A 229846-nucleotide genomic window follows, 5' to 3' on the forward strand; every position below is an offset into this window, starting at 1 on the left:
AGAGCAGTTCTTGTTCCTCGTTTGCGCCGATCGACCCGATGAAGAGCACAACGGCCTCGTTCGTGGCGCAGCCGTCTGCGTAATCGCGTGTCGCGGCGCCGTTCCCGAAGGTGTTCTCGCCAGGGACCGGGTCATGTTCCGAATGGTCGGGGGCTGCTGCTCCGTGCGCCAGCAGTGCTTTGATCGCGGATGCTCGTTGTCGTGTGCTGATGGACACCCCGGTGGTGATGTCGGAGACCACGTCGTGGAGACGCGCTGCTCTTCTGGCGACGAGTGCCGCAGCCGGGCTCGTGCCCGCGATGTGTGTCTCTCGGAACTGACTCGGGGTTGCGACGCGGATGCCTGGTCCAAGTGCCGAGAGACCAGCGAACGAGATCGTGTCCTGGGCGGTGATGCCGTCTCGAAAGAACACGCGGCCGCCGTTGGCTGCGAGGTCAGGTTTGACGCTTCGACGGTATCCGCTGCCGGTTGGGGATATGGGGCTGATGGCGGGAAGCCCATCGGTGGGATCGACGGCGTATCCCAGCGGATCGACTCTCGACGCGTCGCCGTGAATCGCGCCGACGCTGATCGCGTTCACCGATTCGGCGGGGGCAAGGAGTCGGCGCTTGTTCTGCTGACGGGCAATCGCGTCGAGGATCGCGCGTCGTCGGTCATCGCCTTGAAGGCCGGCGATCTCAGTGGAGGATGCCGGGCTGAGTACGAGATTCTGGTGATTGCCTGCTGAGACGATGATGAGCACGCCGTACTGGTAGCTGAGCCAGTCGATGATGCGTGCCCACGACGACAGAATGGTTTCGAATGGTGCGGCCGGGTCACCCACCGAGATGTTGACGATCGCGATCGTCTCGCCCGCTGCTGGCCGCGAGTCTGTCCCATCGAACAGTTCCCGGAACGCCCGCCACATCAGATCCGGCACGAGCTCCTCGGCAGGAAGCTCCTCGATCCTGTTCTCGGTATCGTCGGCAGGGGTCAGGATCGGGCGCACGAGTACCGGTCGCACCGCGGGGGCCTCGCCGAGGCCGCGGTCTCCCCAGACCGCCACCGACGACATCCACGTGCCGTGTCGCAGTTCATCGACGGTCGCCTTTTCGAGCAGGTCGTCGGGATCGTAAACTTCCACGCGGCCACGCAGCAGCGGGTGGTTCGCCGCAGGCGCTCCATCAAGTAGGCAGAGAACCGGATCACCCGTGGGCAGGTCGCCATCGATCTGTCCCTGTGCTTCGGTGGGCGGGCCGACGACAGGCAAGGCTTGCCCCGAAACGCGCAGATACATGACGTTCGCGGAACGGACGACACGAACCGCATCGTGGTTCCCAGACGCCAAATCGCGCAATACCTGATTCGGCACGGCGCACTTGAGCCCGTGATAGCCGATCTGGTCAATGATCGCGGATGCAGTGACTTGACCGCCGGCCTGTTCGACCAGGGCGGTCACCTCCTGCTGACTCTGTCGCCGCTTCTGATCACTCCGGCGATACCACAGCTCGATCTCGATACTCTGTGGGCGGTCATCAATGTGCCCGGCGAAGTACTCGTCCCAGTCGATGGCCCGCAGTCGATCTTGCGGCCCCCACGGTCGGAGGTCTTTCAAGTGGGCGAAGAGTTCCCGAAGCTTCGAATAGCCGTAAGGAAGACCATCCGTAGCTCTCCACATACGCCAGAGCGAAAGCAGATTGTCGAACGCCGTCTGGTTAGCGCACACCGCATGCAGGCATGAACCGATGTATGGGTTTCGTGGTTCATCGCTGACGAGTTCGAACTCATCGGTGGGCGTGATCGCGCTTTCAGCCTCGATGAGGATTTCGATGCCAAGGCTGGCGGCCACAGCAGATAAATCGATCTGCTCATCGAGCGCTTCGAACACGAGCACGAGTTGAGGGTCGGCAGCATGGATCGAATCCGAAATCTGGACCTGATCGCCGATCGCAGCTATCGCCTCATCAAAACGTGCGTCGATCCGCCGCGAGCGCTCCTCCGGATCGGTGAACCGCGCTCGCCCACCGCCGCCACGCCGCCCTGGAATCGTGCGCGGTGAGGTAACCCGTCCCAGAATGACTGGTCGCTCGGTTGAGGCCTGATTCTCCGGAGGCATTACTCCTCGCTAACGTGGGCGCGACTGGACCACTGCTTGAGCAGTTGCTGCACGACCGTCGTCGAGTCGGGCTCCGGCCCGGAGAGGATGGATCGCCGCTGCACGTCTAGGGCAAACTCTTCGAGTTCAGCGAAGCTGACCCGGCCGAGACGGTCGGCAATCGTCCGCGGAGAGAGCCCCAGGCTCACCCCGCTCCGCGCCGACCATGCTTGCAGCCACTCGACCTTTCCGGCCCGTGTGGGGTTCGGCAGGTCGAGTCGAAGTTGCATGCGCCGCCAGACTGCGCGATCCAGAAGCTCGGCATGATTGGTGGCGGCGATGACGATGACGTGACTCGGAAGCCGGTCTACTTGCAGCAGCAATGAACTCACGACCCGCTTGATCTCGCCGGTCTCGTGAGTGTCGCCACGTTCTTTGGCGACAACATCGAACTCATCGAAGAAGAGCACGCACGGCCTGACCCTCACCGCGTCGAACAACGTCTCCATACGGGACGCGGTCTCACCGAGGAAACTGCCGATGAGGCCTTCGTAGCGAACGCTCAACAATGGGACAGCCAACTCGGTCGCGACCGCCTCAGCCAGTGAGGTCTTACCGCCGCCGGGTGGCCCGACGAACAGGAGGCGATGACGTGGCTCGACACCGTGACTGCGCAGAAGATCACGGCGGTGATGCTCTTCGATGAGCTGACTGACTGCTTGGCGAGCCTCGACGGGAAGAACCAACTCCGACAGTCGCCGCTCGGGTTCCTGCTCGTAGAACAGCCCGCGAGCAGCGTCATTCGGCGCGAGTGAGGTGACGTTGGCGGCCGGGGTGGACCGCCGTGTGCGCAGTGCGTCAGTCAGCTGCGAGGCAAGCACATTGTGCTTCTTGTTCTCTTCCTCGGCGATGAGAGCCTCGGCCGCACGTCGGAAGGCGAGGTCGTCGCCTCCGGCACCGGACTGAACGAGAGCCAAGAGCAGGTCTCCACGTGCCATGCCTCACTCTCCTCCGCGTTCGTTCAGTCGACATTCTTGATCTATCGTACCGAGCACCCATGGGTGACCGTCCGTGTGCCGCGCCGTCGGACGGGTCGGTCGTCATCATCAAAACCGTGTGCCCTGCCGGAGTGTCACTACGCCGAGGCGTTGGGTCACGTCCGGTAACGATAACGGAGGCATCCGACGCTCGAAGCCAACGTCCGTGATGACGTCGCCCAAACCGTCAAACGCTGATGACGCGGAGCCCGCGAGGGCGGATCGTCCCGCCGCACGCGACTAACGCGGCACGTACCGCCTCGTGGCTGATAGAGATCCGTTCAGGGATCTGCGCCAAGGTCATCCCGTCCCTGTACAGACAGGCCGTTTTCTGGCGTGTCTGTTTGGACAGGGCCGGTGTGCGGGTATCCAGTCTTGCCCTGCGCGCCATCTCCCACGTCGTCCCGCGATGTACCCCGAACCTCACCGTCAGCTCCTTCACAGGCACTCCAGCGGCGTAGGCAGTGAGCAAGTCACGGCGATTCGAGGCACTCAGACGGGTTTTGGACTGACGCGTTTCCTCTACGACCGGACCACGCTGATCCGCCCGCTGAACCCGCCCGAGACACCGCCCACGCGGTCGCGAGCCCCGGAGAACACGGGAAATCAGCGTTCCGAGTGACTTGCTCCGGTGCCAGCGGCCATTAAGAATTGCCCACGGGCGGCCAATGGGTTGCCCGGTGATGGCCACCGCGATTGCCCGTGAGCGGCCACCAATACTGCGGTGGGCCGGCCGTCTGTGGGCAGGCTACCCTCGAGCCAGAGGCCACGCTTTCCCATTCGGACCGAGAAGCCGGCGTCTGGTTATCCAAGCCCTGACCCATTGCCGGTATGCGGCCTGAGCGTCCTGCCGAAATGAGTACACGACCGTGAAAACGGGGACAACGAGGCTGATATGGGCCATTGGAGTGCTCGCACTTCCCAGTTCGAGCCTTCGGTTGCGAACGTTGGACGGCGGTAGCTGGACCGAGTGGTCTTGACGGTTTTCGGCCCTCACGCGAGCGCGTTTTGGCTGGCCGCCGGGGGGCACTTTTCCTGGCCGTGACCGCGCACATCTCGTGGCCGACCTGGGGCACCGGGCCGGCCGCCTGTGAGCAATTTCCAATGGCCGCTGACACCCGAATCCCGCATCGAGAGGCCAGCTGTTCCTCGAGGCCCTGCAAATGGCATCCGCGTGTTGTTCACCACGTGCAACGCGCTTGCATGGCACGCGGCGATTGCTTTGCTGCAGATCGCTGGTGCTGCGGAATGCGGGAACAACGCGGATGCTCGCGCTGCCCAAGGCGTGGCCAGCCTCAGACTTCTCAGACGCTGCCGGGCGCCCATTGCCGTTGGCGCGGCAATGAACCCCATGGCCGCTTGCGCTTGGAAGCGCTCACGGAATCCGCGTGATGTTCACCGGCGGAGGCGGCGGTGCTCCCAGCCGGAAATGCGGATTGGGCACGAGGTGCGGGTTGCGCTGAACCACGGCGTTGGCCGCGGACAAGATGATGGTCTGCATGTTCGTCAACCGCTGCACCTGCGTCGTCGGATTCTGGAACGGCAGGTTCGTGGGCGGCCGCCAGTGGAGCGGCCGGTGGATGGGCGCCGCCGGCGGGGACGGCGGGTTGAAGAGCGATGACCGGCCCGTGGGCAACCCGGGAATCGAGCGGTTCGGGAGCGGACCCGGCAACGGGATCCGCGGCGTGGCCGGCGGCGGTTGGTACACGCGGGACGACTGGCGGAACGGCTGCGGGACGGCCGGCGGAGGATTCCGGTGCTGGGGACGCGGCGCCGGGTACGTGACGCTGAAGAGCCCCTCCTTCGGGGGCTTGCCGGCCACGCCGATCCCGAACGGACCCAGGGTGGTGATGTTCTTCGGCTCGGGGTAGCCCGGGAACTCGTAGCGGAGCCCCGACGGCGGCTTCGGCTGCCACTGCCCGGCGCCGCTCATGGCTCCTCCCCGGGTCCCTCGGCACCGCCGGCGCCCGGCGCGCCGCCGCCCTCGGCGTTCTGCTCCTCGACCTCGGCCCGCAGGACGTCGTCGACCAGCGCGATGTTCAGGTCCACCGCGTCCGCGGCCCCCTCAAGCTGCTCCACGCCGATCCCGCGCGCGTCGAGGAACGCGCGCACCGGCGCGTCCACGAGCGAGATGGGCAGATCGGCCGCGTTCTGCAGCCAGTGCGCGAACGCCTGCCGCAGCGGTTCCTCCAGCCCCCGCGGATCGGCGACCATGCCCAGCAACTCTTGCCGCATCTGCTCCGCGTGGGCGCGCAGCATGCGCTGGACCAGCCCGCCGTGGCGCTCCTGGACGGCCCCGGCCACCTGGGCGAGGACCGCCGCCGCGGCACCGGCGGCGCCGGGATCGAAGCCGTGCCGGCGCAGGACGTGGCGTACGACGACGGAGCGTTCGTCCGCGTCGTCGCCCGCCCGGGCGAGGTCCTCCGGGGAGAGCACGCCGGCGCCGTCGAGCGCGGCGACGGCCGCGCGGGAGGTGGGCGCGTCGCCGGAGATGGCCTGAACATGGGAGCGCGGGGCCGCGTCCGGCGTCGTCCCCCCCACCGCGACCGGAGCCGACCGCGCACTACCGCCGCTCAGGCGACGCCCTCATGCCACGTGCGCCGCGTCTCGAGGAACCAGAAGGTCGTGAACACGCCGATCTCGATCCACTCCACCACGAACACGGCCTGCTTCAGGCCCAACGCCGTCAGGATGAGCACCGCCGGGATGCCGAGGACCATGATCGTCAGCAGCACGGCATAGCTGCGCCGCCGGCCGCCGCTCGTGTCCACGGCGCTCAGCGGGCCGGGCCCCAAGTGGCTCGCGATGGCCACCCCCATGCTGGCGATGAGCAGCAGGGTCGCCGCCAAGTGCACGCCGGCGAACTCGTTGCCCTCCACCGTCCGCCAGAGAAGCAGCACCACGAATCCCGCCAGGAACACGAAGCTGGCGATCGTCAGGATCCGCGTCCACGGATCCCTCAGGAGACGTGCCGGCGCCCAGCCCGTGGTCCGGAAATCGAGCCAGGCGAAGACCGCGGCGACCACGAGTACAGCCACGACGGCGACCTGGATGGAGCGGATCAGTTCCAAGCGCTCGTCCGGCTCGAGCCCGCCGAGCGTCTCGCCGAGCCGCGTGGGGACGAAGGCCACGAACATGGCGTAGAAGCCGGCGAAGTTCAGGGCGTAGTCCTCCAGCGGCGAAGACCCCTTGTAGACCACGAGCAGGACGCCCGTGGCCACGAGCATCGCCACGAACAGGTCCCGGGCGGGGCCCAGGTAGTAGGAGCTGATGGACTCCTCGATGGTCCCCGTCCACCAGGCGTAGACGGCGATCGCGACGAGCAGCAGGAGCGGGACCACGAGGAGCATGAGGCGCAGGTACCGCAGGGTGTCCCGGGCCTGATGCGTCTCTGAAGAGGTTGCCATGCTCGATTGTCCGCCCGAAACCCCGGGCTGACCAGAGACGCAGCCGAGGCGGGCGGGACCGCGGAGCCGGGCTCCGCCGTCGTCCTCGCCCAGAGGGGCCCTGCCGGTACCCGGGACGGCAGGGACTCCCGCGGGGACCGCGGCCGGCGTTGACTGGAGGCAGCCGCCGGCCCGGTCCGGCGAACCGACGGAAGGAACCACCATGCACACCAGGACGCTTGGACAAGGACTGCGGGTCTCCGCGATCGGCCTCGGGGCCATGGGCATGTCGATGTCCTACGGCCCCAACCCCGGGGACCGGCAGGACATGATCGGCGTGCTCCGCCACGCCGTGGAGCAGGGCGTGACGTTCATCGACACCGCCGAGGTCTACGGGCCCTACGTCAACGAGGAGCTCGTGGGCGAGGCGATCGCCCCGCTCCGCGAGCAGGTCGTGGTCGCCACCAAGTTCGGTTGGGACATCGTCGACGGGCAGATGCGCGGCACCGACTCCCGGCCCGAGCAGATCCGCCGCGTCGCCGAGGGCTCCCTGCAGCGGCTCGGCGTCGAGGCGATCGACCTCTTCTACCAGCACCGCGTGGACCCGGACGTGCCCATCGAGGACGTCGCCGGGGCCGTGGGCGAGCTCGTGGCCGAGGGCAAGGTCAAGCACTTCGGGCTCTCCGAGGCCGGGCCCGCGACCATCCGCCGCGCCCACGCCGTCTTCCCCGTGACCGCGGTCCAAAGCGAGTACTCGCTCTGGACGCGGGACCCGGAGCGCGGCGTGCTGCAGGCGTGCGGGGAGCTCGGGATCGGTTTCGTGCCCTTCAGCCCGCTCGGCAAGGGCTTCTTCACCGGGACCGTCGCCGCCGACGCCGTGTTCGGGGCCGGCGAGATCCGCGGACGCGTGCCCCGCTTCGAGGCGGAGAACCTCGCCGCCAACCAGGCGCTCATCGACCACGTCCGCGCGCTCGCCGACGGGCTCGGCGCGCAGCCCGCGCAAGTGGCCCTCGCGTGGTTGCTCGCCCAGCGCCCCTTCATCGTCCCCATCCCGGGCACGCGCCGGCGCTCCCGGATCGACGAGAACGCCGGCGCCGCGTCGCTGCGCCTCTCCGCGGACGACGTCGCCTCGCTCGACGCGCTCGTCGACACCGTCGGCGTCGCGGGGGAGCGCTACGACGCCTCCGGGATGAGGATGGTGGGCCTGTAGGGAACCGCGGGACGGAGGACGACGGCGGGGCCCGGGCCGCGCGGTCACCCCCGGCACGTGCCGGGAAGGGGCGCCGTGCGCGAGGCGCGTCAGCGGCGGACGGCGGCCCCGGCGTCGTCCTCGTAGTCCGTGGCACCGGCGAGGTCCCGCCCCGCGACGTAGCCGAAGGCGAGCGCCGGGCCCAGGTTGATGCCGCCGGCGGGGTAGTGCCCGCCCATGACGGAGGCCTGGTCGTTGCCCGCGGCGTAGAGGCCGCGGATCGGCCGGCCCTGCGCGTCGAGCACGCGGGCCCGGGCGTCGACGTCGATCCCGGCGAAGGTGCCGAAGCTGCCGGGGACCACCTTCACCGCGTAGAACGGGCCCTTCTCGATCGGGGCGAGCGAGGGGTTCGGGCCGTTCCCCGGGTCCCCGCCGTAGCGGTTGAACTCCGTCTCCCCGCGCCCGAAGTCCGGGTCCTCGCCCCGCCGGGCGTTGGCGTTGAACCGCTCCACGGTGCCGCGCAGCCCGGCCGGATCGATGCCGCACGCCGCGGCCAGCTCCTCGAGCGTCCGGCCGGTCTTGAGGTAGCCCGAGCGCACGTACGGCCACAGCGGCACGGGGCGCGGCTTGGCCATCCCCAGCGGATACTTGCGGACGAACCGGGCGTCGGCGATCTGCCACGACTCCGCCGGCTCGCCGTCCGGGGTGGCCTTCAGCAGCGCGTCCACGTAGTCGTGGTAGCCGTTGGCCTCGTTCACGAAGCGCTTCCCGTCCCGGCGCACGCCGAGGGAGCCGGGCTTCGCACGGTCCATGATGTGCGGGAAGGTCCCTTGGCGGCCGTTGGCATGCGGCACCAGGGAGACCGGGCACCACGCGGCCGGCGAGGCCACGTCCGTCTTGAAGCGGCCCCCTGCCGCCAGAGCCAGGTCCAGGCCGTCGCCGCTGGCCTCCCGCGGGGCGAGCGTCCAGTGTTCCCGCCCGGTGGGCGTGTGGGGGAACAGCTCGCGGCGGCGTTCGGCGTCCTGGGGGAACCCGCCCGTGGCCAGCACCACGCCGCGCGCCGCGTTGATCCGGGACCGCCCGGAGGGCCCCTCGACCTCGGCCCCGACGACGCGGCCGTCCGCGTCCGTGAGGAGCCGGAGCGCCGGGGTGGAGACGCGGATCTCCACCCCGAGATCGTCGGCGGACTTCATGAGGCGCCCGGTCAGCGCGGTCCCGTTGACGAGCTGCATGTTGCGCCGGTGCACGGCCAGGTCGAACAGGTGCGGCAGGAAGCGCTTGGCCGCGTGGATCAGGCCCGGGATGCTGCCGCGGGAGGCGGAGAGGAACTTCGTCAGGTCCGGCCCCGCCATGATCCCCATGCCCAGGAACGAGGTCTCGTAGAGCTGGTGGCGCATCCTGGCGCGCAGCTCCGGGCGGATGGAGCGGGCGTTGAACGGGGCGGGGCCCACGGAGCGGTGGCCGGTGCCGGCGCCCGGGGTGTTGCCGTAGATGTCCCGGATCTTCGCGCCCGGCGTGAACTGCAGCGAGGTCTTGCCGTGGAAGAAGCCGACCATGTGCGGGACGGCCTCGAGGAACGCGTCGACGCGCTCGGCGTCGTACTCCTTGCCCAGCCGGTGGCGCAGGTAGGTGCGGAACTCCTCGCGGTCCTCGTCGACGCCGTCGGCCTTCGCCAGCGGGTTGCCGGGGGTCCACGCCCAGCCGCCGGACCAGGAGGTGGCGCCGCCGCAGACCTCGGCCTTCTCCACCACGAGCACCTTCAGCCCGTGGTAGGCGGCGGTGACGGCGGCGGACAGCCCTCCGGCCCCGGAACCGACCACCAGGACGTCGACGTCCTGGCCCTCGGGACGGGTGACGGGACCGGTGTCGGAACCGACGTCGGGGCCGGCGTCGGAGGTCGAGCCGGAACCGGCGTCGGGGGTCGGCGAGGCGGGGACATCGCTCATCGGGTGGGCTCCGTGGTGTGGTGGTCGGGTGTGGAGGCGCGCAGCGCGTCCGCTGCCTCGAGGACCCGTTCGGCCGCGTCCCGGAGCGTCCGGACCCACGCGGCCTCGCCGACGCGCGCCACGGTCGCATCCGACGGCGTCTCGACGCTCACCGGCACGCCCGCGGGCAGCGCCGCGACGATCTCCTCGATCCGGAAGCCGCCCAGCCCCGGGACCCCGCGCTCGGAGCGGGATTCCGTCACGAGCCCGTCGCGGTCGGCGGGGCGCACGGCGGGACCGTCGCAGATCTGGAGCAGGGGGACCAGATCCGCATGCTCGCGCAGTTCGTCGAGCGTGCCGCCGAAGCGCCGGAAATGCAGCGTGTCCACGACGATCCGGCATCCGGCCGCGCGGGCCAGCTCCGCGGCGTCGGGGATCGAGTGCACCGCCTGGTAGGAGATCGGCTCGAGCATGGGCGTGATCCCGTGGTCGCGTCCGTCCGCGGCCATCCGGGCCAGGTTCTCGGCGAGGCGGGAGCGGTCCGGATCGCTCGCGGCGACCGTGAGCCCGGTGGCACCGAGGGCCGCGCCGGCCTCCATCATCCGCAGCCACGCCTCCCGCTGCTCGCTGCCGTCCAGGAGCAGGAACTCGATGTCGCGGACCGTGACCCCGGTGTCCCGCATCCGGGCCAGCGTCTCGGCGAACAGCGGGGATCCGGGCTGCATCTCGTAGGCCCGCTCGGCGGCGGTGACGGGACGGACGCGGGCGCCGATGAAGTCGAATCCGGCGTCGGCCGCGAGCCGGACGAGGTCCGGCGGCGCGGTGCCGCCGAGCGAGAGCTGGGCGAGCCCCAGCGCGGGCCGGGAGCCGCCGGCGGGGAACGGGATCACGGAGTTCCCCCGGAGTGGACGACGGCGGTCGGCGGCGCGGGGGCCGCCGTGCCGGGCGTCGGGGCCGGGTCTTCGCCGCCCTCGGCGACGTTCGCGGCCGCGACGGTGGCGACATGAGCGGTGACCTGGGTCGGGGCGACCGGCCCGTCCGACGGGAACGGGGCGAAGCGGACCGGCGCCCCGGTACGCGCGGACTCGTAGACGGCCAGCAGGATGCGCAGGGCGTTGACGGCGTCGCGACCGGTGACGGCGGGGTCGTCGCCGCGCGAGACGGCGTCCACGAACTCGCGGATCTGGGCGGCATGGTACGGAGCCAGCCCGGCATGGATCGCGGACAGCCCGGCGTTCGGCTCGGCTCCGGCCGGATGCGCGGGGGAGGAACCGACCACGCCGTCGGCGGCGTGGAGGGTGACGCGCCCCGCGCTGCCTTCCGGGAACTCGGTGAGCTCGACCGTCGCCCCAGTCGAACCGGTGATCCGGACCTGCGCCCCGAGCGCCGGCGAGGCGGCGGTCGAGGCCGAGAGCGTGGCCAGGGCGCCGGAGGTGAACGTGATGACGGCGCTGGCCGAGTCCTCCACCTCGATGTCCGCCCCGTGCTTGAAGGTGTTGACGGCGCCGTGGACCTCGGCGACGTCGCCCAGGTACCACTGGAGGAGGTCGATGTAGTGCACGGCCTGCGTCATGAGGACCCCTCCACCGTCCGTGGCCCAGGTGCCGCGCCACGCGTCCGTCGAGTAGTACTCCGGGTCCCGGTGCAGCAGCACGGACGCGTGCCCGAGCACGGGTGTGCCCAGGGTGCCGTCGTCGATCGCGGCGCGCACGCGCTGGGACGCTGGCCAGAACCGGCGCTGGAACAGGACGCCGAGCCGGACGCCGGCGGCGTCGCAGGCCCGGACCATGCGCTCGGCGGAGGCCAGGTCGACGGCGATCGGCTTCTCGCACAACACGTGCGTTCCCGCGGCCGCCGCCGCGAGGACGGCTTCCTCGTGGGCCGGGTGCGGCGTGCAGACGGAGACGAGGTCGAGCCCGAGGCCGAGCAGCTCGTCGAGGGAGCGGACGGCCGCGGGTACGCCCCACTCCGCGGCGGTGGACTCGGCCCGGCCGAGGTCGATGTCGCAGACCCCGACGACCTCCACGGAGTCGAGTTCGGCGAAGGCCTGGAGGTGGTTGCGGCTGATCTTGCCGCAGCCGGCGATGCCGACGCGGAGCGCGCGGCCGGGGTGCTGCTGGTTCACGGGTTGCCTCTCGGGAGCCGGGTGGTGTGGCTTCCACGGTAGGAGCCCCCGGCTCGGGCTTGGACAGGCGTTCCATTGAACGGAAGAGGTGATCTCCGCGAGGTTCAGGGGGCGGGGCGGAGCCAGGGCCTCGGCCCCTCGCCCCGGCGCGAGGATCCCATGGACCGGGACAGCGAGCGCGCGCCGGCGATCAGGACGGGCAGGACCAGCTGCGGGTTGTCCTCGGCCAGGGGGACGACGACGGTGATCGCCCCGATCACCTCGTTCCCGGGACCGAACACCGGAGCCGCGTATCCCGCGTTCTCCTCGACCAGGACCCCGGGGAGCCGGACGACGCCGCGTTCCCGGATCTGTGCCAGATGCGCCCGGATCCGCGCGGGATCGGTCTCCGTCGCCGGCGTCGTCCGCTCCAGCTCCCCGGCCAGGAACCGCTCCTGGACCTCCCAGGGGGCGTGGGCCAGCATGGCGAGCCCGGCGGAGGTCGTGTGCATGCCGAGCCGGCCGGCGACCTCGGCCACGTCCACGGCGCTGCCGTGCCGGTCCAGCCGCTCGAGGTAGAGGACCGTGAAGTCCTCGAAGCGCGGCACGGAGAGCCAGACGTGTTGCCGCACGGCGGCGTGGACGCCCTCGAGGACGGGGCGGCCCGTGCGGCGGAACCGCTCGGCGGAGGTCGAGCGGGCGGCGAGCTCCCACAGCCGGATGCCGATCCCGAAGCGTCCCTCCGGGTCCCTCTCCAGGTATCCGGCCGCCTGCAGTTCGCCGGCCAGCCGGTGCGTCGTGCTGACGGGCAGTCCGGCCACGCGGGAGAGCTCGCCGAGGGTCAGCAGGGGGGAGCCGTCCTCGAAGGCCCCGAGGATCCTGGTGATGCGGTCGAGGACGGATTCCCCGGACGACGAATTCGCCATGCTTCCGGTCCTCCCCTCGGCTGTCGCGCGGTCCGCCGTCGTCCTCCTGGGTCCTCCTACGCCTGGGCGGTGGCCCGCTCGCCGCGGACGCCCGCGAAGAACGCGCCGAGCTCGCCGGTCGCGGTCAGCGGCAGGACGGTGGCCACGTACTGGTCCGGGCGGACCACCACCACGACGCCGGCGCGGTCCAGCTGCCGCTCGTCGAAGATGTCCGCGGCGGGGTCCACGCCGTAGACCTTGTTCAGGTCCGTCAGCCGGAACGGGCCGACCTCCGGCTTGAAGGCCCGCGGGACCGCGTTGATGTCGATCTCGGTGTGCGGGTGCTGGTAGATCACGCGCGCGTCGAACCAGGCGTCGTCGTCCCCGCCGGCGGGCTGCGCCGCGAGCGGCGACTCCGGGGAAGAGGCCAGCCACTCGCCGAGGGCGTCCGTGGGGGAGCCCGTGCCCGGCAGTGCGGGATCGGCGAAGACGTAGATGCGCCAGCGCCCGTCCGCCTTGGCCTGGTGGCCCAGGTGCAGCGGGTTGGTGTCGCTCACCCGCACGGCGCGGGCGGACTTGAAGCGCTTGCCCACCGGGAAGCCCGCGGCCAGCTCCTGCTGCTCCGCGCCGCCGACGATCATCGACGGCGTGTACTCCGTCATGAACCCGGCCGGGAACTCCGCCGTCCGGACGTAGAAGTCCTCCAGCTCCGAGGGGCTGGAGAACTCCTCCGGCTTCTTGGCCATCATCGTGGACCACGTCTTGTCGAAGTCGATCAGGTTCTTCGCGACCACTTGGCGCTCGGCCGAATAGGTGGACAGCAGCGAGGCGGGGCTGCGCCCCTCCAGCACGTGGCCGAGCTTCCAGGCGATGTTGAAGCCGTCCTGCATGGACACGTTCATGCCCTGGCCGGCCTTCGCCGAGTGGGTGTGGCACGCGTCGCCCGTGATGAACACGCGCGGCGTGCGGTCGCCGAGCTCCTCCGGCAGGACGTCGTCGAAGCGGTCCGTGAGGCGGTGGCCCACCTCGTAGACGCTGTGCCACGCGACGTTGCGGACGTCGAGGGTGTAGGGGGACAGGATGGCGTTGGCCTGCGCGATGATCTGCTCGATCGTGGTCTTGCGGACGTTGCCGGCGTCGTCCGCCGGGACCTCGCCGAGGTCCACGTACATGCGGAACAGGTGCCCGCCCTCGCGCGGGATCAGCAGGATGGAGCCGCCGTCGTGGGACTGGATGGCGCACTTGAGGCGGATGTCCGGGAAATCGGTGGACGCGACGACGTCCATGACGCCCCACGCGTGGTTGGCGGCGTCGCCCGCCAGGGTGCAGCCGATCGAGGAGCGGACCCGGCTGCGGGCGCCGTCCGCGCCGATCACGTACTTCGCGTGCACCGTGCGCTCCGCGCCCTCCTGGGCGCCGGCGGTGTGCTTGAGCGTGACGGCCACGGGGAACTCGCCGTCGCCGACCGTCAGGCCGACGAATTCGTAGCCGTAGTCGGGCGTGATGCGGGCGGGCGAGTTGGCGGCGAACTCCGCGAAGTAGTCCAGGACCCGCGCCTGGTTCACGATCAGGTGCGGGAATTCGCTGATGCCGTGGGGATCGTCCTGGGCGCGGGCGGAGCGGACGATCCGCGACGGGTCCCGCGGGTCCGGCTTCCAGAAGGCCATCTCCGTGATCTGGTACGCCTCCGCGGTGATGCGCTCGGCGAAGCCGAACGCCTGGAACGTCTCGACGCTGCGGGCCTGGATGCCGTCCGCCTGGCCGATCGCGAGCCGGCCCGGGCGGCGCTCGACGAGCCGCGTGGTGACGGAGGGGAACTGGGCGAGCTGGGCCGCGGCCAGCATTCCGGCGGGGCCGGAGCCCACGATCAGGACGTCGATCTGCTCCGGGAGCTCGGCGGGGCGGTCGACGCCGGTGCCGGCCGCCGGCTCGATGCGCGGATCGCCGGAAACGTAACCGTGGTGGTGGAACTGCACGGGCTGTCCTCACTTCATTGTGCTGCCGCTGCGGGCTAGTGGTGTTCGATAATAGAACTTGAGATTCGATAATCGAACAAACTGTTATCGACGACTGTACGGCAGGTATGACGCGCGTTACAAGGGGCGCCCGCGCATAAATGTGGTGCGGCCGACGGCGGGCACTCGCCGCCGCGGAAACGCTTCAGCGAGTTCACGTCGTCTCGGCGAGGCCACGGGGTAGACCCCGCGCAGTCGCCAACAGCCCGCGGTTTCGCCGAGACGACGTGAACTGGGCGGGCCCCGCGGTTGGTTCGTTGCCGCCCTTCCCGGCGCCCGTGCCGCCACGTACCGTTGGACCATGGCCGCCATACTCGTCGCCTTCGATGGCTCGGACAGCGGGAACGCGGCGTTCCGCTGGGCCGTCGACGAGGCCGCGCTCCGCGGCTGGGGGCTCTGCCTCGTCGCCGTCGCCGAACCCGTCCCCGTCACGAATGCGCGCGTCGACGCCCAGTATCAGCGCCGGATGTCCGAACAGGCAGGGGCCCGGCTCGCCGAGGCGGCTGCCCGCGCCGAGGGGCGCGGCGTCCCGACCGAGGTCCACGTCCTCAGCGGCCACGTCGCCGACGCCCTGCGCGACCTCTCGCGGACCTTCCACCTCGCCGCGGTCGGCCGCACGGGCGCCTCCGGGCTCGGCCAGCGGGTCTTCGGCAGCCTCTCCCAGGCCCTGTCCACGCACGCCCACTGCTCGACCGTCGTCGTACCGGCCGACTGGGCCGGGCCCGGACCGGGGGCCGGTGGCCGCGTCGTCGCCGCCGTGCGGGCATCCGGCGACGGCCACGTCGCGGAGGCCGCCGCCGAGGCCGCCTCGGCGCGCGCCCGCCCCCTGCTCCTGCTCACCGCGGAGCGCAGGCCCGCCGCACAGTCCGGAGAGGACGACGGCGGGGCCGCGCCTTCCGGGGCCGCCCCCGCACAGGGCGCGGGGAGCGACGGGCCGTCGTTGGCCCGCGCGTTGCGGGAGCGCTACCCGGGGCTCGAGCTCTCGGTCGAATCGGCCGCCGGCCCGGCGGCCCGGGCCGTGGCGGGCGCGGTCGGGGCGGGCGACCTGCTCGTCGTCGGATCCCGCGGGCACGTGGGGCTCGCCGGGCTCGTGCTCGGCTCCGTCAGCCAGCCGCTGGTGCGGGACGCGCCATGCCCGGTGATGGTGGTCTCCGGGGCGTTGCGGATTTCATGACCCGGCTGGAACAATGGGCTCAGCCCGCCGCCTTTCGCGGCGGGCGGTCGTCTGCCGATTTTCTTGAGAGGAACCATGTCTACCCCTGGTGACAGACCGGGGCACAGTCCGTGCCCCCCGCCGCAGCGCATCCATGTGAACGAGCGCCATGGTGGGGGGTGTAGCAATTGGAACTGATCTCCATCCTGATCGGCCTGCTCCTCATCATGGCGTGCGGCCTCTTCGTGGCCGCTGAGTTCTCCCTCATCACGGTCAACCGGAACACGGTGCGCGAGGCCGCCGAATCCGGGGACAAACGCGCGGCCGGCGTCCTCAAGGGCATGAACACGCTCTCCACGCAGCTCTCGGGCGCCCAGCTGGGCATCACGCTGACCAACCTCGGCATCGGCTTCCTCGCCGAACCGGCGATCGCCGCCCTCGTCGTCGGCCCGCTCGAGGACGCCGGCCTTCCCGCGGCGGCCGCCCGGACGGTGTCCATCACGATCGCCCTGGTCCTCGCGACCCTGCTCACCATGGTCTTCGGGGAACTGGTCCCGAAGAACCTCGCCATCGCCCGCCCGCTCGCCACGGCCCGCGCCGTCGTCGGCTTCCAGCGGGGCTTCAGCACGGCCACCGGCCCCCTGCTACGGTTCTTCAACGGCACGGCCAACAAGCTGGTCCGCGCCCTCGGCGTCGAGCCCCAGGAGGAGCTCGCCTCGGCGCGATCGGCCGAGGAGCTGGCCGTCCTCGTCCAGCATTCGGCCCGCCAGGGCGTGCTCCCCGAGCAGACCGCCGATCTGGTCCAGCGCTCCTTCGCGTTCGGGACCCGGCGGGGCCACGACGCCATGACGCCCAGGACGCGCATCGTGTCCCTCGCCCCCGGCGACTCGGTGCGGGACCTCCTGGCCACCGCCGCGCGGACCGGGCACTCGCGGTTCCCCGTCATCGAGCCCGGATCCCACGAAGTCGCCGGGACGGTGCACGTCCGGCATGGCCTGGCCGTGCCCTTCCCCGATCGGGGCGGCCGGACCGTCGCCGACGTCATGGACGCGCCGATCCTGATGCCCGACACGGTGGAGCTCGACGACCTCATGGACTCGCTGCGGTCCGGCGGGCTGCAGATGGCCGTACTGATCGACGAGACCGGCGACGTCGCAGGGCTGATCACCCTCGAGGACCTCGTGGAGGAACTCGTGGGCGAGGTCGTCGACGAACACGATCCCGACGACGGCACGAGCCGGCGCCTGCCGGACGGTGCCTGGAGCCTGGAGGGCGCCCTGCGCCCGGACGAGGCCTCGGAAGTCATCGGGCACGCCGTTCCCGAGAGCCCCGAGTACGACACGCTGGCGGGGCTGGTGACGATGCTGCTGGGCCGCCTCGCGGAGCCCGGTGACACGGTGGGGCTGACCACGGAGGGGGACCACCGGTATCCGGCGGCCCGCCTGGAGCTCGAGGTCGAAACCATGGAAGGAGCCAGGATCTCGCGGGTCCGGGCCACGGCTTCCAGCCTCGAAGAAGCCAACGACGTCGGAGGGGAGCTCTAGATGGACGTCATGGGAATCGTGCTCACGGTGGTCCTCCTGGCCGCCAACTTCTTCTTCGTCGGAGCCGAGTTCGCGCTCATCGCGGCCCGGCGCAGCCTCATCGAGCCCAAGGCACGCGAGGGCGGTCGGGCCGCCAGGATGACCCTGTGGGCCATCGAGAACGTCTCGCTGATGATGGCCGGCGCCCAGCTGGGCATCACCGTCTGCTCCCTGGCCCTGGGATACGTCACCAAGCCCATGGTCGTGTACGCGCTCAAGGGGCCCTTTGACAGCTGGGGAATCCCCGAGGGGTGGATCGATCCGATCGCCTACGCGATCGCCCTGAGCCTGGTCACCTACCTGCACGTGGTGCTCGGAGAAATGGTGCCCAAGAACATCGCGCTCGCCGGTCCGGAACGCATGGCACTGGTCCTCGGCCCGGCCCTCGTGGTCGTCGTGAAGGTCCTGCAGCCCGTCCTCTGGTCCATGAACGGGATCGGCAACGCCATCCTGCGCCTGTTCAAGGTCGAGCCCAAGAACGAGGTCTCCAGCACGTTCACGCGCGACGAGGTCGCCGGCCTCGTGCAGGAATCCCGGCAGGGCGGCCTCCTGGACCAGCAGGACGAGAGGCTCCTGCTCGGCGCCCTCACCTTCGAGGAACGGTCCGTCGAGGGGATCATCATCCCGCTGGACCGGGTCGTCACGGTACCCGACGACGCGACGCCCGCGCAGATCGAGGAGCTCGCGGCCCGCAGCTTCTCCCGCTTTCCCTTGCGGGGCGCCGACGGTGCGCTGGCTGGCTACGTGCACATCAAGGACCTCCTGGGGCTGGATCCGGACAGCAGGGACGCCCCGGTTCCGCCCGGGGTCGTCCGGCCGCTGCCGCGCGTGGGACGCGAGGACGCCCTGCGGGGTTCGCTGCAGCGGATGCAGGAGGGCGGAGCCCACCTGGCGCTCGTCGTGGATGCGTCCGGGACCCCCTGCGGCGTGGTGACGCTGGAGGACATGCTGGAAGAGCTCGTGGGCCAGATCCGCGACGACAGCCGGAGCATCCACCAGGCGTAGCCATGGCGGCCGGCCGGTTCATCCCGGCCGGCCGTCTCACCGCCGTTCCGACAACCTCGCCCCCGCCACCGAGCCGGCTGTGAAGAGCACCGCGAGCGCGAACACCAGCAGGAGCGGGGCGGTCCAGCCGTGCGTCGCCGCGTTGAGCCAGCCGGCCACGGGCGGGGCGGCCGTCGCGGCGAGATAGCCTCCGGCCTGGATGCGTGCCGAGGCCGCGGCGGCCTCCGCGTCGCTGCGTGCGATCCGCGGGACGATCGAGAAGATCGCCGTGAATCCGCCGCCCTGCGCGACGCCGCCGAGGAGCGACCACACGACGAACGCCTCCGGAGCCACGAGCAGGCCGATCGGCAGCGCCATCCACAGCGCCCCGACCAGCACCACGGGGATCCACGCCCGCGTCCGTGCCGCCACGAGCGGGACGCCGAGCGCGCCGACGATCGCCGCGATCTGGAACAGGGACGCCGAGGCCCCGGACGCGGCGGGAGCGAGGCCGCGCGTGTCGGCGAGGAGCGTGGGCAGCCACGCCGTCGTCGCGTAGTAGGCGCCCGACTGCCCGCAGAATCCGAGGAGCAGGAGCGCGGTGATCCGCTTCATCCGGCGCCCCGCGGCGTCGTCCGCCGCCGGGCCGGCCGCGGCGTGCGGCGCGCCCGGACCGCCGGGCAGCGAGGGGACGGGGTCCGCGGGTGCGGGGCGTGGGGAGGGAGGCATCGGCGTCGTGCCCCGGGCCAGGCGCAGCCGGCGGGCCTTGACGAGCCAGAAGGCCAGGGCGGCCGCCGTGACGACGCCCCAGGACGCGATCGCCCACCGCCAGCCGAACTGCGCGGCGAGCGGCGGCGTGCCCAGGAGGGTGGCCATCGAGCCGACGTTCATGACGGCCGAGTACGCCCCCGTCGCCGCGCCGACGCGGTTCCACGGGACGTCGCGCCGGATCAGCACGGGGACGACGATGTTGCCCAGCGTCATCGCGGCGCCGATCAGGACCGTGCCCGCCATGATGACGGGGGTCGGGCCCAGCGAGCGGATCACGGTCCCCGCGAGCACGCCGGCGAGGCACAGCACGACCGTGGTCTCCGGGCCGAAGCGGCGGATGGTGCGCGTCGCGAGCGGGGTGGCGAGCGCGAAGAGGAGCACCGGCAGGCCCGTCAGCATCCCGACGCCGGCCGCGCCCAATCCCGTGTCCGCCCGGATGTCCGGGACGACGGCCGTGGGCGCGATGATCGGGGCGCGCAGGTTCAACGCCAGAACGATGATGCCGACGAGCACCCACGGCAGCGCCGGGCGGATCGATGAGGCCGGGGGAGCCATGCCGCTCAGCGTCCGGCCGGCTCGGTGGCGGCGGGCGTGTGCATGGCGGGCCTTCCTGCGTGCGGGGTCGCGGGAGGTGCCCGCACGCCCATCCTAGGAGCGCCACCGGCGAACGCGCCCTCCGGGCCCGCGGTATGACGTAGCAATGGAGCGGGCCGTGACACAAGGCACTACCGTGAAGCCCGTGGACCCCCGCAGCGCCCCCGTCTGGAACCCGAAGCTCGCCCTGCTGGTGGCCTGCACCATGTTCATGGAGCACCTCGACGGCACGATCCTGGTCACGGCCGCACCGCAGATCGCGCGGGACTTCGGCGTCTCCAGCGCGCAAGTGGGGCTCGCGATCACGGCCTATCTCGTCACGGTCGCGACGTTCATCCCCGTCGGCGGCTGGCTGACCTCCCGCTACGGGGCGAGGCGGGTGTTCTGCGCGTCGATCGTGCTGTTCACCGTGGCCTCGATCCTGTGCGCCGCGAGCCCGAACCTCGGCGTGCTCGTGGCCGGGCGGATCCTGCAGGGCCTGGGCGGGGCGATGATGGTGCCCGTCGGGCGGCTCGTGATCCTGCGCTCCACCGAGAAGCGCGACCTGCTGCGCGCCATCGCCTACATCACCTGGCCCGCGCTGCTCGCGCCCGTCCTGGCGCCGGTCGTGGGCGGAGTGATCACCACCTACGCCGGCTGGCACTGGATCTTCCTGCTCAACGTGCCCCTCGGGGCCCTCGCGCTGGTCGTGGCCTTGCGGCTCGTCACCGACCGGAGCACCGAGGCCCGCCCGCTCGACCGCGTCGGGCTGCTGTGGTGCACGGTCGCCGTGTTCGGGCTCATGGCCGGGATGGAGCTCGCGACCGCCTCCACCCACGTGGTGGTGGCGCTCGCCGTGCTGGCCGCCGCGTTCACGGCGCTCGTGCTGGCCGTGCGCTGGCTGCTGCGGGTCCGGACCCCGCTGCTCGACGTGCGCGTGTACCGGATCGCGAGCTACCGCGTGGCCAACTCCGGCGGCTTCGTGTACCGGCTGTTGATCAGCGCCGTGCCGTTCCTGCTGCCGCTCATGTTCCAGGACGGATTCGGGTGGACTCCCGTCGAATCCGGGCTGCTGGTCATGGCCGTGTTCATCGGCAACGTCGGGATCAAGCCGGCCACCACCCCGTTGCTGCGGCGTTTCGGCTTTCGGGCCGTCATCCTGACCGCGGTCGCCGGGGGCGGGGCGCTCATCGCCGGGTTCGCGTTCCTGACGCCGGAGGTGCCGGTTGCCGTGATCGCCGCGCTCCTCGTGGCCAGCGGGGCGCTGCGCTCGATCGGCTTCACCGCGTACAACTCGCTGCAGTTCTCCGACGTCGGGCCGGCCCAGATGCCCGCCGCCAACACGCTGTCGTCGACGACGGACCAGCTGGCCTCCGGGCTCGGCGTGGCGCTGGGCTCCCTGGTGCTGCAGGCCGCGGCGGCGCCAGGACCCGACGCGGTCGGCGTCCTGGCCGGCCCGCTCGTCCCGTACCAGGCGGCCTTCCTGGTCATGGCCGCGTTCACGCTGCTGCCGCTCGTCAGCGGCTGGAGACTGGATCCCGACGCGGCGAGCGAGGTCACGGCCCGGCCGGGCCGGTAGGCGCGGAACCGCCCTATGCCGCGGCGTACAGGAACAACGCGCCGAGCCAGGTCCAGCCGACGACGATCGTGGCGCGCTGGACGAGGCCCGTCCGCGGATGGTCCTCCTCCCACGCGTACCCGAAGGCGACGAGTCCGGCCAAGGCGGCGGCCGCCGTCGTACCGGAATAGAGCTTCCACGCGAGCTCCGGCAGGACGAACGCCGCGATGGCCGCCGCGGCGGGGAGGGCCGTGAAGACGACGGTGCCGGCCTGGTCGTGCCGCACGTGGCGGCGGGAGGTGTGCGGCGGATCGCCCTCCGGGGTTCCGGGCGGGTATCCGCGCATCGGGTCCATGGGGAAGGCGCCGGAAGCGATGACGGACAGACCGAAGACGACGACGGCCGCGCCGAGGAGCAGATGGCCCGTGCCCGCCTCGAGGAACGCCCCGAGGACGGTTGCGGGACCCCCGGACGCGGCCGCTTCGCCCGTGACCCAGCCGATGGTCGGCACGGGGCGGGGCGAAGCCAGGCCCAGGGGCAGGACCGCCGCGGCCGCCGTGATGGCGAGCCCGCAGGCGAGGAAGTTGGCGGTCTGGATCCAGCCGCGGGGACCCGTGGCGAGGGCGCTGACCGCATGGCGGGCGGGGGAGTAGCCGGGACGCGTCCAGCCGTCGATGAGGAAGACGGCGATGAACAGCCACGCGCCGGCCGCACCGGCCCAGAGGAGCGCCGTCATGGGAGGGATCCTGCGGGATCGCCGGCGGGTCTCATGCCTCCAGTCTAGGAGCGCAGGCCTGTCCACCGCCGCGGCGCCGGGGCTACAATCCGGACAGGACCCGGTCCGTTCTCCGGGTGCCGTGGCCGCCGTTCCCGCGGCGGGATGCCCACGGCGAGGCGGCGGCAGCCACCGCGTGGCACGTGGCATCGCCGCTCCGCGACGGGCGGGAGCGTGCCGGCTCCCTGACACCGGCGCGCGGCGGGCGTCCCCGGACGCCCGCGACATCGACAACCCAGTCGCCATGCCGCGGGGGTCGTGGCCCGGCCGCTTCCGAGGTGCCCCGTGGCTTCCCCCTCCACCGCACGCGAGTTCTCCCTTCCCCGTCACAGCGAGCGCGCCACCCGCCAGCTCGTCGCCCTCCTCGTCCTGGCTGCCGTGGCCCTGTGGGCCGTGACGGTCTACCTGTCCACGGCCGTCGACGTCTCCGCCGCCGCCCGCACGGTGGCGCTCGCACTGCACGTCCTGGCGCTCGTCGCGTCCTTCGGCTCCGTCCTCATGGTGGACTGGCACGGCATGCTCTGGCTCCTGGGCCGCCGGGAGCTGTTCGAGACGATCCGCCTGGACTCCGCCGCGAGCCCGCTGATCTGGGGCGGTGTCGGGGTCATGATGGTCACGGGCGTCTTCCTCGAGCCCGACCTCGCCTCCGCCCTGACGCTGACGAAGCTCGCGGCCGTCCTCGTACTGACCGTGAACGGCATCATGCTCATCCCGCTCATGCGCCGTCTCGTCAAGATGCCGGCCCGCACCTCCTTCTCCTCGCTGCCGATCGGCCAGCGCATCCACATGGTGGTGTGCGCGGGGATCTCGCAGGCCGCGTGGTGGACGGCGATCGTCGTCGGATTCGTGAACGTCGCCGACTGATCGGCCCGCGGGCCGGGAACTTTCTTGGTGATGGGCCTCACATTCTTGGCGGAAGTGCGCTACTCTTGCGTGGTCAGACCATAGTGGTCGGACCACTTAGCCCACCGCACCCCCTGCGAAGGAACCACCATGGAGACGTTCACTCCCGCCACAGACCCCTTGGCAGGAAGCGTCGCGCTCTCGGCCATCGTCTCGCTCGTGCCGCTGCTGACGTTCTTCGTCCTGCTCGCCGTCGTGAAGACCAGGGCCCACGTCGCCGGGCTCGCGTCGCTCGTCGTCGCACTGGTCATCGCCGTGTTCGTCTTCCGCATGCCGGCGGGCATGGCGCTGATGTCCGGAGGCCTCGGCGCCGTGTTCGGCGCGTTCCCCGTGCTGTGGATCGTGGTCATGGCCGTCTGGCTCTACCAGGTCACGGTCATCAGCGGCCGCTTCGAGGACCTGCGCCGCGTCTTCGACGTCATCGGGCGCGGCGACGTGCGGATCCAGTCGATCCTCATCGCCTTCTGCTTCGGCGGGCTCCTCGAGGCCCTCGCGGGCTTCGGCGCCCCGGTGGCCATCACCGCGACGATGCTCCTGGCCCTCGGCATGCCGCCGCTGCGCGCCGCCGCCACCGTGCTCGTCGCCAACACGGCCCCGGTCGCCTTCGGTGCCGTCGCCATCCCGATCACGACGGCGGCGGGCCTCACCGGGCTCGACGCCGACCACATCGGGGCGCTCGTCGGGCGGCAGGCCCCGCTACTGGCCATCTTCGTCCCGCTCGTCCTGCTCCTGATCCTCGACGGCCGCCGGGGGCTCAAGGACTGCTGGCCGGCCGCCCTCGTCATCGGCCTCGCGTTCGGCATCGCCCAGTTCCTCTGCTCCAACTACTTCTCCTACGAGCTCACCGACGTCGTCGCGGCGCTCGCCGGCATGGGCGCGGCCGTCGCCTTCCTCAAGTTCTGGGAGCCGCGCGGCCGCGAGGCGGCCCGAGAGCGGATCTGCCTCGACGTCCCCGTCGGCGCCCCCGCCGCGAAGGAAGCCGCCGCCTCGGGCACCGGCAAGCGCTCGGCCGCCCGCCCCGCCGCCGGCGACGGCTCCGGTCCCGGGGCCGCGGGCGCCCACGCCGAGGGGCTGACCCCGGTCCGGACCTGGCTCGCGCTCTTCCCGTACTTCCTGGTCATCGCCGTCTTCGGCGTCGCGAAGCTGTGGACGATCGGCTTCGACGTGCCGCGCTGGCTCGCCTCCACGGACATCGCCGTCCAGTGGCCGCTGCTCTACGGCGGGGTCCTCGACGTCGAGGGCCATCCCGTCTCCTCCACGGTCTACAAGTTCACCTGGCTCTCCAATCCGGGCACGCTGCTGCTCATCGCCGGCCTGATCGTCGCGTTCGTCTACTCCCGCTTCGACGCCGACGGCCGCTACGCGCTCAAGGTCCCCGACGCGGTGGCCGAGATCGGCCGGACCGTGTACCGGATGCGCTGGGCGGGCGTGACCATCCTGACCGTGCTCGCCCTGGCCTACGTCATGAACCTCTCCGGGCAGACCGTCAGCATCGGCACGTGGCTCGCCGGCACGGGCGCGTTCTTCGCCTTCCTGTCCCCGATCCTCGGCTGGATCGGCACGGCCGTCACGGGATCGGACACCTCCTCCAACGCCCTCTTCGCCAAGCTGCAGCAGACGGCCGGCCTCAACGCCGGGATCGACCCGAACCTGCTGGTCGCGGCAAACACCTCCGGCGGCGTCGTCGGCAAACTCATCAGCCCGCAGAACCTGGCGATCGCGGCCACGGCCGTGCGGATGGACGGGCAGGAGTCGCTCATCCTGCGCAAGGTCGTCGGCTGGAGCGTGGGCATGCTGCTCTTCCTCTGCGTCGTCGTGTACCTGCAGTCCACGCCGGTGCTCGGGTGGATGCTCCCCTAGCGCGGCGACGGGCGGCGGGGCGTCGGGGACGGCGCCCCGCCGCCGCATGGGAAAATGGCCCCATGGCCACCGACTCCCCGAAAGCCCCCGCCCCCCGCGCCTACGAGGCCGTCCTGAACAGCATCGAGGAGGAGCTGCGTTCGGGGGAGATCAAGCTCGGCGACCAGTTGCCGGGGGAGCGGGCGCTCGCGGAGCGGCACGGTCTCTCGCGGGCCTCGGTCCGGGACGCGATCCGGATCCTGGACGTCCTCGGCGTCGTCCGGACCTCGACCGGCTCCGGCCCCAACGCGGGCGCCGTCGTGATCTCCCGGCCGGCCGCCGGGATCGCCGCGGCGCTGCGCCTGCACGTGGCCACGCGGCAGCTGTCCGTCGCCGAGATCGTGCAGACGCGCATCATGCTCGAGACGGGCGCGGCCGAGGCCGCGGTGATCGATCCGGACGACGACGCGGCCCGGGAGGTCCTCGGCGAGGCGGCGGAGCTGCTGGCGCGGATGGACGATCCGGCGCTGAACCGGCTCGAGTTCCACGCCCTCGACGCCCGCTTCCACGTCCTGCTGTCCTCGCTCGCCGGCAACGCGGTCGTCGAGGCGATGATGGAGTCCCTCCGCCTGGCGATCAGCGACTACGTGGCGGGCTCGGTCCGCAGCGACGAGGCGTGGGAGCCGCTCGCGAGGGTCCTGCGCGGGCACCACCACGCGATCCTGGACGCGGTCGCGGCCGGCGAGGGCGCCAGGGCCTCGCGGTTGCTGGGCGAGCACATCGAGTGGTTCTACGCCGAGACGAGCGCTTCCGGGGCGGAGTAGGGGTACGACGCCGGGGCCGCACCCGCGGGCGGCCGGCGCCGGAGTGCGGGGCGGCTCGGGCGGCGGCGGGATCCGGCACCGGGCGGGCGGCCGGATCTCGGCCGCCCGGGGGAGCCGGTCAGGAGAAGCGGCGCTGGCGGTGCATCGGGAAGAGCCGGCGGGTGCTCGCGATGCGGCGGAGGTCCGCGTCGGCGAGGGCCAGTCCCGCCGCCGGCCCGAGGCCCGCGAGACCGGTGCCCATCGGATCCACGAGGGCGCTGTGGCCGACCGAGTGCGGGACGGCCTGGCAGGCGCCGGCCACGAACATCCCGTTCTCGATCGCGCGGGCCGCGAGGAGCGCCTGCCACTGGGCCAGCTTGCCCCGGCCCGGCACCCACGACGCGGCCACGAGCAGGACCTGGGCACCGGCGTCGGACAGTGCCCGGGCGTGTTCCGGGAAGCGCAGGTCGTAGCAGATCATGAGCCCGCAGCGGACCCCGGCGAGCTCGACGACGACGGCCTCGGGCTCCGGCGCGGCGTCGATGAAGTCGGACTCGGCATAGCCCTGCGCGTCGAAGAGGTGGGCCTTGCGGTACGAGGCGAGCAGCCCGCCGTCGGGGCCGAACGCCACGAGCGTGTTGTAGGCGCCGGCGGGTCCGTCACCGGCCTCGAGGACGCCCGCGACGAGGAACAAGCCGTGGCGCCGGGCCGTCGCGGCCAGGCGCGTGGCCACCGGCCCGTCGAGGGGCTCCGCGACGCGCGCGCAGTCCGCGTCGAGCTCGGCCTTCTCGAACGTCGCGTACTCCGGCAGCAGGAGCAGCTCCGCGCCGTCGGCCGCGGCCGAGCCGGCCGCGTCGTCGATGGCGCGCAGGTTGGCCTCGACGTCGTCCGTCGAGGCCAGCTGTCCCAACGCGATCCGCAGCGCGCGGCGTCCGGTCTCCTTCACGCCCACCACGCTACGCGCCCGGCGAGCGGAGGAGCCAGTCTCCGGCCCCTCCGCGCGGCGGCCGCGCCGGCTCCTACGCGGTGACGGCGGCGCGCAGGAAGCGGGCGAAGAACGCCGACAGCTCGGCGTGCGCGTCCAAGGGCAGCACGTGCGCGACGTACTGGTCCGGCCGGACGACGACGACGGCGCCGCGCTCCCGGTCGATCCCCCGCGCCTCGAAGACGTCCGGGCCGTCCACGCGGCCGGCGGTGAACGCCTTCTCGTAGTCGACGAGCCCGAACGGCGCCTTCCGCGGCAGCAGCAGCCCGGGCAGTTCCCCGGTCTCGAGCTCCCGGCGCCCCTGCTGGAACACGGCGCGGACGTCGAACACCGCGTCCAGGTCCGCGCCCGCCGGCGTGTGCGCGAGCACGGGGGAGGCCTGGTCCTCGGCGAGGAAGCGGCAGAACGCCGCGAGCCGTGAACCGGATGCGGTGGGATGGGCGGCGTCCGCGAACGCGTAGATCCTCCAGCGGCCGTCCGCGAGCGCCTGGTGCCCCAGCTCCACCGGCTTGGCGTCCGCGAGGCGCACCACGGGGGCGGAGTGGAAGCGCTCGCCCACGGGGAAGCCCGCGGCGAGGTGCTCGTGCTCGTCGGCGCCCGTGATGAGGTTCTCCTCCGCGCTCGTGGGCGCCATGCTGCTGCTCCTGTGCGACCTCCTGGCCCAGCACGCCCACCCGGAGATCCAGCTCCCGGTCGGGATCGTCACGGTGACGATCGGCGGCGGCTACCTGATGTGGCTGCTGTTCCGCGAGGCGAAGAAGAGCTGACCCGCCCCTCCTCCGCCCCTTGCTCTGCATCACGATCCACTCCCGCGCCGTTCTCAGCGCTGTCAACGACGCATGAGTGGATCGTGTTGCGTGACGGGGGCGTGGGAAGCGGCGGCCTCGAGCTCGGCGAGGACGCGTGCCGGTTCTTCCGCGAGCGGTTGGGTCGGGGCGTCGCGGACGGCGTCGACGGAACCCTCCGGGTCGGGGTCGAGCGCCGCCTCGGAGCCGAGGGCGTCGACGAGCACGCGGGCGATCAGCGTACGGGAGGCCACGCCGTCGGCCGGCGTCCCGCTGCCCCGGGTGTCGCCCTGGAGCATCACGGGCAGCTGCTCGGCGGGCGTGTGGTAGTCGAACCATCCCGGCCGGACGATCGTGTACGGCTGCCCGCTGGCCCGCACGAGCCGCTCGGCACGCCGCTTCCAATCGTGCGCGTGGGAGACCCGGTTGTAGGCCGTGTCGCGGTGGGTGAAGCCGATGGCCGTCATGAGCACGATCCGGACCGGACGCCCGCCGAGCGCCGCGAGGACGTTGCGCACGCCCCCGTAGTCCACTGCCTCGGCCCCGGCCCGCCCGGTCCCGTCGGAGCCGAGGACCAGTACGACGGCGTCGACCCCCTCGACGGCGGAGGCGAGCGATTCCGGGACGGTCACGTCGCCCGGGACGACCTCGGCGCCCGCCGGCAGGAGCCGCGCGCGGGAGTCCCCGCCCATCCGGGTACCGGCAGGGCCTGTCACGGGTCCCGCCCAGGGCCTACCGTTGACGGCATGGACCACCGCACCGAGATCCGCGACTTCCTCATCAGCCGCCGGGCCAGGATCACCCCGCAGGACGCCGGCCTCCCCGCCTACGGCGGCAACCGGCGCGTTCCGGGCCTCCGCCGCGAGGAGGTCGCGATGCTGGCGGGGGTGAGCATCGACTACTACGTGCGGCTCGAGCGGGGGAACCTCGGCGGCGTGTCGGAGGGGGTGCTCGACGCGCTCGCCGCCGCGCTGCGGCTCGACGAGGCCGAGCGGCTGCACCTGTTCGACCTGGCGCGCGCCGCGGCTCCGTCCACCAGGCCGCGCCGGCCCGTGCAGGCCAAGGTGCGGCCCGGGATCCAGCGCGTCCTCGATGCGCTCACGACCCCCGCCTACGTCCGCAACGGCCGGCTCGACGTCCTGGCCACGAACGCCGCCGGCCGGGCCCTCTACGCCGAGATCCTCGACTCGCCGGTCCAGCCCTCGAACACCGCCCGGTTCCTCTTCCTGGATCCCCGCGGGCAGCGCTTCTTCCGCGACTGGGAGCGGGTCGCCGGGGACGCCGTCGGCATCCTCCGCGCCGAGGCCGGCCGGCGTCCGGGGGACAAGGCGCTGAGCAACCTCATCGGCGAGCTGTCCACGCGCAGCGAGGTGTTCGGCCGGCTGTGGGCCGCCCACGACGTGCGCCTGCACCGCAGCGGCACGAAGCGCTTCCACCACCCGGTCGTCGGGGACCTGGACCTGGAGTACGAGGGCATGGACCTGCCCGGCGACGAGGGGCTGCGGCTGAACGTCTACACGGCGGAGTCGGGCTCGCCGAGCGCCGACGCCCTGGGGTTGTTGGCCAGCTGGGCGGCGACCGAGGCGGTGCCCGGGGACAAGGTCCCGCCGAGCTCCCTCAAGTAGGCGGCGAATCCCTGCGCGGCCCGTCCAACGAGCCGACCGGAGGTCAGCGCGCGAAGGTCTCCGCTGGAGAGGACCTGGCGTCCCGCTGCCCGGAGGGCCGCGACCAGAAGGACGTCCTCGTTGTACTCCACCGGTGCGAATCCGCCGACCAGGCGGTAGGCGGACGCGCGGATCCCGAGGTTGGCGCCATGGACATGGGGGTGTCCGTCCGCCAGATCGTGCTGCGCGTGCCACGCGGCCAGCAGGCGTTGCTCCGTGTCGGCAGGATCCGGTTCCACGGTGCCGAGCACCGCGTCCGCCCCGGCGTCCGCCAGCGCCGCCTGCCGGAGGACCCAGTCCACCGGAACCAAGGTGTCGGCGTCCGTGCAGGCGATCCAGATCCGTTCCGGGACGACGGCGCCGATCCTCCCCAGGGCGCGTTCGACTCCGGCGGCGCGCGCCGGACCGACTCCGCCGAACGCGCCGGCCAGGAAACCGATCCGCCGGTCGCGGCGGGATGCCTGCGCGGCGATGGCCCGGGACGCGTCGGTGCAGCTGTCGAGCGCCAGCACCAGAGTCGATCCGCGGCCGTCGCCGGTCGCGTCGAAGCGGTCCATCGCGGCGGCCAGCCGGCGTAGGCAGGCGGGGAGCAGCTCCGCCTCGTCCTTGACGGGTACGACGACGGCGACGTGCCTGATCCCCGGCGGGCCCGGGGCCGCCGCACCGCCGCCGGGGTCAACTCGCGCCGCGTCCGGCCGTCGGCCGCTCATGCGGAGGATCCCGGCGCTTCGAACACCTCGAGCAGGAACTCCCGCTCCCGGTGCGCCACCACGGGGCCGGATGCGGTCCGGCGGCGGGCGGCCGCGTGGACGGCCTCGCCGTCGAGCGCCCATCCTTCGATGGGGCCGAGCCAGTGGCAGAGCACCAGGTGCCCGCCCGGGAGCAGGGATTCCCACGCGGCGTCCAGCAGCCCGTCCAGTTCGCGCGGCGCCAGGAAGTAGCCGATCTCCGAGACCACCACGAGGTCCACTGAAGCCGCCGGCGCCGTCCACCCCGCGGGGAGTTCGGCCCGGCGCAGCCGGACGTGGGGCCGGTCGGCGAGCCGGTCCGCGGCGAGTCCCAGGGCCACGGCGCTCGCGTCCACGGCCTCGAGTCGGTCGCAACGCGCGGCCAGCTCGGCGGTCAGGACGCCGATCGAGCACCCGGCCTCGACGGCGTTCGCGTAGCGGGCGCGGGGCAGGGCGGCGAGCGTGGCGGTGCGCTTGCGCCTCTCGTACCAGGAGGAAAGGTAGGCCCACGGGTCCGGGTCGCGCCGATAGAGGGCGTCGAAGTCCTCAGCGGCCGTTCCCGCGCCCCGGGGCGGCCCCGCGACGTCGCCCGAGGAACGCGTTCCCGCCCCGGGGCCCGGGGCCGGCGTCCACGCGAACACCTCGACGCCACGATCGAAGTGCCCGCGGAATCCGGCGGGAAGCAGGGCCTCGTCGCCCGGGGCGGGGGAGAGATCGGCCACTTGCGTGCGGTGGACGCCGAGCATCTCGCGCTTCCGGCCGGTCTCGCGCGGGGACAGGCGCAGCGTCCGCCACCGCCGCCAGGACCCCTCCTCGGGCTGCGCCCAGTGCCAGTACCACACGGGGAATTCCACCAGGCCGGCCTCCGCCTCCCGGGCGGCGTCGGCGGCCGCCCGTCCCGCCGCCTCGTGGTCAGGGTGCCCATCCGAGCGGTAGGGCGCGGCCACGACCCCGCCCCGGATGCCGTCGGCCGACCCCGAGCGCAGCGCCCGGACGATCTCCTCGCGTAGGGGCCCCGTGTGCCCGGAGATCCCGCCGTCGGGGAGGTCGAGGAAGCGCCAGGCGATGGCGGATGTGGTCGAGGCGATGCCCATGGACGCGGCGAACTCCGCGAGCCGGAGCCGGGCCAGCCGGTCGGGGGTGTGGGTGGGGGAACCGGGGTGCGAGGCCTCGCCGGCGGTGCAGAGAAGCACCGTGACGCTGGCCCCCGCGGCGGCGGCGCGCAGGATGAATCCCGCCGCGCCGAGCGCCTCGTCGTCCGGGTGCGGCACCACGACGACGGCGGTTCCTCCTGCGCCGGGCAGCGCCGCGGGCGGCAGTTCCGGCAGGGCATCGACGCCCGCGTCCCGCCACCGTTGCCCCGGGGTGCCCGCCTCCCGGTGGCTGAAGGTCACCACGCCCGCTCGCGCTCCAGCACGAGCCGGCCCAGCTCGGCGTCGTCCCGCGAACCGTGGTGCTGGCGGATGTACAGCGTCAGGTCGGCCACGCGGCGGGCGTGCGCGGCGTCGAAGGCCAAGGGGGAAGGCCCCATGGCCTGCCCGCAGATTTCCAGGACGCGCGTGCAGGCGGCCGCGACGTGGCCCCGCACGCGGTGGGCGTCGGTCCAGCCGGCCGCACCGGAATCGACGAGGGGCGCCGCGGTGCCCAGGAGGGCCGCGGCGGCGGCGAGCAGCCGGTCGGCCTCGCCGATCCAGGCCAGGGCCAGTTGGTCCGGGGTGCGACGGTGGGCGGAGTCCAGCAAGGTCCTGAAGAGCCCCACCGCGCCGCCGAACCAGCAGGCGGCCACGCCGATGCCTCCGCCGGCGAACCCCGGCCGGGTCAGGTACCAGCCGGTGGCGCCGACCGGGCTGGCAGGGACCTGGCGGAAGCGGACCGGCCCGCTCGGGATGGACGGGAGGCCGTGCCCGGCCCACCCGGAGTGATCGGGAGCAACGCCGGGGTGCGCAAGGTCCACGGCGAAGGCCCGGCGGCCGCCGTCGACGTGCGCCGTGACGACGGCGCGGTCGATCACGCCCGCGAGGGAGCACCAAGGCTTGGTGCCCTCGAGGATCCAGTCGCCGTCCGGCGTCGTCCACGACCCGGGGACCGCCGCCGCGGTGGTGGCCTGCGAGGCGTTCGATCCCGGAGCGGACGTGGCTGTGAGTCTCCCGGAGGCGGATTCGGCGGCATAGACGCCCCATGCCGCACCGGGTTCGGCCGACAGGCCCGCTTGGCGGAGGATGTCGAGGGCATCCAGGTGGGGTTCCAGCGTGCGGGCTGCGGCCAGGTCCACGGCGGCCACGGAGGCCAGGAGCTCGAAGCGTGCGTGCGAGCCGTGCGTGACGAGCTCTCCCCCGGTGCTCCGCAGGTGCTCGACGACGGGTCCGGGGTGGCCGTTGCAAGCGGCGGCGGCGCGGACGAGCGCGGCTTCCTCCTCGCCGGGCGGCCCGCTTCCGCCGCCTCCGGGAAGGCCGATCCACCGCTCGTCCACGTGCACCTCCTGTTGGTCTACACCATAGGCCACGCCCCGTTCGCCCGCGCTCCCGGTCCAGTGCCCCTGACCGGAGCCTAGCTGCAACCGACCGTGGGAATGCCCAGGAACGTGCCCATCTCGAGCGAGAACGTCCTGGGCGCGGCCTGCAGGCCGTTCGCTGTAGCCGTGATGGTCGCGGTGTACTCCTGGGAGTCGAACAAGGTGGCCCGGTTGATCCGCAGGGTCGCGCTGCTCGTCGTCGACGTGGTGGAAATGGTGACGGACGCCGATCCCTTGCGGACGGCCGTCACGGTGTAGGACACGGCGTCGGTCGCGGTCCACCGGACGGTGATGTCGGCGTAGCGGTCGGTGATCGGGCCCCCATCCTGCCGCGTGCACGTCACCGTCCCCGTGACGGGATTCGGAGCCCACGCGCCCGCCGTCACGCCGGCGGAGACGGCGCTGTTGAAGGACCACAGGGCCTGGGCGCCGGCCGCTCCGAATCCTGCGGTCACGATCACGAGGTAGAGGGCCAGGGCCGCGCGCATCCCGGGCAGCCGCCGCCCCGGTCCGGCAGCAGCGGGGCTCACGGGAGGCCCCCGACGGCCGGTTGAAGCCGGGTCCACGCTCCGCGGCCGAACACCACGGCGCCGTAGCCGATCAGTCCGAAGGCCAGCAGCCGCCCGGCGAGCGTCCGGTCCTGGTGGCCGAGCCAGTTGGCGGCGAAACCGGCGTAGGGGACGGCGTAGAGCAGCGTGCCGCGGACCTGGACCTCGGCGACCGGGGCCGGATCGGGGGCGTCGTTGTTGTCCCCCTGCGTGATGAGCAGGCGTTCACCGTCCTGGGCGCTCGTGACGGAGACGATCCGGTGCGTCACGACCTCCGGCCGGCCGGATTCGAGCTGATACGTGACGACGTCGCCCGTGCCAAGCGATGCGAAGTCCGCCGGGCCGACCACGAGCAGGGTTCCCGGTGCATAGTGCGGCGCCATGGAACCGGTCAGCACGGAGTAGCTCTGGGATCCCGTGGCCAGCGGCACGATGACCAGCACGAGGGCAGCGAGGGCGGCGAGGACCAGCGCCAGGAAGCTCGCGGCCGTCGCGGCGGCACGGAGGGGCGACGGGAGTGCCGGCGTCGGTGCTGTGGTGGGCATGGCTTCCTCGTGTCCGGGCGCCGGCGGCGCGGTGTCGGGGCTCACGGGAGCTGCTCCGCCGTGAGCGGGATGATGACGGAGGCCCCCGCGCCCCCCAAGGACGCGGGAGTCTCCGCCGCCAACGTGGTCGTGACGCAAAGGACGCCGGAGGCGCCCTGCGCCAGATCGATCCCCGGTCCCGGCCGGAAGGCCGAACAGCCGGCATCGGTGCCCGGCCGGACCGTGACCGTGAGCCGGCTTTGGAGCTGGCCCTGCACTTGCGGGGTCCCGGCCGTGACGCGGGCACGGAAGGCCCCGCTGCCGGCGTCCGTCGCATTCACGAGCGTGACCGCCGTCGTCCGGCTACCGCCCTTGACCAGCCCGGTGACGGGCGGCAACGTCACCGGGCTGGTCCCGGCCCCCAGGGCCGACGTCGCGCCGTCGGCGGTCCGGACGAGGACGGTGAAGTCGGCCGTCCGCACGGCCTGCGCTCCCGAGGAAGCTGTCGCGCTCCACAGGGCGAGCGTGCCCTGGACGGTGAGCAGGCCCAGCACCGTCGCCGCGCCGAGCAGGGCGGCGACCCGCAGCGTCGTCTTCATCGAAGGTCCTCGTGGTTCCCCGGAGCCGGCTGGCTACGGTGCGGCCGTCGGGGCGATCTGTTCGAGGGTGAACGTCAGCCGGCCCAGGTCCGCGTTCAGGTTCGTGCCCACGCGGCCGCTCGTGGCGGCCGGGAGCTCGACCGTCACGGACGCGGTGTAGTCGCCGGAGTCCGCAGGCAGCAGCTCGGTCTTGGCGGGCGTGTTGTCCTTGGCCAGCGTGGTGGCGCCGACGATGAGCGGCGAGCCGGACGCCAGATCGGTCGTGGTCAGCTCCGCGCGCATCTTGTCGCCGACGAGCTTGACCGTGAGCGGCTGGGTGAAGGTGAGCCGGTCGCCCGGAACCACCTTGTAGGTGCCCAGCGAGACGGGTTTGCCCGCGGCATCGGTCCAGGTTCCCTGTCCGGCCGTCAGCTCGAGGTCGCCCGCTGCGACCGTCCCGGCTGGGGCCTCGACCGCCTGGTTCCACACGGCGAGCGTTCCGCCGCCGCCGATCAGCAGCGCCACGCCGAGTCCGGTGGCCAGCGCGCCCTTGGTCATCTTGTTCATGGTGTTCTCCCCCTGAGAGTCCCGCCGGACCACTGCGGCCGGCTATATGACCACTGTCTCCGCCACGGCTCAAGGTTCGGTGCGGAGCGGACGCAAGGTTGTCCAAGGGTTCGCGCAAGATCCCCGGGGGTGTCTTGAGCGGATCTTGAACAAGTCGCCTGGTGCGGAGGGCGGCCGGCGGGCCTTTCGGGGGGCAGACACCGCGTGGATTGCGTCGTAAGACTCCGAGGCGGCGGGAGACCTCGCCGGAGGCTTCGGCCACCGGTCCTGGAGGTGTGCATCATGGACGAGCCCCGCGGCGGGTCCGGGGTCTCGGACTAGGGTGTGTCTCCTCATGGTTCCTTGGGCGTCTTGGCATGATTGAGCGTTGAATCCGCGCTATTCCGTTCTTTCCGATGCCCAGTGGGAGTTGATCGCCCCGCTGATGCCTTCGTCCGTGGCAAGGCGGGTCGTCCGTTCAACGACCACCGCTTGACGGTCGAGGGCATCATCTACCGCTACCGGGCCGGGATCCCGTGGCGGGACCTACCCGAGCACTTCGGATCGTGGAAGAGCGTGTGGAAGCGCCACCGCCGCTACGCCGGAGACGGCACCTGGGACGCCGTCCTGGGCGCCTTGCTGACCCGCGCGGATTCCGAAGGCCTGGTCAATTGGGAGGTGTCGGTGGACTCCACGATCAACCGTGCCCACCAGCACGGCACCAACCTCCCGCGCCACACAGGGGGACCTGTCGAATCACAAGAATCTGTTTGAGGAGCCCGCCGACCATGCCATTGGCCGCTCCCGCGGAGGGCTGAGCACCAAGATCCACACCCTGGTCGACGGGAACAAGCGCCCCTTGGTGATCCTGCTCGGCCCCGGCCAGGGCGGGGACTCGCCGATGTTCGAGAACCTGCTGGAGGCCCTGAAAGTCGCCCGTCCCGGCCCGGGACGGGCACGCACCCGCCCGGACCGGGCCATGGCGGACAAGGCCTACTCCTCCCGTGCCATCCGCTACGACAAACTCGCCCTGACCTACCGCGCGGCCGCCGTCCTGCAGGCCACCGTCATCTGGAGTCAGGCGATCACGGCATGAGGAGACACGCCCTAGTCGGCCTGGGCGGCCTTCCGGGCGGCGCCGGTCTCGGTGCGCGCGCCCTGATCGGAGAGGGTTCCCTCGCTGTTCTCCAGGTGGGCGCGGAGGAACCACTGGAAGAGCTCGAGCTCGGCCGTCTGGCCGATCAAGAGGTCCTCGGTCACGGGATCAAGCTCGCCGACGGCTTCGATGGACGCGCGGTGACTGCCCACGACGCCGTTGTAGACCTGGTCCAAGGCGGCCAGGTGCTCCGTGGTGCCGGCCCGGTCGATCGAGTAGTCGTCCCAGTCGCGGGCCGCGACGAGCGCGCCGGGGAGCCCGTTCGGGGACACGCCCAGGGTGGCCATGCGTTCGGCCAGGGCGTCGACCATCGCCCGGACCTTCTCGATCTGCGGGTCCAGCATCTCGTGGACGCCGATGAAGTCCCGGCCCACCACGTTCCAATGGGCGTGCTTGAGGGTCAGCTGCAGGTCGTTGAGCGCGTGCAGCCGCAGCTGCAACGCCTCTCCGACCTGATGCCCGTCCTTCAGGCTCAGGCCCGGGACGGTGAAACCGGCGATTCGTGCGTTCTTCGAGGCCATGACTTCTCCTTCGCTGGGGTGTTGTGCGTGGTCCGTGCCGCCTGGCGACGTCGCTTTTCCGGGCTCAACCGCTCAATTCGTCGCGGATCGCCTCGACGAACGGGTCCAGGTCGCCGGGATTACGGGAGGTGATGAGCGTCCAGCCCTCGGCGGTGCAACGCGAGGCCTCGTCGTCCTCCCAGAGCCCGCCCGCATTGACGATGTCCGCGCGGATGGACGTGTAGGAGGTGAGCGTCTTGCCCCGCACCAGCCCGGTCTCCACCAGGAGCCACGGGCCGTGGCAGATCGAGGCCACGGGCCTTCCGGATGCGGCGAACGCCCGGGCGATGCGCTGGGCGTCCGCATCGATCCGCACGGCGTCGGCATTCAGCGTGCCGCCGGGCAGCAGGAGCAGATCGAATCCGCCCGGGTCCACCTCCTCGAGCACGGCGTCCACCGCGAAGCGCTCTCCGCGGTCCCAATCGCCGACGAGGCTCTCGACCTCGCCCGCCTCGGGCGCCGCGACGACGACGTCCGCGCCGGCCGCCCGAAGGCGCTCCAGCGGGACCTTTAGTTCATCCTGCTCCACGCCGCGGTTCGCGACCACCGCGAGGATATTCCGACCGGCCAGATCCGCCATGTGCGTGCTCCTTGTCCTGGGGATGGGTGCAACAGGGCCCACCTTGCCACCGCTGGCCGCGGCCCGCAACCGTCCGGGCGCGTCCGTGCGGGGAAACGAAGGGAGGACGACGACGGGGCCCGGCCAGCACGGCCGCGCCCCGTTCGCTTTCCTCGGCTCAGGTGTAGAGCGTGATCGGCTGGACCTCGCCTAGCAGGTAGTTCGCGCCGACCTCGATCTTCTTGTAGTCCACCGGATCGTGCAGCGAATGGGTGCGCACGTTGCGCCAGAACAGGTCCAGGCCCACTTGGTTGCTCGTGGAGCTGGATCCGGTGACCTCGTAGATCCGGTTGGCGACGTCCACGGCGGCCTCCGTGGACACGACCTTGAGCTCGGCGATCCGGATCGCGATCCGGGCCCGCTCCTGGGAGGTGAGCTCCTCGCCGCGGGCGATGGCGTCGTCGTACTCCTTGTTGACCGCTTCGGCGAGGGCGGCGACGGCGGCCAGACGCGCCTTGAACTCCCCGATGACGCGCTGGAACACGGGGTCCTGCGCGTACGTGGGGGCGTTGGAAAGGACCCACGCGTTCTTCCGGGCGAGCAGGATCTCCCGGCCGCGCGCGAGGGCGCCCTCGGCCAGGCCCAGGTAGAAGTTGCCGAACGCGAGCTGGATGCCCGGCGTGACCAGCGTGGAGAAGGGCTCGTCGCCGACCTCGCCGAGGACGTCCGCGGGGGCGACCCGGACGTCGTCGTACCGCAGCGAACCGCTTGCGGAGAGCCGCTGGCCCAGGTGGTCCCAATCGCCGAGCGGAACCAGGCCCTCGCGGCCGCGGTCCAGGACGAACGCGAGCGTCGTGCCGGCGCGCTCGCCGTCGGCGACCACCGCGTTGACGATCACGACGTCGCCCACCGAGCCGCCCGTGGAGAAGCGCTTGAGGCCCGTGAGCCGGAAGCCGTCGCCGTCCGTGGTGAGGGACAGATCCGGGTCCACGGGGTTGACCGAGTCCCCCCACACCCACTGGTGCTCGGCCGAACGGCGCAGCCAGGACTCCTGCGTGGCGCCGGTGGAGTAGAAGACGACCGAAGCCAGGTTGATGTAGTGGTAGGCCAGCAGCTGGGCGATCGAGCCGTCGACGCCCGCGAGGATGCGCACCACGGTGAAGGCGGACTCCCAGTGGCCGCCCCCGCCGCCGAGGACGGCCGGGATGACCACGTTGACCAGATCGTGACGGCGCAGCACCTCGATCTCCGCGAACGGATCCTGGTTGGCCCGGTCGCGCTCGAGGGCGTCGACGGCGAGTTCCGCGGCGGCGGCGCGGGCCGCCGCGCTCCAGTGCTCGATCTCCGCGGCATCGGCCCGGCCGGTCCACGGGGAACGGGAGGTGGTCTCGTTGAGGGTCTGGGTCATGGTGGTGGCTCCTTGTGCATGCTCCGCACCCCTACAGGGAGGCGGAGACCTTCCAGATGTCGATGCCGGCGTCGGCGCTCGTGATCGCGTCGATGCGCTCCAGCTCCTCGACGGTGAACGTGCGGTTTTCGAGTGCGCCGAGGTTCTCGTCGAGCTGCCGCGTCGACGAGGCTCCCAGGAGCACCGACGCCGCGCCGCCCTCGCGGAGCAGCCACGCGATGGCGAGCTGCGCGAGCGTCTGGCCGCGAGCGGCCGCGATCTCGTTCAGGGCGCGCAGACGCTGCAGGTTCTCCGGAGTCACGTGGCCGTCGAGCGAGCTGCGTCCGCCGCCCGGCACCGCCTCCGGATCCGTGAGGTACTTGTCCGTCAGCAGGCCCTGGGCCAGCGGGGTGAAGGCGATCGAGCCGAGGCCACGCGTCCGCAGCGTTTCCAGGAGCCCGTCCTCGACCCAGCGGTTCAGGAGCGAGTAGGCGGGCTGGTGGATCACGAGCGGCGTGCCCAGGGACTGGGCGATGTCCACGGCGCGCGAGGTGCGCTCGGCGGAGTAGGAGGAGATGCCCACGTAGAGCGCCTTGCCCTGGCGGACCAGCGTGTCCAGCGCGCCGACGGTCTCCTCGAGGGGCGTGTCCTCGTCCACGCGGTGCGAATAGAAGATGTCCACGTAGTCGAGGCCGAGCCGGGACAGGGACTCCTCGGCCGAGGCCAGGATGTACTTCCGGGATCCCAGGTTCCCGTACGGTCCCGGCCACATGTCCCATCCGGCCTTGGAGGAGACGACGAGCTCGTTGCGGTAGGGCTTGAAGTCGGTGCGCATCATGCGCCCGAAGTTCTCCTCGGCGGAACCGTAGGGCGGGCCGTAGTTGTTGGCGAGGTCGAAGTGCGTGATGCCGCGGTCGAACGCGTGGCGGAGGACCTCCCGCTGGGTGTCGAAGGGGCGGTTGTCGCCGAAGTTCCACCACAGGCCCAGGCTGATCGGGGGCAGCAGCAGCCCCGAGTCGCCCACGCGGCGGTAGCCGAAGTGGGTGTAGCGGTCCTCGGCGGCCACGTACGGGCGGTGCGTCTCGGGGACGGAGGCGAAATGGACGTCGTCGGTGCTCGGCATGGGCATCCTCCCAGTGGGGCGGCTCGGTTTCATCTAACGGGAGCACGGCGCGGGAGGCGCCCGCAGGCGCGGCGTCGCGGAGCGTCATGTGGCGCGATTGTTGCGCCGGCATGACCCGCCGATGGGCGATTGTGACGCCTGTGACGGGCCCTGCGTGACGAAGTGAGACGCAGCAAGTCGGCCCATGCCGCGGCCTGAAACCTGGCTCTGACCGGTGCGGCCACCGGTTCTAGAGTCGCTCCATCAGCCCATCGATGGGCCCACCCCGTTCATTCCCTGGAAGGACCCGCCATGTCCAGCAGCCGCTCTGGCCAGACGCCCCGCCGCTCCGTTCTCGCCGGGGCCGTCTTGGCCTCCGCCGCCCTCGTGCTGTCCGCCTGCGGATCGTCCCAGGCTTCGGAATCCACCCCGGAGTCCTTCGAGGGGCAGGAGCTCAGCGTCCTGCTCATCACCTCCCACGAGGGCGCCTCGAAGTGGCTCGCCGACGAGTTCCAGAAGAAGACCGGCGCCATCATCAAGCCGACGATCGTTCCCTACGACGAGATCGGATCGACCTTGGCCCTGGATCAGCAGTCCGGAGCGAACAAGTTCGACGTCGCGGCCCCTTGGTACGTCTCGATCGGCGACCTTGCCGCCGACGATTCGATCAAGGACCTGACGGACTGGATCGAGGAATCGGACCAGGACACGGCCGACTTCATTCCCGCCATCTACGATCCGTACACGCTCGTCGACGGGAAGCGCTACGGCGTCCCGTTCGACGGCGACACCCACGTCCTCTTCTACAACAAGGAGATCCTGGAGCGGAACGGCTTCGACGCGCCGCCGGCCACGTGGGACGAGTACGTGGAGCAGTCCAAGACGATCACCGAAAACGAATCCTCCGACGGCGTCTACGGTGCCGCGGTCTTCGGCCAGAAGTCCCCGCTGATCCTTGGCGCGTCCTACGCCAACCGCCTCGCCGGCTTCGGCGGCGAGTTCGTGGACGCCGAGGGGAAGCCCACCATCAACACGCCCGAGGCGGTCGCCGCCGCGGAGAACCTCGTCGAGTCGGTCAAGTACGCCTTCCCGACGGCCGCGGAGACCGACTTCGGCGTCGGCAACGGCGCCTGGTTCGATGCCAAGGTCGGCTTCATCGAGAACTGGACGGACCTCGGCGTCGGATCCGAGATCAACGACGACTCGAAGGTCGCCGGCAAGTGGGGCGTCGCCACGCTCCCGGTCGGGGGCGCGCAGACCGAGGCCCGGGCATCGCTCGTCGCGGGCTTCACCTGGGTCGTCGCCGAGAACACCGAGAAGGAGGAACTGGCCAAGGAGTTCATCAAGTGGGCGGCGTCCTCCGAAGTCAACGAGGCGCTGCTGACGGCCGAGCCCGCGACGGGGATCGACCCCAACCGCCAGTCCTCGCTCGAGAGCGCCAGCTACGGCTCGTCCTACCCGGCGCTGCAGGAGGCCAACCGCGCCACGTTGGCCGGAACCCTGGCCTGGCCGACCGGCCGCAATGCCAACCAGGCCGCGCAGATCCTGACCGACGAGCTCGCCAAGCTCCTCGCCGGGCAGGGGGGAAGTGCCCAGGAGACGATGGACCGGATCCAGTCCGAGTGGGAGCGCATCCTTGGCTAGCTCCCTCGCCGAACGGCGGGCGGGGAGGCTCTTCGTCTCGCCGACGGTCCTGACGCTGTTGGTGCTCGGGGCCTTCCCACTGCTGTTCATCCTGGCGGCGGCGTTCACCGACTCGTCGCTCGGCAAGCCCTTCAAGGAGTTCACCGGCGCCGACAACCTGGCCACGGTCCTGGGCAACGCCGACGTCGTCGCCAGCCTGTCCCGGACGGTCGGCTACGCGGTCGGCACCACGGCGGCGAGCGTGGTCCTCGGGGTCGTGGTCGCCACGGCGGTCCACCAGGCCGTCCGCAGCGGCGCCGTGGTCCGCACCCTGCTCCTGCTGCCGCTCATCGTCCCGCCCGTCGTCGTCGGCACGCTGTTCAAGCTCATCTTCAACCCGGCGGGCGGCCTCCTGGCGACCGTGCTCGGATTCGTCGGGATCCCCGCGCCGGCGCCGCTGTCGGATCCCGGCCTCGCGCTCGGCGCCGTCATGGTCGCCGACATCTGGGAGTGGACGCCGCTCGTCTTCATCCTGGTCTTCGCCGCCCTCCTCGGGCAGGACCCGTCCATCACCGAGGCGGCCCGCATGGACGGAGCGCACGGCTGGAAGCTCTTCGCGGCCGTCACGCTGCCGGCCATCGCGGGGACGATCGCGGCGGCGGCCTTCATCCGGCTCGTGCTGGCCCTGAAGGTGTTCGACCTCGTCTACATCATGACCGCCGGTGGACCGGGGCAATCCACCACCACGACGTCCTACCTCATCCACCAGGTCGCGCTCAAGGAGTTCGACATCGGCCGGGCCTCTGCCATCACGCTGCTGCTGGCCGTCGTCGTGACCCTCGTGACGCTGCCGGCCGCGGGGCTGGCCGCCCGCCTTCGACGCAAGGAGGAAGCCACGGCATGAAGACCCTCGAACTGGACCGGGGAGCGCCCCCGGCAACCGTCGCCGTCACCGGCGGCGCCGGCGGCCCGGGAACCTCCCCGGACGCCCCTGGGGCCCCGCGCCGCCGGCGCGGCCGGCCCGCGTGGGCCGTGACCGTCGTCGTCCTTGCCCTCGCCGCGACCCTGGTGCCCCTGGCGTACCTGCTCTCCGTGTCCCTGATGGGCCGCGACGAGACGGTGTCGGGGATCCTGTTCACGACCAGTCCCCGCTTCTCCAACTGGGCCGACGTCGTCGTGGGAACGGACCTTCCGCGCTCGATCGCCAATTCGGTGGTCGCAGCCCTCGGCGGCGCCGCGCTCTCGCTCGCCTTCGGCCTGCCCGGCGCATGGGCGATCGTGCGCTACCGCTCCGGCGGGCGCGGGCTCGCCGGGCTCGTGACCAGCCCGTGGCTCCTGCCCCCGATCGTCGCCGTCGTTCCCCTCTTCACCCTCCTGCGGATCCTCGGGCTCAACGACACCCTGCTGGGACTGACGCTCGTCTACGCGTTGCTCAACGTGCCGATCGCCGTCTGGCTCCTCGAAGGATTCGTCCGGAAGCTGCCGCCCGACGTCTTCGAAGCCGCCGCGCTGGACGGCGCCGGTCCCTGGCGGACCCTGGGACTCGTCGTCGTCCCCCTGATGGTCCCGGCACTCGTCGCCGTCGGAACCATCACCGCGATCCTGAACTACAACGAGTTCCTCCTGGCGACCTTCATCACCCAGAGCCCCGAGTCGCAGACCGCCCCCGTCGCCCTGTCGCTCTTCTACGGGGACAGGACCCCGCACTTCGGCAAGATCGCCGCCGCCAGCGTCATGGTGATCGTCCCGGTGTTCGCCGTGGCGACCTTCCTGCAGCGCTGGATGGTCGACGGACTGACCAGCGGCGTCGGCAAGTAGCCCCGCGCCCGAAAGGACCCCTCCCATGGCACAACGCATCGCCCTGAACGCCTTCGACATGACCACCCCGACCCACCAGAGCCCGGGGTTGTGGCGGCACCCGGAGAACCGCGCGGACACGTACAACACCCTCGAGTACTGGACGGACCTGGCCCGGACCCTCGAGCGCGGCGGCTTCGACGCCCTGTTCCTCGCCGACGTGCTGGGCCTCTACGACGTCTACCGCAACTCCTCCGCCCCCGCCCTGCTGGACGCGGACCAGGTTCCGCTGGGCGACCCGTTCATGCAGATCTCCGCCATGGCGGCGGCCACGAAGCGCCTCGGCTTCGCCGTCACGAGCGCGCTGACGTACGAGCAGCCCTACGCCCTGGCCCGGAAGTTCTCCACCCTGGACCACTTCACCCGCGGCCGGATCGGTTGGAACGTGGTCACGAGCTACCTCGAGTCGGCGGCCCGGAACCTGGGTCTGGAGCGGCAGCTGGACCACGACGCCCGCTACGACCTCGCGGACGAGTTCATGGAGGTCGTCTACAAGCTGTGGGAGGGCTCGTGGGAGGAAGGGGCCGTGGTCAAGGACCGCGAGCGGGGCGTCTACACCGAGCCCTCCAAGGTCCATCCCATCAACCACGCGGGGGAGTACTTCACCGTCCCGGGCATCCACCTCTCCGAGCCGTCGCCGCAGCGCACGCCCGCGATCTTCCAGGCCGGCGCCTCGCCGCGCGGCCGCCGCTTCGGGGCGCGGCACGCGGAGGGGATCTTCCTGAACTCCATCAAACCGGAGATCACCCGCAAGGCCACCGACGCCACCCGGGACGCGTTCGAGGAGGCCGGGCGGGCCCGCGACGCCGGGAAGTTCTACGCGCTCATCACCACGGTGGTCGCCGATTCGGACGCCGCCGCGGAGAAGCTGCACCGCGAGTACCTCTCCTATTCCTCCCGCGAGGGCGCGCTGACGTTCTACGGCGGCTGGTCGGGTCTGGATCTCTCCCGCTACGCGGGCGAGGAGGAGCTGAAGTACCTCGACACCAACGCCGCCCGCTCGGCGCTGTCCATCTTCACCACCGCCGATCCGGGGCGCTCCTGGACCCCGAACGGGATCGCGGACTACCTCGGCGTCGGCGGGATCGGCCCGGTGCTGGTGGGCTCGCCGGAGACGGTCGCGGACGAGATCGAGCGCTGGGTCGACGTCGCCGGCCTCGACGGCATCAACCTGGCCTACGCCATCACGCCGGGTTCCTTCGAGCAGTTCACGGACCTCGTGGTCCCGGAACTGCGCAAGCGCGGGCGCGTCTGGGAGGACTACGAGGGCTCGACCTTGCGCGAGTACCTCGCGGGAGCGGGCAACTCCCGCGTCGACGCCACGCACCCGGCGGCAGCCTACCGCGGCGCGTACGCCGGGCGTCCCAGCGCTGCGGACAGCGCGGCGAGCGACCGCCCGGAGGCGGTCATCTCGGGCCGGTAGGGGACGACGCCGGGGCCCGCGCCCCGGTCCCGCGCCCCGCCTTCCGTCCAGCCCCGCCTGCCGCTCCGCCCGACGGCATCACTCTCCACTCCTGCGCTGTTCTCAGAGCTGAAAACGACGCGGGAGTGGATCGTGATGTGGAACCCCGGGGGTACAGTGGGGCCCAGGCGGTCCGCGACGCGGCGGGCGCGGAAGGGGCGGCCATGTACCGGGTCGAGCAGGCGGATTCGTTCGCATCCTGGCGGAAGCTCATCTCCGCCTCCTTCGTTCCGCTCGCCGCCGAGCCGACGCGGCCGGGCCCGTTCCGCGGGCAGGTCGGCGGCCGGCAGCTCAACGAGATCGGGATGATGCGCGTCGAGGCCGGCACGCACACCGTGGTCCGCACGCCGGAGCTCATCGGTGCCGGAGGCCAGGGCCACTACAAGCTCAACGTCCAGCTCGGCGGCAACGGGCTGCTCCTGCAGGACGGCCGCGAGACCGTGCTGCGGCCCGGGGACCTCGCCATCTACGACACGCAGCGCCCCTACACGCTCACGTTCGACGACGACTTCGCGACACTCGTGCTCATGTTCCCGCAGCACCTGCTGGCCCTCTCGCCGCAGGACGTCGCGGAGCTCACCGCGGTCCGCATGGGCCGGGGGCAGCGCCTCGCCGAGGCCGTCACGCCGTTCGTCGCCCAGATCGGGCAGCTCCTGCCCACCCTCGACGGACCGATCGGCTACCGCCTGGCCATGAACGTCGTCGACCTGCTCTCGACCCTCCTCGCCGACGAGGTCTACTCGCGCCCGGACCAGGCCGCCGACGGCCACGCCCGCCTCCTGCGCCGCATCCAGCACCACATCGAGGCCAACCTGGCCGATCCCCGGCTGGACCCGCCCGGGATCGCCGCCGCCCACTTCGTCTCCACGCGCACGCTGCACCAGCTCTTCGCCGACGCCGGGCTCACCGTGGCCGGATGGATCCGCGAGCGTCGGCTCGAACACTGCCGCCGCGACCTCGCCGATCCGCTGCACGCCGAGGTCCCCGTCGGCGCGATCGGCGCCCGCTGGGGACTGCACGACGCCGCCCACTTCAGCAAGGCCTTCCGCGCCGCCCATGGCGAATCCCCCGGCCGGTACCGGGAACGGATGCGCTCCGCCTAGGCGGGGCCCCGGCGTCGTACTCCACCCTCCCGCGCAGCCCGCGCATCCCGCGGGGAGGATCCGCGCTGCCGGACAAGGACTCCGCCGCGAGCGACAAGGCGCCCCGCTGTGAGCTGAGGCACAGTGGAGGCAGAGCCATCCCTGCTGCGAAGGAGCACGCCATGACCACCGAATCCACCACCTCGACGGGCTACCGGGAGCTGTTGTCCCGCATCGCCTCCCCTGGCGAGACGCGCCCCATCACCGATCCGGCCACGGGCGAGGAGGTGGGCCGCGCGCCGGTCCACACCGCCGCCGACCTGGACGCCGCCGTCGCCGCCGCCCGCGCCGCGCAGCCCGCCTGGGCCGCCTTGTCCCACGCCGAGCGCAGCGGGTACCTGAACCGGGCCGCCGACGCGATCGAGGCGAACGCCGAGGCGCTCGCCGAGCTGCTCTCCCGCGAGCAGGGCAAGCCGCTCAACGGACCCAACGCCCGCTTCGAGGTCGGCGCGTGCTCCGCCTGGCTGCGCGCCACGGCGTCGTTCGAGCTGGAGCCGGAGGTCGTCGTCGACGACGGTGAGACGCACGCGGAGGTGCACTACCGCCCGCTCGGCGTGGTCGGCGCGATCGGCCCCTGGAACTGGCCCATGATGATCTCGATCTGGCAGATCGCCCCGTCGCTGCGCATGGGCAACACCGTGGTGCTCAAGCCCAGCGAGTACACGCCCCTGTCCGTCCTGGCGCTCGGCGACGTGCTGAACACCGTCCTGCCGGAGGGACTGCTGCACGTGGTCTCCGGCGGGCGGGACGTCGGGGAGGCGCTGTCCGGCCATGCGGGCATCGACAAGATCATGTTCACGGGTTCCACCGCCACGGGCAAGGCGATCATCCGCTCCTCCGCGGACACCGTGAAGCGCCTGACCCTGGAGCTGGGCGGGAACGACGCCGGGATCGTGCTCGAGGACGCGGACCCGCAGGCGATCGCCGAGGGCCTGTTCTGGGGGGCGTTCATCAACACGGGCCAGACGTGCGCCGCGCTCAAGCGCCTCTACGTCCCGGACTCCCTCTACGAGCAGGTCTGCGAGGCCCTGACCGCGGTCGCCGCCCAGATGCCCATGGGGCACGGGCTCGACGAGAACAACGTGCTGGGCCCGCTGCAGAACCGGGCGCAGTTCGACGTCGTCGCCCGGCTCGTCGAGGCCGCGAAGGCCTCCGGGGCGCGGGTGCTCACGGGAGGCGATCCGGATCCGGACGCGCCGGGCCACTTCTACCCGACCACGCTCGTCGCGGACATCGACAACGACAACCCGCTCGTCGCGGAGGAGCAGTTCGGCCCGGCGCTGCCGATCATCCGCTACACGGACCTGGACCAGGCCGTGGAGATGGCCAACGGGCTCGACGTCGGCCTCGGCGCCTCCGTCTGGTCCGCGGACCCGGCGCGGGCGCGCGAGGTCGCCGCGCGGCTCGAGGCCGGCACCGTGTGGATCAACAAGCACGGAGCGGTCGATCCGCGCGTCCCCTTCGGCGGGGCCAAGCAGTCCGGCTACGGGCTCGAGTTCGGCGTCGCGGGCCTCAAGGGCCTCGGCACTCCGCAGGTCATCGCGGGCTAGGGAACGCGCCGTGGAACACCAGGAATTCGACTACATCGTCGTCGGCGCCGGATCGGCCGGGAACGTGATCGCCCGCCGCCTGCTCGACGCCGGCAAGTCCGTCGCGGTCCTCGAGGCCGGGGAGCAGGACACCAACCCTGACATCGTCAACCTCTGCACGCTCGGCGCCTTGTGGCACAGCGAGCAGGACTGGGACTACTACACGACCGAGCAGCCCGGGGCGTCCGGCCGCCGGATCCACGTGCCGCGCGGCAAGGTCATGGGCGGCTCCCATGCCCTCAATGCGACGATCTGGGTCCGCGGGGCGCGCCAGGACTACGACGCCTGGTCCTACCTGGGCTGCCCCGGCTGGGGCTGGGAGGACGTGCTGCCGTACTTCGAGAAGATCGAGGCGTACGACGGCGATGCCGCGCCGGGGCGCGGTACGGACGGTCCGCTGGACGTCACCACGCGCTACGAGCGCAACCCCATCCAGGAGGCGATGCTGGACGGCGCGGTCGAGGCCGGGCACCGGCTCAACGAGGACTACAACTCCGGGGACCCGGAGGGCGTCTCCCGCATGCAGCTGAACCTGCGGGATGGAAACCGCTTCAACACGTGGCACGCCTACCTGCGGCCCGTCGCCGACCACGAGCGTCTCACCCTCCTGACGGGCGCCCGCGTGCACCGGCTCGTCGTGGAGGACGGCACGGTGTCCGGGGTCGAAGTGCGGATCGACGGCGGGACGCGCGTGCTGCGGGCGGGGGAGACCATCCTCGCGGCGGGGGCCATCAATTCCCCGGAGGTGCTGTTGCGCTCCGGGATCGGTCCCGCGGCGGAACTGGAGGCGGCCGGCGTCGTCCCCGTCCACGAGCTTCCGGGGGTGGGCAAGAACCTGCAGGACCACTTGCTCTCGCCCGTCATCTTCACCACGGACCGGCCCGTCCCCGCGCCGACCGTCGCCCCGGCCGAGGTGCATCTCTTCGCCAAGAGCAGCCCGGACCTCGACGTCCCGGACACGCAGCCGATCTTCTTCTCGGTGCCGATGTATTCGCAGGGCTACGCGGGAGGGGAGATGTCCGGCGCGGACGGCGGGTTCTCCATGCTCGGGGGCCTCGTGCGCCCGCAGAGCCGCGGCGAGATCACGCTGACCGGTCCGGAGCTGGAGGACCCCATCGCGATCGACCTCGCGGCGCTGGCCGAGCAGGCCGACGTCGACGCGCTCGTGGCCTCGGTGCGGCACTGCCGCGAGATCGGGCGGACCGAGGCGCTCGCCGCGTGGGGCGCGCGGGAGGTCTACCCGGGGCCGGAGGTCTCCGACGACGATCTGGAGCGGTACGTGCGGGACTCCGTGGTCACCTACCACCACCAGGTCGGTACCTGCCGGATGGGCCTGGACTCCGGGGCGGTCGTGGATCCACGCACGCTCAAGGTCCGCGGGCTCGAGGGCGTGCGGGTGGCGGACGCGTCCGTCATGCCGCTCGTGCCGACGGGGAACACCAACGCGCCGTCGGTCATGATCGGCGAGCGCCTGGCGGCCCTCCTCGTCGACGCCTAGGACAACACAACGCTCTCCACGCATCTGTCGTTTTCACAGGTGAGAACGACGATTGCGTGGAGAGCGTTGATGTTCCGGGGCCTGTTGTCGCGGGGCCCGGGGCCGGGGTAGGAGCCGGGGAGCTAGTTGGCGGCGGGCTTCACGAAGGCGGAGTCGATGCTGATGGTCACCTTGTCGCCGACCAGGACGCCGCCGGCCTCGAGGGCCGCGTTCCACGTGATGCCGAAGGCCTTGCGGGAGATCTGCGCGGTGGCGGAGAAGCCGGCGCGGGTGGCGCCGAACGGATCGACGGCGACGCCGCCGAACTCGACGTCGAAGGTCACCGGGAGGGTGGTCTCCTTGATGGTCAGCTCGCCCGTGAGCTGGAACTCCTCGGGCGTGCCGGCGACGGAGCGGGAGACGAAGGTCATCTCCGGGAACTGCTCGACGTTGAAGAAGTCCTCGCCCTTGACGTGCGCGTCGCGGTTGTCGTCGTTGGAATCGAAGGAGGCGGTCTTGACGACGGCCTTCACGGCGGAGGCGTCGAGGGACCCGCCGACCGTCAGGGTGGCGTCGGCCTCGGTGAACTGGCCGCGGACCTTGCTGATGCCGGCGTGGCGGACGCTGAAGCCGACCACGGTGTGCGCGGCGTCGAGGGTCCAGGTGCCGGGGGTGAAGTCGATGGTCATGTGATCTCCTTGTCGGGGGACGGCCCGTGGGCCGGGATGGTTATTTCCATGCGTATGCATATAGTTTTGCATGCCTCGCTTGAAGTGTCAACCAATTCGCGGTGAACTTTCTTCCGGGTCTCCCACGCGCGAGCGGAGGCCCTTCAATGCCCCACAGGCGGACGCGCCCCCGGGACGGGCTCCCGCGATCCGCTCCGGCGTGCTTGCCGCCCCTCCGCGACGGTGCTTGACTGTGCGCGTGAGCGAAACCGTGAAGGGCCCCCGGTCCTACTTCCCGTCCATCGAAGCCAAGTACGGCCAGCCCGTGGAGCACTGGATGGACCTGCTGGAGGCGGTCAAGGACCGCAAGCACCTCGAGCAGGTCAACTGGCTCAAGGCCGAGCACGGCCTGGGGCACGGCCACGCCAACGCGATCGTGGCCGTCTACGGGTCCGAACGCCTCGGCGGCTAGACCTGTCAGACGCGTCCGGCCGTGCGGAGAGCGACCATGGACGCTTTCACTGGGCGATGACGATAAACCGTCATGCCCCGGTGAAAGCGTCCATGGTCGCCGGGTCGGATCGACGTCAGGCGCCGACCAGCTCGTCGTCGTCGAGCTTGACGGCCGAGGAGCGGGACCGGGCGCGGTGCCGCAAGTGCTGCACGGCGCTGATGGCCAGCGCGATCGCGAGGACCGCGTAGAGGGTGATCGTCACGGGGCTGTCGACGAGGATGGACAGGTCGCCCTCCGAGACCGTGAGCGCGCGGCGCAGCTCCGTCTCCGCCAAGGGGCCGAGGATCACGGCGATCAGCACGGGCGCCAGCGGGAACTTGTAGCGGCGCATCATGAAGCCCAGCAGACCGATCGCCAGCAGGATCCACAGGTCCACGACCGAGGAGCTGATCGCATAGACGCCCAGGACCGAGAGCACCGCGATGCCCGCGTAGAGGTAGTGGCGGGGGATCAGCAGCAGCTTGGCCCACAGGACCGCGAACTGCATGTTCAGGACCACCAGGATCACGAGGCCCACGAAGAGCGAGGCGAGCAGCGTCCACACGAGCGCCCCGGAGCGCTCGAAGAGCAGCGGACCCGGCTGCATGCCGTACTGCTGGAACGCGGCGAGCATGATCGCGGCGGTCGCCGAGGTCGGCAGGCCGAGGGCCAGGAGGGCGCCCATCGCGGTGCCGGCGGTCGCGTTGGCCGCGGCCTCCGGGGCGGCAACGCCCTTGATGGAGCCCGTGGTGCCGAACTCGGTGTCCCCGCGGCGCTTGGCCAGGCGCTTCTCCGTGCCGTAGGCGAGGAACGTCGGGACCTCGGCGCCGCCGGCGGGGATGACGCCGAACGGGACGCCGAACGCGGTACCGCGCAGCCAGGCGGGAAGGGCCTTCTTGATGTCGGCCAGGTTCAGCCGCGGCCGCCCCTTGGTCTTCACGCGCGTGGCCTCGGGATCGCGGTGGATGCGGGAGGCGATGTGGAAGACCTCGCCGAGGGCCAGCAGGCCCACCGTGATCACGACGATCGACAGGCCGTCGAAGAGCTGCGGCATGCCCAGGGTGTAGCGGATCGTGCCCGACGGCCCGTCGACGCCGACCATGGCCAGCACGAGGCCGATCCCGAGGGCCACGAGGCCCTTGACGACGGACTCGGAGACCACGGAGGAGATCGCGAGGAACGCGAAGACGGCGAGGGCGAAGTACTCGGCCGGGCCGAACGCGGTCGCCATCCTCACGAGGGTCGGGGCGAAGAAGACGACGACGGTCGTGGCCAGCAGGCCGCCCGTGAACGCGCCGACGGCGGCGGTGGCGAGCGCCTTGGCCGCCCGCCCGTCGAGGGCCATGCGGTGCCCCTCGAACGTCGAGGCGATCGCGGAGGAGTTGCCCGGGGTGTTCAAGAGGATCCCGGACGTCGAATCGCCGAACAGGCCGCCGTAGTAGACGCCGGCGAACATGATGAACGCGGCGGTCGGGTCGAGGGAGAACGTGATGGGCAGCAGCAGCGCCACGGCCATCGCGGAGCCGAGCCCCGGGAGGACGCCCACGGCGGTGCCGAGGACGGCGCCGATGACGACCCACAGGAGGTTCATCGGCGTGAGGGCGTTGGAGAAGCCCTCCATCAACAGTGTCAGCTGTTCCATGTCAGAGCAGTCCTTCCAGGAAGCCGGCGGGCAGGTTCAGACCCAGCCCGGCGTTGAACGCGAGCTGCACCGCGGAGGCGAACAGCAGCGAGACGCTGAGGTCGAAGAGCGGGCGCTTGGAGCCCAGCGCGCGGCAGACCACCCAGAAGAGGACGGTCGCGGCGAGGATCCATCCGGCCACGGGGAGCATCAGGTTGAACAGCGCGACGGCGCCGACCACCATGCCGAGCGTCTTCCAGTCGGAGAAGGCCTGGGGCCGGCCCGTGGCGCGGGGCCGGGTACCGCTCCGGGTGGTGATGCGCCCGTCGGCGGTGTCGCCGAGGTCGGAGAGCATCTCGGAGGAGACCTCGGCGCCGCGTCCGTCGTCGTCCGCGTCGGGGAAGCGGCGCGTGCGCAGGACCTGGAACGCGTGGGCGAACGCCACGACGTAGAGCAGGACGCAGACGATGGTCGGGAAGAACTGCGGTCCGGGGACGCTGTTGCCGAGGACCTCCATGGTCGCGGTCCCGTAGGTGAGGAAGCCGGCCAGGACCAGCACAAGGGCCGGGACGATCAGCTCGCTGCGCCCGGACCAGAAGCCCGTGATGCGTACGGTATTGGTTTCGGTGGCGCTCACAGCCCCAGTCCTTCCACGATGTCGCTGGTGCGGGCGAGCTCCTCGGCGATGAACGCCTCGAACTCCTCGCCCGTCATGAAGTTGTCCACCCAGCGGTTGCGCTCGAGCGCGGACTGCCAGTGTTCGGTGTCGCGGAGCTCGGTGACGATGTCCACGAACTCCTGCTTCTGCTCCTGGGTGACCCCGGGGGCGGCCGCGTAGCCGCGCCAGTTGGCCATGTAGGCGTCGACGCCCTGCTCGATGAAGGTCGGGACGTCGGCCCCGGGCAGGCGCTCCTCTGAGGAGACGGCGAGGGCGCGCAACTGGCCGGCCTCGATCAGGTCGGAGACCTCGTTGTAGCCGGTGATGCCGGCGTCGGTGGTCCCGGAGAGGATCGCCGCGATGGCGTCGCCCGAGTAGGCGATGTAGTTGGCCTTCGCCGGGTCGATCCCGATCTCCTCCGCCACGAGGCCCGTGATGAGGTGGTCGATCGAGCCGAGGGAACCGCCGGCGATCGACGTGCCCCCCGGATCGGCCTTCCAGTCCTCGACGAACTGCCCCAGCGTCTCGTAGGGCGAGTTCGCCGGGACCACGAGGACCGAGTAGTCGTCGGCGACGCGGGCGATCATCTCCACGGACGTGAAGTCCGCGTCCGACTTGGACAGGGAGACCGCGCCGACCATGGCGGCACCGGTGGCCATGAGCATGTCGTGGCGCCCCGGCATCTGGACGAACTGGCTGAGTCCGATCGTCCCGCCGGCTCCAGGGACGTTGACGACCTGGGCGTTGTTGACGATGCCCTCCGACTTGAGCGCCTGCTGTCCTTCGCGGGCGAAGCCGTCCCAGCCGCCGCCCGGGGCGGCCGGTGCCATGAGTGTCAGCTTCGACCGGGCGGTCGCCTCGCCCCCGCTGGAGGCGGCATTGACCACGGCAAGCGCCGTCACGACGGCCACGACGCCGCCGTAGAGGGCCTTCTTGAGTGTGCTCTGCTTCATTGTCATCCGTAGTGTTCTCGGTGTAGGGGGCGGGCTCCAGCGGCCGTCCCAGGCCCCCACGATGGCAGGAATGTGATCTCAGGCACAGCTAGAATGGGCTTTGGTTCATAAGGGGCATAAGGAAAATAAAGTCAACGGATCCAGGAGGCGGCACGCATGGGCAGCACCGCGCGCCGGGACCGCCGACGGACCGGGCTCCGGACCCGCCTGCTCGCCCTGCAGTTGCTGATCGTCCTCGGGATCGTCACCGTCGCCGCGACCGCCGTCGTGCTCTTCGAGGACCGCCGCACCCAGGAGACGGCCCTCGACACCGTGGAGACGGTCGCCCTGCAGCTCGCCGCCCAGGACGTCGTGCGGCAGCACGTCGACCAGCCCGACGCCGAGGACGCCATCGGGCCCGTCGCGTCGCTCGCCCAGGCCGCGTCCGGCGTCGACTTCGTCGTCGTCGTGGATCCGCAGGGCCTGCGCGTCGCCCACCCGGACCCGGACGAGGTCGGCGAACCCGTCTCCACGGACCACGGCCCGATCCTCGCCGGGGAGTCCTTCCGCGGCACCGAGATGGGCACGCTCGGGGTGACGCTGCGCGCCAAGGAGCCCGTGCTGCGCGACGGCCGCGTCGTGGGCACCGTCTCCGTCGGCATCCTGCAGTCCAAGATCCGCGCCGAGCTGCTCGGCGTCGTCGCCGACGTCGCACCCTGGATCCTCGGCGCCGCGGCGATCGGCACCGTCGCCGCGACGTGGGCCTCGCGCACCGTGCGCCGGCGGATCTACGGGGTGGAGCCGGAGGACGTCGCCTCGCTCGTCCAGTCCCAGCAGGCCGTCCTGTTCAGCGTGACCGAGGGCGTGCTCGGCGTCGACTCGACCGGCCGGCTCAGCCTCGTCAACGCCGAGGCCGCCCGCCTGCTCGGGATCCGCCAGGAGGACGCCGGCCGCCCCGCCGCGGACGTCCTGGACCCGCACGTCCTCGGGCTCCTGGACAGCGAGGGGTCCGCCGCGGAGAGCGCCCAGTACGTGCTCTCCGGCGAGCGCGTGCTGCTCGCCACGCGGCGGGAGGCCGTGTCCGCCGGCGTCTCCCGCGGCCGCACGCTCACCCTGCGGGACCGCACCGAGCTCGAGGCGACGCTGCGCGAGCTCGAGGGCCAACGAGGCCTCGCCGACGCCCTGCGCTCGCAGACCCACGAGTTCGCGAACCGCCTCCATGTCATCGCCGGGTACCTCTCGGCCGGCGCGCCGGGGGCGGCGGAGGACTACGTGCGCCGCATCTCCGGGGCGCTCGACCCCTCGGCCGCGCACGGACTCGCCGATCCCGCGCTGTCCGGGCTCCTCGGCGCCCAGGCCGCGGTGGCACGCGAGGCGGGCGTCGCGCTCGAGGTGGATCCGGCGTCGTACACCGCCGAGGGATGGTCGGCGGACGACGACGTCCTCACCGTCGCCGCGAACCTCCTCAGCAACGCGATCGAGGCGGCGGGTGACGGCGGCACCGTCCGCGCGCTCATCGAGGCCGGCACCGCGGGCGTGCGCGTCGCCGTCGAGGACTCCGGTCCGGGCATCGCGCCGGGCCACGAGGCGCGGATCTTCCAGCGCGGCTACTCGAGCAAGGGGGCCGAGGCGGGGACCGGGGCGCCCCGCGGGGTCGGGCTCGCGCTCGTGGACCGCATCATCGCGCGCCGCGGCGGCACGGTCGAGGTCGCGTCCTCGACGCTCGGCGGGGCCAGGATCGGCGCGGCGTGGGGAGGGGCGGCATGATCCGCACGCTCATCGTCGACGACGACCCGGACGTCGTGCTCATGCACCGTCTCTTCGTGGAGGCGATCGACGGCTTCGAGGTGGCCGGGACCGTGGACCGCGGCGCCGAGGTGCTGCCGTTTCTCGAGTCCCGGGCCGTGGACCTCGTCCTGCTCGACGTGCACTTGCCGGACCTCGGCGGTCTCGAGGTGCTGGCCGGGCTCCGGGCCGCCGGGCACGCGCCGGGCGTCATCATGATCACGGCCGCGAGCGACCGGGACACGGTCGGCGCCGCGATCGGCCGCGGGATCGACGACTACCTCGTCAAGCCGTTCACGATGGGCGACTTCAAGCGCCGGCTCGAGTCGTTCCGCGCCGTGCGCGAGGCGGCGGGGCGGGACGACGCCGGGGCGCTGGGCCAGGCGCAGATCGACCGCATGCTCGGGGCCGGGAGGGGGACGCCTGCGGGGCCGCAGTCCGGGGCGGTCCCCGCGTCGACGGTTCCCGTGGCGGGCGCGCCGTCGCCGCTGCCGAAGGGCTACGCCCGCCCGACGCTCGACCTCGTCTCGGGCGCGCTCCGCGGAGCAGGGGCGGACCTCTCCGCCCAGGAGGTCGCCGAGCGGTGCGGGATCTCCCGCGTCAGCGCGCGCCGCTACCTGGACCTCATGGCCGAGCGCGGCCTGGCCGAGCTGCGTCCCCGCTACGGTTCGGCCGGCCGGCCCGAGCACCGCTATCGCTGGACCGGGCGCGGCTGACCCCTCAAACTGCCCACTTCTCGGCGCCGCGGCCGGACCCTTCACAGCGGCGGCGCCGCGGAGGAGGATGCGGGCATGAGGATCCTTCACCACATCACCGTGTTCGACACCCCCGACCTGGCCGCCTCCAGCGCCTTCTGGGCCGCGATGCTCGGCGGCACCGTGGAGGCCGGCGACGAGGACTGGCACACCGTGCTCGTCGACGGCCGTTCCCGGCTCGGCTTCCAGCTGGCCCCGGGGCTGGAGCCGCCGGACTGGCCCGACGGCTCGCCGCAGCAGCTGCACCTGGACCTGTACGTCGAGGAGCTCGCGCCCGCCCACGAGGAGGCCCTGGCGCTCGGCGCGCGGCTGCTCAGGCAGGCCGAAGACCCCGCGGCCCCCGAGGGCTTCCAGGTCTACGCCGACCCGGCCGGCCACCCCTTCTGCCTCTGCTGGGGCTGACCGCCTGACAAGCTCCCCATTTCCCGGCCCCGCGGCCGTGCTGGACCCGGCGTGTCGGGCCGACACGCCGGGCCCGGCCCGGAAGAAACGGGAAGTCCTCCGGCAGCCCGGGCGGGGCCGTCCCGCGGGGCGATGCCTGGAGCGCCGCGGGGCCCGGCATCGGCCGGGCGAGGGTTAAGCCCGGTTCCGGCCCGTGACGCCGGATGACCCCGCATGTCCCCGGATGGAGCGGTCTCCGGGCCCGCCGCGTCACGCAGCTCCATGCGGCGTCGTCGTCGTTAGCGCCCTCGGCCGCGCCCGGCCCTTCCGTCCACAGTGGTTGGACACCCGCCAGAGCGTTTCTGCGGGGAAGAGACCACCGAGGACGAGGACCATGGGCACCTTCACGACCGCCATCACCCGCACCACCGCCGCGACGTCGCTCGTCGCCGCCCTGGCCCTGGCGCTCACGGCCTGCGGCGGCCCCGCCGACGCCGGCGGATCGGCTGCCGCGGGGAGCCGGGACAAGCACGGCGGCGAGATCGTCTACCTCGACGCCGAGCTGTCCCGGAACACGCAGCTGCAGTCCAGCGGCACGTGGCAGGACTCCGCGTACATCGAGAACATCGCCGACCGCCTGGTCTACCGCGATCCCGCCACACAGGAGATCAAACCGTGGCTCGCGCAGGAGTGGAGCGTCAGCGACGACGGGCTGAGCTACGTCTTCACGATCCGCGACGGAGTGAGCTTCAGCAACGGTCAGGCCCTCGACGCCCAGGCCGTCAAGCGCAACCTCGAGTGGCAGATCACCGGGGACGAGGCCAAGGGGATCCCGGCCAACAACTGGTTCCCCCGCATCGCCGGCATCGCGGCGGACGACGCCGCGCAGACGGTCACCGTCCAGCTCGAGCACCCGAGCACGGCGTTCCTGGCCATCCTGTCCTTCTGGCGCTCCGCGATCGTCGCGGACGAGACCATCGAGGCCCCGATCGAGACCCAGCAGCAGCTCAGCGGCATCATCGGCTCGGGACCGTTCGTCGTCGAATCGGAGAAGTACGGCGAGGAGATCGTCCTGACCCGGCGCGAGGGCTACGCCTGGGCGCCGCAGGGCCTCGCCAATCAGGGCGAGGCGTACCTGGAGAAGGTCACGATCATCCCCGTGACGGAGGACAGCGTCCGGCTCGGATCGCTGCGCGCCGGCGAAGCCGACGTCATCCGCTACATCCAGCCCAGCGAGGAGAAGACCCTCACGGACGCCGGCTTCGAGGTCGTCGCCCGGCAGGGCGTGGGCAACGCGAACGTGTGGGACCTGAAGCAGTCCGCCCCGTTCCTCGACGACGTCAGGGTGCGCCAGGCGCTGCAGCACGGGATCGACCGTCAGCAGATCATCGACGACCTCTACACGGAGAACTGGTCCGCGGCCACGAGCATCATCACGCCGGGATCCGTCGGGTACAAGGACGTCTCCGAGCTGTTCGAGTACGACGCCGAGAGGTCCAACGCGCTGCTCGACGACGCGGGGTGGACGGAGCGCGACGCCGACGGCTACCGGACCAAGGACGGCGAGCAGCTGCGGATCCTCACCTACGTCGACGTCTACGACTCCACGGCCAAGCCGCTCTTCCAGCTCGTGCAGTGGCAGCTCAAGGCGATCGGCGTGAACCTGGACATCAAGGAGACCGACTACGCCAACTACTCCTCCGTCTACTCGGACCCGAACGTCGGCGCGCTGCGCAACGGCTGGCCCGAGGCGGACACGACGCGGCTGAGCATCGGCTACAGCAGCGGCGGCTCGAACTCCTTTGCCTTCCAGGAGCCGGATGCCGAGCTCGACGCGCTGCTCGCCGCGCAGTTGACCGCCCCGGGCGTCGAGGAGCGCGAGGAGGTCATCGCGGACATCCAGGAGCGCATCGTCGAGCAGGCCTACGCCCTGCCGATCATCAACGACACGCAGGTGTTCGGCGTGGCATCCACCGTCCACGAGCTGACGTTCAGCTCCGAGGCGCGCCCGCACTTCTACGAGACCTGGACCGAGCGGAAGTAGGGCCATGCAGCACCGCTTCCTCGTCCTCAAACGCGTCGGGCAGTCGCTGCTCGTGATCGCCCTGACCTACGTGTTCGTGTTCTACGTCCTGTTCCTGCTGCCGGGCGACCCGGTCAAGAGCCGGATCGAGAACCCGCAGAATCCGATCCCGGCCGAGCAGGCCGCGGCGATCCTGGCCTACTACAACCTGGACCGCGGCGGACTGGAACAATTCTGGATCTCGGTGACCCGCCTGTTCCAGGGCGACCTGGGTTACTCCCTCGGCACGGGCCGACCCGTCGCCGAGCTCATCCGGGACGGCTTCGCCGAGACCATCACGCTCGCCGGGCTCGCCCTCGTGCTGGCCCTGGCACTGTCGCTCGTGATCGCGGCGACGGCGGTCCTGGCGCCGTGGCGCTGGGCCCGCGGACTCGCGGAGAAGCTTCCGGTGATCGCCCTCGCGACCCCGGGGTTCCTCGTCGGCCTCGTGCTGCTGCAGGTCTTCGCCTACCAGCTCGGCTGGTTCTCCTCCATCCGCGACGAGGGTTTCAAGTCGCTCGTCCTGCCGGCCGTGACGCTGGCCATCGGCGTCAGCGCCCCGATCGCCCAGGTACTGATCCACGGGCTGCGCCACGCCTACGCCGAGCCGTTCGTCGCCGTGCTGCGGGCCAAGGGCGTGCCGGAATCACGGATCTTCGGGGAGCACGTGCTCAAGAACGCCTCGATCCCCGCGCTGACCCTGTTCGGGCTGACGGTGGGGGAGCTGCTCGCCGGTTCCGTCATCGCCGAGGCGGTCTTCAACCGCTCCGGGCTCGGCTTCATCACGGAGCAGGCCGTCCGGGCGCAGGACGGACCCGTGGTTCAGGCGATCGTGATGCTCGTCGCCGTGATCTTCACGCTCGTCAACCTGCTCACCGACCTGCTCTACCCCGTGATCGACCGGCGGATCACGCCCCGGGGCGGCGGTCCTGCCGCCGAGCGCCCCGCGTCCACGGACCAGCCCCGGGGGGTGACGGCATGAGCGCGCAGACCCTGCCCGTGACGACGTCCGGACGCCGGTCCGGGACCCGGATCGTGCTCGGCGACTGGGTGGCCCTCGCCTTCCTGGCGGTACTGCTGCTGGCCATCGCGGCGCCCTCGTGGATCGCCGCCTACGACCCGCTCGAGGTCTCGCCCGGCAACACGCTGCTGCCGCCGAGCCCGGCCCACCCGTTCGGCACGGACTACCTGGGCCGCGATTCGCTCTCCCGGGTCGTCCACGGCACGGGCCGCACCATCGGCGCCTCGCTCGTGGCCGTCTCGATCGGCCTCGGCGTGGGATCGCTCCTGGGCCTCGTCGCCGCCTACTTCGGCCGGTGGGTCGACGCGGTCGTGAGCCGGATCGTCGACGTCCTGCTCTCCATCCCCGGGCTGCTGCTGTCCATGGTCGTCGTCGTGGCCCTCGGCTTCGGCACGATCAACGCGGCGATCGCCGTCGGCATCGCCTCGGTGGCCACGTTCACCCGGCTCATGCGCTCGGAGGTCCTCACGGTGCGGAACCTGCCGTTCATCGAGGCGGCCCACCACATCGGCGCCGGCCCCGGCACGGTCCTGTTCCGGCACGTGCTGCCCAACTCCTACACGGCCGTGCTGTCCATGACGGCGCTGCAGTTCGGCTCCTCGATCCTTTGGATCGCGGCGTTGAGCTTCCTCGGCTACGGCGCCCCGCCACCCCATCCGGAGTGGGGCCTGCTCGTCGCCGAGGGCCGCGAGTACATCGTCTCGTCACCGTGGCTGACCCTGCTGCCCGGGCTCGTGATCGTCCTGACGGTCCTGTCCATCAGCCGGGTCGCCGCCCTGGTCCGTTCCCAGCAGGAGGCCCTCCGATGACCACCAGCACCAGCACCGCCCTCGACACGTCCACCCCCGCCGGCCCAGGCCACCCCGGCGTCCCGGGCCCCGCCGCGCCGTCGTCCCGGGAAACCCTCGGCGGAGCCGGCGCGGGCCCCGACGCCCCGGCGCTGCGCCTCGAGGGCCTGAGGATCGCCTACGGGCACGGCGGGAACGCCCGCGAGGTCGTGCACGGGGTCGACCTGCTCCTCGAGCGCGGCAGGACCCTGGCGCTCGTGGGCCAGTCCGGCTCCGGCAAGTCCACGATCGCCCAGGCCGCGGGCGGGCTGCTGCCCCTGTCGGGGCATGTCACGGCGGGCACGATCCACGTCGCCGGGCGGGACGCGACCGCGTGGACGCGGAGCCAGTGGCGCTCGCTGCGCGGCACCGGCGTCGGTTACGTGCCGCAGGACCCCCTCGGCTCCCTCGACCCGCTGCAGACCGTGGGCCGCCAGCTCGGGCAGGCCCTGCGCCTGCACACCGACGCCACGCGGGCGACGGTCGCGGCCCGGGCCGTGGAGCTGCTGGAGCACGTGGGCATCCACGATGCCGCCCGGCGCCTCGACGCCTACCCGCACGAGCTCTCCGGCGGGCAGCTGCAGCGCGTCCTGATCGCGATCGCGATCGCCGGCCGGCCCGAGCTGTTGATCGCCGACGAGCCCACTTCCGCGCTCGACGTCACGGTGCAGAAGAGGATCCTGGACCTGCTCGGCGAACTACAGCGGGAGCTCGGGCTCGCCGTCCTGTTCATCACGCACGACCTCGCGCTCGCGGCGGAGAGGAGCGACGCGCTCGCCGTCCTGAACCACGGCCGGCTCGTCGACCACGGGGCGACCCGCCGGGTCCTCGCCGCGCCGGAAGACCCCTACACGCGCCAGCTCTTCGCGGACGCGCCGGCGACCTCGCCGGACAAGTACGCGGAACGGATCGAGGTCCTGGCCCGGCGTGCCGGGGCGGGACAGGACGACGCCGGGGCCCGCGCGGGTGCCGCGCCGGACGGTTCCGCAACGGGAACCGGGGCGGACGCCGCCGTCGTCGTCGAGGGACTCGTCAAGCACTACGGCGGGGCCGAGGGGCGGCCGCCGGCCGTGGACGGGGTCTCCTTCACGCTCCGCCGGGGCTCGACGCACGCCCTCGTGGGGGAGTCCGGCTCCGGCAAGACCACGATCGCGCGCGTCGTCGCGGGCCTCGAGGGGTTCGGCGCCGGCCGGGTCGTCGTCGACGGACGCGTCCTGGAGAGCCGGCCGCAGCACGCCAATCCCTACGCGCGGCAGCTGCAGCTCGTCCACCAGAACCCGCTCGCCGCGCTCGACCCGAAGTTCAGCGTCCGGCGCAGCATCGAGGAGCCGCTGCGGCTGCACCGTACCGGGCCGCACGCGGCCTCCGACGCCCTCCGCGCCGGACGCGTGCGGGAGGTCCTGGAGCGCGTGGCCCTGCCTGCGGAGGTGTTGGACAAGCGCCCCCGCGAGCTCTCCGGCGGGCAGCGCCAGCGCGTCGCGATCGCCCGCGCGCTCGTGCTCGCGCCGGACATCCTGGTCCTCGACGAGCCGACGTCCGCCCTGGACGTCACGGTCCAGGCGCGCGTCGTCGAACTGCTCTTCGAGCTGCGCGAGCAACAGGAGCTGAGCTACCTGTTCATCACCCACGACCTGAGCCTGGTCCGCCAGATCGCCGACGACGTCTCCGTCCTGGAACGGGGACGGCTCGTCGAGACGGGGGCCGTGCGCCGGGTCTTCGAGGACAGCGGGCAGGCGTACACGCGCCGGCTCATCGATTCCATTCCGGGCCGCGGCGCCGCGGCCGGCCAGAGAAAGGCACAGCCATGACAGCCACGGCCATCCGGCACAGGACGTCCCCCGTGGGCGCCGACGCGCTCAGGGAGGAGTTCGCACCCCTCTTCGCCCGGATCCGGGACGGCGCCGTGGAGCGGGAGAAGCGGCGCGAGCTGCCGTTCCTCGTGGTGCAGGAGCTCAAGGAGGCCGGGTTCACGGCGCTGCGGGTCCCGGAGGAGTTCGGCGGGCGCGGCGTGGAGTTCGAGGACTTCACCGAGCTGCTGATCGACCTCGCGGCCGCGGACTCCAACGTCGCCCACCTCTTCCGCGGGCACATCGCCCACGTGGAGAACCTGCTCCTGCGCGCCCCCGGGACGTACCGCGACGCCTGGCTGCGCCGGATCGCCGCCGGCGCCCTCATCGGCAACGCGGCGTCCGAGCGGGGAGAACTCACCGAGATCGGGACGCGGCTCGACGGCGGCCCGGGCCGCCGCACGGTGACCGGGACCAAGTACTACACGACCGGCAGCATCTACGCGGACTGGATCTCGCTCAGCGCCGTGGCCGACGGCGTGAGGCACAACGTCCTGGTCCGCGCGGACCACCCGGGCGTCCAGGTCGTCGACGACTGGGACGGCTTCGGGCAGCAGCTGACCGCGAGCGGAGGGCTGACCCTCGATGCCGTCCCCGTGGACGAGGAGGACGTCACGGCCTTCGACACGACCAACCCGCACGTCGGGTTCGGCGTCTCCGTCTTCCAGACCGTGCTGCTCGCCGTGGCCGCGGGCATCGCCCGGGCCGCGCTCGAGGACGCGGTGGCGTTCGTCACGCCGCGGCGCCGGACGTTCGCCCACGTCGGCGAACTCGTGCCGCGCGAGCAGCACCTCGTCCAGGCGGTCGTGGGCAGCGTGGCGGCCAAGGCCCACTCCGCCCGGCTCGTCGTCTCCGGCCAGGCCGCCGCGATCGGCGCCTACGCCCGCGCGGCGGCCGGAGGGCGGCGCGCCGGGACGGACGAGGAGCAGCAGCGGGAGTCCGGGAGGCTCGCGCTCGACGTCTTCAAGACCCAGCAGGTCGTCCTGCAGCTCGTGCTCGACGCCGCCACCGAGGTCTTCGAGGTCGGCGGCGCCTCCGCCACGAGCACCACGCTGCGCCTCGACCGGCACTGGCGCAACGCCCGGACCGTCGCGAGCCACAACCCCGTGAACTACCGCCTCCGCTCGGTCGGCGAACAGCTGCTGACCGGACGGATCCAGCTCTGGGGTACGTCCCTGGACCTGGCCAACCAGACCCACGACCCCGCCGCGCCGCAAACGGTCACGGGGGAGGACTCCACCACGACCGACGAAGGAAAGCCATGACGCTCCTGCCCGGCCTCCGGCTCGGCGACGGGCTGGCCGTCCCCGCCCAGGGCCTCGGCGCCATGGTGCTGACCGACTCCTACGGCCCCGCCGAGCCGTCCGAGTCCCTGCGCACCGTCCACCACGCGCTGGACCGGGGCATCCGGCTGCTCGACACCGCCGACGTCTACGGCAGCGGCCGCAACGAGGAGCTCCTCGCCCAGGTCCTGCGCACGCGCCGGGACGAGGTCGTGCTCGCCACCAAGTTCGGCTTGCGGCACGGCGGCGGGCCGGGGACGCCGCGCATCCAGGCGGATCCGGCCTACGTCCGCCGCGCCGTGGACGCGAGCCTGCTGCGCCTCGGCATCGACGAGATCGACCTCTACTACTGCCACCGCGTGGATCCGCTCGTGCCGATCGAGGAGACCGTGGCCGCGCTCGCCGGCCTCGTCGCCGCGGGCAAGGTCAGGCACATCGGACTCTCGGAGGCGACGGCCGGGGAGATCGAGCGTGCGCAGAGGATCCATCCGCTGGCCGCCGTGCAGAGCGAGTGGTCGGTCTTCAGCCGCGACGTGGAGCAGCGCGTGCTGCCGACGGTGCGCCGGCTCGGGATCGGCTTCGTCGCCTATTCCCCGCTCGGCCGGGGACAGCTCGCGGGCGCCGCCGCGTCCGGGATGGCGCTGGACGACGCCGATGCGCGCCGGCGCTTCCCCCGCTTCGATCCGCTCGCGGCGGTCCGCAACGCGCCCCTCGTCGAGGCGGTCGCCTCCGTCGCGGCGGCGGAGGGGCTGACGCCAGCCCAGACCGCGCTCGCCTGGGTCTACGCCGCCGGCCGCCGACTCGGCGTGCCCGTCGTTCCGATCCCCGGGACGCGGCGCAGCGCACGGGTCGACGAGAACGTCGCCGCCGCTGGCATCTCGTTGGGGGCCGGCTCGATCGAACGGCTCGACGCGCTCGCCGGCCGCGTCCACGGGGAACGGGCGCGGGATCCGCTCTTCGTCTCCCGCGGGCGCGAGGCCGTCGACGCTCGGGAGCGGACGTCGCACGCGGCCCTGCCCGCCGGCTGAAAGGCGCCGGCTGAACGCGGGCGGCCGCACCCGCCGCCCATCCACCCAGAACCCACGATCCGAAAGCCCCCATGACCACCACCAGCGGCCGCGAGCCGAAGAAACTCATCGTCAACCTGTTCGAGATGGCCTGCGTCAGCCACATCACGCATGGCCTGTGGGTCCTCGAGGGCAACAACCGCCACCGCACGGCGGACCTGGACTACTGGCTCGAGCTCGCCCGGACGGCCGAGGACGCGGGATTCGACGCGGTCTTCCTGGCCGACGTCGTCGGCGCCTACGACGACTTCCGCGGCGGCCCGGAGACGGCGCTGCGCGAGGGGCTGCAGATCCCCAACCTCGACCCGCTCCTCGTGGTCCCCGCGATGGCGGCCGTGACGGATTCGATCGGTTTCGGGGCGACGTTCTCCACGAGCTACGAGCCGCCCTTCGCGTTCGCCCGCCGCGCCGCGACGCTGGACCATCTCACCCGGGGGCGGTTCGGCTGGAACATCGTGACCTCCTACCTCTCCAACGCGGCCCGCAACTTCGGCCTCGCCGAGCAGATCGAACACGACGCCCGCTACCGGATCGCCGACGAGTACCTCGACGTCCTCTACAAGCTGTGGGAGGGCTCGTGGGACGACGACGCCGTGGTGGAGGACCGGGAGCGGAAGGTCTACACGGACCCGGACAAGGTCCGCTACATCCACCACGTCGGGGAGAACTTCTCCGTCGCCGGACCGCACCTCGTGGCGCCGTCCGCGCAGCGCACGCCCGTGCTGTTCCAGGCCACCGGCTCACCGGCCGGGATCGACTTCGCCGGCAAGCACGCCGAGGTCGTCTTCACGGGCGGGCGCACGGCCGCGGACTTCCGGGCCAACGCCTCCACGATCCGCGACGCCGCGCAGGGCCGCGGGCGGGAGCGGGACGACGTCAAGTGCATCGTGCAGGCCGGCGTCGTCGTCGGCCGCACGGAGGAGGAGGCGTCGCGGAAGCTGGCCGAATACCGCCGGCACAGCTCCGTCGAGGGGATCCTCGCCCACGGCGGATTCGCGATCGATCCCACCGCCTACCCGCCTCAGACCCCGGTGCAGGACATCCTCGCCGCGGAGGGCAAGCTCGGCGTGCCCCTCGCCCGGACCCTGGCCCCGGGGACAACGGCGGGGCAGCTGCTGGAGAACGTGCGCTCCGGCCGCGAGGGGCGCTACTTCGTATCGGGGACGCCGGGGGTCGTGGCGGACGAGATCGAGCGTTGGCTCGACGAGGACGGGATCGACGGGATCAACCTCCGCCAGTACCACTCCTTCGGAACGGCCCGGGACTTCGGGGAGCTCGTGGTCCCGGAGCTGCGCCGGCGCGGCCGCCTGGCCGGCGAGCACGCCCCGGGGACCACGCTGCGGGAGCGGATCTTCGGTCCCGGCCGGAGCCGGCTTCCGGACACCCACCACGGCGCCCGCTACCGCGGCGGGGCGCACCTGGACGCGGCCCGCGCGGCGGTGGCCGCTGGCTGAGCCCTGGAGGACTTCCCACTTCTCGGCGCCGCGACCGTGCGTGACCCGGCGTGTCCGGCCGACACGCCGGGCCGGTCCGGGGAGAAGTGGGCAGTTACTCCACGGGGCCGGCGGGACGGGCGGCACGCGGTGCACTGATACCCTTGGGGAAGACTTCCCGCCGCGCCATGCGAGCGCGGCGCACCACCGGACCGCCGTCGAGGCCGCCGGTACCCCCACGAACCGCACGCAAGGCTCCGGGGCGGCGCACCGGCGTCGTACCGGGTCCGCATACAGAGATGGATAACATGACCCGACGTCACCCGCACCGCCAGAACCCGCCTGCCCTGCCGAAGGGGGCCATGCGCATCATCGGCCTCGGCGGCCTCGGGGAGATCGGCCGCAACATGACCGTCTTCGAGTACGGCGGCAAGCTGCTCATCGTGGACTGCGGCGTCCTCTTCCCGGAGGAGCAGCACCCGGGCGTGGACCTGATCCTGCCTGACTTCTCCTATCTGCGCGACCGCCTCGACGACGTCGTCGGCCTCGTGCTCACGCACGGCCACGAGGACCACATCGGCGGTGTCCCGTACCTGCTCAAGGAGCGCCAGGACATCCCGGTGATCTCGGCCAAGCTGACGCTCGCGTTCCTGAAGACCAAGCTCCAGGAACACCGGATCAACGCCAAGACGGTGCTGGTCAAGGAGGGCGACACCAAGAAGCTCGGCCCGTTCGACCTCGAGTTCCTCGCCGTGAACCACTCCATCCCGGACGGCCTCGCCGTGGCGATCCGCACGCCCGCCGGCCTCGCGCTGGCCACCGGCGACTTCAAGATGGACCAGTTCCCGCTGGACCGCCGCATCACCGACCTCGCCGGCTTCGCGCGGCTCGGCGAGGAGGGCGTGGACATCTTCCTGCCGGACTCCACCAACGCCGAGGTTCCGGGCTTCATGGCCGCCGAGGCGGACCTGCTGCCCGCGATCGACAACGTCATGCGCACCGCACCGCGCCGCGTGATCGTCTCGAGCTTCGCCTCCCACGTGCACCGCATCCAGCAGGTCATCGACTCCGCCCACAAGTACGGGCGCAAGGTCTCCTTCATGGGCCGCTCGATGGTGCGGAACATGACCACCGCGCGCGAGCTCGGCTACCTGAAGATCCCCCGCGGAGTCCTCGTGGACTACAAGGAGGTGGAGAAGATGGCCCCGCACAAGGCCGTCATCATCTGCACCGGTTCGCAGGGCGAGCCCATGGCCGCGCTGGCCCGCATGGCCAACCAGAACCACGACATCGACCTGGCCGAGGGTGACACCGTGCTGCTGGCCTCCTCCCTCGTGCCGGGCAACGAGACGGCGATCTACCGCCTCATCAACGACCTCACCAAGCTCGGCGCCAACGTGGTCCACAAGGGCAACGCGAAGGTCCACGTCTCCGGACACGCCTCCGCCGGCGAGCTCGTCTACTGCTACAACCTGGTGCGGCCGAAGAACGTCATGCCGGTGCACGGCGAGCACCGCCACCTCAAGGCCAACGCCGAGCTGGCGATCCGCACGGGCGTGGACCCGAAGCAGGCGCTCGTCGTCGAGGACGGCGTCGTGATCGACCTGCAGGACGGCGTCGCGAAGGTGACCGGCCGCGTGCCGGCCGCGTACGTGTACGTCGAGAACATGGTGGCCGGAGCCGCGACCGAGGAGTCCCTCGCCGACCGCCTGCGCCTGGCCGAGGACGGCGCCGTGACCGTGCTGCTCATCGTGGATCCGGACAGCGGCAAGCTCGAGGAGGACCCGGAGTTCTTCCCGGTTGGCTTCGACTTGAGCGAGAAGGACCTGGAGAAGGCCACGGGCATCGTCGAGAAGACGCTCGCCGGCCTCAAGGGCGGCAAGACCGGGCCGGACGCGGAGCAGGCGATCGGACAGGCCCTCGTGCGCTGGTCCGACCGCGCCCTGCGCCGCAAGCCGGTCTACACGGTCATCACCGTCGACGCCTAACCCCTCCCCGCGCACTTTTCGCTTCAACCTTTCCTGAACGCCCTGCTCGGGGCGGTTCAGGCGCGGCTAAAACGCGCAGGAGCCGTGAAAAGTGCGCGGGAGCGGGGCACGCCCCACCAGAGACGTTCCGGCGGGGGCGCGGTCTCGGGCGCGGGATGCCGGGGAAAGCCCCGGCGGGCGCCCGGGGATGACGACGGCGCGGCCCGCGATCAGGCCGCGGGGCTCAGCCGCCGTACGGGACCCGCGGGATGTCCGGCTTGCCGTCGTGGTTCGCGTCTCCGTAGGCGCGCATGGCGAGCCGGTTCGCGAGCTCCTCGTTGATCCGGTACTTGTAGATCGGCTGTGGAGGCGCGGCCGCGGGGGCATCCTTCTGGGCCACGTCCTTGGCCTCGGCCCGTGCGGACTTGTTGCGCTTGAAAAGGCTCATGACGGCGACCTCCTCGTCAACCGATGACGGCTTCCTGTCTTTCAACGATACGCCGCTCCGCGGGGAAAAGCAGCGGGCCGTCCGGCCTAGACGGCCGCCGCCAGGCCGAGCAGCTGCGTCAGGGCGAAGAGCGCGAACAGGATCCAGCCCGCTCCCCGCAGGAGGCGGCTGTGGTCTTCGGGCGGCGTGAACTGCCAGCGCCCGTCCTGATGCTGCTGGTAGTAGACCGTCCCGCCGGTCTCCGACGGGCTCCCGGCCTGCATGACGCCCCCGTGCTCCGACGCGTCCCCGGCTCGTCCCGGATCGGTACCGCGCTCCTGGACGGCGTCTGCGAGCGCGTGGCTGACCATGCCTCCTTCCGGAGTGGTCCACACGGCGCACCGCTGCCCCTCGAGGACCATCAGGACGTAGGGCGCGGACTGCCATTGCCGCAGCAGGAGGCGGTGCACGGCGGACGCCGCGAAGAACGCCAGGGCCGCGGCGAGCGCGATCCACCCCAGCAGTTCCAGTCCGGGTCCGGCCGCGGCCGCGAGTTCCTGCATGCCTCGAGTCTAGGGTCCCGCGGCGGGGCGCGCCTTGCGGCCCGTCATATCCCAGGACGACGGCGGCGCGGCTCTGGTGCCGCTGGCGGGTCCTTGCTACGTTTCCAGGCATGGGCATCAAGCTGGAGAACGTCGGGATCGCGGTGCGCGACCTCGACGCCGCGGTTTCCTTCTTCACCGACCTCGGCCTGACGGAGCTCGGCCGCGACACGGTCAGCGGCGAGTGGGCCGATACTGCCGTGGGGCTCGACGGCAACCACGCCAGGATCGCGTTGCTCCAGACGCCCGACGGGCTGGGCCGGCTGGAGCTCTTCGAGTACATCCATCCCCCGGCGCTCGAGTCCGAGCCGACGCGTCCGCACCAGATCGGCATGCACCGGGTGGCCTTCTCGGTGGAGGACATCGACGCCGCCCTGGCGACCGCGGCGCGGCACGGTTGCCACCCGCTGCGCGGCGTGGCCGAGTACGCCGGGCTCTACCGGCTCACGTATCTGAGGGGGCCCAGCGGGATCCTGGTGATGCTCGCCCAGCGGCTGACGGCGGACTGAACGGCGGAGGACACCGGCAGGCCGGGTCCGGTGCTAAGCTGGGGCACTAGAAACTGTGTTCGAAAGCAGGTGGCCGCCGTGTTCGGAGTCGACCCCGCCCCGCGCCGCCCGGCGCCCCCGGGCAGCGCGGCCGAGCCCACCGGCTTCGCATCCCCGGCGCGGGACTACTTCCAGGGCGGCATCGACCTCAACCGCCACCTGATCTCTGACCGCACCTCGACGTTCCTGATGCGCGTGGAGGGGTCCTCGATGTCCGGCGCGGGCATCTGCGATGGCGACGAGCTGATCGTGGACCGTTCGCTCGCGCCGCGGGACGGATCGGTCGTGGTCGCCGTCGTGGACGGCGAGCTGCTCGTGAGGCGCTTGCGCCTCGGCGGCGGCGGGCCTCGACTGGAAGCCGAGCCCGGTCCCGGATCCGGCCCTGGCTCCCGCCCCGTTTCCGGCCACCAGCCCGGCCCCGCCGCGCGGCGGCCCGGGGATCCCGTGCCGGAGGACTTCACCGTGTGGGGCGTCGCGACGCGCTGCCTGCACCGGCTCTAGGGGAGGCAATGTTCGCCCTCGTCGACGTCAACAACTTCTACGTCTCCTGCGAGCGGGTGTTCGACCCGTGGCTGGAAGGCCGCCCCGTCGTCGTCCTCTCGAACAACGACGGCTGCGTCGTCGCGCGTTCCCAGGAGGCCAAGGACCTGGGGATCGCCACGGGCACGCCGTGGTTCCAGGTCGCCCCGCACGCCGCCGCCTGGGGCCTCGTGGCCCGCTCGAGCAACTACGAGCTCTATGGCGACCTCTCGGCGCGCGTCATGGAGGTCATCGGCCGCTTCGGGGCGTGGCAGGAGGTCTACTCGATCGACGAGTCGTTCCTGGGCCTGCCGGAGGCGGGCGAGGACGTGCTGGCGAGCACGGCGCGGGAGGTGCGCTCCGCCGTCGCACTCCACGTCGGCGTCCCCGTCTGTGTCGGCGTCGCGCCCACCAAGACCCTCGCGAAGTTCGCCAACCACGTCGCCAAGCGCAATCCGGGACTCGGCGGAGTGTGCTCGCTCGGCTCGCTGCCGCCGGGGGAGCTCGAGCGCATCCAGTCCCGCCTGCCCGCCACGGACGTGTGGGGCGTGGGGCGCAAGAGCGGGGAGAAGCTCGCCGCGCTCGGCATCGGCACGATCGCCGCGCTCAGGGCCGCAGACCCGCTGATGATCCGCAAGCGCTTCTCGGTGGTCATGCAGCGGACTGTCCTGGAGCTGAACGGCACGCCATGCATCGCGCCGGTCGACGAGCGGGCGGACCAGCAGCAGGTCATGTTCTCGCGCAGCTTCTCGACGCCCGTGGACACGGCGGCGCAGATGGAGGAGGTCATGTCCGTCTACGCGCAGAAGGCGGCCGGACGCCTTGCGGCCAAGGGGCTGCGCGCGTCGGTCGTGACGGTGAGTGCCGGGACGAGCCGCTTCGCCCACGGCACGCAGTCGTTCCCGAGCGCCTCCGTGCCCCTGCCGGTGCCGACGGACGATCCGATCCGGATCACGAGGGCCGCGGTCGCGGCGATGCGGGGTCGTTTCGAGCCGGGCGCCGCGTACGTCCGCGCGGGAGTGATGCTCTCGGGCCTGGGACGGGGCGGGCAGGCGGAGCAGCTGGACCTCTTCTCCGGGCTGGCGGAGGGGGAGGACGACGCCGATGCCGCCGCCGGCGCCCCGGGCGGCGGGGCGGCGGGTGGCCGGGCGGGCGCTCGGCCCGGGCGCGCGGCGGATCCGACCGGGGGCGTCGAAGGCCTCGGTGCCCTGCTGGGCAGCGTTCGGGCCCGGTTCGGGGAGGCCGCGATCGGGCTCGGGCAGGGCGGCCTCGCCGAACCCGCCGCGTGGTCGATGAAGCGCGAGTTCTCCTCGCCGAAGTACACCACCGAGTGGTCCGAGCTGCCGCGCGTCAGGGCCTGAAGCGCGGCTGCCCGGACCGGCCCCTGGCCCGGTCGCGGCCCGCGGTCAGCGGGGGAGCGGGGCCCCGGCCGCTTCGCGACCGCCCGCGTCGGGGTCCTCGGCCGAGGGCGCGGACGGCGTCTCGGGCTCGTCGCCCGCCGGGGGCAGCGGGCTCGACGGTCCCTCCGGGACGTCGACGTGGACGACGCCGGCGACGGCCTCGAGCGCCCGGTGCCGGCGTCGGAAGAAGCGCGTGAGGTTCAGGACCCGGGAGTCCTGGTTCGGCCCCTCGACCTCGAGGCCGTAGATCTCGCCGATGCGGCCCACGAACGCCTCGCGCCGCGCCTTGTCGTAGGCCCGGATCTCGCGGCTGAACGCCCGGACCGTGGCCCAGCAGATGAGGATCATGATGACGCTGAACGGCAGGGCGATGATGATCGCGGCCGTCTTCAGCGCGTCGAGACCGCCCGAGAGCAGCAGGGCGATCGCGAGGCCGGACGTCGAGAGGGTGAAGAAGACCCGGATCCAGTTCTTCGGCTCCACCTCGCCGCCCGTGGCGATCATGCTCATGACGAGCGAGCCGGAGTCGGCGGAGGTGACGAAGAAGATCGCGATGAGGATGACGACGCCGATCACCAGGACGGCGCTGCCGGGGAGCTGCTGCATGAGGGCGAACAGCGAGCCCTCGACGTCGACCTCGCCGTTCGGGCCGATCAGGCCGCCCTCGCCCTCGAGCTCGGTGTGGATCGCCGTTCCGCCCAGGACGGAGAACCAGATGAAGGTCACGAGGGTGGGAACCAGGAGGACGCCGGCGACGAACTGGCGCACGGTGCGGCCGCGGGAGATGCGGGCGATGAAGATGCCGACGAACGGCGCCCAGGACATCCACCAGCCCCAGTAGAACGTGGTCCACGTGGCCTGCCACAGCTCGCCCGCCTCGCCGGAGAAGGCGCTCACGTTGAACGCCATGGCCAGGAAGTTCTGCAGGTAGTTGCCGACGGACTGGACGAGGTTCCGGAAGAGGAACTGGCCCGGGCCCACGATGAGCACGAACACGACGAGCAGGGCCGCCAGGACCAGGTTGATGTTGGAGAGCCACTTCATGCCGCGGGCGACGCCCGAGAGCACGGAGAACAGGACGGCGCCGGTGATGATCAGGATGATGACGATGTTCAGGGTCTGGGTGGCCTCGAACAGGTTCGCGCTCTCGAGGCCGGCGCTGATCTGCAGGACGCCGAGGCCGAGGGAGGTCGCGACGCCGAAGATCGTTCCGACGAGTGCGACGATGTCGATCACGTTGCCCGAGGCGCCCTTGACGCGGCGGCCGAGGAGCGGCTCGAGGGTCCAGCGGATGGAGATCGGGCGGCCGCGGCGGTGGATCGCGTAGGCGAGCGCCAGGCCGAGCACCACGTAGACGGACCAGGCGTGGACGCCCCAGTGGAGGAAGGTCTGGGAGAGCGATTGCTGGGCGAGGACGGCCGGGCTGCCGTCGACGCCGGGCTTCGGGGAGGCGAAGTGGCTCAAGGGCTCGCTCACGCCGTAGAAGACCAGTCCGATGCCCATGCCGGCGGCGAAGAGCAGCGCGAACCAGGAGCCGACCGAGAACTCGGGTTCGTCGTCGTCCTTGCCGAGCTTGATGTCGCCGAAGCGGCTGAAGCCGACCCAGAGGGCGAAGATCACGAAGCCCGTCACGAGCAGGACGTAGTACCAGTTGAAGTTGTGCACGATCGTCTGCTGCACGGAGGCGAAGACCGACTCCGCCGTGCGCGGCGCGATCATGGCGAACGCGGTGAACGCGAGCACGATGATGGCCGAGGGCCAGAAGACGGCCCGGTGGACGGGTGGCTTGGACGTGGTGTTCTGGGCGGATTCGCTCATTCTTCACAGGATATGCAAAGGTCCGACGCGAAACCAAGGCAGCAGGGGGTGGACGTGTCCAGCGACACGCCGCCGGGCGGCTGGCGTGTCGCCGGACACGCCGGCGGTGTCGCTCACTCCATCAGCGCCGCGCGGGCCGAGGACAAGCAGGCGGCCCCGACACGGGTGCCGGGGCCGCCTGCGGTGCGTGGTGCCTACTTCTTCTTGGTGAACGTCACCAGCTCGGCCTTGTCGCCGGCGTTGGAGCCCTTGCCGGAGAGGTTGCCCGTGGCGTTGTGGTAGTGCAGGAACAGGCCCGTCGCCTCGACGGAGGCCTTCTTGTCCTTGCCCTTGTCCTTCCCCTTGGCCTTCGTGGCCGTGGCGGTGGAGGAGTAGTCGCCCACGTGGGCCAGCAGGGACTGGCCCGGCAGGTCGACGAACGCGGTGCCGGTGCCGGCGCCCTCGAACCACAGGTCCGGGCTCACGGCGTTGTAGGCCACCCAGTCCGTGGTGTCGACCGGAACCGTGTTGCCGTCCAGGTCCGTGTTGTACCAGCTGTAGGTGCTGACGCGGTACTGGATCTGGCCGGAGCTGGTGTCGTCGATCCCGAGCGCCTCGAGCGAGACGGGCAGGGACGCCACGTTGGTGTCGAACACGTTGGTGTCGGTCTCTCCCGTGAGGCCGTTGACCGGCCACAGGTCCACCTGGGCGCCCGAGGCGAGGTCGAAGGTCGCCGCGAGGTCCTGGTCGATGCCGTCGATCTGCGCCGTGAAGGTGACGAAGTCGGGGCGGCCGTCGCCGTTGGTGTCGATCTCGACGTCGATCTCCGTGCCGCCGGCGAGGTGGGTCCAATTGCCCCACGTGCTGACCCCGAAGTTCAGGACGCCGTCGGCGGTGCCGACGAGCGGGGCGTCGGAGGCGGCGCCCACATGCTGCAGGTCCATTTCACGCGCTCCGGGCACGGCGTCGACCGAGGCGCCGAGACGCGGGCTGGAGGCCCCGTGCTCGAACGCGGAGACGAGCGAGACGATCCGCTGGTCGCCGTTGCCCTGGAAGCGGCCGTTGCCCTTGAGCTTGACCTCGACCGTGTCCTGGCCCTTCTTGACCGTGTACTTCTTGCCCGCGGTCATGTCAGAGGAGGCCTTCGGGGCCGCTTGGACGGGAACGCGCAGGGTCGGCTGGCCCTTGGCGGTGAGCTGGATGCGGCCGTTGGCGTCGGCCAGCCACTGCCGGTTCAGGCCCTGCTGGGTCCGCTCCATCGTGGGGTCGATGGTCTTCGCGAAGCGCGCAGGGTCGACCGTGAGGGTGATCTTGAACTTGGCCGTCTTGCCCGCCTTGACCGTGACCTTCTTGGTGCTCAGCGCGTAGCTGGCGCCGGGGATCTCGGAGGAGGGGACGTAGGCGACGTCGTAGGTCTGGGTCCACTTGGACTTGTTGTGGACCGTGACCGACTTGGTCTCCTTGTGCTTCTTCTTCCCGAGCTCGATGACGCCGAAGACCACGGAGGTCAGGTCGGGGTCGTCGCTCGCGAAGGCGTAGGCCGGGGTCTTCAGCGCGGCGTCGCCGATCACGCGGCCGGAGCCGACGCGGTTCGGTCCGTAGGCGGCGCCGTTCGGCGCCAGGACGTCCGCGGAGGCCGTGTTCATGACGATGCTCTTGATCTGGTACGGCGTGTAGTCGCCGGAGCCGGCGACGAGCGCGGCGAGGCCGGCGGTCATGGGCGTGGCCATCGACGTGCCCGTCATGACGGCGGGGCCGTTGCCCGTGCCGACGCCGGCGGAGCCGATCAGGGTGCCGGGTGCGGCGACGTCGGGCTTGACGATGCCCTCCGAGCCGTGGACGCCCCGCGACGAGCTCGGGTTCAGCGTGTCAAGCGCACCGGAGTCGCCGGACGCGGCGCCGATGAGGTCCGCGTCCACGCGCAGCTGCAGCGTTTCGGCCTCGGCGGCCGGGCGGAGCAGCTCGGAGTAGGTGCGGTTCAGCTGGACGCCGGGGATGCCCGTGTTGCCGGCGATGCCGGCATCGAAGACGAGGCGCGGCGAGTCGAGCACCACGCCGCCGCCGCCGGCGGCCTGCACGTTGTTGAAGCGGACGCCGGAGCCGCAGGGGAAGGCGCCGTCCTCTTCCCACTGCAGCCAGACCCACTTGCCGCCGAGGTCGGTCCCCGCGGGGAACGGGTTGCAGCCGAACGCGTTGTCCGCCGGGGCCATGACGACCTCGCCGGTCAGCTGCTCGTCGCTCGCCGCGGCGTAGTTGAAGTTCACGGAGTACTGGCCGGAGGCCGTGCCCGCCACGTCGGCGGGGGCAAGGACCTCGATGGCGTCCATCGTGACCTTGGAGCCGATGCTGTTCGCGACGGTCAGCGAGGACCGCGAGTTGCCGGGGGATCCGCCGACGTCGGTGACGTCGCCGGCGTTGCCCGAGGCGACGACGGAGAGGATGCCCTGCTCGGCGAGGGCGTCGACGATCGCGTTCTCCGGGTCGTCGACGGGGGAGTGGTCCGAGCCGAGCGACATGTTCACGACGTGGGCGCGGTCGCTGAAGTCGCCGTCGTTGTTCGGGTCCAGGACGTAGTCGAGGGCCTGGCCGACGACGGCGGAGGATCCCTCGCAGCCGAACACGCGGATCCCGACGACCTGGGCCTTCGGTGCCGTTCCGGGGCCGATGCGCATGGCGGAGACCTGCGCGGCGGTGAGCGAGGAGTAGTCGCCGTCGAACGTGCTGCCGTCGGCGTTGACGCCGTAGCCGGCCGCGGATCCGGCGACGTGGGTGCCGTGGCCGGCGCTCGCGCAGTCCAGCGGGTTGGGGTCCGGGTTCGGGACGGGCTGGTACGTGGGCGAGCTCGGGTTGGCGTTGTAGTCGTCGCCGACGAGGTCCCAGCCGCCGATGAACTTGGCGGGATCGCGCAGCCCGGATGCCGCCGAGGGGAGCTCGAAGGAGTCCTGGGCGGCCTCGTAGGCCTCGAGGGTGCCGGGTCCGCCGAAGTCGGCGTGCGTGTAGTCGACGCCCGTATCGAGGACCGCGATGGTCACGCCCTCGCCGGTCTCGCCGAGGTTGGTCCAGGATTCGAGCGCCTTGGTGTCGATCACGGCGCCCTTGTTGTCCGGGCTCTTGGGGACGATCGCGCTGATCTTCACGACGTCGGGGCGGGCCGCGAGGGCGCGGAGCTGGTCCGCATCGCCACGCAGGGCGACGCCGGGGACCGTGTTGGTGGTGGTGTAGATGACCTTGGACTTGGATTCGGTGGCGGCGGAGCGCCCCTTGGCCTTGATCCCGTCGCGGATCTGGCGGACCTTGGCCTGGGCCTTGACGGGCTTGGCCTTGCCCGTGCGGACCTCCACGGGCTGCGTCTGTTCGAAGGCGCCGGTGCCCTCGAACTGGACGAAGACGGAGACCTCCCCCTGCGCGGTCGCGAGCGGGCCGCTGACCTTCAGGTCCTTCAACGCGGAACCCCCGAGGGCCTGCGAGAGGCTCCCGGGGGTTTCGGCGACTTCTTGTGGTGCCCCCAATGCCGGGGCGGACATGGTCGCGGCGAGGGCCACGCCCGCTGCCGCGGCCACGACTGCCCGGGCGAGCCGGGGCCGGTGCGAGTTTTTCATGATGCTCCTTGTTGCCTCGAGGCGGACGAAAGGGGCCCGCGCGGCCATCAGCCGCAGCACGCCCCCCGATGTGAAAGCCTAGGTGACCGGAACCACATGTCAAGGGTTCGTTTGACGATGTTTGTTGACAATCGTTCGACAACAAGGTGTGTCGAGGCGGGGAAGGCTGTCGTCAACGCGGGCGCAGCACGCAGAAGTCGTTGCCCTCCGGGTCGGCGAGGCACATCCACGGCACGTCGCCCTGGCCGAGGTCGACGTCCGTGGCCCCCAGCGACCTGAGCCGCGCCACTTCCGCGTCCTGGTCGTCGCCGGGTCCCGGCAGCACGTCGAGGTGGACGCGCCCGGACGAGGCGCCGGGGTCCACTTGGCGCACGAACTCCAGGAACGGTCCCACGCCCCGGGGCGAGCGCAGCCGCGCGAGGTCCGCTCCGGCGTCGTACGCGTCCCAGCCCAGGGCGTCGCCCCAGAACCCCGCCGTCGCCAGCGGCTCGGAGCAGCCCACCACGACGGCCGCGATCGGCCCCGTGTCGGCGTAGAGGCCGCGGGGTTCCAGGACGCAGAAGAGGTTGCCCTCGGGGTCGGCCATGACGGTCCACGGCACATCGCCCTGGCCGATGTCTGCCCGGTTGGCCCCGAGCGTCAGGAGGCGGGCGACGAGCTCCTCCTGGTGCGCGGCGGAGCTCGTCGCGAGGTCGAGGTGCGCCCGGTAGCGGACGGTCTCCGGATCCGGGACGGCGACGACGTCCACGCAGACGACGGAGGGGTCCGGCCAGTCGAAGCCGTGGGGCTCGACGTTGGCCACACCGGGGGCCTCGCTCGAGACGCCCCAGCCGAGCGCGTCCGCCCAGAAGCGGCCCAGCGCCGCCTCGTCCGCGGCCTTGAAGTTCACCTGTACGAGATCCAGTGCCATGCGGCCCGACCCTATACCTCCACGGCCCCGCGCGGGAGGGGGTGCTCGAGGGGCGCAGGAGGGAGGACGACGGCGGTGCCCGGGTCGCGTCGTCGTCCCGCTATCCCGCGCCGCCCTGCCAGAGGGCGTCGAAGGGGGCCGCCGAGGCGACGCGGTGGCGGATGCCGGTGGTCACGAAGTCCTTGGCGGTGCGCGCGGCCGCGAGCGGCGCGGCGCCCTTCGCGAGTTCGGCCGTGACGGCGGCCGCGAGGGAGCAGCCGGCTCCGGACACGGCGACCTCGCCGATCTTGGGCGCCGCGAGGAACTCGGTGGTGGTTCCGTCGTGGTAGACGTCGACGGCGTCCGGGCCGTCGAGGCGGACGCCGCCCTTGGCCAGGACGGCGGCGCCGCTGGCCTCGTGGATGATCCGGGCCGCCTCGGCGAGGTCCTCCACGGAGCGGATCGTGCGGCCGGAGAGCGACTCCGCCTCGAAGTGGTTCGGGGTGATGAACGTGGCCCGCGGCAGCAGCGTGGACTTGAGGGCCTGGTCGGTGTCCAGGGCGTGGCCGGGTTCCTGGCCCTTGCAGATCAGCACCGGGTCGAGGACGACGTTGCGCCACTCCTGGCTGTCCAGCGCCGCGGCGACGGCCTCGATGGTGGCCGGGCTGCCCATCATCCCGAGCTTGACCGTATCCAGCTGGCCCACGTAGCACGCCTGTACGGCCTCGAGCTGCTCGGCGATGACGCGGGGCTCGACGGCGGTGAAGCGGTGGTTCCAGTTCTCCTTCGGGTCGAAGGAGACGATGCAGGTCAGGGCCGTGATGCCGTACACGCCGAGCGCCTGAAACGTCTTGAGGTCGGCCTGCGCGCCCGCCCCGCCGGTGGCCTCCGAGCCGGCGATGGTCAGGGTGATGGCTGGGGCGGGAGCGAGATCGGTCGAGGTCATGGCGTCCAGTCTAGGCAGGGGATGCGGCGCCGGTCATGGTCGGGCGGCACTGCCGTCCTGCGCCGGGTTGTGCACGTGGACATCGCGCCACACGGCGGCCCGTCCGACTGCGGCGCTTGCTGCCCCGAGTGCGAGGAGCGGAAGTGAGTCCCTGATGTCCAGGCCGAACACGGTGGCGCACAAGGCCGCTGCAGCGGCTCCGGCGAGGAAGAACACGGTGACGTGGACGAGCTGGCTGCGGACGGGCCGCAGGAGGACGCCCAAGACCAGTCCGAGAGGGAAGCCGAAGACCGCGCACGCAACGAGGGCGATGAGGCAGATCCAGGCGAAGCCCGTGGCCAACGTCAGCCAGCCTTCGAGACCGTTCCCGGCGCCGCCGACTGCCGTGCCGCCGAGGAATACCAGGGCCGCCAGGACCAGGCACGCCCAGGTGGCGGCGAGGCCCTTGAGCAATGCGCCCGCTGTGAACGTCACGCGGTGGTGGTCCGGATGGTGGTCGTAGCGCCGGTGCAGGGCGTCGCCCGAGGCCGAGACCTGATCGCCGGCCCGATGCGGATCCGGATGGTTGCCGGTGGGGTTCGAAGCCATGACGCGAGGTTATCGCGGTTCACCGACGATATGGCGTCCGATCGCCGTCCGCGGCGGAGCGCACGAGCCCGATCACGTCGTCGAGAATCGCGCGCACCACCGGCAGGCGGGAGAGCACGGACAGGCGGGCCAGGAGCGGCGCCGCGTTGCGCACGAGGCGCCGCGTCCGTTCCCGGCCCGGCGAGGCGTCGTAGGCCCAGAACAGGAGGATCCCGCGCTGGACCAGCCACAGCAGTTCCGGCAGGTCGTTGCGGATCGCGAGCGGAGGCTGCGGCCGGGCCGTGGTCACGGCCTGCCGCCAGAGGCCGAACTCCTTGGCCCGGTTCACCGCCGCGACGTCCGCATCGGCGGCCTCCGGTCCAGCCCCGCCGCTGAAGGCCGCGCGGAGGAAGGCCGGCCCGAAGCCCTGGAACGGCTCGAGGGCGTCGAGGGCCGTGTCCATGACCGCGCGGATGTTGCCCTCGAGCGTGTTGCCGACGAGCAGGCGCGGCCAGGCGAGGTTCCGGTGCGCCTCCCGCGTCGCCCGGTACAGCTCCCCGGCGAGCTGCTCCTTGGACTCGAAGTAGTAGTAGGCGCTCCCCAGCGACATCCCCGATTCGGCGGCGATCGAGCGCAAAGTGGTCTTCTCGTAGCCGTGGATCGCGAAGAGCTTGGCGGAGGCATTGACCAGTTTCTGCCGCGTGTGCGCGGCCTTGGGACTCGAAGGGGCCATGTTCTGCCTTGCCGTTGCTGGGATCCAGGCCAGTCTACCGCTTTTTGAACATGTTCAAAAAATTGAGGCAAAATGACCTGCCGCCACGGCCCGTGGGAGAATCGGGGGTCAAGTGCTAATACAGCGGGCGGCCGCACCGGGGAACCGGGCGCCGCCTGGCGAACCACTTCCACGATTGGGAACCCCTCACATGGCCGCGAACACCGCCACCCCCTCGCCCGTCCGCGCCGCCTTCGCGGCGGCCGGAAGCCCCTACTTCTCCACCGCGCTGGCCCTCATGGCCGTCGTCGTGGTCCTGTCCAACATCGGCGCCACCAAGGGCGTCACCTTCGGCCCGATCGTCACGGACGGCGGCTTCTTCCTCTTCCCGCTCGCCTACATCCTCGGCGACGTCATCAGCGAGGTCTACGGCTTCAAGGCCGCCCGCCGCGCCATCATCACGACCTTCGCCCTGTCCTTCTTCACGAGCTTCTGCTTCTGGATCCTGATCCACCTGCCCGCCGCCGACTGGTACGAGGGCCAGGAGGCGCTCGCCGCCACGCTCGGACCCGTGTGGCAGATCGTCGCGGCCTCGCTCCTGGGCTTCGCCGCCGGACAGACGCTCAACTCCTGGGTGCTCGTGAAGATGAAGGAGCGCTTCGGCGAGAAGCGCCTCGTGATCCGCCTGCTCGGCTCCACCGGTGTCGGCGAGTTCGCCGACACGCTGATCTTCTGCTCCATCGCCGCCGGCGTCATCGGCATCAGCGACACCGCGACCTTCATCAACTACGTCGTCGTCGGCTTCCTCTACAAGACCGCGGTCGAGGTGCTGTTCGTCCCCGTCACCACCACCGTCATCGCCTGGTTCAAACGCCGCGAACCCAGCTACGGGGAAACGGCGCCCTCGGCGGCCTGACCGCCACGCCCGTCGCCCTCGGACGAGGCGCCGGGACCCCACCCGTCCGGGCGAGGCCCCGCCCGCCCGGACCGGCGCGCCCGGGCGCGGACCCGGCGTCGTCCTCCCCGGCCCTACTGCACCGTCCCCGCCCGGCCTTACCCTGAGGGTATGGAATTCCTCACCGCGATGGGACTGAGCTCGGCGGCGGGGCTCAACGCCTACATCCCGATGCTGGCGCTCGGCCTCATGGACCGCTTCACGGGGCTCGTGGCCCTGCCCGCGGAATGGGCCTGGCTGTCCAACGACTGGATGCTCGCGCTCCTCGGCGTCCTCCTGCTGCTCGAAATCGTGGCGGACAAGATCCCCATCGTGGACAGCATCAACGACTGGGTCCAGACCGTCGTCCGCCCCGCCTCGGGCGGGATCGTGTTCGCTTCCGGGCTCGGCGCCGAGACGGTCACCGTCTCCGACCCGGACTCGTTCTTCGCCGGGGACCAGTGGATCCCCGTCGCGCTCGGCGTGGGGATCGCGCTGGCGGTGCACCTCGTGAAGATGGTGTCCCGGCCCGTGCTGAACGCCGGAACCGTCGGGACCGCCGCCCCCGTCGTCAGCACCGCCGAGGACGGGGCCGCCGTGGGGCTCGCCGCCGCCGCGATCTTCCTGCCGATCCTGGTGCTGCTGCTGCTCGTCGGGCTCGTGGTGATGATGGTGGTCCTGGTGCGCCGCGTCCGCTGGCGCCGCGCCGCGCCCGGGGCGCCCTGGCGGCGATCGGAGCTGTAGGGGCGGGGAACCGGCGGCGCTCCCTTCCCGCGCACCTTTCGGCGTTCCTGCGCGGTTAAGCCGCGGCTCGACCCCGCTGACGTGGGCGCCCGCGTTTGCTTGAAGCTAAAAGTGCGCTGGGGCGGGGGGCTAGAGTCCCTGCGGGTCCGGGTTGCCGGCGTAGTAGTCCGCGAGGGTGCGCTCCTTGAGCTCGTAGAAGGTCCCGTCCTCGATCGCCTGCCGCGCGTCGTCGACGAGGCGCACCACGAAGCGCTCGTTGTGGATGGAGATCAGCGTGTGGCTCAGGATCTCCTTGGACTTGAACAAGTGGTGGATGTAGGCGCGCGTGTAGTGGGTGCACGTGTAGCAGTCGCACCCCTGCTGCAGCGGCGTGAAGTCCGTCTTGTAGCGCGAGCCGGAGAGGTTGAAGCGCCCGTGGGCCGTGTAGAACGCGGAGTTCCGGGCGACGCGGGTGGGGGAGACGCAGTCGAAGGTGTCCGCCCCGTTCTCGATCGCGGTGAAGACGTCGTCCGGCTCGGAGATGCCCAGCAGGTGCCGCGGCCTGTCCTCCGGCAGCGCCTCGGCGCACCAGCCCACGATCGTGCCCAGGTTCTCCTTCTCCAGCGCCCCGCCGATCCCGAAGCCGTCGAAGTCCATCGCGCCGAGGTCGGCGCACGCCTTGCGCCGCAGGTCCTCGTACTGCGCCCCCTGGATCACGCCGAACAGCGCCTGGTACGGCCTGTCCGCCCGCTCGTCGGTGAGCCGGAAGTGCTCCTCGACGCAGCGCACGGCCCACTGCCGCGTGCGCTCGAGCGCCTCCTCCTGGTAGCCGCGGGAGTTGTGCAGGGTGGTCAGCTCGTCGAACGCGAACATGATGTCCGCGCCGATCCGGTGCTGGACGGACATGGAGATCTCGGGGGAGAAGCGGTGCCGCGTTCCGTCGAGGTGGGACTTGAACCAGACGCCGTCGTCGTCGACGTTCGCGAGCCGCTCCTTGCCGGGCGCCACGGCGTCGTCCGCTCCGGAGGCGTCGACGTTCTTCATGTCGATGACCTTCTTGAACCCCGAGCCCAGGCTCATCACCTGGAAGCCGCCCGAGTCGGTGAACGTGGGGCCGTTCCAGTTCATGAAGCGGCCGAGCCCGCCGGCGGCGTCGAGGACGTCGGCCCCGGGCTGCAGGTACAGGTGGTAGGCGTTGGCGAGGACGGCCTGGGCGCCGAGCTCCGCGACGGCCTCGGGGGTGATGGCCTTGACGGTCGCCTTGGTCCCGACGGCGATGAACGCCGGGGTCCTGACCTCGCCGTGGGGCGTGCGGATGGTGCCCGTGCGGCCGAGCCCCGGCGTCCCGTCGGGCCGGGTGAGCCGGGTCCCGAGCGTGAACCCGAAGTCCGCCTGCCGCGGGTGCCCCGTGCCGGGTACGACGCCGGAGCGGGCGTCCGCGCCCTCGGCGGCGTCGGGGTCGGTCAACGGGGGGACGGGGGCGTTCGCATCTGGCACCCCTCTAGTCTGCCTCATGGCCTCCCGCGGTCCCGGCGCGGTGTTGCGTCGGCCACGAACGCGGCCCGACGCGGCGGGAGGGCAGGTGGCCGGGGATACGGTAGGCGCGTGGACAACGACAACGGCACGGGGGCGCCGAGCCCCGATCCCGTGGATCCCGCGGAGGCGGGAGCGGCCCTGCCGCGCGCCACGACGGCGGACTCCGTGGCGCCCGCTTCGGGGCCGGCCGCGCCCTTGTCCTGGGGCGCCCTCCTGCGGCTCGGGCCGGGTGACCGCGATCCGTGGATCGGCCTCCGCTGCGCCCTGGGCGTGTTCCTGCCGCTCGCGGCCCTCATCGCCGCCGACCGGCTGGATCTGGCCGTCTTCGCGGTCTTCGGGGCGTTCACCGGGATCTACGGGCGGGTACCGGGCCACCGCGACCGCCTCGCGGCCCAGCTGCGGGCCGGCACCATGTTCTGGGTGCTCATCGCTGCGGCCTGGGCCGCCTCGACCTTCCTCGTCGACCACGGCTCGGTGGGCGGCACCTGGGTGGTGACCGGCTTGACGACGCTCGTCGCCGGCGCGTGCGCTCTCGTCGCGGGGACGTGGCAGATGCGGCCGGCCGGATCGCTCTTCCACATCTTCGCGTTCGCCGCGATCGCCTCGATCCCGGCGCTGCCCCCGGCGCCCGAGTCCCTCGCGACCGCGGCCGCTACGGTCCTGCTGGCGCTCGCCCTCGGCCAGGCCGGCCGCCTGCACCCGGCCCGGCGCACGCCCTGGGTGCGGAGCGCGCCGCGGCCGATGTCGCGGCGGTACCGGATGGCGGTCCGCGTCGAGTCGCTCGGCTACCTCCTCGCCGCCGGGGCCGCCGGCGCGGCCGCCACGCTGCTCGGCCCCGTCTTCTCGGCCGGCCACCCCTACTGGGCGATGGTCGCCGCCGTCGTGCCCCTCGTCGGGCACAGCACGCGGCACCGCGTGGCCCGCGGCCTGCACCGCGTCCTGGGCACGCTCGCCGGGCTCGGCGTCATGGCGCTCGTGATCCTGGCGGATCCGAACCCGTGGATCCTGATCCTCCTGATCGGTTCGGCCCAGTTCGCCGCGGAAATGCTCATCACGCGCAACTACTTCTGGGCGCAGGTGTGCGTCACGCCCCTCGCGCTCGTGGGCAGCTCCCTCATGACGGGGCCGTCCACGGCGCTGCTCTACGACAGGATCGTCGAGACCGTCCTCGGCTCGGTGGTCGGCGTCGCCGTCGTCCTGCTGGGTTCCTCGCTCGCGCGCCGGATGCGGGACGGGGCGCCCCCGGCGCCCTGACCGGGCTCAGCCCGCAGGCGCGTCGGGGCCCTCGCCGGCCAGCCCGCGCAGGGCGTCGAGCTCGTGCCGGATCATCCGCGCGAGCTCGTCCGCGCCGAGCGTGCGCGATCCGCCGTGGGCGCGCAGGTGCAGGAGCGCCTCGAAGCGCTGCAGCCGCCACTCGCGCTCGGACTCCCGGTCCCCGGTGGCCGCGGCGCGGTGGATTTCGCGGTCGAAGAGGTTGGGCTCGTCGAGCTGGCGCTGGCGCAGCTCGGCGCCGAGCCGGGAGCGCACCGGGTCGGCCTCGACGTGGTCCGTGGCCCGCAGCGCCTCGGCGTACCGGTCGGCGGCTTCGGCGTCGCCGTCGTCGAACGCGAGGTAGGACGCCGCGGCGAGGGCGAGCTGGATGGTCTTCCAGCGGCCGAAGTTCCCGTCGAACGGCAGCTCCGTGAGGATCCCGAGCGCGCGCCAGGCGTTGGCACGGTCCTGCAGGTCCACGAGCAGCAGCCGGGCGAGCAGGCGCACGTCCTCCAAGTGGGCGCCGGCCTTGGCGTTGAAGCCCCGGCTGAGCCGGGCGATCGGCTCCAGCACTCGCTGGTCCCACGGGTACTCGCGGGCGATCTCGATCAGGACGGCCTCCGGCGAGCCGTCCTCGACGGGGATGACCGTCAGCTCATCGAGCGTGACCTCGGGCGGGGGCTCGGTGGTGTGGACGCGGATCGAGGAGCCGTAGGCGATCGTCGCGGTCTGGCCGCTCTCGAGGACGGCCTCGACGTAGGCGGGCGTGCCGAAGCTGTCCTGCACGGTGCGCACGCTCGCCACGGGAAGGCTCGGCGCGCCCGTGCGGGTGATGAAGCGGTGCCCGGGGGCGACCTTCTCGGCGCGGACGGAGCGGACGTAGCTGTTCTGTTCCACGCGGCTCCTAGCGGCACCAGCCGACGTGGGCGAGGGCCTGGCGGACCAGGTTGCCGCGGCCGCCGGGCAGTTCGTCCTGGACCTCCGGGCTCAACGCGTCCTCCGGGCTCAGCCAGGTCAGTTCCAAGGCGTCCTGGCGCGGGCTGCATTCGCCGCGCACGGGGATGATGTAGGCGAGCGAGACGGCGTGCTGGCGCTCGTCCGTCAGCCCCGTCTCCGAGGGCGAGGGGAAGTACTCGGCGACCGTGAAGGGAACGGGGCTCGCGGGCAGTTGCGGCATGGCGAACGGTCCCAGGTCCTTCTCCATGTGCCGCACCAGGGCGGCGCGGATGGTCTCGCGGTACATCACGCGGCCCGAGACGAACGTCCGCTTGAACTGCGCGTCGGCGTCCGCCGTGTAGAGCAGGCCGACCTCGCTGACGTAGCCGAGCGGATCCAGGCGCACCGGGATCGCCTCCACGTAGATGATCGGCAGCCGCTGGCGGGCCTCGTAGAGGTCCTCGTCGGACAGCCAGCCGGGGTAGGGATCGGGGGTGCGCACGCTCATAGTTCATGTTTAGCGCATCGGCTCCCCAAGAGCACGCCCCCATCCCGGCGGCGACGCAATCACGCCTCACGGCGAGGAATCCTCCGCGCCGGGAATAGTTGCCGCACTCAACGGGTTACCGTTGAGGTTCGGGCGGGCACGGCGTGATGCAGCGACCCCGGATCCATCCCGGAACCCCAGAACCAGCGCGGGCCAGCCCCGCGCCTCCCCAGAGGACCCATCGTGCAGCCCACCGCCCCCGCCAGCTCTTCGACCGCCGCGCCGGACCGGCTCGATCCCGCAGCCCGCATGACCATCGGCGTGCTCCTGGTCTCCTCGTTCGTCGTGATCCTCAACGAGACCATCATGAACGTCGCCCTGCCGCGGCTCATGGACGCCTTCGGTGTGACGGCCGACGCCGTGCAGTGGCTCGCCACCGCGTTCATGCTGACCATGGCCGTCGTCATCCCGACGACCGGCTACCTGCTGCAGCGCTTCTCGATGCGCACGGTGTTCCTCATGGCCATGGGCCTGTTCTCGACCGGCACGCTGCTGGCCGGGCTCGCCCCCGGATTCGAGGTGCTGCTCGGCGCGCGCGTCATCCAGGCCTCGGGCACGGCGATCATGATGCCGCTGCTCATGACCACCATCCTGAACCTCGTGCCGCCCACGCGTCGCGGCACCATGATGGGCAACGTCAGCATCGTCATCTCCGTCGCCCCGGCGATCGGCCCGACGATCTCCGGTCTCATCCTGCAGTACCTCGAGTGGCGCTGGATGTTCCTGCTGGTGCTGCCCATCGCCCTCGCCGCGCTCTTCATCGGCGCCCCGCGGCTGGACCGCGTGGCAGAGGCCGGCTCGACGCCGCTGTCCGTCCCCTCGCTCCTGCTGGCCGTCCCCGGCTTCGGCGGGCTCGTCTACGGACTGAGCAAGATCGGCGGAGGGCACGACGGCGGGGCCGCGCCCGGCGTCGACCCCGGAGCCGTCGCGGCCCTGGCCGTCGCCCTGCTGTGCCTCGCCGGCTTCACGTTCCTGCAGCTGCGCCTGCAGCGCGGGGACCGCGCCCTCCTGGACCTGCGCCCCTTCACCTACCGTCCGTTCACGACGGGCCTGATTCTCATGGTGCTCGCGATGGTGGCCCTGTTCGGCGTGATCATCCTGCTGCCGATGTACCTGCAGAACGTCCGCGGGCTCGATACCCTCGGCACGGGGCTGCTCCTGCTGCCCGGCGGGATCCTCATGGGCGTGCTCGCGCCGTTCGTCGGGCGGCTCTACGACCGCGTCGGCCCCCGCCCGCTCGTCGTCCCGGCGTCGGTGCTGCTGACCCTGGTCCTGGCCGGCTACACGCAGCTCACGGCGCAGACCCCGGTCTGGGCGCTGGTCCTCGCACACCTGTTGATGTCGCTGAGCTTCGCGTTCCTGTTCACCCCGTCCTTCACGACGGCCCTGAACCCGCTCCCGCACCACTTGCACTCGCACGGTTCCGCCGTGCTCAGCACCCTGCAGCAGCTCGGCGGCGCGGCCGGCACCGCGCTGCTCGTGGGGATCATGGCCTCCGCGGCGGCCGCCTCGGCGGCGGCCGGATCCGGAGCCGTGGACGCCCAGGTGGACGGGTTCCGGCAGGGCTTCTTCGTCGCCGCCCTGGTGAGCGGAGCCGTCGTCGTCCTGGCCACGCAGATGCGCAAGCCGGCCGCCGAGCCGGTCCCCGCCGACGCCGGACACTAGCGCGGCCGCGTCAACCGGCCCCCGTCCGAACCGGACGGGGGCGGTGGTGCGTCCGCACCCGGCCCCCCGGCGTCGTCAGCGCGAACGCGTGGGCAGATCACGCGGATGCCCTTGGCGTTGTCCAGCATTATCTGCCCACGCGTGGGGAAATTGCCGCGGCGACCTGCTCCGGCTTCGGGTAGACCTGGTGATCTACCCACGCGTTGGGCAGGAGCGCGGAGCGTCATCCGCGGCCAGGCGACGACCCGGCGCCGCGCCCCGGCGTCGTCACCTCGAACGCAGGGCGAGCGCCGCGCCGAAGCCCAGCAGCGCGGTCCCGGTGATCCGGTCCGTCCAGCGGGCGGCCGCGGGGCGCTGCAGCCGCTCGCGGAACAGGTGCGTTCCCTGGATGATGAGCGTGAACCAGGCCAGGCCGAGCAGGTTGTGCACACCCGCGAGGGCGATCCCCATCGCCAGCGGCGCGACGCCCTCGGGCAGGAACTGCGGGATCATCGCGACGTAGAAGACGCCGACCTTGGGGTTCAAGAGGTTCGTGACGCAGCCCTTCGCCCACGAGGAGGCGAGCCGTTCGCGGGGCTCCGGGACGGCGTCGGGCGGCAGTGAACCGGGCGCCGTGGCGTGCCCCGTCCAGGCCGCGGCGCCGGGCCCCGGCGAGGCCAGGGCGCCGGGGCCCATCCGCCCGGGCCGCCGGAAGGAACGCCACAGCATCGAGCCGCCGAGGTAGGCCATGTACGCGGCGCCGGCGAGCTTGAGGACCATGAAGCCGGCCTCGGAGGCCACGAGCAGGGCCGTGGTGCCGACGGCGGCGCCGATGCCCCAGATCATGGCGCCCGTGTTGACCCCGAGCGCCGTCGCGTAGCCGTTCCGGCGCCCCGCGACGATCGAGGAGCGCAGCACGAGCGTGGTGTCGAGCCCCGGGATGACCGTCAGGAGGGCGGCTACCGCGGCGAAGGCGAGGAGGGATTCCGTGATGCTCATGCCCCAAGGCTAGGAGGGGCTGCTGCGCCGGGCACCTTATGACGACGCCGGGGCCGCACCGGCGGCGCGGGAGGCGCCGCCGGCGACGGCAGTGCAGACGCGACTACCAGGCGGCGCGCCAGTACTGCGCGGCGCGCGGGTTGGAGTCCGGGGCCACACCGAGCTCCTTCGCGGCGGCCGCCGCCCAGTGCGGATCGTTCAGGGCGGCGCGGGCGATGCTCACGCCGTCGGCCTGACCGGCGACGAGGACCTGCTCGGCCTGCGCCGCCGAGGTGATCATCCCGACGGCCGTGACGAACGAGCCGGTGCCGGCCAGGGCCTCCTTGACCGCCGCGGCCAGGGCGATCTGGTAGCCGGGCCCGGTGGGTCCGTGGTACGGGCCGAGGCCGCCGCTGGAGAGGTCGAACACCGTGACGCCGAGCTCCCGCAGCTCCCGGGCGAGCCGCACGGTGTCGGCGATCCGCCAGCCGCCGTCGACCCAGTCCTCGCCCGAGAAGCGGATGCCGAGGGGCTTGTGGGCCGGCCAGGCGTCCCGGACGGCCTCGACGACCTCGCGCACGTAACGCGTCCGGTTCTCGAAGCCACCGCCGTAGGCGTCCGTGCGGTGGTTGGAGAGCGGGGAGAGGAACTGGTGGATGAGGTAGCCGTGGGCGGCGTGGATCTGGACCAGGTCGAACCCGGCCCGGTCCGCCCTCCGGGCCGCCTCGGCCCAGTCGCGCACCGAGGCGCGGATCTCCTCGACCGTGAGTTCCCGTGGCGGCCGCAGCCCGTGCAGATCCGTGGCCGAGGGGGCGAGGGTCTCCCAGCCGCCGTCCTCGGGCGGGATGCTGCCGGTCCGGCCGCCGGCGGCGTGGTCGGGCAGCCATCCGTAGGTGGAGGCCTTGCCGCCCGCATGGGCAAGCTGCACGCCGGCCGCGGCGCCCTGGGCGTGGATGAAGTCCGTGACGCGGGTCCACGCCTGCGCCTGGGCGTCGTTCCACAGCCCCACATCGAGATCGGAGATGCGTCCCTCGGGGACGACGGCGGTCGCCTCCGCGACCACAAGCCCGAACCCGCCGGCGGCCCGGGCGCCGAGGTGCATGAGGTGCCAGTCCGTGGGGACGCCGTCGCGGGCGGTGACCGAATACTGGCACATGGGGGCGAGGAACGCGCGGTTGCGCAGCGCCAGCCCGGTGCCGTCGGTGGTGGACAATTCCGTGGGGGAGAAGAGAAGGCTCACATCCCGTGCGAACCCGGTGCGTTGGCGGCGTATTCCCGCCCGGTCCGCGCCGGCGGCGGGTCAGATGGGGAGAAGTCCCCATCGCAGCGCGTCCGCGGTCACGCTACGGTGGTCCCCGGAGGTGGATCATCAATGTCTTTGACGTATTGGTCGGTAGACGTCGCCGGCGCCAATGGTGTCATCACGGCGACCGAGACCGAGGCCGGGGAGTTCGAGGACCTCGTGACGGGGCTGCGCACTTCCATCGAGGACGCCGTCGGCGCCAGCCAGAGCAGCCTGATCTCGGGGGCGCTCCAGGACGTGCACGACGCCTATCTCGGCAAGGTCGCGACGCTGGCACACTGGCGTTCGCTCAACGTCGTCGCGGAATCCCGGAAGATCGTCCAGGCGTGGGTGGACGGGGACGACATCATGGCCGCCGACGCCCGACGCGAGATCGCCTCGGTGCCGAGCTCCGCGGAAGACGCGACGTGAGCGTGGACCTGAGCGGGCTGCCCGAGCTGCCGGATACGGCCGATCTCCGGGGCAAGGCCCGCGCCGTGAAGACGGCGGGAAGCAGGGTCGCGACGAACGCGGACCAGGCCCGGAACGCGTGGCTTCCCGTCAACGGCTTCATCGATTGCGACTACGGGGCCGAGAAGATCCACAACGCCATGGACGAGGTGCCCGGATACGGAGAGGCCTGCGAGCTGGGGACGAACGCGATCCGCGAGGCGCTGTACGGCTACTGCGAGGAGATCGACGGCATCCGCGACCGCTACAACGCCGCGGTCGCAGACTCGATGGTCTGCTACGCGGAGTCCACCGACGACGACCCGAACTACCGCGTGAACCAGGAGAAGGCGGCCCAGGACGAGGTCAATGCCGTGGCCGCTGCCCTGCTGGAAATGGAGGAGCGCTGCGCCGAAGTGATCCGCCAGGTCGATCCCGCCCACGTCCCGGACCCCGGGGTCTTCGCGAGCCCGGGATCGGCCGTCGCCTACACGGCGGCGACGACTGCCCTCGAGCACCTCCGCGTGGACCGCTACGTCTTCGACATCGTGGAGACCATCAGCATCACCCGGCTTGACGTGTCGCACCTGGAGATCCTCTTCGCCGACGGCAGCGTCCTCAGCCGGACCGAGATCAACCTGCGCCAGACGGTGATCCAGCAGCGGACCCGGATCGACGTCGTCGACGCCAGGTTCGGCATTGCGGGCGAACCGCCCTCCTGGGCCAAATGGGGCGGGCGCTTCATCGAGGGCGCCGACGTGCTGCTCAGTGCCTGGGGAAACGGGGCGGAGGAATGGAACCAGGACCTCATCGAGCACCCCGAATACACGGCGGAGGAGCGCTGGGGCAGTGCCGCCAAGTCCGCGGCGTTCGGCGCCGGTGGATCCTTCCTCGGTTCGCTCGGCGGCGCGGCGGGCGGCGCGGCGATCGGCACGATGATCTGCCCCGGAGTGGGCACCGTCATCGGGGCCGTGGCCGGCGGCATCATTGGCGGCTGGGGCGGCGAGATCCTGGGCAACACCATCGACAACTGGACCGACGGCGAGGGCGCGCTCGACGGCGTCAAGAACGCGTGGAACGACTTCTGGGGATGAGGCGCCGTTATCGTGGTCAGGTCCCCTTCGGGGAGGGCCCCGCCATCCGCCGCCCCTCGGCGCCGGGAGAAAGAGAGTCGAGGCAATGACCGACCACGTCCTGTTCCTGATCGTCTATGCGGCCCTCGGCCTGGGCGGCTTCGCTGCCTTCATGACGGCCTGCGTGCGCTCGTACCGGGGCGCCTACCGTTCCTGGATGCTGACGAGGCCGCCGCTCCTGCCCGTGGGGCGCCACTGGGGACTGCTGCCCCTCGGCACCGCCGCCGTCACCCTGCTATTGGCCGGCGGGGCGTTGTTCGCCGAGCAGCTGATGCGCTACTCCCCGCGTCCGGCGGAGTTCGGCGCCGGCGTCGCCGCGGCCGTGGTGGTGCTCGGCGTGGTCCTCTCCCTCGTCTTCAGCCACCGGCTCCCGGAACGGTGGAAGCCCGGCTGGTACCGGGACTGGGAAGCGCGCGGTGCGGACCGCGCGGACATCTCGGCTTGGCTGGTACGACGACGGACCGGGCCCCGCGATCGGCGCGACACCTCGGAGAACGGACAATAGATCATGGACCACGGCACCACGCGTGCTTCGACCCCGCCCGCCTGGGCCCGGGTCGACGCCGGCCCGGTCAGCATCGGGCATCCCGAGCACTGGACCGACCGCCGGAACGGGGAGCGGCCGCCCGGCCTGGAACTGCTCCTGGCGCCCGACGCCGCCCCGGGGCGCTTTGCTCCGACCCTCGTCGTCGCCGTGAATTCCTTCGACGGGACGGTGCCACAGCTCTCCACGCTGACGCTGGCCGGCAACCGCTCCCAGCTTCACGCATGCCACGTGCTCGCCGTGGACGCCTGGGACCGGCCCGTTCCGGGGCGGAGGATCGAGATCGTGCACCGGATGTCCGCCGGGGCGGTCCACGCGGTGCAGCTGCTCCTGGCCCACGAGGGCCAGGCCGTCACCGTGACGCTGAGCTGCGCCGAAGCCGACCTGCCGGAGTGCGACGCCCTCTTCCGGCGGATGCTCGATGAGGTGCGCTGGGAGGGAGGCCCGGCGGTGGACGCGCCACCCTTCGGATTCGTTCCGGACCGGGATCCGCGGTTCGAGGAGTTCGCCTCCGCTCAGACGGGAAGGGACCTCGAAGAGCTCTCGGGCCTGGCCGGCTCCCAGCCGTACCACTCGAAGGGGCCGTGGCTCGCCCCGGACACGCTGCTCCTGCTCCAGCGACTGGGGGATTCCGCGCAGGTCGAGGCCCTTCCCGACGGGGGACACAGGATCCGTGGCGGTCTGGGCCGGCTGGAGCTGGGGGCGTCGGCCGCCGCCCTGGCGCAGCTCGAGTCGGCGGGGCTCGCCGAGCCCGGTGGAGCCCTGACTCCTTCCGGGTTCACCGTGACCACCCCGCTGCGCGAGGCGGATCGCTCCGTGCGCTTCGCGACCGAGCGGGAAGGCCGGACCTCGTTGCTGCAGCTGTGGCTCGGGCACGACGACGGCTGCCTCGTCCTGGCCGGTCCTTCGGCCCTCGAGCAGATGGCCGCGGAACCGGGCGGGGCGGCGTGGACGGACCGCCAGCAGATCGACTTCCTGCACGCAGGCGAGGCGCCGGCCGCCGTCGCTGCGTGGCTCGGCATCGGCCCGGCCTGGGCGCCGTCCGACGGGCCCTACGCCGTCTCGGAGGATGCGTTCCGAGCCCGCCGGGACGCCGTCGGCGCGGCTCCCGGTGGTGCCCCGGAAGCCTTGCAGCACCTCTGGGGCCAACCGTGGCTGTTCTGGTGGATCGAGTCGCCGGGTCAGGACGTGGTCGCCTACCTCACGGCCGGCTCCGCAGGCCACTTCCGGGTCGTTCGCCAAGGCGGCCGGATCGTGCTGGACCCGACGGCGAGCCGCAACGTCTACCGGCACCTGTGCCAGATCCTGGCCCCGGCCGGCGTGCGGCGCTCGCTGGATTCCCAGGGCGCCGCGGCCGATCCTCGTGGCGCCACCGGGATCGCCGGCTAGTCCGTCGGGACGTCGACGAGCCGGTAGCCGTAGAGGTCGCGCTGCTTCTCCGTGATCCACAGGTCCTCCCCGCCGTCCGGATCGGCGACCTTGACGGTGCGCCCGTAGGACTCGTCGACGAGGTGCGCGTCGAGCCCCGCGCCCAGGAGGCGTGCGAGCAGGAGCCCGGCATCGCCGTCGTACTCGAAGGAGAGGTCGATGCGCGGATCCACGCCCGTGTGGACCGCGGCGAGGCCGCCGTTCCTGGCCCGGAGCTGGGCCCAGCCGCCCGTCTCGCTGACGACCTCGAGCCGCGCGCCGATCGATTGCAGGGCGGTCGTGGCGCCCGCAGTGTCGGGAGTGACCCAGAGCTGCAGGACGTGCATCCCCGGGTCTGTTCCGGGGAGCGGCCCTGTGGTCTCGGGGTCGGCGGTGAAGGCGATGCCGTCGGGGCCGGTCATGGTGGCCGTGCGGCCGTGCGCCTCCTCGGTGATGACGGCCCGGGTTCCGGCCTCCTCGGTCCGGCGGGCGAACTCGTCGAGGTCGCCGACCTCGAACGCGAGGCGCGTGGTGCCCGCCTTCTCCGTCGAGCCGGAGGCGGCATGGAGGGCCACGCGGCCCTGGGCGGAGTCGAAGACGTGCCAGCCCGGGGCCTCGATGGAGCGCTGGAAGCCGAGCGCCTCGAGGAGGGCGGTCCAGTCGTCGAAGGCGTCGGTGAATCGGAGGGGGCGTGAGCGCAGCATGGCTACTCCTTCTCGCTCGTGGGTGGGATGGCGCCGGCCCGGATGTGGCCGGCCAGGACCTGCTCGACGTAGGCGGAGAGGCTCGCGCCGGCGTCGATGGCGGCGTGCTTGACCTCCCGCACCAGCGAAGCCGGGAGGTAGACGTTGAACTGGACCTTGGGGTCCGTGGCGGCGGGCTGCTCTGTCATGGCTAGAATGCTAGCAAATTAGCCCCCGCCGTCAAGACCCCCGCGCACTTTTAGGTTCAACCTTTCCGAAAACGCCTAGTCAGCACGGTTGAGCCGGGGCTAAAACGCGCAGGAGCGGCCAAAGGTGCGCAGGAAAGGTACAGCGCGCGCGGGAAGCGGCTGCGCGGGCGACTAGCGGCGCGCAGGAAGGGTGCAGTGTGCGCGGGAAGCGGCTGCGCGTGCGGCAGGCGTGCGAGGTGCGCGGGACGGGTGGACGAGGCCCGCCGCCGGGTGGTGGACTGTGGTCCATGGCCGCACCGCTTCCCGAACTCCTGCTCCCGGACGCCGCCGCGTGGAGGGCCTGGCTCGAGGAGCACCATGCCGAAGGCCATGGGGTCCGCCTGGTCCTGCACAAGAAGGGCGGCGACGTCACGGCCCTGACGTACGCGCAGGCCGTGCAGGAGGTGCTCTGCTTCGGCTGGATCGACGGCCAGGCGGGCAGCCGCGACGAGGGCAGCTACACGGTCCGCATGACGCCGCGCCGCCCCGGCAGCATGTGGTCCGCCCGCAACGTCGGCTATGTCGAGAAGCTCATCGAGGCCGGCAGGATGCACCCCGCCGGACTCGCTGAGGTCGCCACGGCCAAGGCCAACGGGCGCTGGGAGGCCGCCTACGCGGGCGGATCGTCGGCCGAGCCGCCGCGGGTGTTCCTGGACGGGCTCGCCGCGGACCCGGCGGCCGCCGAGGCCTACGCCCGGCTCAACGCGTCCAACCGCTATGCGATCTACCACCGGCTGCAGACGCTCAAGACGGAAGCGGCCCGCACGCGCCGGGCCGCGGAGTTCGTGGCGATGCTGGCCGCCGGGCAGGCCCCCTCTGCCCAGCCGGGCTTCACCGAGGCACCGCGGCGTCCGCGTAGATCCTGACGAAGTTGCGCAGCAGCACTCCCGGCCACGGCACGTCGGCGGCGAGCGCCTCGCGCGTGAGCCGCTCCGCGTCCGACGGCGGGAAGTAGCCCGCGTCCCGGTACACGGCGATGCGCGTGGCCAGGCCGGCCGGATCCAGCTCGGGGTGAAACTGGGTCGCGTAGAGGTTCTTCTTGATCCGGAACATCTGCACGGGGCACGGCCCCGAGGTCGCGAGGAGCACGGCGTGCGGCGGCAGCTCGGAGACGGCCTCCTTGTGGCCCACGAAGGCCGTGAAGCGCCGCGGCATGCCGGCGGTGAGCGGGTCGGACACGCCCTCGTCCGTGAGCTCGATCGCGCTCGTTCCGACGGGCTCGCCGAAGCGGCGGTCGACGACGGCGCCCTGGTGGGTTCCGAGGGTTCCGACGCCGTAGCACGCGCCGAGGAAGGGGACGTCGTGTTCGACGACGTGGTCCAGCAGGCGTCCGAGCCCGGCCTCGACCTCGCGCTGGGCCGCGTCCTTGTGGTCGTGGGGGTCGGAGGAGTTGAAGGGGCTGCCGCCCACGAGGATGCCGGCGTAGGCGTCGAGCGCGGTGCCGTCCTGGAGCGCGTCGGGGACGGGCACGGCACCGGGGCCCGAGCCCAGGCGCAGGACCTCGAGCCGCCGGCGGTCCATCCCGGACTGGTCGAGGAAGCCGCGGACCTCGTCCTCGGCGGCGGTCGCGTTGGAGCGCGTGGAGAGGAGCAGGAAGGGCCGTGCGGTCATGGAAGGTAGGCTACGCCCTCGCCGTCGACGCGCAGAAACACGGCGGTTCCGGGGGACACGTGTGCCGCGCTCCAGTGGCGGATCGTGATGACCTGGGGCGCCGCGGGGCCGCCGCCGTCCGGCGCGTCGAGGCGGATCCGGACGGCGATCTCGGATCCGAAGAAGTCTGCGTCCACCACGGTCCCGGCGATGCCCGGGGAGTCCACGAGGCGGATCTGTTCGGGACGCAGCATGAGCTCGACCAGCGCGCCGTCGGCCGCGCCGGGCGGGGACGACGCCGGGACCGTCCCCAGCGCGCACCGGGCCAGTCCGCCGTCGAGCCGTGCGTCGAGGACCACCGCCTCTCCGAGGAAGCGGGCCGTGTCGAGGTCCGCGGGCCTGGCGTAGACCGTGTGGGGGTCGCCGACCTGCGCCAGGCGGCCGTCGCTCAGGACGGCGACCTGGTCGGCGAACGACAGGGCCTCGGCCTGGTCGTGGGTGACGAGGACCGTGGTCACCCCGGCCCGGGCGAGGGTGGCCGCGACCGCCTTGCGCGTCGCCACGCGCAGCCCGGCGTCGAGCGCGGAGAACGGCTCGTCGAGCAGCATCAGCTCCGGTTCGCGGGCCAGGGCGCGGGCGAGCGCCACGCGCTGCTGCTGCCCGCCCGAGAGCTGGTCCGGCCGGCGGCCGGCGTGCTCCGGCCCGAGCGCGACCATGTCCAGCAGCTCCTCGACGCGCTCCCGCCCGGCTCGGCCGCGGAAGCGGGCCCGGTCCAGCCCGAAGGCGACGTTCTCGCCCACGCTGAGATGCGGGAACAGGGCCCCGTCCTGGGCGACGAGCCCGATGTTGCGCCGGTGCGCCGGGACGGGCGGGCGGCCCGATCCGTTGAGCAGGGTCCGTCCGCCGAGCTCGACGCGTCCCGCTTCGGGCGTGGAGAACCCGGCGATGATCCGCAGGAGCGTCGTCTTGCCGGATCCGGAGGGTCCGACGACGGCGGTCGTGCTTCCGGGGGCGACGTCCAGGTCGACGTCGGCAAGGGCCCGGGACCGTCCGTAGGACTTGGTGATGCCGGAGAGCCGGAGGTGAGGATCGGTCATGTCTTCTCCCTGAAGACCCGGGCCACGAGGATCCAGGTGGGGGCGATGGCCAGGAGTACGAGCAGCGCCGCGTAGGGCGCGGCGGCCGCGTAGGCGTTGACGGAGGTGTGGGTCCAGAGCCGCGTGGCGAGGGTCTCGAAGCCCGTGGGCCGCAGCATGAGGGTCGCGGGGAGCTCCTTGACGGCGGTCAGGAGGACCAGGAGCGCGCCGGAGGCGATGCCGGGCAGGGCCAGGGGCAGGGTGACCTTGAGGAAGACGCGGACCGGGCCGCGCCCGAGCGCGGCGGCCGCCTCCTCGGCCTGGGGAGGGGCCAGGAGTACGGCCCCGACGACGGGACCGAGCGCGAGCGGGAGGAACAGGGTGCAGTAGGCGAGGGTGAGGAGCCACTGGGTCTGGTAGAAGGCGTAGGCGACGTTGATGCCGAGGAACACCACGGAGAGTCCGACGACGACGCCCGGCAGCGAGTGCGCGAGGTAGACGAGCCGTTCGGCGAGCCGTGGCCAGCGGGAGCCGGAGCGGGCGATCGCGATCCCGAGCGGCACTGCGAGCGCGGTGGTGGCGAGGGCCCCGAGCCCCGCGGCCCAGACGGAGCCGCCGAACGCCGCCGCGACCTCGGCGAGGGATCCGGGGCGGGAGACCCCGCGGACGCTCCACACGCCCATCGCGGCGAGCGGACCGCCGACGGCGACGCCGACGAGCAGCCAGGCGGCCGCCGCGGCGGGGACGCCGAAGCGGCCCAGGGGCAGCAGGGCGTGGGGGCGCCGGACGCCGGAGCCGAGGCGCGCATAGCGGGTCCCCGTGCGCCGGAAGCGGGACTCGACGAGCAGGATGAGCACCGTCAGGGCCAGGAGCACGGAGGACAGGGCCACGGCGCCGAGCCGGTCGAAGCCCATGTTGAACGAGGTGAAGATGGCCCGCGTGAACGTGTCGACGCGCAGGATCGAGACGCCGCCGAAGTCCGCGAGGATGTAGAGCGCGCAGAGCAGCCCCCCGGCGGCGACGGCGGGGAGCACGAGCGGGAGGGTGACCTTGAGGAACGTCCGGGCCGGCGAGTGGCCCAGGGCCCGCGCGGCCTCCTCGTGGGCCGCGTCGACGGAGAGCAGGGAGGCGCTCACGGCGAGGTAGACGTAGGGGTAGGTCACGAGGGTGAGGACGAACACGGCGGCCCAGAAGCCCTCGAAGCCCGCGCGCACGTCGAAGAGGCCGACGAGGGAGGTCCAACCGAACGCGGCGACGTAGCTGGGCACGGCCAGGGGCAGCGCCGCGGCGACGGCGAGGGCCCGGCGGCCGGGCACGGAGGTCCGGGTCACGAGGACGGCGAGCGCGACGCCGATCACGAGGCACAGGGCGGTGACCACGGCGACGAGCAGGAGCGAGGTGGCGGTCAGCCGCGCGATCCGCTCCGTGAACAGCTGGCCCAGCAGCGCCGCCGGCCCGTACTCGAGCGTCCGGACGACGAGGTAGGCGGCCGGGACGAGTGCGACGGCGGTCGCGAGGACGGCGCCGGCGGCGGCCACGGGGTGCCGGGCCGGCCAGGAGTCGCGCAGGCGCGCGCGGCGGACGGCGAACCGGTCCGCCGCGCGCGCCCCGGGACGTGCCGGCGCCGGCGGGGGCCCGGCGTGGGGGAGGTGCCGGGACGGCTCCCCGGAACGCGGGAAGACGGCGGCGCGGGGTGCGCGCCGCCGTCGTTCCGTGGGGGTGTCGTGGGTGGTCAGGCCAGGCCCGCCTCGGTGATCAGGGCGATCGTCGTCTCGAGGTCCTCGAGATCGTTGAGGTCGACGTCCGGGACCTGCAGCTCGGTCAGCGCCGGGATGCCGGCGGGGCCGGGGACGGACTCGAGCATCGGGTACTCGCTGGTCTCCTCGGCGAAGTACGTCTGCCCTTCCTCGGAGAGCAGGAACTCGAGGAGCTTGACGCCGTCGTCGTCCGCGGCGTGCTTGACCAGTCCGGCGCCGGCGATGTTCACGAGCGCGCCGATGTCGCCGTTCGGGAAGAAGTAGTTCGCGGCGTCGAGCTCGTCCGGCTCGACGCCCTTCTCCTTGGCCAGCTCGAACAGGTAGTAGTGGTTGACCAGGCCGAACGGGATCTTGCCGTCGTTCACGTCGGCGACGATCCCGCCGTTGCCCTCGCGGATCTGCGGGTCGTTGGCCTTGAGGTCGGCGAGGTACTGCTTCGCCGCGTCCTCGCCGTCGAGCACGCGCAACGCGGTGATGAAGGCCTGGAAGGAGGCGTTCGTCGGGGCGACGCCGAGCTGGCCCTTGAACTCCTCGCCGTTGAGCTCCTCGACCGTGTCCGGGAGGGTGTCGGCGGGGGCGAGCTCCTTGTTGTGGATCAGGACGCGGGCGCGGGCGGTCACGCCGACCCATTCCCCGTTGCCGTCGCGGTAGGCCTCGGGCACCACGGAGGTGATGGACTCGGGCAGGGCGGCGAAGAGTCCCGCGCTCGAGGCGGCGCCGAGGGCGCCGGCGTCCTGGGCCAGGAAGACGTCGGCCGGGGACTTGTCGCCCTCTTCGAGCAGCTGCGCGGCCATGGCGGCCGTGTTGCCGTAGCGGACCTCGACGTCGATGCCCGTGGCCTCGGTGAACTGGTCGATGATCGGCTGGACCAGGTCCTCACTGCGGCCGCTGTAGAGCGTGATCTTGTTGTCGGAGGCCGCCGCGGGCTCCGACGGGGAGGATCCGGCCGGCGACGTCGTCGCGGAGCTCTCGGCCGGGGCGCTGCCGCCGCCGCAGGCCGCGAGGCCGAGCATCGCCGCCGCGGCGAGCGCGGCCAGGGAGGTGCGCTGGATGGGCTTCATGGAGGTCTTGCCTTTCGGTGGAGTGGAACGCGGCGCCGCCCGGAGGGAGGCCGGGTGATTAGGTGCGCCTAAGTCCCCCCCAAGGATGCCCTAGGGAGACGCCGTGACGCAAGAAATACGCAACTGTTACCTATCGTAATGAGCTGCCGGGTGGCCGTGAGCCGGGTCACGCGGGTAGTGTGTAGTTAGCGATCATTAACCGAAACCGGCCGCGTCCGGCGTCCCCTCGGGACCCCGCGGCCCACCACCAGGGAGGGCGATCAATGGAGATCAACGGGGGATCCGCGCTGGTCACGGGCGGGGCGTCGGGCCTCGGCGCGGCCACGGCACGGCGGCTGTACGACGCCGGGGCGCACGTCGTGCTCGTCGACCTCCCCTCGTCCGGGGGAGCCGAGGCGGCCGCCGCCCTGGGAGGGCGGGCGAGGTTCGCCCCGGCGGACGTGAGGGACGGGGAGCAGGTGCGCTCCGCCGTCGCACTCGCCGCCTCCCTCGCCCCGCTGCGCGCCGTCGTGAACTGCGCCGGGGTCGCGACGCCCGGCAAGGTCCTGGGGCGCGACGGGGTGCTGCCGCTCGCCGCGTTCGAGGCGGTCGTGTCCGTGAACCTCACCGGGACCTTCAACGTGCTGCGCCTCGCCGCCGAGGAGATGGCGCGCAACGAGCCGTGGACGGACCCGGCCACGGGCAGCGGCGAGCGCGGCGTGATCGTCAACACCGCCTCCGTCGCCGCGTTCGACGGGCAGATCGGCCAGCCCGCCTACGCGGCCTCCAAGGGCGCCGTGGCCGCCCTGACGCTCCCCGCGGCCCGCGAGCTCGCACGCCACCTGGTCCGCGTCGTCGCGATCGCCCCGGGGATCTTCGAGACGCCGATGCTGGCAGGCCTGCCGCAGGCGGCGCAGGACTCGCTGGGCGCCCAGGTCCCGCACCCGTCCCGGCTCGGAAAGCCGCAGGAATACGCCGCCCTCGTGGAGCACATCCTGGCCAACCAGATGCTCAACGGCGACGTCATCCGGCTCGACGGCGCCATCCGCATGGCGCCGAAATAGGGCGGAGGACCCCCATGAACGCACGCGTCAACAACCCCGGCCTGCCCGGCGCCCTCGGCGGCCCGCTCGACGGCCTCCCCGGGGCCGACTTCCTCGGGATCGAACGGCAGCTCTCGCACCGCGAGCGGCTCAAGCTCGCCGAGGTCCGCGAGTTCCTCGACGCCGAGGTGGCCCCGCACGCCGCCGGCTGGTGGGACCGCGAGGAGTTCCCGCACCACCTGCTCGGCCCGCTGGGGGAGCTCGGCGTCAGCACGCCCACGCGGCACGGCTACTCGCACCTCTTCCACGGGCTCCTGATCGCCGAGCTCGCCCGCGTCGATGCCTCGATCGCGACGTTCTTCATGATCCACCACGACCTGTTCGTGGAGTCGCTGCACTCCTTCGGCACGGACTCCCAGCGCGACCGCTACCTCGCCGACGCCGCCGCGCTGCGCACCACGGGCGCGTTCGCGCTCACCGAACCGGGCCACGGCTCCGACGTCGGCAAGGGCCTGGGCACCACGGCCCGGCACGACAGCGACGCGTGGGTCGTCGACGGGCGCAAGCGCTGGATCGGCAACGGGACCTTCTGCGACCACCTCCTGCTGTGGGCGCAGGACGCGGACTCGGGGCACGTGAGGGCGTTCATCCTGGACATGTCCCTGCCCGGCGTCTCCGCCACGCGGATCGAACACAAGACCGCCCTGCGGACCGTGCAGAACGCGGACATCGTCCTGGAGGGAGTGCGGATCCCGGAGCGGGACCGCTTCGTCGGGATCGACTCCTTCGCCGACACCAACCAGCTGCTGCGTTCGAGCCGGATCATGGTCGGATGGGTGGCCGTGGGGCAGCAGCTCGCCGCGTTCGACACGGCCCGGGCCTACGTCCTGGGCCGCGAGCAGTTCGGGCGCCCGCTCGCCGCCTTCCAACTGGTCCAGCAGCAACTGGCGCAGATGCTCGGCAACACCACGGCGTCGATGGCGTTCATGGCGCAGCTCGCGGGGCTCCAGGCCGCCGGGCGGGAGGACATGGCGCAGGCCGCCCTGGCCAAGTCCTACACCACGGCCAGGATGCGCGAGACGGTCGCCCTCGGGCGCGGCCTGCTCGGCGGCAACGGGATCCTCAGCGACCACGGCATGGCCAAGGTCTTCGCCGACGCCGAGGCCGTCTACACCTACGAGGGCACCTACGAGGTGAACTCGCTCATCGTCGGCCGCGCCCTGACCGGGATCAACGCGATCAGCTGAGCGGCCCCCGCCCGCGCCCCGCGGAGGGGTCAGGACGGGCAGCGGTTCACCGCGCCGCTCGCCGCGTGCACGGCCGTGGAGGACAGGACGCCCGTGCCGCCGGCCAGGACGTTGGTGAAGCCCTCGAGCCGGGAGTAGGCCGTGGCCACGGCCGGAGGCAGGCAGGTGGGACGCGCCAGGAGCAGCGGAGCGCCGTTGTGTCCGGCGGCCACCGCGGCCGTCAGCCCGTCCGGGAAGTCGGCTCCCGAGGCGAAGAACGACCGTTGCGAACGGGAGGGCCAGAAGGCATTGGCCACGGCCGCGGACGTCGCATAGCGGTCCGCACCGCCGTAGCGGTTGATCCTCACTCCGGGCAGCGCCGAGCGGATCTGGGTGAGCACCGCGTCGGACACGACGCCGGTTCCGCCGGCCACGTAGACCGTGGCCGGATTGAGCCGCCGGAGTTCGGCGAGGGTGCCGGCCGGAAGCGATGAAGCTCGGGTCAGCAAGAGGGGCTGCTTGCGCTGTGCCGCGACGGCGGACAGGGAGAGCGCGTCCGGGAAGTTGGCCCCTGCGGCGAGGAACACCGCGGTGCTGGAGGGCCAGTTCCGGGAGGCCTGCGCCGCCGTCGCGTAGCGGTCGGCGCCGGCGTGCCGGGTGACCGGGGCGATCGCCGCGAGCTGCTGGGCGACGCCCGCCGAGACGACGCCGGTGCCGCCCACCACGTGGATGCGCGCCGGGCGCAGGCGCGCGATCTCATCCCGGACGTGAGGGGGCAGGACGCCGGGGCGGGTGAGCAGGAGCGGCCCCTGGACGCGGCCTGCGAGTGCCGTGCCGGCGAGGGCGTCCGCGAAGTCGGTCCCGGCGGCAACCACGACGGCCGGCGCCGTGGAAGGGAAGGAGTTGCGCGAGACGGCGACGGCGGTCGCATAGCGGTCGGCCCCGCCGAGCCGCACGGGTGCGAGCCGCGTCTGCGTGGAGGCGGTGCCGAGGTAGCTCGTTGTGAGGCGGTGCGGCGTGCTCCGCGAGTTCTTCGCGAAGTCCTGCAGGGAGGCCAGGTCGCCGTTCCAGACGTTGGAGTCGCCGACGAGGGGACCGGAGGAGCTGAACTGCCAGAGGTTGAAGGTCTTCCAGCCGGCGGGCAGCACGCGCGGGTTCTTGGGCACGTTGGTGGCGGTCGGGTAGAGCGCGACGTGCAGCGGCCAGCCCGCGAAGGCCGTCGAGCCGCCCGTGCACGGATCCCACCAGGCCTTGGCGGTGTAGATCATCGGGTAGCGGCCCGTCCGGGTCCTGACGGTCTCGCCGAAGTCCTTGATCCAGGCCACCATTTGCGCCGGCGTCATGCCGAAGCACATGTTGCCCTTGCCGTCGGGGTGCTGCGCGGCGGTGTACGGGTTCCACTCGATGTCCAGCAGCGGCGGGAGGGTCCTGCCGTCGTTGCTCCAGTTGCCGCCGGTGTCCAGGAAGTAGTTCGCCTGGGCGGCGCCCGTCGAGGAGGCCGGCAGGGCGAAGTGGTAGGCGCCGCGGATCATCCCCTGGTTGTAGGAGCCCGTGTACTGCTGGTTGAACTCGGAGTTCCGGATGTTCTGGGCCCGGGTGCCCTCGGTCGTCTTGACGTAGGCGAAGCGCGCACCGTCGGCCCAGGCCTGGGGCCAGTTCACGCCCTTCTGCCATCCGGAGACGTCCACGCCGAGCACGCCCGGCGGGGTCCAGGTCCAGGCCGCCGCTGCGGTGTCGGCGACCCAGTCGGCGGCCGGGCGGTAGACGGTTCCGGACGCAGACGCAGACGCAGACGCAGACGCAGACGCAGACGCTGACGCCGACGCTGACGCCGACGCGGACGACGCCGGGGCCGCGCCTTCCGCATCCTCCGTCGCCCCGGTGGGGACGCCGGCTTCCGTGGCGGATCCAGGTGTGGAGCCCGCGCCGGACGGGACCTCCGTGCCCGCGGGGGCTGGCGTGTCGGCGGAAGCGGCCGCCTCGAGGGCGGCCTCCTCCGCGGCGTCGGCGAGGGCCGCGAGCTCCTCGATCGTCGGCGCCTGCGGGTCGCCGGATTCCTCGATGCGCTTGACGCCCTGGCCGAGCCGGGCGCCCTCGGCCGGCAGCCCGATGGCCTCGTAGACCTCCTCGGCGAGCTCCTTGCGCTTCGCGGCACCGGGCGTGGTCTCGCCGCCGAGCTCCGCGCGCAGCCCGCGGGCCGCGTCGACGGCCGCCTCCGCGTCCACCGCCTGCGCCGTTCCGCCGAGCACGGCCGGGCCGCCCGGCACGGAGGCCGAGGAAGTCCCGGGAGCGTCCTCGACGTCCTCGCCGGCGGGCGGGGCCTGCGTCGGGGGAGAAGGCGTGGAGGACGAAGGGGGCGTGGTGGACGTCGATGAGGGCGTGGCCGGCGACGTCGCGGAGGCGTCGGCGGCGGCGGCCGGCGCGGCCAGTGCGGTCGGCGCGGAGATCAGGGTGGCCGCGAGTGCGGCGGCCACGGCGGGGGAGAGCAGGCCGAGGGGAAGGCTGCGGGCGGTCATGGTGGGGTCCTTGGTACGGTGTCGTCGGCCGGGGCAGTCCGACGAGTGTACCGTGAGTCACTTCCGTCTCACAGAGTCACTTCAACACCATCAGTCACACGCTGTGCCCGTCCTGGGCGATGTGGTCGCCGTCGACGGGGATGCGCTCGCCCGCGGTGACGGCCAGTTCCAGCCGGTTTCCGTGCAGGGGCATGGGGCACGCGGCGAAGCGGGAGAAGGCGAACGGGTAGTTCAGCGTGCGGTTGAAGTCCAGCACCACGAGGCCGTCGGGAGCCGGGGCCGGTACCGAGAGGAAGCGCCAGTCGGCCGTCGAGTCGCCGTTGGTCCCGTCGTGGAAGTTCAGCACCAGCGAGCCGTCCGCTCCCTCCTCGGCGGCGAGGCGGTGGGAGCGGCCGCCGGCCTCGAACACGACGTCACCGACGGCGGTCGCGGTCAGCCGCAGATCGGCCCGGTAGCTGCCGATCGACTCCGTCCGCTCCGCCTCGTAGGGCTCGAAGCGCCCCGCCAGGACCCAGGCGGGGTCGTAGTCGAAGACCGGCACGCCATGGAACGACTCGAGTGCCGGGTGGTGCTGCTCGCGCGTGCGGATCATGTAGCGGCCGTCCCGCAGGCCGAGCTCGACGAGCGTTCCGCCGTGGCGCAGCCAGAACACCGACGCGCCCTCCCCGAGCGCCCGGGCGAGGGGCGCGGTGACGGGGGTTCCGGCGTCGTACTCCACCACCGCGTCCTGCGCGGGATCCGGCACGTAGACGGCCCCGCCCGGCCCGCCCCCGAAACGACCGGGGAAGAACTCCACGGGCCCGGGTTCCGGCGGAAGCCACTGGTAGGAGCTCAGGGTCAGCCAGCCGAACTCGACGGCCAGGCCCTCCTCGCGGAGGCGGCGCCACTGCTTCCAGGTGTCGATCTCGCTCATGGACCCAGTCTGCCACCGCGGCGCTCCGGGCGGGGACGGGCTAGAACTCGGTGCGCTGCCCGCGGGCGGCCCGGCGCTCGGCGTGGCCGATCTGGTAGCGGCGGTTCTCGGTCGCCAGCAGCACGACGAACGCGCAGACTCCGGCGACGAGGGCCACGAGGGCGGAGGTGTTGGCGCCGATGAGGCGCGGCAGCATCATCCATGCCAGCCCCCAGGCGAAGCCGAGGGCCAGCACGATCCGCCCGCGCTCGGACATCGCGAAGGACACGGCCGCCCACGTGGCGCCGACGAGCGTGAGGACGGCCCACCATTCGGCCGGCAGCAGCAGCTCGATGCCCGCGCGTGTCAGCCACACCGCCAGGTTCATCGGCAGGACCGCGAGCATCCAGCCGAGGAAGAGCATCAGCGGGGCGTCGGTGAAGAACCGCTCGGCCCGCGTGCGGGCGGTGCGGAGGTTGACGTGGCGGAGCGTGAAGAGCAGGACGCCGGTCAGGACGATCGCGATCCACAGGGCGCTCGAGACCATGCCGTTGCGGGCGCAGACGAGCCACAGGGCGCCCAGGAGCGCGGCCGCCGCGGCGGGGTAGCCGAGCGCCCGCTGCCGCCGGGCCGAGCGCTGTCCGGGCAGCCACTGGAATCCGGCGAACAGCACGAGTCCGGCGAGGACCACGCCCCACAGGGTGAACGAATCGGTGCCCATCGACAGGAGGGAGCCGCGCGGCCGGAACGGGGAGTCGGGGCCGGAATGCGCCGTGGCGCCGCCGAAGAGGCCGAGCGCCCAGAAGCCGAGGAAGAGCGAGCCGAGGGCCGCGGCCGAGACCGCGATGCGGCGGTACAGGTCCGCAGGGGCCTCCTCGGGCTCGGGCCCGAAGGAGGGGAGGTTGTAGGGGGCGACGTAGACCGGTTCCGGCTCGTCGTCCGGATACGGCCGCGCCGTCCGCGAGGCCCGGATGGCCTGTTGGGCGCTCGCCACGATCGCTTCGAGGTCCTGCGGCGCGGCCGCGGCGGCGGACGGCCGTCCGGCCACGCCGGGGGCGGTCCCTGCGCCGGTGGCCCGGTCGCCGGCGGCGTCGGGCGCGGCCAGGGCGGATCCCGTGCCGGCGGATCCCGCGTCCACGGCGTCCGATCCATCGGGCGCCGGCCCGGACGGGGCCTCGCCGGCGGTGCGCTCGAGCTCCGCCGCCTCGCGGGCCAGGCGCTCCCGCTCCGAGCGTTCCCCTTCGAGTCGCTGGCGTTCCAGGTCCTCGCGCTGGAGGCGTTCGGCCTCGGCCTGTTCGGCCTCGGCGCGTTCGCGTTCGAGGCGCTCCTGCTCGGCGCGCGCAGCGGCGAGCTCCTTGCGGCGCTCGGCCTCGGCGAGCCGCTCGCGTTCGCGCTGCCGGCGCCTCACGCCGCGGGCGTGAGCCCGGGCCTGGGCTGCGCGCTTTTGACGCTCGACGAACTCGCTGCCGCGGGTGCGGATCTGCTCCCAGTCGGGTTCTCCGAGCTGGTCGAGCCATTCCCCGAGGCGGAAGCCCGCGGCATTGCCGCGCGTGTCGGCCCCGGCGTCGGGGTGGTGGGAGACCATGTGCCGTGCGGCGGGGGGCGTCTGGGGGCGCGGTGGGATCGAGGGCGGCCGTCCGGGGACCGGGACGTCCGTCGCGGGGTGTGGGGAGGCGGGGGCCGCGTCCGGTGCGGCGTCGGAGGGTGCGGGCGGGCGTGCGGGACGCGGGCCCGGGTTCCGGTGGGCCCCGTGCACGGCGCGCTCGGCCGCGGGGGTCCCGGCGCCGTCGGTGCGCGGCTGGCTGGCCTTGAGCCGTTCGAGCGCGGAGGAGGCGGCCGAGGTTTCCTCGCGCGTCTCAGCCATCGTCCGTCGTCCCCTTCCGTCGCTTCAGGAGTGCCAGCCCGCCCGCCAAAAGCACACCCACCAGCCTACCCAATGCAGGCGCCGGGTCGGGGGAGGCGCACCCTGGCGGGCTGCCTAGAGCGGGCTTTCCCGCAGCCGCAGCCGCGACGCGAAGCGCGCGGGACGCCCCGTGAGCGGATCCGTGAAGGCGATCGAACGGGCCAGGAGCTGCAGGGGCCGCTCGTGGTCGTCGGGCGCCTGGTCCAGGAGCACGGGATAGAAGGGGTCGTTGAGGATCCCGAGGCCGAGGGCGGCCAAGTGGACCCGGAGCTGGTGGGTCTTGCCCGTGTGCGGGCGCAGGCGGAAGTGCACGACGCCGGTGCCCGCGTGGGTGCCGCGGCTCACGCCGGTGCGCAGCGGCTCCACGAGCGTCTCGGCGTTGGCCTCACCGTCCTCCACGATGGCCCGCAGGGTGCCCTTCACCTTGGTCATGCGGTTGCGGTAGACGAGGGGAAAGCGGAGGTGGGCCGGCAGGCCGGGGACGGCGGCGGCGTCGTGCGGGTCGCGGGGGAGGACGACGCTGCCGGGCCATGCGGGCGGTGGCGGGGCGCCGGGGCCGGGTAGGGCGCTGACGGCCTCGTACTCCTTGTGGATCTGCCGGCGCTCGAAGAGCGTCTGGTAGGCGCCGCGCGTGGCCGGATTCGTGGAGAAGAGGATGACGCCGGCGGTCGCCCGGTCGAGGCGGTGCATCGGGACCAGCTCGGGCAGCCCGAGCCGGTTCCGCAGCCGGACCAGCGCGGATTCCTGGACGAACCGGCCGCCCGGCGTGGTCGGCAGGAAGTGGGGCTTGTCCACGACGAGCAGGTGATCGTCCTGGTGCAGCACCGTCTCGGTGACCGGGATCGGCTCCTCGCCGGGCAGGTCCCGGTAGTACCAGAGGAACTCGTGGCGCCCGAGCGGCGTGCGGGGCGTGATCGGCTCCCCGCCGAGCCCGACGACCTCGCCCTCGGCGAAGCGCCGCGCGATCCCGTCCGGGTCCACGTGGCCGAAGCGGTGCAACACGTAGTCCATGACGGTATCCCAGCCCTCGCGGGGCAGCCGCAGGCGGGTCGCGTTGACGCCGTCGCGCACGGGGAGTGGGGACTTCATGGCCATCCCCCCACGCTAGCCGACCCGCGGCACGGGTGGCGCCGGCGCTTCCGGGGTTCCCCGGCGGGCGCCGTGCGGGCCGGGCGGCGGGCGGAGTGCGGGCGGAGGGCTCCCGCACGGCTACTCCTCGATGCGGAAGCCGAGCTTGATTCCGACCTGCCAGTCCGCGACCTCGCCGTCCTTGAGGTGCCCGCGGATCTCTGTGACCTCGAACCAGTCGAGGTGGCGCAGGGTCCGCGAGGCCTGCGCGACGGCGTTGCGGACCGCGGACTCGACGCCGTCCGGGGACGTGCCGACGATCTCGGAGACGCTGTAGACGTGGTTGGACATGGTGACCTCCGCTGGCAGCGGCCCGGCGGGGGCGCCCGGCCTGGTGTTGGCCACGCTACTGGGGTGGACGACGCGCGTAAATGGGCGGCGGCCGTCGGGCCGGGCCGGCGGTTCCCCGTCTCCGCGGCGGCTGCCTACGCGGCCGGGTGCTGCAGCGGCTGGCAGTGCGGACAGTAGTAGAGGTCGCGCTCGGCCTGCTGCGCCGCGCGGGAGGCGCTCGCCGCGGCCGCCGCGGCGGCGAGCTCGGCGAGGTTCTCGGCCGCGCGCGGGCCCTGCCCGGCACCGGCGGGCACGGACTGGCCGTGGACGTTCACCGGATCGGCGATCTTCTCGTGGACGATCGGCGTGCCGCAGCGGTGGCACGGCTTGCCGCCGCGGCCGTAGACCCAGTACGGATCCCGGATGCTTCCCGGCGTCGTGACGCGGCGGGCCCGGTCCTTGTTGGTGTGCAGGAGCTGGTGGGCGAGTTCCACGAGCCGGGCCATGTCCGGCAGCTCGCCGGCCGGCGTGCGCGGGTTGGCCTGCAGGAGGAAGAGGAGCTCGCAGCGGTAGATGTTCCCGATCCCGGCGACGAGCCGCTGGTCCAGGATGGACAGGCCGATCGGCCGTTCCGGGTCCAGCAGGAGCCGCCGCTCGGCCTCGGCGGGGTCCCAGGAATGGCCGAGCGGGTCCGGCCCCAGGTGCCCGACCGCCTCGGGCTCGTCGGCCGTCCGGATAACGCGCAGGAAGCCGAGCTCGAACCCGACGGCCTGGAAGGCCTCGTTCTTCAGGATGCAGCGGGCCTTGAAGGCGGGTGCCCGCCAGCGCTCGCCGGGGGCGTAGACGTCCCAGTGCCCGTCCATCATCAGGTGGGAATGGATGCTCAGGTCGGCCGCCCGGATCAGCAGGTGCTTGCCCCGGGACACCACGGATCCCACGAGGGCCCCCGCCAGGTTCAAGGTGGCGTAGCGCGGGACGCGGAAGTCGCTGGATTCCAGGACCCTGCCGGTCAGGGCCGCGTCGAGCATCCGCGCGGCGCGGTAAACACTGTCTCCCTCAGGCAATGCCGGTCACATCCTTGTCCTCTGCTTCCTGTGCTCCTAGCTTGTCATGTCCTGCGCCCGTGTGGGTGGTTACGTTTTGGTAGCGGTCCGCGGGGCGTGCTCCGCGCCTGCGGTTTCCGCGCAGGTCATGGGCGGAATCGGACCCCGTGGGGGGAGGAGTAGAAGCCGGCGGCGAGGAGGGCCGCGGCGAGCGGCGTGTCCGGAACCGGCTGCCCGTTGACCTTCTCCACCGCCATCTTGTCCACGCCCGCCCGCCGCAACGCGGCGACGAGGGCGCGCGCCACGGCGTCCAGCCGGGCCGGGTCCTGCTCGTAGCAGAGCAGGGTCTTGCCGCCGCGCTCCACGTAGAGGGCCAGGGCGCCGTCGACGAGGACGACGACGGCGCCCGCCTTGCGCCCGGGCCGGTGCCCCGTGGCGCCGGGACTGCCGGACGGGCCGTCGGCGGCGGGCCAGGGCAGGGCGGCGCCGTAGGGGTTGGCCGGGTCGGTGGCGGCGAGCGCGAGGGCCGGGGTGCCCGCGTCGGCGCGGTGCACGGCGTCGAGCTCGGAGTCGCGCACATGCCCGCGCAGCCGGTCCACGGTGGCCGGGGTGGAGAACTGGGCGGCGCCGAGCCGCTCGATGAAGTAGCCGCGGCGTGCCCGCCCCGCCTCCTCGAGCCGCGCGAGGACCTTGTAGACCAGGCCGAAGCCGCCGGGGACGTCCTCGACGGCGACCGAGCCCCGGGTCACGACCCCGTAGCGGTCCAGGAGGTACTCCGCGAGGGCGTGGGCGCGCACCGTGGGGTCCGCTTCCGGGGCCGGCAGCAGCGACCATCGTCCGGCAGCATGGGACGGGAGGCGTCCGGCGTCGTGGCTCGCCTCGAGCCGCCCGGACGCATCCGGGCGGAGCCCGCCGCGCAGCGGCGTCCCGCCGGGGGCGCCGGCACCGCCCTCGAGGTCACTCCCGACACCGGGGCCGGGGTTCGGACCGCGGGATCCGGAGGCGCCCGACGCGGCTCCGCGCTGCGGCCTCCCGAGGCCGGCGTAGCGTCCCGGCAACCGCGTGCGGGCCCGTGGGGTCTGAGCCCGTTGCCGGTGCGCCGTCTTCCCGCCGCCCAGCATGCCGCGGACGGGGGCGAAGGTGTCGTTCCCGACCCGGCCTGCCCAGACCAGGTCCCAGAGGGCCGCAAGCAGCTCCTCCTGGGGCACCGGCGCCCCCGCGGAGGGCCCTGCCGCCGTGGCGCCGTCCACGGGAGGGCGTCCCTCCGCCCCCGGGCGCCCGGGCTGAGCGTCGCCCGGCAGCCGGGCTGCGGCGTCGTCCCGTCCCCGAGCGTCTCCCGGCAGCCGGGCCGCGACGTCGTCCCGTCCCTGCGCTTCGACGAGGGAAGCGAGCTGCCCGAAGAAGTAGGCCCCTCCGAGGCCCGTGCCCCCGGGGTCGAGCGCGGCCAGGATCCGGCGGTGCAGCGCGCCCGGCTCGAACGACGGATCCGGCTCGAGCGTCAGCGGGGCGTTCTCCGCGAGGTGGAGGCTGATCCAGCCGTCGTTGCCCGCGAGGGCACCGGCCCCGGACCACAGCACCTCGCCGGTGGCCATGAGCTCGTCGAGCATGCCGGGCCGGTAGTCCTCCACGCGCGCGGGCAACACGAACCCCTCCCAGGCGCTCGCCGGGACGGGGACGCCGGAGAGCTGGTCGATCACCGTGGCGACGCCGTCGAGCCCGCGCAGGCGCGCGCCGACGGACTGCCACTCGGGCAGGAAGCGGCCATAGGCGGCCGCGTCCACGGGTTCCACGTCGGCGCGGAGCGCGGCCAGCGAGCGCCGGCGGATCCGGCGCAGGACCTCGGCGTCGCACCATTCGGCGCCGGCCTCCCCGCTGCCGTCGTGGGCCTGCGCCGTGGGCCGGAACTCGCCCTCGACGACGCGGCCCTCCCCGGCCAGGCGCTTCAAGACGGCCAGCACGACGGCGCCACCGAGGCCCAGCCGGGCCGCCGCCTCCGCCGCCGTGAACGGCCCGTGGGTGCGCGCGTAGCGGCCCACGAGGTCCCCGAGCGGATCCGCGACCGGCTCGACGAACGCGAGCGGGACGCCGATCGGCAAGGGCACGCCGATCGCGTCGCGCAGCCGGGCCGCGTCCTCGATCGCGGCGACGACGGGCCGGCCGGCGAGGTTCAGGCGCAGCGCCCGGTTGGCGCGGACGAGATCCCCCACGTGGCGCGCGGCCGCGGCGGTCTCCTCCGTGTGGCGCCCGGCCGCGGCGGGCTCCTCCGGCCCAACTGCGGCTTCTCGACCGATCTGCGTCCGATGGACGGCGATCGGTCCATGGCCCGCGGTTTCGCCGGATGGGCCGGAAGGGCCGTCGGCGGGCTCGAGGCGCGCGGCGAGTTCGGCCTCGTCGAGCGGACCGAGCAGGCGCAGCAGGTCGGCCGTCCCCTCGAGCCCCTTGAGCCGGTAGCCCTCGGCGAGGCGCTGCAGCTCGGCCTCGGTGCGCTCGATGACCTGCGGGTCCAGCAGCTCGCGCAACTCTGCACGGCCCAGCAGCTCGTTGAGCAGTCCGGGGTCCAGGGACAGGGCGGCCGCCCGGCGTTCGGCCAGTGGTGAGTCGCCTTCGTAGAGGAACTGGGCGACATAGCCGAACAGCAGGGACTGGGAGAACGGGCTCGGCGCCCTGGTGGTGGTCTCCACGACCGTGATCTCGCGGCGGGCCACGGCGGCGGCGATGGAGCGCAGGGCGGGCAGGTCGTAGACGTCCTGCAGGCATTCGCGGACCGTCTCGAGGATGATCGGGAACGTCGGGTACTTCCGGGCGACGTCGAGCAGCTGGGCCGATCGCTGCCGCTGCTGCCAGAGCGGGGTGCGCTTGGCCGGATTCTGGCGGGGCAGCAGCAGGGCGCGCGCGGCGCACTCGCGGAACCGGGAGGCGAAGAGCGCGGAACCGCCGACCTCGGCCGTGACGATCGACTCGAGCTCGTCCTCCTCGAAGAGGAACAGCTCGGCGCCCGGCGGCTCGTCCTCCATCATCGGCACGCGCAGGACGATCCCGTCGTCGGCGGCCATCGCCGAACCGTCCAGCCCGTAGCGTTCGTGCAGGCGCGCCCCGACGGCCAGGGCCCACGGGGCGTGCACGGGCAGGCCGAAGGGGGAGTGCAGGACCACGCGCCAGTCGCCGAGCTCGTCCTGGAAGCGCTCCACGACGAGCGAGCTGTCGCTCGGGACGACGCCGGTGGCCTCGCGCTGGGCACGCAGGTAGTTCCGCACGTTCGCGGCCGCCCAGCCGTCGAGGCCGATCGCGTCGAGGCGCCGGGCCGCCTCGTCGTCGCCTGCCGCGGCCAGCTCCCGGCGGAAGGCGCCGAGGGCGTAGCCGAGCTCCACGGGCCGGCCGAGCGCGTCGCCGCTCCAGAACGGCAGCTTGCCCGGCTGCCCGAAGGCCGGGGTGACGATCACCTTGTCGTGCGTGATGTCCTCGATCCGCCAGCTCGTGGCCCCGAGCGCGAAGACGTCGCCCACGCGGGACTCGTAGACCATCTCCTCGTCGAGCTCGCCCACGCGCCGGCCGCCCTTGACGGTGTCCTCGCTCCCGGCGAGGAACACGCCGAACAGGCCGCGGTCCGGGATGGTCCCCCCCGAGGTCACGGCGAGCCGCTGGGCGCCGGGACGGCCGGTGATCGTGCCGGCGTCGCGGTCCCAGATGATCCGCGGGCGCAGTTCCGCGAACTCGTCCGACGGGTACTTGCCGGCGAGCAGGTCCAGCACGGCGTGGAACGCGGAACGCGGCAGGGCGGCGAAGGGCGCCGAGCGGCGGACGACGTCGAACCACTCCTCCGCGTCGACCGCGCCGAGCGCCGTGGCCGCGACCGTCTGCTGCGCGAGGATGTCCAGGGGGTTCGCCGGGACGCGCAGGGGTTCGATCCCGCCGGCGAGCATGCGCTCCACGGCGACGGCGGTGTTGACCAGGTCCCCGCGGTGCTTGGGGAAGAAGACGCCGTGGGAGGTCTCGCCGACCTGGTGGCCGGCGCGTCCCACGCGCTGCAGGCCGGAGGCCACGGACGTCGGCGACTCGACCTGGATCACGAGGTCCACGAGCCCCATGTCGATCCCGAGCTCGAGCGAGGACGTCGCGACGACGCAGCGCAGCCGGCCCGACTTGAGGTCGTCCTCGATCTGCGCGCGCTGGTCCTTGGACACCGATCCGTGGTGGGCCCGCGCCAGGAGCGGCTCGGCCCCGGCGACCGTCCCGGCCTGGGCCATGATCTCGGCCGGCATCCGCCCGGGCGGGCCGCCGGGCCCGGTTCCGGGCGCCGATCCACGGGATCCCTGCCCGGGACCGGCCCCGGTGCCGCCCTCGGCCCAGACGTCGCCGGTGCCGTCGACGCCCCAGGGATCCGTCCCCTCGGCGGCGGCCAAGCGGAGGGAGTGGATCTCGTTGAGCCGCCCGGTCAGGCGCTCGGCGAGCCGGCGGGAGTTCGCGAAGACGATGGTCGAGCGGCGGGAGAGCACCAGGTCGACGATCTTCTCCTCGACGTGGGGCCAGATGCTGGCCTGGGGCTGCAGGCCGGACGCGGGCCCGAGGTCGTGCGCGGCCGCGGCCGCGGGCAGGTCGGTCATGTCCTCCACGGGCACCGTGACGGTGAGCTCCCACGTCTTGGCCGATTCCGGGGCGACGACCTCGACGGGCCGCGCGCCCCCGAGGAAGCGGGCGACCTCCCCGCGGGGCTCGACCGTGGCGGAGAGGCCGATCCGCTGGGCCGGGCGCGCCAGCAGGGCGTCGAGTCGTTCGAGGGAGACGGCCAGGTGCGCGCCGCGCTTGGTGCCCGCGACGGCGTGGACCTCGTCGACGATGACGGTGTCGACGCCGGCCAGGGTCGCCCGCGCGCGCGAGGTCAGCATGAGGAACAGGGACTCGGGGGTCGTGATGAGGATGTCCGGCGGGTGGGAGAGCAGCTTGCGCCGCTCCGACGCCGGGGTGTCGCCGGAGCGCACGCCGACCGTGATCTCCGGGGCGGGGAGGCCGAGCCGGCCCGCAATCTGGGTGATGCCGATGAGCGGGCTGCGCAGGTTGCGTTCGACGTCGACCCCGAGTGCCTTGAGCGGGGAGATGTAGAGGACGCGTGTGGTGCGCCGGGCGTGCCGCGCGGGGGTGCCGGTGACGCCGTCGAGGTCCAGCTCGGCCTGCCGCGGCGCGTCGGCGGCCCGGATGAACGAGTCGAGGGCCCAGAGGAACGCCGAGAGCGTCTTGCCGGAGCCCGTCGGTGCGATGACGAGGGCGTTCGCGCCGGAGGACACGGCCTGCCACGAGCCGAGCTGGGCCGCGGTGGGCGCGTTGAAGGCCCCGGTGAACCACTCCCGCGTGGCGGGCGTGAACCGGTCCATCACCGATGTCGTGGGGGCCTGGGGTTCCATCGGGATCAGCCTACGCCGCGCCACCGACGCTTCGGCGGGCCCGCCGCTCCGGGTCGTCCCGGGAGCCCCGCCGTGCCCGGGCGGCGCCGCCCCGGGAGGCCGCCGTCCGGCGTCGTACCGTCCCCGTACCCAAGCGTCGGTGCCGCGCCCTACACTGGCGGAACCGGCCCGCGCGGCGCCGGCAACCGCAGAAGGGACGGCCCATGGACAGGATCGAGATTCGCGTCGAGCGGCTGGTCGCCGCCGACCCGCGCGTGGTGTGGGACGTGGTGACGGACCTGGACCACGCGGCGCAGACCTTCGGCGGCATCGAGGCCGTCGAACGCGTCGAGGGCACGGGCTACGCACCGGGCGTGCGGTGGCGCGAGACGCGCAAGGTCATGGGCCGCAGCGCGACGGAGGAGATGTGGGTGGACGAGGTCGAGGAGCCGCGCCGCACCGTCGTGCGCGCCGAGTCCCGCGGCGTGCGCTACGACTCCACGTTCACCCTGACGCCCGAGCCCGGGGGCACGCGGCTGGAGCTCGTCTTCGGCGGCGACCCCGTGGGCCAGGGCGCGGTGGCGCGCTTCATCGGCCGGCTGATGGGCCCGCTCGCCGTCAAGGGCACGCGCAAGATGCTCGAGCAGGACCTCGCCGACATTGCGCGCGAGGCCGAGGCGAGGGGTCGCACCGGCCTGTGAGCCGCGGCTACTTCTCGTACGGGCCCGCCTCCAGCAGCACCACGGTCGCCGAGGAGCACGCCGTCGCGTCGCGCTTCAGGTAGGATGTCGCGCCGCCGTCGGACAGGGCCACGGCCAGGAGCGGGGCGTCGACGGGCCGGCAGTCCTCCGGGTCGAACTTCCCGGCCTGCTTCTCGCGCAGCACGGCCGCGGCGCTCTCGCCGGTGCCGAGCGTGATCTCCGGCGCCGGCTCGCCCACGTGGGCCGCCGGCGCACCGAGGGTCTCGCCCTCGGCGGCCTGGTAGGTGATGACGGGGAAGCCGGCGAGCGTGCACTCGTCCCCTTCGTTGGTCACGACGAGCCGGCGCGTCACGGCCTGCGCGTCGGCGCCGCCCTCGACATCCTCGACGACGATCTCGGCGTCGTCCGCGCTGCACGGCAGGCCCGCCGGGGCCGTGCCGGGGGTCGCCGTGCCCGCGCCCGTCGGGGCGGCGCCGGCGGGCCCCGAGGACGACGCCGGTGCCTCCTGGGTCGAGGTGGCCTGCGGTGAGCCGGGGCTGAGGGTGGATTCGGTGGCCTGTTGCGGCGCTCCGCACGCGGACAGTGCGAGCGGCGCCAGCAGGGCCGCAGCCAGCAGGATCGGGGTTCGGTTTTTCACGGTATCCCTCCTCGGTCGTGGGCAGGCGGTGCCTGCTTTCCCGACGCTACACCCGGGCGGAATTGGTGTCTGCAGGCAACCGGTTATTCGTGGTGGTAGGGCCGGCCACCGGCGATCTCCTGGGCCCGGTAGAGCTGCTCCGCCAGGACCAGGCGGACCAGCTGGTGCGGGAAGACGAGCTTGGACAGGCTCCAGACGAAGTCCGCCCGCCGGTGCACCTCGGCGTCGACGCCGTAGGCCCCGCCGATGACGAGCGTGACGGGCCGGGCCGTGTCGAGCGGACGCTGCAGGGCGGCCGCGAGCGCGGGGGAGTCGATGTTCTTCCCGCGTTCGTCCAGGAGGACGAGGTAGTCGGACGGGGACACCTTGGACAGGATGCGGGACGACTCCTCGGCGCGGGCGGCATCGCCCTCCCGGGCGGAGTGCGGCAACAGCTGCCAGGAGAGGTCGAAGGGCTTCTTCATCCTCTTGCCGTAGCGCTCGATGCCCTCGGCGACCCACGATTCGTGCTTCTTGCCTACTGCCAGGATCCGCAATGCCATGGCACTAGTCTTTCAGCTACGAACGGCAGGGCGGACCCGGCCGCGGCAGCCGGCCGAGGGCCGGACCGGAACACGTGGAAGGACGGCAGGAAGATGACCCAGCCAGCGCATCAGGCGGACCCGGGGGACAAGGCGGCGTCCGTCGTCGCCCGGGTGGCCGGACCGTACGGCGCCCTGTGGCTCGTCCTGGTCCTGGGTGCGGCGGCCGTCACGGCCCTCACGGCGCTCGCGGCCGAGATCTACGAGTCCGTGGTCGAGGCCGACGGCCTGGCCGGGGTCGACCAACCGCTCCTGGACTGGATGATCACCCTTCGCTCGCCGGGGCTGGACGCCGGAGTCACCGCCTTCACCGACGTCGGCGGGACCGTGGGCATGCCGGTCGTCGCGCTCGCCGCGATCGGCGTGCTGACGTGGATGGGCCGGAGCTGGCGTCCGCTCATCCTGGTCGCGGCCACGGCGGCCGGATCGCTCTTGATGACGGTCGTCGGCAAGGAACTGATCGGGCGGGCCCGGCCGGCGCTCGCCGACGCCGTGCCTCCGTACGAGTCCTCCGCGTCCTTTCCCAGCGGGCACACGCTCAACGCCACGGCCATCGTCGCGGTGATCGTCTACCTGTGCTGGATCGAGCTGCGCAGCCGGACGGCCCGGATCGTGGTCCTGACGCTGGGCCTCCTGTTCGTCGTCGGCATCGGCAGCAGCCGCGTTTTCCTGGGGCACCACTGGTTCACCGACGTCGTCGCGGCCTGGGCGCTGGGGCTGGCCTGGGCCGCCGTCGTGGTCTTGGCCCACAGGGCGTTCCACACGGTGCGCCGGGTGCGCCGCCAGAGCCTCTAGCGGCTGCTTGACTTCAGCGCGATGATGGGCCTGCCGGGTGCGGCGTTCGCCAAGGCCCAAGGGACGGCATCGACCGAGTGCGGCAGCCCGCCCCTCCACGATGAGCACCTCGATGGGGATCAGGCCAACCGCGGAACTCCCTTGGATTGCCGAAAGGCGTGAACCGGAGAAGCGAAAGGCGCTTGCTTTGCTGTGTTGTCAACGAAGCAAGCGCCTTTCAGGTGGCGGTGACGGTGGGATTTGAACCAGTAGTCACGCGTTCCGGTGCCCCCGTCACCGATCGTCTTCCCTGTCACAGAGCCAAAATTGCTGCCATCGCCTGCGGCTTGCTCACACCTGATCACCCCTATTCGCAGGTGAACCATTGTCAGATCCTTGTCGGATCAGGTGCTCCGCACGCATCTTGCTCAGCGCCTCCGCGACGGTGTCCAGATCGTCGTCGAAGAGGTCTGCGTACACGTCCAAGGTCATGGCTGCACTGGCGTGCCCGAGCATCCGTTGCACGGCCTTGACGTTAGCGCCACTGCTGATCGCAAGCGACGCCGTCGTGTGGCGAAGGTCGTGCGGAGTGACGTGCGGGAAGTGCGCTTCGCTGGCCTGCGCCCGCTTTACGGCTCCCCGGAACCACCCGCCCTTCCCGTTGCCCGGCCGCAGGAAACCGCCGAGCTCAGAAGGGAAGAGCAACGCGTCTCGATCCTTACCTGCGCACGCCGCGGCCACCGTGTCGTCCAGGAAGTCCGGATACGGTACCGAGCGCCGGTGGTGGGTCTTCGGAGTGCCGACCTTCACCTGTCCGCCGACCATGACCGCGTTCTCCACGATCTCGACCCGTCGACGGGCCGTGTCCACCCGCTTGACCGTCAGGCCGGTAGCCTCTCCCCACCTCAGACCCGTGAACGCCAGAAACCTGATCAGCCCGGGGTACTTGGACGCTTCAGCAAGCCGCTCGACCTGCTCGAGCGTTAAGTAGGCCCGGGGCTTCCTGACCTTCCTCGGCGTCCTCACGTCACGAGCTGGATTCGACGGGATCCGCCGGTCGCGCACTGCGCTGTCGAGGATCGCGGCGAGCACGCCGTGCACCCGCTTGACGGTCGTTGCGGACTTCTCCTTGCTGAGCTCCGCGACCCAGGTCGCGACCTCAGTGTGCCGAATGCTGCCGACGGCGCGGGTGCCCCACTGCGGCTTCACATGGACTCGCCACGCGCTCTCGTCCGAGCGGTAGGTCGAGGGTCAAGTCCATTTGCGTGGTGTAACGCGGGTGCAGCCTGATTCTTGGGTTGGTTAGGCGCTGAGCGCCAGGTCGGTGCCGGTGTCCTCCTTCGGGTCGGTGTCGGTGTCGGGCGTGGCCCCGACGGCGAGTGATTGCTGGATGAGGTCGAGGCCGAGGTAGCGGCGGGATTCGGTCCACTCGTCGTGCTGCTCGGCCAGCACGGCGCCGACGAGGCGGATCAGGGCGTCGCGGTCGGGGAAGATCCCGACGACATCGGTGCGGCGGCGGATCTCCCGGTTCAGGCGTTCCTGCGGGTTGTTGGACCAGACCTGGCGCCAGAGCCCCTTGGGGAACGCGGTGAACGCGAGGATGTCCTCGCGGGCGGCCTCGAGGTGGTCGGCGGTCTTCGGCAGCTTCTCGGCCAGCGCGTCCAGGACCCGGTCGAACTGGGCGTGCACGCCGGCGGCGTCGGGCTGGTCGTAGACCGAGTGCAGCAGCGTCTTGACCCACGGCCAGGACGCCTTGGGCGTGGCCGACATCAGATTCGCCGCGTAGTGCGTCCGGCAGCGCTGCCAGGCGGCGCCGGGCAGGGTCGCGCCGATCGCGGCCACGAGCCCGGCGTGGGCGTCGGAGGTCACCAGCCTCACCCCGGTGAGCCCGCGCGCGGCCAGGTCGCGGAAGAACCCGAGCCAGCCGGCGCCGTCCTCCGCGGAGGAGGCCTGGATCCCCAGGGCCTCGCGGTACCCGTCGGCGTTGACGCCGGTGGCGACCAGCGCGTGGACGTTCACGACCCGGCCGCCCTCGCGGACCTTGAGCACCAGGGCGTCGGCGGCGACGAACGCGTAGGGGCCGGCGTCCAGCGGGCGGGTGCGGAACGCCTCGACCTGCGCGTCCAGGTCCTGGGCCATGAGCGAGACCTGGGACTTCGAGAGCCGGGTGATCCCGAGGGTTTCGACGAGCTTCTCCATCCGGCGGGTGGAGACCCCGAGCAGGTAGCTGGTGGCCACGACCGTGGTCAGCGCGGCCTCGGCGCGGCGCCGGCGCTCGAGGAGCCAGTCCGGGAAGTACGAGCCGGAGCGCAGCTTCGGGACCGCGGCCTCCAGCGTGCCGGCGCGGGTGTCGAACGGGCGGGCCCGGTAGCCGTTGCGGGAGTTGGTCCGGTCCTCGGACCGGGCCCCGTACTCGGCGCCGCAGACCGCGTCGGCCTCGGCGCTCATCAGCGCGTTGATGAACGTGCTCAGCATCTGGCGCATCAGGTCCGGGGAGGCCTGGGCGAGCTGCTCGGACAGGAAGCGGGCAGGATCGATAACATGGGGTGCGGTCATCGCGTGGAAACTCCTTGAGAAGAGACTTTGGTCGGTCTTTCCAAGAATCACGCGATGGCCGCCTTACGTTAGGACGCCACGCCCAGCGGGCCGGTCGTACACCACGCTAATGGGCACTACTCAGCCGTCGCCGGGATCACGTTCGACTACAGTTTCGACGGCTCCATCCACGACCCATCCATAACAACCGACACGGGGTGGAAGATTATCCTCGGACGGGGTCTGGACATCTTCCAGTACTTCCCCAATGACGCTTTCGATCTAGTAAACCGGCTCCAGGAGTGCCGCCAGGTCAAGGCCCTCGGCGGCACCGGACAATCAGCGCCTGAGACGGAAAGGGAGGACCGAATCGGTAATCTGTGGCCCGTGGGCAACGGTGCTCTAGCTGGTCATCGTATTGCTTAGGTGCTTGCCGATGTAGCCGATGTAGATCTTTCCCGTGCCAGTTGTGTCATCGTGAATGTACATGCGCGGTGCCACTCCGTCCTTTACCGATGTCTTGAAATGGGCGAGCATAAGCACCTGTTTTGATGGGTCAACGGAATCGGGGACCGGCAATAGTCGCTCTTTTCTCCACTTCGAAGGGACTGCTGCACGAGTAGGTGACATCTGATCTGGCTTGCCCGCGGGGTGGGTCTGGAAGGATGTTGCTGTGCCCAAGCCCTACCCGTCCGAGTTCCGTGACGACGTTGTGCGCGTCGCGAGGAACCGTGAGCCCGGAGTGACGATCGAGCAAATCGCGAAAGACTTCGGGGTCCACCCGATGACGTTGCAGAAGTGGCTGCGTCGCGCCGACATCGACGCAGGTGCGAAGCCCGGCCAGTCCCGGACCGAGGCGGCGGAGATCCGCGAGCTGAAGAAGCGGAACCGGTTGCTCGAGCAGGAGAACGAGGTCCTCCGGCGGGCGGCGGCGTATCTGTCGCAGGCGAATCTGCCGGGAAAAGGTTCTACCCGCTCGTGACAGAGCTCGCCGAAGCAGGGATCCCTGTGACGGTGACGTGCCGGGTGCTCAAGCTCTCCCGCCAGCCCTACTACCGATGGCTGGCCGGCCCCATCACCGATAGCGAGGTCGTGGAGGCGTATCGCGCGAACGCGCTGTTCGACGCGCACAAGGATGACCCCGAGTTCGGGCACCGGCTCCTCGCCGACGAGGCCCGTGACGCGGGTGAGGCGATGTCTGACCGGACCGCGTGGCGGATCGCCTCCGCAAACGGCTGGTGGTCCGCGTTCGGGAAGAAGCGGGGACGTAACGGCAAGAAGCCGGGCCCGCCGGTCCACGACGACCTGTGCGCGGTCGTCGACGAGGACGGCCGGACCCGGCACGTGTTCGCCGCCGAAGCCCCGAACCAGCTCTGGCTCGTGGACATCACGGAGCACCGGACCGCGGAAGGCAAGCTCTACTGTTGCGCCATCAAGGACGCGTGCTCAGGCCGGATCGTGGGGTACTCGATCGACTCGAGGATGAAGTCCCGCCTGGCCGTTCAGGCGCTCGAGAATGCTGTCGCGATGCGCGGCGACGTCGCCGGCTGCATCGTGCACAGCGACAGGGGCAGTCAATTTCGGAGCAGGAAGTTCCTGCGCGCTCTTGCCCTTCACCGCATGGTCGGGAGCATGGGCAGAGTCGGATCGAGCGGGGACAACGCCGCCATGGAAAGCTTCTTCGCGCTGCTCCAGAAGAACGTCCTCGACCGCCGCTCCTGGACCACTCGCGAGCAGCTGCGCATCGCGATCGTCACCTGGATCGAGCGGAGCTATCACCGGCGACGCCGTCAGGCACGCCTGGGTCGTTTGACGCCCATCGAGTTCGAGACCATCATGAACACGACCGTCGCACTGGCGGCGTGACTAGAACCTGTCACCTAACCGTGCAGCAGTCCCGAATTCGATTTCACAGACTCGCTTTCGGTTTGCGCGAACCGTTTCGGATCACACTTCCTACCGAGCGTCTGCTCACTGGTGAGGTATCCGAAAAGGTTCCCAGAGAAGTTGCCGTCAGTCTTCTCTATGCAGTAGTCCCTCATAATGAGGACGTATTCCCAGAAAGTCGCTGCACACCGACCGAGCCCGTCATAGATTTCAAGGTCCATGGCCTTATTCAGATCCCCGGTGAAGGCGATGAACTTGGCCACACGTTCTTCAGACTCAAGACGGGCCAGCATGTCTATAACCGAGCTTGGGGATTCATCAAGTCCGTGGTCGGGATCCACGAACGTGGTGAAGTCCTGCAGGCTCTTGTGTCAATGGCCATTACGTTCTGCCCATGGGCGGCCAGTTGATGTGCCCGCTGGTGGCCAGTAAAACTGCCCGGTTATGGCCAACAGATCTGCCCACTGATTCGTTTCGGCGGGGTCGGCCATCGTTGGGTTGGTCAGTTCAAGCGGGTCACTCCTTTTCCGGCGAGGGCCTGGGTAAGACGGACGGAATCGCCGCTGGTCTGGCAGACGTGGGCGTGGTGCAGCAGTCGGTCAACGGTGGCGGTGGCGAGGGTTTTGGGCATGAGCTCATCGAACCCGGCGGGGTGGAGGTTGGAGCTGATCGCGACGGAGCGTTTTTCGTAGGCTGCGTCCACGACCCGGTAGAGGCCTTCGGCGGCGTCCGTGGCCACGGGCAACAGACCAATATCATCGATGACCACGAGCTCGGCGCGCAGGATCCGGGCAACGGCCCGGGTGACGCTGTCATCGGTTCGGTGGGCGCGGATGAGGACGCCGAGGTCCTCGAGCCTGAACCAAGCGACCCGCATTCCGGCTTCGACGGCCTGCTGGCCGAGGGCTTCGAGGAAGAACGTCTTCCCCGTCCCCGAGGGCCCGCAGACGACCAAGTTTTCCCTGCGGGTGATCCATTCCAGGGTCCGCAGTGCCTGCTGGGTCGGGCCCGGGATGGAGGACGCTGCAGGGTCCCACGCCTCGAAGGTCTTCCCGGTCGGGAACCCGGCTGCTTTGCGGCGGGAAGCGAGCATGGACCGGGCCCGGCCGGCGGCTTCCTCCGTGAAGAGGGCCTTGATGACCTCGGCCGGTTCCCACCGCTGGGCGCGGGCGGTCGCGATCAGGTCCGGGGCCAGCGCCCGGGCGTGGGGCATTTTCAGGGACCGCATCAGGGCCTCCAGGTCCGCCGGTAGCGGCGGAGCCACGGTATTGGTCGTGGTGACGGGGCTCATCGGGCCTCCTCCGGCGTGGTGATGGTTGCGGGGTTGCCGATCGCGGCCCACGCCCCTGTTCCTTGGGTGAGGGAGGTGGCTTCGTTGGCGGCGTGGGTGGTAGTGCGGCGGATGTTGGCGTTCAAGATCGAGGCGAGGTCCGGGTGCGCGAACCGGCCGTGCAGGGCGGCGTCGCCCAGGGCCCGGTCGACCTGATCAGTGCCGGCGATTTTGGCCAGCGTAACGGCTTCGGCCATTTTCACGTTCATCCTTGCGGTCCCGGCCGCGGCGGCCTCGACGAGCCAGGTTCTGGCGCCTTCGCCGATGGCCAGGAACGCGGCCTCGTCCGCGCTGCGGGCCCTCACCTCGTAGTCGCCGGGGAGCTTCGCCCGGGTTCCGGGGAAGTGTTCGTCGTTGATGGCGGGGCTGCCGGGCCGTGCCCGTTCGTGGCGGGCGACTTCGACGGGCCCGGTCGTGCCGTGGTGGACGATGATGACCTGCTCGCCGGGCCCGGTGCCGTGGGTGCGGACGAACACCCGGGCTCCGAGCAGGTGGGCCGGGACGGAGTACTGGGCGTTTTCGAAGGTGACCATTGGGGTGTTCTCCGGAACGCCGCGGGCCAGGCCGAACGCGACCGTGTGGGCGGTGTCCGGGATCCGGTGCAGCCGCGGGGCTTCCTCGGCGAGCATGGCCGCGGGTTTCCGCCGCGTCGTCCGGTGCTCACGGTGATTGACCTCGTCCATGAACGCCGTGCAGGCGGCCTCGAGCTCGGCGAAGGTGCGGTAGTCATCGCGGAGGTTGGTGTCTTTGGGCACGAGGTCGGCCTTGGCGAGTTTCACGGACGCTTCGACTCCGCCTTTGGTGGCCGGGTCCGCCGGTTGGCAGGTCAGCACGGTCACCCCGTAGTGCCGGGCGAAGTCCAGGGTCTGCTGGTTGCGCACCGGGACCCCGGCGACGTGGGCGGTGGTGACGGTCTTCTCGTTGTCCGTGAGGACATAGGTCGGCGCCCCTCCGAGGATCCGGAAGCACCGGTCCAGGGCCGCGAACACGCTCGGCGCGGTCCTGTCCCTGAGCGGGATCACGATGCGGAAGCGTGAGAACGCCAGCCAGGCCACGAAAAGGATGGTCTTCACCCCGCCGATCCGGGGCCCGTCGCCGAAGTCGTACTGCAACCACATCCCCGGTTCTGTGATCCACGGCCGGTGGACGCGGGTGTGGCCCAGCCGCCACGCGGCTTTGACCTGCGCGATCGCCCGGCGGGTAGACCGTTCCGAACCGGTGTAGCCCAGAGCGAGGAGCTTTTCGTGGGCCTTGTCGGCCCGGATCCGGCCCTTGGAGGCTTCGATCCATTCCTCGATCTTGGGCAGGAACGCGTCGGTGACCCGGCCGCGGGCCGCGGGTTCCCCGATCGGCCGGCCCGCGTCACGGGCGGTGACGTGTTTAGCAACGGTGTGGTGCGAGCAGCCCGTGAGCTCCGCGGTGGCGCGCAACGATCCGGTCAGATCGTAGGCAGCAAGAATTTCCATGATTTCTCCGTCAGACTTCATACAGGGCCTCTTCCTGGTTCGCTTTTGGTGCGCTTAGACACCGTCATCAAACCGCAGGGAGAGGCCCCCACCGCTTAAAGACGCGGCAGGAACAAGTAAGGAAGTGGGCAGATCTCATGGCCACCGGCGGGCAGTTCTGCTGGCCGCCAGCGGGCACTTTCGTGGCCGCCTATGGGCAGTTTTTCATGGCCGCTAACACTCTTGAGCTTGTTCGACTGGAATTCCGCCAGTCGTTCCAAGTGGCGACGTTGTTCTGCTTCGCGACGTCGTTCTTCCGCCTCAAGAGCAAGTTCATACTCCGCGTTCTCGTATTCCTGCTTGAGCGCGTCCCGCTCGTCCCGCACCCTGTTGATGTTGTCGAGGAGCGCGTCAATTCTGTCCGAGTGTGTCTGAACGGCACTGCCGGCTTTCGCCACCGTGTCCGCGAGCTTATGAATGTTTTCCAGACTGAGCTCGCTGGAACCGGCATGGGTCGCGAGCAGCAGTGTCAGTTCGTTCAGAATCGCGGCAGGAACCGTATTTCCTGGGACCACAAGAGGCAGCTGAATTGCGGGGTAGTCGACGGTGGAGGTATCCACCACTTGAGATTGCGGCGCGTGGTGCACTTGGGAAACGGTCGGCTGGTCCGTGTAGGACGGAGATGGCGCTGGCGGCGCTGAGGGGGGAGGAAACGTAGCTGACCCGGTAGCGCGAAGTTCCTCTCGTTCCAGTATTCGTGCGCTACGCAGCGCCTCATGGGGCAGTGGCCGTTCGAGGAGTTGGCGCCGCGCCGCCGCGGCATGGACCCTTACCAATGAGGGACGGACTCGCATGCCCGTGGTCAGTGAATCGGCCAGTGATCCCGGGTAGAGGATCCTGTGGCGCAGTGCGTCGGCCTTGTTGGCGGGCTCTACGCCGGGGAGAAACGTCCTTACGGCACCGTTCTCCACGGCGTGTGTGGCCGTGAGTTTGATGTTCAGTTGCTCCTGCGCGGCTTCTGTCAGCACAAACGCTGCTGTAGTTCCCGCGCTGTTCCAGATTAGGTTGCCGATAATCTGGGACCAGGGCGCCATAGGAGCGCCCGGAATGCAGCCGGCCACAACGATCGAGGTTGTGCGTCGTGTATCCAGCAACGCTACAACGAGACTTTCGACGTCGTCGATGTCGACAACACTGGGCGAGGTCGTCAGCGGAATGTCGGCGTGGAAGTCTCGGGCCTTCGTGACGTCCAGTAGTGACCGGATGATCTTGGGCGGTTTGGTGTTCTCGCTGACGGGTCTCCCGTTGGTGATCTCAGCGTCCGCATCGACCTCTACGACGATCAACTGTTTTGCATTCGCGCCATTGGGAAGAGATGTGGCTGTGACACTCACACACCATGTACCAGCGTCATTCTTCTCCTCGAGGCGCAGCAGCAACCGCCTGCTGGCGTCCTCTCCGGAGTGCTCTACGGCCGTCAGCTTGGCATGGGGGCCCATGACGTGGGTTCCCGGACCAACCCATTCGTAGGTGTCCAGAGTGCCGTAGCCGCGCTGGCCACGGTGCTTCGTTTTCAGCCAGGATCTGACCTGTTCGGTGGCGACCTTAACGGCGTTCTCCGAATCCTCTAGCCGCAGAATCGAGCGATAGCCGAGAGCCACTTTTTCCCCCTGATGATTGTCCTGGGGTCATGCTATTTCGTCAGAAACGTTTCTCCGGCTCTGCAGACTGGCATTGGCGGTCGTGGCGCGCCGGAATGATGTTGGCGATCCCTCTATTGGACCGGTGATGCAGGACCCTCGTCCGTCTCGCGCTGCGTCCAATCGACCATGTCCCGCGCATAGGAAACGAACTCCTGCGCCTTGTTCCTTGGGAGTTCAGGCGGTGCCGGGGGTTCCATCCATTCGTTGTCAGTTGCCATGTCATCCTGCTTTCTCCAGGTCCATTTCGAACCTTACGATCGGTATCCATTGGGCCGTCCCGACTGGCGTGTCTGCAGTGGAGACTGGTCGCGAAGAAGTCGATCGTTGAAAGCCCGCCCTCGCTAGGAGCAGGCCTATCTCAATCCGTTCGGTTTCTGGCCGGCATGCTTCCAGATTTCTGCCTGGAGTGCATGCGCGAAATACTGCGGGATAGGCGACTGCGTGTTTGTCGACTTCAGCCAGTAATTGCCAGTCAGTCGCCCGTAGTCGTTAAAGTCAATTTCGGCTGTCCATGTCGACAGCCGGCTGTTGGATCGCACCTCGAGCAGGACAGTGACTCCAGTGGCCGTGATTTGAGAAACACGCGGCGTACGCTCTGCTATCCGCGTCGAGATCGTGACAAAATCCTGCTGAGTTAGACGATCGTCGAAAATAATCGGGGTGCTTTTCCGGCGTTTGGTCTCCTGAGCGGAACGATAGGTCTGAACGATGCCACCACCGATGATGGCAGCGACACCGCTTACCAGTAGCTTGTCCAAAAACCCCACAATGTCCCCCATCTAGTTTCTGTCGACAATATACCCAGCAGGAACTTTGCCCCCCGCCCTAGTAGCCGATCCGTGCGGGCTGTAACGAGTGACGGACAGAGACATGAAACGTGGCCAGTTATTCCAAGTGTCATAGGCCAGCCAAGTTAACATGAGCGCGTTTCAGCAACATGATCTGATGAGGCATGGCTGGTTCATGACTGGAGCAGCACCCACGCGGGGTCTGTCAGATTAACGGTGGATCTGGCCTGGCGCATTGTCAGTTGATTCGGCCTTCGAAGGTGATAGCGAAGGCGTTGAGCGCGGGCTTCCACCTCGTGACCCACCGTGCCCGACCTCGCCCCGCCGGGTCAAGCGACCGGGTCACGAGATACAGGCATTTCAGCGCGGCAGCGTCGTTGGGGAAGTGCCCGCGGGCACGGACGGCGCGCCGGTAGCGGGCGTTGAGCGACTCGATCGCGTTCGTGGAGCAGATGATGCGGCGGATCTCGACGTCGTAGTCCAGAAACGGGATGAATTCCGCCCATGCGTTCTCCCAGAGCTGCCGGATCGCGGGATACATGGTGCACCACTTCTCGGCGAACTCCTCGAACCTGGCCCTCGCGACAGCTTCGTTGACGGCGGTATAGACCGGCTTGAGGTCGCGGGCGATCTGGTCCCAGTACTTCCGCGACGCGTATTTGAACGTGTTGCGGATCAGGTGGATGATGCATGTCTGCACCGTCGTCAGCTCCCACGTCGTGTTGATCGCGTCCGGGAGGCCTTTCAGCCCGTCGCAGACGACGATGCAGACGTCCTCGAGGGGGTGTCAAGTTTTCCGTGTAAGGGACCGGTCGGTAATCCGCTCTGCCGGGTGGTCAGATCGGGAGTCGGTTGGGGAATTGGACGGCGAAGGCGTTCAGGGCCTGGTGCCATCCCTGGGTGCCGGTTCCGAGCTCGCCTCCGCGGGTGGTCTCGATGTTCCGGATCCCCAGGTAGACCAGCTTGAGCGCCGCGTCGTCGGAGGGGAACGAGCCCCTGGTCTTGGTGATCTTCCGGAGCTGGTAGTTGATCGATTCGATCTGGTTCGTGGTGTAGATGACCTTGCGTATCTCGGGTGTGAACGCCAGGAACGGGGTGAAGTCCTCCCACGCGTTCCTCCACGCCAGCACCGCCCCGGGGGCCTTGGCCTGCCAGGCCTCGGCGAAGGCCTCCATGGCCAGCTCCGCGGCCTGCACGGTCGGAGCCGTGTAGATCGGACGCATGTCCTTGGCCATCGCCTTGCGGTCCCCGTAGGAGGCGTAGCGCATCGCCGAGCGCAGCAGGTGCACCACGCACGTCTGGACCACGGTCTGCGGGTAGATGCTGTTCACCGCCGCCGGCAGGCCGCTCAGCCCGTCGCAACACAGGACCAGGATGTCCGTGGCGCCGCGATTGCGGATCTCGGTGAGCACGTTGGCCCAGAACTTCGCCCCCTCCGAAGCGCCCAGCCACAGGCCCAGGACCTGCTTGCGGCCCTCGACGTCCACGCCCACGGCGATGTGGCAGGCCCTGTTCGCCACGACCCCGCCGTCACGGATCTTCAGCCAGATCGCGTCGATGTAGACGATCGGATACACCGCTTCCAGCGGCCGGTTCTGCCATTGGGCGACCTCGTCGGCGATGACGTCGGTGACCCGGGAGATCGTCGCGGCGGAGACCTTGGCCCCGTAGATCTCCTCGAGGTGGGCCCCGATGTCGCGGGTGCTCATCCCACGGGCGTAGAGCGAGAGGATCATGTCCTCGACCTTGCCCAGCCGGCGGGACCGCTTGGGCACAATGACCGGCGCGAAGGAGCCGTTCCGATCCCGTGGCACGGTGATCTGCACCGGCCCCTGCAGGGTCTGCACGTTCTTGGTGGTCTTGCCGTTGCGCGAGTTTCCCGTCCCGGCCCCGGCGGGGTCCCCGGACTCGTAGCCGAGGTGGTCGCTCATCTCGGTCTCCAGGCTCCGTTCCAGGACCGCGCGGGTCATTCGCGCCAGCAGCTCCTCGACGCCGTGGCGCCCCTGCCCGAGATCCTCCGCGGCGGTGACGAGGGCGTCGATCTGATCGGCGCTGAGAACGCCTTCAAGAGGGTTCGGAATGGTGTTGGTATCTGCCATGAGGCCCGTCCTTGGGGGTGTCAAGTTTTCCGTGTAAGGGACCGGTCGGTAATCCGCTCTGCCGGGTGGTCAGATCGGGAGTCGGTTGGGGAATTGGACGGCGAAGGCGTTCAGGGCCTGGTGCCATCCCTGGGTGCCGGTTCCGAGCTCGCCTCCGCGGGTGGTCTCGATGTTCCGGATCCCCAGGTAGACCAGCTTGAGCGCCGCGTCGTCGGAGGGGAACGAGCCCCTGGTCTTGGTGATCTTCCGGAGCTGGTAGTTGATCGATTCGATCTGGTTCGTGGTGTAGATGACCTTGCGTATCTCGGGTGTGAACGCCAGGAACGGGGTGAAGTCCTCCCACGCGTTCCTCCACGCCAGCACCGCCCCGGGGGCCTTGGCCTGCCAGGCCTCGGCGAAGGCCTCCATGGCCAGCTCCGCGGCCTGCACGGTCGGAGCCGTGTAGATCGGACGCATGTCCTTGGCCATCGCCTTGCGGTCCCCGTAGGAGGCGTAGCGCATCGCCGAGCGCAGCAGGTGCACCACGCACGTCTGGACCACGGTCTGCGGGTAGATGCTGTTCACCGCCGCCGGCAGGCCGCTCAGCCCGTCGCAACACAGGACCAGGATGTCCGTGGCGCCGCGATTGCGGATCTCGGTGAGCACGTTGGCCCAGAACTTCGCCCCCTCCGAAGCGCCCAGCCACAGGCCCAGGACCTGCTTGCGGCCCTCGACGTCCACGCCCACGGCGATGTGGCAGGCCCTGTTCGCCACGACCCCGCCGTCACGGATCTTCAGCCAGATCGCGTCGATGTAGACGATCGGATACACCGCTTCCAGCGGCCGGTTCTGCCATTGGGCGACCTCGTCGGCGATGACGTCGGTGACCCGGGAGATCGTCGCGGCGGAGACCTTGGCCCCGTAGATCTCCTCGAGGTGGGCCCCGATGTCGCGGGTGCTCATCCCACGGGCGTAGAGCGAGAGGATCATGTCCTCGACCTTGCCCAGCCGGCGGGACCGCTTGGGCACAATGACCGGCGCGAAGGAGCCGTTCCGATCCCGTGGCACGGTGATCTGCACCGGCCCCTGCAGGGTCTGCACGTTCTTGGTGGTCTTGCCGTTGCGCGAGTTTCCCGTCCCGGCCCCGGCGGGGTCCCCGGACTCGTAGCCGAGGTGGTCGCTCATCTCGGTCTCCAGGCTCCGTTCCAGGACCGCGCGGGTCATTCGCGCCAGCAGCTCCTCGACGCCGTGGCGCCCCTGCCCGAGATCCTCCGCGGCGGTGACGAGGGCGTCGATCTGATCGGCGCTGAGAACGCCTTCAAGAGGGTTCGGAATGGTGTTGGTATCTGCCATGAGGCCCGTCCTTTCAAAGGGGTGAAACCACAGGTCACACCCCAGTTAGAGACCGGACCCTTACACACTCTATGAAACACCCTCGTCCTCGACGCCGCGGTTCTTGATCTCGGTGAGCACGCCGAGCCAGAACTTCGCGCCCTCACCACCGTCGCCGGCCCAGATCCCGAGGATGTCGCGTTCCCCGCCCGTGGTGACGCCGACGGCGACGTAGAACGGTTTGTTGCGCACCTGCCCGTCCCGCACCTTCACGACGATCGCGTCGATGAACACCACCGGGTAGACGCGGTCCAACGGACGGTTCTGCCACTCGGTCATCTCCTCGATCACCTTGTCGGTGATCTTCGAGATCGTGTCCTTCGAGACGCTGGCTCCGTAGACATCGTCGAAGTGCGCCGCGACCTCACCGGTCGTGAGCCCGCGCGCGGTCAATGACAGCACGATCTCGTCGATCCCGTCCAGCCGACGCTGCCGCTTGCGCACGATCCTCGGCTGGAACGACCCCTCACGATCCCGGGGAACGTCGATCTGCACTGCACCGACCTCGGTCATCACGGTCTTCGCCCGCGTCCCGTTACGGGCATTCTCGCCGGTGCTGGGCTGGTGCTTGTCATAACCGAGGTGCTCGGTCATCTCGACCTCGAGCGCAGTCTCCAGCACCCGCTTCGTTAGCCCGGCGAGCAGCCCGTCCGGGCCGACCAGGCTGACGCCCTTCTCCTTCGCTTCCGCGAGCAGCTGCTCCGCGATCTGCTGCTGATCGATGATCTCTCCCGTCACAGGATCAATCATCTCGATGACATCGGTCATCGCCTTTCCTTTCGGTCAGGCCAGGACCAGATACACCGTTCGTCTGACACTCCCTGCTCGACTCGATCGCGGTGCACAGGGCAAGTCCGTAACCTGCTTCGCATCAAGAGGGGTGCAGAACGGATTTGACCCGCGTGGGGGGTCTGGCGCTGATCGGGGGGACTATCTGGTGCCTGGGTGGCGCGCGGTATTGACAGGCCCGGGTTGATCTAGTCAGCGGCTCGTGGTCAGGACGGACGGGGGGTTGTGCCGCTGCCTTGTCGGCCCTTACGCAGCCCGATTTCGTATGCGGTGAAGGCGATCAGCGTCACCGTGATCAATGGGAGGACAAACCATGCCATCACGGCGGTAAATCCTTCCAGTGCGTCGTGTGCGGTGGCAGCCAGGATGAGATACCCGAGGTAAACCAGATACAGGGCTACGAACAGGGCGCCTTCCCATCGCGCCACCGTGAAGCCAGTGAAGGCTACGGGCAGCAAGGCGATCGCGGCCGCCAACATTACCGGGATATCGAAGGCCAGGGCGGCGCTGGATACGGGAATGCCCTCGAGGGAGATCATGGCTGGCAACCCGAGCACGACTCCGATGTTGAAGATGTTGCTGCCGACCACGTTGCCAATCGCCAAGTCACGTTCGCCACGGCGCACGGCGATGAGGGAAGTCGCCAGCTCAGGCAGAGATGTGCCGATGGCCACGACGGTTAAACCGACCACTAGGCTGCTCACCCCGAGCGTGGTGGCGGTGTTCACCGCGCCCTCGACGAGGAGCGTGGCCCCGGTTACCAGGAGAGCAACTCCGAACACCACGAGCAGAATCGACTTTCCGCTCGAGGCCACAGGCAATTTCTGGGCCTGGGCGGAGGTGCCGATACCCAGGGAACCCTCAGCCAGCTGCATAACAGGGGCCTTGGACTGTGTCCTTCTGCGGCCGATGGTGACGGTCAGCACGGTGTGAGCGACCACGGCACCGAACAGGATTAGCCCGTCTACCGCGCTGATCACCCCGTCGAGGCAGACCAGCAGCAACGCCGCGGACAGAGAAAGCATCAGGGGGAGATCAAAGCGCACCAACCGTTGTGTCGCGGCCAGCGGCAGAACTAGAGCGGAGAGGCCGAGAATGAGCAAGACGTTAGCAATGTTGCTGCCGACCACATTGCCCACCGCCAGTCCGGGTTCGTCGCGCAGGACCGCACCGATACTCACCGAAAGCTCGGGCGCCGACGTGGCCGCCGAGACCACGGTGAGCCCGACCACCAGGGAGGAAACCCCCGCTCGACGAGCCAAGGCGGAGGCCCCTCGCACCAGTACCTCCCCGCCCAGCACCAGCAGCACCAACCCGACAATGATCCGCCCCAGGTCTAGAAGGTCCATAAGTAGGAGTGTACGGATCACAACCCGAGTCGCGATGAGCACTCCATCGACCCGGTTGAGCACCCGCATGGGGAGTGTCAGACGAACGGTGTATCTGGTCCTGGCCTGACCGAAAGGAAAGGCGATGACCGATGTCATCGAGATGATTGATCCTGTGACGGGAGAGATCATCGATCAGCAGCAGATCGCGGAGCAGCTGCTCGCGGAAGCGAAGGAGAAGGGCGTCAGCCTGGTCGGCCCGGACGGGCTGCTCGCCGGGCTAACGAAGCGGGTGCTGGAGACTGCGCTCGAGGTCGAGATGACCGAGCACCTCGGTTATGACAAGCACCAGCCCAGCACCGGCGAGAATGCCCGTAACGGGACGCGGGCGAAGACCGTGATGACCGAGGTCGGTGCAGTGCAGATCGACGTTCCCCGGGATCGTGAGGGGTCGTTCCAGCCGAGGATCGTGCGCAAGCGGCAGCGTCGGCTGGACGGGATCGACGAGATCGTGCTGTCATTGACCGCGCGCGGGCTCACGACCGGTGAGGTCGCGGCGCACTTCGACGATGTCTACGGAGCCAGCGTCTCGAAGGACACGATCTCGAAGATCACCGACAAGGTGATCGAGGAGATGACCGAGTGGCAGAACCGTCCGTTGGACCGCGTCTACCCGGTGGTGTTCATCGACGCGATCGTCGTGAAGGTGCGGGACGGGCAGGTGCGCAACAAACCGTTCTACGTCGCCGTCGGCGTCACCACGGGCGGGGAACGCGACATCCTCGGGATCTGGGCCGGCGACGGTGGTGAGGGCGCGAAGTTCTGGCTCGGCGTGCTCACCGAGATCAAGAACCGCGGCGTCGAGGACGTCTGCATCGTCGTCTGCGACGGGCTGAAAGGCCTCCCGGACGCGATCAACACGACGTGGGAGCTGACGACGGTGCAGACATGCATCATCCACCTGATCCGCAACACGTTCAAATACGCGTCGCGGAAGTACTGGGACCAGATCGCCCGCGACCTCAAGCCGGTCTATACCGCCGTCAACGAAGCTGTCGCGAGGGCCAGGTTCGAGGAGTTCGCCGAGAAGTGGTGCACCATGTATCCCGCGATCCGGCAGCTCTGGGAGAACGCATGGGCGGAATTCATCCCGTTTCTGGACTACGACGTCGAGATCCGCCGCATCATCTGCTCCACGAACGCGATCGAGTCGCTCAACGCCCGCTACCGGCGCGCCGTCCGTGCCCGCGGGCACTTCCCCAACGACGCTGCCGCGCTGAAATGCCTGTATCTCGTGACCCGGTCGCTTGACCCGGCGGGGCGAGGTCGGGCACGGTGGGTCACGAGGTGGAAGCCCGCGCTCAACGCCTTCGCTATCACCTTCGAAGGCCGAATCAACTGACAATGCGCCAGGCCAGATCCACCGTTAATCTGACAGACCCCCCGCATGAGGATCGGCCTACGGGCGGGTGGTGGTGTGTCGCACGTAGGGTGAGCAAATGGTTGCGGACGCTGATGCGCTGTTGGTGGGTCCACGTGGTCGACGGTTGTGCCTTGAGATGGCGATGGATTTGAGCACGGAGGTCAGGTCAGCCGCGTTCTGGCTCGCCCATGACCTGGACCCGGGTAAGGGAACGTCCCGGGCGTTGTTGACTGCCACGTTCGGGGAGGTTGCGGCTCCGCCGCCGACGCCGTCCATGCCGGACCTCTTAACCGCCTTGGCGTCGCTCGACGTGACGCTGTCGGGCGCCGACGTGATCGATCGTGCTTTGGCCCGAGCGGTGGATACGTCTCGTCCGTGGCAGGAACCGGACGGCGAGGACGTCCTCGCGACGCTCCCCGAGGTGAGAAGGGTCCTTCTCTCCGTCGCCCAGCACGTGATCACGTCGCCCTCTACACAGTGGTGGTCGCAGGGCCGGCAGGTCGAACAGTGGAGCATCGATTGGCGGTCGGCAGACGATCCGGCACCGTTGCCCAGGGAGCCATCACAAGCGCTAGCTGAATGGGCCCGCGGTACACGAGCCGAAGAGATTCGGGCCGAGAAGGAAAGACCCCGAGACCCTCATGCCAACTGGTCGGGGACGTGGTGGTCCTTCCCGCCAGGGACAATGCAGTCGGTCGGAAGGATACCGCTGGGGTTGAACCTCATCGAGGATTCCTTCGGCTGGGAGAACGCCACAGTCATCCCCGTGCGCGGTACCGGCCGAACGTATGAGGTGCGCACCGGGGCCGATTGGGTGGCACTTTGCCGTGAGTACCCCTTGGGGGTCACGGCATCGCGGCGTCATGACTGGTTTCGCTGTACCGGGCACGACGGCAGGTGGGTGATCCCGGACTGGGAGAAAGTCGCCGAGGGGTGGGATGCTGTGCACCTGACAGTCCTGGCTTACCTCAGTAGTGCCAATCGTGCGCTGCACGTCGACACCGGTACTTCGACGGTCATCGCGGGGTGGAACCCCGATACGACGATCTGGCTGACAGATGCTGCACGCGAGTGGGACATCCCACGCCAGGAATGGCAGCGCTCTGCCGATCAGGAGACTTGGAAGAACACCACACCCAGGGCCGACCAGTCCAACTGAAAGGTGTCCGACGGGGGATCCCCATGCGGACGCGACTGAACTAGGCGGTCAAACAAGTTTGCGATAATCCGGCTATTTGTCTCTGCTATTCAAACCTCGGTGTGCGGCCGGGGTGTTCGGTCCCGCACCGGCAGCAGGAGCGGTTGATCCCGGAGTGGTCAGCCGATTGGGGCTGGTTGCGGGGTGTCGGTCTGTTTCCTGTTTCGGTGCATCGGGCAGGCCGGGATGGCGTAGCGGCACAGCAGGACCGCGGCCACCGCACCGGAGCCCAGGACGCCGACGATGGCGCTTGCGGGGGAGGGCAGTTCCTGGACCAGGACGAAGACGCCCATGGCCAGCACGAAGAAGCCGAAGCCCTCGCGCAGGATGTTCTCGGGGATGATCCCCGTCAGCTTGGCCCCGATCAGCGAACCGACGATCGCGGCGGCGGTCACCCCGGCCACGAGCCCCCAGTCGAGCTGGACGCTCGTGAGGTAGCCGCCCAGGCCCGCGAAGGACTTCATGGCGATGACCACCAGGGACGTCCCGACGGCGGCCGGCATGGACAGCCCGCCCAGCAGCACCAGCGCGGGCACCACCAGGAAGCCGCCCCCGGCGCCGACGAGCCCGGTGACCAGGCCGACCACCAGGCCCTCGAGGATGACCTTGACGACGGGCAGCTTCTTCGCCTCGTCCCCACCGGAGGAGGGGGCCTTCCTCCGGCCCCGGATCATGGCGGCCGCGGTGGCGACCATCATCAGGGCGAAGGCGATCATCAGCACGGTGCCGGGGATGTGGCCGCCCAGCAGCCCGCCGCCGAAGGCGCCCGCCATGCTCGCCACTCCGAAGACGAGGCCGGTACGCCACTTCACCCTCCCCCTGCGGGCATGGAAGACCACGCTGACCAGCGAGGTGGTGCCCACCACGAACAGCGAGGCGGCGATCGCCTCCTTGGCGGGAAGCCCGGCCACGTAGGTGAGGATTGGGACGGTAAGGATGGACCCCCCACCGCCCAGCAGGCCGAGGGAGACCCCGATCAGCACCGAGAGCGCGAGGGCGACGATGAGCGTGACGGTCATAGATGGTCCTTGGGAGTAGGCAGGGCGGGGCTGGGAAGAAAAGGGCCCGACGGCGGCGCGGAGGGGGGGTGCGCCGCCGCCGGGCGGTCTGGGTCAGCCCGCGGAGGGCAACTGCTGGATCGCGGACTGGGCGGTGGGCTCGGAGGCCGTCCTGTTCCAGGGCATCCTGGCCAGGACGTTGCCCATGGCGCAGGTGTTGGTGACGGCGGAGAAGCTCAGCCCGGCGCCGATGGCCCCGGCGAGCATGCTCACCTTGGGTGAGACGAGCTTCCCGCCCAGCATCCCGGCCAGCACGAGGGAGCCGGCGGCCAGGCGCACCTGGCGCTCCAGGGACCAGCGCTGGGCGCCGCGGACGACGTCCCCACCGGCGGCCTCGAAGGCGGGGACGCCGCCGGTGAGGACCGTGGCCTTCTCCAGGCCGGCGGTGTTCAGCCGGTGGCGGGCCTGCCCGGCGCGGACGCCGGACTGGCAGACCAGCACCACGTGGCGGTCCAGGCGCTGGGCGAGCTCGTCGGCGTGCTCGGACAGCAGCGGAAGCGGGACGTTGTAGGAACCCTTGATGTGCAGGCCCTCGAACTCCGCGGCGGAACGCACGTCCAGCACGATCAGGTCATCGTGGCGATCGATCCACTCGCGCAGAGCCGGGGCATCGACGTCGGTCAGGGCGGGGGTGAGGGAGGTCAAGAGGCTTCTCTTCCGTTCGTCTGAATATGACTCCATGAGTCTGCCACATACCCCCTAGGGTATGCAACACACCCCCGGGGGTATAGAATGGAGGGGACTGATATCCCCTCCACGACCCGAGGAGCACCTCATGGAACTCGACACCACCGAGCTCAAGCCGATCCTCAACAGGCTTAAGCGGGCCCAGGGTCAGTTGGCCGCGGTCACCCGTATGCTCGAGGAGGGCCGCGACTGCAAGGACGTGGTCACCCAGCTGGCCGCCGTCTCCAAGGCGCTGGACCGGGCCGGGTTCGCCATCATCGCCACCGGCCTGGAGCAGTGCCTGCGCACGGAGGACGGCTCCATGGACAAGGCGGACATGGAGAAGCTCTTCCTCTCCTTGGCCTGAGGCCTGGACTGCGGTTTCCGAGGCCCCCGGAGCATTGACCCGTCAATGCTCCGGGGGTTTTCGCGTGTCCGGGGGTATACAGAAGGGGCGCCCCTTCTGCGGACGGTCCGGTGGACCGGGCGACTCGTCAGCCGGTCGGCTGCCGGATCAGGCGCCGACCGGTTCCTGGGCGGTCCCCGAGGTCTCCGGCTGGACTCCGCTGCGGCGGGCCCACTCGGACCAGGCGCTGTAGCTGCCGTCGAGCTCGACGACGTCGTGTCCGGCCCGGCGCAGAGCGCTGGCGGCCACCGAGTTGCGCATCCCGGACTGGCAGTACGTCACGATGGTGCCCTCGCTGGGCAGCTGGTCCTGGTGCCACAGCACGCGGCCGGCGCTCAGCTGGCGCGAACCGGGGATGTGGCCCTCGGTGTGCTCGGTCTTGTTGCGCACGTCCAGGGCCAAGGCTGCGTCGAAGCCCTCGAGCTCCTCCGGCTGGATGATCCGCGGGGTGGTGGTCGGCAGGCCCTCGATCCCGGTGACGTACCCGGAGACGTGGTCGATGCCCACGCGCACCAGGTGGTCCCAGAACTGCTGGGCCTGCTCCTGGTCCTGGGCCAGCAGTACCAATGGGCGATCGTCCTTCTCGGGGTCGTAGGCCCAGCCGCCGTAGGTGGCCATCTTGCCCGGGGCGGGGATGCTGATCGACCCGGGAACGGTCCCGGCGTGGACCTCGTCCACGGGGCGGGTGTCCAAGAAGGTGACCTTGTCCTGCTCGAGGTCGCGGGCGACGTCCTCGATCGCCAGCTGCGGCAGCGGGGCACGATCGCCCATCACGGCCGGGCCGTCCCGGTTCTCGCGCTTCATGCGGCCGAAGTAGGCGTGGGCGTCCGGCTGGCCGGCCAGCAGTTCGTCGACGAAGCCCTGCTCATCGTCCTCGGTGACGTACTTGCCCCACCAGGCGTAGAGGCGCTCGTAGCCGACGGTAGAGGAGGGGATCGCACCCAGGGCCTTGCCGCAGGCCGAGCCGGCGCCGTGGGCCGGGTAGACCTGGACGTGGTCCGGCAGCGTCACGAACTTCTCCTTGAGGCTGCGGAACAGGTCCTTGGCACCGCCGAAGCGGGTGTCCACCCCGCCGACGGCCTCGTCCAGCAGGTCCGGGCGGCCGAGGTCGCCGGAGAAGACGAAGTCACCGGTCAGCATGTACCCCGGCTTGTCGCTGAAGGCGCCGTCGGTGACGAGGAAGGACAGGTGCTCGGGGGTGTGGCCGGGGGTGTGGACAGCCTGGACGGTGATGTTGCCGATCGTGATCTTGTCCCCGTCGTGCAGCAGGTTCGCCTCGAAGCCGTAGGTCCAGTCGGGGCCACCCTCACCGGAGACGTACATCTCGGCGCCGGTCTTGGCGGCGAGCTCGCGGGTGCCGGAGAGGTAGTCGGCGTGGATGTGGGTCTCGGTGACCGCCACGATGGTCATGCCGTTCTTCTCGGCCAGATCCAGGTAGGGGGCGAGGTCGCGACGGGCGTCGACCACGACGGCCGTGCCATTCTTCTGGCAGCCGATGAAGTAGCTGGCCTGGGCGAGGTCCTCGTCGTAGATCCGTTCAAGCAGCATGGAGTCTCCTTCGTTGGTTTACAGATACCCCCTCGGGTATCGGCTCTGAGTCGAGAGTAATACCTACGGGGGTATCCCGCAAGGAGACGCATGCTGGTAACTAATACCACCAGGGGTATATTCCGGAGGTTCGGCGATCGTTCGATTTGGTACGCCTCCGACCCTAGGACCTCAGGAGAAGGAGACACATCATGTGCCAGGCAGTGAAGTGCGCCAAGTGCGGTAAGACCACGTGGGCCGGTTGTGGCAACCACGTGGACCAGGTGATGAGGAACGTGCCGGTGTCCAACCGGTGCGCGTGCGACCGGAAGACCCCGCCGGGATGGCCGAGAGCGCACCAGCGGACCCCGGCACCAGTTGGCTGGGGCGCCTGTTCGGCCGCTGAGGCGGTGTGGGCGAGGAGCGGCAGGGCAAGTGACCCGCTAAGAGCACACGACCGCCCCAGTTATGCCACGTTCAAAATCCGACGGCACTGATGTCAGCAGTGCCTTCACTGATCCCCAGGGGGACGGCGACACTGTCCGTTTGGGGAACCCCAACCGGACACACCCGCTTCTAACCTGGGCACGCGCAAGCACGCCTTGCGGGGCGTCCCGAATACCCTGTCCGGTGGTCTGCCCGGTGACGGGGCGTTATGCGGCACACGCTTGGACAGGCGTGGCGGCATCCCCCAAACATGCGCCAGTACGTCAGGCTGGAGTACACCCCAACCTGACGTGGGTCTGTCAGATTAACGGTGGATCTGGCCTGGCGCATTGTCAGTTGATTCGGCCTTCGAAGGTGATAGCGAAGGCGTTGAGCGCGGGCTTCCACCTCGTGACCCACCGTGCCCGACCTCGGTCAAGTCCATTTGCGTGGTGTAACGCGGGTGCCGCGTGATTCTTGGTTGGTTAGGCGCTGAGCGTCAGGTCGGTGCCGGTGTCCTCCTTCGGGTCGGTGTCGGTGCCCGGCTGTGTGCCGACGGTGAGGGATTGCTGGATGAGGTCGAGGCCGAGGTAGCGGCGGGATTCGGTCCACTCGTCGTGCTGCTCGGCGAGGACGGCGCCGACGAGGCGGATCAGGGCGTCGCGGTCGGGGAAGATCCCGACGACATCGGTGCGGCGGCGGATCTCCCGGTTCAGGCGTTCCTGCGGGTTGTTGGACCAGACCTGGCGCCAGAGCCCCTTGGGGAACGCGGTGAACGCGAGGATGTCCTCGCGGGCGGCCTCGAGGTGGTCGGCGGTCTTCGGCAGCTTCTCGGCCAGCGCGTCCAGGACCCGGTCGAACTGGGCGTGCACGCCGGCGGCGTCGGGCTGGTCGTAGACCGAGTGAAGCAGCGTCTTGACCCACGGCCAGGACGCCTTGGGCGTGGCCGACATCAGATTCGCCGCGTAGTGCGTCCGGCAGCGCTGCCAGGCGGCGCCGGGCAGGGTCGCGCCGATCGCGGCCACGAGCCCTGCGTGGGCGTCGGAGGTCACCAGCCTCACCCCGGTGAGCCCGCGCGCGGCCAGGTCGCGGAAGAACCCGAGCCAGCCGGCTCCGTCCTCCGCGGAGGAGGCCTGGATCCCCAGGGCCTCGCGGTACCCGTCGGCGTTGACGCCGGTGGCGACCAGCGCGTGGACGTTCACGACCCGGCCGCCCTCGCGGACCTTGAGCACCAGGGCGTCGGCGGCGACGAACGCGTAGGGGCCGGCGTCCAGCGGGCGGGTGCGGAACGCCTCGACCTGCGCGTCCAGGTCCTGGGCCATGAGGGAGACCTGGGACTTCGAGAGCCGGGTGATCCCGAGGGTTTCGACGAGCTTCTCCATCCGGCGGGTGGAGACCCCGAGCAGGTAGCTGGTGGCCACGACCGTGGTCAGCGCGGCCTCGGCGCGGCGCCGGCGCTCGAGGAGCCAGTCCGGGAAGTACGAGCCGGAGCGCAGCTTCGGGACCGCGGCCTCCAGCGTGCCGGCGCGTGTGTCGAACGGGCGGGCACGGTAGCCGTTGCGGGAGTTGGTCCGCTCCTCGGACCGGGCCCCGTACTCGGCGCCGCAGACCGCGTCGGCCTCGGCGCTCATCAGCGCGTTGATGAACGTGGTCAGCATCTGACGCATCAGGTCCGGGGAGGCCTGGGCGAGCTGCTCGGACAGGAAGCGGGCAGGGTCGATAACATGGGGTGCGGTCATCGCGTGGGCTCTCTTTCGAAACGTACTTTGGTAGGTCGTTTCAAGAATCACGCGATGGCCGCCTTACGTTAGGACGCCACGCCCAGCGGGCCGGTCGTACACCACGCTAATGGGCACTACTCCGACCTCGCCCCGTCGGGTCAAGCGACCGGGTCACGAGATACAGGCATTTCAGCGCGGCAGCGTCGTTGGGGAAGTGCCCGCGGGCACGGACGGCGCGCCGGTAGCGGGCGTTGAGCGACTCGATCGCGTTCGTGGAGCAGATGATGCGGCGGATCTCGACGTCGTAGTCCAGAAACGGGATGAATTCCGCCCATGCGTTCTCCCAGAGCTGCCGGATCGCGGGATACATGGTGCACCACTTCTCGGCGAACTCCTCGAACCTGGCCCGCGCGACAGCTTCGTTGACGGCGGTATAGACCGGCTTGAGGTCGCGGGCGATCTGGTCCCAGTACTTCCGCGACGCGTATTTGAACGTGTTGCGGATCAGGTGGATGATGCATGTCTGCACCGCCGTCAGCTCCCACGTCGTGTTGATCGCGTCCGGGAGGCCTTTCAGCCCGTCGCAGACGACGATGCAGACGTCCTCGACGCCGCGGTTCTTGATCTCGGTGAGCACGCCGAGCCAGAACTTCGCGCCCTCACCACCGTCGCCGGCCCAGATCCCGAGGATGTCGCGTTCCCCGCCCGTGGTGACGCCGACGGCGACGTAGAACGGTTTGTTGCGCACCTGCCCGTCCCGCACCTTCACGACGATCGCGTCGATGAACACCACCGGGTAGACGCGGTCCAACGGACGGTTCTGCCACTCGGTCATCTCCTCGATCACCTTGTCGGTGATCTTCGAGATCGTGTCCTTCGAGACGCTGGCTCCGTAGACATCGTCGAAGTGCGCCGCGACCTCACCGGTCGTGAGCCCGCGCGCGGTCAATGACAGCACGATCTCGTCGATCCCGTCCAGCCGACGCTGCCGCTTGCGCACGATCCTCGGCTGGAACGACCCCTCACGATCCCGGGGAACGTCGATCTGCACTGCACCGACCTCGGTCATCACGGTCTTCGCCCGCGTCCCGTTACGGGCATTCTCGCCGGTGCTGGGCTGGTGCTTGTCATAACCGAGGTGCTCGGTCATCTCGACCTCGAGCGCAGTCTCCAGCACCCGCTTCGTTAGCCCGGCGAGCAGCCCGTCCGGGCCGACCAGGCTGACGCCCTTCTCCTTCGCTTCCGCGAGCAGCTGCTCCGCGATCTGCTGCTGATCGATGATCTCTCCCGTCACAGGATCAATCATCTCGATGACATCGGTCATCGCCTTTCCTTTCGGTCAGGCCAGGACCAGATACACCGTTCGTCTGACACTCCCCCATGACGCGGCCGGCACGCGGGACTGCTGCACGGTTAGGTGACAGGTTCTAGTCACGCCGCCAGTGCGACGGTCGTGTTCATGATGGTCTCGAACTCGATGGGCGTCAAACGACCCAGGCGTGCCTGACGGCGTCGCCGGTGATAGGTCCGCTCGATCCAGGTGACGATCGCGATGCGCAGCTGCTCGCGAGTGGTCCAGGAGCGGCGGTCGAGGACGTTCTTCTGGAGCAGCGCGAAGAAGCTTTCCATGGCGGCGTTGTCCCCGCTCGATCCGACTCTGCCCATGCTCCCGCCCATGCGGTGAAGGGCAAGAGCGCGCAGGAACTTCCTGCTCCGAAATTGACTGCCCCTGTCGCTGTGCACGATGCAGCCGGCGACGTCGCCGCGCATCGCGACAGCATTCTCGAGCGCCTGAACGGCCAGGTGTTAACGCCGACCGAAAATAGGGCCATTTCTGCCAACTGAAAATAGGGCCACCGGGTTGCGGTTCTATTGTGCCTGAGGTCTTGTGGTGGTTCTGTTGCGGAGCCGGTAGCTGCTGCCGGTGAGGTTGAGAACCTCCGCGTGGTGGACGATGCGGTCGATCATGGCTGAGGCGACCGTGGCGTCGCCGAAGACCTCGCCCCAACGGCTGAACGCCAGGTTCGAGGTGAGGACCAGCGAGGCGTGCTCATACCTGGACGAGACCAGTTGGAAGAACAGGTTCGCCGAGTCCTGGTCGAACGGGATGTATCCGACCTCGTCGACGATCAGCAGCTTGTAGCGGCGCAGCTTTGTCAGTTCCTGGGGCAGGCGTCCGCGTTCGTGCGCCTCGGCGAGGCGAGCGACCCAGCCGGTGGCGGTGTCGAACAGGACCCGGTGCCCGGCGCGGGCGGCCTTGATCCCGATGCCCACGGCCAAATGCGTTTTGCCGGTGCCGGGAGGACCGAGCAGGACCACGTTCTTGGCTTCCTCGAGGAAGACCCCGGTGCCGAGGTGGGCCACCAGGTTGCGGTCGGCGGCCGGCTGGTGGTCGAAGTTGAACTCCTCGATGGTCTTGGCGCCGGGGAAGCGGGCGGCACGGATCCGCAGGGCCGCCCCGGAGGCTTCGCGCTCGGCGACCTCGCGGCTGAGCACGGCGGCTAGGTACTCCTCGTGGGACCAGCCCGCTTCCCGGGCGCGGTCGCCCAGGGCACGGTAGCCGTCGGTGATGCGCGGGGCGCGTAATGCCCGGGCGTAGTACTCGATGCTCTTCGCCGGCTCGCTCACCGGCCGGCCTCCGCCAGTTCACGCGCATCGTCCGGGACGGCGAGGCCGAAGAGCCGGTCGTAGATGCCCAGATCGCGTTCCTGGACCTCGGCGTGGCGGCCGGTCCTGATGGTGCGGTGGGCGCGGCGCAGGGCGGCGGCCCTGTCGACGTGGGCCGGATCGGTAAGGATCTGGTGGCGCGCCCAACGTCGTTCGTGCTTGGCCAGCAACGTCCCGCCGGCAGTGACGGTCACCTGCTCGAGGTCCGCGGCCACGTCCACGATCCGCCCGATCGCCGACGGGTCGACGGAGTAGTCGTTGGAGAACACCCGCACGTAGTAGTCCCGCGGCAGCCGGATGCTCTTGCGCAACCCTGTCTCGGGCGCCAGCGGTGCCAGCGGGCGCATCGCCTCGCGGTCGCGCAACACGAGCTCGGCGGGCCGTCCGTGGCGGGAGCGCGAGTAGCGGGCATTGGCCCGCGGCAACCAGTCGGCCAGCTGCTCGTTGAAGTCGCCCGGGGAGGCGAAGGTCCGGCCGGGCATGAAGCCTTGGCGGAAGAACCGGTTCATCCGCTCCACCATGCCCTTGGACTCCGGGTCGTTCGGCGGCAGTTGGCGGATCGTGCAGCCCAGCACCCCGGCGAAAGACGCGGCCGGGTCCGTCAGCCGGCCCTGGCCGATGCCGCTCTCGTTGTCCCAGACCAGCCGCTCGGGGACCGCGGCCGCGTCCTGGATCAGCGACCACATCCCGCCCAACAGGTCCGGCGTGGTGCGGGTGGGGATCATCCGGGCCTGGATGAAGCCGGAGAAGGTGCTGGTCATGACCAGCACCGGCGGCTTGCCCTGTTGGCCGTGCCCGAGCGGTAGCGGCTCGTGCGGGAACCAGAGGTCGCATTGGACCGCCTTGCCCGGTTCGTGGACCAGCCGGTTCACCGGGTCCGCCGGCAGATACTCGGGCCGGATCTGGCGGACCTTGTCGCGGAACAGGGACGCCGATCCCGTCCATCCCACGCGTTCGGCCAGCACGGTGGCCGGCATCGTCGGAGTCCTGGCCAGCAGGGTCCGGACCCGGCCGGCGTAGGAGTCGAAGCTCGAACCTGCCGACGCCCGCTCGTACTTAGGCGGCCGGTCTGATTCCAGCGCCCGGTCAACCGTTCCCCGCGAAACCCCGAGCTGCGTGGCCAGCTCTCTCTTAGAGATCTTCTCCGTCGCGTACCGGTGGCGAATCTGCGCCCAAACGTCCAATGTGATCACCTTCCATGATGGTCAGGTGGCCTCATTTTCAGTTGGCGTTCTTGGCCCTATTTTCGGTCGGCGTCAACACCAGGCGGGACTTCATCCTCGAGTCGATCGAGTACCCCACGATCCGGCCTGAGCACGCGTCCTTGATGGCGCAACAGTAGAGCTTGCCTTCCGCGGTCCGGTGCTCCGTGATGTCCACGAGCCAGAGCTGGTTCGGGGCTTCGGCGGCGAACACGTGCCGGGTCCGGCCGTCCTCGTGGACGACCGCGCACAGGTCGTCGTGGACCGGCGGGCCCGGCTTCTTGCCGTTACGTCCCCGCTTCTTCCCGAACGCGGACCACCAGCCGTTTGCGGAGGCGATCCGCCACGCGGTCCGGTCAGACATCGCCTCACCCGCGTCACGGGCCTCGTCGGCGAGGAGCCGGTGCCCGAACTCGGGGTCATCCTTGTGCGCGTCGAACAGCGCGTTCGCGCGATACGCCTCCACGACCTCGCTATCGGTGATGGGGCCGGCCAGCCATCGGTAGTAGGGCTGGCGGGAGAGCTTGAGCACCCGGCACGTCACCGTCACAGGGATCCCTGTTTCGGCGGGCTCTGTCACGAGCGGGTAGAACCTTTTCCCGGCAGATTCGCCTGCGACAGATACGCCGCCGCCCGCCGGAGGACCTCGTTCTCCTGCTCGAGCAACCGGTTCCGCTTCTTCAGCTCGCGGATCTCCGCCGCCTCGGTCCGGGACTGGCCGGGCTTCGCACCTGCGTCGATGTCGGCGCGATGCAGCCACTTCTGCAACGTCATCGGGTGGACCCCGAAGTCTTTCGCGATTTGCTCGATCGTCACTCCGGGCTCACGGTTCCTCGCGACGCGCACAACGTCGTCACGGAACTCGGACGGGTAGGGCTTGGGCACAGCAACATCCTTCCAGACCCACCCCGCGGGCAAGCCAGATCAGATGTCACCTACTCGTGCAGCAGTCCCTCGCGCTGACGGGCGTGCTTCGCCAGTGGCTCGCTAGGCAGACTGGGATCGTTCGCCCGTTTGTTAGTGCCGGCCGGTTCGACGCCCGAAGTCCTGACTGCCGGTGTCTAGCCGGAGCACCATGGGGCGCCGCTATCTGGATCCGTAATGGCGCATCCCTGCTCACTTACCTACCCACACACGATTCTCGCCACAACCCCTCAACTGTTCCGCAGATTCAATGACAGCTCATGACAGCTAGTGGTATCAAAAAGCGGCCCTGGCTAGGGGCGACCGAAGCTGGTGACAGCCCGCAGTAACTCCTGATAGAGCCGTACTCTTACTCGAAAGATTCCCGGAACGGCGCTTGATCGGCGCCACCAGCGATCGGTGAAGTCTGGGGGAGCCGGTTACTCGCGGCCGTGATCGCAGCTGGAGACTTGGGAAGGGGGCCATGGTGAAGTTTTGCTAATTCTTTGCCAATAGCACCAGCCCGGACAAAGCAAAAGGCCCCGGTTCCCTTGATTTACAGGGGAACCGGGACCTTTCTCACTGGCGGTGACGGTGGGATTTGAACCCACGTTGGCTGTTACACCAAACAACATTTCGAGTGTTGCACCTTCGGCCGCTCGGACACGTCACCAGACTGGTCTACTGTACCGGAGGCGGTGGCGGCCGCCCAAACCGGGGTGCTCTGCCTGCAGCGGAACCGCGTGACTGCCCCGCGGAGACCGTGCCTACGCTGGGGCATGGAGCAGCGCAGAGCAACCCCGGAAGTGCCGGAACCCGAGCCGTTGTGGCGGGAAGTCCTCGGGCGGCGGCTGCGCCTCCTGCGTGCGTCCCGCGGCGACCGCCTGGCGGACACGGCCCGCCTGGCCGGCATCTCCCCGCAGTACCTCTCCGAGATCGAGCGCGGCCTCAAGGAGCCCTCAAGCTAGATGATCGCCGCCGTGGCGGGGGCGCTGGGAACCACCCTGCTCGACCTCACGTGGCAGGTCGCGGCCGAGCTGCGCGGAGCCCGCGTCCTCGTCCGCGCCCCCAGTGCCGCGATTCCGCCCGCGCCCGCCGCGGCGGCATCAACGAGGACGACGCCGGTGCCAGGCTCCGTTCCGGTCCTCGCCCTCGCGGCATAGCGTCCGCGCAGGGAGCTACCGGGAGCCCGCCGGCGCCGCCGGCCGCCGGTCCAGGACCTCGTCGACGATTCCGTAGTCGAGCGCCTCGGATGCCGTGAGCACCCGCTCCCGGTCCGTGTCGGCCCGCAGGGCCCGGACCGTCCGCCCCGTGTGGAGGGAGAGCAGTCGTTCGGTCTCCGCACGGATCCGCACCAGCTCGTCCGCCTGGAGGATCAGGTCGGGAATGGTTCCCCGGCCGCTCCCGGCAGGTTGGTGCAGCACCACGCGGGCGTGCGGCAGCATGGAGCGCAGGCCCGGGGCCCCTCCGGCCAGCAGGACCGCTCCGGCGTCGATCGAGGTGCCGAGGTAGACGATCCGCTCCGTGAGCAGCTGCGAGTAGACGTCCATGATCCGCTCGGGAGCCTGGCCTGTGTCCTCGGCGATGAGCCCCAGCACCGTGTCGCGCGTGTGCCGCAGGTCATCCGCCTGGACCTCGACCTCCACCGTGGAGCCGCCGATGCCGGCCGAGCCCTGGTGCATCAGGATCCGCGAGTGCGGAAGAGCCCTGCGCTTGCCCGGCGTGCCGGCCGAGAGGAGGAACTGCCCCGCGCTGCAGGCCAGTCCCAGGGCCAGCGTTGCACGAAGCCGGGCCCCGGCGTCGTCCTCCGGATCAGCGCAGGGCTCGGAAGAACTCCTGCAGAAGCCCCGCCGATTCGCCGCCGCGCACGTCCGGGAACACCTCGACCCAATGGTTCAAACGGGGCTCGCGCAGCACGTCGAAGACCGAGCCGGAGGCCCCCGCCTTCTCGTCCCACGCGCCGAAAACTACACGCGGGATCCGGGCCAAGACGATCGCCCCGGCGCACATCGGGCACGGCTCCAGCGTCACCACCAGCGTGCAGTCCGCGAGCCGCCAGCCGTCGTCGCTCCCGGCGGCCCGCAGGGCGGTCGCCGCGGCGCGGATCGCCACGATCTCGGCATGCGCCGTGGGGTCGCCGTCGGCTTCGCGGCGGTTCCGGCCCGCCCCCAGCACGGCGCCGTCCGGGGCGATCACCACGGCGCCGATCGGCACGTCGCCCGTCTCCAGCGCGAGCCGGGCCTCGCGCAGCGCGTGGCCCATCCACTCGGCGTGGCGCGCGTCATCCCGGATCACGCTCCAACCCTAGTCCAGCAGCGGGGGCGGGCTGGTAGTTTTGGGGGCATGCGCGTACAGGTAGTCGACCACCCGCTGGTGGCCCACAAGGTATCGGTCCTGCGGGACAAGAACACGTCCTCCCCGGTGTTCCGGCAGCTGACCGACGAACTGGTCACCCTGCTGGCCTACGAGGCCACGCGTGAGGTGAAGACGGTCGAGGTCGACGTGGTCACGCCGGTGGCCACGACCACGGGCACCGCATTCGCCAAGCCCACCCCGCTCGTGGTGCCGATCCTGCGCGCCGGGCTGGGCATGCTCGAGGGCATGACGCGGCTGGTCCCCACCGCCGAGGTCGGATTCCTGGGCATGGCCCGGAACGAGGAGACCCTGGACATCGTCACCTACGCCGAGCGCCTGCCCGAGGACCTCACGGGCCGCCAGGTGTTCGTCCTGGACCCGATGCTTGCGACCGGCGGGACGCTCGTGGAGGCCATCAAGTTCCTCTTCGACCGCGGCGCCGCCGACGTGACGTGCATCTGCCTGATCGCCGCGCCCGAGGGCATCGCCCGCCTCGAGGCCGAGCACGGCGGCGACGACCGGGTCCACCTGGTGCTGGCCGCGCAGGACGAGAAACTCAACGAGAAGGCCTACATCGTCCCCGGCCTCGGCGACGCCGGCGACCGCCTCTACGGCCTGGCGCACTAGCCACCCTTGGGCCCCACGGCCTGAGCGCGGCGCGAGGCGACCGCGGTGCATCGGGACCGCGGTGCCATGGGACGCTGCGGACGGAATGCCCCGGGCCGGCCGGGCCATGGCGCGGCGTGTCCGAACGGCACGCCGTCATTCGCGGCAGGCCCCGGAGGACATTCCGTCCCTGACGTCCCATTGCCCTGACGTCCCATTGCCCTGACGTCCCTTTGCTCTGACAAGACAGCACGCGTCAGGGCGTCTCGTTCTCCCGCCGGAGCGAGTCCCGCGTGATGATCCGCAGGTAGGCGTCGACCGCAGGGGCCACGGCCCGGGGGAAGGTCGTGCCGCACGCCGCGGCGAACGCGGCCCGGTCAGGGAACCGCCCATGGTCGGCGACGACGTGCCGGGCCAGGCTGTCGCGGCCGTGGGGATCGTCTCCGCGCCACGTCACGATCCCGTCGATCAACGCCTCGAACAGCGTATTGCAGCCGGTGTTGGCGAAACGACGCCCGGGCTGCGGATCGAAGACGTCCTCCGCGGCGAGCCATGCCCCGTCGCACAGGAACTCGGGCCAGGGGAGCTTCACGGTGGCTGGCAGGACCCGATGGTGCCGGGGAAAGCGCCGGTGCCAGAACGCGGCCCCGACCTCGAGCCCGTGCGTGCGCACGGCGATTCCGGCGGCCCGGGCCTCGTCCTCGACGACCGCGAGCCGCTGGCTGCACGAGCCCCGGCCCTTCTGACGCACGGCATCGGCCGGCCGCCAGTCGGCCACGCTGTAAGCAGGGGCGACGCGGTCCAGCACGTCGCGGAAGACCGAGCGGAGCAGTTCGCGTTGCGGGCCGACCGTCGCCGGCGTGTCCTGCGCGGGTGCGATCGCGAGGCCAGGGCGGCTGGCGTCGGGCGGGGTGTCCGGCATGAAGCCAGCCTACGCCGGCGGCGCAATGGGACGCCGCGGACGGAATGGACCGGGCCGGCCGGGCCAGGGCGCGGCGTGTTGAAGCGGCACGCCGCGCTGAGGAGCGGGCCGCGGAGGGCATTCCGTCCCTGACGTCCCATCCGCCGCGCGGCGTTCCCTGGTTCCCCGGCGCTCAGCCCGTGGAACGGACGCTCGGCGGTCCCGTGGGCCGCGGCGGAACGATCCGTCCCGGGTTCGCGGCGAGCGGCAGGCGTACGGTGAACTCGGTCAGCCCTGGCCGGCTCGCCACGCCGATCGATCCTCCGTGCGCCTCGACGATCGCCTTGACGATCGGCAGCCCGAGCCCCGTCGTGCCGTCGTTCCCGGAGCGGGCGCGGTCGGCGGGGGCGAAGCGTTCGAAGACCCGCGGCAGGAAGCCCGGCTCGATGCCGGCGCCGTCGTCCGCGATCCGCAGGACCGCGGAGCCGCCGTCGCCCGATCGCGCCAGCGTCGCGGTGACCTCGGTGCCGTCGGCGGTGTGCTTGCGGGCGTTGGAGAGCAGGTTGTTCAGGACGCGTCCGAGTTGCCCCTGGTCACCGTGGACCAGAACGGGTTCGGACGGCAGCTCGAGCCGCCAGCGGTGTCCGGGCGAGGTCACGCGGAAGTCGCTCACGGTCTCGGCCACGAGCAGGGTCAGGTCGACGTCGGATCGCTGGGCCTCCGTGCCCTCGTCGAGCCGGGCCAGGAGCAGCAGGTTCTCGACGAGCGATCCCATGCGCCGACTCTGCTCCACGACGCGGTCCAGGGAGCGCCGGCCGTCGTCGCTGAGGTGCTCGGTGGCGGAGACCAGCTCGGAGTAGCCCCGCACGGCGGCGAGCGGGGTGCGGAGCTCGTGGGAGGCGTCGGCGACGAAGCGGCGCATGTTCTCCTCGGAGGCCTGGCGGACCTCGAGCGCGGATTCGACGTTGTCCAGCAGGGCGTTGAGCGCGTGACCGACGTTGCCGGCCTCGGTGCCCGGCACGGCGTCGTCCGGCGCGACGCGTTGGGCGAGCCGCACGTTGCCGGCGTCGAGCGGCAGGGCCGCGACGGACGCGGCGACGGCGGAGACGCGCTCCAGGGGCCGCAGCGAGCGGCGGATGATGAGGGTTCCGGCCAGCCCCGTGGCGAGCACGCCGGCGGCCGAGACCAGCAGCATGGTCCAGCTGAGCGAAGTCAGGGTGTCGTGCGCCGCGGTGAGCGGCAGCCCGGTGATGAGCGTGCCCGCGCCGCCGTCGGGGCGGACGGCCATGAGCCGGTAGTCGCCGAAGCTGAGGGCCACGTCGACGGGTGGTTCCCCGGGGGCCACGGCCGCGATGGACTGCGCGTCCTCCTGCGTGAATCCGGAGAGGTCGCGGCGCTCGCCGGTCTCCGGGTCCAGGACGCCGCCGACCTCGAGGGTGTTGCCGACGAGCCGGAAGTTCAGCGTCCCGGAGGCCTGTCCGGGCGCGTTGAGCGGGTCGGAGAGGCCTGGACCGCCGGCCCCGTTGAACGCGGCGGCGCGGGAGGAGGCGTGCGTGAGCTGCTCGTCGAGCTGCCCGTAGAGGGTCGAGGCCATGGCGGCGTGGGTGATGAGCCCGATCACGAGGCAGACGAGTGCCAGGAGCGCGATGACGGCGGCGAGCATGCGCGAGCTCAGGCTCAGTCTGCGCCGGCTCGGGGTCGCGGGGGCGGGCTCCGCGGGGACGACGCCGGTGCCGGGGTCCGGGGGGACGTTGCGGGGGCGGGGCCCGGGTGGGGGTGCGGTGTTCACGTGGCCGGCTTGAGGACGTAGCCCGCGCCCCGGACGGTGTGGATCATGGGCTCGCGCCCGGCGTCGATCTTCTTGCGCAGGTAGGAGATGTAGAGCTCGACGATGTTGGCCTGGCCGCCGAAGTCGTATTGCCAGACGTTGTCGAGGATCTGGTTCTTGCTCATGACGCGCCGGGGGTTCTCCATGAGGTAGCGCAGCAGGTCGAACTCGGTCGCCGTCAGGGCCACCTCCTCGCCGGCGCGGCGGACCTCCCGCATGTCGGTGTTCAGGACGAGGTCGCCGACGACGAGCTCCGCGGCGTCGGCGGCGGCGACGCCGGAGCGTTCCACGATGCGGTGCAGGCGCAGCAGCACCTCCTCGAGGCTGAAGGGCTTGGTCACGTAGTCGTCGCCACCGAGGGACAGTCCCTCGATCCGGTCCTCGACGGCGTCCTTCGCGGTGAGGAACAGGGCCGGGACATGGGGGGAGAAGGAGCGCACCTTGCGCAGGACCTCGGTGCCCTCGAAGCCGGGGAGCATCCAGTCGAGGACCAGGACGTCGGGAGTGAAGGCGCGGGCCTCCTGGACGGCGGACGGCCCGTCGTGGGCGACGCGGACCTCCCAGCCGAGCATGCGGGCTCCCATGGAGACGAGTTCGGCGAGCGAGGGCTCGTCGTCCACCACGAGCGCGCGGATGGGGGAGCCATCCGGGTGGGCGAGGCGCGGCAGCTGGCTGGGCACGAAGCGGGAGTTGGTCATGGGTCCATCCTGTTCGGAGGTTGTGGGATCAACCTTTACCATGGCTGTGAGGCGGCTGTGAGCGTTGCCTCCAGCCTAGTGCGGGGCACTTGACATGGGGAGGCATCTTGTCAAGGCGTACGCGACGGGCGTTCCCGCCAGCTGCGAACATTCATGGAGGCGTGCATACTTATGCAATCAAGGCGGCAGGGGTGCCAGGATGGCCCGAGAATGGTCAGATCGGACAGGCCTTGGGTGATTCGCTGAACAGCCCGCGTCTTCTCAAGGGCTTCTTTCAGAGAACTGCCTAGTGTGAAGCGCATCACATTTGGCCAGTTTCATCTCACTATGTGGACGTCCTGCATGATTATTACTTGCGGGTTCTTTTTATTACGCGCAGACTAGTCATTGTGAACATCACCGCACCAGCAACTGCAGCCGCAGAACCCACGTGGGGCCATGGCTATGGCCGCGCGCGGAGCTGTTGCCGAATGCAGGCCTAGGACCGTCCGCACCACAGGCAGTCCGACGCCGACCAGGCATCCCGGTGGCCCCACCCGGCCCGCCGAAGAACCACCAGCATTCAGGCCGTTCACAGGCTCTCCGCACAGTTAGAGGTATCACCATGTCCGTGACTTCCGGATACGTCCACATCTCGATCCGCAACGCCCAGAACCGTGCCGCCGCCGCGCAGCGCCAGCCTGCCGGGCACAGCGGCTACGGGGCTCCGCAGGGCTTCCGCCAGCTCCACGCGGTCCCGGGGACCCAGGACGCGCACCCGACCACCGCGCCGACTCCGGTGGTCGCCCCGAACGGAACGCCCGGACCGCAGGCCGTCTCCAATGACACGGCCGCCCGTGGTTTCGTCCTCTATGTGGGCCTCGACGAGTCCACGGCCCAGGCGCAGGGGACCTCCCTCGGCAAGCTCGCGACCCAGGTCCGCGCCTTCCTGCAGACCCTCGCGCCGGACGCGCAGACCCACGCCGCCGTCGCCCTGGCCCCGGCCAACGCGACGGGCGAGAACATCGACGTCGTCCGCCAGGCGCTCGGCGATCCGACCGTCTCCCGCCGCCCGCGCGGCGAGGCCGGCGGCCGCCAGCAGCAGTCCGCGCCGCGCCCGTCCGGCGTCCTGATCGACCTCTCCCGCCGCGAGGTCCACCTCGACGGCGATTCGCTGAACCTCACCTTCAAGGAGTTCGAGCTCCTGAACTACCTCGTCGAGAACGGCTCCCGCACCGTCGGCCGCGAGGAGCTCCTGAGCAATCTGTGGCGCAACGCCGAGGAGGTCCCGAACGAGCGGACCATCGACGTGCACATCCGCCGCCTGCGCTCCAAGCTGGGCCGCCTCGCCAACACGGTCCGCACCGTCCGCGGCCAGGGCTACCGCTTCTACGAGCACCCCGAGGTCGTCGTGTGGGCTGCCCCGGAGTACAGCATCTAGGAACGTTCCTCCTGAACGACGGCGGCGCCGCACCCCGGGCGGGGTGCGGCGCCGCTTGCCTGTCCCCGCCTTCTCCGACCGCGGCCCCGCCCCCTCCGCGACCCGCGGCCGGGCGCCTAAGCTGGAGCCATGAGCGACCACCACCTCAAGCGCCTGATGTTGTTGCGGCACGCCAAGTCGGACTATCCGCTCGGGGTCCCGGACCACGACCGCCCGCTGGCCGGGCGGGGCGACCGCGAGGCGCCGCTGGCCGGGCGCTGGATGGTGGAGAACGGCCGGATCCCGGACTACATCGTCTGCTCGGACGCGCTGCGCGCCCGCTCGACGTGCGCCTGGGTGGGCAGCGAGCTGGGTGAGCAGGGCCCGACGCCGTACCTCGACTCGCGCGTCTACGGAGCCGGGGCGACGCAGCTCCTCTCGATCGTCAACGAGACCCCGGAGACCGTGGGCACGCTCCTGGTGATCGGTCATCTGCCGACCGTCCAGGAGCTCGCGATGCGGCTGGCCTCGGTCGAATCGGACGAGGACGCCGTGATGGACCTCGCGACGCGCTACCCGACGCTGGGGCTGACGGTGATGGATATCGAGAAGCCGTGGGCAGAGCTCGACGGGCGCGACGCCCGGGTCTCCGACTTCGTGGTGCCCCGGCCCTAGGCCCGGGGCAGGAAGGCGAGGACCGCCTCGACGCATTCGTCGATCCCGCGCTCCGGGTGGAACGCGTGCCGGTCGCGGCCCAGGACGAGCGTCGCCCCGAACACCGCCGTCGCGACGACGTCCGCGCGCGCACCGGCGCTGGTGCCGGTACCGGCACTGTCACCCAGGTCGGCCGGCCCACCCGGCCGGGCCCCGGCGCCGTCCTGACCGGTGTGGGCGGCCCCCGGGGCACCCGGCTCCGGAGCGGGGAGCGCCCGCTCGACGGCGGCCCGCACGACGCCCAGGACGTCGGCGCGCAGGGCCTCGAGCGTCGTGCGCCACTCGCTCGGCGTCCTCCACATCTCGCTGACCCACAGCTGCGCGAAGGACGGGTATTCCTCCATGAACTCCAGCGCGGCCCGGGCCATGGCACCGAGCGCCTCGCGCGGCCCGGGCCGGTCCGCCCCGGCCCGCAGCCGCTCGATGAGCAGGTCCGCGCCGAAGCGCAGGAGCTGGCCGATCAGCTCCGACTTGGACCCGAAGTTGTAGTACACGGTGCCCTTGGAGACGCCCGCGGCCGCCGCGATCTCGTCGACCGTGACGCCGTGCGTTCCGCGTTCGCCGATGAGTTCCATGGAGGCCTGGAAGACCTTGTGGCGGGTCGCCTCGGTCCGCCCGGGGCGGCGCACGGGGTGGGCGGGGGGTGGTGCGGTCGTGCTCATTCGGCCATCTCCGGGTGCAGGGTGGTCAGGGTCCAGGTCTTGCGGCGGCGTACGGCGAGGATGCTGAGCACGACGCCGAGGACGGCGTACGCGGCGAGCGCCAGGACCACGGGGCCCATGACCGCCAGGTCCGCACCGTACATCAAGTGCCGCATGCCCGTCACGATGTAGCCCATGGGCAGGATCTGGTGCGCGGCGTGCAGCGGCTCCGGGGTCGTCTCCCAGGGGAACGTGCCGCCGGCGGAGACGAGCTGGAGGACCAGGAGGATCAGCACGACCATCTTCCCCGGCGTGCCGAGGAAGGCCACGATGCCCTGGATGAGCGCGCTGAAGGCGAGCGATGCGCCCAGCAGCAGGGCCCACGTCATCCACGGGTGCGCGGACTCGAGTCCGAGCCCGAACACCACGACGCCGTACAGCAGCGTGGACTGGACCAACGAGATGGCGAGGAACGGGAGCCACCCGCCGATCGCGATCTTCCAGTCCGCGGCGTTGGAGGCCAGGGCGCGGCGGGTGATGGGCCGCATGAGCTGGACCAGCATGAACGCCCCGATCCAGAGGGCCAGGGTCAGGAAGAACGGGGCCAGCTGCTGGCCGTAGCTGCCCGCCTCGGTCTGGGCCGTGGAGCTGATCGCGACCGGGTCCCCGATGACGTGGGAGACGCGCTGCTTCTGCGCATCGTCCGGATTCGGGACCTGGTCCGCGCCCTCACCGAGCTTGACGGCGAGCTCGCCCGCGCCGTCGTCGACCTGCCGGGCCCCGGAAGCGAGCCCACCGGCGCCGTCGCGCAGCCGTCCGGCGGCGTCGACGAGTTCGGCCGAGCCGTCCTCGAGCCGTGCCGCCCCGGAGTCGAGCGTCCGGGCCCCGCCGACGGCCTCCCGCTGCCCCGTGGCCAGCGTCGAGGCCCCCTGGGACAGTTCGGCGGCCCCGTCGCCGAGGCGGCCCGCGCCGTCCGCTGCGTCGGCGATGCCGCCCGCGAGCGCGGGGACGGCGTCCGCGAGGGTGTCGGTGCCCGCCGCGAGCCGATCGGTTCCCGCGGCGAGCTGCCGTGCGCCGTCGGCCACTTCGCGCGAGCCCGAGGCGAGCTGGGCGATCTGCGCTTCCGCGGTGGCCAGTTGTTGCCGGGACTCGCGGGCCTGATGCAGGACAGCGGAGTCGGCCGCGCGGGCGCGCAGGGCCTCCTCGAGTTCCGCCTGTTGCCCGGCCGTGAGGACGCCGTTGTCGACGAGGGCCTGCGAGGCGGCCTGAAGCCGGGCCTCGGCGTCGGATTCGAGGGCCTCGATGACCGCAGCGGCGTCCTGCACCTTGGCGTTGAGCGTCTCGTTGCCCTCGGCGACCTGCTCCGCTCCGTCGGCGAGCCGGTGCGCGGCGTCCGTGGCCGACGCGGCTCCGTCGGCGAGCTCGCGGGTCGACGCCGGCAGCCCGGCCGTGCGGGACTCGAGGGTGCCGAGCCCGTCGGCGAGGGTCCCCGCGCCGGTGGAGAGCTCCCCGGCGCCCGAGGACAGCCGGTCCGCGCCAGCGGCGAGCTTCTCCTGGCCGGCGAGCAGCTGCCCGGTGCCGGCGTGCAGCTCCCGGGCACCGGACGCGAGGGAGGCTCCGCCGTCGTACAGCTGCCCCGTTCCGTCGGCGAGGTCCTCCGCCCCGTCGGCGAGCCGCGAGGTGCCGTCGTGGAGCTCGCCGGCCCCGTCGGCGGCCTGCGAGAGCTGGCCGTGGATGCGCCCGAAGCCCGTCAGCAGGGCGTCGGCGGTCTGCTCGCCGACCTCGGCGGCGACGCTGTTGTGGACCTCTCCGGCGAGCTTGTCCGCGATGGTGCCGATCATGGCGTTGTTCGCGTCGTTGGTGGTCAGCTCGAGGACGGCCTGCCGTGCGGCGTCGAAATCCTCGGGGGAGGCGAGGTTCGCGGAGAAGTCCTCCGGAATGACCAGGGCGAACGCGTAGTCGCCGGAGGCCACGCCCGCGGCAGCGGCCTCTCGGGTGTCCACGGTCCGCCAGCCGAACGTCCCGTCCTCGAGGAGGGAGTCGACGACGTCGTCGCCGACTTCGAGGGGGCCGGAATCGGACGTGGCGCCGCGGTCCAGGTTCACGATCGCGGCGTCGACCTTGTCGAGGTGCCCGTACGGGTCCCAGTTGGCGTAGAGGTACAGCGCCCCGTACAGGAGCGGGACCAGGGTCAGGGCGACGACCGCGATCTTCGGCAGCCGGCCGTGGGTCATGCGCTTGAGCTCGGAGAGGGCCAGGCGGAGGGCGGTCATGCGTGGACCTCGCTCGTGGTGGGCAGCGGATCGGCTTCCCAGGGCGTCTCGCCGTCGGGGGAGGTCCCGCGGGGCAGGTGGTCGCCGCCGGCCGCGGCCGTGGCCCCGGTCCAGTCGGCGGGGATGCGGGAGGCGACGGCGACGACGGCGGGGTGCCGGCGCCCGCCCGCGATGTCCCGCAGCACGGTGGCCCACGCGTCGCCGGAGAGGCCATGGCGCTCGGGGGAGTCGAAGACGAGCAGGCGGGAGCGGGCGTCCTCGAGGCCGAGGGCGGCGAGCAGGCGCAGCCGCGTCACGGGTTCGACCGCGTCGACCCACTCGCGGGCCAGGTGCTCCAGCCCGTGCGCGTCGAGCCATGCGTCGGAGGAGCGGTGTCGCCAGAACGGGCCGGGCAGCAGGGCGAGGTCCTCGGCGACGAGATCGCGCACGCGCAGGTGCTGTTCCGGTTCGTTGATCGCCGGGGAGTCGACGAGCGTGCTCGCCCGGCGCAGGGTCCGCCTGTCCGGCGTTCCCTCCCACGCGACGGTGCCGGCATCCGGCTTCATCCTGCCGGTGAGGATGAGCGAGAGCGCGGTGCGGGTGTCCTGGGTCGGCGCGGCGACAATCAGCACGCTGCCCTGGGCGGCCTTGAGGGAGGTCGGTTCCAGAAGGGTGGCGTGGCGTCCCTCGAGGGCGACGGAATCGGCGATGAGCACGGTTCGATTCTATTTGAACTGACTGGTCAGTTCAAATAGCCGCATCAGGGGGTTGTGTGGCGGGGCCGAGGGTGGGGGCGTCGGGGCTGAGGTGTGCGGCAACGCAAAACACCCCCGGGAACCTTGCGGTTCCCGGGGGTGTCATTGGTGCGCCCAAAGGGATTCGAACCCCTGACCTTCTGTTCCGTAGACAGACGCTCTATCCAGCTGAGCTATGGGCGCTTGTTCGGCCCGCCTCGTCGGCGGCCTCGAACAACTATACAGACTCTCCGCGCGGGGTCAAAATCGAGGTGGGCGCCCTGGGTGGATCGGGGCCGGAGGGGTTCGGATGACGGGGGAGCAACTAGACCGGTCTATGTGACCTTAATCACACTAGGCCTGCCGAAAAGCCCGGGATTCCGCGGATCCCTACGACTGCCCCATGGTTACGTTCCGGTAGGGGCGAAGTGCATCACATCGGCGCCACGAGCGCCAGACCTAGCATCGAAGGCATCAAGTGTCAGCCCAATGGAGGGAATTGATATGAGCGAGAGCTCCGACCAGCAGGTCCTGGACAGCGTCCAGGAAACCGCGCCGACCACGCACGGAGGGCTCGCCGCCTGGGTTGCCGAGGTTGCCGAGATGACCCAGCCCGATGCCGTCTACTGGGTCAACGGCAGCCAGGAGGAGAACGAGCGCCTGACCGGAGAGCTGGTCGACGCCGGGACGCTCATCCGCCTCAACCAGGAGCTCTTCCCCAACAGCTTCGCGGCCTTCTCCGATCCCAAGGACGTGGCCCGCGTCGAGGAACAGACCTTCATCTGCTCCCAGGAGAGGCGCGACGCCGGCTTCACCAACAACTGGATGGACCCGGCCGAGATGAAGGCCAAGCTCAAGGGCCTCTTCACGGGCGCCATGCGGGGCCGCACCATGTACGTCATCCCCTTCGTCATGGGTCCGCTCGACGCGGAGCAGCCCCAGTACGGCGTGGAGATCACCGACTCCGCCTACGTCGTGGCCTCGATGCGGATCATGGCCCGCATCGGCAACGACGTCCTGCGCAAGATGGAGGCCGAGGACGCGTTCTTCGTCCCGGCCCTGCATTCCGTCGGCGCCCCGCTCGAGCCCGGCCAGGAGGACGTGGCGTGGCCGTGCAACGAGGAGAAGTGGATCGTGCACTTCCCCGAGGAGCGTTCCATCTGGTCCTACGGCTCCGGCTACGGCGGCAACGCCCTGCTGGGCAAGAAGTGCTACGCGCTGCGCATCGCCTCCGTGATCGCCCGCGACGAGGGCTGGCTCGCCGAGCACATGCTGATCCTCAAGCTCACGAGCCCCGAGGGCAAGGCGTACAACGTCGCCGCAGCCTTCCCGTCCGCCTGCGGCAAGACCAACCTGGCCCTGCTCGACCCCACGATCGACGGCTGGAAGGCCGAGACCCTGGGCGATGACATCAACTGGATGCGCATCGGCAAGGCCGGCGAGCTGCGCGGCGTGAACCCCGAGTACGGCCTCTTCGGGGTCGCGCCGGGCACCGGCTGGGGCACCAACCCCAACGCCATGCGCGCCATCACCAAGGGCAACTCCATCTTCACCAACGTCGCCCTCACGGACGACGGCGGCGTGTGGTGGGAAGGCATGACCGAGGAGGTCCCGGCCCACCTGACGGACTGGCAGGGCAACGAGTGGACCCCGGACGCCGACCGCCCGGCCGCGCATCCGAACTCCCGCTTCTGCACCCCGATCGACCAGATCGACATGCTGGCCCAGGAGTACTACAGCCCGGACGGCGTCGAGATCCACGCGATCCTCTTCGGCGGCCGCCGCAAGACCACCATCCCGCTCGTGACCGAGGCCCGTTCCTGGACGCACGGCATCTTCATGGGCTCGACGCTGTCCTCGGAGACCACGGCCGCCGCCGCGGGCGCCGTGGGCCGGGTCCGCCGCGATCCGATGGCGATGCTGCCGTTCATCGGCTACGACGCCGGCGACTACCTGAACCACTGGGACTCGATCGAGGCCAAGGCCAATCCGGAGCGCCTGCCGCGGATCTTCCTCGTCAACTGGTTCCGCCGCACGCCGGAGGGCGGCTTCGCGTGGCCCGGCTTCGGCGACAACTCGCGCGTCCTGAAGTGGGCGATCGAGCGCATCGAGGGCAAGGCCGACGCCCGCGAGACCGCGATCGGCTACGTGCCGACCGGCGAGTCCGTCGACCTGGCCGGTCTGGAGGGCTTCACGCCCGCGGACGTCGAGGTCGCCGTGGCCGTGGACGCGGAGGAGTGGAAGCAGGAGCTGGCCAGCATCGAGGAGTGGTACGCCAACTTCGGCGCCTCGCTTCCGCAGACCCTGCAGGACGAGCTCGCGGGCCTCAAGGAGCGCCTGGGCGCCGACTAGCGGGAACCAAAGCCGCCGCGACTGGGGGTGGCCGGGGAGGGGGTGTGCCGACGGGCGCGCCCCCTCCCTTCTGCGTGCGGAGCGGATTGCGGTTCGGCATCCAGTCTCGCCCGGACCGGGACACGGCGGCCCCGCGTGCCCTAGCGTCGGTACATGGACGCCGATACCTTGTTGAACCTGGCGCTGGTGCTGCTATTCGTCCTCATCGGCGGAGTGTTCGCCGGCACGGAGATGGCGATCGTGAACCTGCGGGAGGGCCAGATCCACCGCATCGAGTCGTCGGGGCCCCGCGGGCGCCGGACGGCCGAGCTCGTCCGCAATCCCAACCGCTTCCTGGCCGCCGTGCAGATCGGCGTGACGGTCGCCGGCTTCTTCTCCTCGGCCTACGGCGCCGCCACGATCGCCCCGGACCTGGTCCCGGTGCTCGAGGCGGCGGGTGTGCCGGGCGGCCTCGCCGACACGGCGGCCCTGGTGCTCCTGACGCTGCTGATCGCCTACCTCTCGCTGGTGTTCGGCGAGCTCGTGCCCAAGCGGATCGCGATGCAGCGCGCCGTGGGCTTCACCCGGATCGCCGCTCCGCCGCTGGGCGTCTTCGCGGCCGCGATGAAGCCGGCCATCTGGTTCCTCTCCGCCTCCACCAACGTCGTCGTCCGGCTCCTCGGCGGCGACCCCTCGGTGCGCACCTCGGCCGTGAGCGCGGAGGAGGTCAAGGCGCTCGTCGCGCAGAGCCGCGAGATCCCCGAGCAGCACCGGCGGATCCTCGAGGACGTCTTCGAGGCGGCCGAGCGCACGGTGCAGGAGGTCATGCGCCCGCGCCCGCAGGTCGACTTCCTCGCCGCCTCGCTGTCCATCGGGGACGCGCTCGCCGCCGCCGGCCGCTTCGGCCACAGCCGCTACCCGGTCTACGGCCGGGACCACGACGACCTCGTGGGGTTCGTGCACGTCCTCGACCTGGTGCGGGCCGCGGGGCGGAGGGAGGAGGGCGACGCCGGTGCGGGCACCGTGGGCTCGATCGCCCGCCCCGTGGCGGTGTTCCCGGGCAGCGTCAACGCCCTGGCCGCGCTGGCACGGCTGCGCGCGGAGGGGCAGCAGCTCGCGGTGGTCGTCGACGAGTACGGGGGAACCGACGGCATCGTGGCCCTGGAGGACCTGCTCGAGGAGATCGTGGGGGAGATCTACGACGAGTACGACGTGCGCGCCGAACTGTCCGGGGTGCCGGGGGCCGTCGGGGGCACGCTCGTCGTCGACGGCTCGCTGATCGTCCAGGAGCTGCCCGACGTGGCCGGGATCGCGGTCCCCGACAGTGGCGCCTACGAGACCCTGGGCGGCTACATCATGGACGTCCTGGGCCGGCTGGCCGTCGTGGGCGACGTCGTCGAGGGGCCGGGGTTCCGCCTCGAGGTCCAGTCCATGGACCGGCGGCGCATCGTGCGCGTGGGGGTCGAGCGGACGGCCGCGGCGGACGGAGGCGGAGCCGGGGACACGCCCGGCTCACCTAGGTGACATTTCACCTAGCTTGCTGGCAGAATGATCCCATGATCCTGGCACGGTTGATCCTGGGGCTCCTCAGCCTGGCGCCCATGACGGGCTACGACCTCAAGAAGCACTTCGACTCGAGCATCAACCACTTCTGGAACGCGGACAAGGCCCAGATCTACCGCACGCTGTCCCAACTGGTCGCCGACGGGCTCGCCACGGTACGCACCGTGCCGCAGGAGAACTACCCCTCGCGGCAGGAGCACCACATCACGGACGCCGGTCGCGAGGCGCTGCACGCGTGGCTGACGGGCCCGCTCGAACGCCAGCCGGAGCGGGAGCCGTTCCTGGGCAGGGTGTTCTTCGCCGGCTCGCTCGAGCGCGCCGACGTCGTGGAGCTGCTCCGGGCCCGCCGCCTCGAGGCCCAGGAGCTGCGCGACGCCTACCGCGTGCTGCGGGCGGAGCTCGAGCCCGCCGCGCTGGCCGACCGCCGCAGCTACCTCATGGCCGCGACGCTCGACAACGGCATCATCCACGTCGAGGCGGAGCTGGACTGGCTCGCCTCCGTCGAAGGGAACCTTCCATGAGCCCGTGGCGTCAGCGCGGAGCACCCGCCGAAACCCCCGCCGGGACGGACCCGGCCAGGCCCGATCCGGCGTCGTACCCCGAGATCCACCGCCCCCGGCGCCCGCGCGCCGACGGCCGCCCCGCCCGGACGCTCGTGTTCCTGCACGGCGGCAACGTCGCCAACTGGATGTGGGACCCGCAGGTCAAGGGCTTCGCCGACTACCGCGTGTTCACGCCGCACCTGCCCGGCTTCGGCGCCCGTGCGGCCGAGGACTGGGCCGGGCTGGAGAGCGCCGCGGACGACGTCGCCGCGTTCGTCGCCGACGAGATCGAGGACGGGCGCGTCCACCTCGTGGGGCTCTCGCTCGGGGCGGTCGTCGGCCTGCGCGTCCTGGCCCGCCACCCCGAGCTCGTCGAGAGCGCGGTCTTCAGCGGGGCGGCGGTCCGCCCCGTCGGTCCCGGTGTCCGGGTCGCCGCGGCGGCCCAGCTGCGCTTCTGGGACGCCGAATGGTTCTGGAAGATGCAGGCCGGCGCGTTCGGGATCCCGGCCGACTCGCGCCGCCTGTATTCGGACCACGGGCTAACGCTGCGCCCCGAGAACATGAAGGCCATGATGGAGGAGGTCTACGCCGGCGGCGTGCCCGGGGGGCTCGCGGACTTCGCGGGCCGGCTGCTCGTCGTCGCCGGCGCCAAGGAACCGTCGGTGGTGCGCAAGGGCTTCGCCGAGATCGCCCAGGCCAAGCCGGACGCCGTCTTCCGCCTCGCCCCCGGCATGCACCACCAGTGGAGCATCGAGGACCCGCTCTTCTTCAACGCCATGGTCCGCGCGTGGATCGAGCGCGGCGAGGCGCACCCCCGGCTGCGCGAACCGTAGCCCCCGGGGCCCCGGCGTCGTCCGGATTCAGGACGACGCCGGGGCCCGGCTTCACGGGGCCGGCCCGCCGGGTCAGCCGCGGCCGGCGGCTCCCGGGCCGACGGGGATCGTCGGCTGCAGGTACACGCTCGATCCCGACGCGGCGAACTCGCGGCTCTTGGCGTCCATGCCGGCCTGGATGGCCCCGGCGAGCTCCTCCTGCTCGGCAGCGCCGCCGAACTGCCGGCGGATGTCCTGGGAGATCCGCATCGAGCAGAACTTCGGCCCGCACATCGAGCAGAAATGCGCCGTCTTGGCCGGTTCGGCCGGCAGCGTCTCGTCGTGGAACGCCTCCGCCGTCGCCGGATCCAGTGACAAGGCGAACTGGTCCTTCCAACGGAACTCGAAGCGCGCCTTGGACAGGGCGTCGTCGCGCTCCCGGGCGCCCGGGTGGCCCTTGGCCAGGTCGGCAGCGTGCGCGGCGATCTTGTAGGTGATCACTCCCGTTTTGACGTCGTCCTTGTTGGGCAGGCCCAGATGCTCCTTCGGCGTGACGTAGCAGAGCATCGCCGTGCCGTAGCGGGCGATCTCCGTGGCCCCGATGGCGCTCGTGATGTGGTCGTAGCCCGGCGCGACATCCGTGACGAGCGGGCCGAGGGTGTAGAACGGGGCGCCGTCGCACAGCTCCTGCTGCCGCTCCACGTTCTCCCGCACGAGGTGCAGCGGCACGTGCCCGGGCCCCTCCACCATGACCTGGACGTCGAACTCCCACGCCCGCTTCGTCAGCTCGGCGAGGGTGTCCAGCTCGGCGAACTGGGCGGCGTCGTTCGCGTCCGCGATCGAGCCGGGCCGCAGGCCGTCGCCGAGCGAGAACGCGACGTCGTACCGGGCGAAGATCTCGCACAGCTCGTCGAAGCGCTCGTAGAGGAAGTTCTCGCGGTGGTGGGCCAGACACCAGCCGGCCATGATCGAGCCGCCGCGGGAGACGATCCCCGTGACCCGCTCGGCCGTCAACGGGACGTAGCGCAGCAGCACGCCGGCGTGGATGGTCATGTAGTCCACGCCCTGCTCGCACTGCTCGATCACGGTGTCCCGGAAGACGTCCCAGTCCAGCTTGGCCGCGTCTCCGCCGACCTTCTCGAGCGCCTGGTAGATGGGCACCGTGCCGATCGGGACCGGCGAATTGCGCAGGATCCACTCGCGCGTGGTGTGGATGTCGTCACCCGTGGAGAGGTCCATGACCGTGTCCGCGCCCCAGCGCGTGGCCCACTGCAGCTTGTCCACCTCCTCCGCGATCGAGCTCGTCACGGCAGAGTTGCCGATGTTCGCGTTGATCTTCACGAGGAACGCCTTGCCGATCACCATCGGCTCCGACTCCGGGTGGTTGACGTTCGCCGGCAGGATCGCCCGGCCCGCCGCGAGCTCGCTGCGCACGAGTTCCGGGTCGCAGCCCTCGCGCAGGGCCGCGTAGCGCATCTCCTCGGTGACGAGCCCGGCGCGGGCGTAGTGCATCTGCGTGACCCGCCGGCCCTCGATCGAGCGCCGCGGGACCGGGCGGACGCCCCTCCACTCGGCGGAGGCCGCGCCACGGCGCACGGCCGCCCGGCCGTCGTCGAGCAGCTCGCGGCCGCGCCCCGTGTACTCCTCTGTGTCGCCGCGGCCGGCGATCCACGCGGCGCGGAACGGGGGAAGCCCTTCGAGCGGGTCGCCGCCCGGGCCCGCGGTGCGGTAGACGTGAAGGGGCGGGTTCGGCGTCCCGTCGGGGGAGTCGTCGAGCTCGATCGCCGTGACCGGGACGCGCAGGCCCCGGCCGGGGTCCTCGAGGAACGCCGGGGAGTGCGCCGGATGCTGCTCGGAGGCACGGTGGATGGACGGGTTTTCTCTTGAATCGCTCACGGAGGAGCCCTCACTTCCTACGCCGGCATGACCCGGACAGGTTCGACGGTCGCAGGCGGCGTCAGCCCGATCTCAGCCCCTGCCGGGGCACCCGTGTGGACGGGCCCGAGCCTAGCGCGAAGTGGCCCCGGGCACCAAGTCGGTGCCGCCCCCAAGGCGGCACCGACATCGATTCCCGGCTCCGGCGTGCTCCGCGCCCGAGGGGGCATCGGCGTCGTGCCCCGGCTCCGGCGCGCCCCGTCGCCGCGCCGCCGTGGACGGAACGACGCCGGGGCCCGGCTCAGGCGGCGAGCCAGAGGTCGGGGCCGAAGACCTCGTAGTGGATGCTCGTGGCCGGGATGCCCGCGTCGATCGCCTGGGATCGGACGGCGCGCATAAACGGCAGCGGCCCGCACAGATACAGCGTCGCGTCCGCCGGAAGCTCGAGTCCGGAGAGGTCCATGAGGCCCTCCGCTGCCTCCCACTCGCCGGGGGCGCCCGTTGTGTCCTCGAGCCACAGCCTCAGCTCCGCGTTCGGCAGGGCCTCGACGGCGGAGCGCATCTGCGCCTGGAGCGACCAGCTGTCGGCGCGCTGTTCGGCGTGGAGGACCAGGACCCGGCGCTCGGAGGCCCCGGCCGCGAGGGCCTCGAGGGCGGAGGCGCTGGGTGTGCAGCCGATGCCTGCCGTGGCCAGGACGATCGGCGCGCCGCCGGCGTCGATCGTGAGGTCGCCGTAGGGATTCGAGAGCTCCACGACGTCGCCGATCCCCAGCCCGCGGTGCAGGAACGGGGAGACCTCGCCGCCCTCGTCGAGCTTGGCCGTGACGACGCGCTCGGTCCTCGAGGCGACGTTGCCGGAGAGCGTGTACTGGCGGCACTGCCGCACGCCGTCGGGCAGAGCCACGCGGATCGAGACGTACTGGCCCGGGAGGGCCTCCGTCACCGGGGTGTCGTCGGCCGGGGCGAAGCGGAACGTGGCCGATCCCCCGCCGGCGGCCTCCCGCGCCACGAGGCGCCACGGGGTCCACGCCTTGTCGTTCGCCTGCCGGGCGTAGAGGCCCTTCTCGAGCTTGATGAGCGCGTCGGCCATGAGCCAGTAGACCTCGGTCCAGGCTTCGGCGACCTCGGAGGTGACGGCATCCCCGAGGTCATCGGCGATCGCGGCGAAGAGGTGCTCGTAGACGATCGGGTACTGCTCCTCGACGATCCCGAGCGAGGCGTGCTTGTGGGCGATCCGCGACAGGACGGCCTCGGGCAGGGTGTCCGGGTGCTGCAGGAGATGCGTCGCGAAGGCCGCGATCGAGCCGGCGAGGGCCTTCTGCTGGGTCCCGTTCTTCTGGTTGGCGCGGCTGAAGAGCCCGTCGAGAAGTTCCGGGTGGGCGGCGAACAGGCCCGCGTAGAACTTCCGGGTGATCGCTCCGATGCGCTCGGCGATGACCGGCAGCGTGGCCTCGATGACGGGACGGGACTTCTCGGACAGCATGGCGTCTCCTCGCTGAAAGTGATTACTTGCATTGAGTATGCAAGTTTTATGATTCATTTCTACGCCTCGTAGAAGTTACTCGCAAGTCGGGCGGTCGCGTCAGGGGAAGGTGGGCAGCGGAAGCCGGACGAGGCGCGGATCCCGGGTGAGGTCCGCGATGGTGAGGGGATCGAGCTCCGCGTAGAAGGCCTCGCGCGCCCGGTTGAGCGCCCCGCGGAGGCGGCAGCCCGCGATCAGCGGGCACGCGTGGTCGCCGGAGGTGCAGTCCACGACGTCGGGCTGCTCGTCGAGGCTGCGCAGGAGGGAGCCGACGCTGAGCCCCAGGCCCGCCGGGGTGATCCGCGCCCCGCCCGTGCGCCCGCGCGCCACCTCGAGCGCGCCGCGCCGGCCGAGCTCGAGGACGGCCTTGCTGACGTGGTTGTAGGGGATGCCGATCGCCTCGGCGACGGCGCGGCTCGTGAGCTGCTCTCCCTCCCGGGAGCCGAGCAGCATCAGGATGCGCAGGCAGACGTCGCCGAAGGCGTTGAGCTTCACTCCCTCAGTGTCCCAGCCCGGGCGGGGTCAGCCCCAGATGAGCAGCTCGCCGGCTTCCGCCGCGGGCTCGGCAAAGGCCCACTCGCCACCCTCCGCGGCGGGCGGCGTGTAGGCCTGGACGACGGCGACCGCCCCGCCCTCGCTGTGCTCCGCGTTGGCGTGCACGGCGTCGCGGTCCTCCTCGAGCAGCGTGACGTCGGAGACGAGGGCGATCGCGGTGAAGCCCTCGCGCTGCTGCCCCAGGAGTTCGACGAGGTCGCCCATCATCGCCTCGGCGTCGATGTCCACTTCCGGATCGTCGTCGTCCGCCGGCGGCTGCACGGCGAGGAGGCGCAGCTCGCCCTCGGCTCCGTCCTGGGCCGCTTCCAGGGCGACCGCGAACGGCAGGAAGACCCCGTTGGCCTCGAGCTGCTCGCGGGCGACGCCGAGGGCCGTGCCCAGGACGCGGTTCAGCTGCAGGTGGGCCTCGGGGCCCAGCTCGGTGATGCGGTTCTCGCTCATGCGGTGCTCCTGACGATCTCGAGGACGGCGTCGCGGACGCGTTCCATGGTCTGGGGGTCCCTCGCCTCGCCGTTGTAGCGCAGGAAGGGCTCGGTGTTGGAGGGGCGGAGGTTGAACCAGAAGGAGCCGTCCGCCGCGGCGATCGTGGTTCCGTCGAGGCGTTCGACGACGGTGCCGGCGCCCTTGAGGCCCTCCGCGTCGAGGGCGATCGTTCCGCGGCCGCCGTTGCCGTCGTGGCCGGCGGCGAAGGCCCCGAGCACGCGGGCCACGGCCGCGTCCTTGTCTTCGATCCGCGAGTTCAGCTCGCCGGAGGCGAAGTAGGGCTCGTACTCCTCGGCCAGCGCCGAGAGCGGGCGCTCCTGCCCGCCCAGGGCCGCCAGGACGTGCATCGCCGCGAGCATGCCGGTGTCGGCATTGAAGAAGTCGCGGAAGTAGTAGTGGGCCGAGTGCTCGCCGCCGAACACGGCGCCCTCGGCCGCCATCACGGCCTTGATGAACGAGTGTCCCACCCGCGTGACCACGGGGCGTCCGCCGTCGTGCTCCACGAGCTCGGGCACCGCCCGGGAGGTGATCAGGTTGTGGATGACCACCGGGGCCTCCTCGCCCGCGGCCTTCGCGCGGGCGATTTCGCGGCGGGCCACGAGCGCGGTCACCGCCGAGGGCGAGACCGGGGCGCCGAGCTCGTCGATCACGAAGCAGCGGTCCGCGTCGCCGTCGAACGCCAGGCCGATGTCCGCCCCGTGCTCCACGACCGCGGCCTGCAGGTCCCGCAGGTTCTCCGGCTCCAGCGGGTTGGCCGGATGGTTCGGGAAGGTGCCGTCCAGCTCGAAGTACAGGGGCACGATCTCCAGCGGAAGACCCGGCAGCAGGGCGTCCCCGAGCACGGCCGGCGTCGTCATGCCCGCCATCCCGTTGCCGGCGTCGACGACGACCTTCAGCGGCCGGATGCCGGACAGGTCCACGAGCGAGCGCAGGTACGCGGCGTAGTCCGCGAGCACGTCGACGTCCCCGACCCGGCCCTGCGGGGCGTCCCCGGAGACCGGCAGGCCCTCGGCCAGGTAGGACTGGGCGACATCCCGGATCCGGTACAGGCCGGTATCGGAGGAGACCGGGACCGCGCCGGCCAGGGCCATCTTCATCCCGTTGTACTCGGCCGGGTTGTGGCTCGCGGTGAACACCACGCCCGCCGCGTCCAGGATCCCGCACGCGAAGTAGAGCTCGTCGGTGGAGATCAGCCCGAGCATCCGCACGTCGGCGCCCCGGTAGGCCGCCCCGCGCGCGAAGGCGCGGGAGAACGCCGGAGACGACGGACGCATGTCCCCGCCGACCAGCACCGTGGAACCGGCCAGGCCCAGGACGTCCACGAAGGCCGCGCCGACGGCCTCCACGCTCTCCTCGGTGATGGTCTCGCCCACGATCCCGCGCACGTCGTAGGCCTTGAAGGACTCGGAAAGATCAATCTCGCTCTGCACGGGTTCGAGCTTAGCCGCTGCCGGTGACGCTTCGGCCCCGCGGCCCGTGAGATGCCGGCTGAGTCCGACCGGCACCGCTCCTCCACAACGCCCCGGGACCCCGTCCCGCTCCACAGCCCCGGGCCGGCGGGCCGAAGCGTCGGCAGCGGCTGGAATACTGGGGCGCATGGTTGAGACGACGACGGGTACGGGACTTCGGGAGAGCGCGACGGCGGTGCTGCGCCGCCTCGTGGGGCGGGAGGACGCCGACTTCCACGACGGGCAGTTCGAGGCGATCGAGGCCCTCGTCGACGGGGGACGGCGGGCGCTCGTCGTGCAGCGCACCGGCTGGGGCAAGTCCGCCGTCTACTTCGTGGCGAGCCTGCTGCTGCGGGCCCGGGGGGCGGGGCCGACCCTCATCGTCAGCCCCCTGCTCGCGCTCATGCGGGACCAGGTGGCCGCCGCCGGGCGGGCGGGAGTCCGCGCCGAGGCCATCAACTCCGCCAACGCGCTCGAGTGGGGCGACGTCCTGGCCCGGCTCGACGCCGACGAGGTCGACGTCCTGCTCGTCTCGCCGGAACGCCTCAACAACCCGGCCTTCCGCGAGCGCCAGCTGCCGGAGCTGGTGCGCCGCATGGGCCTGCTGGTCATCGACGAGGCCCACTGCATCTCGGACTGGGGACACGACTTCCGGCCGGACTACCGGAGGATCAAGGACCTCATCGGCACCCTCGACGACGCCGTGCCGGTCCTCGCGACCACGGCCACGGCCAACGAGCGCGTCGTCCACGACATCGAGGAGCAGCTCGCCGTCGGCGGGGCCGACGTCTTCACCCTGCGCGGCCCGCTCGCGCGGCGCTCCCTGCGTCTGGGCGTGCTGCGGCTGCCGAGCCCGCGGGCACAGCTCGCCTGGCTCTTGAGCCACCTGTCCGAGCTGCCGGGCAGCGGCATCATCTACACGCTCACCGTGTCCGCGGCCGAGGACATCACGCGCCTGTTGCGCGAGGCCGGGCACGAGGTCCGCGCCTACACGGGCCGCTCCGACACCGAGGAGCGCGCGGCGTCCGAACAGGCGCTCAAGGACAACGAGGTCAAGGCGCTCGTGGCGACGAGCGCCCTGGGCATGGGCTTCGACAAGCCGGATCTCGGGTTCGTGGTCCACGTCGGCGCTCCGAGCTCGCCCGTGGCCTACTACCAGCAGGTCGGCCGTGCCGGCCGCGGGACGGACAACGCCGACGTCCTGCTCCTCCCGGGGCCGGAGGACCGCGAGATCTGGCGGTACTTCGCCACGTCGTCGATGCCGGACGAGCAGCGCGCGCACGCCGTGCTCGAGGAGCTCGGCTCGGCGCAGGGCGCGGTCTCCGTCCCCGCGCTCGAGGCCCGCGTGAACATCCGCCGCACGCCGCTCGAACTGCTTCTGAAGGTGCTCGCCGTCGACGGCGCCGTGGAACGGGTCCAAGGCGGCTGGATCCGGACGGGGGCCCCGTGGCACTACGACGCCGAGCGGTACGCCCGCGTCGCAGCGGCCCGCGTCGCGGAGCAGAACGCCATGCTCGACTACGAGAACACGACGTCCTGCCGCATGGAGTTCCTCGCCCGGGCCCTCGACGACCCGACGGCCGCCCCCTGCGGCCGGTGCGACAACTGCGCCGGCACCTGGTTCGGGGACTCCCTCGCGGAAGACGCCAAGGACAGCGCCCAGGCGGCCCTCGGCCGCGTCGGGACCGAGCTCGAGCCGCGGGCGATGTGGCCCGGGGGCATGGACCGCCTCGGCGTGCCGCTCAAGGGCAAGATCCCGGCCGGGGAGCAGATGGCGGCCGGCCGCGCGCTGGCCCGCCTCACCGACCTCGGATGGGGCGGCCGGCTGCGGACGCTGTTCGCGCCCGGGGCGGAGGACGCTCCCGCGGACGAGGCCCTCGTCCGGGCGTGCGTCGGCGTCCTGGCCGGGTGGGGATGGAGCGAGCGGCCCGTCGCCGTGGTCTCCATGCCGTCGAGGACGCGCCCGCTGCTCGTGCGGTCCGTGGCCGAGGGCCTGGCCGGGATCGGCCGGCTGCCCTACGCCGGGGAGCTGGCGTACGCCGACGAAGGACCGCGGGGCGAGGCGGGCGGCAACTCGGCCTTCCGGCTGGCCTCGGTCTGGGACCAGTTCGCCGTCCCGCCGGCGCTGGCGGAACGGCTCGCGGGGGCATCCGGCCCCGTGCTCCTCGTCGACGACCTCGCCGACAGCCGGTGGACGCTCACCGAGGCGGCCCGGACGCTGCGCCGGGCGGGCGCCCCGGGCGTCCTGCCGTTCGTCCTGGGCCTGGCCGGCTGAGCCCGCCCGGTTCGTCCGCGCGGCCTAGACTGGACGGCATGGAGACTACGCTGTGGGTTTTGGTGCCGCTGCTCCTCGTGGGTGGAGCCTGGTGGTGGATCAGCTCGCTGCGCAAGAAGAACTCCGCCGAGGTCGCCGGTTCCATCGGTCCGGACGCCGCGCGGGATGCGGCGTCCCGGCTGAACGCCGACCAGCACCGAGCCGTGTACCAGGCGATCGCCCGGGGGGACTTCATGGGGGCCGTCCGCGGCTACCGCGAGGCCACCGGCCAGGGCGTCAAGCAGTGCATCGTCGCCGTCCGCAGCCTTGAGGCGCACCCCCAGGTGCACGGTCAGGCGGGCGGCGGGGCCGGACCTCGCGGCGCCGACACCGCGGGCACGGCGGATCGGCTCGACCCCGCGTCCGACGCCGCCGGCTCCGGAGACGCCGCCCGGGCCGTCGAGCCTCCCGCCGACGGCCCGGGGACCAGCGGGGGAACCGAGGAGGATTCCGCCGAAAACAGGGAGGGCGGGACGTCCGGCGAGACGGGCGCACCCTCCGACGTCGACGAGACCGTACCCGCCCCGGCGCGCAACGTGCGGCGCAGCACGGGCGACTTCGACGGCGACTTCGTGGTCCCGGAGGAATGGTCGGAGAAGTTCGGCAGCGGCGCCGGCCGGACCACGTCGGTCTTCAAGATCACCGCCGAACGCAATGGTGAGTCCCACGAGTTCAGCTCCAACGAGCTGCCCCCGGCCGAGGGCGACCAGTTCCAGTCGCTGCTGCGCGACCACGACTTCGCCGGGGCCGCGGCGCTGTTCGCGGCGCACTCGGGCCTCGATGCCGCCGCGATCCAGAGGCTCCTCGAGTCGGCACCCGTCGACGGCCCGGCCTCCGCGGCCGGCCGCCACGTCTCGGACTTCAGCTTCGAGGGCGACGGCCCGTCCGGGCCGGTGCGCTTCAGCGCCGCCGACCTGCCGCCAGCCGACCGGGAGCTCTTCCTGGAGCACGTCAGCGCCGGACGGATGAATGACGCGGCCGAGATCGTCCACCGCAACACCGGCCTGCCGGTCGCGGTCGTCCTGCAGCTGCTCGACGCCTTCAACGGCTGACGCTCCACGGCGCTCGAGAAACGTGAAAACCCCCTCTGACGAGGGGGTTTTCAGCGGACACGGGGGGATTTGAACCCCCGGTCGAGTTTAACCCCGACCCTTCATTAGCAGTGAAGTCCATTCGGCCGCTCTGGCACGTGTCCAGCGCTGGTGAGAACCAGCCACTCAAGCCTACCGAAAGCGGGCGCGCCACACAAAAAGGCCGCCCCGGCGCTAGCGGTCGAGCATCCTCCAGAGGAATCCGTAGCTGAGTGCGAGCATCTCGGCCGTCTGGCGGTTGTCGCTCGCTCCGGCATGTCCGCCGTCGAGGGATTCGTGGTACCAGGCGTCATCCGCGCCGAGATCCTGCATCTTCGCGGCCATCTTCCGCGCCTGCACCGGCCCCACGCGGTCATCGCTCGTCGCGGTCCAGATCAGGGACGCCGGATACCGGGCGCCGTCCGGCAGTGGATCGTCCAGACGGTGTAGGGGCGAGAAGGTGCGCAGGAACTCCCAGTCACCGGGGACGTCGGGATCCCCGTATTCGGCGATCCAGGAATGCCCCGCCGACAGCCGCGTGTAGCGGCGCATGTCCAGGAGCGGAACCCCGCACGAGACCGCCCCGAAGAGCTCCGGGTAGCCCGTGATCATGTTGCCCATGAGCAGCCCGCCATTGCTCCGGCCCGTGGCCGCGAGGAGCCGCGGGCTCGTGACGCCGCGACGGACCAGGTCGCGGGCGATCGCCGCGAAGTCCTCGTAGGCGCGGTGGCGGTTCTCCCGCAGCGCCGCCCGGTGCCAGCCCGGGCCGTACTCGCCGCCGCCCCGGATGTTGGCCACGACGTAGACGCCTCCGCGCCCCGCGCTGTTGCGGCGCGCGAGCCAGGCCCGCCCCACGAGCGGTGCGTAGGCCGGCGCGAGCGAGGTCTGGAAGCCCCCGTAGCCGTTCATGAGCACGGGATTGGCGCCGTCCAGTTCCAGGTCCGCGGGGGCGACCTCGAAGTACGGCACCCGGGTTCCGTCGTCGCTCACCGCGAAGTGCTGGGCGACGCGCAGGTCACCGGCGTCGAAGTGGGCGGAGGCGCGCTTGACCACCTGCACGGCGCCGGGACCCGTGGCTCCGGGGCCCAGGGTCGCCCGGGACAGGGTGGAGGGCGTCAGGAAGCCGGTCGAGGTGATCCAGACGTCGTTCGCCGTCGCCGGGTCCTCGTCGTCGACCGCCGAGACGGATGTCGTGTGGAGGGCGGCGCCGAGTTCCACCTCCGCCGTGGCCCACCCGTCGGCCGGGTCGGCGACGAGGAGCCGCGAGCTGACGTCCCGCAGGACGTTGAGCAGCAGGTGGTCGCGCGTGAAGTCGAACGAGGCGAGCGTCGAGCGCCCGTCCGGGATGAAGACCTCCGCGACGCGGCGGTCGCCGGAGAGGAAGGCCTCGAGCTCGGCGACGGCGAGCGAACCGGCGGCGATCGTGCGCCCGTCGATCTCCCAGGGCGTCTGCGGGCTGAACAACACCCACTGGCGGTGCAGCGACACCGACACGTCGCTCGGGACGTCCACCGTGACCCACGCGCCGTCGCGCAGCACGGAGGTCCGGGTGTTGTAGAAGTCGACGACGTCCACGGCCACGGAGCGCTCGAATCCGGGCGTCGGGTCGTAGTGGACCTGGGCCAGGACGTGGTCCGGGTCGACGGCGAAGACTTCGGGCGCGTCGGCGGGGTCCTGGCCCCGTTCAAGCCGGCGGCAGGTGCGGGCGTACGAGGAGCGGGTGAGGGATCCTTCGCCGAAGTCCGTGCCGAGGTAGAGGGCGTCCGGCCCCGCCCAGGAGACCACGGTCTTCGCCGTCGGGATGTCGAAGCCGCCGTCGACGAAGTCCCGCGCCCCGAGGTCGAACTCGCGCACCCGCACGGCGTCACCGCCATCCGGGGACAGCCGGACGAGCGCGCGGCTGTACGGCTCGCCGTCGGCCGGACGCAGCAGGCGCGTCCCCGCGAAGACCCAGTCCGTGCCGTCCGCTGCTGCGAGGGCGTCGACGTCGAGCAGGACCTCCCAGTCCGGCGCGTCGGAGGCATACGAGTCCCAGCTCGTGCGCCGCCACAGACCCTTGGGATGGGACCGGTCCTGCCAGAAGTTGTAGTAGTGCCCACCGTGCTTGGCGACGCCCGGAATCCGGTCCTCCGCGTCGAGGACCTCCAGGAGCGATCGCTCGAGCTCGCGGTGGGCACCGTCGACGAGCATTCCCTCCGTGGCCTCGTTCTGCCTCCGGACCCAGTCCAGGGCATCGTCGCCGTGGATGTCCTCGAGCCACCCGTAGGCATCGTCGGCGTCGGTAGCGGGGTGCGGTTCCGTGCTGTGAAGGGGTTCGTTGCCGGTCATGCCGCCAGTCTGCCACGCCGCCGTGGGGTGCCCGCGATAGGCTGGGATCCCGTGCGTGCCCGGCACGGATCCACAGACATTGGAGGGAGTCGCCCCGTGCGCACCGAGCCGTTCCGCCTGGTCGTCGTAGGCGCAGGACCCCGCGGAACCTCCGTTCTGGAGCGTCTCCTGGAGCGGCTCGAGGACCCCCGGGAGATCGATGCCGCCCCCGGCCGGGAGATCCACGTGAGCGTCGTGGATCCGTGGGATCCGGGCTCGGGGCATGTCTGGGACCCGGGCCAGTCGCGGCTCTTCCTGATGAACACGCCCGCCCTCTACCCGACGGCCGCGCCGCCCCGGACCGGCGACGGGGCCGGCCTGAGCTTCGATCAATGGCGGCGGTCCGGCGGCGACGGCTGCGTCCTCGCCGCCGCCGAGGAGCGCGAGCTCGCCTCCCTGGGCCCGGGCGACTACCCGTGCCGCGCGCTCTACGGCCGCTACTTGCGCCACCTCTTCGACACCGTCGCCGCAAGGCTGCGCGCCCACCCCCTCGTGGCCGGCGTCGAAGACGTCCGCGCCGAGGCCACGGCCCTGCGCCGGGGCGAGGCGTCGTACTCCCTCGAACTGCGCGACGCCGACGGAAGCGGCGCACGGTTGGAGGCCGACGCCGTCGTACTCGCCGTAGGGCACGTCCCCGCACGCCCCAACCAGAGGCAGGAGGCCGCCGGCCGGCGCGCCGACGCGGCGGGCCTGCACTACCAGCGGCCCAACGTCCCCTCCGACGTCGACTGGTCCGTCTACCCGCCCGGGCGTCCCGTCCTGGTCCGCGGCCTGGGATTGAACTTCTTCGACGCGATGGTGCAGCTGACCGTCGGCCGCGGGGGAGGGTTCGTCCAGTCGGGCGACGGTCCCGGGCGGCGGCTCGAGTACCTGGCGAGCGGGCGTGAACCCATACTCCACGCCGGCTCCCGGCGCGGCACGCCGTACCGGGCCAAGCCCTGCGTGGACGCGTTCATCCCGCCGTCGATCCAGCTGCGCCACCTCAGTTACGAGGCCGTCCACGCCCTGGCCGCCTCGGGCGCGCCGGGCGAACCCGAGGGAAAGGTCGCGTTCGGCGCGCACATCTGGCCCCTGCTGCACCGCGACGTCCTGCACACCTACTACTCCGTCGCCGCCCGGACGCGGCCCGAGCTCTTCCCCGGCGGGGCGTCCGAGTTCATGGAGGCGCTCGACGGCGTCCTGCGCGCCCCCTACCCGCACGGCCAGGAAGTCTGGCGCACGCTCGCCCGGGACCTCGTGGAGAACCTCGCCCCGGAGCTGGGCTGGTTCGACGTCGTCGCGCTCGGGCACCCGTTCGCCGAGCACGGCTTCGCCGACGACGCCGCCTACCAGAAGGCCGTTGTCGCCTACCTCGAGGCCGACGCGCGGGCCTCGGAGCGCGGCGAGGACGATCCGGAGAAGATGGCGATCGCCGCGCTGAACGCCGGGCGCGTGCAGATCAAGCGAATCGTGGCCGAGGGGCTGCTCGACGAGCCGTCGCGCATGGACGAGCTGCAGCGCTGGTTCGAGCCGCTCGTGGAGGGGCTGGCGAGCGGGCCACCCGTGCAGCGGATCGAGGAGCTGGCCGCGCTCGCGCGCGCGGGGATCGTGCGGTTCATCGGGCCCGATCCGGCGTACTCCCTCGACGACGAGGCGGTGCGCTTCACGGCCTCCTCGCCATGGGTCGCCGCCGAGCCCGTGGCCGCGCGCCACATGTTCGAGGCCATGATGCCGGCTAACCGCGTCGCGCAGACCGATTCGCCGCTTCTGCTGCAGCTGCAGCGCGACGGGCTGGCCCGCCCCAGGCCGGTGCAGACCGGGGAGGGCGAGACAGTGCCGGGCACCGGGTTCGACGTCCTCGGCGAGCCCTACCGCCTGGTCGATTCCGACGGCGTGGCCCACCGCGCGGTGTTCGTCCTGGGACTGCAGCTCTCCTCCGTGCAGTGGGGGACGGCCATCGCGGCCGAGGCCGGCGCCGACGCGCAGCACGGCGCCCGCACCCTCGCGGATGCGGACGCCGTGGCCGCGGAGATCGTGCGCCTCGCCCGGTAGTCCGGTTCAGGCGCCGTTTCCGCGCCGGGCCCGGGTGTCCAGGGGGACCTTGCGGGCGCTGTCGACGAGGTCCCACACCGTGATGACGACGACGGCGATCACCAAGATCACGGCGATGGACGCCGGGGCGTCCGGGGAGATGTCGAGCCGTTCGGCAAAGGCCGGGTTGATCAGCGCGTCCCGGAGCAGGAGCCACACGACCGGGCCCGCGAACGCCAGGCTCAGGACCGCGTGGGCCGCGAAGAAGCCGCAGCTCCAGCCGCGGGCCCGGTAGCGCAGGAACTCGAGCGCCGTGTTGGCCACGAGCACCGCGACGAGGAACGGCAGCCAGAACGACCACAGCGCGGGGTCAAGCGCCGGGATCGGCGCACCCTCGGCATCGCTGAACGGCGAGCGGAACTGCTGCCAGACCAGGTAGGCGGCGAGCCCCAGCGTCAGGACGGCGGCGACGATCGTGTCGCCGATCTTCACGACGCCGCCCGTCGCCACGTCGGGCAGGTCGTCCGGCGTCCAGTCCGTGGCGGGTTTCCGGGTGCCGCTGCGCTCGATCGCGGCGAAGACCACGGTGGTCCAGAGGCAGATGTGCGCGCCGACGGTGAGGAGCGTCAGGACGGTGTTCGACGCCGTCTCGCCGGGGTGGCCGTGCCCGATCAGCTGCCCGATCAGCACCACGCCGCCGAGGATCGGCAGCACGATGGCGAGCAGGAGCTTGAGCAGCCGGATGTAGTCCGGGTAGAGGGCCGGACCGATGAGGTACAGGGGACGGCCCGCGAAGTCGGCGGAGAGCCGCATCGGGTCGCCGAGCTCGAGCAGCGCGGCCCGTTCGGCCGCGTCGCCGGGCTCGCCCTGGGCGGTGCGGTCGGCGACCATGTCGGCGATGGAGGCGGCGAGTTCGCGTTCGACGTCGGTGCGCTGGCCCGGGGGCAGGCTGCGGGCCACTGCGGCGACGTAGCGTTCGGTCAGGGTTGCCATGGTCTTCCTAGCCTTCCGGGCTGGTGGTGGGTTCGCCGCCCGGGCCGGTGCCGGGGGACATGAGTCGGGTGGTGGCGTCGTGGAGGGCGTCCCATTCGCGCAGGAGCCCGTCGAGGACCCCGCGGCCGGCGGGGCTCGTGCGGTAGAACTTCCTCGGCCTGGCCTCGTCCGTGTTCCATTCGGAATCGAGCAGTCCCTGCTTCTCGAGCCGGCGCAGCAGCGGGTAGAGCGTATTCGCGTCGACGTCGAAGCCGGCCTCCCCGAGCGCGCCGAGGAGCGCGTAGCCGTAGCCGGGTCGGGACAGCGTGGCGAGGCAGGCCATGACGACCGTCCCGCGTCTGAGCTCCTGGAGGTGTCCGCCGAGGACCTCTGCATTGTTCATGACAGACACTATAGTGTGTGTTGCACAGTAAAGGAAGAGGCACTATAAGGTAACGCCCGTGCCACCCTCCACGCGCACGCTCCCGGGCCCCGCCGCGTCGGGGTAGATGTCGAATCGAGCCACGTATTCCCGCGCTTTCCCCGACACCGTGGGAGGGGTCGCGGGGTGTGGACACGCGAGTGCCCCGCACCGGATTCGATGCGGGGCACTCTGCTGGGTGGAGGAACGGACCTCCCCCTCGTCCCGTCGGGCTAGATGCCGCTTGGATCAACGCTTTCCGACATGTTCCCCGACACCGCGGGAGGGGGTGGCGCGCTATCGCATGGGAGGCGTGGAATCCGGGGCTTCGGCGTGCAGCGCGGCCTCGCGGCGGCGGGAGCGGAGCACGAAGGCCAGGCCGAGGCCGGCGAGCATCAGCGCCCCGATCCCGAGGGGCAGCAGGCCCTCGCTGCCCGTGGCGGCCAGTCCGCCCGTTCCGCCCTGGCCGAAGCCCGGGCCGAGCGCGGAGCCGCCGTCGCCGTCGTCGGAACCCGAACCCGGGCCGTTGCCGTTGCCGTTCCCCGTGCCGGATCCGTCGTCGGTGCCGCCGTCGCCGCCCGCACCGTCGTCGTCACCGTCGTCCGAGGGGACGTCGGAGGCCGTGGCGACCGCCGAGGGGAGCTGAACGGTGTCCCCGGCCGGGGTGTGCAGGACGAACGCCCCGCCGTCGAGCCCTGTCGGGGCCGTGAAGGAGACCACCGCGACGCCGTCGACCACCTCGAAGGTGCCGATCTCGCCGCCCGGGGGCGCGGCGACGGCGGCCCGCAGGCCCACCGAAGCGCCGATCCCGCCCCCGCCGAGGCCCACGCCCACGCCCGCCGCGGACGGCGTTTCCGCCGAGCCGCCCGGCACGTACTCCAGGACGAGCTCGTCGCTGACCGGGGCGCCGTCGGAACCCAGGTCGACGTCGCGGACCTCGAAGGAATACTCGCCACCCGGCTCGATGAGCCCGGGAGCGCCGGAGACCTCGACGCCGCGCTTGCTGAAGTCCGGGGACAGCGGCGACTCGCGCTCCACGAAGTCCACGAGGGCCTCCATGTCCGAGTAGCCCGTGTCGATCCGCTCCGTGCCGCCCGTCAGGGCCGTGAACGAGTCGCCGCCGCCCGCGAGGAAGTTGAGCGTGCCGATCGAGTACTCGGCCTCCAGGTCGAGCGGCTCGCCCTCGAACCACACGCCGGTCACGCGCTCGCCGACGGGCAGCTCCGTGTCGAAGGTGTAGTCCAGGTTGTCGGTGAGGCCCAGCGCCAGCCGGGACTCGGTGCCGTCGACGATCCGCCACTGCTGCTCGAGCAGCTCCCAGACCTCGGCGCCCGTGAGCTTGAGGCTGAAGAGCGTGTTGCCGAACGGGAAGACGTTGTTCAGCTCCTTGTAGGAGATGTCTCCCGGGACGTCCTTGGCGGGGGCGCCCGGTGCGCGGCCGGACTTGTCGAAGAACAGCTCGTCGCGGATGCCGCCGGCGTTCATCACGCCGATCTGCGCCTGCTGCGGGGTCAGGGTCGACACGGAGTCGCGCAGCACCGTGGCCAGCAGGTTGCCGAGCGAGGACTCCTTGGCCCGGTTGCCGCCCGCGTTGCCGGCGAAGTCCGGCGCGTAGTCCGTGGTGATGGACGCGGTGACCTCGCCGACCTTGGCGGCGCCGAGGACCTCGGCCTCGGCGTTGGCCCGGTCCTCGATCTCCTTGACCGCGGCGACCACGGGGTAGCGTCCGGCCAGCGCATCGACGTCGGCGTCCGCGTCGACGGGGAGGTTCTCCGCGCCGACGAACGTCACCTCGCGGGTCTCGGGGTCCACCGTGAAGTCGGCCACCGCGAGGTGCCCGCCCGCGGACGCGGCCTGCATCACGGGGCGCTCGGAGTCCCCGTTGGCGGCCGTGTAGTTGTAGAGCTGGTGGCTGTGGCCGTTGAAGATCGCGTCGGCCTCCGGGCTCGTCTCCTCGACGATGCGCTTGAAGATCCCGCTGCCCGCCTTGGCGGCCTCGAGCGAGTCCGCCGGCTGGGCGCCCTCGTGGTAGCTCGCGACGACCACGTCGACGTCCTGGGGCAGCCGCTCGATCTCGGCGTTGACCGCGGCCACGGGGTCCGTGACCGTGAGGCCCTCGAGCCCCGCGGGGGAGACGAGCGTCGGCAGGTCCGCGGTGACGGCGCCGACCACGGCGACCTTGACTCCGTTGACCTCGAAGACCTCCGAGGCGGGGAGCACGGGCTGGCCGTCGGGGCCGAGCACGTTGGCGGCGAGGTGGTTGAAGTCCGCGATCCCGGAGACCCGGTCCCGCAGGTCCGGCCAGCCCTTGTCGAACTCGTGGTTGCCGACGGTCGTGACGGCCACGCCAAGCGCGTTGAGGATCTCCAGGGCGGGCTCGTCCTGCTGCAGCAGGGAGGCGAACTGGCTCGCGCCGATGTTGTCACCGGCGCTCGTCAGCAGCGTGGAGTCCACGCCGCGGTCCTCGCGCCACTGCTCCACCGTCGCGGCGAGCTTCGTGGAGCCGTTGTCCGCGTCGACCTGCCCGTGGTAGTCGTTCAGGCTCGCGATCGAGACGGGGATGCCGGCAGCGGCGCCGCCCAGATCGAGGCCCACGACGAGCGGGTCGTGGTCCGAGGCCCGGTAGGCCGAGGCCTCGTGGAGGTTGGTGGCGTTGTAGTTGTAGCGGCTGTATTCGAGGGCGATGGGCTCGACCGCGTTGATGTTCCAGATGTCCGCGCCCGTCACCGCGGCATCGGCCGCGGGCGAGGCGAGGATGTGGTCCAGCGAGCCGACGCGCGCACCGAAGAGGTACGTCTGCTTGCCCGTCTTGGCGCCCTGGTCCACGTAGCCGGCCTCGTAGAAGACCTGCATCGGGTCCTCGTGGGTGTAGGCGTTGAAGTCGCCGGCGAGGAACACCTTGTCCGTTCCGGCCTCCTCCGCGACCTGCCCGGCGAAGTCCACGACGGCCTCGGCCTGCCGGACGCGGTCCGCGTTCCACGCGCCCTGCCCGTCGCCGGAGTCGTCGTTCGCGGAGCCGTCGCCCGGGGCGGAGCCCTTGGACTTGAAGTGGTTGACGACCGCCACGAACGTGCCCCCGGCGTCCCCGCCGGCCGGGCGGAACGCCTGGGCGAGCGGTTCGCGGGCGTTGGAGAACGCCGGATCGCCGTCGAGGATGGCCGATTCGCCCACGGGCTCGGCCGCGGCCGCCCGGTAGATGAACGCGGTGCGGATGACGTCCTCGTCGGTCGGCACGGCGGCCGGGCTGCGGACGTAGTCCCACGTGCCGGCGCCGGCGGCCGCGTTGAGCGCGGACGTCAGCGCGGCGAGGGCCGCGTCGCGGTCCTTGCCGAAGGCGGCGGAGTTCTCGATCTCCTGCAGGGCCACGACGTCGGCGCCGAGCCCGTTGAGCGCGGCGACGATCTTGGCCTGCTGGCGCTCGAGGTTGGCCGGATCGGCGGCGCCGCGGGCGTCGCAGCCGCCGCGGACCGTGACCGGGTTGCCGGCGCGGTCGTTGTAGTAGGTGCAGCCGGTCAGCTCGGAGCCGGTCGTCGTGAAGTAGTTCAGCACGTTGAACGCGGCGAGCTTCAGCGTGCCGCCGACGGCCGCGGGGGCGGCGGGGCGGTCGCCGGCGAAGGCGACGGGCTGGGCCGCGGCGTTGGCGCCCGTGATGCGGGTCTGCGGCTGGAACTTCCAGGCCTCGAAGCGGTAGTCGAGGACCACGGGGCCGCTGAAGGCCACCGCGGCGCCGACGCGCACCGGCGTGGAGGCAGTCAGGTACGGCAGCGGGACGGACTGGTTGGCGGTGCTGCCGAGGAAGTTCAGGGAAGAGCCGTCGTCGAGGACCACGGAGCGGGCCTTGTTCTCGGCCTCGACCTCGGCGGCGCGGGTGCTTCCGGGGCGTGCGACGTCGGTCGGCTGGGCGAGCGTGCGCAGGCCGGGGACCAGGGTGCTCTCGCCGTGGGCGAGGGTGATCTCCCCGTAGTTGTTCAGTGCGTAGTTGTCCGCGACGGTCCAGGAGCCCTGCGGGTCCCAGAGCATGCCCTCGTAGCGTTCGCGACCGGCGTCGTCCGCGGGCCAGGCGGCCGTGAGCGGCTTGACGGCCTCGGCGGGCTCGTCGAGGACGGTGGCCCCGCCCGCGGTGACGGAGAGCTGGGTCAGGCCGTAGTACTCGCCGGCCGTTCCGGTGACCTCGACGTGGTCCCCGACCTCGACGTCGCCGACGGTCTCGGGGGAGTGGACGAAGATGCCGTGGGAGGCCGCCTCCCCGCCCTCGCCGCCGGTGCCCGGGGTCTGCAGGTAGTAGCCGTCGAAGCCGCCGTCCGGGAAGGCGGCCGTGACGACGCCGCGGGTCGTGACGCGCTGGCCCGCGAGCGGCGTGGCGTCGCCCTCGCCCTGAATGGCGGCGATCTCGACGAGTTCGGGGTCGGGCCCCGGTTCGGGCTCGGGTTCCGGCTCGGGCTCGACGGGCGCCTCGCCGGCGCTGTTCGTCGGCGTGATCGCCTCGAGGACCGCGAAGTCGGCGGAGTTGTCGTCGGTGTCGACCCCGTCGGCGCGGTTGATGGACCGCGGGACGTTGTTGGCGGACGGGGCCGGGGCGACGGCCGTTTCGAAGGTGTTGGAGCCGCCGTAGCCGAGCAGGTCGACGACGGACTCGTGCCCCGTCGTGCTGCCGGCCGGGAGCGTGAGCCGCTCCGTGGTGTTCGCGAGGATGATCGTGCCGGTCGTGCCGCTCGGGTTCAGCCCCGTCGCCAGGTCCGCCGCGGGCAGCTCGCCGCCCGTGGCCCCGTTGGAGCCGCCGGAGACCAGGAAGTGGCCGCCGGCCGGGATCGAGCCGGAGAGCGGGTAGGCCGTCGCGGCCCCCGTGGACCCGGCCGCACGGTACTGGAGCGACCAGCCGTCGAGGTCGACGTCCGCCGCGGTGGGGTTGTAGAGCTCGACGAACTTGTCCTGGAACGGCGCGTTGGCGCTGCCGCCGCTGAGGTAGGCCTCGTTGATCACGATCCCGGTGCCGTCGACGGCCGCCACCGCGGGGGCCGCGCAGCTTCCGGCGATGAGGGCGGTCGCGGCGAGGGCCGCCAGCCCTTGTCTGAGTGGTGGTGTTCGCACGGTCATCCTTCGCTTCGAAGTGGGTGGCTGGCTGCCCGCGGGCGGGGCCCCGACGAGCCAAACAGCCGCAAGTGAACGGTTCGTGGACGGCCGGTGGAATCGGATTGACCGGGCCGTGCGCCATCGTGACGCAGGCATCCCCAAGGTTCACAGCTGGTGTTATCGAGTATTCCGGATCCTACACAAGGCCCCGCGCGGCCGAAACCCCGGCTTCGCTAGGATCGCGGCATGAGCGAAGCGGATCCCGAGCAGCTGGCACCCCTCGACCCCCGGGACTGGACCATCAGGCCCCCGCTCCCCGGAGGAGCCGAGCGCGAGGCGGTGTCCGGCGTCGTCCGCTCCGCCTTCGGTGCCGCCGATCCGGAGGAGGGCAGGACCGTCGCCGCGCTCGTGGAGCGGCTGCGGGGGCTCTGGGACGAGGGACGCGGCTTCGAGCTCGTCGCCGTGGCGCCGGACGGGCCCGTGGGCCACGTCGGCCTGACGCGCGCCTACGTCGACGCGGTCGAGGAGCTTCACCACGTGCTCGTGCTCAGCCCGCTCGCCGTCGACCCGGCGTGGCAGGGACGGGGGATCGGGCAGGCGCTCGTCCGGGGGGCGCTCGAGGCGTCCGGCGCGGCGGGCTACCGGCTCGTGTTCCTGGAGGGGGCGCCCTCGTTCTACCCGAAGCTGGGCTTCCGCCCCGGCGTCGGGGAGGGCTTTGCGAAGCCCTCGGCGAGGATCCCCGACGCGGCGTTCATGGTGGCCAGGACGGGCGCCGAGGACGACGCCGGGGCGCCGCCGGTCGCGGGCGCGCTCGTCTACCCGGAGGTGTTCTGGGAGACGGATACGGTGGGGCTGCGCGGGGAGCTGCTGCGCGCCTTGGTGCCGGAGCTCTTCGGCGGTCCGGCGGCGGGCGACTGAGCCGGGCTCGTGAACCAGCGGCCACACTGTGGCCACACTTCGGCCGGAATCGGGCGACCCATGACAAAGGGAAGCAGCCGCCGAAGCCGCTACTTCCCTTTGATGACGCGGAAGGTAAGGGATTTGAACCCTTGGTGCGGGGTTGCCGCACACTGGTTTTCAAGACCAGCTCCTTAGGCCGCTCGGACAACCTTCCAACGGCCCTACTATACCGATCACCCGTGCGGCCCCTGTGCGGGCCGGGCGGGTCCATGACCCAGCAGGAGGCAGTAGTGGCCACGATGAACGCCATCGAGTACACCAGCAGCGGCGGCCACGAGGTGATCCGCGTCGTCGAGCGCCCCCGGCCCGAGGCGGACCCGGGGCACGTGCTGATCAAGGTCGCCGCCGCCGGCCTGAACCGCGCCGACGTGCAGCAGCGCCGCGGCGTCTACCCGCCGCCACCGGGGGAGTCGGACATCCCGGGGCTCGAGGTCTCGGGGACGGTCGCGGCCGTCGGCGACGGCGTCGAGGCATACGACGCCGGTGCCCCCGTCTGCGCGCTGCTCGCCTCGGGTGGCTATGCGGAGTACGCCGCGGTGCCGGTCGGCCAGGTCCTGCCCGTGCCGGACGGGGTGGGCCTGACGGAGGCCGCCGGGCTGCCCGAGGTCGCGGCGACCGTGTGGTCCAACCTGGTCATGGAGGCCGGGGCGGCCCGCGGCGACACCGTCCTGGTCCACGGCGCCTCGGGCGGGATCGGCGCCGCCGCTATCCAGATCCTCAAGGCGCTCGGCTGCACGGTGGCCGTGACGGGCAGCTCGCCCGAGAAGCTCGAGTTCGCCCGATCCCTCGGCGCCGACCACCTGATCGACTACACGCGCGAGGACTTCCCCGCGGCGCTGCGGGAGCGCACGGGCGGCCACGGCGCGGACGTGGTCCTCGACGTCGTCGGGGCCAAGTACCTCGCCAGGAACCTCGACTCCCTCGCCACGGGCGGCCGGCTCGTGGTCATCGGGCTGCTCGGCGGTGCGCGCGCCGAGCTGGACCTGGGGCTGCTCATGCGCCGCCGCGCCCGCGTCATCGGCACGACCCTGCGCGCCCGCCCCGCCGCCGAGAAGGCGGAGATCATGCGGCAGGTCCACTTACACGTCTGGCCCCTGCTCGCCTCCGGGGCGCTGCGCGCCACGACGGACCGCACCTACCCCCTGGCACAGGTCCGCGACGCCCACGAGTACTTCGACTCCGGCAGCCACCGCGGCAAGGTGCTGCTCACGATGTGAGTGTGGCCACGCACCGCGGTGACCGGCATCGCGCCACCATGTGACCGAATCCGTTGTCGGGGGTAACGTAGCTGGCGGACCGCGGCTGAGGCGCCGCACACCGGTCCTCGATCCTTGAGACGCAGAGGTTTCAACCATGAGTTCACAGAACAAACCGGCGCAGGAGCTGCCTCCCGCCGCCGTCGATCCCGCCATCGCGGAGGCGGAGGAACGGCGCTGGACGCCGGCCAAGATCGCCCTCTGGGTGGCCATCGCGCTCCTGGGCGGCGTCGCCTGGGGCGTGCTGGCCATCAGCCGCGGCGAGACCATCAACGCCATCTGGTTCGTCTTCGCGGCAGTCTGCACCTACCTGGTCGCCTACCGCTTCTACTCGAAGTTCATCGAGCGCAAGATCGCCCGCCCGGACGACACGCGCGCGACGCCGGCGGAGTACAACTCCAACGGCAAGGACTTCATGCCCACCGACCGGCGTGTGCTGTTCGGCCACCACTTCGCCGCGATCGCCGGCGCCGGACCGCTCGTCGGCCCCGTGCTGGCCGCCCAGATGGGCTACCTCCCCGGCACCATCTGGATCATCGTCGGCGTCGTGCTCGCCGGCGCGGTGCAGGACTACCTGGTCATGCACTTCTCCATGCGCCGCGGCGGCCGCTCGCTGGGCCAGATGGCCCGCGAGGAGCTCGGCCTCATCGGCGGCACCGCCGCCCTCATCGCCACCCTGGCGATCATGATCATCATCGTCGCCATCCTGGCCCTCGTCGTGGTCAACGCCCTCGGCGAGTCCGCATGGGGCGTCTACTCCGTGGCGCTGACCATCCCGATCGCGCTCTTCATGGGCGTCTACCTGCGCTTCATCCGCCCGGGCAAGGTCATGGAGGTCTCCATCATCGGCTTCGTGCTGCTGATGTTCGCGATCATCTCCGGGCGCTGGGTCGCCGAGTCCGCGTGGGGTTCCGAGCTGTTCCACCTGGACCGCACCGTGATCGCCTGGGGCATCATCGTCTACGGCTTCGTCGCCGCCGTCCTGCCGGTCTGGCTCCTGCTGGCCCCGCGTGACTACCTCTCGACGTTCATGAAGATCGGCGTGATCGCGCTGCTCGCGGTGGCGATCGTCGTGATCCGCCCTGACATCTCCGTCCCGGCGATCTCCGAGTTCGCCTCCCGCGACGACGGCCCGGTGGTGTCGGGATCCCTCTTCCCGTTCCTCTTCGTGACGATCGCGTGCGGCGCCTTGTCCGGCTTCCACGCGCTCATCTCCTCCGGCACCACCCCGAAGATGGTCGAGAAGGAGCGGCAGACCCGCTTCCTCGGCTACGGCGGCATGCTCATGGAGTCCTTCGTGGCCATCATGGCGCTCGTCGCGGCGATCTCGATCGACCGCGGCATCTACTTCGCGATGAACTCCTCGGCGGCCGCGACGGGCGGCACCGTGGAGGGCGCGGTGGCGTTCGTGAACTCGCTGGGCCTGGCCGGGGTGAACCTGACCCCCGAGATGCTCACGGGGCTCGCCTCCGACGTCGGCGAGGAATCGGTGGTCTCCCGCACGGGCGGCGCCCCGACCCTCGCGGTCGGCATCGCCGTCATCATGGGCCAGTGGTTCGGCGGCCCGGGCATGATGGCCTTCTGGTACCACTTCGCCATCATGTTCGAGGCGCTCTTCATCCTCACGGCCGTCGACGCGGGCACCCGCGTGGCGCGCTTTATGCTGCAGGACACCATCGGCAACTTCATCCCGAAGTTCAAGGACACCTCGTGGAGACCAGGGGCGTGGTTGTGTACCGCGGTCATGGTCGCCGGCTGGGGGTACATCCTGATCCTCGGGGTGACGGACCCCTTGGGCGGCATCAACACGTTCTTCCCGCTCTTCGGCATCGCCAACCAGTTGCTCGCGGCGATCGCGCTCGCGGTGGTCATGGCGATCGTCGCGAAGAAGGGCAACTTCAAGTACCTGTGGATCGTGGTCCTGCCGCTGGCGTTCGCGACCGTCGTGACCGTCACGGCGTCGCTGTACAAGATCTTCTCCCCGGTCCCGGCCGTCGGCTACTGGGCGCAGAACGCCGCGTTCCGCGAGGCGCTCGCCAACGGGGAGACGAGCTTCGGCACGGCGCGCAGCGTCGAGGCCATGGAGGCCGTGGTCCGCAACACCACGGTCCAGGGCACGCTCTCGATCGTCTTCGTGACCCTGGCCCTGATCGTGATCGTCACGGCCGTGCTGGCCACGATCCGCTCGTGGCGCGGCAAGGGCGGCAGCGACAACGAGGACCCGCGCGTCGAGTCCAAGTTCTACGCCCCGTCCGGCCTCATCTCCAGCCCGGCGGAGAAGGAGCTCGACGCCCAGTGGCGCGCCCTTCCGGCCGAGCTGCAGCCGCAGCGGGGCGGGCACTAGCCGTGGCCGCCGGCACCCCGGGCGTCGCGTCGGGCGCGGCGGACGGGACCGGGCGGACGACGCCGGGGCCCGGCTCCGTCGTCGTCCGCGCCGTCGTGGGCGGTTGGCGGGGCCTCGTCTGGTACCTCGAGGGCATGATGGGCGCGGACGCGTACAAGAAGTACGTCGCGCACCACCGGGCCGTCCATCCCGGGGTCGAGCCCCTGGGCGAGCGGCAGTTCTGGCGCGAGAAGATGGACGCCGAGGACGCCAACCCGCAAGGGCGCTGCTGCTGAGCGCACCGCATGGGCAGGGCCCCGGGGGTGGAGGGAACTCCGCATCCCGGGGCCCTGCCGCGTCCGGCCGCCCTCCCGGCGCCGCGCGCCGTGGCAAGATGGACGCATGAGTGAAACCCAGGCGGCAGCGGAGGTCCGGAGCGGGCCCCGCCGCGCCGTCGGGCCGGGTCGGCACGCCTGACCGTGGGCTTGTTCGGCATCACGGGCGGCGCCCGCCGTGAAGACAAACTGCTGGGGACCGGGGTGTGGCGGCGCGCCCACGACCGCTTCGGCCGCGGCCTGGACCGCTTCCACCAGGTCCTGGAGGGCATCGAGTCCGACGAGCTCTACAACGCCCTCGTCGTGGTGGCCAACGAGCTCGCGGAGCTGCAGCCGCGCTTGCGCGCCGTGTGCCAGGAGGCCCAGCGGGTACGGCCGAGCTCCGACTTCAACATCCCCGGTGGCCCGTTCTCACCCGTGCACCGCGCCCTGTCCCGCGCCGCGAACGACCTCGCCACGGCCGCGCAGGCCGCCGCCATGGCCCGGCTCGACGCCGAACGCCTGGGGCTGGAACGCGGCGGGCTGGAGAACGTCGGCCGCCGTGCCGAGGCCGTCGCCGAGGGAGTCCACGAGGCCGAGGCCGCCCTCGCCGAGGCCCTCTCCGCCGGCAGCCGCGGCTAGCCGGGGCCGGCATATTGGTTGCCCGGGGCATCTTTTCGCCCTGCGCGTAACGGGGGCCGAAGCCCGCAGCCCGCGTGGTCCCGGATGGCAGGATGGACGCATGACTTCTTACGCATCCCCCGTGTTGACCTTCAACGACGGCAACACCATCCCGCAGCTCGGATACGGCGTGTGGAAGGTGCAGGACGACGTCGCCGAGAAGGTCGTCGGCCTGGCCTTCGAGGCCGGCTACCGCCACATCGACACCGCCCGGATCTACGGCAACGAGGCCGGCGTCGGCCGCGCGATTGCCGCGTCCGGGATCGACCCGTCCGAGCTCTTCATCACCACCAAGGTCTGGAACTCCGACCAGGGCTACGAGGAGACCCTGGCGGCGTTCGACGCCTCCATGGAGCGCCTCGGCCTGCAGACGCTGGACCTGTACCTGATCCACTGGCTGCAGCCGCAGCGCGGCAAGCACGTCGAGACGTGGAAGGCCCTCGTCGAGCTGCAGAAGTCCGGCCGCGTGAAGTCCATCGGCGTCTGCAACTTCACGGTCGAGGCGCTGCGCGAGATCGAGGAGGCCACGGGCGTGGCGCCGGCGATCCACCAGGTGGAGACCCACCCGTACTTCCCCCAGACCGAGCTGCGCGAGTACGCCGCCTACCGCGGCATCCTCCACCAGTCGTGGTCCCCGCTCGGCCAGGGCTCCGACCTCCTGGCCAACCCGGTCCTCGGGGAGATCGCCGCGAAGCACGGCGCCACCCCGGCCCAGGTCGTCATCGCCTGGCACCTGGCCCACGGCCTCGTCGTCATCCCGAAGTCGGAGACGCCCTCGCGCATCGTCGAGAACTGGCAGGCGAGCGCCGTCGTCCTCGAGGCCGCCGACGTCGCCGCGATCGACGCCCTGGACCGCGGCGCGGACGGCCGCATCGGTGCCGACCCGGCCGTGAGCGACTTCGAGTAGGACCCGCAGAACCGGCCCGGCGGCCGGGATCCCGCACCGCGGGGTCCCGGCCGCCGCCGTGTCCGGGCGGTGTCCGGGCCACGGACGTCAGCCGCCCGGCGTGCGGACGCCAGCCGTCGCCCGGCGTCCGGTGCCGGTCCCGCGCGGGTCCGCGTCCGGCGTCGTCCTCCGCCCTCGGTGATGCTGCGGTGACGCTCCCCGCAGACACTGACCCCAAGCACCCACGTGGGGAGGACGCCATGGCCATCTTGTCCCTGCCGGCACCGTTGCCGGACCGCGGCTTCGGAGATCCGGGATGGGCGGACCGCACGCTCACCCCGGCGCTCGCCGCGCGGCTCGCACCGCACGTCGTCAACCTCGCCGACGGGCGCTTCTCGAGCGGCGGCGCCGCGAAGACGACGCCGGCCGACGTCGAGCGGATCTTCGACGCCTACCTCCCCGCCTACATCGCCTCCCGCGGCGGGGGAACCGTGCCCCTCGTGATCTGGGCGCACGGGGGCCTCGTCGACGAGGCCGCCGGGCTCAAGGGGGCGTACTCCCAGTACCAGTGGTGGCTCGAGAACGGCGTCTACCCCCTCTTCTTCGTCTGGGAGACGGGCTTCTGGGACGCCCTGCGGCCCCTCCTGGGGCTCGGCAACCGGGACCCGATCCCGGAGGTCGTGGATCGGGGCTGGTTCGAGGACGCCAAGAACCGCATCATCGAGGGCGCCACGCGGGGACTGGGCAGCAAGGTCTGGGGACAGATGAAGACCTCGGCCCGCCTGGCCAGCGCGGACGACGGCGGGGCGCGCTACGTCGCGCGCCGGCTCGCCCGCTTCCTCGCCGAGAACCCCGGCGCGGTCACGGTGCACCCCGTGGGGCACTCGGCGGGCTCGATCTTCCACTCCTGGTTCCTGCCCGCGTTCCTCGAATCCGGAGGCCCGGGCATCGACTCCCTGGACCTGCTGGCGCCCGCCGTGACGGTGGAGGACTTCGCCGGGCGGCTCCTGCCGCTCGTCGGGGCCGACGGCGGGATCGCCCGGCTCGGCGTCGCGAACCTCGACCGGAAGACCGAGGAGGACGACGCCGTCCTCGGCGTCTACACGCGCTCGCTCCTGTGCCTGGTCCGGGCGGCGTTCGAGGAGGAGATCGGAACGCCGCTGCTCGGCCTGCAGGAGTCCGTCGAGGCCGACGCCCGGCTCACCGGGCTCTTCGCCGGCCCCCACGCGGACGTCATCTTCGCGCCGACCCCGCCCGGAACGCCGGCCGACCGCGCCTCCGAGGCCACGTCCCACGGGGACTTCGACGACGACCCGGCGACCCTGGGCACGGTGGCCCGCGCCGTCACGGGGCGCGGGGACATCACCCCCTTCAAGCCGCCCGCCCCGCCGCGCCTCGCCGACCCCGACGAGCCCGGGGCGGGGCGCCCGCCGGCGCCCGGTGGACCCGGCGATCCCGGTGACCCCGGCCGCACCGGCGAGCCGGGGGAGCCCGCGCGCCCCGGACGGCCCGCACGCCCCGGACGGCCCGCACGGCCGGCCCGCCCCGCCGCGGCGGCCAACGGAGCGCGCAGCTACGCCCTGTGTGTGGGGATCAACGAGTTCGAGCACCTGCCGCATTCAGCCTGGCTGCGCGGCTGCGTGCAGGACGCCCATGACTACGTCGAGCTGCTCACGCGCGACTACGGCTTCCCGGACGGGGCGATCGACGTGCTGCTGGACGCCCAGGCCACCAAGGAGGAGGTCATGGGGCGCTTCGGCGAGGCCCTCGAGAAGGCGCGGGCCGGGGAGCTGGAGCAAGTCATCCTGACGTTCTCGAGCCACGGGACCCAGGTCCCGGACGAGGACGGCGACGAGGACGACCTCGCCGACGAGGCCTTCGTGACGTACGACATGCGCCAGAAGGGCGACCAGTGGGACACGGGAAGCCTCATCATCGACGACGAATTCCACGCCGTCCTCAAGGACCTGCCCCGCAGCGTCCACGTCGACGTCGTGCTGGACACGTGCCACTCGGGCGACGGTCTCAGGGTCCTCGACTTCCTGAACCACTCGGTGCCGCGCTACGTCGCCCCGCCGACGCGGGCCGGGCTCGACATCGTCGCGGGGGCCACGCAGCGGACCCTGGGCGGGCTCGTGGGACGCGCGGGCGGCCGGAAGCCCGTCCTCTTCTCCGCCTGCGATCCGCGCCAGACCGCGGCCGACGCCTACCTCGACGGGAAGTACAACGGCGCCTTCACGCGGGCCTTCATCGATGCGCTGCGGGCCGAGCCGGCCGCGAGCCGCAGCCGCGTGCTGCGCTCCGTCCGCTCGACCCTCAAGGCGCGGAACTTCACGCAGGTCGCGCAGCTGGAGGGATCCAGCGGGGCGCGGTCCGGGGCGTGGGGCCGGCTCCCGGGGTGACGCGGTGGCGGCGACGGCGGGCGCGCGGCCGCTCCACGGACCGGGGGACGTCACCGAGGCCGTGGTCCTGGCCGACGGCCCGTTCAGCCTGGGGCGCGACGGCCGGCCGCTCTACACGAGGGTGCGGATCCCGGACGAGCGGCTGGACCCGGGGCCGCGTGGCCCGCGCTTCGAGGTCGAGCTCCTCGACGCTACCGGCACCCCCGTGCCCGTGCAGCTGGCCGGCCGCGGCGGCTGGGGGCTGAAGCGGGCCGCCCCGCCGCGGACTGCCGCGCGGCTCCTGCACGACACGCGCTTCCTCGCCCAGCACGCCTACGCCGTCGCGGCCGAGACGCTGGCGGTGTTCGAGCGCAGCCTGGGCCGCCGGGTCCCGTTCGCCCTGGACAGCCGGCTCGTGCTGCGCGTGCACCTCGACCCGGCCGTCCACCACGAGACGCGCTACGACCCCGTGCAGCAGATCGTCGAGTTCGGGGAGGAGCCGGACGGGATCTGGTCGATGGCCTGCCACCGGGACGTCGTCACGCACGAGGTCGTCCACGCGATCCTGCACGGGCTCCGGCCGCGGTGGACGGACCGCCACGCGACCCTGGACCAGTACGCCGTCCACGAGGCCGTCGCGGACCTCGTCGCCCTGCTGTCCGTGATGTCCTCGCGCGAAGTCGTGGAGAAGCTCATCGGGGAGAAGCTCGCCGCGCTCGTGCCGGGCTCGGACCCCCTGCACCCCACACCGCGCATGCTCGCCCGGCTCGAGGAGGCCATCCACGGCTCCGGGCTGCTCTCCTTCGCCGGGAACTTCAAGGCCCGCGGCGGGTCGATCCGGGACGCGGGCGCTCCGCCGGCAGCGGGCTGGAGGTCCGATCCGTCGCCCTACGCGCGGGCGAGCGGGTTCGTCTACGCCATGATGCGGGCGGCGCTCGTGTTGTGGGGACGCCGGCTGGATGTCCCCGGCGGGCGGGCGAGCGTCTACGTCGCCGCCGAGGCCGGCGCGGAGATCGGCGCCCACCTGCGGCGCATGCTGATCCGCGGCCTGTCCTACATGCCGCCCGTCGATGTCGACATCGAGGACCTGGTCCGGGGGCTCCTCGCGGCCGACCTCGTCGTGGTCCCCAGCGACGACCGCGCCTACCGGGCCGTGTTGCGGCAGGCGTTCGCGGAGGTCGGGCTCGTGGTGGAGGCGGACGCCGTGCTCCGGTCGGGCGCACGGATGGGGCGGCTCGAGTACGGTCTGAGGCCGGGCACGCTCGATGCGGGCGGGGAGGAGATCGTCAAGTTCTGCTGGAACAACCGGGCCCTCCTCGAGCACCTGCAGCTCAACGCGGGCCAGCGGATCATGGTGGACCGCGTGCGGTTCTCCACCCGCGTGAGCCCGGACGGGTTCGTCGTCCAGGAACTCGGCGCCTCCGTGGTCCAGGAATACGTCCTCCCCGCCGCCGAGGCGAGGAAGCTGGGGCTGCGTACCGCCGGAAGCGTCGTGATGCGCGGCGGGGCGTTGCTGCGCTTCGACGCCGGCGGCCGCTTGTGCTTCATCGCGGTCAAGAAGGTCATGGACCTCGAGCGGCGGCAGCGGCTGCTGGACGAGGCCGAGCAGCTGCGCCACGGTCCCGAGCCTCCGCCGGGCGGGGCGTCGCTGCGGGAGGCGGCCGCCGACTCCGGCTCGAAGCGCTTCTTTTCCCGGCACGCCGTCCGCTGGGAACGTCCGGACCCGGACAACGCGTGAGGGGCCCGCCGTCCGGCGGGCCCCTCACGGATCCGAGCCCCCTACCAGAATCGAACTGGTGACCTTTTCATTACGAGTGAAACGCTCTACCGACTGAGCTAAGGAGGCCTCACGGCCTGACGGCCGCAAGCACCTACTTTAGAGGATCCGCTCGCGGCAGGTCAAAACGGCGGACGGGCCGCGTCGCTGGCTGGCCGTGGCCGGCTCCGGTTCAGCAAGCGAGCCCGTCTTCCGGCACCGTTCCGTCGAGGAAGTAGCGGTCCACGGCGCGCTCGATGCACTGGTTGCTGCGCCCGTAGGCGGTGTGGCCGTGGCCCTCGTAGGAGACCAGGACGCCGGAGGCGAGCTGGCCGCTCAGCGCGACCGCCCAGTCATAGGGCGTCGCCGGGTCGCCCGTGGTGCCGATGACCACGATCGGCGCCGCTCCCGGCGCCTCCACGGGTGCCGGTTGGCCGGTGCTCGGGAAGGGCCAGTGCGCGCAGACCGCGCCGCCGTAGGCGAGGAACTCCCCGAACGTCGGAGAGGCCTCCATGAGCTCCTCGGCGTCGGCGTCCATGCCCTCCTCGTCGGTGGTCATCGGGTAGTCGAGGCAGTTCACGCCGTAGAACGCGGCCGCCGCGTTGCCCGTGTACGAGCCGTCCTCGTTGCGGCCCGCGCTCGTATCGGCCAGCGCCATGAGGGGATCGGGATCGCCGCCGAACAGGCCCGCCAGGGCGCTCGTGAGCGTGGGCCACCAGCCCTCGTCGTAGAACGCCATCAGGACCCCGCTGACGAGCTCGCCGACGTTGAACACGCGTCCGTCGCCCGTGGTGAGGGGCCGGGAGTCCACGTCCCGCATCAGCTCGTGCAGCTGTTCGACGGCGTCGTCGACGTCACCGGAGAAGGGGCACTCGGCGCTCCGCAGGCATTCGGCAAGGTAGGCGCGCAGCGAGGACTCCATGGCCTCCGCCTGGCCGAGCGTGGTCTCCTCCATGGTGAGGGAGGGGTCCATGGCGCCGTCGAGGACCATGCGCCCCACGTTCTCCGGGAACAGCCCGGCATACGCCGCCCCCAGCCGCGTGCCGTAGGAATAGCCGAGGTAGTTCAGCTTCGCGTCGCCGTTGACGGCCCGCAGGATGTCCAGGTCGCGGGCGGCGCTCACGGTGTCGACGAAGGCGAGCGGCAGCCCCGTGCGCTCCTCGCACTGGGCCGCGAACTCGGCGAGGTACTCTTCGACCCGGCGTTGGTCCTCCTCGGAGTCGCTGAAGAGCGTCGCCCGGTCGGCGTCCCGTTCCGCGTCCGTCCGGCAGGTCACCGGTGCGGAGCGGGACACGCCCCGCGGGTCGAAGCCGACCAGGTGGAAGCCCTCGCGCAGGGCGCTCGAGAACATCAGGGTCCCCGCATCGCGGACCGTGTCCACGCCGGAGGCGCCCGGCCCGCCGGGGTTCACGAGGAGGCTGCCTTGCGGCTTCGCGGCCCGCTTGCGGATCACGGCCAGCTCGATCGTCTCCGCCTCGGGCCGGGAATAGTCCAGGGGCACTTCGACGCTCGCGCAGTCGAACGAGCCCTCGCAACTGCTCCACTCGAGCTCCTGCGTGTAGAAGCGTTCGAGGTCCGCGGGCGCAGAGGGCATCACGGCGCCGGGCTGCGAGGCCTGTCCGCCGCCCTGGCCCGTCCCGGGATCCAGCGGCACGCAGCCGGTCAGCACCAGGGCGACGACGGCGGCCGCAGCGACGGTCGTCCGCCGGGGCGTCCGGAATCGGGAGGGGATCTTCACGCGTGGCTCCTGGGGGGTCGTGGCGGCGCGGCGGCCGTCTCGGCTTCCGGTCATGGTCGGCTCACCGGTGCGCCAGGAGTCCGGCCATCATGGCCTCCATGGCCAGCAGCGGCTGCACGTTGGCGCCGATCCGCTTCCGGGCCTCGCCGATCATGTCGATCTTGGCGAGCGTCTGCTCCGGCGTGGAGCGCTCGGCGTAGGAGGCCAGCTCGGACGCGAGGTAGTCGTTGACGAGCTCCGTGCCCGTGGCCAGCTGGAGGGTCAGGACGTCGCGGAAGAACGTGGACAGGTCGATGAGCGAGCGGTCGAGCGAGTCGTTGACCCCGCGCCGCGCGCGCCGCTTGGCGGACTCCTCGAGCTGCTTGAACTGGCTGCGCAGCTGCGGCGGGACGGCGGTGCCCTCCTCGAGCCCGAGCGCCTCGCGCAGGGCCGCGGCGTCGGCCGTGGCGCGTTCCTCGGCGGACGCCGTCGCCTCCGCCGTGGACAGCTCCACGAGCGCCGCGGCGGCGAGCACGGCGTCGGCGACCGAGCGCAGGGCGAGCGGCATACGCACCGTCCTGTCGCGGCGCTGGCGGGCGCCCTCGTCGCGCGCGAGCCGTCGCGCGATCCCGATGTGGCTCTGCGAGACCCGCGAGGCGAACTCCGCCTGCTCCGGGGTCAGCCCGTCGCGCCGCACGAGCAGTTCGGCGACGGCCTCGCGGGCGGGGACGCGCAGCCCCACGGGGCGGCAACGCGAGCGGATCGTCACGAGGACGTCGGCGGGGCTTGGTGCGCAGAGGATCCAGACGGTGTGCGGGGGCGGTTCCTCGATGGCCTTGAGCAGCACGTTGGTGGTGCGTTCGGCCATGCGGTCGGCGTCCTCCATGACCACGACGCGCCACTTGCCGCCGGAGGGCCGGTCCTGGGCCTTGCCGATCAGCTCGCGCACGTCGGCGATCGCGTAGCTGACGTTCTCCGTGGTCACCATCGACACGTCCGGGTGGGTGCCGGCCAGGACGGTGCGGCACGCCGGGCACTCGCCGCAGCCGCGCGCGGCCGGATCCGGCGCCTGGCACTGCAGGGCCGCGGCGAAGGCCCGCGCGGCGTTGGAGCGCCCGGAGCCGGGCGGGCCGGTGAAGAGCCAGGCGTGCGTGGGGTTGCCCTCCGCGACGGCGCGGCGCAGCTGGGAGACCGCGGCCTCCTGCCCCGGCAGCTCGTCCCAGACGCTCACGGCGCCACCCGGCTCCGGTCGGCGAGCCCCGCGATCCGCTCCCGCACGAGCGCGCCCAGCTCGTCGACCGGCAGGGCGGCGTCGAGGACCAGGTAGCGCCCCGGGTCGGCATCGGCGAGGGCCAGGAAGGCCGCGCGGTTGCGCGCATGGAAGTCGTCGGGCTCGGACTCGAGCCGGTCCTCGGCGGCCGTGCCCGCGGTACGACGCCGGCGCCCGGCTTCCGGGGCGACGTCCAGGAGCACGGTGAGGTCGGGGAGGAGCCCGTCGGTGGCCCAGCGGTTGACGGCGAGCACCTCGTCGGTGCCGAGGCCGCGGCCCACGCCCTGGTAGGCGACGGAGGAGTCGACGTAGCGGTCGCAGACCACCACGGTCCCGGCCGCCAGGGCCGGGCGGATGACCTGCTCCACGTGCGCCGCGCGCGAGGCCGCGAACATGAGCGCCTCGGTGCGCGCGTCGACCGTGCCGTGGCCGTGGTCCAGGATGAGGGAGCGGAGCTTCTCGCCGATCGGTGTCCCGCCCGGTTCACGCGTGCGCAGCACGGTCCGGCCGGCGGACTCCAGGGACGCGGCCAGGAGCGCGGCCTGCGTGGACTTGCCGGCGCCGTCGCCGCCCTCGAAGACGATGAACAGTCCGCCGGCCGGCGTCGGTGGGGGCTTGGAAGTCACCCGCCCAGCCTAGCCGTTCGTCCCGCCGTCACAGTCGGCCACGGCGTCGGCTGGGGATATCGCGCGGCGCTACTGTGGCTTCCATGCAGCTCAACGCCTCCCCGGCCCCGCACGCGGCCGGGCTCTCTCCCGAGACCGTCGCCGTCGCCGCCGGGCGCCCGCCCCGCGTGGCGGACGCCCCCGTGAACCCGCCGATCGTGCTCTCGTCGACCTTCGTCGGCACGGGCACCCCGGGCGCGGGGGAGCGCGTCTACGGCCGCTTCTCCAACCCCACGTGGGACCCGCTCGAGGAGGCCGTCGCGGCCCTCGAGGAGTCCACGCTGCCGGGCCTCGCCTTCGCCTCCGGCATGGCCGCCGTGGCCGCCGCCCTGGCCCTCGTCCCCGCTGGCGGCACCGTCGTCGTGCCCCGCCACTCCTACAACGGCACGCTCGCCCTGCTGCAGGAGCTCGAGGAGCGCGGCGCGCTGACGGTGCGCACGGCCGACGTCGAGGACACGGAGGCGACCGCCGCGCTGATCCAGGGCGCTGACGCCGTCTGGCTCGAGAGCCCCACCAACCCCATGCTGGAGGTCGCCGACCTCCGCGCGCTGGCCGCCGCGGCCCGCGCCGCCGGTGCCGTGAGCATCGTGGACAACACGTTCGCCACGCCACTGCTGCAGCGCCCTCTGGGGCTCGGCGCCGACGTCGTCCTGCACTCGGCGACCAAGTACCTGGGCGGGCATTCCGACGTCGTCCTCGGCATGGTCCTGACCAACGACGAGGCCCTGCGCGCCCGCCTCCACGCCCACCGCAGCCTGCACGGGGCCATCCCGGGCCCGTTCGAGGCCTGGCTCGCGCTGCGCGGGCTGCGCACCCTGGCCCTGCGTGTGCGCCGTGCGGAACAGAGCGCGGGCGAGCTGGCAGCCCGGCTCGCGGAGCACCCCGCGGTCGAGTCCGTCCGCTACCCGGGGCTCGCCGGCGACCCGGGACACGCGCGCGCGGCGGAGCAGATGGACGGCTTCGGCTCGATCCTGGCCTTCACCGTTCCGGGCGGCTCCGAGGCCGCCGAACGGGTGCTCGCCGCGTTCCGGCTCTGGACGCCCGCGACGAGCCTCGGCGGCGTCGAATCGCTCGCCGAACGCCGCCGCCGCCACCCCTCGGAGCCCGCGTCCGTCCCCGACGCCCTCATCCGGCTCAGCGTCGGCATCGAGGACGCCGGGGACCTGTGGAGGGACCTCGAGCAGGCGCTGACGGCACTCTGATCCGGGCCGCCAGGCCGGTGGCGGGGACGACGCCGGACGGCCGCAGTGCGCGTAAGCCGCCCTCCGGCCGGGCCCGGGTCCGTCCTGCCGGGCCGCCACGCGGTGCGGGCCGCTAGCGGCCCGGCGGCGGGGGCGCCGTCTAGACTGGGACCGTGGTCATGGCATACACCTTCGAGATGTACCTCTTCCAGGCGCTGAGCTTGGTGGTCCTGGGCCTTGCCCTCTGGGCGTTCCTGGACAACCTGCGCCATCCGGCCGCGAACTTCCAGCGCGAGGACAAGCGCACCAAGGGATTCTGGATGGCGCTCAACGGCGTCTCCACGGGCGTGGCCCTCCTGAGCGTCGCCGGCGGCGGGGGCGGCGGGATCCTGATGCTCGTGGCGGCCTGCATCGTGTGCGTCTACCTCGCCGACGTCCGCCCCGCCGTCTCCGGCAAGGGCACGGGCTACTACAACTACTAGGCCGCGGCCGCGAGGTCGGCGGCTACGCCGGGGCCACGCACGCCCAGTCGACGGTCAGCTCGCCGAGCCGCCACCGCGCCGGTCCATGGAGCACGGGCCACCCCGTGCCGCGCAGCGACTCGCACATCCGGATCCACCGCTGCCGGTTCCCGAACGACGCGAGCGGCGCGGCCGCGAGCCACGCGGCATCGGCCGCCCGCAGGAACGAGTGCACCGGCTCGCCGGGGACGTTGCGGTGGATGAGCGCCTTGGGCAGGCGCTCCGCGACGTCGGACGGCAGCCCGAAGGCCCCGAAGCGCAGCGCGAGGCTGAACGTCTCCGGCCCCTCGGCGCCGATCCCGACCCAGGCCGCGCGGCGCCCGATCTCGTCGCAGGTTCCCTCGACGATCAGCCCGCCCGGGGCCAGCCGGGCCCGGAGGGTGGACCAGATCGCGTCGACGTCCGATTCCTCGTACTGGCGCAGGACGTTGAACGCCCGCACGAGCACGGGGTGCCCGTCCACGGGCAGTTCGAAGCCGCCGAGCCGGAAGTCCAGGCCCTCCTCGGCGGCGGCGCGGGCGCGCTCGACCCGGCCGGGCTCGATCTCGAGTCCCGTGAGGCGTGCGTCGGGGCGGACCGTGCGGAGCCGGCGGAAGAGCTCGACGGCCGTCGCGGGGGAGGCCCCGTAGCCCAGGTCGACGGCGAGCGGGGCCGGACCCGCCGCGCGCAGCCGGCCGGCCTGGGTGCCCGCGATCCAGCGGTCGACGCGGCGCATCCTGTTGGCCGCCGTCGTGCCGCGCGTCACATTGCCAAGCGGGCGTCCGGTGCCCGTGCGCCCGCCGAGCCGTTCCGCCTTCTGCACCACGAGACCATCGTAGGCCGCCGGTGGCGCAGGACCCCGGCGAGCCCGAGGCGGCCGGTTCCCCGGTGCGCCGCGACGGCCCCGTGGCGTTGCCCGCGTTCCGCCGACGGGGCCGCCGTCATGTGCGGCGGGCGCGGCCCCGCCGTCGTTAGGATGGGGGCATGACCTACACCCTGATCCTGCTCCGCCATGGGCAGAGCGATTGGAACGAGAAGAACCTGTTCACCGGCTGGTACGACGTGACGCTCACCGAGCAGGGCCGGTCCGAGGCCGTCCGCGGCGGCGAGCTGCTGGTCGAGGCCGGGCTGCTGCCGGACGTCCTGCACACCTCCGTGCTGCAGCGCGCGATCACCACGGCCAACCTCGCGCTCGAGGCGGCGGACCGCAGCTGGATCCCGGTCCGCCGCGATTGGCGCCTCAACGAGCGCCACTACGGCGCCCTGCAGGGCAAGGACAAGGCGCAGACCCTCGCCGAGTACGGCGAGGAGCAGTTCATGGAGTGGCGCCGCTCCTACGACACCCCGCCGCCGCCCCTCGACGACTCCTCCGAGTTCTCCCAGGCGGACGATCCGCGCTACGCCGGACTCGGCGCCGACGCCCCCCGCACCGAGTGCCTCAAGGACGTCCTCGAGCGCATGCTGCCGTACTGGGAATCGGCGATCGTCCCCGATCTGAGGGCCGGCAAGACCGTGCTCGTCGCGGCCCACGGCAACTCGCTGCGGGCCCTCGTCAAGCACCTCGACGGCATCAGCGACGAGGACATCGCGGCACTGAACATCCCCACGGGCATCCCGCTCGTCTACGAGCTGGACGAGGACCTGGCCCCCGTCGAGCGCGGCGGCCGCTACCTGGACCCCGAGGCCGCCGCGGCCAATATCCACGCGGTCGCGAACCAGGGCCGCAAGTAGCCCCAAGCCGGACGACGACGGCGCCCGCCCCCCGTGGGGGACGGGCGCCGTTCGCGTTGGTGCGGCGGATGCCGGCGGCCCCGGGGGGGCCGCCGGGAACGGCCTAGTACTCGGTGACCTCGGGGTCCCACTCGCCGGTGACGAGGTAGTTGACCTTGCGGGCCACGGAGACGCCGTGGTCGCCGAAGCGCTCGAGGTAGCGGCTCGTCAGGGTGACGTCGGCCGTCGTCGGGGCGGACTCGGTCCAGGAGTCCTCGGCGACGGTGCGGAACACGCTCAGGTGCAGCTCGTCGATGCGCGCGTTGAGGGCGGCGATGTCCTTGGAGATCGTGAGGTCGCGGGTCTCCAGGAGCTCGCCGATCTTCGTGGCGATCTGGATGTCCAGCTGCGCCATCTCCTTGAACGTGCCGGCCAGGGAGGCGGGTACCACCTGGTTCGGGTAGCGCAGGCGGGCCAGCTGGGCGATGTGGCGGGCGAGGTCGCCCATGCGCTCGAGCGAGGCGCTCATGCGCAGCGAGCCGACGATCATGCGCAGGTCGGAGGCGACGGGGCCCTGGAGGGCGAGGACGTCGATGGCCCGCTCGTCGAGCTGGTTCTGCAGGAAGTCGATCTTGGCGTCCGCCGCGATGACCTCCTGGGCCACCTCGGTATCCGCCGACTCGAAGGACTCGTAGGCGCGCTCCATGGCCTGGACCACGAGCTGGGACATCTGGATGAGTTCCTCGCCGATCGACTGGAGCTCAGCCTGGAAAACCTTACGCACGGATGCGTCCTTTCATAGCCTGCGGCCCGCGCGCCTGGACGGCCGCGGGTCTGGATCACCGCCTACTGTGACAGTACTAGATGAAGCCGCGTCGGTGCGGAAGTGAACGTTGGGTGAACCGGGCCTCCGGGCACGTCAAACGGCGTCGGGCGGGTTTCGGCGGGGCCTAAGCTGGAGGCGTGGATGATGCGTTGATCGTGGTGGTGTCCGGCCTGGCCGGGCTGCTGCTGGGCATCGGTGGCCTGCTGGCCTACCGGGCCAGCCAGCGGCGCCGCGTCGTGCTGCCCGATGTCGGTGAGCCGACGCTTCCCGAGGGCACCGCCGAGATCCTGTCCGTGATCGGCCGGGCGTTCGTCGTGGCCGACGAGGTCGACGGCGTGGTCCGCGCCAACCCGGCCGCCTACGCCTACGGGCTGGTCCGCGGCCACACGATCGTCCACGGAGAGCTGCTGGAGCTGGCCCGCAAGGTGCGCGTGGACGGGGTCATCAAGGAGCGCCAGTTCGAGCTGCCCCGGGGGCCGCTGGGTCAGGGGACCATCGTCGTGCACGTCCGGGCCGCGCCGCTCGGAGAGGAATACATCCTCCTGCTGGCCGACGACCGCACCGAGATCACCCGCACCGAGGCCATCCGCAACGACTTCGTCGCCAACGTCTCCCACGAGCTCAAGACGCCCGTCGGCGCGATCTCGCTCCTCGCCGAGGCCCTCGAGGACGCGGCCGACGACGAGGTGGCGGTCAAGCGCTTCGCCTCGCGCCTGCACAAGGAATCCGGGCGGCTCTCGGCCCTCGTCCAGGACATCATCGAGCTGTCCCGGCTGCAGGGAGCCGACGTCGTGCTCAAGGGCCGGCCGGTCGACGTCAACCAGATCATCGCCGAGGCCGTGGACCGCAACAAGCTCCCCGCCGAGGGCAAGAACATCCGGATCAACGTGGGCGGCCGGTCCGAGGACCAGGTCTTCGGCGACGCCGACCTGCTCATGACGGCGTTCCGGAACCTCATCGACAACGCCATCCGCTACTCGCCCGAGGGCACGAGCGTCGGCGTCGGCATCAAGTCCCGCGACGGACTCGTCCAGGTCTCCGTCACCGACCAGGGACCGGGCATCCCGCCCGAGGAGCAGGACCGGATCTTCGAGCGCTTCTACCGCGTCGACGAGGCCCGCTCGCGCCAGACCGGCGGTACCGGGCTGGGACTCAGCATCGTCAAGCACGTCATGTCCAACCACGGCGGAGAGGTGACGGTCTGGTCGCAGCCCGGACAGGGCTCGACCTTCACCGTCCGGCTCCCCGGGTACGAGGAGGGGGCGGACGAGGCCGGGGCACCGGCGTCGTCCTCCGCCAGGGAACCAGGCACCGCAGGTGCCGTTCAACAAGGAGGCAGGATTTGACCCGCATTCTGGTGGTGGAGGACGAGGAGTCGCTGAGCGACCCGCTCGCCTACCTCCTGGAGAAGGAGGGCTTCGAGGTCCAGGTCGTGGACAACGGGCTCGACGCGATCACCGAGTTCGACCGCGCCGGGGCCGACCTGGTGCTGCTTGACCTCATGCTCCCCGGCCAGCCGGGCACCGAGGTCTGCCGCCAGCTGCGCCAGCGCTCCAGCGTCCCGGTCATCATGCTGACCGCGAAGGACTCGGAGATCGACAAGGTCGTGGGCCTCGAGCTCGGCGCCGACGACTACGTCACGAAGCCGTACTCCTCGCGGGAGCTCGTCGCGCGCGTCCGCGCGGTGCTGCGCCGCCAGGGCGAGCCGGACGAGCTCGTCACCGCGACCGTCCAGGCCGGCCCCGTCCGCATGGACGTCGAGCGGCACGTGGTCAGCGTCAACGGCGAGCAGACGGCGTTCCCGCTCAAGGAGTTCGAGCTCCTGGAGATGCTCCTGCGCAACGCCGGACGGGTGCTGACGCGCGGGCAGCTGATCGACCGCGTCTGGGGCTCCGACTACGTCGGCGACACCAAGACGCTCGACGTGCACGTCAAGCGGCTGCGCTCCAAGATCGAGCCCGATCCGTCCAACCCCGCCCACCTCGTCACGGTGCGCGGACTCGGCTACAAGTTCGAGGCCTGAGCCGGCCCGAGCCCGGCGCAACGCACAAGGCCCCGGACCCCCTCGCGGGGTCCGGGGCCTTCGGTCGCCGGCGCGGTGCCGGCTCAGTGGCCGGAGCCGTGCTCTTCCTCGGCGGGGGCCAGGTGCTCGACCGTCGACTCGTCGTAGCCGCCGGGCAGGTACGGGCGGTACTCGGCCAGCGCGCCGTTGACGACGGGCACGGACTTGGACTCGCTCGCACCGCCGACGTTGACGGAGGCGTCGACATGGGCGCCCGGCTCGGCGCCGGCGCTCGGGAGGATGGTCTTGTTGACGTCGTCCTCGAGCTTCTTGGTGGACTGCGCGGGGATGTCGATCGTGACGCTGCTGCCGGCCACCTCGAGCACCAGGGTCTGGTCCTGGTCCGTGGTGTTGACGAGGCTGCCGAGCACGCGGGCTTCTTCGTCCGCGGTGTTGGTCACCAGCATGAGGTTGCGGATCTTCAGGTCGCCTGCGTTGAACACGATGCCGTCCGACGGCGCGTAGCTCTCGGCGGTCGCCTGGGCGTTGATCGCGCCGCAGCCGGTCACGCCCACGGCCATCAGGCCCAGGGCGAGGGCGGCCGCGGTGCGGCGTCCACGGAACTTCTGTGCGGTGATCACGGCACAAACTCCTCATCGGGGTCGTCTCGGGTGGTGCGGCGCGACGGATCGGGTCCGGCGCGGCGGCATTCTCCTCCAAGCCTACTGGGTGAGTCCCCGTTTTGATGATTCCGGAGCGGCCCGTGACCGGCGCGGCACCGCGTCCCTGCGCGCGGCGGTGTCCTGCATCACCGCACGCGATACCACCGAAGCCCGCCAAATGAAAGGGGGAATTATGCTCCCCGAGGCCCGCTCAGGCCCGGCAACTCGCCGGATGTTGCACCAGTTTCGTGATAAACTTGTCTGCGGGAAAGGGGATTATCCACATGGTTTTTGAGGTTGGCGAAACGGTTGTTTACCCTCACCACGGTGCGGCGATGATCGAAGAGATCAAGATGCGCACCATCCGGGGCGAAGAGAAGATGTATCTCAAGCTCAAGGTGGCCCAGGGCGACCTGACCATCGAGGTGCCGGCGGAGAACGTCGACCTCGTCGGCGTCCGGGACGTCGTGGGTCAGGAAGGCCTCGAGCACGTCTTCGATGTCCTGCGGGCCGAGTTCACGGAGGAGCCGACCAACTGGTCCCGCCGTTACAAGGCCAATCTGGAGAAGCTCGCCTCGGGCGATGTGATCAAGGTGGCCGAGGTCGTCCGTGACCTGTGGCGCCGCGACCACGACCGAGGGCTCTCCGCCGGCGAGAAGCGGATGCTGTCCAAGGCCCGCCAGATCCTCATCAGCGAGCTGGCCCTGGCCAAGAAGCTCGACGAGGAGAAGGCGGAAAGCGTCCTCGACGAGGTGCTCGCCTCCTAGGCGGCCGCACCTGAAGGCACCAGGCCCGTCCACCCACGGTGGACGGGCTTTTTGCTGCGCTGGCCGGTCCCCTGGGCAGGACCATCCCGGCCGATCCCGTAGCCCACCGCCTGGGCCCGCCGGCACCGGACGAGCAGGGGGCCGAACGGCTAGGGTAGAGGCGTGCCGACCCCCGCCCCCACCGTCCAGGACGCCGCCACCGCCGGCGGCACCGCCGTCGTCCTCGTCGCCGCGGGGTCCGGCACCCGGCTCGGCGCGGGCGTGCCCAAGGCCCTCGCCCCCGTCGCGGGCCGCCCCATGCTCGCCCACGCGCTCGACGGCGTCCTCGCCGCCCTGCCCGGCGTGCCCGTCGTCGTGGTGATTCCGCCCGACGACGCCCGGCTCGCCGAGGTCTGCGCCCCCTATGCCCGTGACGGCGTCGTGTGTCTCCCGGGCGGCTCCACGCGCCACGCGTCCGTGCGGGCCGGGCTCGAGGCCGTCCCCGCCGGGACCCGGCACGTCCTGGTCCACGACGCCGCCCGCTGCTTCGCCCCCGCCGGCGTGCACCATGCGGTCCTGGCCGCGCTCCGCGACGGGGCCGAGGCCGTCGTGCCGGCGCTGCCCGTCGTCGACACCATCAAGGAAGCCGCGCCCGGGCAGGACGGAGCCGAGTACGCGGCCTCCACGCCCGACCGCTCGGTGCTGCGCGCCGTCCAGACGCCGCAGGGCTTCGCGCTCGCACCGCTCTTGGCCGCCCACGCCACGGCGGCCGGGTGGGACGAGGCCGCCTCGGCCGCCGTGACCGACGACGCCCTGCTCATGGAGCGCCTGGGGCACCGCGTGCGGATCGTGCCCGGCGCGCCCGAGGCCCTGAAGATCACGACGCCGCTGGACCTCGCCGCCGCCGAGGCCCTCGCCGCCCGCCCCGACCCGAGGAGGCCCCCCTTGACCTATATGACGCCGTCCGGCCCCGTCCTGCCGCGCACGGGACTGGGCGTGGACGTGCACGCCTTCGCCCCGGACGGGGAGGAGCGGCCCTTGTGGCTCGCAGGCCTGAACTGGCCGGGCGAGCGGGGGCTGTCCGGGCATTCCGACGGCGATGCCGTCGCCCACGCGGCCTGCGACGCCCTCTTCTCCGCCGCGGGGATCGGCGACCTCGGCACCCACTTCGGCACGGACCGGCCCGAGTTCGCCGGGGCCTCCGGGGCAACGCTGCTCGCCGAGGCCGCCCGGCTGGTGCGCGCCGCGGGCTACGGAATCGGCAACGTCGCCGTCCAGTTCGTCGGCAACCGGCCGAAGTTCGGGCCGCGGCGGCAGGAGGCGGACGCGGCCCTGACGGCGGCCGCCGGGGCCCCCGTGACGGTGACCGCGACGACGTCGGACCGCCTCGGCTACGAGGGCGAGGGGCAGGGGATCACGGCCTACGCGACGGCCCTCGTCTACCCCGCGGCGGGCGGGCCCAGGGCGTAGGCGTTCGGCTACCCTAGAGCGGTGAGCATCCGTTTCTACGACACCCAGGCCGCCGCCGTCCGCGACTTCGTCCCCCTTCAGGAGGGGCGCGTGGGTCTGTACTACTGCGGGGCCACGGTGCAGGGCATGCCGCATGTGGGGCACGTCCGGTCGGCGATCGCGTTCGATGTCCTGGTCCGCTGGCTGCGGTACCGCGGCCTCGAGGTCACCGTGGTGCGCAACGTGACGGACATCGACGACAAGATCCTCGAGAAGTCGGCCGCGTCCTTCGCCGGCCCCGTCGAGGAGCCCTACCGCGCCCGCGAGGAGTGGTTCGCCCTGGCCTACCGCTTCGAGCAGGAGTTCCAGAAGGCCTACGACGTCCTCGGGGTGCTCCGGCCCAGCTACGAGCCGCGGGCCACGGGCCACGTCACGGAGATGCATGAGCTCATCCACGAGCTCATCGACCGGGGGCACGCCTACCCGGCCCTCGACGATTCCGGCGACGTCTACTTCGACGTCCGCTCCTGGGAGCGCTACGGCTCCTTGACCCGGCAGAAGGTCGAGGACCTGCAGGACGCGCCCGACGCCGACCCGCGCGGCAAGCGCGACCCCCGCGACTTCGCGTTGTGGAAGGGGCACAAGGCCGCGGACCCCCAGACGGCGTCGTGGCCGAGCCCGTGGGGGCGGGGGCGGCCGGGGTGGCACCTGGAGTGCTCCGCGATGGCGGGGAAGTACCTCGGCGCCTCGTTCGACATCCACGGCGGGGGCCTGGACCTGCGCTTCCCGCACCACGAGAACGAGCTCGCCCAGTCCACCGCCGCCGGGCACGGCTTCGCGAACTTCTGGATGCACAACGGCATGGTGACGTTCGAGGGCGAGAAGATGTCCAAGTCCGTCGGCAACACGATCTCGCCCGAGGAGATGCTCGCCGCCGCCGGCCCGCGCACGGTGCGTTACTTCCTGGGGCAGGCGCACTACCGCTCCCAGCTCGACTACAAGCCGACGTCCCTGCAGGAGGCCGGCGCCGCCGTCGAACGCATCGACACGTTCGCCCGCAACGCCTCCGGGCGCGTGACCGCGCCCGCGGAGCAGGAGGTCCCGGAGGCGTTCGGCGCGGCCATGGACGACGACCTCAACGTCCCGCAGGCCCTCGCGGTGCTGCACGAGACCGTGCGCGCGGGCAACACGGCCCTCGCCGCGGGCGATCTCGAGGCGGCCGCGACGGCGCTGGGCCGCGTCCGCGCGATGACGGCGGTGCTGGGGCTGGACGACGCCGGTGCCGCCGCGGGCGCGCAGGCCGGCGGATCCGATGCCGCCCTCGGCCGGCTCGTCGACGCGCAGCTGCGGGAGCGGGCCGAGGCCCGGGCCGCCCGGGACTGGGCCCGGGCCGACGCGATCCGCGACCGCCTGCTCGAGGCGGGGATCGCCGTCGAGGACTCCTCCGACGGGGCTCGCTGGCAGCTGGCCTGAGCCCGCGGGGGAGGCCGCCACCACCGGGCGGGCCCCGGAGCCTGTAAAATGGCTCTTCGGTAGGCATCGTGGCCACCGCGATCCACCGAACCCCACTCCAAGGAACCACTACCATGGCAACTCCCAAGCGTCCCGGCACCGTCCGCAAGGCCAAGAAGGGACCCACCGTCGGCACGGGCGGCCACGGCCGCAAGTCGCTCGAGGGCAAGGGCCCCACGCCCAAGGCGGAGGACCGCGTCTACCACAAGGCCTACCGGACCAAGCAGCTCAGCGAGCGATCCGCGGCCAAGGCCGCCGGCCGCGGCGGCCGCCCCGCCGGGCGGTCGAAGAACGCGGAGGAGCTCGTCACGGGCCGCAACTCGGTCGTCGAGGCGCTGCGCGCCGGCATTCCGGCGAAGGCCCTCTACATGGCCACCCGGATCGACGTGGACGACCGCGTCCGCGAATCGCTCAAGATCGCCGCCGAGCGCGGCATCGGCGTGCTCGAGGCCAGCAAGGCCGAGCTCGACCGGATGACCGACGACGCCGTGCACCAGGGCCTGGCCCTGCAGGTGCCGCCGTACCAGTACGTCGACGCCCTGGACTTCGTCGAGGAGACCGTCGAGCGGTCGGCCAAGGGGCACATCGCCAACGCGCCGCTCTTCGTGGCCCTCGACGGGATCACGGACCCGCGGAACCTCGGCGCGATCGTGCGTTCGGTCTCCGCGTTCAGCGGCCATGCCGTGATCGTGCCGGAGCGCCGCTCCGTGGGCATGACGGCCTCCGCCTGGAAGACGAGCGCCGGCGCGGCCGCGCGCGTGCCCGTGGCCCGTGCGGGCAACCTGACCAACGCGCTCAAGGCCATGAAGGAGCTCGGCGTGTACGTGATCGGGCTCGACGGCGGCGGCGACGTCCAGCTGCCGGGCCTCGAGCTCGCGACCGAGCCGCTCTGCATCGTCGTCGGATCCGAGGGCAAGGGCCTGTCCCGCCTGGTCCGCGAGACGTGCGACCAGATCGTCTCGATCCCGATCGACTCCGCGATGGAGTCGCTCAACGCGTCGATGGCCGTCGGGATCACCCTCTACGAAGTCTCCCGGCGCCGGAGCGCCTAGGACCCGCCGTGGCACAACCCACCGACGAGGTTCCCGCGCGCCTTCACGGCGTCCACGGGCACTTCTCCCGCCCCTTCCCCCTCGGCGTCGCCGAGGCCGCTCCCGGCGTCCCGGACCTTCCGGACGCCGTGAACATCGCCGTGTTCGCGCCCGCGCTCGAATCCGTCGACGTCTGGTACACCGATCCCGTCGGCGAGCTGGCCTGCGCCCGGCTCTTCGACCAGACCGACGGCGTCCACCACGGGACCGTCGAGGGCCTGCGTCCCGGCGCCCGCTACGCGTTCTGGGCGCACGGCGCCGAACTGCCCGGGGACGGGCAGCTCCTCGTGGACCCGTACGCGCGGGCCATCGAGGAGGACGACGCCGGGGCGTACTGGGGCACGCACGTCGAGACCGGATTCGACTGGGGCCAGGACCGGCGCCCCCACGTCCCCTGGCGGGACACCGTCGTCTACGAGGCCCATGTCAAGGGCCAGACGATGCTGCACCCGGACGTCCCCGAGGAGCTGCGCGGCACGTACGCCGGGTTCGCCCACCCGGCGATGATCGAGTACCTGACGGACCTCGGCGTCACCACGGTGGAGCTGCTGCCCATCCACTTCCACGTCGACGAACCGCACCTGCAGGAGCTCGGGCTGCCCAACTACTGGGGCTACAACACGCTGGGCTTCTTCGCGCCGCACACCGAGTACGCGACGGCGGCGGCGCGGGCCGCCGGGCCGAAGGCCGTCCAGGACGAGCTCAAGGGCATGATCAAGCTGCTCCACGCAGCGGGGATCGAAGTGGTCCTCGACGTCGTGTTCAACCACACCGCCGAGGGCGGCAAGGAGCAGAAGACGCTGTCCTGGCGCGGCCTCGCGGACGGCCACTACTACCGGCACACGGCGGACGGACACTACTTCGACACGACCGGATGCGGGAACACGCTGGACTTCAACGAGCCGGCCGTGGTGCGCATGGCCATGGACTCGCTGCGGATGTGGGTCGAGGAGTACCACGTCGACGGCTTCCGCTTCGACCTCGCCGTGTCCCTCGGGCGCGACGTGAACAACCACTTCACGCCCCAGCACCCGTTCCTCGTGGCCCTCGGTGCGAGCAAGTCCCTCACCGGGACCAAGCTCATCGCCGAACCGTGGGACGTGGCGATGGGCGGCTGGCAGACCGGGCGCTTCCCGCGCGGCTTCGCCGACTGGAACGACAAGTACCGCGACACCGTGAGGGAGTTCTGGGTCGCCGACCGCGGGCGCCTGCTCGCGGGAGAGCCGGGCCAGTCCGTGGCCAAGCTCGCCGGCGTCCTCGCCGGCTCCCGCGAGGTCTTCGCCCCGTCCGGCCGCGGCGCGCTCGCGTCCATCAACTTCGTCACGGCCCACGACGGCTTCACGTTGCGCGACCTGGTCAGTTACGACCGCAAGCACAACGAGGACAACGGCGAGGAGAACCGGGACGGCCACAACCACAACAACAGCTTCAACCACGGTGTCGAGGGCCAGACGGGCGACGAGCGGGTCCAGTCGCAGCGCCGGCAAACGGCGTCCAACGTCATGGCCACGCTCCTGCTCTCCCTCGGCGTCCCGATGATCACGGCCGGCGACGAGTTCGGCAAGACGCAGGAGGGCAACAACAACGCCTACTGCCAGGACAACGAGACGACGTGGCTGCACTGGAACCTCGCGGGCCAGCAGCAGGCGATGCTGAAGACCACCCGCGCGCTCTTGAAGATCCGCCGCGAGTTCCTGGCCGGGCAGCCCTACACGTACCCGTCGCGCGAGGACAGCTCCTACCTGTTGTGGTTCAACGCGCAGGGGCAGCCGATGCCGCAGGAGGAGTGGAACAACCCGGACACCCGGGTCGTCCAGCTGCTGCTCGGCTCCCTGTCGGGGAAGATCGACGGGCTCGTGGTGTTCAACGGCGGCGTCGAGGACGTCTCCGTGACCATGCCGACGCGGCTCTCGCTGCGGGACTTCCGCGGCAACGACCGCCCGTTGTCCGGCTTCGAGCTGCGCTTCAGCACGGCCCCGGCGGCCGAGCGGCGCCGCGGCGCGGTGCTGCACCCCGGGGAGTCCGACCTCATCGAGGCGAACTCGGTCGCGGTCTTCCGCGCCTGACGCGGCCGGGCCAGCACTTCCCGGCCCCTCCGGGGATCAGCGGGGCTGGGCGATGAGCCCGAGCTCCGCGATCGAGGCGAGCGCCGGGTGCCTCGGCACCACGCGGACCCCGTAGCCGAAGGCGCCCGAGCGCTCCAGATGCAGGGTGCCGGAGAACAGGTAGCGCCCGTCCCCGAGGTCCTCGGCCAGCTCGAGCGTCGTGACCGCGGTGTCCGTGAGGTCGTCCCCGTCCCCGACGGCGCCGTGCACGCTCTGCACCAGGACCTCGTCCGGCGAGAGCCCGCCGAGACGCACGTAGGTGTTCACGCCGAAGGCGTCGCCGATGCGCGGCTCCTCGCCGATGCCCACCGAGTCCACGTGCTCCACGACGACGCCGGGCCAGGCCTGCTTGACGCGCGCGCCGAAGGCGGCGAGCTCGCGCGCGGCGGCGTGGCGGTCGGCGGACGCGGCGCGCCCCGAGCCGGCGGCCGGGACGTAGAGGCCGTTGACGTAGTCCTGCACCATGCGCGTGGCGGAGACCTTCGGCCCCAGGTCCGCGAGCGTGTGCTTGATCATCCGCACCCACTGGTGCGGCACGCCGTCGTACTCCGTCTCCGAGGGGCCGGCCGCGCCGGCCGAGACGGCCGGCTCCCGGCCGTAGAAGCGCGGGGCGACCTCGCGTTCGAGGAGCGAGTAGAGGGCGGAGGCCTCGATGTCGTCGCGCTCCTCGGGCGAGGCCCCGGCGGGTGCCGTCGGGATGGCCCAGCCGTTCTCGCCGTCGTACATCTCGTCCCACCAGCCGTCCAGGACCGAGAGGTTCAGGGCGCCGTTGATGGCGGCCTTCATGCCGGAGGTGCCGCAGGCCTCGAGCGGGCGCAGCGGGTTGTTGAGCCAGACGTCGCAGCCGGGGAACAGGGTCCGCGCCATGCGCATGTCGTAGTTGGGCAGGAAGACGATCCGGTGGCGGACCTCGGGATCGTCCGTGAAGCGGACCAGGTCCTGGATCATCTTCTTCCCGGCCTCGTCGGCAGGGTGGGACTTGCCGGCGACGACGAGCTGGATCGGGTGCTCGGGGTGCAGCAGCAGGGCCTTGAGCCGGTCCGGGTCGCGGAGCATGAGCGTGAGCCGCTTGTAGGTGGGCACGCGCCGTGCGAACCCGATCGTGAGGACGTCGGGGTCCAGGACCGAGCCGGTCCACGCGAGTTCGGCCTCCGAGGCGCCGCGCTTGCGCCACGAGGAGCGCAGGCGCCGCCGCACGTCCTCGATGAGCTGGATGCGCAGCTCGCGCCGCAGGCCCCACAGCTCGGCGTCGTCCACGTCCGCGGCCCGCGCCCACTCGCGCCCGGTCACGGCGTCCGCGCCGAAGCGCTCCCGCGCGAACTCGGTGATCTTCGGGTCGACCCACGTCGGCACGTGCACGCCATTGGTCACCGAGCCGATGGGGACGTCGTCGGCGTCGAAGCCGGACCACAGCCCGGAGAACATCCCGCGCGAGACGCGGCCGTGCAGCTTCGCCACGCCGTTGGCCCGCTGGGCCAGCCGGAGCCCCATGACGGCCATGTTGAACGTGGCGGGGTCCCCGCCGGCGTAGTTCTCGGCGCCGAGGCCGAGGATGTCCTCGAGCGGCACGCCCGGGGCCAGCCCGGCGCGCAGGAAGTGCGCCACCTGGAGGGCCTCGAAGCGGTCGATCCCGGCCGGGACCGGCGTGTGGGTCGTGAAGACGGTCGCGGAGCGGACGGAGGACAGGGCCTCGGGGAACGTCAGCCCCGTGTCCATGAGCTCCCGGATCCGCTCGACGCCCAGGAAGCCGGCGTGGCCCTCGTTGGTGTGGAAGACCTCGGGCGCGGGGGCGCCGGTGATCCGGGAGAAGGCGCGCAGGGCCTTGACGCCGCCCATGCCCAGCAGGAGCTCCTGCATGAGCCGGTGGTCGCCGCCGCCGCCGTACAGCCGGTCCGTGATGCCGCGGGCCGCGTCGTCGTTCCGCGCCGTGTTGGAGTCCAGGAGGAGCAGGGGGACGCGTCCGACGTCGGCGCGCCAGACCTGCGCGTGCAGCTGGCGTCCGTCGGGCAGGGGCAGGGTGACGATCGCGGGCGATCCGTCCTCTTCCCGCAGGAGCGTCAGGGGCAGGCCGTGCGGATCCAGGACGGGGTAGGTCTCCTGCTGCCACGCGTCGCGGGCCAGGGACTGCTTGAAGTAGCCGGCCTGGTAGAGCAGTCCGACGCCGACGATGGGCACGCCGAGGTCGCTCGCCGCCTTGAGGTGGTCGCCGGCGAGGATGCCGAGGCCACCGGAGTACTGGGGCAGCGCGGCGGTGATCCCGAACTCGGGGGAGAAGTAGGCGATGGCGGCCGGGGCGTCGTCGAGCCCCTGGTACCAGCGCGGCTCGGTGAGGTACTCCTGCAGTCCGGCGGCGAGCCCGGCCACCTCGGCCACGACGCGCTCGTCGGCGGCGAGGGCGTCGAGCCGCTGCCGGTCGAACGTCCCGAGCAGGGCGCCGGGATCCTCGTGGACGCGTTCCCACGCGTCGGGGTCCAGGCTCCGGAAGAGCCTGGCCGTGGGTTCGTGCCAGGACCAGCGGAGGTTGGCCGCGAGTGCGGCCAACCCGGCAATGGGCTCCGGCAGGACGGTGCGTACGGTAAAACGTCGAATCGCCTTCACACCCTGAACCGTAGCGCACGGGCATGCCCCGTGTATTTCATTCCCGTAAAACCGTGGAAAATGACCGGGGTCCTTGGCCAAGGCGGCGATAAGTCGCTAGCGTCTACCTCGTGAGCAAAGGACAGCAGGCCCTCTACGGCCGCATCCCCGTGACCCAGGTCCAGCCGGTCGTGGAAGGGGGACGCGTCCCTGCCAAGGCGATTCCCGGCGAGGACGTCCGCGTCACCGCCACGGCCTTCCGCGAGGGACACGACAGGCTCGGCGCGACGGCGGTGCTCTACGGTGCCGACGGCGGCGAGCTCCAACGCGTCCGGATGGCTCCGGGGGCTCCCGGCACTGACTCGTGGACGGCCTGGCTGCGCCCGCCGGCCGAGGGACTGTTCACCTTCGAGGTCGAGGCGTGGGACGACCCCTACGGCACGTGGCACCACGCGGCCACCGTGAAGATCGCGGCCGGCGTGGACACGGAGCTCATGCTCGCCGAGGGGGCCCGCTTGTTCAGCGGGGCCGCGGAGGACCCGGACCCGGCGTGGACGGCGGCCGACGTCGCCATCGTGCAGCGCGCGGCCGCGGCGCTTGCCGACGCGTCGGCGTCCGTCGAGGCGCGCCTGGCCGCGGGCGCTTCGGAGGAGCTCCTCGAGGTCCTGCGCCGGGCGCCGATCCGGCGTTTCGTGAGCTCGAGCGGCCGCTTCCCGATCGAGGCCGAGCGCGAGCGCGCCGGCCGCGGGGCCTGGTACGAGTTCTTCCCGCGCTCTGAAGGCGCGGTCTACGATCCGGTGACGGGCCGCTACGTCTCGGGAACGTTCCGCACGGCCGCCGACCGCCTGGACGCCGTCGCGGCGATGGGCTTCGACGTCGTCTACCTCCCCCCGATCCATCCGATCGGCCGCACGCACCGCAAGGGCCGCAACAACACGCTCACCGCGGGTCCGGAGGATCCGGGCTCGCCATGGGCGATCGGCGCCCCCGAGGGCGGGCACGACGCGATCCACCCGGACCTCGGCACCGCGGAGGACTTCGCGGCGTTCGTCGACAAGGCGACGTCGCTGGGGCTCGAGGTGGCCCTGGACCTGGCCCTGCAGGCCTCCCCCGACCACCCGTGGGTCGCGAAGCATCCCGAGTGGTTCACGACGCAGGCCGACGGGAGCATCGCGTACGCCGAGAACCCTCCGAAGAAGTACCAGGACATCTACCCGCTGAACTTCGACAACGATCCGCGCGGGCTCAGCCGCGAGGTCCTGCGCGTCGTGAAGCTGTGGATCAAGCGCGGCGTGCGGATCTTCCGCGTCGACAACCCGCACACCAAGCCGCTGTGGTTCTGGGAATGGCTCATCGCGAAAGTCAACAAGGCGCACCCGGGCACGGTGTTCCTCGCGGAGGCGTTCACGCGCCCGGCGATGATGCACGCCCTGGGCCGCGTCGGCTTCCAGCAGTCCTACTCCTACTTCACGTGGCGCAACACGAAGCCCGAGCTCGAGGAGTACTTCGGCGAGGTCTCGGCGGAGAGCCCGGCCTACTTCCGGCCCAACTTCTTCGTCAACACGCCGGACATCCTCACGGAGTACCTGCAGTTCGGCGGGCCGGCGGCGTTCAAGATCCGCGCGGTCCTCGCGGCCACGGCGAGCCCCCTCTGGGGCGTGTACGCGGGGTACGAGCTGTACGAGCACGTCGCCCGCCCGGGCGCGGAGGAGTACATCGACAACGAGAAGTTCGAGTACAAGCCCCGCGACTTCGCGGCCGCGGAGGCCCAGGGCCGCTCGCTCGCCCCGTACCTGCGCCGGCTCAACGAGATCCGGCGATCGCATCCGGCGCTCGGCGCCCTCGAGAACCTCGTGCTGCACTCGAGCACGGACGACGCGACGGTCGTCTATTCAAAGTCCCGTCCGCGCACGCCCGCCGGGGTGCTGTCCGCGGAGTACGACGCCGGGGCCGCGCCCCGGGGGACGGGCGGCGGCGAGGCGGTGGACACCGTGATCGTCGTGGTCAACACCGATCCGCACGGTGCCCGGGAGTCGACCGTGACGCTGGACCTGGAGGCGCTCGGCCTGCGTCCGGAGGACCTCGACGCGGAGGGCCGCTTCACGGTCGACGACCTGCTCACCGGCGAGAGTTGGCAGTGGGGCGCGCACAACTACGTCCGCCTCGACCCCCACCACGAACCCGCCCACGTGCTGCACCTCAGGAGGAACGCCTAGTGGTCAATCCGTACCAGCTCAGCGCCCCCGGCCTCTCCCACGACCCCCAATGGCACCGCAAGGCGGTGTTCTACGAGGTCCTGGTCCGGGCCTTCTCCGACGGCAACGGGGACGGCAGTGGCGACCTGGACGGGCTGATCGACAAGCTCGACTACCTGCAGTGGCTCGGTGTGGACTGCCTGTGGCTCCCGCCGTTCTTCAAGTCCCCGCTGCGGGACGGAGGATACGACATCTCCGACTACTACGACGTCCTGGACGAGTTCGGCACGATCGCGGACTTCCGCCGCCTGGTTTCCGAGGCGCACGCCCGCGGGCTGCGGATCATCATCGACCTGCCGATGAACCACACCTCGGACGAGCACCCGTGGTTCCAGGCCTCGCGCAGCGATCCGGACGGCGAGTACGGGGACTTCTACGTCTGGTCGGACACGGACGAGAAGTACCAGGACGCACGGATCATCTTCGTGGACACGGAGGAGTCCAACTGGACGTTCGATCCGGTGCGCCGGCAGTTCTTCTGGCACCGTTTCTTCCACCACCAGCCGGACCTGAACTTCGAGAACCCGAAGGTCCACCAGGCGATGTTCGACGTGGTCCGCTACTGGCTGGACCTCGGCGTCGACGGCTTCCGCGCGGACGCGATCCCGTACCTCTTCGAGGAGGAGGGGACCAATTGCGAGAACCTCCCGCCGACGCATGCGTTCCTGCGCGAGCTGCGCCGCCTCGTGGACGAGGAGTACCCGGGGCGCGTCATCATCGCCGAGGCAAACCAGCCCCCGCACGAGGTCGTGGAGTACTTCGGCTCGGCCGAGGAGCCGGAATGCCACATGTGCTTCCACTTCCCGATCATGCCCAAGCTCTTCTACGCGCTGCGCGACCAGCTCGCGGCGCCCATCATCGAGACCATGGAGGAGACCCCGGCGATCCCCGAGGGGACCCAGTGGGGCACGTTCCTGCGCAACCACGACGAGCTCACGCTCGAGATGGTGACGTCGGCGGAACGGGAGGCGATGCTCGGTTGGTACGCGCCCGACTCCCGCATGCGCGCGAACGTGGGCATCCGGCGTCGCCTGGCCCCCCTGCTGGACAACTCCCGGGCCGAACTGGAGCTGATCCACGCCCTCCTGCTGGCCCTGCCGGGCTCGCCGTTCCTCTACTACGGCGACGAGATCGGCATGGGCGACAACATCTGGCTCGAGGACCGCGACGCCTCCCGCACGCCGATGCAGTGGAATCCCGACCGCAATGCCGGATTCTCCACGGCGGACCCGGGCAAGCTGTACCTGCCCGTGGTCCAGTCGCTCGTCTTCAACTTCGCCAACGTCAACGTCGAGCAGCAGCTCGCCCACTCCGGCTCGATGCTGCATTGGCTGCGGCAGGTCCTCGGCGTGCGCCGCGGCCACCAGGTCTTCGGGCTCGGCGGCTACCGCAACGTGCCCGCGAGCGCGGAGAGCGTCCTGGCGTTCCTGCGCGAGCTGCCGCCCGAGCAGGCCGATCACGGCGAGGGCGAATCGGTCTTGTGCGTCTACAACCTCTCCCAGCATCCGGTGGCGACCACGTTGGACCTGCCGGACTACGCCGGACGCGGCCTGCGCGACGTCTTCGGCGGCACGGTGTTCCCGGCCATCGGGGCTGACGGTAGGCTCGTGATGACCCTGGGTTCGCAGGGCTTCTTCTGGCTCCGGCTGCGCTCCCCGCGCTCCGACGCCCAGTCGCCGGCGACCCAGTCGATGCCGTTGATCCGCCGGGAGGAGCCCGCACCATGACCGACGAGGACGCGCCGCTGCTGGACCTGCTTTCCGCGTGGCTGCGCGGCCAGCGCTGGTTCCCCGAGCGCGGCACGGGCTTCGCGCTCCGGCGCGTCGGAACGGTGCCGCTGCCCTCGCCGGCCGACGGGGTCGAGCTCGAATCCGTCCTCCTCGGCGTGTTTCCCTCCCCGGTGGCGTCTCCCGCCCCGGAGCGGGACGCTGCCGTCCCGGTCCCCGCGCCCGACGCGCCGGCGCCGCGGGCCAGCGCCGTCCCGTCCGCCGTCGTGCACGTCCCCCTGTCCTACCGCCGCGTGCCGCTCGGGGCCGCCGAGACGACGGCGGACGACGCCGGCGCCCCGCAGGCGCTGATCGGTGTCCTGCCCGCGCCCGGCCGCCGGGCCGCCGCGGCGTGGCACGTCTACGACGGCACGCACGACCCCGCGTTCGTCGCCGCCTGGCTCGAGCTCGTCCGCACCGGCGGGGCGGGCCCCGGATTCGCCGGTCACGCGGCCGCCGGCTTCGACGAGCGGGCGCCGTTCGATGGCGGGATCTCGGCGGGCGTGCTGCACGGCGAGCAGTCCAACACCTCCGTGGTCGTCGAATCCGTCGAGGGCGACGTCATCGCCAAGTTCTTCCGCCTGCCCGCCACCGGCACCAATCCCGACGTCGAACTCGGCTCGCTGCTCACCGACGGCGGGTCCTTCGACGTGCCCCTGACCTACGGCTCGCTGACCGCCGACTGGACGGGACCCGACGGCCCGGCCTCGGGCGCGCTCGGCGTCCTGCGGGAGTTCATCGGCGGCAGCCAGGACGCGTGGCGCACCGCGAGCGCGGCGGCGCTGGACGGGCTGGACTTCACGCCGCAGGCCGAGGAGATCGGCCGCACGACCGCCCGCCTGCACCGCGACCTGGCCCGTGTGGCCGGATCGGCGCCGGCCCCGGGGGCCGAAGGGGACGGCTTCGTGGACTCCCTGCGCCACCGCCTCCAGTGGGGCTGGCAGAAGGCAGGCGCCGCCGTCGGGCCCTTCGAGGGCGCGTTCAGGGCGGTCCTGGACGGGCTCGACGGCGCGGCCGCAATGCTCCCGCCGCTGCAGCGCATCCACGGCGACTACCACCTGGGCCAGGTCCTGCACGCCGAGGGGCGCGGCTGGGTGGTCCTCGACTTCGAGGGGGAGCCGCTGCGCACGGCCGGGGAGCGCACGGGCACCGACGTCCCGCTACGCGACGTCGTGGGCATGCTGCGCTCCTTCGACTACGCCGGCGCGATCGCGGCGCGGGCGCCCGGCGCCGCCGAGGACGCCGAGCGCGCCGCCCGGGAGTGGTCGGCGCGCGCCCGCAAGGCCTTCCTGACCGGCTACGAGGCCGAGTCGGGGACCGCGGTGGACACCGGATCGCCCCTGTTCCTAGGGCTCTGGCTGGACAAGGCCTTGTACGAAGTCGTTTACGAGCTGCAAAACCGGCCGTCGTGGGTATCCGTCCCGGCGTCCGCCGTCCAGGAGGTACTGTCCGTCATGAGCACACCCAACGAACCGTCCACACCCGCGGTCGCGCCGGCCTCCACGCCGGCCTCCGCGCCGGCGCAGCCGCTGCCGGTGGCCGGCGACGTGCTGGAGGCCGTGGCGCACGGCGCCTACCACGCGCCGCACGCCGTGCTCGGTGCGCACCTGGACGCCACCGGGCACCTCACGGTGAGGTCCCTGCGGCGCCTCGCGGAATCGGTCGCCGTCGTCACGGCCGACGGCGCGTTCCCCATGCGGCACGAGCACGGCGGGATCTGGGTGGCCGTTCTGCCGCCGAGCGGGCGCGAGGGGCACGTCCCGGACTACCGGATCGAGGTCGCCTACGCGGGCGGCGAACCGCAGACCGTCGACGATCCCTACCGCTACCTGCCGACCCTCGGCGAGGTGGACCTGCACCTGATCGGCGAGGGGCGCCACGAGAAGCTGTGGACCGCGCTCGGCGCCCACGTGCGCCGCTACCACTCCTCGCTCGGCGACAGCACCGGCACGAGCTTCGCCGTCTGGGCACCGAACGCCCGGGCCGCCCGCGTCAAGGGCGACTTCAACGCGTGGGACGGCTCCGTGCACGCCATGCGCTCGCTCGGCCACTCGGGTGTCTGGGAGCTGTTCATCCCCGGAGTCGCCGCGGGCGCGGTCTACAAGTTCGAGTTCCTCGGCCGCGACGGGCACTGGCGGGAGAAGGCCGACCCGCTGGCACGCCAGACGGAGGTCCCGCCGCTGACGGGTTCCGTCGTGACCGAGTCAAACTACGGATTCCAGGACGCGGACTGGATGGCGGCGCGGGCGGCGAAGGACCCGCACCAGGCGGCGATGAGCGTCTACGAGGTCCACTTGGGCTCGTGGCGTCCGGGGCTCGGGTACCGCGAGCTCGCGGAACAGCTCGTCGAGTACGTGTCCTGGCAGGGCTTCACGCACGTGGAGTTCATGCCCGTCGCCGAGCACCCGTTCGGCGGGTCCTGGGGCTACCAGGTCACGGGCTACTACGCGCCGACCTCCCGCTTCGGCTCCCCGGACGACTTCCGGTACCTCGTGGACAAACTGCATCAGGCGGGCATCGGCGTCATCCTGGACTGGGTGCCGGCGCACTTCCCGAAAGACGAGTGGGCGCTGGCGCGCTTCGACGGCGAGCCGCTCTACGAGCACGCCGATCCGCGCCGGGGCGAGCACCCCGACTGGGGGACGCTGATCTTCGACTTCGGCCGCAACGAGGTGCGCAACTTCCTGGTGGCCAACGCCCTGTACTGGCTCACGGAGTTCCACATCGACGGGCTGCGCGTCGATGCCGTCGCCTCGATGCTCTACCTCGATTATTCGCGCGAAGACGGCCAGTGGTACCCCAACGTCCACGGCGGGCGGGAGAACCTCGAGGCCATCGGCTTCCTGCAGGAGGCCACGGCGACCGCTTACCGGGTCTGTCCGGGGATCGTGATGGTCGCCGAGGAGTCCACGGCGTTCGACGGCGTGACCCGGCCGACGTCCTCCGGAGGGCTCGGCTTCGGCATCAAGTGGAACATGGGCTGGATGCACGATTCGCTCGAGTACATGGGCGAGGACCCGATCAACCGGGTGCACCACCACAACAAGCTCACCTTCTCGCTCGTGTACGCGTGGACCGAGAACTTCATGCTGCCGATCAGCCACGACGAGGTCGTCCACGGCAAGGGCTCGCTGCTGCGCCGTATGCCGGGGGACCGCTGGCGCCAGCTCGCCCAGGTCCGCGCCTACCTCGCGTTTCAGTGGGCCCACCCGGGCAAGCAGCTGATCTTCATGGGCACCGAGTTCGCCCAGGAGGCCGAGTGGAGCGAGCAGCACGGGCTCGACTGGTGGCTCGCCGACACCCACCAGCACCGGGGAGTCCAACTGCTCGTGCGCGGGCTCAACGCCGTCTATGCGGAGCGCCCGGCACTGTGGGAGAAGGACAACGATCCGTCGGGCTTTACGTGGATCGACTCCCACGACGGCGCCGGCAACACGGTGGCCTTCATCCGCTGGTCCGCCTCCGGCGAGCCGCTCGTGGCGGTCGCCAACTTCTCCGGCGAGCCCCGGCACGGTTACCGGCTGGGCCTGCCGTCCGCCGGTGAATGGGGCGAGGTGCTGAACACCGATGCCGAGGAGTACGGCGGCTCGGGCGTCGGCAATGCCGGCGCCGTCGTGGCGGTGCCGGAGCAGGAGAAGGGCCAACCCGCGCACGCGGTCGTCAGCCTGCCTCCGCTCGGTGTGGTCTACTTCACCAGGAACGCCGAGGCCGCCCAGGCCTAGCCGGGACGCCCACGTGGTGCCCGTGGCCCCGGAATCCCGCGGATTCCGGGGCCTTCTTGTGCGGCGGAAGCCCCGATTTGTCTTCCCGCCCGAAGTGCGCGTATAGTTTTATCTCGCGCCGGACGCCGGAGAGCAGCCCGAAAGGGCAGCGAGAACGGCCCGCGCACCACCTACCCGGACAGCAGCAGTGAGAGTCGATTTGACTCCCGGAAGCTGGAAGGGTAAGTTAGAAAAGTTGCTCCAGAGCGCAGCAGCCGGCCGGTTGGGTTGGTTGTGGAGGCTGGATGTGTCTGTTGTTTGAGAACTCAATAGTGTGCCATGTTTGTTGACACCGATTTTTGTATTGGTGAATGGCTTTTCTGGTGCCACCCCCGTGGTGCTGGGAGGGTTTTTTGCCGGGATTTTTTGACTTGGTGCAGCTGGGTCCGCATTTTCCTGTGGGTTTGGTTGTGTCTGTATTTTTTTACGGAGAGTTTGATCCTGGCTCAGGATGAACGCTGGCGGCGTGCTTAACACATGCAAGTCGAACGATGATGCCCAGCTTGCTGGGTGGATTAGTGGCGAACGGGTGAGTAACACGTGAGCAACCTGCCCCCGACTCTGGGATAAGCCTGGGAAACTGGGTCTAATACCGGATATGACCGGCCACCGCATGGTGTGTTGGTGGAAAGATTCATTGGTTGGGGATGGGCTCGCGGCCTATCAGCTTGTTGGTGGGGTAATGGCCTACCAAGGCGACGACGGGTAGCCGGCCTGAGAGGGTGACCGGCCACACTGGGACTGAGACACGGCCCAGACTCCTACGGGAGGCAGCAGTGGGGAATATTGCACAATGGGCGCAAGCCTGATGCAGCGACGCCGCGTGAGGGATGACGGCCTTCGGGTTGTAAACCTCTTTCAGTAGGGAAGAAGCGCAAGTGACGGTACCTGCAGAAGAAGCGCCGGCTAACTACGTGCCAGCAGCCGCGGTAATACGTAGGGCGCGAGCGTTATCCGGAATTATTGGGCGTAAAGAGCTCGTAGGCGGTTTGTCGCGTCTGCCGTGAAAGTCCGGGGCTCAACCCCGGATCTGCGGTGGGTACGGGCAGGCTAGAGTGCTGTAGGGGAGACTGGAATTCCTGGTGTAGCGGTGAAATGCGCAGATATCAGGAGGAACACCGATGGCGAAGGCAGGTCTCTGGGCAGTAACTGACGCTGAGGAGCGAAAGCATGGGGAGCGAACAGGATTAGATACCCTGGTAGTCCATGCCGTAAACGTTGGGCACTAGATGTGGGGGACATTCCACGTTTTCCGCGTCGTAGCTAACGCATTAAGTGCCCCGCCTGGGGAGTACGGCCGCAAGGCTAAAACTCAAAGGAATTGACGGGGGCCCGCACAAGCGGCGGAGCATGCGGATTAATTCGATGCAACGCGAAGAACCTTACCAAGGCTTGACATGGGCCGGACCGGGCTGGAAACAGTCCTTCCCCTTTGGGGCCGGTTCACAGGTGGTGCATGGTTGTCGTCAGCTCGTGTCGTGAGATGTTGGGTTAAGTCCCGCAACGAGCGCAACCCTCGTTCCATGTTGCCAGCGGGTTATGCCGGGGACTCATGGGAGACTGCCGGGGTCAACTCGGAGGAAGGTGGGGACGACGTCAAATCATCATGCCCCTTATGTCTTGGGCTTCACGCATGCTACAATGGCCGGTACAAAGGGTTGCGATACTGTGAGGTGGAGCTAATCCCAAAAAGCCGGTCTCAGTTCGGATTGGGGTCTGCAACTCGACCCCATGAAGTCGGAGTCGCTAGTAATCGCAGATCAGCAACGCTGCGGTGAATACGTTCCCGGGCCTTGTACACACCGCCCGTCAAGTCACGAAAGTTGGTAACACCCGAAGCCGGTGGCCCAACCCCTTGTGGGAGGGAGCCGTCGAAGGTGGGACCGGCGATTGGGACTAAGTCGTAACAAGGTAGCCGTACCGGAAGGTGCGGCTGGATCACCTCCTTTCTAAGGAGCAGCTAGCACTTGTCCGCCGGGGATGCATGTCCTTTGGTGGTGGTGTTCAGTGTTTGCCCGTTGCCGCCACGGATGTTGGTGGGCGGGCGCTCATGGGTGGAATGTCGATGAATCGTGGCCTGGGATCTTGCTGGTCCCCTGTTCGTGAGTACGCCTGGTCCGTGTGCCCCCTTTTTGTGGGGTGTGTGGGTGGGGTGGGAAAGCGGTGGGGGGTTGGTGGTCCCGGGTCCATGGCACACTGTTGGGCCCTGAAGCAACAGGCGCCCTGCCTGAGCCGGTGTTCGTGCCGGGGGGTGGGTGGTTGTTGTTTTCCCGCGCATGGCCTAAGCCGGCCCCGTATCGTCCTTGTTTCCCAGTGTTGTGCTGGTGTTGCGGGGGTGGGGGGTTGGTGGTGGGTGTGATGGGGGTTGTTGTTTGGGAACTGCATAGTGGACGCGAGCATCTTGTATGCCATCGCCTTCGGGGTTTTGTCCCTGTGGGTGGTGGAGTGCAATAGCAATTTCTTTGATGATGGAAGACCCTGTCCGCCCCGGTGTGGGTGGGCGTGGTTTTCTCGATTGTTCGTAAGTAAGTGCTCTTGCTTGGCCTGTTTGTGGTCAAGTTTTCAAGGGCGCACGGTGGATGCCTTGGCATTGGGAGCCGAAGAAGGACGTGGGAATCTGCGATAAGCCTGGTGGAGTCGATAACCGGACGTTGAGGCCAGGATTTCCGAATGGGGAAACCCCGCACAGCGCGCGAGTGTCTGTGTGACCGGCAGCTGAACACATAGGCTGTCCGGGGGGAACGCGGGGAAGTGAAACATCTCAGTACCCGCAGGAAGAGAAAACAACAGTGATTCCGTGAGTAGTGGCGAGCGAAAGCGGATGGGGCTAAACCGGTCCATGTGTGATAGCCGGCGGGCGTTGCATGGCCGGGGTCGTGGGACCATCCATACCAGTTCTGCCGGGCTGGTGGGGCGAGGTGCGGGCGTATAGGCGAACCGGTTTGAAGGCCGGACCAGAGGGGGTGTGAGTCCCGTAGCCGTAATGCGTTCCGCCGTCCTGTGGTGGCATCCCAAGTAGTACGGGGCCCGAGAAATCCCGTGCGAATCCGCCAGGACCACCTGGTAAGCCTGAATACTACCCAATGACCGATAGCGGACAAGTACCGTGAGGGAAAGGTGAAAAGTACCCCGGGAGGGGAGTGAAACAGTACCTGAAACCGTGTGCCTACAATCCGTCGGAGCCTCCTTGTTGGGGTGACGGCGTGCCTTTTGAAGAATGAGCCTGCGAGTTAGTGCTGTGTCGCGAGGTTAACCCGTGTGGGGGAGCCGTAGCGAAAGCGAGTCTGAATAGGGCGATTCAGTGGCACGGTCTAGACCCGAAGCGGAGTGATCTACCCATGGCCAGGTTGAAGCGCGTGTAAGAGCGCGTGGAGGACCGAACCCACTTCAGTTGAAAATGGAGGGGATGAGCTGTGGGTAGGGGTGAAAGGCCAATCAAACTCCGTGATAGCTGGTTCTCCCCGAAATGCATTTAGGTGCAGCGTTGCGTGTTTCTTGCCGGAGGTAGAGCTACTGGATGGCCGATGGGCCCGACCAGGTTACTGACGTCAGCCAAACTCCGAATGCCGGTAAGTCAGAGCGCAGCAGTGAGACCGTGGGGGATAAGCTTCATGGTCGAGAGGGAAACAGCCCAGAACGCCGACTAAGGCCCCCAAGCGTGTGCTAAGTGGGAAAGGATGTGGAGTTGCCCAGACAACCAGGAGGTTGGCTTAGAAGCAGCCACCCTTGAAAGAGTGCGTAATAGCTCACTGGTCAAGTGATTCCGCGCCGACAATGTAGCGGGGCTCAAGCACACCGCCGAAGTCGCGTCATCCGGATACCAGGCAGGCCTTCGTGGTCCAGCCGTCCGGGTGGGTAGGGGAGCGTCGTGCCGGCAGTGAAGCCGCGGTGGAAACCAGTGGTGGAGCCGGCACGAGTGAGAATGCAGGCATGAGTAGCGAAAGACGGGTGGGAAACCCGTCCGCCGAATGATCAAGGGTTCCAGGGTCAAGCTAATCTGCCCTGGGTAAGTCGGGACCTAAGGCGAGGCCGACAGGCGTAGTCGATGGACAACGGGTTGATATTCCCGTACCGGTGAAGAACCGTCCCTACCGGACCGGCGATGCTAACCGCCCCAACCATCCACCGGGATCCCTTCGGGGCTCCCACCGGGTGGGCGGCGCGGGAACCGAGCCGGCGAGGTCAGCGTATTAACAGGTGTGACGCAGGAAGGTAGCCGGGCCAGGCAATGGAATCGACCTGGTCCAAGGGCGTAGGCCGGGGAATAGGCAAATCCGTTCCCCGTTACATGGCTCAGACCCGATAGGCGCCCACGTTGGTGGGTGATCCGGTGATCCTATGCTGCCAAGAAAAGCATCGGCGCGAGGTTCCAACCGCCCGTACCCCAAACCGACACAGGTGATCAGGTAGAGAATACCAAGGCGATCGAGAGAATCATGGTTAAGGAACTCGGCAAAATGCCCCCGTAACTTCGGGAGAAGGGGGGCCCCAACCCTGAGCACGCCACGCGTGTGTGAGGGGATCGGGGCCGCAGAGACCAGGGGGAAGCGACTGTTTACTAAAAACACAGGTCCGTGCGAAGTCGCAAGACGATGTATACGGACTGACTCCTGCCCGGTGCTGGAAGGTTAAGAGGACCGGTCAGCCGCAAGGCGAAGCCGGGAATTCAAGCCCCAGTAAACGGCGGTGGTAACTATAACCATCCTAAGGTAGCGAAATTCCTTGTCGGGTAAGTTCCGACCTGCACGAATGGAGTAACGACTTCCCCGCTGTCTCAACCATGAACTCGGCGAAATTGCACTACGAGTAAAGATGCTCGTTACGCGCAGCAGGACGGAAAGACCCCGAGACCTTTACTATAGTTTGGTATTGGTGTTCGGTGCGGCTTGTGTAGGATAGGTGGGAGACTGTGAAGCGGACACGCCAGTGGCCGTGGAGTCGTCGTTGAAATACCACTCTGGCCGTACCGGATTCCTAACTTCGGCCCATGATCTGGGTCAGGGACAGTGCCTGATGGGTAGTTTAACTGGGGCGGTTGCCTCCCAAAAAGTAACGGAGGCGCCCAAAGGTTCCCTCAGCCTGGTTGGCAATCAGGTGTCGAGTGTAAGTGCACAAGGGAGCTTGACTGTGAGAGCGACAGCTCGAGCAGGGACGAAAGTCGGGACTAGTGATCCGGCGGCACCTCGTGGAAGGGCCGTCGCTCAACGGATAAAAGGTACCTCGGGGATAACAGGCTGATCTTGCCCAAGAGTCCATATCGACGGCATGGTTTGGCACCTCGATGTCGGCTCGTCGCATCCTGGGGCTGGAGTAGGTCCCAAGGGTTGGGCTGTTCGCCCATTAAAGCGGTACGCGAGCTGGGTTTAGAACGTCGTGAGACAGTTCGGTCCCTATCCGCTGCGCGCGCAGGAAATTTGAGAAGGGCTGTCCTTAGTACGAGAGGACCGGGACGGACGAACCTCTGGTGTGTCAGTTGTACTGCCAAGTGCACCGCTGATTGGCTACGTTCGGATGGGATAACCGCTGAAAGCATCTAAGCGGGAAGCCCGCTTCAAGATGAGATTTCCATGCCACTAGATGGCGAGAGGCCCCCAGCCAGACCACTGGGTTGATAGGCGGGACGTGGAAGCGAGGACCAAAGACTCGTGAAGCCGACCCGTACTAATAGGCCGACAACTTACACCACAAACACCACACCACGTGTGTGGCAAGCATGCTGCGTCCACTATGCGGTACCGAAACAACAACCAGTTTCGCTACAATCAAATAGAACCACTGTCACGGAAACAACCACGTGACCCACAAGATTTCCCACCCCCACCACGGGGGTCGCGGAGCAAGGGTTACGGCGGTCATAGCGTGGGGGAAACGCCCGGTCCCATACCGAACCCGGAAGCTAAGACCCACAGCGCCGATGGTACTGCACTCGGGAGGGTGTGGGAGAGTAGGACACCGCCGGACACACATTCAGGCCAGGGCCCCAACCACACGGTTGGGGCCCTGACCCATTTAACCCACGACTACGCCGTGCCGCCGCGCCGGTAGGGTGAAGGGCATGGATTCATTGTTCTCCCACGCACCCCGCGGCGACGACGAACCGGCCGGAGACGACGCCGGCACCCCACCGGCGCGCCACCACGAGGTGCTCCTGCCGGTGGCTCCTGAGCAGGCGTTCGAGGGCTTCACGGAGTACCTGCACCTCTGGTGGCCCGTGGCCAGGTATTCCGCCTTTGGCAGCGGCACCCACCCGGCGTTCGAGGACGGAGTCGTCGCGGAGGAGGGCGAGGACGGCCGGCGCTACGTCTGGGCCACGGTCGAGGACTTCACGGTTCCCACGCGGCTGAGCCTGAGCTTCCAGATGGCGCTCGAGCAGCACCCGCCGAGCGCGCTCGTCCTCGCCTTCCAGGCGGAGGGCGACGGCTCGACCCGCATGGTCCTGGACCATGCCGGCTGGGCCGGGGGAGCCGCCGGATGGGAGCAGTACCGCAAGTACGACGGCTGGCCCGAGATCCTTGGCTACTACGCACGCTTTATGGGCGGGGGCGCGGTCGAATGATCGTCGAACGCCTCGAGGCGGCCCTTGACGCGGACCGCGTTGCCACCGATCCGGCGATCCTGGCCGTCTATAGCCACGACTACGGACACGTGTCCGCGCCGGCGACGCCGCTGGCCGTCGTCTTCGCCGAGACCGTCGGCGACGTCCAGTCGACCGTCCGGATCGCCGCCGAACTCGGCGTCTCCGTGATCGCGCGCGGCGCCGGCACGGGTGTCTCCGGGGGAGTGCACGCGACCGAGAACTGCATCGTCCTGTCCCTGGAACGGATGGACCGCATCCTGGACATCCGCCCGGAGGACGAGGTCGCCGTCGTGCAGCCCGGCGTCGTGAACGGCGCATTGAACGACGCCGTCGCCGGGCACGGCCTCATGTACGCCCCGGACCCCGCGAGCTACCGCCAGTCCACGATCGGCGGCAACGTCGCCACGAACGCCGGCGGGTTGCGCTGCGCCAAGTACGGCGTGACGCGGGAGTCCGTGCTGGGCCTCGAAGTGGTCCTCGCGAACGGCACGCTGATCCGGACGGGCCGCAACACCTTCAAGGGAGTGGCCGGCTACGACCTCACCGGGCTCTTCGTGGGTTCCGAGGGGACGCTGGGGATCGTCGTCTCGGTGACGGTCCGCCTGCGCTACCTCTCCGAGCAGCAGCGCAGCATCGCCGCCCTGTTCCCCGACGTCGACGCGGCCGCGGCCGGGGTCCTGGCGATCGCGCGGCACCGCGTCCAACCGGCCATCACGGAGATGCTTGACGCCGGGACCATGGCCGTGATCGACACGGTCCACGGGACGGACCTCGCGAGCCGCGGGGGAGCGCTGCTCCTGGTGCGCACCGACGGCCACGGCGCGCTCATCGAGGAGGAGCTGATCCGTGGAGCGCTGGCGGAGCTGGGCGCGGAGCTCAGCGCGCCGGGGGACGGGTTCGCCGCCCGGCTCATCGAGATGCGCCGCAACAGCCGCGGCGACGAGCAGGACGACGCCTACCGGGTCGGGGAAGACGTCGCCGTCCCGCGCTCGCAGCTCGTCGGCTACATCAAGGAGCTGCGCCGGATCGCCGAGCGCCACCAGGTCCTCCTGCGCGTCGTCGCGCACGCCGGCGACGGGAACCTGCACCCCACGTTCTGGGTCGATCCCGTGGAGGGCGAGGCCGGGATCGGCCGCTTGGACGACGCCCTGGACGCGTCGATCCGCGCGGCGCTCGCGGCCGGCGGGACCATCACGGGCGAACACGGTGTGGGGCAGTACAAGCGCCGCTGGCTGGGGTGGGAGCAGCAGCCGGAGGTCATGGAGCTGCAGCGCCGGGTCAAGGAGCTCTTCGACCCGCTGGGCATCCTCAATCCGGGCAAGGCGATCTAGGAGGAGCCCCTGTCGGGCTCCGGCCAAGTCCCGGAGGACGACGCCGGGGCCCGGGCCCCGTGGCCCGCGTCACCCGCCGCCGGGGTGCCGCGGGCCGTGGTCTTTCCGATTAGTGTTCTGGCCGTCGAACCGCTAAACTCGTTGAGGTTGATAACCCAACGGGGTGTGGCGCAGCTTGGTAGCGCGCGTCGTTCGGGACGACGAGGTCGCAGGTTCAAATCCTGTCACCCCGACCATCACCAGAGGCCGGTTCGAAGAGATTCGAACCGGCCTCTGCCGTGTCCCGCCCGTCCCGGGCAGCGCCCCGTGCGGGCTCCTGCGTCAGCGGTTCGCGGAGGTGCGGACCACCATCTTGCCCGTGTTGGCGCCCCGCATCATCTGCAGGAAGGCGTCGACGGCGTTCTCGATGCCGTCGACCACGGTCTCGTCGTAGGCGATCCGGCCCTCGGCGAGCCAGCCGGCGGCCCGGCGGTTGAACTCGGGGGCGTGCTGGAGGTATCCGCCGAGCGTGAACCCCTTCAGGGTCAGGCCGCGCGTGATGAGGTTCGCCATGTTCCGCGGTCCCGGCGCCGGCTCCGTGGTGTTGTAGGCGGAGATCGCCCCGCACAAGGCGGCG

At 71.1% G+C, this 229846-nt stretch carries 185 protein-coding genes, 6 tRNA genes, 3 rRNA genes, 6 pseudogenes and 1 riboswitch (2 of these 201 only partly in view); of the genes and pseudogenes, 90 read left to right on the forward strand and 110 right to left on the reverse strand.

Features of this window, described 5'->3' with window-relative positions:
- The 5 genes from AC0QR5_RS14980 to AC0QR5_RS15000 form a co-directional block, all read right to left on the reverse strand.
- Positions 1-2095: the 5' portion of a S8 family peptidase gene (locus AC0QR5_RS14980; protein ID WP_329862582.1), read on the reverse strand. The gene continues 422 nt to the left of window position 1, outside the view; only the first 2095 of its 2517 coding nucleotides appear in the window; the start codon lies at positions 2093-2095; its stop codon lies off the left edge, out of view.
- The gene (locus tag AC0QR5_RS14985) at positions 2095-3072 is read right to left on the reverse strand and encodes an AAA family ATPase (protein WP_329862580.1); all 978 of its coding nucleotides are present in this window, start codon (positions 3070-3072) and stop codon (positions 2095-2097) included. Before AC0QR5_RS14985 ends, AC0QR5_RS14980 begins: the two co-directional genes overlap by 1 nt.
- Before the next feature lie 1414 nt (positions 3073-4486).
- Positions 4487-5044 (reverse strand): hypothetical protein, encoded by a 558-nt coding sequence (locus AC0QR5_RS14990; RefSeq protein WP_329862578.1) that lies wholly within the window; start codon positions 5042-5044, stop codon positions 4487-4489.
- A complete protein-coding gene (locus AC0QR5_RS14995; RefSeq protein ID WP_329862576.1) occupies positions 5041-5652 on the reverse strand; it encodes a hypothetical protein in 612 nt (203 codons plus the stop codon). The genes AC0QR5_RS14990 and AC0QR5_RS14995 overlap by 4 nt, the downstream gene beginning before the upstream one ends.
- A gap of 32 nt (positions 5653-5684) precedes the next feature.
- Entirely contained in the window at positions 5685-6518 is an 834-nt protein-coding gene (locus AC0QR5_RS15000) for a hypothetical protein (protein ID WP_329862574.1), read from the reverse strand.
- 202 nt (positions 6519-6720) lie between these two features.
- On the opposite strand from AC0QR5_RS15000, the gene AC0QR5_RS15005 reads away from it, so the two are divergent.
- On the forward strand, positions 6721-7707 hold the full coding sequence (locus tag AC0QR5_RS15005; RefSeq protein ID WP_329862572.1) for an aldo/keto reductase: 987 nt from the start codon (positions 6721-6723) through the stop codon (positions 7705-7707).
- 89 nt (positions 7708-7796) lie between these two features.
- Here the strand turns inward: AC0QR5_RS15005 and AC0QR5_RS15010 are convergent, their stop codons facing one another.
- The 5 genes from AC0QR5_RS15010 to AC0QR5_RS15030 form a co-directional block, all read right to left on the reverse strand.
- On the reverse strand, positions 7797-9632 hold the full coding sequence (locus tag AC0QR5_RS15010; RefSeq protein WP_329862570.1) for an FAD-dependent oxidoreductase: 1836 nt from the start codon (positions 9630-9632) through the stop codon (positions 7797-7799).
- The gene (locus tag AC0QR5_RS15015; RefSeq protein ID WP_329862568.1) at positions 9629-10501 is read right to left on the reverse strand and encodes a sugar phosphate isomerase/epimerase family protein; all 873 of its coding nucleotides are present in this window, start codon (positions 10499-10501) and stop codon (positions 9629-9631) included. Before AC0QR5_RS15015 ends, AC0QR5_RS15010 begins: the two co-directional genes overlap by 4 nt.
- Positions 10498-11736, reverse strand: a complete 1239-nt coding sequence (locus AC0QR5_RS15020; protein WP_329862566.1) for a Gfo/Idh/MocA family protein — start codon at positions 11734-11736, stop codon at positions 10498-10500. The genes AC0QR5_RS15015 and AC0QR5_RS15020 overlap by 4 nt, the downstream gene beginning before the upstream one ends.
- 104 nt (positions 11737-11840) lie before the next feature.
- A complete protein-coding gene (locus AC0QR5_RS15025; RefSeq protein WP_329862564.1) occupies positions 11841-12641 on the reverse strand; it encodes an IclR family transcriptional regulator in 801 nt (266 codons plus the stop codon).
- A gap of 56 nt (positions 12642-12697) precedes the next feature.
- A complete protein-coding gene (locus tag AC0QR5_RS15030; protein ID WP_329862562.1) occupies positions 12698-14596 on the reverse strand; it encodes an FAD-binding monooxygenase in 1899 nt (632 codons plus the stop codon).
- 340 nt (positions 14597-14936) lie between these two features.
- Here AC0QR5_RS15030 and AC0QR5_RS15035 point away from each other — a divergent pair, with 340 nt between their 5' ends.
- The 3 genes from AC0QR5_RS15035 to AC0QR5_RS15045 all read left to right on the forward strand — a co-directional run bounded on the left by AC0QR5_RS15035 (position 14937) and on the right by AC0QR5_RS15045 (position 18376).
- Positions 14937-15809, forward strand: a complete 873-nt coding sequence (locus AC0QR5_RS15035; RefSeq protein WP_329862560.1) for a universal stress protein — start codon at positions 14937-14939, stop codon at positions 15807-15809.
- 167 nt (positions 15810-15976) lie between these two features.
- Positions 15977-17332, forward strand: coding sequence for a hemolysin family protein (locus tag AC0QR5_RS15040; protein ID WP_329862558.1), 1356 nt, complete (start codon positions 15977-15979; stop codon positions 17330-17332).
- Positions 17333-18376 (forward strand): hemolysin family protein, encoded by a 1044-nt coding sequence (locus AC0QR5_RS15045; RefSeq protein ID WP_329862557.1) that lies wholly within the window; start codon positions 17333-17335, stop codon positions 18374-18376.
- Positions 18377-18412: 36 nt separating this feature from the next.
- Here AC0QR5_RS15045 and AC0QR5_RS15050 read toward each other — a convergent pair whose 3' ends face one another.
- Positions 18413-19681, reverse strand: a complete 1269-nt coding sequence (locus AC0QR5_RS15050) for an MFS transporter (protein ID WP_329862555.1) — start codon at positions 19679-19681, stop codon at positions 18413-18415.
- Between the two features lie 157 nt (positions 19682-19838).
- Between AC0QR5_RS15050 and AC0QR5_RS15055 the strand changes: the two genes are divergently transcribed.
- Positions 19839-21278, forward strand: a complete 1440-nt coding sequence (locus tag AC0QR5_RS15055; RefSeq protein ID WP_329862554.1) for an MDR family MFS transporter — start codon at positions 19839-19841, stop codon at positions 21276-21278.
- A gap of 13 nt (positions 21279-21291) precedes the next feature.
- Here AC0QR5_RS15055 and AC0QR5_RS15060 read toward each other — a convergent pair whose 3' ends face one another.
- The gene (locus AC0QR5_RS15060; RefSeq protein WP_329862552.1) at positions 21292-21993 is read right to left on the reverse strand and encodes a DUF998 domain-containing protein; all 702 of its coding nucleotides are present in this window, start codon (positions 21991-21993) and stop codon (positions 21292-21294) included.
- Positions 21994-22317: 324 nt separating this feature from the next.
- Between AC0QR5_RS15060 and AC0QR5_RS15065 the strand changes: the two genes are divergently transcribed.
- The 3 genes from AC0QR5_RS15065 (at position 22318) to AC0QR5_RS15075 (ending at position 25598) form a co-directional block, all read left to right on the forward strand.
- Positions 22318-22896, forward strand: coding sequence for a hypothetical protein (locus tag AC0QR5_RS15065; protein WP_329862550.1), 579 nt, complete (start codon positions 22318-22320; stop codon positions 22894-22896).
- A gap of 129 nt (positions 22897-23025) precedes the next feature.
- Positions 23026-24795, forward strand: a complete 1770-nt coding sequence (locus AC0QR5_RS15070; RefSeq protein WP_329862548.1) for an L-lactate permease — start codon at positions 23026-23028, stop codon at positions 24793-24795.
- Positions 24796-24857: 62 nt separating this feature from the next.
- Positions 24858-25598, forward strand: coding sequence for a FadR/GntR family transcriptional regulator (locus tag AC0QR5_RS15075; RefSeq protein ID WP_329862546.1), 741 nt, complete (start codon positions 24858-24860; stop codon positions 25596-25598).
- A gap of 118 nt (positions 25599-25716) precedes the next feature.
- Here AC0QR5_RS15075 and AC0QR5_RS15080 read toward each other — a convergent pair whose 3' ends face one another.
- Both AC0QR5_RS15080 and AC0QR5_RS15085 read right to left on the reverse strand, forming a co-directional pair.
- A complete protein-coding gene (locus tag AC0QR5_RS15080) occupies positions 25717-26523 on the reverse strand; it encodes a nitrilase-related carbon-nitrogen hydrolase (protein ID WP_329862544.1) in 807 nt (268 codons plus the stop codon).
- 73 nt (positions 26524-26596) lie between these two features.
- The gene (locus AC0QR5_RS15085) at positions 26597-27196 is read right to left on the reverse strand and encodes an FAD-dependent phenol hydoxylase family protein (RefSeq protein WP_329862542.1); all 600 of its coding nucleotides are present in this window, start codon (positions 27194-27196) and stop codon (positions 26597-26599) included.
- On the opposite strand from AC0QR5_RS15085, the gene AC0QR5_RS15090 reads away from it, so the two are divergent.
- The gene (locus AC0QR5_RS15090) at positions 27195-27329 is read left to right on the forward strand and encodes an iron chelate uptake ABC transporter family permease subunit (RefSeq protein ID WP_329862584.1); all 135 of its coding nucleotides are present in this window, start codon (positions 27195-27197) and stop codon (positions 27327-27329) included. The two genes, AC0QR5_RS15085 and AC0QR5_RS15090, sit on opposite strands and share 2 nt — an antisense overlap.
- Before the next feature lie 62 nt (positions 27330-27391).
- Here the strand turns inward: AC0QR5_RS15090 and AC0QR5_RS15095 are convergent, their stop codons facing one another.
- Positions 27392-28039 carry an NAD(P)H-binding protein gene (locus AC0QR5_RS15095; RefSeq protein WP_329862541.1) on the reverse strand — a complete coding sequence of 216 codons (648 nt, stop codon included), beginning with the start codon at positions 28037-28039 and terminating at the stop codon, positions 27392-27394.
- A 54-nt stretch (positions 28040-28093) separates the two neighbouring features.
- Here AC0QR5_RS15095 and AC0QR5_RS15100 point away from each other — a divergent pair, with 54 nt between their 5' ends.
- Positions 28094-28972 (forward strand): MmyB family transcriptional regulator, encoded by an 879-nt coding sequence (locus AC0QR5_RS15100; protein ID WP_329862539.1) that lies wholly within the window; start codon positions 28094-28096, stop codon positions 28970-28972.
- On the opposite strand, the gene AC0QR5_RS15105 is transcribed toward AC0QR5_RS15100, so the two are convergent.
- The 7 genes from AC0QR5_RS15105 to AC0QR5_RS15135 form a co-directional block, all read right to left on the reverse strand.
- A complete protein-coding gene (locus AC0QR5_RS15105) occupies positions 28861-29721 on the reverse strand; it encodes a glycosyltransferase family 2 protein (protein WP_329862537.1) in 861 nt (286 codons plus the stop codon). The genes AC0QR5_RS15100 and AC0QR5_RS15105 overlap by 112 nt on opposite strands.
- On the reverse strand, positions 29718-31136 hold the full coding sequence (locus AC0QR5_RS15110) for a bifunctional PIG-L family deacetylase/class I SAM-dependent methyltransferase (RefSeq protein WP_329862535.1): 1419 nt from the start codon (positions 31134-31136) through the stop codon (positions 29718-29720). Before AC0QR5_RS15110 ends, AC0QR5_RS15105 begins: the two co-directional genes overlap by 4 nt.
- Positions 31130-32209 carry an acyl-CoA dehydrogenase family protein gene (locus AC0QR5_RS15115; RefSeq protein WP_329862534.1) on the reverse strand — a complete coding sequence of 360 codons (1080 nt, stop codon included), beginning with the start codon at positions 32207-32209 and terminating at the stop codon, positions 31130-31132. Before AC0QR5_RS15115 ends, AC0QR5_RS15110 begins: the two co-directional genes overlap by 7 nt.
- Before the next feature lie 77 nt (positions 32210-32286).
- A complete protein-coding gene (locus tag AC0QR5_RS15120) occupies positions 32287-32781 on the reverse strand; it encodes a hypothetical protein (protein WP_329862532.1) in 495 nt (164 codons plus the stop codon).
- Entirely contained in the window at positions 32778-33344 is a 567-nt protein-coding gene (locus tag AC0QR5_RS15125) for a signal peptidase I (protein ID WP_329862530.1), read from the reverse strand. Before AC0QR5_RS15125 ends, AC0QR5_RS15120 begins: the two co-directional genes overlap by 4 nt.
- Before the next feature lie 41 nt (positions 33345-33385).
- Complete coding sequence (locus AC0QR5_RS15130) at positions 33386-33922, reverse strand: hypothetical protein (RefSeq protein ID WP_329862528.1); 537 nt, start codon at positions 33920-33922, stop codon at positions 33386-33388.
- A gap of 33 nt (positions 33923-33955) precedes the next feature.
- Positions 33956-34468, reverse strand: a complete 513-nt coding sequence (locus AC0QR5_RS15135; protein ID WP_329862526.1) for an alternate-type signal peptide domain-containing protein — start codon at positions 34466-34468, stop codon at positions 33956-33958.
- 424 nt (positions 34469-34892) lie between these two features.
- Here AC0QR5_RS15135 and AC0QR5_RS15140 point away from each other — a divergent pair.
- Positions 34893-35543: pseudogene (locus tag AC0QR5_RS15140) on the forward strand (IS5 family transposase).
- An 11-nt stretch (positions 35544-35554) separates the two neighbouring features.
- On the opposite strand, the gene AC0QR5_RS15145 reads toward AC0QR5_RS15140, so the two are convergent.
- From AC0QR5_RS15145 to AC0QR5_RS15160, 4 genes are all read right to left on the reverse strand, one after another.
- A complete protein-coding gene (locus AC0QR5_RS15145) occupies positions 35555-36124 on the reverse strand; it encodes a Dps family protein (protein WP_329862524.1) in 570 nt (189 codons plus the stop codon).
- Between the two features lie 64 nt (positions 36125-36188).
- A complete protein-coding gene (locus tag AC0QR5_RS15150) occupies positions 36189-36743 on the reverse strand; it encodes a DJ-1/PfpI/YhbO family deglycase/protease (RefSeq protein ID WP_329862522.1) in 555 nt (184 codons plus the stop codon).
- A gap of 157 nt (positions 36744-36900) precedes the next feature.
- Entirely contained in the window at positions 36901-38130 is a 1230-nt protein-coding gene (locus AC0QR5_RS15155) for an acyl-CoA dehydrogenase family protein (RefSeq protein WP_329862520.1), read from the reverse strand.
- 31 nt (positions 38131-38161) lie between these two features.
- The gene (locus AC0QR5_RS15160) at positions 38162-39232 is read right to left on the reverse strand and encodes an aldo/keto reductase (RefSeq protein ID WP_329862518.1); all 1071 of its coding nucleotides are present in this window, start codon (positions 39230-39232) and stop codon (positions 38162-38164) included.
- A 291-nt stretch (positions 39233-39523) separates the two neighbouring features.
- Between AC0QR5_RS15160 and AC0QR5_RS15165 the strand changes: the two genes are divergently transcribed.
- The 7 genes from AC0QR5_RS15165 (at position 39524) to AC0QR5_RS15195 (ending at position 48382) form a co-directional block, all read left to right on the forward strand.
- Positions 39524-40855: an ABC transporter substrate-binding protein gene (locus AC0QR5_RS15165; protein WP_329862516.1), complete on the forward strand. Its 1332-nt coding sequence runs from the start codon at positions 39524-39526 to the stop codon at positions 40853-40855.
- A complete protein-coding gene (locus tag AC0QR5_RS15170) occupies positions 40848-41738 on the forward strand; it encodes a carbohydrate ABC transporter permease (protein WP_329862514.1) in 891 nt (296 codons plus the stop codon). Before AC0QR5_RS15165 ends, AC0QR5_RS15170 begins: the two co-directional genes overlap by 8 nt.
- Complete coding sequence (locus AC0QR5_RS15175) at positions 41735-42652, forward strand: carbohydrate ABC transporter permease (protein ID WP_329862512.1); 918 nt, start codon at positions 41735-41737, stop codon at positions 42650-42652. Before AC0QR5_RS15170 ends, AC0QR5_RS15175 begins: the two co-directional genes overlap by 4 nt.
- Positions 42653-42677: 25 nt before the next feature.
- Positions 42678-44114, forward strand: coding sequence for an LLM class flavin-dependent oxidoreductase (locus AC0QR5_RS15180; RefSeq protein WP_329862510.1), 1437 nt, complete (start codon positions 42678-42680; stop codon positions 44112-44114).
- Positions 44115-44317: 203 nt separating this feature from the next.
- Positions 44318-45256, forward strand: coding sequence for an AraC-like ligand-binding domain-containing protein (locus AC0QR5_RS15185; RefSeq protein WP_329862508.1), 939 nt, complete (start codon positions 44318-44320; stop codon positions 45254-45256).
- Between the two features lie 161 nt (positions 45257-45417).
- Positions 45418-46845 carry an aldehyde dehydrogenase family protein gene (locus AC0QR5_RS15190; protein ID WP_329862506.1) on the forward strand — a complete coding sequence of 476 codons (1428 nt, stop codon included), beginning with the start codon at positions 45418-45420 and terminating at the stop codon, positions 46843-46845.
- A gap of 10 nt (positions 46846-46855) precedes the next feature.
- On the forward strand, positions 46856-48382 hold the full coding sequence (locus AC0QR5_RS15195; protein ID WP_329862504.1) for a GMC family oxidoreductase: 1527 nt from the start codon (positions 46856-46858) through the stop codon (positions 48380-48382).
- A gap of 122 nt (positions 48383-48504) precedes the next feature.
- On the opposite strand, the gene AC0QR5_RS15200 is transcribed toward AC0QR5_RS15195, so the two are convergent.
- Positions 48505-49050: a YceI family protein gene (locus tag AC0QR5_RS15200; RefSeq protein ID WP_329862502.1), complete on the reverse strand. Its 546-nt coding sequence runs from the start codon at positions 49048-49050 to the stop codon at positions 48505-48507.
- A gap of 238 nt (positions 49051-49288) precedes the next feature.
- Here AC0QR5_RS15200 and AC0QR5_RS15205 point away from each other — a divergent pair, with 238 nt between their 5' ends.
- Positions 49289-49501 (forward strand): DUF4287 domain-containing protein, encoded by a 213-nt coding sequence (locus AC0QR5_RS15205; RefSeq protein ID WP_329862500.1) that lies wholly within the window; start codon positions 49289-49291, stop codon positions 49499-49501.
- Positions 49502-49616: 115 nt separating this feature from the next.
- On the opposite strand, the gene AC0QR5_RS15210 is transcribed toward AC0QR5_RS15205, so the two are convergent.
- From AC0QR5_RS15210 to AC0QR5_RS15220, 3 genes are read right to left on the reverse strand one after another with little or no spacing between them, the layout of a single operon-like run.
- On the reverse strand, positions 49617-51164 hold the full coding sequence (locus AC0QR5_RS15210) for a tripartite tricarboxylate transporter permease (RefSeq protein WP_329862498.1): 1548 nt from the start codon (positions 51162-51164) through the stop codon (positions 49617-49619).
- A gap of 1 nt (position 51165) precedes the next feature.
- The gene (locus AC0QR5_RS15215; RefSeq protein WP_329862496.1) at positions 51166-51780 is read right to left on the reverse strand and encodes a tripartite tricarboxylate transporter TctB family protein; all 615 of its coding nucleotides are present in this window, start codon (positions 51778-51780) and stop codon (positions 51166-51168) included.
- Positions 51777-52754: a Bug family tripartite tricarboxylate transporter substrate binding protein gene (locus tag AC0QR5_RS15220; RefSeq protein ID WP_329862494.1), complete on the reverse strand. Its 978-nt coding sequence runs from the start codon at positions 52752-52754 to the stop codon at positions 51777-51779. The genes AC0QR5_RS15215 and AC0QR5_RS15220 overlap by 4 nt, the downstream gene beginning before the upstream one ends.
- A gap of 156 nt (positions 52755-52910) precedes the next feature.
- Between AC0QR5_RS15220 and AC0QR5_RS15225 the strand changes: the two genes are divergently transcribed.
- The 11 genes from AC0QR5_RS15225 to AC0QR5_RS15275 all read left to right on the forward strand — a co-directional run bounded on the left by AC0QR5_RS15225 (position 52911) and on the right by AC0QR5_RS15275 (position 67182).
- The gene (locus AC0QR5_RS15225) at positions 52911-54500 is read left to right on the forward strand and encodes a sensor histidine kinase (RefSeq protein ID WP_329862492.1); all 1590 of its coding nucleotides are present in this window, start codon (positions 52911-52913) and stop codon (positions 54498-54500) included.
- On the forward strand, positions 54497-55234 hold the full coding sequence (locus AC0QR5_RS15230; RefSeq protein ID WP_329862490.1) for a response regulator: 738 nt from the start codon (positions 54497-54499) through the stop codon (positions 55232-55234). Before AC0QR5_RS15225 ends, AC0QR5_RS15230 begins: the two co-directional genes overlap by 4 nt.
- A gap of 75 nt (positions 55235-55309) precedes the next feature.
- Positions 55310-55675: a VOC family protein gene (locus AC0QR5_RS15235; RefSeq protein WP_329862487.1), complete on the forward strand. Its 366-nt coding sequence runs from the start codon at positions 55310-55312 to the stop codon at positions 55673-55675.
- Positions 55676-56048: 373 nt separating this feature from the next.
- Positions 56049-57698, forward strand: a complete 1650-nt coding sequence (locus tag AC0QR5_RS15240; protein ID WP_329862485.1) for an ABC transporter substrate-binding protein — start codon at positions 56049-56051, stop codon at positions 57696-57698.
- Positions 57699-57702: 4 nt separating this feature from the next.
- Positions 57703-58698: an ABC transporter permease gene (locus tag AC0QR5_RS15245; protein WP_329862483.1), complete on the forward strand. Its 996-nt coding sequence runs from the start codon at positions 57703-57705 to the stop codon at positions 58696-58698.
- A complete protein-coding gene (locus AC0QR5_RS15250; RefSeq protein WP_329862481.1) occupies positions 58695-59546 on the forward strand; it encodes an ABC transporter permease in 852 nt (283 codons plus the stop codon). The genes AC0QR5_RS15245 and AC0QR5_RS15250 overlap by 4 nt, the downstream gene beginning before the upstream one ends.
- Positions 59543-61372 carry a dipeptide ABC transporter ATP-binding protein gene (locus AC0QR5_RS15255; protein WP_430970732.1) on the forward strand — a complete coding sequence of 610 codons (1830 nt, stop codon included), beginning with the start codon at positions 59543-59545 and terminating at the stop codon, positions 61370-61372. Before AC0QR5_RS15250 ends, AC0QR5_RS15255 begins: the two co-directional genes overlap by 4 nt.
- Positions 61369-62676: an acyl-CoA dehydrogenase family protein gene (locus tag AC0QR5_RS15260; RefSeq protein ID WP_329862477.1), complete on the forward strand. Its 1308-nt coding sequence runs from the start codon at positions 61369-61371 to the stop codon at positions 62674-62676. The genes AC0QR5_RS15255 and AC0QR5_RS15260 overlap by 4 nt, the downstream gene beginning before the upstream one ends.
- Positions 62673-63722, forward strand: a complete 1050-nt coding sequence (locus AC0QR5_RS15265; RefSeq protein ID WP_329862475.1) for an aldo/keto reductase — start codon at positions 62673-62675, stop codon at positions 63720-63722. Before AC0QR5_RS15260 ends, AC0QR5_RS15265 begins: the two co-directional genes overlap by 4 nt.
- A gap of 71 nt (positions 63723-63793) precedes the next feature.
- On the forward strand, positions 63794-65215 hold the full coding sequence (locus AC0QR5_RS15270; protein ID WP_329862473.1) for an NtaA/DmoA family FMN-dependent monooxygenase: 1422 nt from the start codon (positions 63794-63796) through the stop codon (positions 65213-65215).
- A 287-nt stretch (positions 65216-65502) separates the two neighbouring features.
- Positions 65503-67182 carry a ribonuclease J gene (locus AC0QR5_RS15275; RefSeq protein ID WP_329862472.1) on the forward strand — a complete coding sequence of 560 codons (1680 nt, stop codon included), beginning with the start codon at positions 65503-65505 and terminating at the stop codon, positions 67180-67182.
- Positions 67183-67405: 223 nt separating this feature from the next.
- Here AC0QR5_RS15275 and AC0QR5_RS15280 read toward each other — a convergent pair whose 3' ends face one another.
- Both AC0QR5_RS15280 and AC0QR5_RS15285 read right to left on the reverse strand, forming a co-directional pair.
- A complete protein-coding gene (locus tag AC0QR5_RS15280; protein ID WP_329862471.1) occupies positions 67406-67609 on the reverse strand; it encodes a hypothetical protein in 204 nt (67 codons plus the stop codon).
- Between the two features lie 86 nt (positions 67610-67695).
- Positions 67696-68151 (reverse strand): hypothetical protein, encoded by a 456-nt coding sequence (locus AC0QR5_RS15285; RefSeq protein ID WP_329862469.1) that lies wholly within the window; start codon positions 68149-68151, stop codon positions 67696-67698.
- A gap of 110 nt (positions 68152-68261) precedes the next feature.
- Between AC0QR5_RS15285 and AC0QR5_RS15290 the strand changes: the two genes are divergently transcribed.
- The 3 genes from AC0QR5_RS15290 (at position 68262) to AC0QR5_RS15300 (ending at position 70618) form a co-directional block, all read left to right on the forward strand.
- Complete coding sequence (locus AC0QR5_RS15290; RefSeq protein ID WP_329862467.1) at positions 68262-68699, forward strand: VOC family protein; 438 nt, start codon at positions 68262-68264, stop codon at positions 68697-68699.
- A gap of 78 nt (positions 68700-68777) precedes the next feature.
- The gene (locus AC0QR5_RS15295; RefSeq protein ID WP_329862465.1) at positions 68778-69239 is read left to right on the forward strand and encodes a LexA family protein; all 462 of its coding nucleotides are present in this window, start codon (positions 68778-68780) and stop codon (positions 69237-69239) included.
- An 8-nt stretch (positions 69240-69247) separates the two neighbouring features.
- A complete protein-coding gene (locus AC0QR5_RS15300) occupies positions 69248-70618 on the forward strand; it encodes a Y-family DNA polymerase (RefSeq protein WP_329862463.1) in 1371 nt (456 codons plus the stop codon).
- A gap of 45 nt (positions 70619-70663) precedes the next feature.
- On the opposite strand, the gene AC0QR5_RS15305 is transcribed toward AC0QR5_RS15300, so the two are convergent.
- The 6 genes from AC0QR5_RS15305 to AC0QR5_RS15330 form a co-directional block, all read right to left on the reverse strand.
- Entirely contained in the window at positions 70664-72475 is a 1812-nt protein-coding gene (locus AC0QR5_RS15305) for a BCCT family transporter (protein ID WP_329862461.1), read from the reverse strand.
- A 194-nt stretch (positions 72476-72669) separates the two neighbouring features.
- Positions 72670-76053, reverse strand: coding sequence for a S8 family serine peptidase (locus tag AC0QR5_RS15310; RefSeq protein WP_329862459.1), 3384 nt, complete (start codon positions 76051-76053; stop codon positions 72670-72672).
- A 172-nt stretch (positions 76054-76225) separates the two neighbouring features.
- Positions 76226-76963: a VOC family protein gene (locus AC0QR5_RS15315; RefSeq protein ID WP_329862457.1), complete on the reverse strand. Its 738-nt coding sequence runs from the start codon at positions 76961-76963 to the stop codon at positions 76226-76228.
- 100 nt (positions 76964-77063) lie between these two features.
- Complete coding sequence (locus AC0QR5_RS15320; protein WP_329862455.1) at positions 77064-77888, reverse strand: hydroxymethylpyrimidine/phosphomethylpyrimidine kinase; 825 nt, start codon at positions 77886-77888, stop codon at positions 77064-77066.
- A gap of 33 nt (positions 77889-77921) precedes the next feature.
- Positions 77922-78476, reverse strand: a complete 555-nt coding sequence (locus AC0QR5_RS15325; RefSeq protein WP_329862453.1) for a hypothetical protein — start codon at positions 78474-78476, stop codon at positions 77922-77924.
- A gap of 19 nt (positions 78477-78495) precedes the next feature.
- Positions 78496-79188, reverse strand: a complete 693-nt coding sequence (locus AC0QR5_RS15330; protein ID WP_329862451.1) for a TetR/AcrR family transcriptional regulator — start codon at positions 79186-79188, stop codon at positions 78496-78498.
- A 190-nt stretch (positions 79189-79378) separates the two neighbouring features.
- On the opposite strand from AC0QR5_RS15330, the gene AC0QR5_RS15335 reads away from it, so the two are divergent.
- Complete coding sequence (locus AC0QR5_RS15335) at positions 79379-80083, forward strand: queuosine precursor transporter (RefSeq protein WP_329862449.1); 705 nt, start codon at positions 79379-79381, stop codon at positions 80081-80083.
- 150 nt (positions 80084-80233) lie between these two features.
- Positions 80234-80845 carry a DUF4126 domain-containing protein gene (locus AC0QR5_RS15340; RefSeq protein ID WP_329862447.1) on the forward strand — a complete coding sequence of 204 codons (612 nt, stop codon included), beginning with the start codon at positions 80234-80236 and terminating at the stop codon, positions 80843-80845.
- A 129-nt stretch (positions 80846-80974) separates the two neighbouring features.
- Here AC0QR5_RS15340 and tgt read toward each other — a convergent pair whose 3' ends face one another.
- Positions 80975-82321 (reverse strand): tRNA guanosine(34) transglycosylase Tgt, encoded by a 1347-nt coding sequence (tgt, locus tag AC0QR5_RS15345; RefSeq protein ID WP_329862445.1) that lies wholly within the window; start codon positions 82319-82321, stop codon positions 80975-80977.
- A gap of 108 nt (positions 82322-82429) precedes the next feature.
- On the opposite strand from tgt, the gene AC0QR5_RS15350 reads away from it, so the two are divergent.
- On the forward strand, positions 82430-83614 hold the full coding sequence (locus tag AC0QR5_RS15350) for an FUSC family protein (protein ID WP_329862443.1): 1185 nt from the start codon (positions 82430-82432) through the stop codon (positions 83612-83614).
- Positions 83615-83620: 6 nt separating this feature from the next.
- Here AC0QR5_RS15350 and AC0QR5_RS15355 read toward each other — a convergent pair whose 3' ends face one another.
- Both AC0QR5_RS15355 and AC0QR5_RS15360 read right to left on the reverse strand, forming a co-directional pair.
- Positions 83621-84508 (reverse strand): DUF6707 family protein, encoded by an 888-nt coding sequence (locus tag AC0QR5_RS15355; RefSeq protein WP_329862441.1) that lies wholly within the window; start codon positions 84506-84508, stop codon positions 83621-83623.
- 7 nt (positions 84509-84515) lie between these two features.
- Complete coding sequence (locus tag AC0QR5_RS15360; RefSeq protein ID WP_329862439.1) at positions 84516-85055, reverse strand: NUDIX hydrolase family protein; 540 nt, start codon at positions 85053-85055, stop codon at positions 84516-84518.
- Positions 85056-85343: 288 nt separating this feature from the next.
- On the opposite strand from AC0QR5_RS15360, the gene AC0QR5_RS15365 reads away from it, so the two are divergent.
- Positions 85344-86759: an MDR family MFS transporter gene (locus tag AC0QR5_RS15365; protein ID WP_430633784.1), complete on the forward strand. Its 1416-nt coding sequence runs from the start codon at positions 85344-85346 to the stop codon at positions 86757-86759.
- Positions 86760-87026: 267 nt separating this feature from the next.
- Here the strand turns inward: AC0QR5_RS15365 and AC0QR5_RS15370 are convergent, their stop codons facing one another.
- Positions 87027-87737, reverse strand: coding sequence for a LysE family translocator (locus AC0QR5_RS15370; protein ID WP_329862435.1), 711 nt, complete (start codon positions 87735-87737; stop codon positions 87027-87029).
- A gap of 103 nt (positions 87738-87840) precedes the next feature.
- Entirely contained in the window at positions 87841-88956 is a 1116-nt protein-coding gene (locus AC0QR5_RS15375; protein WP_329862433.1) for an NADH:flavin oxidoreductase/NADH oxidase, read from the reverse strand.
- A 132-nt stretch (positions 88957-89088) separates the two neighbouring features.
- On the opposite strand from AC0QR5_RS15375, the gene AC0QR5_RS15380 reads away from it, so the two are divergent.
- From AC0QR5_RS15380 to AC0QR5_RS15395, 4 genes are all read left to right on the forward strand, one after another.
- The gene (locus AC0QR5_RS15380) at positions 89089-89430 is read left to right on the forward strand and encodes a DUF6507 family protein (RefSeq protein WP_329862431.1); all 342 of its coding nucleotides are present in this window, start codon (positions 89089-89091) and stop codon (positions 89428-89430) included.
- A complete protein-coding gene (locus AC0QR5_RS15385; protein ID WP_329862429.1) occupies positions 89427-90542 on the forward strand; it encodes a hypothetical protein in 1116 nt (371 codons plus the stop codon). Before AC0QR5_RS15380 ends, AC0QR5_RS15385 begins: the two co-directional genes overlap by 4 nt.
- 85 nt (positions 90543-90627) lie before the next feature.
- The gene (locus AC0QR5_RS15390; protein ID WP_329862427.1) at positions 90628-91086 is read left to right on the forward strand and encodes a hypothetical protein; all 459 of its coding nucleotides are present in this window, start codon (positions 90628-90630) and stop codon (positions 91084-91086) included.
- A gap of 3 nt (positions 91087-91089) precedes the next feature.
- Complete coding sequence (locus AC0QR5_RS15395; protein ID WP_329862425.1) at positions 91090-92514, forward strand: hypothetical protein; 1425 nt, start codon at positions 91090-91092, stop codon at positions 92512-92514.
- Here the strand turns inward: AC0QR5_RS15395 and AC0QR5_RS15400 are convergent.
- Positions 92511-93236 carry a VOC family protein gene (locus AC0QR5_RS15400; RefSeq protein ID WP_329862423.1) on the reverse strand — a complete coding sequence of 242 codons (726 nt, stop codon included), beginning with the start codon at positions 93234-93236 and terminating at the stop codon, positions 92511-92513. The two genes, AC0QR5_RS15395 and AC0QR5_RS15400, sit on opposite strands and share 4 nt — an antisense overlap.
- 2 nt (positions 93237-93238) lie before the next feature.
- The gene (locus AC0QR5_RS15405) at positions 93239-93424 is read right to left on the reverse strand and encodes a CopG family transcriptional regulator (protein ID WP_329862421.1); all 186 of its coding nucleotides are present in this window, start codon (positions 93422-93424) and stop codon (positions 93239-93241) included.
- Positions 93425-93711: 287 nt separating this feature from the next.
- On the opposite strand from AC0QR5_RS15405, the gene AC0QR5_RS15410 reads away from it, so the two are divergent.
- Positions 93712-94329, forward strand: a complete 618-nt coding sequence (locus AC0QR5_RS15410; RefSeq protein ID WP_329862419.1) for a YdeI/OmpD-associated family protein — start codon at positions 93712-93714, stop codon at positions 94327-94329.
- On the opposite strand, the gene AC0QR5_RS15415 is transcribed toward AC0QR5_RS15410, so the two are convergent.
- From AC0QR5_RS15415 to AC0QR5_RS15430, 4 genes are all read right to left on the reverse strand, one after another.
- Positions 94295-95074 (reverse strand): glutamine amidotransferase, encoded by a 780-nt coding sequence (locus AC0QR5_RS15415; RefSeq protein ID WP_329862417.1) that lies wholly within the window; start codon positions 95072-95074, stop codon positions 94295-94297. The genes AC0QR5_RS15410 and AC0QR5_RS15415 overlap by 35 nt on opposite strands.
- Positions 95071-96150, reverse strand: a complete 1080-nt coding sequence (locus AC0QR5_RS15420) for an ABC transporter ATP-binding protein (protein WP_329862415.1) — start codon at positions 96148-96150, stop codon at positions 95071-95073. The genes AC0QR5_RS15415 and AC0QR5_RS15420 overlap by 4 nt, the downstream gene beginning before the upstream one ends.
- Entirely contained in the window at positions 96147-97667 is a 1521-nt protein-coding gene (locus tag AC0QR5_RS15425) for an ABC transporter permease (protein WP_430633766.1), read from the reverse strand. The genes AC0QR5_RS15420 and AC0QR5_RS15425 overlap by 4 nt, the downstream gene beginning before the upstream one ends.
- A 194-nt stretch (positions 97668-97861) precedes the next feature.
- On the reverse strand, positions 97862-98947 hold the full coding sequence (locus AC0QR5_RS15430) for an extracellular solute-binding protein (protein ID WP_329863882.1): 1086 nt from the start codon (positions 98945-98947) through the stop codon (positions 97862-97864).
- 263 nt (positions 98948-99210) lie between these two features.
- Between AC0QR5_RS15430 and AC0QR5_RS15435 the strand changes: the two genes are divergently transcribed.
- Together AC0QR5_RS15435 and AC0QR5_RS15440 are read left to right on the forward strand one after the other, a co-directional pair.
- On the forward strand, positions 99211-99990 hold the full coding sequence (locus AC0QR5_RS15435; RefSeq protein WP_329863884.1) for an SDR family NAD(P)-dependent oxidoreductase: 780 nt from the start codon (positions 99211-99213) through the stop codon (positions 99988-99990).
- Positions 99991-100004: 14 nt separating this feature from the next.
- Positions 100005-101216 (forward strand): acyl-CoA dehydrogenase family protein, encoded by a 1212-nt coding sequence (locus AC0QR5_RS15440; protein ID WP_329863886.1) that lies wholly within the window; start codon positions 100005-100007, stop codon positions 101214-101216.
- Positions 101217-101245: 29 nt separating this feature from the next.
- Here AC0QR5_RS15440 and AC0QR5_RS15445 read toward each other — a convergent pair whose 3' ends face one another.
- The 7 genes from AC0QR5_RS15445 to AC0QR5_RS15475 form a co-directional block, all read right to left on the reverse strand.
- Positions 101246-103711, reverse strand: coding sequence for a cell wall-binding repeat-containing protein (locus AC0QR5_RS15445; RefSeq protein WP_329863888.1), 2466 nt, complete (start codon positions 103709-103711; stop codon positions 101246-101248).
- 94 nt (positions 103712-103805) lie between these two features.
- Positions 103806-104624 carry a DUF1684 domain-containing protein gene (locus AC0QR5_RS15450; protein ID WP_329863890.1) on the reverse strand — a complete coding sequence of 273 codons (819 nt, stop codon included), beginning with the start codon at positions 104622-104624 and terminating at the stop codon, positions 103806-103808.
- Positions 104625-104664: 40 nt separating this feature from the next.
- Entirely contained in the window at positions 104665-106467 is a 1803-nt protein-coding gene (locus AC0QR5_RS15455) for a hypothetical protein (protein WP_329863892.1), read from the reverse strand.
- Positions 106468-106581: 114 nt separating this feature from the next.
- Positions 106582-107595 carry a pseudouridine synthase gene (locus AC0QR5_RS15460; RefSeq protein ID WP_329863894.1) on the reverse strand — a complete coding sequence of 338 codons (1014 nt, stop codon included), beginning with the start codon at positions 107593-107595 and terminating at the stop codon, positions 106582-106584.
- Between the two features lie 120 nt (positions 107596-107715).
- Complete coding sequence (locus AC0QR5_RS15465) at positions 107716-107925, reverse strand: dodecin (protein WP_329863912.1); 210 nt, start codon at positions 107923-107925, stop codon at positions 107716-107718.
- Positions 107926-108059: 134 nt separating this feature from the next.
- Positions 108060-108968, reverse strand: a complete 909-nt coding sequence (locus AC0QR5_RS15470) for a DNA-formamidopyrimidine glycosylase family protein (protein ID WP_329863896.1) — start codon at positions 108966-108968, stop codon at positions 108060-108062.
- Between the two features lie 125 nt (positions 108969-109093).
- A complete protein-coding gene (locus AC0QR5_RS15475; RefSeq protein ID WP_329863898.1) occupies positions 109094-114343 on the reverse strand; it encodes an Lhr family ATP-dependent helicase in 5250 nt (1749 codons plus the stop codon).
- Positions 114344-114546: 203 nt separating this feature from the next.
- Between AC0QR5_RS15475 and AC0QR5_RS15480 the strand changes: the two genes are divergently transcribed.
- Positions 114547-115023, forward strand: a complete 477-nt coding sequence (locus AC0QR5_RS15480) for an SRPBCC family protein (RefSeq protein WP_329863899.1) — start codon at positions 114547-114549, stop codon at positions 115021-115023.
- Between the two features lie 7 nt (positions 115024-115030).
- Here the strand turns inward: AC0QR5_RS15480 and AC0QR5_RS15485 are convergent, their stop codons facing one another.
- Together AC0QR5_RS15485 and rlmH are read right to left on the reverse strand one after the other, a co-directional pair.
- Entirely contained in the window at positions 115031-115660 is a 630-nt protein-coding gene (locus AC0QR5_RS15485; protein WP_329863902.1) for a DUF4232 domain-containing protein, read from the reverse strand.
- An 83-nt stretch (positions 115661-115743) separates the two neighbouring features.
- A complete protein-coding gene (gene rlmH, locus AC0QR5_RS15490) occupies positions 115744-116202 on the reverse strand; it encodes a 23S rRNA (pseudouridine(1915)-N(3))-methyltransferase RlmH (RefSeq protein WP_329863904.1) in 459 nt (152 codons plus the stop codon).
- Between the two features lie 93 nt (positions 116203-116295).
- On the opposite strand from rlmH, the gene AC0QR5_RS15495 reads away from it, so the two are divergent.
- Positions 116296-117036: a phosphatase PAP2 family protein gene (locus AC0QR5_RS15495; protein WP_329863906.1), complete on the forward strand. Its 741-nt coding sequence runs from the start codon at positions 116296-116298 to the stop codon at positions 117034-117036.
- A 330-nt stretch (positions 117037-117366) separates the two neighbouring features.
- Here the strand turns inward: AC0QR5_RS15495 and AC0QR5_RS15500 are convergent, their stop codons facing one another.
- Both AC0QR5_RS15500 and AC0QR5_RS15505 read right to left on the reverse strand, forming a co-directional pair.
- Complete coding sequence (locus AC0QR5_RS15500; RefSeq protein WP_329863908.1) at positions 117367-118224, reverse strand: tyrosine-type recombinase/integrase; 858 nt, start codon at positions 118222-118224, stop codon at positions 117367-117369.
- A gap of 93 nt (positions 118225-118317) precedes the next feature.
- The gene (locus tag AC0QR5_RS15505; RefSeq protein WP_475372479.1) at positions 118318-119571 is read right to left on the reverse strand and encodes an IS256 family transposase; all 1254 of its coding nucleotides are present in this window, start codon (positions 119569-119571) and stop codon (positions 118318-118320) included.
- 180 nt (positions 119572-119751) lie between these two features.
- Between AC0QR5_RS15505 and AC0QR5_RS15510 the strand changes: the two genes are divergently transcribed.
- Positions 119752-119976 carry an MIT C-terminal domain-containing protein gene (locus AC0QR5_RS15510; protein WP_475372536.1) on the forward strand — a complete coding sequence of 75 codons (225 nt, stop codon included), beginning with the start codon at positions 119752-119754 and terminating at the stop codon, positions 119974-119976.
- Positions 119977-120223: 247 nt separating this feature from the next.
- A protein-coding gene (locus AC0QR5_RS15515; protein WP_475372474.1) for an IS3 family transposase occupies positions 120224-121416 on the forward strand; the annotation gives its coding sequence in 2 pieces (ribosomal slippage) (positions 120224-120508 and positions 120511-121416; 1191 coding nt in all).
- A 14-nt stretch (positions 121417-121430) separates the two neighbouring features.
- Here AC0QR5_RS15515 and AC0QR5_RS15520 read toward each other — a convergent pair.
- The 10 genes and pseudogenes from AC0QR5_RS15520 to AC0QR5_RS15565 form a co-directional block, all read right to left on the reverse strand.
- Entirely contained in the window at positions 121431-121778 is a 348-nt protein-coding gene (locus AC0QR5_RS15520; RefSeq protein ID WP_329864329.1) for a hypothetical protein, read from the reverse strand.
- A 161-nt stretch (positions 121779-121939) separates the two neighbouring features.
- Positions 121940-122728 (reverse strand): IS21-like element helper ATPase IstB, encoded by a 789-nt coding sequence (istB, locus tag AC0QR5_RS15525; RefSeq protein WP_237428195.1) that lies wholly within the window; start codon positions 122726-122728, stop codon positions 121940-121942.
- Positions 122725-124254 (reverse strand): IS21 family transposase, encoded by a 1530-nt coding sequence (istA, locus tag AC0QR5_RS15530; protein WP_237428196.1) that lies wholly within the window; start codon positions 124252-124254, stop codon positions 122725-122727. The genes istB (AC0QR5_RS15525) and istA (AC0QR5_RS15530) overlap by 4 nt, the downstream gene beginning before the upstream one ends.
- Before the next feature lie 74 nt (positions 124255-124328).
- Positions 124329-125873, reverse strand: a complete 1545-nt coding sequence (locus AC0QR5_RS15535; protein ID WP_329864302.1) for a hypothetical protein — start codon at positions 125871-125873, stop codon at positions 124329-124331.
- A 395-nt stretch (positions 125874-126268) separates the two neighbouring features.
- Positions 126269-126694 (reverse strand): hypothetical protein, encoded by a 426-nt coding sequence (locus tag AC0QR5_RS15540; RefSeq protein ID WP_329864304.1) that lies wholly within the window; start codon positions 126692-126694, stop codon positions 126269-126271.
- 247 nt (positions 126695-126941) lie between these two features.
- Positions 126942-127469, reverse strand: a pseudogene (locus AC0QR5_RS15545) (IS256 family transposase); the annotation flags it as partial.
- Positions 127470-127539: 70 nt separating this feature from the next.
- A complete protein-coding gene (locus AC0QR5_RS15550; protein ID WP_329864319.1) occupies positions 127540-128802 on the reverse strand; it encodes an IS256 family transposase in 1263 nt (420 codons plus the stop codon).
- A gap of 69 nt (positions 128803-128871) precedes the next feature.
- A complete protein-coding gene (locus AC0QR5_RS15555; protein WP_329864319.1) occupies positions 128872-130134 on the reverse strand; it encodes an IS256 family transposase in 1263 nt (420 codons plus the stop codon).
- A gap of 84 nt (positions 130135-130218) precedes the next feature.
- Positions 130219-130923, reverse strand: a pseudogene (locus AC0QR5_RS15560) (IS256 family transposase); the annotation flags it as partial.
- 245 nt (positions 130924-131168) lie between these two features.
- The gene (locus AC0QR5_RS15565) at positions 131169-132311 is read right to left on the reverse strand and encodes a calcium/sodium antiporter (protein ID WP_329864315.1); all 1143 of its coding nucleotides are present in this window, start codon (positions 132309-132311) and stop codon (positions 131169-131171) included.
- Positions 132312-132453: 142 nt separating this feature from the next.
- Here AC0QR5_RS15565 and AC0QR5_RS15570 point away from each other — a divergent pair, with 142 nt between their 5' ends.
- Both AC0QR5_RS15570 and AC0QR5_RS15575 read left to right on the forward strand, forming a co-directional pair.
- Entirely contained in the window at positions 132454-133692 is a 1239-nt protein-coding gene (locus AC0QR5_RS15570; protein WP_475372537.1) for an IS256 family transposase, read from the forward strand.
- Between the two features lie 97 nt (positions 133693-133789).
- Complete coding sequence (locus tag AC0QR5_RS15575; protein ID WP_329864264.1) at positions 133790-134872, forward strand: hypothetical protein; 1083 nt, start codon at positions 133790-133792, stop codon at positions 134870-134872.
- Positions 134873-135030: 158 nt separating this feature from the next.
- Here AC0QR5_RS15575 and AC0QR5_RS15580 read toward each other — a convergent pair whose 3' ends face one another.
- Positions 135031-135930 carry a sulfite exporter TauE/SafE family protein gene (locus tag AC0QR5_RS15580; RefSeq protein WP_309810075.1) on the reverse strand — a complete coding sequence of 300 codons (900 nt, stop codon included), beginning with the start codon at positions 135928-135930 and terminating at the stop codon, positions 135031-135033.
- Positions 135931-136023: 93 nt separating this feature from the next.
- The gene (locus tag AC0QR5_RS15585) at positions 136024-136614 is read right to left on the reverse strand and encodes a rhodanese-like domain-containing protein (RefSeq protein WP_329864270.1); all 591 of its coding nucleotides are present in this window, start codon (positions 136612-136614) and stop codon (positions 136024-136026) included.
- A 130-nt stretch (positions 136615-136744) separates the two neighbouring features.
- On the opposite strand from AC0QR5_RS15585, the gene AC0QR5_RS15590 reads away from it, so the two are divergent.
- Complete coding sequence (locus AC0QR5_RS15590; RefSeq protein WP_309810070.1) at positions 136745-137002, forward strand: metal-sensitive transcriptional regulator; 258 nt, start codon at positions 136745-136747, stop codon at positions 137000-137002.
- A 147-nt stretch (positions 137003-137149) separates the two neighbouring features.
- On the opposite strand, the gene AC0QR5_RS15595 is transcribed toward AC0QR5_RS15590, so the two are convergent.
- From AC0QR5_RS15595 to AC0QR5_RS15635, 9 genes and pseudogenes are all read right to left on the reverse strand, one after another.
- Entirely contained in the window at positions 137150-138589 is a 1440-nt protein-coding gene (locus AC0QR5_RS15595) for an MBL fold metallo-hydrolase (RefSeq protein WP_329864272.1), read from the reverse strand.
- Between the two features lie 890 nt (positions 138590-139479).
- Positions 139480-140733, reverse strand: a complete 1254-nt coding sequence (locus AC0QR5_RS15600) for an IS256 family transposase (RefSeq protein ID WP_475372480.1) — start codon at positions 140731-140733, stop codon at positions 139480-139482.
- Positions 140734-140851: 118 nt separating this feature from the next.
- Positions 140852-142021 (reverse strand): annotated as a pseudogene (locus AC0QR5_RS15605) (IS256 family transposase); the annotation flags it as partial.
- Positions 142022-142146: 125 nt separating this feature from the next.
- A pseudogene (locus AC0QR5_RS15610) lies at positions 142147-142518 on the reverse strand (transposase); the annotation flags it as partial.
- A 66-nt stretch (positions 142519-142584) separates the two neighbouring features.
- The gene (gene istB / locus AC0QR5_RS15615; protein WP_329862121.1) at positions 142585-143343 is read right to left on the reverse strand and encodes an IS21-like element helper ATPase IstB; all 759 of its coding nucleotides are present in this window, start codon (positions 143341-143343) and stop codon (positions 142585-142587) included.
- Positions 143340-144575 carry an IS21 family transposase gene (gene istA / locus AC0QR5_RS15620; protein ID WP_475372481.1) on the reverse strand — a complete coding sequence of 412 codons (1236 nt, stop codon included), beginning with the start codon at positions 144573-144575 and terminating at the stop codon, positions 143340-143342. Before istA (AC0QR5_RS15620) ends, istB (AC0QR5_RS15615) begins: the two co-directional genes overlap by 4 nt.
- 52 nt (positions 144576-144627) lie before the next feature.
- Positions 144628-144858, reverse strand: a pseudogene (locus tag AC0QR5_RS15625) (DDE-type integrase/transposase/recombinase); the annotation flags it as partial.
- A gap of 302 nt (positions 144859-145160) precedes the next feature.
- Complete coding sequence (locus tag AC0QR5_RS15630; RefSeq protein ID WP_475372482.1) at positions 145161-145469, reverse strand: transposase; 309 nt, start codon at positions 145467-145469, stop codon at positions 145161-145163.
- A 601-nt stretch (positions 145470-146070) separates the two neighbouring features.
- Positions 146071-146160: transfer RNA gene (locus tag AC0QR5_RS15635), tRNA-Ser, on the reverse strand.
- A gap of 106 nt (positions 146161-146266) precedes the next feature.
- Between AC0QR5_RS15635 and AC0QR5_RS15640 the strand changes: the two genes are divergently transcribed.
- Both AC0QR5_RS15640 and AC0QR5_RS15645 read left to right on the forward strand, forming a co-directional pair.
- Positions 146267-146455, forward strand: a complete 189-nt coding sequence (locus AC0QR5_RS15640; RefSeq protein WP_430633592.1) for a helix-turn-helix domain-containing protein — start codon at positions 146267-146269, stop codon at positions 146453-146455.
- Positions 146456-146650: a hypothetical protein gene (locus AC0QR5_RS15645; protein WP_329862854.1), complete on the forward strand. Its 195-nt coding sequence runs from the start codon at positions 146456-146458 to the stop codon at positions 146648-146650.
- 15 nt (positions 146651-146665) lie between these two features.
- On the opposite strand, the gene AC0QR5_RS15650 is transcribed toward AC0QR5_RS15645, so the two are convergent.
- Positions 146666-147379: an ATP-dependent Clp protease proteolytic subunit gene (locus tag AC0QR5_RS15650; protein WP_430633599.1), complete on the reverse strand. Its 714-nt coding sequence runs from the start codon at positions 147377-147379 to the stop codon at positions 146666-146668.
- Complete coding sequence (locus tag AC0QR5_RS15655) at positions 147300-147749, reverse strand: nucleoside deaminase (protein ID WP_475372538.1); 450 nt, start codon at positions 147747-147749, stop codon at positions 147300-147302. The genes AC0QR5_RS15650 and AC0QR5_RS15655 overlap by 80 nt, the downstream gene beginning before the upstream one ends.
- Positions 147750-147830: 81 nt before the next feature.
- Here AC0QR5_RS15655 and upp point away from each other — a divergent pair, with 81 nt between their 5' ends.
- Positions 147831-148469, forward strand: coding sequence for a uracil phosphoribosyltransferase (gene upp, locus AC0QR5_RS15660; RefSeq protein WP_329862851.1), 639 nt, complete (start codon positions 147831-147833; stop codon positions 148467-148469).
- Positions 148470-148704: 235 nt separating this feature from the next.
- Here upp and AC0QR5_RS15665 read toward each other — a convergent pair whose 3' ends face one another.
- From AC0QR5_RS15665 to AC0QR5_RS15675, 3 genes are all read right to left on the reverse strand, one after another.
- Positions 148705-149370, reverse strand: a complete 666-nt coding sequence (locus AC0QR5_RS15665) for a hypothetical protein (RefSeq protein WP_329862849.1) — start codon at positions 149368-149370, stop codon at positions 148705-148707.
- A gap of 172 nt (positions 149371-149542) precedes the next feature.
- Complete coding sequence (locus AC0QR5_RS15670) at positions 149543-151138, reverse strand: HAMP domain-containing sensor histidine kinase (RefSeq protein ID WP_329862847.1); 1596 nt, start codon at positions 151136-151138, stop codon at positions 149543-149545.
- Positions 151135-151875, reverse strand: coding sequence for a response regulator transcription factor (locus AC0QR5_RS15675; RefSeq protein WP_329862846.1), 741 nt, complete (start codon positions 151873-151875; stop codon positions 151135-151137). The genes AC0QR5_RS15670 and AC0QR5_RS15675 overlap by 4 nt, the downstream gene beginning before the upstream one ends.
- 604 nt (positions 151876-152479) lie before the next feature.
- Between AC0QR5_RS15675 and AC0QR5_RS15680 the strand changes: the two genes are divergently transcribed.
- Together AC0QR5_RS15680 and AC0QR5_RS15685 are read left to right on the forward strand one after the other, a co-directional pair.
- The gene (locus tag AC0QR5_RS15680; protein ID WP_329862844.1) at positions 152480-153295 is read left to right on the forward strand and encodes a winged helix-turn-helix domain-containing protein; all 816 of its coding nucleotides are present in this window, start codon (positions 152480-152482) and stop codon (positions 153293-153295) included.
- A 129-nt stretch (positions 153296-153424) separates the two neighbouring features.
- Positions 153425-153949 (forward strand): SixA phosphatase family protein, encoded by a 525-nt coding sequence (locus AC0QR5_RS15685; RefSeq protein WP_329862842.1) that lies wholly within the window; start codon positions 153425-153427, stop codon positions 153947-153949.
- Here the strand turns inward: AC0QR5_RS15685 and AC0QR5_RS15690 are convergent.
- The 4 genes from AC0QR5_RS15690 to AC0QR5_RS15705 form a co-directional block, all read right to left on the reverse strand.
- Entirely contained in the window at positions 153946-154650 is a 705-nt protein-coding gene (locus tag AC0QR5_RS15690; RefSeq protein ID WP_329862840.1) for a TetR/AcrR family transcriptional regulator, read from the reverse strand. The genes AC0QR5_RS15685 and AC0QR5_RS15690 overlap by 4 nt on opposite strands.
- Positions 154647-156902 (reverse strand): YhgE/Pip domain-containing protein, encoded by a 2256-nt coding sequence (locus AC0QR5_RS15695; protein ID WP_329862838.1) that lies wholly within the window; start codon positions 156900-156902, stop codon positions 154647-154649. The genes AC0QR5_RS15690 and AC0QR5_RS15695 overlap by 4 nt, the downstream gene beginning before the upstream one ends.
- Positions 156899-157597, reverse strand: coding sequence for an ABC transporter ATP-binding protein (locus AC0QR5_RS15700; protein ID WP_329862836.1), 699 nt, complete (start codon positions 157595-157597; stop codon positions 156899-156901). The genes AC0QR5_RS15695 and AC0QR5_RS15700 overlap by 4 nt, the downstream gene beginning before the upstream one ends.
- Before the next feature lie 145 nt (positions 157598-157742).
- Positions 157743-157819: transfer RNA gene (locus AC0QR5_RS15705), tRNA-Arg, on the reverse strand.
- A gap of 300 nt (positions 157820-158119) precedes the next feature.
- Between AC0QR5_RS15705 and AC0QR5_RS15710 the strand changes: the two genes are divergently transcribed.
- From AC0QR5_RS15710 to AC0QR5_RS15725, 4 genes are all read left to right on the forward strand, one after another.
- On the forward strand, positions 158120-159967 hold the full coding sequence (locus AC0QR5_RS15710) for a phosphoenolpyruvate carboxykinase (GTP) (RefSeq protein WP_329862835.1): 1848 nt from the start codon (positions 158120-158122) through the stop codon (positions 159965-159967).
- A 153-nt stretch (positions 159968-160120) separates the two neighbouring features.
- On the forward strand, positions 160121-161470 hold the full coding sequence (locus AC0QR5_RS15715) for a hemolysin family protein (RefSeq protein WP_329862834.1): 1350 nt from the start codon (positions 160121-160123) through the stop codon (positions 161468-161470).
- Positions 161471-161502: 32 nt separating this feature from the next.
- A complete protein-coding gene (locus AC0QR5_RS15720) occupies positions 161503-162030 on the forward strand; it encodes a PadR family transcriptional regulator (protein WP_329862833.1) in 528 nt (175 codons plus the stop codon).
- Positions 162027-162884, forward strand: coding sequence for an alpha/beta fold hydrolase (locus AC0QR5_RS15725; RefSeq protein ID WP_329862832.1), 858 nt, complete (start codon positions 162027-162029; stop codon positions 162882-162884). The genes AC0QR5_RS15720 and AC0QR5_RS15725 overlap by 4 nt, the downstream gene beginning before the upstream one ends.
- Positions 162885-162956: 72 nt before the next feature.
- On the opposite strand, the gene thiC is transcribed toward AC0QR5_RS15725, so the two are convergent.
- The 5 genes from thiC to AC0QR5_RS15750 all read right to left on the reverse strand — a co-directional run bounded on the left by thiC (position 162957) and on the right by AC0QR5_RS15750 (position 168728).
- The gene (gene thiC, locus AC0QR5_RS15730) at positions 162957-164759 is read right to left on the reverse strand and encodes a phosphomethylpyrimidine synthase ThiC (protein WP_329862829.1); all 1803 of its coding nucleotides are present in this window, start codon (positions 164757-164759) and stop codon (positions 162957-162959) included.
- Positions 164757-164864: riboswitch (TPP riboswitch) on the reverse strand. It overlaps the preceding gene by 3 nt.
- 175 nt (positions 164865-165039) lie before the next feature.
- A complete protein-coding gene (locus AC0QR5_RS15735; RefSeq protein ID WP_329862827.1) occupies positions 165040-166221 on the reverse strand; it encodes a globin domain-containing protein in 1182 nt (393 codons plus the stop codon).
- Positions 166222-166320: 99 nt separating this feature from the next.
- On the reverse strand, positions 166321-166755 hold the full coding sequence (locus tag AC0QR5_RS15740) for an RrF2 family transcriptional regulator (protein ID WP_329862825.1): 435 nt from the start codon (positions 166753-166755) through the stop codon (positions 166321-166323).
- Between the two features lie 27 nt (positions 166756-166782).
- Positions 166783-167256, reverse strand: a complete 474-nt coding sequence (locus AC0QR5_RS15745; protein WP_329862823.1) for a hypothetical protein — start codon at positions 167254-167256, stop codon at positions 166783-166785.
- The gene (locus AC0QR5_RS15750; protein ID WP_329862821.1) at positions 167253-168728 is read right to left on the reverse strand and encodes a phosphomannomutase/phosphoglucomutase; all 1476 of its coding nucleotides are present in this window, start codon (positions 168726-168728) and stop codon (positions 167253-167255) included. The genes AC0QR5_RS15745 and AC0QR5_RS15750 overlap by 4 nt, the downstream gene beginning before the upstream one ends.
- A 166-nt stretch (positions 168729-168894) precedes the next feature.
- Here AC0QR5_RS15750 and AC0QR5_RS15755 point away from each other — a divergent pair, with 166 nt between their 5' ends.
- The gene (locus AC0QR5_RS15755) at positions 168895-171021 is read left to right on the forward strand and encodes a RecQ family ATP-dependent DNA helicase (RefSeq protein WP_329862819.1); all 2127 of its coding nucleotides are present in this window, start codon (positions 168895-168897) and stop codon (positions 171019-171021) included.
- A gap of 38 nt (positions 171022-171059) precedes the next feature.
- A complete protein-coding gene (locus AC0QR5_RS15760; RefSeq protein ID WP_329862817.1) occupies positions 171060-172112 on the forward strand; it encodes a hypothetical protein in 1053 nt (350 codons plus the stop codon).
- 54 nt (positions 172113-172166) lie between these two features.
- Here AC0QR5_RS15760 and AC0QR5_RS15765 read toward each other — a convergent pair.
- Together AC0QR5_RS15765 and AC0QR5_RS15770 are read right to left on the reverse strand one after the other, a co-directional pair.
- Positions 172167-172255: transfer RNA gene (locus AC0QR5_RS15765), tRNA-Ser, on the reverse strand.
- 70 nt (positions 172256-172325) lie between these two features.
- The gene (locus AC0QR5_RS15770; protein ID WP_329862815.1) at positions 172326-174458 is read right to left on the reverse strand and encodes a prolyl oligopeptidase family serine peptidase; all 2133 of its coding nucleotides are present in this window, start codon (positions 174456-174458) and stop codon (positions 172326-172328) included.
- Between the two features lie 96 nt (positions 174459-174554).
- Between AC0QR5_RS15770 and AC0QR5_RS15775 the strand changes: the two genes are divergently transcribed.
- The gene (locus tag AC0QR5_RS15775) at positions 174555-176528 is read left to right on the forward strand and encodes an FAD/NAD(P)-binding protein (protein ID WP_329862813.1); all 1974 of its coding nucleotides are present in this window, start codon (positions 174555-174557) and stop codon (positions 176526-176528) included.
- 6 nt (positions 176529-176534) lie between these two features.
- On the opposite strand, the gene AC0QR5_RS15780 is transcribed toward AC0QR5_RS15775, so the two are convergent.
- The 3 genes from AC0QR5_RS15780 to AC0QR5_RS15790 form a co-directional block, all read right to left on the reverse strand.
- Positions 176535-177500, reverse strand: a complete 966-nt coding sequence (locus tag AC0QR5_RS15780; RefSeq protein ID WP_329862811.1) for a permease prefix domain 1-containing protein — start codon at positions 177498-177500, stop codon at positions 176535-176537.
- 7 nt (positions 177501-177507) lie between these two features.
- Positions 177508-177882 carry a PadR family transcriptional regulator gene (locus tag AC0QR5_RS15785; protein WP_329862809.1) on the reverse strand — a complete coding sequence of 125 codons (375 nt, stop codon included), beginning with the start codon at positions 177880-177882 and terminating at the stop codon, positions 177508-177510.
- A 315-nt stretch (positions 177883-178197) separates the two neighbouring features.
- Positions 178198-182988 carry an ExeM/NucH family extracellular endonuclease gene (locus tag AC0QR5_RS15790; RefSeq protein ID WP_329862807.1) on the reverse strand — a complete coding sequence of 1597 codons (4791 nt, stop codon included), beginning with the start codon at positions 182986-182988 and terminating at the stop codon, positions 178198-178200.
- A gap of 228 nt (positions 182989-183216) precedes the next feature.
- Here AC0QR5_RS15790 and AC0QR5_RS15795 point away from each other — a divergent pair, with 228 nt between their 5' ends.
- Positions 183217-183888, forward strand: coding sequence for a GNAT family N-acetyltransferase (locus AC0QR5_RS15795; protein ID WP_329862805.1), 672 nt, complete (start codon positions 183217-183219; stop codon positions 183886-183888).
- 108 nt (positions 183889-183996) lie between these two features.
- Here AC0QR5_RS15795 and AC0QR5_RS15800 read toward each other — a convergent pair.
- Positions 183997-184084: transfer RNA gene (locus AC0QR5_RS15800), tRNA-Ser, on the reverse strand.
- 85 nt (positions 184085-184169) lie between these two features.
- Between AC0QR5_RS15800 and AC0QR5_RS15805 the strand changes: the two genes are divergently transcribed.
- From AC0QR5_RS15805 to AC0QR5_RS15835, 7 genes are all read left to right on the forward strand, one after another.
- Positions 184170-185147: an NAD(P)H-quinone oxidoreductase gene (locus AC0QR5_RS15805; RefSeq protein ID WP_329862831.1), complete on the forward strand. Its 978-nt coding sequence runs from the start codon at positions 184170-184172 to the stop codon at positions 185145-185147.
- A gap of 136 nt (positions 185148-185283) precedes the next feature.
- A complete protein-coding gene (locus tag AC0QR5_RS15810) occupies positions 185284-187530 on the forward strand; it encodes a carbon starvation CstA family protein (RefSeq protein WP_329862803.1) in 2247 nt (748 codons plus the stop codon).
- Between the two features lie 2 nt (positions 187531-187532).
- On the forward strand, positions 187533-187805 hold the full coding sequence (locus tag AC0QR5_RS15815; RefSeq protein WP_329862801.1) for a YbdD/YjiX family protein: 273 nt from the start codon (positions 187533-187535) through the stop codon (positions 187803-187805).
- Positions 187806-187988: 183 nt separating this feature from the next.
- Positions 187989-188465 (forward strand): hypothetical protein, encoded by a 477-nt coding sequence (locus AC0QR5_RS15820; protein WP_329862799.1) that lies wholly within the window; start codon positions 187989-187991, stop codon positions 188463-188465.
- Positions 188466-188565: 100 nt separating this feature from the next.
- Complete coding sequence (locus tag AC0QR5_RS15825; protein ID WP_329862797.1) at positions 188566-189411, forward strand: aldo/keto reductase; 846 nt, start codon at positions 188566-188568, stop codon at positions 189409-189411.
- A gap of 239 nt (positions 189412-189650) precedes the next feature.
- Positions 189651-191792, forward strand: coding sequence for a caspase family protein (locus tag AC0QR5_RS15830; protein WP_329862794.1), 2142 nt, complete (start codon positions 189651-189653; stop codon positions 191790-191792).
- A gap of 4 nt (positions 191793-191796) precedes the next feature.
- Positions 191797-193509 (forward strand): gluzincin family metallopeptidase, encoded by a 1713-nt coding sequence (locus tag AC0QR5_RS15835; protein ID WP_329862793.1) that lies wholly within the window; start codon positions 191797-191799, stop codon positions 193507-193509.
- 35 nt (positions 193510-193544) lie between these two features.
- Here the strand turns inward: AC0QR5_RS15835 and AC0QR5_RS15840 are convergent.
- The 4 genes from AC0QR5_RS15840 to tmk form a co-directional block, all read right to left on the reverse strand.
- Positions 193545-193617: transfer RNA gene (locus AC0QR5_RS15840), tRNA-Thr, on the reverse strand.
- Positions 193618-193720: 103 nt separating this feature from the next.
- On the reverse strand, positions 193721-195265 hold the full coding sequence (locus AC0QR5_RS15845; protein WP_329862791.1) for an alpha/beta hydrolase: 1545 nt from the start codon (positions 195263-195265) through the stop codon (positions 193721-193723).
- Between the two features lie 61 nt (positions 195266-195326).
- Positions 195327-196475, reverse strand: coding sequence for a DNA polymerase III subunit delta' (locus tag AC0QR5_RS15850; RefSeq protein WP_329862789.1), 1149 nt, complete (start codon positions 196473-196475; stop codon positions 195327-195329).
- Entirely contained in the window at positions 196472-197140 is a 669-nt protein-coding gene (tmk, locus tag AC0QR5_RS15855; protein WP_329862787.1) for a dTMP kinase, read from the reverse strand. The genes AC0QR5_RS15850 and tmk overlap by 4 nt, the downstream gene beginning before the upstream one ends.
- An 83-nt stretch (positions 197141-197223) precedes the next feature.
- On the opposite strand from tmk, the gene AC0QR5_RS15860 reads away from it, so the two are divergent.
- Together AC0QR5_RS15860 and AC0QR5_RS15865 are read left to right on the forward strand one after the other, a co-directional pair.
- A complete protein-coding gene (locus AC0QR5_RS15860) occupies positions 197224-198381 on the forward strand; it encodes a trans-sulfuration enzyme family protein (protein WP_329862785.1) in 1158 nt (385 codons plus the stop codon).
- A gap of 158 nt (positions 198382-198539) precedes the next feature.
- Positions 198540-198842, forward strand: coding sequence for a DUF2516 family protein (locus tag AC0QR5_RS15865; protein ID WP_329862795.1), 303 nt, complete (start codon positions 198540-198542; stop codon positions 198840-198842).
- 22 nt (positions 198843-198864) lie between these two features.
- Here the strand turns inward: AC0QR5_RS15865 and AC0QR5_RS15870 are convergent, their stop codons facing one another.
- Positions 198865-199686 carry a class I SAM-dependent methyltransferase gene (locus AC0QR5_RS15870; protein ID WP_329862783.1) on the reverse strand — a complete coding sequence of 274 codons (822 nt, stop codon included), beginning with the start codon at positions 199684-199686 and terminating at the stop codon, positions 198865-198867.
- Positions 199687-199844: 158 nt separating this feature from the next.
- On the opposite strand from AC0QR5_RS15870, the gene AC0QR5_RS15875 reads away from it, so the two are divergent.
- Complete coding sequence (locus AC0QR5_RS15875) at positions 199845-200591, forward strand: phosphoglyceromutase (RefSeq protein ID WP_329862781.1); 747 nt, start codon at positions 199845-199847, stop codon at positions 200589-200591.
- Between the two features lie 103 nt (positions 200592-200694).
- Here the strand turns inward: AC0QR5_RS15875 and phoU are convergent, their stop codons facing one another.
- On the reverse strand, positions 200695-201354 hold the full coding sequence (phoU, locus tag AC0QR5_RS15880) for a phosphate signaling complex protein PhoU (RefSeq protein WP_329862779.1): 660 nt from the start codon (positions 201352-201354) through the stop codon (positions 200695-200697).
- A gap of 179 nt (positions 201355-201533) precedes the next feature.
- On the opposite strand from phoU, the gene AC0QR5_RS15885 reads away from it, so the two are divergent.
- Positions 201534-202742: a sensor histidine kinase gene (locus AC0QR5_RS15885; protein ID WP_329862777.1), complete on the forward strand. Its 1209-nt coding sequence runs from the start codon at positions 201534-201536 to the stop codon at positions 202740-202742.
- Positions 202739-203419, forward strand: a complete 681-nt coding sequence (locus AC0QR5_RS15890) for a response regulator transcription factor (RefSeq protein ID WP_329862776.1) — start codon at positions 202739-202741, stop codon at positions 203417-203419. The genes AC0QR5_RS15885 and AC0QR5_RS15890 overlap by 4 nt, the downstream gene beginning before the upstream one ends.
- 83 nt (positions 203420-203502) lie before the next feature.
- On the opposite strand, the gene AC0QR5_RS15895 is transcribed toward AC0QR5_RS15890, so the two are convergent.
- Entirely contained in the window at positions 203503-204039 is a 537-nt protein-coding gene (locus tag AC0QR5_RS15895; protein WP_329862774.1) for a hypothetical protein, read from the reverse strand.
- Positions 204040-204344: 305 nt separating this feature from the next.
- Here AC0QR5_RS15895 and AC0QR5_RS15900 point away from each other — a divergent pair, with 305 nt between their 5' ends.
- The 5 genes from AC0QR5_RS15900 to glgX all read left to right on the forward strand — a co-directional run bounded on the left by AC0QR5_RS15900 (position 204345) and on the right by glgX (position 210924).
- Positions 204345-204827 carry a CarD family transcriptional regulator gene (locus AC0QR5_RS15900; RefSeq protein ID WP_329862772.1) on the forward strand — a complete coding sequence of 161 codons (483 nt, stop codon included), beginning with the start codon at positions 204345-204347 and terminating at the stop codon, positions 204825-204827.
- A gap of 162 nt (positions 204828-204989) precedes the next feature.
- On the forward strand, positions 204990-206276 hold the full coding sequence (gene ispD / locus AC0QR5_RS15905) for a 2-C-methyl-D-erythritol 4-phosphate cytidylyltransferase (RefSeq protein WP_329862770.1): 1287 nt from the start codon (positions 204990-204992) through the stop codon (positions 206274-206276).
- 21 nt (positions 206277-206297) lie between these two features.
- Positions 206298-207728 carry a cysteine--tRNA ligase gene (gene cysS, locus AC0QR5_RS15910; protein ID WP_329862768.1) on the forward strand — a complete coding sequence of 477 codons (1431 nt, stop codon included), beginning with the start codon at positions 206298-206300 and terminating at the stop codon, positions 207726-207728.
- Between the two features lie 113 nt (positions 207729-207841).
- A complete protein-coding gene (gene rlmB / locus AC0QR5_RS15915; RefSeq protein WP_329862766.1) occupies positions 207842-208819 on the forward strand; it encodes a 23S rRNA (guanosine(2251)-2'-O)-methyltransferase RlmB in 978 nt (325 codons plus the stop codon).
- 8 nt (positions 208820-208827) lie between these two features.
- A complete protein-coding gene (glgX, locus tag AC0QR5_RS15920; protein ID WP_329862764.1) occupies positions 208828-210924 on the forward strand; it encodes a glycogen debranching protein GlgX in 2097 nt (698 codons plus the stop codon).
- A gap of 36 nt (positions 210925-210960) precedes the next feature.
- Here glgX and glgP read toward each other — a convergent pair whose 3' ends face one another.
- Entirely contained in the window at positions 210961-213561 is a 2601-nt protein-coding gene (gene glgP, locus AC0QR5_RS15925; RefSeq protein ID WP_329862762.1) for an alpha-glucan family phosphorylase, read from the reverse strand.
- A 110-nt stretch (positions 213562-213671) separates the two neighbouring features.
- Here glgP and AC0QR5_RS15930 point away from each other — a divergent pair, with 110 nt between their 5' ends.
- The 9 genes from AC0QR5_RS15930 to AC0QR5_RS15970 all read left to right on the forward strand — a co-directional run bounded on the left by AC0QR5_RS15930 (position 213672) and on the right by AC0QR5_RS15970 (position 229466).
- Positions 213672-215756 (forward strand): alpha-1,4-glucan--maltose-1-phosphate maltosyltransferase, encoded by a 2085-nt coding sequence (locus AC0QR5_RS15930; protein WP_329862760.1) that lies wholly within the window; start codon positions 213672-213674, stop codon positions 215754-215756.
- Positions 215756-217522, forward strand: coding sequence for a maltose alpha-D-glucosyltransferase (gene treS / locus AC0QR5_RS15935; RefSeq protein ID WP_329862758.1), 1767 nt, complete (start codon positions 215756-215758; stop codon positions 217520-217522). The genes AC0QR5_RS15930 and treS overlap by 1 nt, the downstream gene beginning before the upstream one ends.
- Entirely contained in the window at positions 217519-221283 is a 3765-nt protein-coding gene (gene glgB / locus AC0QR5_RS15940; protein ID WP_329862755.1) for a 1,4-alpha-glucan branching protein GlgB, read from the forward strand. Before treS ends, glgB begins: the two co-directional genes overlap by 4 nt.
- Positions 221284-221745: 462 nt before the next feature.
- Positions 221746-223271: ribosomal RNA gene (locus AC0QR5_RS15945) — 16S ribosomal RNA — on the forward strand.
- Between the two features lie 603 nt (positions 223272-223874).
- Positions 223875-227008, forward strand: a 23S ribosomal RNA gene (locus AC0QR5_RS15950).
- Between the two features lie 158 nt (positions 227009-227166).
- Positions 227167-227283: ribosomal RNA gene (gene rrf, locus AC0QR5_RS15955) — 5S ribosomal RNA — on the forward strand.
- Together the 16S, 23S and 5S rRNA genes form the textbook arrangement of a ribosomal RNA operon.
- Positions 227284-227377: 94 nt before the next feature.
- Positions 227378-227878, forward strand: coding sequence for an SRPBCC domain-containing protein (locus AC0QR5_RS15960; protein ID WP_329863453.1), 501 nt, complete (start codon positions 227378-227380; stop codon positions 227876-227878).
- Positions 227875-229230 carry an FAD-binding oxidoreductase gene (locus AC0QR5_RS15965; RefSeq protein ID WP_329863456.1) on the forward strand — a complete coding sequence of 452 codons (1356 nt, stop codon included), beginning with the start codon at positions 227875-227877 and terminating at the stop codon, positions 229228-229230. The genes AC0QR5_RS15960 and AC0QR5_RS15965 overlap by 4 nt, the downstream gene beginning before the upstream one ends.
- A 159-nt stretch (positions 229231-229389) precedes the next feature.
- Positions 229390-229466 (forward strand) — tRNA-Pro (locus AC0QR5_RS15970).
- 85 nt (positions 229467-229551) lie between these two features.
- On the opposite strand, the gene AC0QR5_RS15975 is transcribed toward AC0QR5_RS15970, so the two are convergent.
- A protein-coding gene (locus AC0QR5_RS15975; RefSeq protein WP_329863457.1) for an NADP-dependent oxidoreductase crosses the window boundary here: on the reverse strand, positions 229552-229846 show its end. 728 nt of this gene lie beyond the right edge of the window; only the last 295 of its 1023 coding nucleotides appear in the window; its start codon lies off the right edge, out of view; the stop codon is at positions 229552-229554.

The organism is Arthrobacter sp. J156, from assembly GCF_056172865.1.

What these genes read in the sequence shown, in the direction of transcription:
- AC0QR5_RS14990 (WP_329862578.1), bottom strand. Translation starts at nt 5,044, where the DNA reads ATGAGCGGCGCCGGGCAGTGGCAGCCGAAGCCGCCGTCGGGGCTCCGC.
- AC0QR5_RS15540 (WP_329864304.1), bottom strand. Translation starts at nt 126,694, where the DNA reads ATGGGGGACATTGTGGGGTTTTTGGACAAGCTACTGGTAAGCGGTGTC.
- AC0QR5_RS15070 (WP_329862548.1), top strand. Translation starts at nt 23,026, where the DNA reads ATGGAGACGTTCACTCCCGCCACAGACCCCTTGGCAGGAAGCGTCGCG.
- AC0QR5_RS15575 (WP_329864264.1), top strand. Translation starts at nt 133,790, where the DNA reads ATGGTTGCGGACGCTGATGCGCTGTTGGTGGGTCCACGTGGTCGACGG.
- AC0QR5_RS15415 (WP_329862417.1), bottom strand. Translation starts at nt 95,074, where the DNA reads ATGACCGCACGGCCCTTCCTGCTCCTCTCCACGCGCTCCAACGCGACC.
- AC0QR5_RS15675 (WP_329862846.1), bottom strand. Translation starts at nt 151,875, where the DNA reads ATGACCAACTCCCGCTTCGTGCCCAGCCAGCTGCCGCGCCTCGCCCAC.
- AC0QR5_RS15865 (WP_329862795.1), top strand. Translation starts at nt 198,540, where the DNA reads ATGGCATACACCTTCGAGATGTACCTCTTCCAGGCGCTGAGCTTGGTG.
- AC0QR5_RS15025 (WP_329862564.1), bottom strand. Translation starts at nt 12,641, where the DNA reads ATGGCGAATTCGTCGTCCGGGGAATCCGTCCTCGACCGCATCACCAGG.
- AC0QR5_RS15005 (WP_329862572.1), top strand. Translation starts at nt 6,721, where the DNA reads ATGCACACCAGGACGCTTGGACAAGGACTGCGGGTCTCCGCGATCGGC.
- AC0QR5_RS15475 (WP_329863898.1), bottom strand. Translation starts at nt 114,343, where the DNA reads ATGGAACCCCAGGCCCCCACGACATCGGTGATGGACCGGTTCACGCCC.
- AC0QR5_RS15685 (WP_329862842.1), top strand. Translation starts at nt 153,425, where the DNA reads ATGAGCGACCACCACCTCAAGCGCCTGATGTTGTTGCGGCACGCCAAG.
- AC0QR5_RS15430 (WP_329863882.1), bottom strand. Translation starts at nt 98,947, where the DNA reads ATGAAGCCCATCCAGCGCACCTCCCTGGCCGCGCTCGCCGCGGCGGCG.
- AC0QR5_RS15340 (WP_329862447.1), top strand. Translation starts at nt 80,234, where the DNA reads ATGGAATTCCTCACCGCGATGGGACTGAGCTCGGCGGCGGGGCTCAAC.
- AC0QR5_RS15805 (WP_329862831.1), top strand. Translation starts at nt 184,170, where the DNA reads ATGAACGCCATCGAGTACACCAGCAGCGGCGGCCACGAGGTGATCCGC.
- AC0QR5_RS15645 (WP_329862854.1), top strand. Translation starts at nt 146,456, where the DNA reads ATGATCGCCGCCGTGGCGGGGGCGCTGGGAACCACCCTGCTCGACCTC.
- AC0QR5_RS15145 (WP_329862524.1), bottom strand. Translation starts at nt 36,124, where the DNA reads ATGGCCTCGAAGAACGCACGAATCGCCGGTTTCACCGTCCCGGGCCTG.
- AC0QR5_RS15380 (WP_329862431.1), top strand. Translation starts at nt 89,089, where the DNA reads ATGTCTTTGACGTATTGGTCGGTAGACGTCGCCGGCGCCAATGGTGTC.
- AC0QR5_RS15000 (WP_329862574.1), bottom strand. Translation starts at nt 6,518, where the DNA reads ATGGCAACCTCTTCAGAGACGCATCAGGCCCGGGACACCCTGCGGTAC.
- AC0QR5_RS15365 (WP_430633784.1), top strand. Translation starts at nt 85,344, where the DNA reads ATGACCATCGGCGTGCTCCTGGTCTCCTCGTTCGTCGTGATCCTCAAC.
- AC0QR5_RS15260 (WP_329862477.1), top strand. Translation starts at nt 61,369, where the DNA reads ATGACAGCCACGGCCATCCGGCACAGGACGTCCCCCGTGGGCGCCGAC.
- AC0QR5_RS15440 (WP_329863886.1), top strand. Translation starts at nt 100,005, where the DNA reads ATGAACGCACGCGTCAACAACCCCGGCCTGCCCGGCGCCCTCGGCGGC.
- AC0QR5_RS15235 (WP_329862487.1), top strand. Translation starts at nt 55,310, where the DNA reads ATGAGGATCCTTCACCACATCACCGTGTTCGACACCCCCGACCTGGCC.
- AC0QR5_RS15860 (WP_329862785.1), top strand. Translation starts at nt 197,224, where the DNA reads ATGCAGCTCAACGCCTCCCCGGCCCCGCACGCGGCCGGGCTCTCTCCC.
- AC0QR5_RS15640 (WP_430633592.1), top strand. Translation starts at nt 146,267, where the DNA reads ATGGAGCAGCGCAGAGCAACCCCGGAAGTGCCGGAACCCGAGCCGTTG.
- AC0QR5_RS15130 (WP_329862528.1), bottom strand. Translation starts at nt 33,922, where the DNA reads ATGAAGACGACGCTGCGGGTCGCCGCCCTGCTCGGCGCGGCGACGGTG.
- AC0QR5_RS15165 (WP_329862516.1), top strand. Translation starts at nt 39,524, where the DNA reads ATGTCCAGCAGCCGCTCTGGCCAGACGCCCCGCCGCTCCGTTCTCGCC.
- AC0QR5_RS15310 (WP_329862459.1), bottom strand. Translation starts at nt 76,053, where the DNA reads ATGAAAAACTCGCACCGGCCCCGGCTCGCCCGGGCAGTCGTGGCCGCG.
- AC0QR5_RS15305 (WP_329862461.1), bottom strand. Translation starts at nt 72,475, where the DNA reads ATGAGCGAATCCGCCCAGAACACCACGTCCAAGCCACCCGTCCACCGG.
- glgB (WP_329862755.1), top strand. Translation starts at nt 217,519, where the DNA reads ATGACCGACGAGGACGCGCCGCTGCTGGACCTGCTTTCCGCGTGGCTG.
- AC0QR5_RS15690 (WP_329862840.1), bottom strand. Translation starts at nt 154,650, where the DNA reads ATGAGCACGACCGCACCACCCCCCGCCCACCCCGTGCGCCGCCCCGGG.
- AC0QR5_RS15760 (WP_329862817.1), top strand. Translation starts at nt 171,060, where the DNA reads ATGGAGACTACGCTGTGGGTTTTGGTGCCGCTGCTCCTCGTGGGTGGA.
- AC0QR5_RS15495 (WP_329863906.1), top strand. Translation starts at nt 116,296, where the DNA reads ATGACCCAGCCAGCGCATCAGGCGGACCCGGGGGACAAGGCGGCGTCC.
- AC0QR5_RS15435 (WP_329863884.1), top strand. Translation starts at nt 99,211, where the DNA reads ATGGAGATCAACGGGGGATCCGCGCTGGTCACGGGCGGGGCGTCGGGC.
- AC0QR5_RS15135 (WP_329862526.1), bottom strand. Translation starts at nt 34,468, where the DNA reads ATGAACAAGATGACCAAGGGCGCGCTGGCCACCGGACTCGGCGTGGCG.
- AC0QR5_RS15090 (WP_329862584.1), top strand. Translation starts at nt 27,195, where the DNA reads ATGCTGCTGCTCCTGTGCGACCTCCTGGCCCAGCACGCCCACCCGGAG.
- AC0QR5_RS15210 (WP_329862498.1), bottom strand. Translation starts at nt 51,164, where the DNA reads ATGGAACAGCTGACACTGTTGATGGAGGGCTTCTCCAACGCCCTCACG.
- AC0QR5_RS15460 (WP_329863894.1), bottom strand. Translation starts at nt 107,595, where the DNA reads ATGAAGTCCCCACTCCCCGTGCGCGACGGCGTCAACGCGACCCGCCTG.
- AC0QR5_RS15095 (WP_329862541.1), bottom strand. Translation starts at nt 28,039, where the DNA reads ATGGGCGGGGACTCCCGCGCGCGGCTCCTGCCGGCGGGCGCCGAGGTC.
- AC0QR5_RS15480 (WP_329863899.1), top strand. Translation starts at nt 114,547, where the DNA reads ATGGACAGGATCGAGATTCGCGTCGAGCGGCTGGTCGCCGCCGACCCG.
- AC0QR5_RS15600 (WP_475372480.1), bottom strand. Translation starts at nt 140,733, where the DNA reads ATGACCGCACCCCATGTTATCGACCCTGCCCGCTTCCTGTCCGAGCAG.
- AC0QR5_RS15465 (WP_329863912.1), bottom strand. Translation starts at nt 107,925, where the DNA reads ATGTCCAACCACGTCTACAGCGTCTCCGAGATCGTCGGCACGTCCCCG.
- AC0QR5_RS15400 (WP_329862423.1), bottom strand. Translation starts at nt 93,236, where the DNA reads ATGCTGCGCTCACGCCCCCTCCGATTCACCGACGCCTTCGACGACTGG.
- AC0QR5_RS15665 (WP_329862849.1), bottom strand. Translation starts at nt 149,370, where the DNA reads ATGCCGGACACCCCGCCCGACGCCAGCCGCCCTGGCCTCGCGATCGCA.
- AC0QR5_RS15075 (WP_329862546.1), top strand. Translation starts at nt 24,858, where the DNA reads ATGGCCACCGACTCCCCGAAAGCCCCCGCCCCCCGCGCCTACGAGGCC.
- AC0QR5_RS15875 (WP_329862781.1), top strand. Translation starts at nt 199,845, where the DNA reads ATGACCTACACCCTGATCCTGCTCCGCCATGGGCAGAGCGATTGGAAC.
- AC0QR5_RS15595 (WP_329864272.1), bottom strand. Translation starts at nt 138,589, where the DNA reads ATGCTGCTTGAACGGATCTACGACGAGGACCTCGCCCAGGCCAGCTAC.
- AC0QR5_RS15590 (WP_309810070.1), top strand. Translation starts at nt 136,745, where the DNA reads ATGGAACTCGACACCACCGAGCTCAAGCCGATCCTCAACAGGCTTAAG.
- istA (WP_237428196.1), bottom strand. Translation starts at nt 124,254, where the DNA reads ATGAAGTCTGACGGAGAAATCATGGAAATTCTTGCTGCCTACGATCTG.
- AC0QR5_RS15570 (WP_475372537.1), top strand. Translation starts at nt 132,454, where the DNA reads ATGATTGATCCTGTGACGGGAGAGATCATCGATCAGCAGCAGATCGCG.
- AC0QR5_RS15230 (WP_329862490.1), top strand. Translation starts at nt 54,497, where the DNA reads ATGATCCGCACGCTCATCGTCGACGACGACCCGGACGTCGTGCTCATG.
- AC0QR5_RS15275 (WP_329862472.1), top strand. Translation starts at nt 65,503, where the DNA reads ATGACCCGACGTCACCCGCACCGCCAGAACCCGCCTGCCCTGCCGAAG.
- AC0QR5_RS15785 (WP_329862809.1), bottom strand. Translation starts at nt 177,882, where the DNA reads ATGAACAATGCAGAGGTCCTCGGCGGACACCTCCAGGAGCTCAGACGC.
- AC0QR5_RS15125 (WP_329862530.1), bottom strand. Translation starts at nt 33,344, where the DNA reads ATGCCCACCACAGCACCGACGCCGGCACTCCCGTCGCCCCTCCGTGCC.
- AC0QR5_RS15180 (WP_329862510.1), top strand. Translation starts at nt 42,678, where the DNA reads ATGGCACAACGCATCGCCCTGAACGCCTTCGACATGACCACCCCGACC.
- AC0QR5_RS15810 (WP_329862803.1), top strand. Translation starts at nt 185,284, where the DNA reads ATGAGTTCACAGAACAAACCGGCGCAGGAGCTGCCTCCCGCCGCCGTC.
- AC0QR5_RS15370 (WP_329862435.1), bottom strand. Translation starts at nt 87,737, where the DNA reads ATGAGCATCACGGAATCCCTCCTCGCCTTCGCCGCGGTAGCCGCCCTC.
- upp (WP_329862851.1), top strand. Translation starts at nt 147,831, where the DNA reads ATGCGCGTACAGGTAGTCGACCACCCGCTGGTGGCCCACAAGGTATCG.
- AC0QR5_RS15420 (WP_329862415.1), bottom strand. Translation starts at nt 96,150, where the DNA reads ATGACCGATCCTCACCTCCGGCTCTCCGGCATCACCAAGTCCTACGGA.
- AC0QR5_RS15240 (WP_329862485.1), top strand. Translation starts at nt 56,049, where the DNA reads ATGGGCACCTTCACGACCGCCATCACCCGCACCACCGCCGCGACGTCG.
- AC0QR5_RS15150 (WP_329862522.1), bottom strand. Translation starts at nt 36,743, where the DNA reads ATGGCGGATCTGGCCGGTCGGAATATCCTCGCGGTGGTCGCGAACCGC.
- AC0QR5_RS15755 (WP_329862819.1), top strand. Translation starts at nt 168,895, where the DNA reads ATGGTTGAGACGACGACGGGTACGGGACTTCGGGAGAGCGCGACGGCG.
- AC0QR5_RS15225 (WP_329862492.1), top strand. Translation starts at nt 52,911, where the DNA reads ATGGGCAGCACCGCGCGCCGGGACCGCCGACGGACCGGGCTCCGGACC.
- AC0QR5_RS15185 (WP_329862508.1), top strand. Translation starts at nt 44,318, where the DNA reads ATGTACCGGGTCGAGCAGGCGGATTCGTTCGCATCCTGGCGGAAGCTC.
- AC0QR5_RS15285 (WP_329862469.1), bottom strand. Translation starts at nt 68,151, where the DNA reads ATGCAGGAACTCGCGGCCGCGGCCGGACCCGGACTGGAACTGCTGGGG.
- AC0QR5_RS15360 (WP_329862439.1), bottom strand. Translation starts at nt 85,055, where the DNA reads ATGAGCGTGCGCACCCCCGATCCCTACCCCGGCTGGCTGTCCGACGAG.
- istB (WP_237428195.1), bottom strand. Translation starts at nt 122,728, where the DNA reads ATGAGCCCCGTCACCACGACCAATACCGTGGCTCCGCCGCTACCGGCG.
- AC0QR5_RS15550 (WP_329864319.1), bottom strand. Translation starts at nt 128,802, where the DNA reads ATGGCAGATACCAACACCATTCCGAACCCTCTTGAAGGCGTTCTCAGC.
- AC0QR5_RS15280 (WP_329862471.1), bottom strand. Translation starts at nt 67,609, where the DNA reads ATGAGCCTTTTCAAGCGCAACAAGTCCGCACGGGCCGAGGCCAAGGAC.
- AC0QR5_RS15045 (WP_329862557.1), top strand. Translation starts at nt 17,333, where the DNA reads ATGGACGTCATGGGAATCGTGCTCACGGTGGTCCTCCTGGCCGCCAAC.
- AC0QR5_RS15450 (WP_329863890.1), bottom strand. Translation starts at nt 104,624, where the DNA reads ATGAGCGAGATCGACACCTGGAAGCAGTGGCGCCGCCTCCGCGAGGAG.
- AC0QR5_RS15060 (WP_329862552.1), bottom strand. Translation starts at nt 21,993, where the DNA reads ATGACGGCGCTCCTCTGGGCCGGTGCGGCCGGCGCGTGGCTGTTCATC.
- AC0QR5_RS15715 (WP_329862834.1), top strand. Translation starts at nt 160,121, where the DNA reads ATGGACGCCGATACCTTGTTGAACCTGGCGCTGGTGCTGCTATTCGTC.
- AC0QR5_RS15830 (WP_329862794.1), top strand. Translation starts at nt 189,651, where the DNA reads ATGGCCATCTTGTCCCTGCCGGCACCGTTGCCGGACCGCGGCTTCGGA.
- AC0QR5_RS15655 (WP_475372538.1), bottom strand. Translation starts at nt 147,749, where the DNA reads ATGGGCCACGCGCTGCGCGAGGCCCGGCTCGCGCTGGAGACGGGCGAC.
- AC0QR5_RS15960 (WP_329863453.1), top strand. Translation starts at nt 227,378, where the DNA reads ATGGATTCATTGTTCTCCCACGCACCCCGCGGCGACGACGAACCGGCC.
- AC0QR5_RS15300 (WP_329862463.1), top strand. Translation starts at nt 69,248, where the DNA reads ATGTTCGCCCTCGTCGACGTCAACAACTTCTACGTCTCCTGCGAGCGG.
- AC0QR5_RS14985 (WP_329862580.1), bottom strand. Translation starts at nt 3,072, where the DNA reads ATGGCACGTGGAGACCTGCTCTTGGCTCTCGTTCAGTCCGGTGCCGGA.
- AC0QR5_RS15405 (WP_329862421.1), bottom strand. Translation starts at nt 93,424, where the DNA reads ATGACAGAGCAGCCCGCCGCCACGGACCCCAAGGTCCAGTTCAACGTC.
- AC0QR5_RS15265 (WP_329862475.1), top strand. Translation starts at nt 62,673, where the DNA reads ATGACGCTCCTGCCCGGCCTCCGGCTCGGCGACGGGCTGGCCGTCCCC.
- AC0QR5_RS15770 (WP_329862815.1), bottom strand. Translation starts at nt 174,458, where the DNA reads ATGACCGGCAACGAACCCCTTCACAGCACGGAACCGCACCCCGCTACC.
- AC0QR5_RS15695 (WP_329862838.1), bottom strand. Translation starts at nt 156,902, where the DNA reads ATGACCGCCCTCCGCCTGGCCCTCTCCGAGCTCAAGCGCATGACCCAC.
- AC0QR5_RS15900 (WP_329862772.1), top strand. Translation starts at nt 204,345, where the DNA reads ATGGTTTTTGAGGTTGGCGAAACGGTTGTTTACCCTCACCACGGTGCG.
- AC0QR5_RS15710 (WP_329862835.1), top strand. Translation starts at nt 158,120, where the DNA reads ATGAGCGAGAGCTCCGACCAGCAGGTCCTGGACAGCGTCCAGGAAACC.
- AC0QR5_RS15780 (WP_329862811.1), bottom strand. Translation starts at nt 177,500, where the DNA reads ATGGCAACCCTGACCGAACGCTACGTCGCCGCAGTGGCCCGCAGCCTG.
- AC0QR5_RS15325 (WP_329862453.1), bottom strand. Translation starts at nt 78,476, where the DNA reads ATGGCTTCGAACCCCACCGGCAACCATCCGGATCCGCATCGGGCCGGC.
- AC0QR5_RS15290 (WP_329862467.1), top strand. Translation starts at nt 68,262, where the DNA reads ATGGGCATCAAGCTGGAGAACGTCGGGATCGCGGTGCGCGACCTCGAC.
- AC0QR5_RS15270 (WP_329862473.1), top strand. Translation starts at nt 63,794, where the DNA reads ATGACCACCACCAGCGGCCGCGAGCCGAAGAAACTCATCGTCAACCTG.
- AC0QR5_RS15555 (WP_329864319.1), bottom strand. Translation starts at nt 130,134, where the DNA reads ATGGCAGATACCAACACCATTCCGAACCCTCTTGAAGGCGTTCTCAGC.
- AC0QR5_RS15795 (WP_329862805.1), top strand. Translation starts at nt 183,217, where the DNA reads ATGAGCGAAGCGGATCCCGAGCAGCTGGCACCCCTCGACCCCCGGGAC.
- AC0QR5_RS15160 (WP_329862518.1), bottom strand. Translation starts at nt 39,232, where the DNA reads ATGCCGAGCACCGACGACGTCCATTTCGCCTCCGTCCCCGAGACGCAC.
- AC0QR5_RS15720 (WP_329862833.1), top strand. Translation starts at nt 161,503, where the DNA reads ATGATCCTGGCACGGTTGATCCTGGGGCTCCTCAGCCTGGCGCCCATG.
- AC0QR5_RS15410 (WP_329862419.1), top strand. Translation starts at nt 93,712, where the DNA reads ATGGCCGCACCGCTTCCCGAACTCCTGCTCCCGGACGCCGCCGCGTGG.
- rlmB (WP_329862766.1), top strand. Translation starts at nt 207,842, where the DNA reads ATGGCAACTCCCAAGCGTCCCGGCACCGTCCGCAAGGCCAAGAAGGGA.
- AC0QR5_RS15050 (WP_329862555.1), bottom strand. Translation starts at nt 19,681, where the DNA reads ATGGCTCCCCCGGCCTCATCGATCCGCCCGGCGCTGCCGTGGGTGCTC.
- AC0QR5_RS15200 (WP_329862502.1), bottom strand. Translation starts at nt 49,050, where the DNA reads ATGACCATCGACTTCACCCCCGGCACCTGGACCCTCGACGCCGCGCAC.
- AC0QR5_RS15190 (WP_329862506.1), top strand. Translation starts at nt 45,418, where the DNA reads ATGACCACCGAATCCACCACCTCGACGGGCTACCGGGAGCTGTTGTCC.
- AC0QR5_RS15580 (WP_309810075.1), bottom strand. Translation starts at nt 135,930, where the DNA reads ATGACCGTCACGCTCATCGTCGCCCTCGCGCTCTCGGTGCTGATCGGG.
- AC0QR5_RS15155 (WP_329862520.1), bottom strand. Translation starts at nt 38,130, where the DNA reads ATGACCCAGACCCTCAACGAGACCACCTCCCGTTCCCCGTGGACCGGC.
- AC0QR5_RS15335 (WP_329862449.1), top strand. Translation starts at nt 79,379, where the DNA reads ATGGCCGCGAACACCGCCACCCCCTCGCCCGTCCGCGCCGCCTTCGCG.
- AC0QR5_RS15315 (WP_329862457.1), bottom strand. Translation starts at nt 76,963, where the DNA reads ATGGCACTGGATCTCGTACAGGTGAACTTCAAGGCCGCGGACGAGGCG.
- AC0QR5_RS15445 (WP_329863888.1), bottom strand. Translation starts at nt 103,711, where the DNA reads ATGACCGCCCGCAGCCTTCCCCTCGGCCTGCTCTCCCCCGCCGTGGCC.
- AC0QR5_RS15735 (WP_329862827.1), bottom strand. Translation starts at nt 166,221, where the DNA reads ATGCTGTCCGAGAAGTCCCGTCCCGTCATCGAGGCCACGCTGCCGGTC.
- AC0QR5_RS15330 (WP_329862451.1), bottom strand. Translation starts at nt 79,188, where the DNA reads ATGGCCCCTTCGAGTCCCAAGGCCGCGCACACGCGGCAGAAACTGGTC.
- AC0QR5_RS15390 (WP_329862427.1), top strand. Translation starts at nt 90,628, where the DNA reads ATGACCGACCACGTCCTGTTCCTGATCGTCTATGCGGCCCTCGGCCTG.
- rlmH (WP_329863904.1), bottom strand. Translation starts at nt 116,202, where the DNA reads ATGGCATTGCGGATCCTGGCAGTAGGCAAGAAGCACGAATCGTGGGTC.
- AC0QR5_RS15505 (WP_475372479.1), bottom strand. Translation starts at nt 119,571, where the DNA reads ATGACCGCACCCCATGTTATCGATCCTGCCCGCTTCCTGTCCGAGCAG.
- AC0QR5_RS15245 (WP_329862483.1), top strand. Translation starts at nt 57,703, where the DNA reads ATGCAGCACCGCTTCCTCGTCCTCAAACGCGTCGGGCAGTCGCTGCTC.
- AC0QR5_RS15220 (WP_329862494.1), bottom strand. Translation starts at nt 52,754, where the DNA reads ATGAAGCAGAGCACACTCAAGAAGGCCCTCTACGGCGGCGTCGTGGCC.
- AC0QR5_RS15455 (WP_329863892.1), bottom strand. Translation starts at nt 106,467, where the DNA reads ATGGCTGAGACGCGCGAGGAAACCTCGGCCGCCTCCTCCGCGCTCGAA.
- AC0QR5_RS15825 (WP_329862797.1), top strand. Translation starts at nt 188,566, where the DNA reads ATGACTTCTTACGCATCCCCCGTGTTGACCTTCAACGACGGCAACACC.
- AC0QR5_RS15745 (WP_329862823.1), bottom strand. Translation starts at nt 167,256, where the DNA reads ATGAGCGAGAACCGCATCACCGAGCTGGGCCCCGAGGCCCACCTGCAG.
- AC0QR5_RS15565 (WP_329864315.1), bottom strand. Translation starts at nt 132,311, where the DNA reads ATGGACCTTCTAGACCTGGGGCGGATCATTGTCGGGTTGGTGCTGCTG.
- AC0QR5_RS15320 (WP_329862455.1), bottom strand. Translation starts at nt 77,888, where the DNA reads ATGACCTCGACCGATCTCGCTCCCGCCCCAGCCATCACCCTGACCATC.
- AC0QR5_RS15680 (WP_329862844.1), top strand. Translation starts at nt 152,480, where the DNA reads ATGTCCGTGACTTCCGGATACGTCCACATCTCGATCCGCAACGCCCAG.
- AC0QR5_RS15085 (WP_329862542.1), bottom strand. Translation starts at nt 27,196, where the DNA reads ATGGCGCCCACGAGCGCGGAGGAGAACCTCATCACGGGCGCCGACGAG.
- AC0QR5_RS15105 (WP_329862537.1), bottom strand. Translation starts at nt 29,721, where the DNA reads ATGAGCGGCCGACGGCCGGACGCGGCGCGAGTTGACCCCGGCGGCGGT.
- AC0QR5_RS15035 (WP_329862560.1), top strand. Translation starts at nt 14,937, where the DNA reads ATGGCCGCCATACTCGTCGCCTTCGATGGCTCGGACAGCGGGAACGCG.
- AC0QR5_RS15175 (WP_329862512.1), top strand. Translation starts at nt 41,735, where the DNA reads ATGAAGACCCTCGAACTGGACCGGGGAGCGCCCCCGGCAACCGTCGCC.
- AC0QR5_RS15395 (WP_329862425.1), top strand. Translation starts at nt 91,090, where the DNA reads ATGGACCACGGCACCACGCGTGCTTCGACCCCGCCCGCCTGGGCCCGG.
- AC0QR5_RS15255 (WP_430970732.1), top strand. Translation starts at nt 59,543, where the DNA reads ATGACCACCAGCACCAGCACCGCCCTCGACACGTCCACCCCCGCCGGC.
- AC0QR5_RS15250 (WP_329862481.1), top strand. Translation starts at nt 58,695, where the DNA reads ATGAGCGCGCAGACCCTGCCCGTGACGACGTCCGGACGCCGGTCCGGG.
- AC0QR5_RS15100 (WP_329862539.1), top strand. Translation starts at nt 28,094, where the DNA reads ATGGACCACCGCACCGAGATCCGCGACTTCCTCATCAGCCGCCGGGCC.
- AC0QR5_RS15965 (WP_329863456.1), top strand. Translation starts at nt 227,875, where the DNA reads ATGATCGTCGAACGCCTCGAGGCGGCCCTTGACGCGGACCGCGTTGCC.
- AC0QR5_RS15010 (WP_329862570.1), bottom strand. Translation starts at nt 9,632, where the DNA reads ATGAGCGATGTCCCCGCCTCGCCGACCCCCGACGCCGGTTCCGGCTCG.
- AC0QR5_RS15725 (WP_329862832.1), top strand. Translation starts at nt 162,027, where the DNA reads ATGAGCCCGTGGCGTCAGCGCGGAGCACCCGCCGAAACCCCCGCCGGG.